We start from the raw sequence: 230,686 nt of genomic DNA on the forward strand, positions 1-230,686 counted from the left end.
CAGGGAGCTGGGCACCGCAATGAAGGTGGTCAGCGTGGCCACGCTGCAAGAGGCAAAGGAGCAAATTGAGGTTTTCATTCGAGACAATCGAGCGTGACCGGCTTATCCGTATAATCGCGGAACAGGCTCCCGGCAGCGGTTTTCGCCGGTACACCCAGCATATACACGCCGCTCGCCTTTACATCCAGCTCCAAATAACGGTACATGGCAGGAGGCCTGGCCGCGCTCAGCAGTACCGGCAGCTTTGCGCTGCGGCGCATCCGTCGCAGCAGCTCCTTGCCTTTCTCGCTAAACCCGAGCACCCGGATATATTCCGCTCCGGCAGACAGCTTGTCCGCGGTAAAATCCGCTTTGGCATGTCCGAGCAGAATCGCGAGCAAAGCTCTTTGCAGCTTCGTACGCGTATACCGCTTCGTTTTGAGTTCGGCCAGCAGCTCCTCAAACGATATGTCCGAAAGCTTTGGCAGCGACCGCAGGATTCTGTGCTCGAGCCCTTCGGAAATTTCGCGGAGCGCCGCGAGCTCGCCGGGCGTCCTCGTAATGACGGCATGCAGCAGCGAGCTCATGAACGGCTCCCAGCTGACAGGGCAATAGCCTGCCTGCCATTGTTCCTCCAGCACCTGATAGGTTGAAGCCGGCACGTAGGGGCGGGCGCCTTCGAGCGACCGCTGCTCAAGCAGCAGCTTCCGGATGGAGGTCGCACTGGCGATTTTGCTGTCCGTTGCCGTTTCTTGATTGTATTGGGCTTTCTCGCGGGCGATCGTAAAGGGCTGCATGGCGCCCCCGATTCTGCGCAGGGCCAAAAGGTAATGCAGGCCGAGCGTATGGTTCGGCATTGCAAACGGAAACTCGGCGGCCGTTCGATTCCCTTGAACGGCCAAATAGTCGGCTACGGCGCCGCTGTAGGCGCTCGGGTAGCTGATGCCGGTCTGAAGCCGCTGCATCAGCATCGTTTTGAAGGCAGGCGTTTCCCGGGCTACCGCTTCGGCGGCCGCAAGCAATGGCTCCAGCTCGCCGCTTTCCGTGCCGAAGCAGAAGCAGTCCACGACGCCGGTTGCCTCAAGAAGGGAAACGGCGCCGAAAGCAAACCATTCGGCGGCTTGGGTGGCGTATGCGACAGGTAGCTCGATGACGAGGTCGCAGCCGCCGGCAAGCGCCATCCGGGTTCTTGACCATTTGTCGAGCAGGGCGGGCTCGCCGCGCTGCAGGAAGTGGCCGCTCATGACGGCTACGACCGCATCCGACTCCGTTATTTTCAGCGATTGTTGCAAATGATATAAATGACCGTTGTGAAACGGGTTATATTCGACAATTAGCCCAACCGTGCGCATCCGCAGACGTCCTCTCTTTACTGGCTTTTTGGTTATTTTTACTATAGCACAGTGCGGCAGCGGAAACATCGTGCCAGGAAGCGGATTAGCAAAAGCCGTGTGAAAATGTTGACAAAACGGTAGGCTGATAGATATAATAATCTTTGTTTGTTTGGGGTGATCTGATGCTGATTCATATGCAGGAAACGATGTCCAAGGGTCTTAGAACGACCGTAAGCGAACAGCTTGACGTCAGCGGCCTTTTTAAAGGACGCCAGGACGTTTACCGTACGGGACCGCTTCACGTATCGATTCAGGTAACCGGACATGAAGGCTTCATAGAGGCCGATGGCGAGCTGGCTATCGATCTCGAGCAATCATGCTCGCGCTGCCTTGAGCCGGTGCGCAATCACGTTGTTATCCCGTTTTCCGAGGTGTTCAAGCCGGCCGGCTCCGATGTTGCCAGCGATGAATATACGGAAGATGAGATCAGTGACTTTGTCGAGGTCGAAGGGGAAAAGCTGGACCTTAAGCCTTTTGTGGAAGAAGCTCTTGAGCTGTCCATTCCTTATGCTCCGCTTTGCGACGATCAATGCAAGGGGCTCTGTCCGTCCTGCGGACAGAACTTAAATGAGCACAAATGCAGCTGCGATACGCGGAAGATCGACGTACGATTCGCAGCGCTGAAGGATCTATTTAAGGAATAGTGTTTTGCTTGATTGATTTTTTGAAGGAGGTGTTAAACATGGCAGTACCTCAACGTAGAACATCCAAGACTCGCCGCGACAAACGTCGTACGCATTTCAAGCTTGCGATTCCGGGCATGGTAAAATGCGAGCAGTGCGGAGAGCTGAAATTGGCTCACCACGTATGCAAAGTTTGCGGATATTACAAAACAAAAGAGATCATCTCCCAATAGTGGAATGGTTTCAATGATAGCACTTCATCATGCGATGAGGTGCTATTTTTATGCGGCGGGCGCAGAATCACATCCGATTGACGGATTGCGCTCGGGATCATTTTTTTATATACTTTGTTAGTACCAGGTGATAATATCAAGTGATATACATATACTAACCGCATAATTGGTTCAAGATAACGATGTAGGTGAATGGCTGTGAATAGCTACATTACTTATGGAAGGCGGTGCCGGTCATCGAACGAATGCCCAAACGGCAGCGGCATCAGCAGCTTGTCCGTTTAATCGAAGAAAATCCGTTTATAACGGACCGGGAGCTCACACGCTTGCTAAAGGTCAGCATCCAGACGATCCGTCTAGACCGTATGGAGCTTGGCATCCCGGAGCTTAGAGAGCGGCTGAAGCTGATGGCCGAGCGTTCCTACGATTCCGTAAGGTCGCTGCCCTTGCATGAGGTGATCGGCGATATCGTGGATTTGGAATTGGACAAAAGCGGGATCTCGGTTTTTGAAATACGTGAGGAGCATGTATTCTCAAGAACGGGCATTGCGCGGGGGCATCATGTATTCGCTCAAGCGAATTCGCTTGCGGTTGCGGTTATAAACGATGAAATCGCGCTTACGGTAACGGCGGACATCCGCTTCATCCGGCCGGTGAAGCTTGGGGAGAAGTGCATTGCCAAGGCGTATGTGCGCTCCATTTCCGGTGAACGGAACAAGGCGAAGGTCGAGCTGTTTACTTATGTAGGCGATGAAACGGTATTTCAGGGGAATTTTGTGATTTATAGGTCCGCGGGAGAACAAGGCAATGAAGGGGGAGACGAACGTGCGGATCGCTATTGATGCAATGGGAGGAGATCATGCCCCGGCATTGATCGTGCAGGGCGCTCTGGAAGCGGCGGTTGAGTGGCCGGATACGGAGCTGCTGCTGGTCGGAGACACGGCCGCAATTGAACCGCTAATGAAAGGGCAAAGGCCTTCAAATGTGAAGATTTGCCATGCAGACGAAGTCATCGGTCCCGAAGACGAGCCGGTGAAGGCGGTGCGCAGGAAGAAAGGGGCATCCATGGTCGTTGCCGGGCAGCTCGTCCGCGAGAAACAGGCGGATGCGATGCTGTCGGCGGGTAATACGGGGGCGCTGATGGCGACGGGATTGCTCGTTGTCGGTCGAATGGAAGGGATTGAAAGGCCGGCGCTGGCGCCGATGATGCCGACAGTGGACGATATCGGTGTGCTTGCTCTGGATTTGGGTGCGAATATGGACGCAAAGCCTGAGCATTTGTTGCAGTATGCTATTATGGGTAGCATTTACCGTTCGAAGGTGCATGGCATGGAGAAGCCTCGCGTTGGTCTGCTGAATGTCGGGACGGAGGCTAAAAAGGGCAATGAAATCACGAAGGAGGCCTTTGAGCTGCTGCAGCAGGCTCCCGTCCATTTCATAGGCAACGTCGAAGCGAGGGATGTGCTGACACGCAATTGCGACGTGCTGGTATGCGACGGTTTTGCGGGCAACATAATGCTGAAGGCGATGGAAGGGGCGGCCGGGTTAATTTTCACTTCGCTCAAGGATGCGTTCGGACAATCGCTCATGACGAAGCTGGCTGCTGCGATTATGCTTCCCAAGCTCCGGACATTGAAGAAAAAGATGGACTACAAGGAGCATGGCGGAGCGCCGCTGCTCGGCTTAAACGGGCTTGTGGTGAAATGCCACGGCTCATCCGACGTCGTTGCCGTGAAAAACGCGGTGAGGCAAGCCCGCATCGCCATTCAAGGCAAGCTGACCGAATCGATCGCTGCTGAAATCAACGGGAAGCGAGTGTGAATAATGAGTTTACATCCAGTAGGCATCATCGGAACGGGCAAATACGTTCCTGAACGAATATTAACCAATCAAGAGCTGGAGCAAATGGTCGAAACGAACAACGAATGGATCGTGACCCGGACGGGCATCAGGGAGCGGCGCATGGCGGCCGCAGAAGAGGCGACCTCGGATTTGGCGCTTCATGCTTCGCGCCAGGCGATTCAAGCGGCAGGCCTGACTGCGGAGGATATCGATCTGATCATTGTGGCGACAATAACGCCCGATATGTTCTTCCCTTCGACTGCCTGTCTGCTGCAGGATAAGCTTGGCGCCACAAAGGCTGCCGCATTCGACCTGTCGGCGGCCTGCTCGGGCTTCATATACGGGCTGGCGACGGCATCGAGCATGATTGCTTCCGGCTTGTACAAGCATATTCTCGTCGTCGGAGCCGAAACGCTGTCCCGCATCACCGACTACACGGACCGTAATACCTGCATCCTGTTCGGAGACGGAGCAGGTGCAGTTGTGCTCGGGCAGGTTGAGGAAGGACGCGGCTTCCGCTCCTTTGAGCTTGGTGCGGACGGAAGCGGCGGCGAGCTGCTCAAGGTTCACGGTGGCGGCTCCAGGGTTCCCGCTTCGGCGGAAAGCATTGAAGGCAAGCAGCACTACATTCATATGGCCGGCAACGACGTCTTCAAATTCGCCGTCCGCATTATGGGCAGCGCCGCCGAGGACGCCCTGCTGAAGGCCGGCTTGGCAAAGGGCGATGTCGACCTGCTTGTCCCGCACCAGGCGAATATCCGGATCATCCAATCCGCGCTTAACCGCCTGAATCTGTCGGAAGACAAAGCGATGATCAATCTTGATAAATACGGCAATATGTCGGCAGCCTCGATTCCGGTTGCGCTGGCGGAAGCGGCCGAAGAAGGGCGTCTGAAGGAAGGCGATTGCCTTGTGCTGGTAGGCTTCGGCGGCGGCCTGACTTGGGGCGCATCGGTACTCATTTGGTAATCTTATTACGAATGCTCTTATTTAGGGGGAAGCTCGCTTGAGTAAAACGGCTTTTGTATTTCCGGGGCAAGGCGCCCAGGTAGTTGGCATGGGCAAGGACGCATACGAGGCTTTCGACCGTTCCCGCTCGATTTTTGAGCAGGCGGATCAGGCACTTGGATTTTCGCTGAGCGGGATTATTTTTGAAGGGCCGGAGGAGTTGCTGAAGCAGACGGCGAACACGCAGCCGGCTTTGCTGACGGTAAGCGTGGCGCTGCTTGAAGCGCTGGAAGGCAAAGGGCTGAAGCCTGACTATGTCGCAGGCCACAGCCTCGGTGAGTACAGCGCGCTCGTCGCGGCGGGCGTGTTATCTTTCGAGGATGCCGTGCGAACCGTCCGCGCGCGGGGCGAGTTTATGGAGCAGGCGGTGCCGAGCGGCCAAGGCGCTATGGCGGCCGTACTCGGCGCGGAGCGAGAGGCGCTGGCGTCGCTATGCTCCGCGATTACGGCGGAAGGCTCGTCCGTTGAGCTCGCCAACGTAAACTGCCCGGGACAAATCGTCGTGTCCGGTACGGCGGCCGGGGTACAGGCGGTCGTCTTGCGCGGCAAGGAGGAGGCGGGCGCGAAGCGTGTCATTCCGCTGGAGGTCAGCGGACCGTTCCACTCCTCGCTGATGAAGCCGGCTGCGGAGAAGCTGGGCGGAGTCCTTTCGGAGCTGGCTTTGCGGGACGCTTCCGTTCCCGTTGTCGCGAACGTGACGGCGGCAGAGGTAACGGCAGCGGACGAGATCAGGGACCTGCTCGCCCGTCAGGTGTATTCGCCTGTCCTTTGGGAAGACAGCGTCCGTTATATGATCGGACAAGGCGTCGACACGTTCGTGGAAATCGGATCGGGCACGGTGCTGGCCGGCTTGATCAAGAAGATCGACAAAAACGTGCGAGTCGTTTCGGTCAACGATATCGCCTCGCTTGAAGCGATTTAACAGAACTGTAATTATCGAAACGGAGGGAATTGCATGTTTGCGAGCTTGGAGGGCAAGAAGGCGCTTGTGACCGGTGCGTCGAGGGGGATCGGCAGAGCGATCGCAATCGCGCTAGCGGAAGCCGGCGCTGACGTCGCCATTAATTATTCCGGCAGCGAAGCGGCGGCCGCTGAAACGGCTGCCGCCGTGGAAGCGTGCGGAAGGCGCGCCGTCGTCGTGAAAGCCAATGTCGGTAAGGCCGATGAGTTCGATGCAATGGTGAAGGAAGTGCTTGAGCAATTTGGGGCGCTTGACATTTTGGTGAATAACGCCGGCATTACAAGAGATAATTTAATTATGCGGATGAAAGAAGAAGAGTTCGACCAGGTTATCGAAACGAACCTTAAGGGCGTATTCAACGGCATCAAAGCGGTTACCCGCACGATGATGAAGCAGCGCTCCGGCCGGATTATCAATATTTCTTCTGTCGTCGGCGTGCTTGGAAATCCCGGTCAGGCGAACTACGTCGCGGCGAAGGCGGGCGTAATCGGCCTTACGAAAGCCAGCGCAAGGGAGCTTGCCTCCAGGGGCATTACAGTGAACTGCGTAGCTCCGGGCTTTATTCAGACGGAGATGACGGACAAGCTTCCGGAAGAGACGCGCCAGTCGCTGTCCGGACAAATTCCGCTTGCCCGTCTGGGTGATGCCGCCGATATCGCAAATGCGGTACGGTTTCTTGCTTCCGACGCCTCGTCTTATATGACCGGCCAGACCATTCATGTAGACGGCGGCATGTACATGTAACCGCAGACGGTTTCCGCGTTTCGGAATTAAAACGGTTGCGTATGGCATTTTGTCTTTAATTCTCGTATAATACCATGGAGGAGGTGAACCGGATGTCCGAAGTAGTAGAACGCGTAAAACGTATCGTCATCGACCGGCTGGGAGTTGACGAAGCGGAAGTTACTCTTGAAGCTTCCTTCAAAGATGACCTCGGCGCAGACTCTCTTGATGTCGTTGAATTGGTCATGGAGTTGGAAGACGAGTTCGATATGGAAATTTCTGATGAAGATGCAGAGACAATCACCACTGTGGGAGAAGTAGTTAAATACATACAATCTCATACGTAAGAAGGACAAGTCCCGTTATTCCAAACGGGACTTCTCTCCATCAAGGAACGTTTTCATTAATAACGATTATGGAAAGCGTACAAGCTTTTTTAAATATAAGCATTTACGGGTTTGAGCGTATGAGCGGTTTATGCTGCATCGCGAGACAGGCGTAACCGCCTGCAGACTGCGGCAACCGCTTACGCTTGTCATATAATGATCAGCATTAGTGCTTTTTATAGTTGCGATGATGCGAGCATGGTCATCAACAATGCTGTGTGCAGAGGTGAATGGAATGAAGCATAGAGTTGTAGTTACCGGCATGGGGGTTATGACGTCCCTCGGCTCGGATTTGGAGCAATTTTGGAGCAATCTGTTAGCAGGCAAGTCAGGCGTTTCCATTGTGGAAGCGTTCGATTTTTCCGAATATCCGACGCGAATTGCGGCGGAAATCAAAAATTTTAATCCCGAGGACTTCGGCCTGGACAAGAAGGAAGCGCGCAGAATGGACCGTTTCGTGCAATTCGCATCGGTCGCCAGCACGCTTGCCGTCAAGGACGCGGATTTGAGAATCGGAGAGAACGCGGACGCGGAGCGCGTCGGCGTTATGATCGGCTCCGGCATCGGCGGCCTCGGCACTTGGGAGGACCAGCACAATATATTGCTGGAGAAGGGACCGAAGCGCGTGAGCCCGTTCTTCATCCCGATGATGATCGCGAACATGGCTTCCGGCCAGGTATCGATGATTACGGGAGCGAAGGGACCGAACAGCACGGCGGTAACCGCTTGTGCAACGGGTACGCATTCCATCGGGGATTCCTTCAAAATGATTCAGCGAGGGGATGCCGACGTTATGCTCGCTGGCGGCGCGGAAGCGACGATCAGGCCTACCGGCATGGCCGGCTTCTGTTCGATGCGCGCGATGTCCGTGCGCAATGACGAGCCGGAGAAAGCGAGCCGTCCTTTCGATATCGACCGTGACGGATTCGTCATGGGCGAAGGCGCCGGCGTGCTGGTGCTGGAGTCGCTGGAGCATGCGCAAGCGCGGGGCGCCAAAATCTACGCTGAAGTGATCGGATACGGCATGAGCGGCGACGCTCACCACATGACGGAGCCGGATCCGGACGGGGCAGCCCGCTGCATGACGAAAGCGATCAAGGACGCAGGCATTGACCCGTCCGATATCGATTATATCAACGCGCACGGCACATCCACTCCGGTTGGCGACCGCTCGGAAACGAAAGCGATTAAGAAAGCGCTTGGCGATCATGCCTATAAGGTGGCGGTAAGCTCGACAAAGTCGATGACCGGCCATTTGCTCGGCGCCGCCGGCGGCGTGGAAGCCGTTATTTTGGGCCTTACGCTTAAGAACGGCATTATCGCCCCGACGATCAACTTGGATAACCAGGACCCGGAATGCGATTTGGACTATGTGCCTAACAAGCCTCGCGAAGCGGACGTGAGAACGGCGCTGTCGAATTCCTTTGGTTTTGGCGGCCATAACGCGACGATCGTGATGAAAGTATATGAAGCATGATACCTTTCAAGAGCTGCAGCAAAGGCTGCAGCTTTCGTTCAAGCGGACGAAGCTGCTGAAGCAGGCTTTTACCCATACTTCCTATGTGAACGAGCATAAGCGCGGCTCCGCGCAGGATAACGAACGCTTGGAATTTTTGGGAGATGCCGTGCTCCAGCTGCTAGTCTCCGAGTATTTGTTCGCCACCTATCCTCAAAGGCCTGAAGGCGAGCTGACCCGTATGCGCGCATCGATCGTCTGTGAGCCGTCCCTTGCCCAATTTGCCGAAAGGCTGGATTTGGGCTCGCATGTGCTGCTCGGACGCGGGGAGGAGCAATTGGGCGGAAGGCAAAGGCAGGCCTTGCTTGCCGATTTGTTCGAATCGTTTATAGGCGCGATTTTTCTGGATGCCGGCATCGACCGGACGCGCAGCTTCCTGAATGAGCATATGTTCCCGTTTGTGGATGCGAACGATTTCGGCCTGCTCATGAAAGATTCGAAGTCGAAGCTTCAGGAGCGCTCCCAGCATCACGGACTCGGACCGGTGGAATACCGGATCATCGAGGAGCGGGGTCCCGCGCATGACAGGGAGTTCGTCGTTGCCGTTTATTTGGGAGAAGAACGGTACGGCGACGGAAGCGGCAGAACGAAGAAGGAGGCGGAGCAGCGGGCGGCGGCGGAAGCCTGGCGCAAACTGTCGCAGGAGTAAACGCGTAAGCTGATGAGAGCATTCCTTAAGGTCTGTGCGGACCTGGGAACGCTCTTTTTTTAGTGGAATTTTAAAGACCGGACAAAGGTGCGAGATCAGCGAAGCCGGCATCTTTGAATATCGTCCGAAAGTCGGCGCCGGCGCTGGAAACGGGCTGGGGATATTGTTATCAGGACTTTCAAGATGTGGTACAATGAGGGGTGAGGTGAAAACCAGGACATGTTTCTGAAACGGATTGAATTATCAGGTTTTAAGTCGTTTGCCGATCGGACGGAAATGGAATTTGTAACCGGCATTACGGCGGTCGTCGGCCCGAACGGCAGCGGCAAAAGCAACATATCGGACGGCATCCGCTGGGTGCTTGGCGAGCAGAGCGCGAAAAGCCTTCGCGGCGGCAAGATGGAGGATATCATTTTTGCCGGAAGCGACGCCCGCAAAGCGGTTAATTACAGCGAGGTTTCGCTGACGCTGGACAACGGCGACGGGGCTTTGCCGCTGGAGTACAACGAGGTTACCGTAACACGCCGCGTTCACCGCAGCGGGGAAAGCGAATATTTGATCAACAAGCAGCCTTGCAGGCTGAAGGATATTACCGAGCTGTTCATGGATACGGGGATCGGAAAGGAAGCTTATTCGATTATCGGACAAGGACGGATCGAGGAAATATTGAGCACGCGTTCGGAGGATCGGCGCGGTATTTTCGAGGAAGCCTCCGGCATCGTCAAATATAAGGCCCGCAAACGGGAAGCTCAGAAGAAGCTCGACGAGACCGAGCAGAATTTGCTCAGGATTCACGATCTGGTAACCGAGCTGGAGGATCAGGTCGAGCCGCTGCGCAAGCAGTCGGAGAAAGCGATCCACTTCAAATCGCTCAAGGAGCAGCTGAAGACCAAAGAGATCTCGATGTATGTACATAACATTGAACAAATACACGCCTCTTGGACGGAAGCGAGCGCGAAGCTCGAGCGTTTGAAGCAGGAGCAGCTGCAGCTGTCGACCGTTGTGAGCAAGCATGATGCCCATCTGGAGAAGGATCGTCAGCAGCTCCGCGAGCTGGAAGCCGAGCTGGATCAACTGCATGAGCTCATGCTGCAAATTAGCGAGGATGCCGAGAAATGCGAGGGATACGGAGAGGTACTCAAGGAGCGAAAGCGCAACCTGGAGCAGAACAAACGCCAGCTGGAGGAATCGGTTACCGGTCTGGACGCTCGCATCGTAACTCTGACGCAGGAAGAGGCGGCGTTTCGCAGCAAAGCGGCTTCTTTGCAGTTGGAGCTGGCCGATCTGCGGGCGCGGATCGGCGAGGAGGAAGCAAGGCTGCTCGGCGTTGCGGGCGGCGCGGTCGCTGATGCGGAAGAGACGCTGAAGGGTGAGCTTCTGGAGGTGCTGAGCGCGATGGCGCAGCACCGGAACGAAATCCGTTACGCGTCGCAGCAGCAGGAAACGCTGCAGCGGCGCATGGAGCGGATCAGCGAGGACGAGTCGAAATGGCAGGAGCAGCAGGCACGTCTGGACGAAAGGCGTTCCGAGCTGTCGGCGGGGCTCGAGGCGACGCTTGCCCGCCTGGAACAGGCGAGAAACCGGATGTTATCGGAAGCGGAGCAGGTAAAGACGATCTCCCAAAACCTGGAGGATGTTACTCTGGCGCTTCGCAAGTGGGAGCAGAAGCTGGACAGCCATATTTCCCGCAGGGATACGATGAAGGAAATGCAGGACGCTCTTGACGGCTTCATGCAGGGCGTTAAAGAAGTGCTGAAGGCTTCGCGGCGAGGAAGCGGCGGAATTGCCGGCGTGCACGGCGCGGTTGCGGAGCTCATGCGCGTACCGGAACGAATCGAAACGGCGGTAGAAACGGCGCTGGGCGGCGCTTTGCAGCATATCGTCATGGAGGACGAGAAATCGGCGCGGGCCGCAATCGGCTTTCTAAAGCAGAGGCAGCTCGGGAGAGCGACCTTCCTGCCTCTCGATGTCATCCGGGGCAGACAGGTGCCGGAGCACGAGAAGCGCAATATTGAAGCGATCGACGGCTTCGTCGGAGTAGCGGCGGATTTAGTCAGCACGGATAGCAAGTATCAAGCGATCGTGAACAATCTTCTGGGGAACGTGCTGCTGGCCGAAACGCTCGAACAGGCGAACCGTATTGCGTCCAGATGCCAGTACCGCTACCGCGTTGTTACGCTTGACGGTGATATTGTCAACGCCGGCGGATCGATGACGGGAGGAAGCCTGCAGAAGAAAGGCGCCAGCCTGCTTGGACGGCAGCGGCAGATCGAAGCGCTGGACCGGGAGATTGAGGCTGCACGCAGCACGACCGAGGAGCTTCGCCATAAGCTGAGCGATTTGCGCAAAGAGCACTCCATACGCTCCCATAACATCGAAGAGCTCCGGACTGCGAGCGAGCAGAGCAGGATCGAGGAGCAGCAGATTAAGGCGGAGCTGCAGCAGCTGAACAACGAAGCCAAGCATTTGGACGAGCAGAAGCAGCTGTATTCAGCCGACCGCAGCACGCATGCGTCGGAACAGAAGGATGCGCAGGCTGCAGCTGCGGCCGCTGCTCGGAAGCTGGAGCAGCTGGAGAGGGATGAGGCACGGCTCCAGGAGGCGATCCGGCTGGCGGAGGAAAGGCGCAAAGCGAGCGAGTCCGCGAAGGAAGAGCTGCAGGGCCAGCTTACCGATATCAAAATCGCTGCGGCAAAGACCGATCAGGAAAAGCAATCGTTCGAGGATCGGGCGGCGAGGGTCCGCTCCGACATTCAGCGGGCCAAGGAGGAGCTGGGAAGTCTTCGTTCACTGGCGTCGCAGCAGGAGGAAGAGCTGGAAAGGCACTCGGAGGAGACGGTCAAGCAAATCGAGCAGCTTAACCATCTTCGTCTGAAGAAGCAGCAGTGCTCCGAGCAGACGGACTTGAAGCGTGCGGCGCGCGCCCGGCGGATCGCCGAGCTGGATCAGGGCGAGAACGAGACGAAGGAGCAGCGCGCCCAGCTTCGCCTGGTCGAGGAGCAAATGCGGCAAACCGAAATTGCCGCCAACCGGCTCGACGTTGAGCTGGACAATTTGCTGAGGAAGCTGAGCGAGGAGTACGAGCTGAGTTTCGAGCTGGCAAAGGAGCAGTATCCGGTGCCTGAAGACGTTGTCGGAGCGCAAAATGAAGTGCGCGATCTGAAACGTCAGATTTCCGCACTGGGTGAAGTGAATTTGGGAGCGATTGAGGAATATGAACGCGTGAAGGAACGGTTCGATTTTTTGTCCGCGCAAAAGGACGATCTGATCGAAGCGAAGACGACGCTGTATCAAGTCATCAAGGAAATGGACGATGAAATGTCGAAAAGGTTCAAAACGACGTTCGAAGCGATCAGAGGCCATTTCGTTGTCGTTTTCGGCAAGCTCTTCGGCGGCGGGCGCGCCGATCTTATTTTGGCGGAGCCGGATAGAGTGCTCGAGACGGGGATCGACATCGTCGCGCAACCGCCGGGCAAGAAGCTGCAAAACTTGCAGCTGCTGTCGGGCGGCGAGCGCGCTTTGACCGCGATCGCCCTGCTGTTCGCTATTTTGCAGGTTAAGCCAGTCCCGTTCTGCGTGCTCGATGAGGTCGAAGCTGCGCTTGACGAGGCTAACGTCTCGCGCTTTGCCCAATATTTGAGAGAGTTTTCGGGCCTTACGCAGTTTATCGTCGTGACGCACCGTAAAGGAACGATGGAGGAAGCGGACGTCCTCTACGGCGTTACGATGGAGGAAGGCGGCGTATCGAAGCTGGTATCGGTCCGCTTGGAGGAAGACGAGCCATTTTCCGCATAAAAAACAGGTACGGCAATGAGGATGGAGGAAAGGGAACGATGAGTTTTTTTAAGAAGCTGAAGGAAAGCATCGCAACGAAGACGGAAGCGGTCACGAGCATATTTAAGGAAGGTTTAACGAAAACACGCACGGCGTTCGTTGAGAAAGTGGAGGAGCTGATTACCCGCCGCAAAAAAATCGACGAAGAATTTTACGAGGAGCTTGAGGAAATTCTGATCGGCGCCGACGTCGGCGTTAATACGGTTATGCAGCTCATTGACGAACTGCGCGCCGAGGTTAAAAAACGGAAAATCGAGGATGCCGCCGAATTGCAGCCTGTTTTATCCGAGAAGCTGATCGAGCTGATGAAGGGCGACGAGGAGTCCGGACTGCGCATGGCGTCAAGCGGCATTACGGTTTTCCTGTTCGTCGGCGTTAATGGCGTCGGTAAAACGACCACGATCGGCAAGCTTGCCCATAAATTAAAAAGCGAAGGCAAAAGCGTGCTGCTCGCGGCGGGAGATACGTTCCGTGCCGGCGCAATCGAGCAGCTGGAGGTATGGGGCCAGCGCGTCGGCGTTGACGTCATCAAGCAGCAGGCGGGCTCCGATCCGGCAGCGGTCATGTTCGATGCCGTGAAGGCGGCGAAGCAGCGCGGCGTGGATGTGCTGTTGTGCGATACGGCAGGGAGGCTGCAGAACAAAACGAATCTGATGGAGGAGCTGAACAAAATTTTCCGCGTCATCAAGCGCGAGCTGCCGGATGCTCCCCATGAGGTTCTGCTTGTGCTGGATGCGACGACCGGACAAAACGCGCTCAGCCAAGCGAAACTGTTCGGCGAGAAAAGCGGTGTGACCGGGCTCGTGCTGACGAAGCTCGACGGCACGGCTAAGGGCGGCATCGTAATCGCGATTCGCAATGAGCTCAGCCTGCCGGTCAAGCTGGTCGGGCTCGGCGAGAAGACGGGCGACCTTCAGCAGTTCGATTCCGAGCAGTTTATCCATGCTTTGTTCGCGGGGCTCATTCAGCGCGAGACCGACGAGCCGGGAAAAGTAACTGAATAAGCGGGTTCCCTGCCTTTTGCGCGGCTGGAAACGGCAAATTACAGGTGACAAGGACAAAAGCTTGACAGCGGCTCTGCTGATCGGGTATGATAAGAGACGTTGTCAGCTGTAAAGGAATTTACCTTGACGGCTGCGTGAAGGCAATCCGGCAGGAGGGCTACGGGATGAAAGCAAACGAACCAGACGCCTTGTCCAAGACGACCCGAATCAATCTACTATTTGATTTTTACGAGCCGCTCCTGACAGAGAAGCAGCGGACCTTTCTCAAATATTATTTTCACGACGATTTTTCGCTTGGCGAAATATCCGGGGAATTCGGCATTAGCCGCCAGGCGGTATATGAACATATCAAGCGCGCCGAAGCAGTGCTCGAAGGCTACGAGAGCAAGCTTAATCTGCTGTCTAAGCACGAGGAGCTGCAGCGGTTGACGGCTCTGCTTACGGAAAGCGTGAACGGGCTATCGATCGGAGAGCGGGAGCGGCAAGCACTGTTCGATGTCATTGCGCAATTTAACATAACGGAATAGATAAGAGAATGGAGGTGACGGTACATGGCAGCATTCGAGAGCTTATCGAGCCGGCTTCAGAACGTATTCAGCAAGCTGCGCGGCAAAGGCAAGGTAACCGAGGACGATGTGAACGAGGCGATGCGCGAGGTTAGGCTGGCGCTGCTGGAGGCGGACGTTAACTTCAAGGTCGTGAAGGATTTTATCGCGAAGGTGAAGGAACAGGCAATCGGCTTGGACGTATCCAAAAGCTTTACGCCCGGCATGGTCGTCATCGATATCGTTAACAAAGAGCTGACGGAGCTTATGGGCGGCACGCAGAGCAAGCTGGCGAAGGCGAATAAGCCCCCTACCGTCATTATGATGGCGGGCCTGCAGGGCGCGGGCAAGACGACAACGACGGGCAAGCTGGCCAAGCTATTGCAGAAGGGCAATCATAAGCCGCTGCTGATCGCCTGCGATATTTACCGTCCCGCTGCCATCAAGCAGCTGCAGGTTCTCGGGGAACAAATTAAGGCGCCCGTATTCTCGCTTGGCGATAAGACCTCGCCGGTCGAAATTGCGCGCGCCGGCCTCCAGCATGCGAAGGAGAACGGCAACGATTACGTGATCATCGATACGGCCGGCCGGCTCCATATCGATGAGGAGCTGATGGAGGAGCTGAAGCAAATCCATCAAATTACGAAGCCGGACGAGGTGCTTCTCGTCGTCGATGCGATGACGGGGCAGGACGCCGTCAACGTCGCGAAGAGCTTCCACGAGCAGCTTGAGCTGACGGGCGTCGTGCTTACGAAGCTGGACGGCGATACGCGCGGCGGTGCGGCGTTGTCGGTTAAGGCAGTTACGGGCTGTCCGATCAAATTCGCCGCAATGGGCGAGAAGATCGATTCCCTGGAGCCGTTCCACCCGGAGCGGATGGCTTCCCGTATTCTAGGCATGGGCGACATGCTTTCTCTGATCGAGAAGGCGCAGTCCAACATTGACGCGGAAAAAGCGAAAGAAATGGAACGGAAGATGCGCACTGCGGAATTCACGTTCGACGATTTTCTGGAGCAGATGGAGCAGGTTAGAAATCTGGGTCCGCTCGACCAAATCATGGATATGCTGCCCGGCATGAACAAGATGAAGGGCATGAAAGACATGAAGGTTGACGAGAAGCAGATCGGACGCGTCGAAGCGATCGTCCGTTCGATGACCAAGGAAGAAAAGCAGAAGCCCGAGCTGCTGAATCACAGCCGCCGCAAGCGGATCGCGGCGGGAAGCGGCACGACGGTAGTCGAGGTTAACCGCCTGATTAAACAGTTTGACGATATGAAGAAGATGATGAAGCAGTTCTCGTCCATGATCGGACCGAAAGGACCGAAGGGCGGCAAGAAGGGCCTGAAAGGCCTGCTCGGCAAAAATATGAAGTTCCCGTTTTAAAGCCTATATTTATTAGTTGAAGGAGGTGAATCATCATGGCAGTACGTATTCGTTTGAAAAGAATCGGTGCTCACAAGGCTCCATTTTACCGCGTAGTCGTATCGGATTCCCGTTCGCCGCGTGACGGACGTTTTATCGAAGAGATCGGCACTTACAACCCGGTTGCACAACCGGCTCAAGTTAAGATCGACGAAGAGAAAGCGCTGAAATGGCTGCAAACAGGAGCGCAAGCTTCTGATACCGTTCGCGACCTGCTTTCCAAAGCTGGCGTTCTTAAAAAGTTCCATGAGCTTAAGCAACAGAAATAACTGTTGAACGGCGGAGGGCTTTGTCATGAAGGAATTGATTCTTGTCATAGCGAGGGCTTTGGTCGACCATCCCGATCAGGTGCAAGTGCAGGTGAAGGATGACGACCGAAGCACGATATACGAGCTTTCGGTTCACCCCGAGGATATCGGAAAAATCATCGGCAAGCAAGGACGCATAGCAAAGGCGATGCGGACGGTAGTGACTTCCGCTTCCGTCAAATCGTCAAAGCGCGTCATCGTTGACATAATGTCTTAATACGCGCGAAAGCAAGGAAGGCCGGGATAAAATCCTGGCCTTTTTCTATGATAGATTGTAAGGAAGACTTCTGCCGTTGGCGCATGATTGGACGGCTTCGTTCTGGGACGTGGAACGGAGCCGTTTTTGCATGTATAATACGCTTATACACAAATGAAGGGCTGGTTGTCATGAACGAGAAATGGTTTACGGTCGGTAAAGTAGTGAATACGCACGGCATTCGCGGCGAGCTGAAGGTGCTGTCGCAGACGGATTTTGCCGATGTCCGCTTTGCCCCCGGGAGCAGGCTTCTGATGCAAAACGAAGAGAACGGCTCTTCGCTCGAAGTGAGGGTCGCGAGCTCCCGTGCCCATAAGAACGTATACATAGTAAAGATGGACGGCTTCAACGATATTAACCTCGTGGAGAAATATAAGGGCTGGGTGCTGAAGGTGTCGGAAGCCGACCGCGAGGAGCTGGACGAAGGCGAATATTATTATCACGAAATTATCGGATGCCGAGTCGTGACGGTCGAAGGGGAAGAACTCGGTGTCATTTCGGAAATACTAAGCCCCGGAGCTAACGATGTATGGGTCGTAGACCGTCCGAAGGGAAAAGGCAAGCCGATCCTTCTCCCAGTCATCGACGAAGTACTGGTTGGTGTGAACAAGGCGGACAAGCTTGTAACGGTCCGGCTGCTGGAAGGATTGATTTAACAGATGAAAATCGATGTATTAACCCTGTTTCCGGAAATGTTCGAAGGCGTATTTGGCGCGAGCATTCTCGGAAAAGCAAGAGACAAAGGAATTGTAGCGCTTGAAGCGGTGAATTTCCGGGAATATGCCAATAATAAGCACAATACGGTAGACGATTATCCGTATGGCGGGGGAGGCGGCATGGTGCTGAAGCCGGACCCCGTATTTGCGGCGGTCGAGGCGCTCCAGGTCGATGAGGCTGTCAGGCCGCGCGTCATTCTCATGTGTCCGCAAGGCGCCAGCTTCACGCAGCGGAAGGCCGAGGAGCTCGCGAAGGAGCAGCATCTCGTGTTCATTTGCGGCCATTATGAAGGTTATGACGAACGGATCCGCGAGCATCTCGTCACCGACGAGCTGTCGATCGGCGATTACGTGCTGACGGGGGGAGAAATACCGGCGATGGCGGTCATAGACAGTATCGTGCGGCTGCTGCCGGGCGTGCTGGGCAATGAGACTTCTGCGGTGACGGATTCCTACAGCACCGGACTGCTGGAGCACCCTCATTATACTCGGCCGGCGGAATTCCGGGGCTGGACGGTGCCTGACGTGCTGATTTCCGGCCATCATGCCAATATAGAGGTTTGGAGACGCGAGCAGTCGCTGCTGCGGACGCTGAAGCGCCGTCCGGACCTGCTGGAGCAGGCGGAACTTTCCGGCAAGGAGCGCAAGTGGATTGCGGAGCAGGCCAAACGGTTTGAAGGGCCTGCCGAAGGCTGACAGGATTGAACGAGGAAAAAGCGGCAGCCCCGCGAATGATCGGACAGGGGCCGCCGCTTACGCAAAGATTAGCTTATAATGGCGAATAAAAGTTCTGGGTATAATAGACTTGATAGCTTCCGCCGAACGCGACGCCCGTTCCCAGACGTTTCAGTTTGGGGTCTAGCAGCGCTTCACGGTGGCCGGTCTTGGAATTCATCCAGCCGTAATGGGCAAAAATCGCATTAGCGTAACCCGCGGCGATATTCTCGGCAGCTCTTTGATAGTTGACGCCTTTGTCCTTCATCCGGTCAAAGGGACTCTGCCCGTCGGGATTGACATGGGCAAAGAAGTCATTCGTCTTCATATCCGTACTGTGGCCTCTAGCTGCGGATGCGGCAAGCTTATCCCACTGCAGCAGCGCGATGCCGCGTACCTTGCGTTCCGCATTGGCCAGATCGAACACCTGCTGCTCGAAGGCCGTTTGAAGCTTATTCGTATACGCAGGCTTAACGGATTTTCCGGACGTTTGCTCCTTCATCCGCAGGATGCCGATAATTTTGCTGCCGTCATGCTTGTCCAGAAATAGGGTCGTTCGCTCCTTGTTTGCCGAATAAGCGTAATAGTCGTCTTTACTTTCCGGACTGACGACGGAGCCGGCAAGCTTCTTCGCTTCCGTGAGCGCAACACCCGGCTTGATGCCCTTTGCGCTGCTCCAGCTGCCTGCGGCATTCGAGAACTGGGCAGTTATCCGGTTATCCGAAACGCCGAACATCATGAACGCTCCGTAATTGCCGTCGTATACATACCAGGAAAAGCCTTGCTCTCCGGCATCGATGCGGGCCGGTTTGCCAAGCAGCTTCAGTAATTTATCCGCCGTGTCGCCGATTGCGATGCCGCCGAGCGTCGTTCCTTTGACTTCAACCTTCGCGGGCGACAAAGCGGCGGCATGCTGCTTCAGATTGTAGAAGAACGCCAGCGCCTCCGCTCGGGTCAGTTTGCCGCCGGGCATGAAGCCGCTGACGGTGGCGGCCGTACGGCCGTTGGAGATCCGTTCGGCCAGCAGCCATTCGATAGCGCTTTGCTCTGTAAACGCTTTTCCGTTAACGGCAGCTGCCATAAGCATAGCGGCTTGTCCGCGCCTGAAGGAGCCGCTGTCTTCGCTGAAGGTAAGAGGCCAATTCAGACGTTCCGCATAACCGTAATAAGGCGTAGACCAATCGCCGCCGGCTTGCGCCGATCCGCCCGCCAAACCGTATGAGCGCAGAAGCATGGCGAGAAATTCGGCTTCGTTCACAAGCTTGTCAGGCTTGAAGGATCCGTCGCCGTAGCCTTGCGCCAGCTTATGATCGACCGCCCAGGCGATATAGGAAGCCGCCCAATGACCGGCGGTGTCGTTGAACGTAAGCGGCAGCGCGCCTGCCGGCTGGACGGCGGCGGAGGCGAACAATAGCGAAGCGGCTACGATGCCAAGTTTAAGCTTCGTGCCTGCTGATTTTAAAAGAGAAATCGGAATCACCTCTATATTTGTCATAGAATGCCAAAATAAGTATACATGAATTGCTAGTCTAAAAAACGTGTTGTATTGTATCAATCTTTATGATAAAATTGCTAATGTTGTTTGTTAAGTCGGACGGTCCGCTATCAGCAATGACCCGGTTCATAGGAATTCGGCGAGCTTATAAGAACGTCTATGGTGGAAGGAGTGAATCAAATGAACCTATTGCAAACTATTGCGCAAGAAAACCTGCGTCAAGACCTGCCGAGCTTTCGTCCTGGCGACACGCTGAAAGTTCACGTTAAGGTTATCGAGGGATCCCGCGAGCGTATCCAGCTGTTTGAAGGCGTTGTTATCAAACGCCGCGGCGGCGGAATCAGCGAAACCTTCACCGTTCGTAAAATTTCTTACGGTGTAGGCGTGGAGAGAACCTTCCCGCTTAACTCGCCAAAAATCGAAAAAATCGAAGTGGCACGTCGCGGTAAAGTGCGTCGCGCGAAGCTGTACTACCTGCGTAGTCTTCGCGGTAAAGCTGCTAGAATTAAAGAAATTCGTTAAGATCAAACGACAAGAGGGGCTTGCTCAAACAAGCTCCTTTTCGTTTTTCCAATTGAGCCTCCGGATTTACATATCCAGTACAGGGAAAGAAGGCGAGCACAATGGACTCACAGCAGCGGAATGACGGATTGGAAACCGATGGCGTTCGGGAACCGGCCGAAACTCATGCGGAAGCCGACCGGCAGCTGCAAAGCCGAACGGCAGCACACGCGGCCAGACCGGGCAAGCAGAGCGTCGCATACAAGGAACTCGTGGAATGGATAAAGGCGCTGGTTATTGCGGTTGTGCTGGTGTTTTTGATCCGCCAGTTTTTGTTCTCGCCGTTTATTGTCGACGGACCGTCGATGCAGCCGAACTTCGAGACCGGCGAACGATTAATCGTGAACAAAATCATCTACGCCATACGCGAGCCGGAATTCGGCGAGGTTGTCGTGTTCGACGTGCCGGAGCAGGGACGGAAGTTCATCAAGCGCGTAATAGGCGTTCCGGGCGATACGATCCGGCTTGAGGGAGACGACCTTTACATTAACGACAAAAAAGTTGATGAGCCGTATATTAAAGAGGCGGTAGAAGCGGCTCACGCTAAAGGCGAATTGTATAACAAAGTTGGACCGGATTCCAACTACCCGAACGATATGAATCCGGAAATGACAGTGCCGGACGGCATGATTTTCGCAATGGGCGATAACCGCAGCAACAGCTCAGACAGCAGGGTCATCGGTTTCGTGAAGGATGAAGAAATCGTAGGACGGGCCGATCTGATCTTCTGGCCGCTGAACAAAATCGAATTCATTAAGCATTGGACCAAATGAGGTGTGATTGAATGACCATTCAATGGTTTCCTGGCCATATGACCAGGGCAAAACGGCAAATACAGGACAAGCTGAAGCTGATCGATCTTGCCATCGAACTATTGGATGCCCGGGTACCGTTGTCCAGCCGTAATCCGATGATAGACGAAATATTAAACGGAAAACCCCGATTGATTGTGATGAACAAATCGGATCTGGCCGATCCGAAAACGACCGAGCAGTGGATCCATTATTTCCGCAGCGAAGGGCATGAAGCGATCGCCATCGATTCGTCCACGGGTACGAGAGTGAACGAGGTTCCGCTTAAGGCCAAACAGATTTTGCATGAGAAGATTACGCGCCAAATCGAGAAGGGCATCAATCCGCGCGCTATCCGCGGCTTGATCGTCGGGATCCCGAACGTAGGGAAATCGACGCTGATCAATAAGCTGGCCGGACGCGCGATCGCGTTGACGGGAGACCGTCCGGGCGTGACGAAGGGGCAGCAGTGGATCAAGGTCGGCACAGAGATGGAGCTGCTCGATACTCCCGGCATTTTATGGCCTAAGTTCGAGGACGAGCTGGTCGGCTACCGCTTGGCGATGACCGGTGCGATCCGCGAGCAGATTCTGAATGTGGACGATATCGCCTTCTTCGCGATGCGCGAGATCGCCGACCGGTATTGGGAAGCGATACGGTCGCGCTATGAGCTGGAGACGCCTCCAAAGGACGTAACCGATTCCGATGAAATCGTCCGGATTATGGAAGATATCGGCCGCCGCCGCGGCTGCTTGCTCTCGGGCGGACGGGTCGATCTGGAGAAAACATCAGGCATTATTTTGCGGGATTTGCGCTCAGGCAAGCTGGGCCGGATTACGCTGGAGGCACCGCCGTATTAGGCTGTTTAGGAAATGGGGAGAGCGGAATGCTGGGGCACGAGCAATTATTGTGGGATGAAGGCTACCGGGCTATTGCGGGGGTTGATGAGGTAGGCCGCGGCTGCTTGTTCGGCGATGTGGTGGCGGCCGCCGTCATTTTGCCTCCGGGTCTTGTCATCGAAGGTGTGAACGATTCCAAGAAGCTGTCGGAGAAAAAACGGGACCAGCTTTATGAGATCATTTTGCGGGAGTGCATCGCTTGGTCGGCGGCCTGCGTTGACTCCGCCACGATTGACCGGATCAATATCAAGCAGTCCGCCAGGCTTGCGATGAAGCTCGCGGTTGAATCGCTTCAGACTGCGCCCGATTATTTACTGGTCGACGCGGAGAAAGTGGACGTGCCGATCGGCCAGTGTTCGATTATAAAGGGAGATGCAACAAGCCAGTCGATTGCGGCTGCGTCCATTGTTGCGAAAGTGACGCGCGACCGCCTTTGTTCAAGCGTTTGGGAGCAAGAGTATCCGTCGTACGGTATTGCAATACATAAAGGCTACGCCACGAAGCTGCACAGGGAAAGACTGATGGAGCACGGGCCAAGCCCGCTGCACCGCAAGTCGTTTTTGGGCAAGCTGTTCCCGGAGGAGCAGTTGGTATTGTTTTGAATCAGCGTTCATTTCATAGGCATGGAGGGAGACTCTTTGCGTGTGGAATGGGCGCTATTTTTATGCACCGGTACACAGTGGCAGGGAGAAGGGTTAATGCGGGAGACGTTACGGCCGATAAAAGAGTTATAGGCCAATTATGACTCGGCATCGGAGGCGGTAATTTAGGATGAATATCAGTCAAATGATGAGGAGCTTCCTGGGGGAGGCTTCAGCCTCGGACACGCGGTCGGTTGAGCTGAAGGCAGGCCAGATCGTCAGGGGCGTTGTATTGCAAGTAATGGAAAATAACGAAGCGTTCGTGCAGATTAATGGAATCCAGGTGAGGGCCAAGCTGGAGTCCCGGATGCATACCGGACAGAGCGCGATGCTTCAGGTGCAGCCGAATAAGAACGGCGGCGCACTGGTTACGCTGCGTCTGATTGAGCCCGGTGACGTCGGGCTGCCAGAGGACACATTTAAAGAATGGGCCAGACAGCTCGCCCTCCCGGAGCAGAAATGGGCGGTGGATATCGTCAAAGACCTGAGAAAGGAAGGTGTTATCCTGAACAGGGAGGTGGCGAAGGCGTTCCAGCAGGCTGCGGCGTTAATGCCGTCCGGGCCGGTTGCCGAGCAATGGATGCGGGCTTCCGCTGCGGTCTTTAAACGCGGACTGCCGATGACGCCGGCGGCAATAGGCGCCTTGCACCAAGTCATGTTCGGACGCGGTACGCACGAGCTGCTGGATACGCTTCAGAAGCAGCTTGCTTCGATGACGGACAATATCGCGGGCGGAAAAGAAAAAGCCGTTACGCAAGCTGCTGAGCGCTTAAAAAGCTTATTGGACGAAGGGGCGGAGCTTCTTCGCACGGCGTTTAAGGCTGCCGAAGCTTCGAACGCAAACGGCGGAAGCGGGAAAATGCGCGGTGCTGCTGCCGGCGCTGGGGCGCAAGTCTTCATCCCGGCAGGTACGCCAAATGCGGCTGCGGATCGCGCTCCGGAACCGGGTGTGCTGCGGGCGTTCCCGGCGCAGGGCAAGGCGGAAAACGAAGGAACGCAGCAGTCGCCGTTAATCGGGGATTCAAAGTCATCCGAACCGGTTGAAGCCGAAGCAAATTGGATCGGAAAAATGATGAAATGGCTCGGCGTGGAGCATGAGCATCAGCTCCTGAAAATCCCGCAGTCAACCACGCCTTCACGGATTGAAGGCGGCCAGGAGTCCGGGCAGGTTGCAGGAGGCGAGTCAGCGACGGGCCGCAGTCCCGGCGGACCATCTTCTGCTGCAGCCGGAACGGGAGCCGGATCCCTTCCTGCGGATATAGGGAATGCCGCTTCTCCTGCAGGTGCCGCGGCACATGTCCCCGCATCGTCCGCTGAGACGGGGGAGCAGCCGCTTTCGAGGCCGGCAGAGCATCGGAACGAACGGCTGCAAGCGGATGCTGCGTTTCAGCCGCCGGCAGTCATCGATCATCTTCGCGAACCGGACCCGGCGGGATCTGCAAGACAGAAATCGCTCAAAAGCGCGCTGCTGTCACTGATTGCGGCAGAGGATACGCCGCCTGCGCTCAAGGATACGGCCCAGCAGCTCGTACAGCAAATTACGGGACAGCAGCTTCTGCTGACGCCCGAGCGGAACAACTCGATGCTTACCCACGTCACGTTGTTTATTCCGCTCCGGAGCCAAGACGGAGACCAGTCGGCGACGGTGCATATCCAAACCCGACGCGGCCGCAAGGGCGAATTGGATGCGGACAACTGCAGGCTGCTGTTTAACCTGTCCATGCGAACGCTTGGCGAAACGATGGTAGACGTGCATGTCACGGATAAGATCGTCAGCCTGAATTTGTGGAACGATCATCCGGCCATTGCCGCATTAGCCGAGTCTTCGCGTCATGAAATATCGGCAAGCTTGCAGCAGGCCGGCTACCAGCTGCTGTCGCTGAGAACAACGCCTCTGCAGAGGCCAGGGGAGCAGGCCGCGGAGCCTGCAGCCGGGTCGGCGGCTCAGCAGCCGCCTGAACTGTCCGATTTTGCATCAAGCCGCTACAAAGGAGTGGATTTCCGCATATGAACGAAGAACGGACGGGCCGGGAGGAGCCAAACAATTTGAAAAAAGCGGTTGCCCTGAAATATGAGCCGGGCGAGCGCAGCGCTCCCGTGCTGGTCGCCAAAGGGAAAGGCCGGCTTGCGGAGCAAATTCTCGATCGTGCGAAGGAAAACGGCATTCCGGTTCAGGAGGATTCCTCGCTCGTCGAGGTGCTTTCCAAGCTGGATATCGATCAGGAAATTCCGCCGGAGCTCTACACGCTGGTGGCGGAAATCCTGAGCTTCGTTTACCGGTCGGACCGGGAAGCAGGGGGATTATACGATGAGTGATGCTTCTGTCGGCAGGAACCCGTCCAGAAAACTTACGGGGAAGATTGGCGAGGATGCAGCCTGCCGGTATTTGGAACAAGCGGGATATACGGTTGAGGAACGAAATTGGCGGTGCCGTTCGGGTGAGATCGATCTGATCGCTTATCGCGATGACCGGCTTATATTCGTCGAGGTTAGAACGAGAAGAGCTGGGGGCAGATTCGGAACGGCCGCGGAATCCGTCAACCGCAGGAAGCAGCAGCAGGTCAGGGAGACGGCATTAGTCTATTTGCGCAGTACCGGAAAAGCCGGTGTGCCGGTCAGGTTCGACGTCGTCGCGGTTCAGCTAAGCGCCGCAGGGGATACGGTTCTGGAGTGCAGGCATTACGAACATGCTTTTTAACATGAAAGGGGCAGTCTTCGCGCAAGCCGCAGGAAGTCTGCCCCTTACTCGTTCCTACCAGGCTGTCTGCTTCTCGACGCGCCGGTATTGAATCGCCTCCGCTACATGCTCCGCCTCCACATACTCGCTGCATTCCAAATCCGCGATTGTGCGGGCAAGCTTCAGCATACGGTCGTACACGCGCAGGCTGATCCCGAGCGCTTCGAATGCGTTAGCGAGCAGCTCCGAAGCTTCCCGCCTTAGCATGACCGAAGTTTTGAATGTTTTGACGTTTAATTCGTCTTCCGGCGAGAAGCCGAGAGAGGTCAGCCTGTCCCTATGAAAAGCTCTGGCGGATAGCACCATCTGCCTCATTTGGAAGCTGGTCAGGTGGAGGCCGTTTGGCGGGCCTTCAAAAGAAAGCGGCCGCGGTACCTCTACATGAAGATCGATCCGGTCGAGCAGCGGTCCCGAAATTTTGGAGCGGTATCGTCCGATCGCAATGGCGCTGCAGGTGCACTGCTTGTCGCCGTACTCGTGTCCGTAATAGCCGCAAGGGCAAGGATTAAAGGAGGCGGCCAGCATGATTTTCGCAGGGAACTGGAAGACGGCCTTGGAGCGCGAGATCGTCACGATCCGGTCCTCCAGCGGCTGCCGCAGCACCTCAAGCACCTGTCTCGGAAATTCAGGCAGCTCATCCAAATATAAAACGCCGCGATGCGCCAGCGTCACCTCGCCGGGCTTTGGCACCGAGCCGCCGCCGACCAGACCGCCTGAGGAGATCGTATGGTGCGGAGCGCGAAAAGGAGGCGTCGTAATCAAACCGCTTCCGGCATCCGTCAACTTCCCGGCGACGCTGTAAATTTTCGTTACCTCCAGCGCCTCCCGTTCCGTCAGTGGCGGCAGGATGCCGGGAAGACGCCGGATCATCATCGTTTTACCGGTGCCTGGCGGCCCGCTCAGGAGCAAATTATGTTTTCCGGCTGCGGCGATCAGCATGGCGCGCTTGGCCTGGTGCTGTCCGATCACGTCGCCGTAGTCCCCGCATCCGTTCGCTTGCTCATTCATATTCTGAACACCGTTGAAAGCTTGGCGGTTCACATGTCTGTCAACCTGCAGATGCTCCCAATCCTTGCTCCCGTTTTTGTTCGGATCAAGCTGATTCAAATGCGTTATCCCGAATAGCTCCATGCCTGAGATCCAGAGCGCTTCCTCCACATTTTCCTTTGGCAGCAAAACTCGCGTCAAATCGCTTTGCTTCGCCTGCTCCAGCATCGCAAGCACGCCGGATACGGGCCGTATATGCCCGTCCAGCGACAGCTCGCCGATCAGCAGCGTGCGCTCGAACGGTGTTAAACCGAGCTGTCCGCTGGCGGTCAGAATGCCAGCCGCTATAGCCAAATCGAAGGAGGTTCCTTCCTTTCGCAGATCGGCGGGCGCAAGATTGACGGTAATCCGGTCGAGCGGGAAGGTGAAGCCGCTGTTTTTTAATGCCGCCCGGACGCGCTCGACGGATTCCCGTACGGCGGGATCCGGCAGCCCGACGATATTAACTTGGGGTAAACCGCTGGCGATGTCTACTTCTACGGAAATTTTTTTACCGTCTACGCCGTATACGCTTGCGCTTTGAATGAAACTGAACACGACAAAAAGCACCCCTGTCTCAGAATGAAGGTGCTTCCTCACAATTCTTATTGTTTTGATGGATTGAGCTAATCATAATTCAGAACTTTTAAAATTGTCAAACTGCGGTGATTCATAGCGTAAATAAACGTTATTTAGGTCATACTATTTGGCGTGGTTTGTCAAAACCTAGCGTTTAATCTCATTTTGAGATGAAATCCATATCAAAAAAGACGTATTAATTGTTCGTGAAACTAAGGTAACAAATGGGGAAAGGTGCTACAATGATAGAGGTTTGTGTACATATGACTGAATTCAGTCTGTGAAATGGAGGATTTCAACAATGAATATCCATGAGTATCAAGGGAAAGCGGTCCTGAAACAGTATGGAGTAGTCGTACCAGAAGGTAAAGTGGCTTTCTCCGTAGACGAAGCTGTTGAAGCGGCTAAAGAGCTCGGCTCGAAGGTTGTCGTCGTGAAAGCGCAAATTCACGCAGGCGGCCGCGGTAAAGCGGGCGGAGTTAAAGTGGCGAAAAATCTCGATGAAGTGCGCGCTTATGCTAGCGAAATTTTGGGTAAAGTGCTCGTCACTCATCAAACCGGTCCGGAAGGCAAGGAAGTAAAACGCCTCTTGATCGAGCAAGGCTGCGATATTAAGAAAGAATATTATATCGGCGTCGTTCTTGATCGAGGTACAGGTCGTGTCGTTATGATGGCTTCCGAAGAAGGCGGTACGGAAATCGAAGAGGTTGCCGAGCATTCTCCGGAGAAGATTTTCAAAGAAATCATTGACCCGGCTGTCGGCCTGCAGGCATTCCAGGCGCGCAAGCTGGCGTACTCGATTAACATTCCTGGCGAGCTTGTGAACAAAGCGGTTAAATTCATGATTTCCCTATACACGGCATTTGTCGAGAAGGATGCATCTATTGCTGAGATCAATCCGCTCGTCGTAACCGGAGACGGACAAGTTATCGCGCTTGACGCGAAGCTGAACTTCGACTCGAACGCGCTGTACCGCCACAAGGACATTGTGGAACTGCGCGACCTGGAAGAAGAAGACGCAAAGGAAATCGAAGCTTCGAAATTCGACCTTAGCTACATCGCGCTTGACGGCAACATCGGCTGCCTGGTTAACGGTGCAGGCCTTGCTATGGCGACGATGGACATTATCAAATACTACGGCGGCGACCCTGCCAACTTCCTCGACGTCGGGGGCGGCGCAACGGCTGAGAAAGTAACCGAAGCGTTCAAAATCATTTTGTCCGACGAAAAAGTAAAAGGCATCTTCGTTAACATCTTCGGCGGCATCATGCGTTGTGACGTTATTGCCAACGGCGTTATCGAAGCGGCGAAACAAGTCGGACTTGACCGTCCGCTTGTCGTTCGTCTCGAAGGCACGAACGTCGAACTCGGCAAAGCCATATTGAAAGATTCGGGACTCAACATCGTGGCTGCGGATTCCATGGCGGACGGCGCGCAGAAGATCGTTGCTCTCGTGAAATAAGAAGACTTGCTGTGCGGAACGTCCGCATACGAATTCATTCAGGGGATGTGAGTTAAGAGTGAGCATTTTGGTCAATAAAGATACAAAAGTCATCACGCAGGGCATTACCGGCGCAACTGGCTTGTTTCATACAAAAGGCGCATTGGAATACGGTACGCAAATGGTTGGCGGGGTAACACCGGGCAAGGGCGGAACAAACGTCGACATTACTCTTGATAACGGAACGCTTGTATCCCTTCCTGTATTTAATACGGTTGCCCAAGCGGTAGCGGCTACCGGCGCCAACGCATCGGTTATTTACGTTCCGCCGGCATTCGCGGCTGACGCGATCATGGAAGCGGTTGACGCTGAGCTTGACCTCGTTATCTGTATTACGGAAGGCATTCCGGTTCTGGACATGGTTAAAGTTAAACGTTACATGGACGGAAGCAAAACTACGCTGATCGGTCCTAACTGCCCTGGCGTTATTACACCGGGCGAATGTAAAATCGGCATCATGCCTGGTTACATTCATTCGGCGGGCCACGTAGGCGTTATCTCCCGTTCGGGAACGCTGACATATGAAGCGGTTCACCAGCTGACTACGCGCGGAATCGGTCAATCGTCCGCAGTAGGCATCGGCGGCGACCCGGTGAAAGGCTCGGAGTTCATCGACATCTTGAACAGATTCAATGAAGATCCGGACACGTATGCAGTTATCATGATCGGTGAGATCGGCGGTACGGCAGAGGAAGAAGCTGCCGAGTGGATAAAAGCGAACATGAAGAAGCCGGTTGTCGGCTTCATCGGCGGCGCAACGGCGCCTCCGGGCAAACGGATGGGACATGCCGGCGCTATCATTTCCGGCGGCAAAGGCACTGCAGCCGAGAAGATCGCAACGCTTGAAGCTTGCGGCATCAAAGTTGCGCCTACGCCTTCCGAAATGGGCTCTACGCTCGTTAGCGTACTGGAAGAGCAAGGCCTGCTTGAAAAATGCATCACCCGCAAATAATTGAATAATCGATTAAAGGTAAGCAACCTTTCAACGAACCGATAACGGTAGTTGAAGGGTTGCTTTTTTTATACCATTCATAAATTTAACGGTTGACTTGCATTCTTGTTCCGCGTAACGCACAATAGATAAGAATGCGGGTTGGCCCGATAACCGAAGGGGCTGGTCAATTTGACGGAGTTCGCTGACATCCGCAGACAAATGATTATCGCTTTTCATGAAATTCCAGGCATCGGCTGGCATGCGATCCAGAAGGCGGTAAACCATCAATTCTGGCATAAACGTTCCTGGAGCCTGGAGGATTTATTGGCAATCGGCATGCACAAAAGTCAAGCATTAGCGGCGGCCGAACGATACGAGCAAAAGCCGTGGATATTGACGGAGGATCCTCCTGAGGCGATAGCGAAGGCGGGTGCGGTAACGCTTACGCCGTTCGACCGCGAATATCCGCAGCTGCTAAGAGAGACGCCGCAGCCGCCTTGGGTGTTGTATGCCAAAGGGAATTTGGAATTGCTGAAGCGACCGGCCGTTGCCGTCGTCGGCACCCGAGTTCCGACCGCATACGGCAGGCATGCCGCGGCGGCGCTTGCGGAAGAGCTCGCAGCTGCAGGCATCACCGTCGTCAGCGGTTTGGCCAAAGGCATCGACAGCAGAGCGCATGAAGCGGCTCTGTACGGTGCGGGCGGTACGATTGCTGTGTTGCCGACGCCGATCGATTCGTGTTATCCTTCGGAGAATCTGCCCTTATTCCGAAAAATAGCCGAACGAGGGCTGCTCCTTTCCGAAACGCCGATCGGCACGAAGCTGCACCCCGGTCAGTTTCCCCAGCGGAACCGGATTATTGCGGGGCTTACAGTCGGAACGGTCGTCGTGGAGGGCGCGATGCGAAGCGGATCGCTTATCACGGCCCAGCACGCCTCGGACATGTCCAGGGAGATTTTTGCGATTCCCGGCCCGATTACATCGCCGAAGAGCGAAGGCCCGAACGGACTGATTAAACGGGGGGAAGCGAAGCTGGTCAGCTGTGCCAAGGATATTGTGGATGAGCTTCATTGGCTCCCCGCTGCGCTTCAAGCAATGGGTATGCCGGATAAAAGCAAGGAACCGGATCGTACCGCAAACGGCGCGGCACTAACGGATGAGGAGAGCAAATTGTTAGGTTATTTGCAGGAGCAGCCTCTTTCAATAAACGAATTACATGAGCTGACAGCGATTCCGTTTGGACATTTGAACGCACTTCTGCTAAATTTATGTATAAAACGGAAAGTCGAACTGCAGCCGGGTTCCATATATATGGCTTTATAGTACGCAGTGGAGAGAGGAGGCGCCTTCAATGGCAGATTCATTAGTTATCGTCGAATCCCCAGCAAAAGCAAAAACGATTGGCAAATATTTGGGAAGCAAATATATCGTCAAGGCATCGATGGGTCATATTCGCGATTTGCCAAAAAGCCAGATCGGCGTCGAGGTTGAAAATGATTTTAATCCCAAATACATAACGATACGCGGCAAAGGCAGCGTTCTTAAGGAATTGAAGGATGCCAGCAAAAAAGTTAAACATGTCTATCTGGCGGCGGATCCGGATCGCGAAGGAGAAGCGATAGCCTGGCATCTGGCACACTATTTGGACTTGAACGAAACGGATACCTGCCGCGTCGTATTTAATGAAATAACGAAACAAGCGGTGAAGGACGCCTTCAAGACACCGCGCAAGATCAACATGGATCTGGTGAACGCCCAGCAGGCAAGACGGATTCTGGACAGATTGGTCGGCTACAAAATCAGTCCGTTATTATGGAAGAAAGTCAAAAAGGGGCTGTCGGCCGGCAGGGTGCAGTCCGTTGCGGTCAAGCTCATTATCGATAGGGAAAATGAAATCGATGCATTCGTTCCCGAAGAGTACTGGTCGATTACCGCCAAGCTGAACCACGCCGGCATTCCGTTCGAAGCCAAGTATTATTCGATCAAGGGCGAGAAGAAAGAGCTCGGAAACGAAAGCGAGGTTCAAGAGGTGCTCGTCGCGATGAAGGGGAATCCGTTCACCGTGTCTGAGGTTCGCGAGAAGGAGCGTCAACGTCATCCGGCGCCTCCTTTCATCACCAGCTCCCTTCAGCAGGAGGCGGCCCGCAAGCTCGGGTTCCGCGCGTCTAAGACGATGTCGGTTGCTCAGCAGCTGTACGAAGGCGTCGAGCTGGGCAAAGAGGGAACTGTCGGTTTAATTACGTATATGAGAACGGACTCAACGCGTATTTCCCCTGTGGCTCAGGAAGAAGCAAAGGAGTACATTACGGATAAATACGGGGCGGAATACAATCCCGAGCAGCCGCGCATCTATACGAAGAAAAACTCCAATGCGCAGGATGCCCACGAAGCGATCCGGCCGACCTCGATTTTGCGCGATCCGGAATCTATGAAACCGTTTCTAAGCAGAGATCAGCTCCGGCTGTATAAGCTCATATGGGAACGTTTCGTATCCAGTCAAATGCAATCGGCGATTTTGGACACGATGACCGTTGACCTGCAAGCGGGAGATACCGTCTTCCGGGCTGCGGGCTCCAAGGTGAAGTTTGCCGGTTTTATGAAGGTTTACGTAGAAGGCAATGACGACGGCACCGTCGAAGAACATAAATTTTTGCCTCCGCTCGCAACCGGCGACGTCATTAAGGCCGAAACGATCAATCCGAAGCAGCATTTCACCCAGCCGCCGCCGCGGTATACGGAGGCCAGGCTGGTCAAAACGCTGGAGGAGCTCGGCATCGGCAGACCCAGCACTTATGCGCCGACGCTGGAAACGATCCAAAAGCGCGGCTATGTGGCCATCGAAGAAAAGAAATTTATGCCGACGGAGCTGGGGGAGCTTGTCATTCAGCTTATGGAGGAGTTTTTTCCCGAAATTCTCGACGCCGAATTTACGGCCAATATGGAAGGCAATCTCGACCATGTCGAGGAAGGTACGGAGGACTGGGTGAAGGTTCTAGCCAAATTCTACGAATCCTTCGAGAAAAGGCTGGAAGTAGCCGAGGACGAGATGAAGGAAATCGAAATCCAGGACGAGGTATCAGATGAAATTTGCGAGAAATGCGGCCGCCATATGGTATACAAAATGGGCCGTTTCGGCAAGTTTCTAGCCTGCTCCGGCTTTCCGGACTGCCGCAATACGAAGCCGATCATCAAGGATATCGGCGTGACGTGCCCGAAATGCGCGGAAGGCAAAATTATCGAACGGCGCAGCAAAAAAGGCAGAATCTTTTATGGCTGCGACCAATACCCCGGCTGCGATTACGTATCCTGGGACAAACCGACGGGCAAGCCTTGTCCGCAATGCGATTCCATGCTTGTAGAGAAACGGAACCGGAGCGGCGTCAAGCTGTTGTGCCCGAATTGCAGCTATTCCGAAGAAGTGCCTGAAGAAGAAGATCAGGAGCTCGAGCTCGATAACAGATAAGCGGACATCGGCTTAGAGCGATAGCCGCCTGCCGCGACAACTGAACGTTCCGGAACACACAAGCGCCGTCCTCCCTTCACAAAGGGAGGACACCGTCGTTCTATGAGGTTTCCGTATGTAAGCATAGACCTTATGAATTTTATTTTGAAAGGATTGACCATTTTGTCACAGCCACAAACAGTAACCGTCATCGGAGCAGGACTCGCGGGAAGCGAGGCTGCTTGGCAAATCGCCTCACAAGGAGTGCCCGTCGTACTGTACGAGATGCGTCCGGTTACGAAAACGCCTGCACATCATACGAATCAATTCGCCGAGCTGGTATGCAGCAACAGCTTGAGGGCGAACGGCCTGACCAATGCGGTCGGCGTATTGAAGGAGGAAATGCGCAAGCTCGATTCGCTAATTTTAAGCTGCGCCGACAAGCATGCCGTACCGGCGGGCGGCGCTCTAGCCGTTGACCGCGACGGGTTTTCCGGAGAGGTTACACAGCGGCTTCGCGAGCATCCGCTGATTGAAGTCCGCAACGAGGAAGTGACGGAAATACCGGAGAACGGAATCGTTGTAATCGCTACAGGTCCGCTTACGGCACCGGGACTTTCCGCACAGATCCGCGAACTGCTGGGCGAAGAATATTTTTATTTTTACGATGCAGCCGCTCCGATCGTGGAGAAGGACTCCATCGATATGAGTAAGGTTTATTTGGCTTCCAGGTACGACAAAGGCGAAGCGGCCTACTTGAACTGCCCGATGACGGAAGAGGAATTCGATCGATTCCACGAAGCACTTACAACGGCTGAAACGGCCGAAGTGAAGGAGTTCGAGAAGGAAATTTATTTCGAAGGCTGCATGCCGATCGAAGTGATGGCAACCAGAGGTAAGCAGACGGTGCTGTTCGGGCCGATGAAGCCTGTCGGCCTCGTTAATCCGCATACGGGCAAGCTGCCTCATGCGGTTATTCAGCTGCGCCAGGATAACGCCGCGGGCACGCTGTATAATCTGGTAGGGTTTCAAACCCATTTGAAATGGGGAGAGCAAAAACGTGTATTTTCGCTGATACCGGGACTTGAGAACGCGGAATTTGTCCGTTTCGGCGTCATGCACAGGAATACGTTTATCAATTCGCCGCGTCTTCTTGAGCCTACTTATCAACTGAAAAGTCGGAATACACTGTTTTTTGCGGGACAAATGACCGGGGTTGAAGGCTACGTGGAATCGGCCGCATCCGGGCTTATCGCCGGAATGAATTCAGCCCGTATGGCGCGCGGCCTCGAACCGCTCGTTCTGCCGGAGCAAACGACGCTTGGCAGCATGGCCAATTATATTACGACCGCGGATTTCAAGCATTTCCAGCCGATGAATGCCAATTTCGGGCTATTCCCGCCGCTGGAGAAGAAGATTCGCAATAAAAAAGAAAAAAACGAAATGATCGCAAACCGTGCCCTCGATCGTATCGAGCAATTTAAACGGGAACATTTGCAGTAATCGGGCGTAAAAGACGGAAAGCGATATTTCAAAATATAAGGATTTAGAAGTTTAAAGGAGGCAGAGCCATGGAGATGCAATTTCACGCGACTACGATTTGTGCAGTACGGCATGAAGGGAAGGGAGCGATCGCCGGGGACGGTCAAGTTACCTTCGGCAACAGCATGGTCATGAAGCATCAGGCCAAAAAAGTAAGAAGGCTCTATCGGGGGCAGGTCATTGCGGGCTTTGCGGGTTCGGTTGCCGACGCGATTACGTTATTCGAGAAGTTCGAAGCGAAGCTGGAGGAGCATCACGGCAATCTGCAGCGCGCGGCGGTCGAGATGGCGAAGGACTGGCGCTCGGACCGCGTGCTTCGCAGGCTTGAAGCGATGATGCTCGTCATGGACAAAACAGGACTGCTGCTCATTTCAGGCAACGGCGAAATTATCGAGCCGGATGACGGTATTTTGGCGATCGGCTCCGGCGGCAGCTTCGCATTGTCCGCGGCAAGAGCGTTAAAGCGCCACGCTTCCGGCATGGAAGCTAAGGATATAGCGAAATCTGCGCTCGATATTGCGGCGGAAATTTGCGTCTACACGAACCATAATATTATAGTGGAAGAGATCGTATAAATAGTTTTAGCGTCGGACTAATGGATCAGCAGCTATTAAAGTTCATATGAATATGAGGATAGCGGAGGGATTTTAGAATGGGAAATGATGCCTTGACGCCGCGCCAGATCGTAGCGGAGCTCGATAAATATATCGTCGGCCAGAAATCGGCGAAACGTTCGGTAGCGATTGCGCTCCGTAACCGTTACCGCAGAAGCTTATTGGATGAAACGCTGCGCGATGAGATCGTTCCGAAAAATATTTTGATGATCGGGCCGACAGGCGTCGGTAAAACGGAAATTGCCCGCCGCCTGGCGAAATTGGTGAAGGCTCCGTTCGTCAAGCTTGAGGCGACGAAGTTTACCGAGGTCGGCTATGTCGGCAGGGATGTAGAATCGATGGTCCGCGATCTTGTGGAAACCGCGATCCGGATGGTAAAAACGGAAAAAACGGAAAAGGTGAAAGACAGGGCGGAAAAGCTGGCAAACGAGCGGATCGTCACGCTGCTTGCCCCATCCGCCGCTAAAGCGAAGCAGCAAAAAAATCCGTTTGAAATGCTGTTCGGCAATCAGCAGCAAGCCCAGGATACGAAAGAGGACTCGGAAGCCGATCAAGGCTTGGCCCAAAAACGCTCGATGATTAGAGAGCAGCTTGCAAGCGGCCAGCTCGAGAACGAAATGATCGAGATTGAAGTAGAGGATCATGCGCCGAGCATGATGGATATCCTCTCCGGTCAAGGACCTGAAGGAATGGGCATGAATATGCAGGAGCTGTTCGGACAGCTGATGCCGAAGAAACCAAAGAAACGCAAGCTTCCGGTAAAGGAAGCGCGCAAAGCGCTTACGCAGGAGGAAGCGAACAAGCTGATCGATATGGACGATGTCATTTCCGAATCGATCACCCGCGCTGAGCAGTCGGGTATTATTTTCATCGATGAAATCGATAAAATCGCAAGCCCTTCCCGCGGTACGGGACCCGACGTGTCAAGAGAAGGCGTGCAGCGCGATATTTTGCCGATCGTCGAGGGCTCTACGGTCATGACGAAATACGGCCCGGTAAAAACCGACTACGTATTGTTTATCGCTGCGGGCGCCTTCCATGTTTCCAAGCCTTCGGATCTGATCCCCGAGCTTCAAGGCCGATTCCCGATCCGTGTGGAGCTGACCAGCCTAAGCCTTGAAGATTTTGTCAGCATTCTGAAAGAGCCTAAAAATGCGCTAACGAAGCAATATTCGGCGCTTCTGCAGACGGAAGGCATCGAGATCGAGTTTTCCGAGGAAGCGATTCGCGAGCTGGCTTCGATTGCCGCAGACGTTAACCGCAATACCGAAAACATTGGCGCACGCAGGCTGCATACGATTTTGGAGAAGCTGCTTGAGGATTTATCCTTCGAAGCGCCGGAATTGTCGCTTGACAAAATGACGATTACACCGGAATATGTGAGGGAAAAGCTTGTAACCATTGCGCAAAATCGAGATTTGAGTCAATATATATTGTAGTTGTGAAGAGTTTTGGGAGGCATTGGAATGACTTTACTTACGAAGACAAGGACGCTGAACCGGCTTCTGCAGCGTGCAGCCGGGAAAGCGCTCAGTTTCAGGGAAATGGCGGAAGTGCTGTGCACGACCATCCAAACGAATGTTTTCGTCGTCAGCCGGAAAGGGAAGGTGCTCGGAAGCGCCGCGGTAGATATATACGACCATGATTTCATTCGTTCGCTATCCGCAGAGGAGCTGCGGTTCCCTCATGAAAGCAACGCACGGTTTCTTGATATGCAGGAATCGGTTACGAACGTCGTTCCCGATCCCGGCGTCTATGAAACGTTTTCGAAGCTGGGAGACCAGGAAATTATGACAGTCGTACCTATTATCGGCGGAGGAGACCGTCTGGGGACATTGGTGCTGACACGTATTTCGGGCTCTTTTGACGATGACGATCTCGTATTGGCCGAGTATGGCTCCACAATCGTAGGCATGGAAATTTTGCGCGAACGCGCCGATGAGATTGAGCAGGAGGTTCGCAGCCGTGCCGTTGTTGCCGTGGCAATCGGTTCCCTTTCGTTCAGCGAACTGGAAGCGGTCGAGCATATTTTTGAAGAGCTTGACGGGAAGGAAGGTCTGTTGGTCGCTTCGAAAATTGCCGATCGCGTTGGCATCACTCGTTCCGTGATCGTAAACGCCCTCCGCAAGCTGGAAAGCGCGGGCGTTATCGAGACGAGATCGTTAGGGATGAAAGGCACGTATATTAAAATTTTAAATCATCAGCTGCTGCAAGAGCTGGACAAAATGAAAAATTGAGATTTTGTTAACAATGAGAAAAAAGCCCTATCTTTGTACAAAGATAGGGCTTTTTTCTCATTGTAATAAATTAGGGAATTGTTGAATATTATCATGTGGCAAAAATCGACACATCTATCTCATTTTTTTAATTTATGTGTCGAACGAAGAAGGAATAAGGAAAATTCTGTTGAATACGTAAAGTAGACTTACATACGAAAGTGGTGAAAAAAGACGTGAATTTGTTGAATGGCGCAGCTTTCGGAAGACTCGAAAGTGCTGTGTATGCTGCGGAAATGCGGCAGCGCGTCATATCGAACAACGTGGCCAATGCCGATACGCCGCATTTCAAGCGATCCGAGGTTTTATTTGAAGAACTGCTGGAGCAAGCGGCAGGGGGTCTGCAGCCTCAGCATTTGTCCGGCAAGCGGACGGATGAAAAACATAGGGCTATCGGGATCAGTTCCGCTAACCTTCCATTCCCCAAAGTGAAGACCGATAAAACAACCGCGATGAACAACAATGAGAATAATGTCGATATCGATCGCGAGATGTCTTTATTGGCCAAAAATCAATTAAGCTATAACCTCTATGTTCAGCAGATTAACCACGAAGTAAGAATGATGCGCACAGCTATAGAAGGGAGAGCATAATTTGTGAAGCTGTCAACAGGATTCGATATTAGTGCTTCCGCCTTAACAGCGCAGCGGTTTCGCATGGATGTCATTTCGTCGAATATCGCAAATGCAGAAACGACAAGGGGCAGCTTCGTTAACGGCCAGTTTCAGCCTTACAAGCGGAAAATGGTCGTGGTAGAGCCGATGCAGCCATCCTTTTCCAGCATTCTTGCCGGACAGATAAACGGAGGCTCGGCTGCGCAAGGCGTCAAAGTGACTGCCATCAAAGAGGATCAGTCTCCGAATAAGCTCGTTTATAACCCGACTCATCCCGATGCGGATGCGAACGGATATGTGAACATGCCGAACGTCGACGTTACGAAGGAAATGGTTGATATGATCGCGGCATCACGCTCATATGAGGCTAACGTCACGGCATTGAACGCCACGAAGGCGATGTTCGTAAAAGCGCTTGAGATCGGCAAATAAAGCGATCATTTTGTAATGAAATGGAGGGAGCTTGATGATTCAGTCGTTGTCGCTCGGTCAAGTCGGCCCGGCAAAATTATCGGAGGCTAAGCCGTTACAGCAAGCTACGGCAGCTGAGCTTACACAGTCGTTCGGGCAATACCTGCAAACCGCAATCGATAATGTGAGCGCTCAGGAACAAAACGTACATACCATGAACGATAAATATTTGCTTGGGCAAGCAGACGTGACGAAGGTATTAATTGCATCCGAGCAGGCTCAGCTCAGCTTGCAGCTTACGTCTCAGGTGCGAAATAAAGTGATAGAGGCCTATCAGGAAATCATGCGGACGCAAATCTGATCTTACATTTGACCTGGCATGGAATGGAATTGGGTGAGGTGACGACGTGAACGAAAGAATCGCCCAATATAGAGGAAGGCTCGCTCAGTTCTGGGGCCAAATGGGCAGAAAACAAAAAATATGGCTGGGGGCGTCGCTTGCGGGGTTATTGTTAACGGTCATACTGTTAACGATCGTGTTCACCAGAACGGAGTATGAAATCGCATTTCAAAATCTCGATACGACTGACGCCGCGGCCATCATGAATTATTTGGACGGCAGCGGAATACCTTACGAGCTCAGCAACAACGGAAAAAGCATCTCGGTGCCGAGCACAGTGGCTGCACGGATTAAAGTGGACGTAGGCTCGCAAGGCCTTGTACAGAACGGCTCCATCGGTTTTGAGGCATTCAATGCAAGCTCATCGCAATTCGGAGTGACGGAAAACGAATTTAATGTCAAATACTTGAACGCGTTGAACGGGGAAGTCCAACAGCTGTTGAATGCGATGCAGGGCGTAGAAAGCTCGAAGGTGCTTATCAATTTGCCCGAGGAAAGCGTGTTTCTGTCGCCTGAAGATGAAGAAACGGCGTCCGCTTCGATCATGATGCAATTCGCAGCCGGCTACCGGCCTAGTCAGAAGGAAATCGACGGTTATTATAATTTGGTCAAAACGGCAGTACCTAAGCTGGCGGTGCAGGACATCACCATTTCCAGCCCGCAGGGCGAACTTACATATTCCGAAGCGGGAGGGGTCGTCGCAGGCAATACGGATGCTGCGGAATCCCACTTCCAAATTCAGCGAAAGTACGAAGCGGAGCTGAAAAAAAATATTCAGCAGTTTCTCGGTCCGATCGTCGGTCCCGAAAATTTGGTCATCCAGGTTTCCAGCAGCATGAACTTCGATTCAAAGAAGACCGAGGAAAGCCTGGTACGCCCGCTCGAAAATAACAACAATAACGGAATCGTTATTAGTGAAGAAATTAATAACAGCTCCTCCACCGGCAGCAGCGGTCAAGCTGGCGGCGTGGCGGGAACCGGCGAAACCGACATTCCCGGCTATGAAGCTTCGAATGCGGGTGAGAGCACATCCGAGACGAGCTCGCAAATCCGGAATTATGAAGTCGACCGGATCAACAACAGTATCATATCCGGACCGTTCGTATTAAAAGACCTTAATATTAATATCGGCATCGAGCAATCGCAGCTGAATGCTGAAGGCAGCAGAGAAGCGATAATGACCTATTTGACCGCGCTGGTAAGAGCGCAATTGGCCGATTCCGGTCAGGATGTCAATGACGATGAGCTTATGGCCAAAAAAGTTGCGATCATCGCAAGAAGCTTTTCGGGCAGCGATTCCGAAAGCGATAATGCGGTTCTTACGATGCCTTGGATCGTCGGATTGGGCGTTGCGGCGCTCACGGTAATCGGCGGTCTCGTCTTCATGCTCGCACGCAGACGCAAGAAAGCCATGGAAGAAGAAGAGCTCGAAGCGGAAGAGGCACCTGCAAAAGTCGAATATCCGACGCTCGATCTGGACAGCGTGAGCAATGAAAGCCAGGCGCGCAAAAACCTGGAAATGCTCGCAAAACGCAAGCCGGATGAGTTTGTCAATCTGCTTCGCACATGGCTTGTTGACGAATAGGAGTGGTTCAAATGTCAAAAATGATGCAAGGTTTAACCGGACGACAAAAAGCTGCCATTTTGCTCATTACACTTGGACCGGACGTATCCTCGCAAATTTTCAGGCATTTGCGCGAAGAGGAAATCGAGCAGCTTACTTTGGAAATCGCCAATGTCCGTAAGGTGGACAGCCTGGACCGGGAAATGATCCTCAGCGAGTTTCATCAAATTTGCATGGCCCAGGAATATATTACGCAAGGCGGCATCACCTATGCCAAGGACATATTGGAGAAAGCGCTCGGTGAGCAAAAGGCGCTCGAGGTCATTAACCGGCTGACGGCAACGCTTCAGGTAAGGCCGTTCGATTTTGCAAGAAAAGCGGAACCGGCGCAAATTTTAAACTTTATCCAAAATGAAAATTCCCAAACGATCGCCCTTGTACTCTCGTATCTACAATCCGAGCAAGCTTCACACATTCTGTCCTCGCTTCCGCAAGAGAAGCAAGCGGACGTAGCCAGAAGAATTGCGCTGATGGACAGCACGTCTCCGGAAGTCATCTCGCAAGTGGAGCGGGTGCTGGAGCAGAAGCTGTCGGCAACGGTAACTCAGGATTATACGAACGCCGGAGGCATCGATTCGATCGTACAGATTTTGAACGGCGTCGACAGAGGGACGGAACGTACGATTTTGGACTCGCTCGAAATTCAAGACCCGGAGCTTGCGGAAGAGATCAAAAAACGGATGTTCGTCTTCGAGGATATCGTCAATATCGACAATCGTTCCATTCAACGAATTATCCGCGATATCGAGAATGCCGATCTTCAGCTTGCGCTCAAGGTCGCGAGCGAAGAGGTCAGGGAAGCGATCTTCCGCAATATGTCCAAGCGGATGGCGGAAACGTTCAAGGAAGAAATGGAATTTATGGGACCCGTTCGCCTTCGCGATGTAGAAGAAGCGCAAACCCGTATCGTGGCTACGATTCGAAGGCTGGAGGAAGCCGGCGAAATCATTATAGCCCGCGGCGGAGGAGACGATATCATTGTCTAATTTGATCAAATCCTCAAGCGTCGTGTCGCTTGAACAGCTGAAACAGCTTCATTGGCTGAACCACCGAGGCGTACAAACGCTGGACCATGCGGAAGAAACGGCCATCAAAGAGAGCGTTCCTGATGAAGAGACGATCTCCTTGCGGGAACAAATCATTAACGACGCCCAGTCGTTCGCGGAGGAGCGTCTGCGCGAAGCCGCCGAAGCCAGCGAGAAGCTGCTAAATGAAACGGAACAGCAAATGGAAGCGTGGTGGCTGCAGAGGCGTGCCGAAGACGAGGCCGCAGCACTAGCTTCGAAGCAAGCCGGCTATGAGCTCGGATATGCCGAAGGAGTCGCTAAAGCGGAACGAGATCTGCAAAGCAGCTGGGAACGGAAGCTTGCAGAGGCTTCCGCCGTCCTGAAGTCCGCTTACCAAATGAGAGAACAAATCATTCAGGAAGCCGAACCCTTCCTGGTCGAGCTAAGCTGCGCCATCGGCGAGAAAATAATAGGCCGTCAGCTGACGCTTGCACCTGAAATTGCGATTGAACTCATCCGTAAATCATTATCGAGACGAAGAGAGCAGGGTGTCATTACGCTGTGCGTCTCGCCGGGGCAGCTGGCCTTTGTGCAAGCGGCCAGGGAAGAGCTGCTGCTGACGATTGATTCGCAAGCCGAGCTGCAAATTTTACCGGATTCGACGGTGAAGGACAGCGGATGCGTCATCCGGTCCTCCTTCGGGAGCATCGATGCCCGCATTGATACGCAATTAGCGGAAATAAAACGCGAGCTGCTTCATCTTGCCCACCATACCGGCGATGAACGGAGTATTCACGATGAAGCTGAATAATCTGGACGTGTTGAAATATATCGAGCATTTGCAGCCGCTGGATCCCGTAAGAGTAAACGGGAAGGTAACGCAGGTAATCGGTCTTACCGTCGAATCGGAAGGTCCTGACTCCAGCATCGGAGACGTCTGTTTCATTTATCCTTCGAAGGGCGCGAAGCCGATTAAGGCGGAGGTTGTAGGCTTCCGCGATAACAAGGTTATTCTGATGCCGCTCGGCGATCTGCACGCGATAAGCCCCGGCTGTGATGTGGTAGGCACGGGCAAGCCGCTCTCGGTGCAGGTTGGCTCCGAGCTTCTCGGCAAAGTGCTGGACGGCCTCGGCAATCCGCTTGACGGCTCTTTTTTGCCGCGGAGAATGCCGCACTATTCGACCCACAACGAACCAAGCAATCCGCTGATGAGGCCGAGAGTCGTTGAGCCGCTCGGCATTGGCGTGCGTGCAATCGACGGCTTGCTCACGGTCGGACGCGGACAGCGCGTCGGCATCTTTGCAGGGTCGGGCGTAGGGAAGAGTACGCTGCTTGGCATGATTGCCCGAAATACGTCGGCCGACGTCAATGTCATTGCGCTGATCGGCGAGCGCGGCAGGGAAGTGCTCGAGTTTATGGAAAAGGATCTCGGTCCGGAAGGGCTGGCCCGTTCGGTCGTCATCGTAGCCACCTCCGACCAGCCTGCTCTGATCAGAATGAAAGGCGCATTGATCGCGACCTCCATCGCCGAATATTTCCGGGACCGCGGCCTGAACGTCATGCTGATGATGGATTCCGTCACCCGTTATGCGATGGCTTTGCGCGAGGTCGGACTTGCGATCGGCGAGCCGCCCGCTACGCGCGGCTATACGCCTTCGGTGTTCGCTGCGCTGCCGAAGCTGCTCGAGCGTGCGGGAACCGGTCCAAAGGGTTCAATTACCGCATTCTATACCGTTCTGGTCGACGGCGACGATATGAACGAACCGATCGCCGATGCCGTTCGCGGCATCCTGGACGGTCATATTGTATTAAGCAGACATCTTGCCCATAAGGGGCATTTTCCGGCTATCGACGTACTTTCCTCTGTCAGCCGCGTCATGAAAGAAATCGTGACGGAGCAGCAGCAGGATGCCGCCAATGAATTGAAAAAATTATTAGCTATCTATAAGGATTCGGAAGACCTGATCAATATTGGGGCGTACCAGCGGGGATCAAATAAAGAAATTGATGATGCGCTGGAATTCATCGATACGATTTATGCTTTCACACGGCAAAAAACGAATGAAAAAGTCAGTCTGGAAGAAGCGCAGCAGCATTTGATTACCCATTTCTACAGGAGTTGAAGCTTGGAATGGCATCGTTTCGGTATTCTTTTCAAAAGGTTGTTGATCTCAAGGCAAGCGAGAAAATGCAGGCGGAATGGATTCTGTCAACGGCGATCGGTGCTCTGGCCGCCGAGGAGCTGACGCTTGAACAGCTGAGCTCGGAGCGGGAGGACTGGGAAAAGAAGCTTCACGAGGCTTCCCGGTCATCGGTTTCCCTGTACGAGCTTCAGACGATTCAGCATTATTTGGACCATTTGCTTTCCTGCATCGCAAGCAAGACGACGGATGTTGTCCATGCCCGGAAAACGGTTGATCAAAGCCGGATGAAGCTGGCGGACAAAATGAAGGACGAGAAGGTATGGCTGAAAGCCAAAGAGCATGCCCGCGAAAAATTCGAATACGCCATGCAGTTGAAGGACCAAAACGAGCTGGATGAGCTGGCTGGCGTCCGGTTCACGTTATCGACTACATAATGAGTTGTGCAATGCCGGCAACGGGGAGTGAATTAAATTGGCTGGACCAGAAGCAGAGAAGCAAGGCTACAGTGCGTTGGAACGAATGATGTTCCTGATGACGCCGGTTTTATTTGCGGTTGTGCTGCTGGGTGTCCTATATACCCTATTTAACAATGATTTCCGCAATAAAATGCTGGAAGCGGGGCAATCGGTCCCTTTTTTGAAAGATGTGCTGCCGGAGCCCGATGCCGCAGGGGGCAATTTGGACGACGAAGCGCTTCGAAATGCCAACATGTCGGCCAAGCTTGCGGATTTGCAGGTACAGCTGTCCGCCATCGAAACGGAGCTGGCAGAGGCAAACCAAAAGAAGACCGAGCTTGAACAGCAGGTTGCAAATTTGAAACAGGATAATTCTTCATTAAAAACGCTAACCGAGGAGCAGCTGCTGGAGGATGAGCAGTATGAGGCGAAAATTCAAGAGCTCTCGTCCATGTTTTCCAAAATAACGCCTAGCAAAGCCGCACCTATTCTTCAGAGCATGACGATGGAGGAGATGGTACTTGTTTTTGCGAACATGCGGGCGGACGACCGCGTAAGGATTATGGAAAAGATGAATCCTCAGACCGCTGCCGATGCGGCGATGATGCTGAAGGACAACGTAACGGCCAAGGACATGCAAATTGCTGCGCTCCAATCGCGCCTGGAATCGCAAAAGTCGCCGGATACGAAGCAGGCTTCCTCCGTACTGGACCAGGAGCAGCTTGGTGCGACATTTGCGGCTATGGACGCACAAAGCGCCGCCGAGCTTTTGATCAAGATGGTGGACGTCAGTCCGAGCAAAGTGCTGCGCATTCTGAATGCGGTGGATGACACGGCCCGTTCTGCCATCCTCGCCGAAATGTCGGGCATTAACGAAACGACGACGGCCCAATTAATGGCCAAGCTGATGAGCGGAAGCTAGCATCTTCGCCATCCTTCTGAAAACAGCAATAGAAGGGAGGTGAACAAAATGGAAATGACGATACCACAAATGCAGGTAACGGCAACGCAAACCCAACCGCCAGGTTCGCTGCAAGGTACAAAGGGAGCCGGAAACGGCGCTTTTCAGCAAACCCTGGTACAGCAGATCAATCGGGGCTCGGCCGAGACGGCTGTAGATGCCCGGCCGGCGCCGTTGATGGCACTTACGTCTAACGGAACGGCCGCGGAAGGCACTTCGCCGGAGCGAACGCTTTCCGATCTGATTTCCATTATTGACGAGTTGATTGATCGGCTCGAAGCACCGGCTGCTGAGGGTGAACAAGCGGAAGAAGAATCGGGTCCGGATATCGAACGGCTTGAGGATGCATTGGCGCAATTGACCGCCTTGCTGGCTTTTCTTGGTGCGCCGCTGCAGCAGGCCAATCCTGCTGCCGGATCGGCATCTGGCGCCGAATCCGGCCCATCGGAGCTGCAAGCCGGTGGAGCGGCAGGAGTAAAAAGCGATCTGCAGCATTCGCTATTGCGGCTGCAGGCTCTCCTTCAACAAGGCGTCGTGAAGCTCGTGCAGTCGCAAGATCCGGTCGAACTTGCGGGACGGCAGCTTCAGGCTTTGACGGCGATTTTGGAAAGCGCGCCGGCCGATGCCGGATCGCTGATGCCGAAACCTGCAGCTTCCTCCCGGCAGTTGTTCGCTGCTCCTCATTCGCAAGCGGGGGCGGGGACGCTGCTTCAACGCCTGTCCCAGCAAGCGGTTCATCCGGCTTATATTACTGCAGCCGCTGAGCAACGAGTCGATATGACCGAAGTAACGGTGACCGTCCCGGCTGAACCTGCTGCAGCTCCATCGTCTCAGACTATGGGACAAAACGCGGAGATTTTCCGCTTGCTGCCGCAGCCACCGACGGTTGCCGCTCCGGTAACGACGTCATTTGTGGCGGCCGATCAGTTTGCCCAAACGATGTCCGGATTGATAATCCGGAAATTTGATATGACAACCGTAAACGGCGTATCTGAAGCGAAGCTGATGCTGTTCCCGGAGCATTTGGGGCAGGTTGACGTACGAATTACGATGCAGAACGGTGTTCTGACGGCCATTTTCCAAACCGATACGGCTTTGGCCAAAGACATGCTTGACAATCAAATGACGCATTTAAGAGCAGCGCTTCAAGCTCAAGGGTTGCATGTGGATAAGCTTGAGGTTTCCCAGGGGCAATCGGCCTCCTACTTGTTCGGGCAGCAGTCGGGACAGGGGAGCAAGCAGCAGCATTCGTCTCAGCGGCAATCGTTTCAAGGAGAGTCCGCAGCTGTCGACTCCCGGTTTGAAGCCGAAATGATCGAGCAGGCGGCGGAGCAGGGGCTCGGATACGGAAGGACGGTCAACATAAAAGCCTAGATTTACATAGCTGCGCTTTGCAGGATAGGAGGTGACCTTTAATGTCAGACAGCATTTCCACCCGCTCGGTATGGCCTAATTACAGCACGTCCAACGTGCAGGCTGCAGCAAAGAAGTCCGGCACGGATACGCTCGGAAAAGACCAGTTTCTCAGCATACTGGTTACCCAGCTGCGCAATCAGGATCCGATGCAGCCGCTACAGGACAAGGAGTTTATCGCTCAAATGGCCCAATTCACATCTGTGGAGCAGCTGATGAATATGTCATCGGAGCTATCCTTGCTGAGGCAGAATATCGGCTCCGCTTCCAGCTTAATCGGAAAAACGGTCGAATGGAACGAATATGACGATGCCGGCGAGGTTGTAACATTAAACGGGGTGGTCGATTCCATCCTGTCCAAGGACGGGGTTTTGTATGCTTCGGTTGACGGCAAGGAAGTCGCATTAGATTACATCCTATCGATTGCGGCTGCCGGCGATACGACTGACGAGCCGGAATAGTCGGCGAAGGTGTAATTATAAGGCTGTATTTGTCTAGGTGACCTTTAGCCGCGGATCGATTGAGGCGGTTTATCATTATTAAATCCAGCGGGAGGAATTACGAAAAATGCTTAGATCGATGTATTCAGGCGTTTCCGGTATGCGTGGTTTTCAAACAAAGCTTGACGTAATCGGCAACAATATTGCGAATGTCAATACGGTCGGCTTCAAAGCCGGGCGCGTCATGTTCAAAGATATTCTCAGTCAGACCGTTGCCGGCGTTACGGCGCCCGAGGACGGCGTTCGCGGAGGCATTAACGCCAAGCAAATCGGCCTTGGCGTTTCGATCGGTTCAATCGATACGGTACATACGGCGGGAAGCGCCATGACGACGAATCAAGCAACGGATCTGCGAATCGACGGTGACGGCTTCTTCGTCGTCAGGGCGAACGAAGACTCCGAGATGCTGCTGACGAGAGCCGGAAACTTTACGCTTGATGCGAACAGGCAGCTGGTGACGAGTGACGGTTATTTTGTACTGACCTCTGAGGGGGATACGATTACGCTTGACGAAGCGGTCACGGCGTTCTCCATCGGGCAGGACGGTACGATTATGGGCGTTACGCCCGACGGAACTGAAGAAATCGCCCAGCTCGGCGTTGCAAAAGTCGTAAATCCGAGCGGTCTTGAGAAGCTGGGCGGAAATTTGTACCGCGTAACGGCAAACGCCAATCCCGATGCTTCGATTGAGGATTTCCTTACCTTTGCAGGAGACCCCGAGTTTGGAACCGGAGCGATTATTTCCGGGCAGCTCGAAATGTCGAATGTCGATTTAACGGCAGAATTTACGGAAATGATCGTCGCTCAGCGCGGTTTCCAGGCCAACTCGCGTATTATAACGACTTCCGACGAAATTTTGCAGGAAGTAGTCAACTTAAAACGATAGGGTAGCGATAACCGCACGGGAAGCTTGAAGCTTTCTGCGGGTGCGAGGGGGTAGCCGATGATTACCGTAACGCGTTTAAACGGGACAAAAGTAACCATAAACGCTCTTTTAATAGAAGTGATTGAAGAATCTGCGGATACCGTTATCACGCTTACGACCGGCAAAAAGCTGGTTGTAAAGGAGAAAACCGCGGAGCTGCTGCAGTTGAACATGCAGTTTCTCCGCACGATCGGCCTCATAGCGGCAGCCCAAAAGAGTGAGCAAACGGAGGGGCCTTCGGTATGAAAAAGATGATTCCTTGGCTGATTACCATTTTGTTAGCCATAACCTTAATTGCAATCGTATCGATTATTTTGTTTAAATCGTTTTTTACAGATCCGAAGGAGCAGGCGACCGAGACGGAAACAATCGAGATTGAAGCCTTGTCAGCGGATGAACGCGTCGAAGTCACTTCGGAATTAAAGGACTTCCGCAGAAATCTTAAAGACCAGGATTATATCGTTATGCTCAGCTTCGCATTCCAGCTTGACAGCAAGAAAGCCAAGGAAGATTTTGATAAAATTTTGGAAATTGAAGTCAGGCCGATTATAAACCGGACATTAGCCGACATGACGGTCAGCGAGCTAAAAGGCTCCCAGGGCGAAGACGCTCTCGAATCGAAGCTGCTGAATCAACTGACACCGGTCATTTCGAAAGGAAAGCTGATTAAGGTGGAAATCACGAACTTTATCATTTCCGACATTTAACGGATGACGCCGACATTCCTCGAAGGAGGTGAGATATTTGGTTGATGTATTATCGCAAAATGAAATTGATGCGCTTCTTGCCGCTTTATCCTCCGGGGAAATGGATGCCGAGGAATTAAAGAAGGAAGAGACGACACGCAAAGTCAGCGTATATGATTTTAAGCGCGCCGTTCGTTTTTCGAAGGATCATATTAGAAGCTTGACCCGCATACACGAAAACTTCGCGCGATACTTAACAACCTATTTCTCAGCGCAGCTCCGCACATTTGTTCAGATTAATGTCGTGCAGGTCGAACAGCTGCCCTATGACGAGTTTATTCGATCGATTCCGAAGATGACGATTTTGAACATTTTTGAAGCGGAACCGCTGGAAGGCCGGATGGTCCTTGAGGTTCATCCGAACGTAGCCTATGCGATGCTTGACCGGATGCTTGGCGGACAGGGCACGGCTCCGTCCAAAATAAACAATTTAACCGAAATTGAAACGATCGTCATGGAACGGATATTCAGCCGGACATTCGAGAGCCTTCAGGAGGCGTGGAAAACCGTCATCGACATTTCTCCGAGGCTGGAGGCGCTCGAGACGAACCCGCAATTCATGCAGATCGTTTCCCCGAACGAAACGATCGCGCTCATCTCCTTCAGCACGAAGATCGGCGATACGACGGGGATGATCAATTTATGTATCCCGCACGTCGTCATTGAGCCGGTTATGTCCAGACTGTCCGTGCATCATTGGTTTGTTTCGCAGAAAAAAGCCCGGGCTCCCGAAGAAGTGGAAATATTGGAACAGCGAGTACATAAAGCGAAGCTGCCGATTGTAGCGGAGCTAGGGGAATCGACGATTACGATTCAAGAGTTTCTCGGACTGAATGCCGGAGACGTAATCTCCTTAAATAAAAAAGTAGACGAAGGCTTGAAGATTAAAGTAGGCGACAAGCTCAAATTTCTTGGCAGCCCCGGATCGGTGAAGGACCGGCTGGCTGTGCAGGTGGACGAGGTAATCAGCGAAGGAGTGGAAGAAGATCATGACGGGTAAGGACTATTTGTCACAAGAGGAAATCGATGCATTGCTTCGACAATCCGCCAATGAGCCCGAGCCTGCCCCATCGGCCCCAAACGAAGCGCGGCTTTCCGATTTCCTGTCTTCCTTGGAGCAGGATGCGCTCGGGGAAATCGGCAATATTACATTTGGCAGTGCCGCGACCGCCCTTTCCACCTTGCTTGGTAAGAAAGTGGATATTACGACGCCTCAAGTGACGCTGGTCAGAAAGGAAGAGCTGGCGGATATTTTCCCCAAGCCTCATGTAGCGGTCAGCGTTCAATACGTCGACGGGTTTCAAGGCATTAATTCCTTGGTCATCAAGACGAAGGATGCGCAAATCATTGCGGATCTTATGTTAGGCGGCGACGGCGAAATTACGCTGGAGGAGCTGAACGAAATCCATATCAGCGCGGTACAGGAAGCGATGAACCAGATGATGGGCTCGTCTGCGACTTCGATGTCGACGATATTCAACCGCTTCGTAAACATTTCTCCGCCTGGAATCGATATTTTGAACGTCAATAGCGGAGACGGCATGGATCATTTGCCTCCTGTCGATATGTTTATCAAAATTTCGTTCCGGTTAACGATAGGGGATTTAATCGATTCAACGATTATGCAGCTGCTGCCGATCTCGTTTGCGAAGCAAATGGTCGATATTTTGATGGGTACCGTCGAGGAAATACCCGAAACGCCAAGTATGCAGGCTTCGGCTCTTACACCGCCGCCTGTTCAAGCAGCTCCGCAGACGCCGATGCAGCAACCGCCGATACAGCAATCGGCTGCGGCGGCTCAAACGAACGTTGCGCCGCCTTTAATGGGTCTATATACCCAGACGATGCAGGACGCTCCTCCGATGGGCTACCAAATGCCGCAAATGGGCTATCAGCCGCCTCCGCCGGCAGGATACGACTATTCGATGCAGCCGCCGGGGCCGCATACGTACGGTCAAGCCGCCAATCGCAATGTGAACGTTCAGGCAGTCCAGTTTGCCAATTTCGGAAATGCTCCGTACATGCAGTCCGATGAGACAAACCTCAATTTACTTCTCGACATACCGCTTAAGGTCACGGTAGAATTAGGAAGGACCCAGAAGCAAATTAAGGATATTCTGGAGCTGTCGCAAGGCTCCATTATCGAGCTGGACAAGCTTGCCGGCGAGCCGGTGGACATCCTGGTCAACAACAAGCTGATCGCCAAAGGCGAGGTCGTTGTTATCGATGAAAACTTCGGCGTCCGGGTTACGGATATCGTGAGCCAATGGGACCGGATTCAAAAATTACAATAGTATTCTAGGAGGATAAAGAAGATGGCAAACCGCATTCTTATCGTAGACGACGCAGCTTTTATGCGAATGATGATTCGCGACATTTTAACGAAGAACGGCTACGAGGTCGTCGGTGAAGCCCAAGATGGCGCCCAGGCCGTTGAAAAGTACAAGGAATTGAAGCCGGATTTGACGACAATGGACATTACGATGCCCGAGATGGATGGGATTTCCGCGCTCAAAGAAATCAAGAAGCTCGACAGCAATGCGAAGGTCATCATGTGTTCGGCAATGGGCCAGCAGGCGATGGTCATCGATGCGATCCAAGCAGGCGCCAAAGATTTTATCGTGAAACCGTTCCAGGCCGATCGCGTTATCGAAGCGATAAAGAAAACGCTGGGATAAGGCATAACGTTATGTTTAATATATTTTCGCGCATTTCAACGGTGTCTGCTCTTGGAATGGCGATAGGGCCGGGCTTTGCTGCTGCCGCCCCTTCAGGCGGCAGCAGCGAGACGAATGACGGTCAAATGGTTTTTACCGGATCGCAAAATGCAGCAGGCAGTCTGGTGTGGGTCATTATCTCGCTTGCCATTGTTATCACATTAATTATTTGCGTCATTAAATGGTTATCGGCCCGCAACCGGACATGGGGAGCAAACCGGTCGCTGCGATCGCTCGGCGGTATTGCTCTGGGGCAAAACCAATCGCTGCAGGTGATCGAAATTGCGGGGAAAGTATACATAGTCGGGGTAGGCGACAGCATTACGCTAATCGACAAGCTGCCCGAAGGGGAAGAAGCGCTTGCCGTCATCGCCGCTCTGGAGAGGAAGGCCGAAGCCGCCGCGTGGCCGCAGCAATTTATAACAGAGCTGGCCGGCAGGCTGATGAAGCGGAAAGAAAACAATGAAGCTGAGCCTACGGGCGACGGATGGAATCAAAGCACAACCTTTCAGCACATGCTTCAGAGCAAGCTCAGCCGCCAGGCTGACCGCAAACAGCAATTGGAGTCTTTGCTGCAAGAATCAAAATCAGACGAACGGTTGATGGATGATGAAAAATAAGTGGTGGATATCCGTCATTGTTCTTCAGCTGCTTGCGATGTTTTTTCAAAATCAAGCATTTGCGGAGCCTTTGCCGGACGTATCCATAAACATTGGCGATGGCGACGGCGCAGCGTCCGGCACTAGCGCGCTTTCGATCCTGTTGCTAATTACCGTACTAAGTGTAGCACCGGCGATCCTCGTGTTAATGACCAGCTTTACGCGGATCGTCATTGTGCTGGGCTTCGTGAGGACGTCGCTGGGCACGCAGCAAATGCCGCCGAATCAGGTGCTTATCGGACTTGCAATGTTTCTGACTTTTTTTATTATGGCACCGACGTTCTCGCAGGTTAACGAAGTTGCCCTGCAGCCGTATTTAAAGGGCGAAATTTCGCAAACCGTGGCGTTCGAGCAGGCTGCCGTCCCGATGAAGAAATTTATGTTTTCCCAGACGAGGGAAAAAGATTTGCTGCTGTTTATGAACTATACGAAAACCGAGAAGCCTGAAAACTACGAGGATATTCCCTTGACGGTATTGATTCCCGCTTTTGCCATCAGCGAGCTGAAGACGGCATTCCAAATGGGATTCATGATCTTTATACCGTTTCTGGTCATCGATATGATCGTAGCCAGCACCTTAATGGCGATGGGGATGATGATGCTGCCCCCCGTCATGATATCGCTGCCGTTCAAGCTATTATTGTTTGTGCTAGTCGACGGCTGGTATTTGATCGTCAAATCATTACTGCTAAGCTTCAACACGTGAAGACTGCCGGGAGGAGAGGAACATGAGTACGGACTTCATCATCGGGCTTGCCGGGGAGGCCGTCTTCGTAGTTTTGAAAGCCAGCGCGCCGATGCTTGCTCTTGCGTTGATCGTCGGTTTGATCGTCAGTATCTTTCAAGCGACAACACAAATTCAAGAGCAGACCTTAGCCTTTGTTCCCAAAATCGTAGCGGTATTCGTCTCTATCATTATTTTTGGTCCGTGGATTCTAAATACGATTATCGATTTCACTTACAATCTGCTGAATAATCTTCATCAATACATCGGTTAGGTTGTGATGGAATGAATGCGATCGTACAGGGGTTTCCTATTTTTTTGCTGATTTTTTGTCGAATAACTGCATTTTTCGTCGTCGCTCCTGTCTTTTCTTCGCGAGGCGTGCCGAATACATTCAAAATCGGACTCGGATTTTTTATTTCATTAATTGTGTTTCTTACATACGGAATTAAGCAAACGATCGTGCCGGATGCCGGATATATACTCGTGCTGCTGCGTGAGCTGCTCGTCGGGGTGCTGATGGGTTATGCGGTCTACCTCTTTTTTACGGTCGTTCAAACCGCCGGAGCGTTCATGGATCTGCAGGTCGGCTTCGCGATGGCGAACATCGTCGATCCTCATACGGGAACCTCGGCGCCGCTGCTGGGAAATTTCAAGTACATGCTTCTGATCGTCGTTTTTCTGATGATGAACGGTCATCATTATATGCTGAAAGGCTTAATGGACAGCTATGAATGGATGCCATTGTCGAATGAATTGTTCAGCAGGCTTATGAGCGGTAGCGTAACCGATTATTTAACGAGACTTGTCGGGAATACCTTTCTCCTGTCCGTTCAGATTGCCGCACCGCTCGTCGTTGCGATGTTTCTTGCGGATGTGGGGCTAGGCTTTCTGACGAAAACGGCTCCGCAATTTAATGTATTCGTTATCGGCATACCGCTTAAACTGCTGATCGGCATTCTGCTGCTGATATTGCTAATGCCGGGTTTGGCGGGCATTTTCGACAAGCTGTTTGCCATCATGTTCGAATCGCTTGAGCAATTATTCGGAATCATTCAAGGGCCGCCTGAAGGATAATGGGAGGATACGATCGTGCGCAAGTACAGCCTGAAGCTGGATCTCCAATTATTCAGTCAGGAGAAGACGGAGCAAGCGACTCCGAAGAAAAAGGCAGAGGCCAGAAAAAAAGGGCAAGTTGCAAGGTCGGCGGACCTTCCCGGTTCTTTCATCATGCTGTTTACGTTTATGAGCTTCATGATGCTTGGCGGCTTTTATAAGCAGCATATTCTGATGCTATTCGGCAATCTGTTCGAGGACTGGCTTTTGATGGATTTGACGGCCGGAAATGTCATGACGCTTTTCAATGATGTGACGACCCAGCTTTTATTGATTTTGATGCCTATCTTTGCGATTGCGTTCGTTATCGGCATACTCGGGAATATCATTCAATTCGGTTTTCTGTTAACGGGCGAACCGCTCAAGATGCAGCTGAACAAGCTGAATCCGATCAATGGCTTCAAGCAGATTTTTTCTGCAAGAACACTCGTCGAATTTTTGAAAAGCGTTTTGAAGCTGCTCATCATCGGTATTTTGGTCTTTATGGCCGTATCCAGGGAATGGGAAACGATTCTCGTGCTTGCAAGCCTGCCCATTCAGGACATCTTCAGCTTCACGGCGGGGCTGACTTTAAAGCTGGGGATCGAGACGGGGGCGGTGCTGACCGTTCTGGCTCTAGCCGATTATTTCTATCAGAGATACGAGCACGGCAAGAGCCTCCGGATGTCCAAGCAGGACATAAAAGACGAATATAAGAAATCGGAAGGCGATCCGCTTATAAAAGGCAAAATCCGCGAACGGCAGCGGAGAATGGCGCTCGCCAGGATGATGCAGGAGGTTCCTAAAGCGGATGTGATCATTACGAACCCGACCCACTTTGCCGTCGCCCTTCAATACGACGCATCGAAAATGGAAGCTCCCAAAATCATCGCCAAAGGCATGGACCATATCGCGCTGAAAATCAGGGAGGTAGCCAAAGAAAGCGGCGTCGCGATGATGGAAAACAAGCCGCTGGCCAGAGCGCTGTACGAGAGAGCGGAAATCGGGGACGTCATTCCGCCGGACCTATTCCAGGCTGTAGCCGAGGTGCTCGCCTATGTCTATAAAATGAAAGACCGCGTAAAGTCTTAAATATGGAACGGGGGGAGGCAGCGCCATGAAGGCAAAAGATTTAATCATCCTGTTTGGCGTCATCGGCATCGTACTTATGATGATCATCCCGATCCCGGTATTATTGCTTGATGTGCTGATCATTCTTAATATTTCGGTTGCGTTAATGATCCTGCTCATTGCCATGAATACTCGGGAAGCGCTCGATTTCTCGATTTTTCCCGCCATTTTGCTGATTACAACTCTATTTCGGCTTGCGCTTAACATTTCAACAACAAGAAATATTTTATCGCATGCGGAAGCTGGAGAGGTTGTTGCCACCTTCGGAAGCTGGGTAGGCGGAGGACAGATCGCAATCGGCTTTATCGTTTTCCTGATACTCGTCGTCGTTCAGTTTATCGTCATCACAAAGGGCTCGGAGCGCGTGGCCGAGGTAGCGGCGAGATTTACGCTCGACGCGATGCCGGGCAAGCAAATGAGCATCGATGCCGATCTTAACGCGGGACTTATCAACGAACAGCAGGCAAAGGAACGCCGCTCCAAAATCGAGCGTGAGGCCGATTTTTACGGAGCGATGGACGGTGCCAGCAAATTTGTAAAAGGTGACGCAATCGCATCGATCATTATTTTGGTCATTAACCTGATCGGCGGATTTATTATCGGGATGACGGTTCACGAGCTTAGCTTTGCCGAATCGCTATCAACGTTCTCGATCCTTACGATCGGGGACGGCCTTGTCAGCCAAATTCCCGCCTTGCTTATTTCTACGGCAGCCGGCCTGATCGTGACGAGAGCGGCATCCGACGGCAATTTGGCCGAGGACGTGACGAATCAGCTGTTCAAATATCCGAAGCTGTTGTTTGTCGCAGCCGGAACAATCGGCTTGCTCGGATTAACGCCGATCGGCATTTTGAGAACCTGGCCTTTCGCCATTATGCTAGCCGCAGGCGGCTGGTTCATGCAGAAGGCGATCGCGAAGCGGCAGGAGCAGGAGGAGATGCTTGTCGAGGAGCAGCAAATCGAGGAGGTGCGCAGCCCCGAAAGCGTCATAAGCCTGCTGCAGGTGGATCCGATCGAATTCGAATTCGGATACGGCCTGATTCCGCTGGCGGATACTCAGCAGGGCGGCGATCTGCTGGACCGGATCATCATGATACGCAGACAATGCGCGCTTGAGCTTGGGCTCGTCGTACCGGTCATACGTATCCGGGATAACATTCAGCTGAAGCCCAATGAATATGTCATCAAAATTAAAGGCAATACGGTCGCCCGCGGCGATTTGCTGCTCAACCACTACCTTGCGATGAGTCCCGGTTTTGAGGACGATTCGGTCATCGGCATCGAAACGACCGAGCCGGCGTTTGGCCTGCCGGCCATTTGGATCGACGAGCAGATGAAGGAGCGTGCCGAGCTTTCGGGTTATACCGTTGTTGATCCGCCGTCCGTCGTAGCGACCCATTTGACCGAAATTATTAAACGTCACGCACATGAGCTGATCGGTCGCCAGGAAGCGAAAATGCTGGTTGAGAACGTCAAGGAATCTTATCCGGCGCTAATCGATGAGCTTATACCTTCCATTCTGACGGTCGGAGACGTTCAAAAGGTGCTGGCGAAGCTGCTAAAGGAAAAGGTGTCCATCAGGGATCTGGTGACGATTTTCGAAGCGCTTGCCGATCACGGCGGCTATACGAAGGATACCGATGTACTGACGGAATACGTGCGCCAATCATTGTCCAGACAAATTACACAAATGTTCTCGCCCGGCGGAGATACGCTTCGCGTCATTACCGTAGGTCCTCAGCTGGAGAAAAAAATTGCCGAATCCGTTCAGCAATCCGAGCAAGGCAGCTACATCGCTTTGGATCCCGTCTCAACTCAGCAAATCTATCAGAAGCTTAACGAGCAAGTGAGCCGGCAAATCCAATCCGGTCAGCAGCCTGTCGTCCTGGCTTCGCCAACGATCCGGATGTACCTGAGGCAAATAGTCGAACGGACGATGCAGGACATTCCCGTCCTTTCTTACAGTGAGCTCGAGCCTAACATTGAAGTTCAAAGCGTCGGGGTGGTGAACTTATGAGAGTCAAACGGTATGTTGTAAATGCTCTGCCGGAAGCCGTTTCCATGATCAAAAACGAGCTGGGCAAAGATGCGGTTATTTTAAATACGAAGGAAATAAAAGTCGGCGGCTTTATGGGGATGTTCCGGAAAAAAAAGATGGAGGTCATCGCCGCCATCGAATCGAACCCGTCTAAACCGGCGGCAAAGCAGCTTCCTCAGCAGCAGCCCCACGCGCCGCGCATGAATGCGGCTATCGAACAGCTTATCCAAGGTGCGCAAATGGCATCTACAGCCGTATTGGAGGCGCCGGAGACGGATAAACAGCCTCCGAAGAAAGAAGCGCTGGAGCGGGAGCAATATATTATTGATGAAATTCGCGACTTGAGGCAAATGATGGTCAGGATGGCGTCCGGCAGCAGCGCGGAAGCCGCAATGACGGAAGCTCTCGGCGACCTGAAACGTCGGCTTGAGGAGCAGGAAATGGATGTTCAGTGGCGGGAGCGTCTCATCCAAACGATTCTGGACAAGCAGATGGAGGGAAAAACCGAGTTTACGCGGGAGCAGGTTTGGGAGCTCGCATCCGAACAGATCGGAATCTGGCTGCAACCGTTCGCTGGCCATGGAATAAGCACTGAGGCCCGTGTCGTCCATTTTGTCGGACCGACAGGCGTCGGCAAAACGACGACGATCGCGAAACTGGCAGCGGAACAAACGATCAAGCAGGGACGCAAGGTCGGTTTTATAACATCGGATACGTACCGGATCGCGGCGGTCGATCAGCTTCGTACCTATGCAAACATTCTAAACGTGCCGCTGGAAGTCGTATTCTCGCCTATGGATTTGCCTAAAGCCTTCGGCCAGCTAACCGGATGCGAGCTGATTTATATGGACACGGCGGGCAGAAATTTCCGGAGCGAGCTTCATGTGTCTGAGGTTAACAGCCTGCTGCAGTCGAACGAGCCGAGCGAAACGGTGCTGGTGCTCAGCATGACGGGGAAGACAAAAGACATGGCGGACGTAGCTGAACATTTCCGCAAATATGGCGTAAGCAAGGTGTTGTTCACCAAGCTGGACGAAACGTCCGTTTACGGCGCAATTTTTAATCTGGTCATGTGTTATGAGCTCTATCCCACTTACTTGGCAAGCGGCCAAACTGTGCCGGACGATATCGATCTTTTCGATATCGATACCTATATCCAGCTTTTGTTAGGGAGTAAGAGCCGATGAACGATCAAGCGGAAGCATTACGCCACCTAATGAAACAAAAGGAGCTGCATGAAGAAGGCCGGACGACGAGGATCGTAACGGTAACGAGCGGCAAAGGCGGGGTCGGGAAATCGAATTTCAGCTTGAATTTTGCGCTGACGCTTCAGAGGATGGGCCAAAAGGTGCTCGTGTTCGATGCCGACATCGGCATGGCGAATATAGATGTGCTGATGGGGATTACGTCCCCCTATAATTTGTATCATTTGCTCAAACAGGAAAGGACGATCTGGGAAATCGTCCAGGAAGGACCGGAGGGGCTTCATTTTATCGCCGGCGGTTCGGGGTTTAAGGATCTGCTTGATCTCAGCTCTGAGCAATTGAACGGCTTCGAGAGGGAAATCGGCAAGCTCCACGGGGTGTACGACATTATCTTGTTTGACACGGGGGCCGGACTGTCTAAAGAAACGGTTAAATTTATAACGGCAGCGCAAGAGACGATCGTGGTCACGACGCCGGAGCCGACTTCGATTACGGACGCCTATGCGCTGATCAAAATGGTCAAAGGAATGAATCACGACGTTCGGTTCAAGCTCATCGTGAACCGGGCTGCCGACCCGCGCGAAGGAAAGCAGACCGCCGATAAGATCAGCCTGGTTGCGGAGAGGTTTTTGCAGTCTAAGCTGCCTTCCTTAGGCATTTTGCCGGATGATCCCTTCGTCTCCAAAGCGGTGAAGCGTCAAATTCCATTTTCGGTTGCTTATCCTGGAAGCGAAGCTTCGGTAGCTCTGGAGAGGATTGCCAAGCAGTTTCTCGATTTGCCGCAAACCCAGCCGCAGACACTCGGCGGCGTTAAAGGTTTTTTAAACAAAATGTTCAGGCTTTCGAGATAATCCTTGGATTTAAGAGGAGGGAGAACGATGGCTCCTTATCGGGTGCTCGTTGTCGATGATTCCCCGTTTATGAGGAAAATCATAAGTGATTTGATCGTGCGGGATCCGATTTTCACAATTGTTGCGACGGCATCTAACGGCCGGGAGGCTGTAGAGGCGGTCAGGGACTGCAAGCCCGATGCGGTTACGATGGACCTGGAAATGCCGCTGATGAACGGCATCGAGGCGCTTCAAATCATTATGAAGGAATGTCCGGCGCCCGTCATCATGCTTTCCGGCATAAGCGAAGACAACACCAGAGAGACGATTAAAGCTTTGCAGTTCGGCGCTTTCGATTTCATCCGTAAGCCGTCCAGCGCTTTATCGAACGATATTTATCAAGTAGGCGAGGTGCTGCTTGAGAAGCTTCGGATCGCCGTCATGACGAAACGATATCAGCCGGTTATCGAAATGAAGGAAACGCTGCCGTTCGAGCCTTCGGCTAGTAAGGCTGTCAGGGACAAACAGTTGATCCTGCCGCCTGCGCCGCCCATACATACGACTTATCACGAAAGAAAAGACGAGCCGATTCAGGAAGCGGACGCAAGAGCGGCAAAGAAGCCGTCGCCAAAGCCGGTAGAGAAGAAGTTCGTGCAAGCTGCCGTGCCTGAAAGACGGGATTTTTCTGTTGCAGGCAAGAAAGGCAGCCTACCCGATTCCTCTTCGTCCTATAAGCATATCGTTGCAATCGGGACCTCAACGGGAGGGCCGCGAGCGCTGCACGAGGTCATTACGTCACTGCCGGCAAATTTTCCTGCTCCCGTTCTGGTTGTCCAGCATATGCCTCCGAAATTTACGAAATCGCTGGCGCAGAGGCTGGATACGTTCAGCGGACTGAAGGTTGTAGAAGCAGAGCATGGCTGCAGGGTTTCCGCCGGCGTCGTATACGTTGCGCCAGGAGGCTATCATATGGAGCTGGCAAAGGATCACTCCGGCTATTCGATCGTGCTGACGGAGGCACCGCCGCGAAATGGCCATCGCCCTTCGGTTGACGTCATGTTTGAGTCGTTAGTCCCGTTTGGCGAATTGCAAAGACATGCGGTCATCATGACCGGAATGGGCAGCGACGGCGCCAAAGGAATGAAGAAGCTTGTGGAATGCGGGGTCGATTCAACGATTGCCGAAGCCGAAGAAACGTGCGTCGTCTACGGCATGCCCCGGTCAGCTGTCGAAGCGGGCTGCGCGCATCAAATCGTTCCTCTGCAGCGCATTGGAGAGCAGCTGATCAAAGCCGTATCGCAATAACAGCAGAGGCAAACGGGCCGTACAAGTTAACAATACTAACAGGAGGTGCTAGGAAATGGATATGAATGCCTATCTGTCGATGTTTATCGACGAATCGAACGATCACCTGCAATCCTTGAATGAAAATTTGCTTCAGCTCGAGAACGAGCCCGAAGATCTTAGTATTGTTCAGTCCATTTTTCGATCCGCCCATACGCTGAAAGGGATGTCTGCGACGATGGGCTTTGAGGATCTGGCGGCGCTCACGCATGAGATGGAAAATGTGCTGGATCTCGTGCGGAACGGCAAGCTCATCATGGACAGCTTTATATTCGATACTCTGTTCAAAGGCTTGGATGCCTTGGAAGCGATGGTTCAGGATATCGTAGGCGGAGGGACGGGGAAAGCCGATGTTACGGCGATCGTTGCTTCCTTGCAGCAAATTTTGAAAAGCGACTATAGCCCGGCGAAGGCCGGTCAAGCCGATACGGCTGAGCCGGCTTCGGCAACAGGAGCTGCAACAGATTCCGGCAGCGTACTGCTTGATGAATTTCAGGCTTCGATTTTGCTCCAATCGATTGAGGCCGGTGTTCAGGCTTACCATATAAAAGTAACCATTCGCGACAGCTGTCTTCTGAAAGCCGTACGCGCTTATATGGTATTTGAGGTGCTGGAGAAAAACGGCGAAGTTATTAAGTCCGATCCGTCCGTTCAGGATATCGAGCAGGACAAATTCGATTTTACGTTCTCCGTGTTCATCATTTCGGGCACCGCCCAAGAGGAGCTCCAAAATCAGATTTTAAACATTTCCGAAATCGAAGATGCCGCCGTAACCGCTTTGGATGAGGAATCGTTGTCCATGCTCAGCGCAGCGCCGGCCGCAGCGGCGGCCGAAGCCATCGAGGCGTCGGCTGCCGCAGTCGAACCGCCGGCCGATAAGCCGACTATTGTACCGGCGAAGGAAGCGGCACCTGCCAGAGCGCAAACGTCTCCGGCGCCGGCGGCGAACGTATCTCGAACAATCCGCGTCGATATCGACCGGCTGGATACGCTCATGAATCTGTTCAGTGAGCTGCTTATCGACCGCGTCAGGCTCGAGCAGCTTTCCAGCGAGATCAAGCGTACGGATTTAACCGAGACGGTAGAGCATATGGCCCGGGTCAGCTCGGACCTGCAAAGCATCGTTCTGAAGCTGAGGATGGTTCCCGTCGATTCGGTTTTCAACCGGTTTCCTCGGATGATTCGCGATCTGGCCAAATCCTTGGATAAGAAAATCGATCTGGTTATTACGGGTGCGGATACGGAGCTTGACCGGACAGTCATCGACGAGATCGGCGACCCGCTTGTGCATCTTCTCCGCAATTCCGTCGATCACGGTCTGGAAACGGTAGAGGAGAGAATCGCAGCCGGCAAGCCGGAGGTTGGAACAATTTATTTGAGAGCGTACCACAGCGGCAATCATGTCTTCATCGAGGTGGAGGAGGACGGACGCGGCATCAATCAGGAAAAGGTGCTGAAAACGGCTATCAAAAACGGCGTCGTTACGGAAGAGCAGGCAAAACAGCTCACCTCCGACGAAATCAATCATCTGATTTTTGCGCCGGGCTTCAGCACGGCGGACAAAATTTCCGATATATCCGGACGCGGTGTCGGGCTGGATGTTGTCAAATCGAAAATCACATCCTTGGGCGGAAACGTGACGCTGGAATCCGCATTCGGCAAAGGAAGCAAGTTTTCGGTCCAGCTGCCGCTCACCTTGTCCATTATTTCCGCCATGTTGATCAAGCTAGGTTCGGAAAAATATGCAATTCCGCTATCATCTATCGTCGAGACCGGCATTATCCGAAAGGAACAAATCAAAAACATACACGGCAACCGCATGATCGAATTCCGCAGCTCGATTATCCCGCTCGTCTCGTTAAGCAAGGTGCTGGAATCACCGGACTTTAATGATGAAGAGGAAGACGAAACGGAAATCGTCGTCGTGCGGAAGGGCGAGAAATGGGCTGCCGTCACGGTCGACGAGTTTATCGGCCAAAGCGAGATTGTCCTGAAATCACTCGGAAAGTATTTAACGAATATCGAAGCGATTTCCGGAGCCACCATTCTCGGCGACGGTTACGTGGCGCTTATTATTGATCCGAATGCTTTGATCAAATAGGGAGGTTTTCACGATGGGAGAAGAGTTAAAGGTTATCGTATTCGCGCTTGGCACTGAAGAGTATGGCATTGAAGTCGATAAAGTACGCACGATCGAAAGGATGTCCCCGATTACGCGGGTGCCGAAGACGGCCTCTTTTATCAAAGGCGTTATTAATTTGCGCGGAGTCGTCGTTCCGGTCATCGATCTTCGCGGCCGCTTTCAGCTGACGGAAACGACACCGACCGAAAACTCCAGAATCATCGTCGTTGCGGTCGCCGAAATGGAGGTTGGTTTTATCGTCGATTCGGCTAACGACGTCATCGATATCGATACCGATACGATCGACCTGCCGCCGGAAATCGTCGGGGGAATCAAAGCGAAATATTTAAGAGGGATCGCCAAGCTTGGTGAGGGCCGACTTCTCATCATGCTGAATTTGTCCGAGGTATTGAACAAAAACGAAATTATCCAGCTTGAACAGCTCGAGGTATAGATCGTGAGTTTATTTAACCGGTTTGAGGCTTTTGAGCTGGATGTGCTGAAAGAAGTCGGCAACATAGGCGCGGGCAATGCGGCAACGGCATTGTCCCGCCTGCTGGACAAGCCCGTCGATATGGCTGTTCCGAAGGTCAGCCTGCTGCCGTTTGAGGAAATAGCCGATCGCGTCGGCGGGTCGGAGCAGATTGTGCTTGCGGTTTTCCTTAGGGTAGAGGGCGAGGCGCCAGGCAACATGTTTTTCATCATCGAGGAAGCGGCGGCGAAACGGATATTGAGGCAGCTGCTGTCGATCAAAGAACAGGAGCAGGAAGGTTACTCGGAGATGGAGCTTTCCGCCCTGTGCGAAATCGGAAATATTTTAGCGGGCTCTTATTTATCGTCGTTGGCCGATTTTACGCAATTGCCCATGTCGCCGTCCGTGCCTGCAATCGCGGTAGATATGGCAGGAGCGATATTAAGCTACGGCCTCATGCAGTTTGGAGAGATGGGCGACTCCGCTTTATTAATCGAAACGACATTTCTTGAGGATCATCAGTCGCTTGAAGGGCATTTCTTCCTTATCCCCGACCCGGATTCGTTCGAGAAAATTTTCAGGGCGCTGGGAGTACTGGGCGAATGATACAACAAAACCTGGTCAAGGTCGGCATGGCGGATTTAAATATCGCAACCGACGGGGCGATTCTAAAAACGACAGGCTTAGGCTCATGTGTCGGGCTGACCTTGTATGATCCCGTGCGAAAAATCGCCGGCATGGCCCATGTGATGCTGCCGTCGTCGGAAATCGCGCGTGAAAGCAAAATAAATGCGGCCAAGTACGCGGATACCGCCATTCCCGAGCTGCTTGACCGGATGCTGTTTGCAGGTGCTCTGATCGAACGCATAAAAGCAAAAATGGCCGGCGGCGCACAAATGTTCGCCATGTCGGGCCATTCGGATTCCTTGCGGATCGGTCCGCGCAACGTGGAGTCCTGCAGCGAAATGCTCCACCGTTACAGAATACCGGTGCTGGCTCAAGATACGGGAGGAAGCTACGGTCGGACAATTGAGTTTGACAGCACGAACGGAATGTTATCGATCCGAAGCGTACAGTTTGGAACAAAGGAGATTTGAAATGCTGGGAACTTGGCGATGGAATGTCATTATGGGAATGACCGGCTCCGTTCTTACGATCGTTTTCTCAATCGGGAACAATCCGGTTAGCGTGATGCTGATTAGAAGCGTATATGCTTTCATCGCTTTTTTTGTACTGGCATATGTTTTGCGTATTGCGCTTGCCTTTATCCTGCAGCCGCCCGCGCTAGCCACAGAGCAGCCGGAGCCGGCTGAAGACAAGGGGACACAGCTTGACCTGCAGACGCCGGATGAAACGGACGATCTCAATCAATTGTTAAAATCCGCGATGCAGGACGGCGCTGCGGCGCCTTTCGCCGGAAAGTCCGCAAAAGAGGCGCCGCAATTCCGGCCGCTGGAACCTCCTCAATTGCTATCCGCCAAAAATACACAACCTGAGGAATTGGCCAAAGCCATTCGTCATCTGACAGGAGAGTGAGTCGATGATCGAACAGAAAACGCCTCATTTGACGAACTTCCGGAAATGGCAAGCCTGGAAGGAGCAAGGCGATCTGGATGCGAAAAAACAGCTGATTGAGCAGTATTTGCCGCTTGTCGAATACGTAACGAACCGGATGGCGATCGGGCTTCCCAAAAATGTAATGAAGGACGATCTCGCGAGCAACGGCGTGATGGGATTAATCGACGCGATCGAGAAGTTCGATTATTGCCGGGGGCTGCAATTCGAAACCTACGCTTCCTGGCGGATCCGGGGGGCCATTATCGACGGCCTGAGGCAGGGCGATTGGGTTCCGCGTTCCGTGCGCGAGAAAGCGAAAAAGGTGGAAGAGGCTTATCAGCATTTGGAGCAGCACTATTTGCGTTCCGTTACCGATGCCGAGATCGCCGAATATTTACAGGTTTCCGAGAAGGATTTTGTCGCTATGCTTCAGGATATTTCCGTCACGACGGTTTGCTCCCTGGAGGATCCGATCCGCGACGAGGAAGCCGAAACCCGAAAATCTCTGCTAGTCGACGAAAAAGCTAAAAACCCGGACTATAAGGTTCATGAATTTTATTTGAAGGAATCCTTGATCAAAGGCATAGAGCGACTGACGGAAAAAGAGCGGACGGTCGTATCCTTGTTTTATTACGAGGAGCTGTCGTTAAGCGAGATTGCCGAGGTCATGTCATTATCGCCTTCGAGAATTTCCCAGCTGCATTCGAAAGCCATTTTACGGCTGCGGGGAGCACTGGATAAACATAAAGATCAACTGCTTCAGCATTAGGAAGGAGGAAGTAAGGTGGACAATCAAACTTTGGAAACATACCTGCGGCTGCAAACTTCAGCGGATAAGCTGTCTGCCTTTCTAACATTTAACCGTCTGACGGATGACTTTTCATGTACGGCCGAAGAGCTTGAGTGTTTTGCGCGCAGCAAAGGGATTGTCTATGGACTCCGGACGGATGTGCTGAACCAAATTGCAGCCGTCCCTCTTGCATACTGCAAAGAGCAGACGTTAATCGCGCAAGGAACGGCCCCGGTGCCGGGCAAAGACGGCTATGTGAAGCTCATATACGATATGGACCAGAAAAATAGCCGTCCGCCCGAGACGGATGACGGGAAAATCGATTTTAAAGAAGTCGTCCAGCTTAAAAACGTTGTTCGCGGCCAGCTGATTGCCGAACGCTTCGAACCGGCGCCAGGACCGCAGGGGATGACGGTGACGGGTGATATGATTCCTCCGCGGCTTGGGAAGCAGGTCAGATTCAAGATTGGGAAAAACGTTGTCGTAAACGACGATCAAACGGCGATGTATTCCACGATCGACGGTATGATTACGATGACGGACAAGGATAAAATCAATGTGTTCCCGATTTACGAAGTGAACGGCGATGTGGATTACAGCATCGGCAATATCGATTTTGTCGGAACCGTCGTTATCCGCGGCAACGTGCTAAGCGGCTTCCGCATCCGCGCTTCAGGCGATATCCGGGTGATCGGAGGGGTAGAGGGAGCCGAAATCGAATCCGAAGGCTCGGTTGAAATTACGGGCGGCATTTTGGCCGGAAGCAAGGGGTTCGTCAAAGCGGGCCGCAACGTCCGGTGTTCATTCATTCAAGACGGCAATGTAATTGCCGGCGAGGACGTCCTTGTGACGCAGAGCATTATGCATTCACATGTGAAAGCGGGTAAAAGCGTTATTTGTGCGGGAACAAAAGGTTTAATCGTCGGGGGTGTCGTTCAAGCGGGCGACGCCGTATCGGCGCGCATAATCGGGAATTCGATGTCCACGGCCACCTCGGTCGAGGTTGGTGTGAAACCCGAAAGCAGAGCCGAACTGCTTGAGCTGCGGACGAAAATCAGGCAGAATGCGGACAGTCTCGATAAGACGGAAAAAGCACTTGTCATCTTGGATCAGCTGGCTGCAGCGGGACAGCTGACGCCGGACAGATTGGCTTTAAGAATCAAGCTTACCGCGACGAAGCGGCAGACGGTAGATGAGAATGAGCAGATGAAAATCCGCGTGCTGGAAATCGAGAAAACGCTGGAAGATTCAAGCGTCTCCAAGGTCGATGTCGCCAATACCGTATACGGCGGAACGAAGATCGTCATCGGCAGGTACACGAAATTTATCAAGGACACTGCGCTGCGAGTTTCCTTCCGCTATTCGGAGGGAGATATCGCCATGCTGCCTTACAATACTTAACCTGATTAAATTCGTTTCGATATCAATCTATCAGGAAGGCTTACCGGAAAGGCGGGTTTGACACGATGCAGCCATATTTACCTTATTTATTACTGCTAGGCGCGGTCGTGATCGTCGCCGCTCTGGCCACCCCCCGTAAGAAACAGCTTGCGGAGCAGCCGGAACAAACCGTTCAAAATATGGAGATCGCTCTTGAACAATTCATGGAAAATATGGAGAAGGAAAATCAGGAGCTGATGCAGTTGGTTGCGGAGGCTCAGCGGGCCGCAAAGGCGGAGTCCGAGCTAAAGGATAAACGGATTGACGCCCTTGAGCAAAAATGCGGCCGGCTGTCCGAGCAGCTTCAGCAGCTTCAGCACCGCGCGGCTGCGCAGGCGCAGTCCGCTTCTGTGCCTGCCGAAGCAATAGAAAAGCCGGCAGCTGCCGCTCACCGCAATACGATTCAAACCCGATATCCGGAATTATTTCAGCTTTACGATCAAGGAAAATCGATTGAAGCGATCTCGAAGAAGCTGGGTATGAACAAGGGCGAGGTCCAGCTGATTATTCAGCTGGCAAAGCAGGAGGTGGCCGCCTATGCTTAAGCACCGCGGTTTTTTGTTCGGGCTTGGCGTCGGCATCATAGCCGGAGCTTTGCTGTTTCAGCTTATGCTGCTCGGCGAGGAAAGCAAACGGAGCCTGCAGCAGCCCGGCAGCGGCGGCTTCGCGGCCAGGACGTACACTCAGGCGGAGGTCGACGCTTTATTGAAAGCGGAGCGGGTAACCGCGGAAATGGATAGCGTAACGGAGACGGCAGGGGCGGTTTCGCCGTCGGCGAAGCCGTCTGCTTCCGAACCGGAAGCGGAGGCTGTAAGGCAAGAGCAGAAGCAGAAACAGCACATCATCCGGATCGAAGCCGGCTACGATTTGACGAGAACGTCCGAGCTGCTGGCCGAGCATCGCGTCATCACAGACAAATCGGAATTTGTCGAACGGATGAACAAGTCCAAAAAGCTGGTTCGGGCAGGTTATTTTCGTTTTTACGAAGGGATGACCGCCGGAGAAGCGATAAAAATCGTGACAAGCCAGCCGCTTACGAAAGCCGAAGCGGAAGAGCTGGCTTACGGTGCCTCTGCGTTCAGTCAATAATCAGAAAGAGACGAGTAATATTTTGATAGCCTTTGTTGCACATGCATGCTATTTATGGTATATTAATTCACGGTGTTAAAAACGCACGCAGGTCAATTTTGTCAAATGGTGCTTTCGCCCGGCGAAAGTTTTGACAAAAGATGCGACTAGCGGAGGGCACTAAAAAACCATTACAGGAGGTGTTGAAGAAATGGCGGTTATTTCCATGAAACAGCTTCTCGAAGCTGGGGTACACTTCGGTCACCAGACTCGTCGCTGGAACCCTAAGATGGATCGTTATATCTTCACAGAAAGAAACGGAATTTACATTATCGATTTGCAAAAAACGGTTAAGAAAGTTGACGAAGCGTACAACTTTGTTAAATCGATCGCGGCTGACGGCGGCACTATGCTGTTCGTAGGCACGAAAAAACAAGCTCAAGACTCCGTGAAAGAAGAAGCGGAGCGTTGCGGCAACTTCTACATCAACCAACGCTGGCTCGGCGGCACGCTGACCAACTTCCAAACGATCCAAAAGCGTATCGATCGTCTGAAGCAGCTTGAGAAATGGGAAGAGGACGGCACTTTCGAAGTTCTTCCGAAGAAAGAAGTTATCATTCTTCGCAAAGAGAAAGACCGTTTGGAGAAATTCCTCGGCGGTATCAAAGGCATGAAATCCCTGCCAAGCGCGCTGTTCATTATCGACCCGCGCAAAGAGCGTATCGCAGTTGCGGAAGCTCGCAAGCTTGGTATTCCGATTGTTGGTATCGTTGATACGAACTGCGATCCGGACGAAATCGACTATGTCATTCCGGGTAACGACGACGCAATCCGCGCCGTGAAATTGTTGACGTCCAAAATGGCTGACGCTATCGTGGAAGCTAACCAAGGCGAACAAACAACGGCTTAATTCAGCAGTAAGCAACAAAGGGTGGTCAGATGGTGATAAACCTCTCACTGCCCTTTTTTTGAACGCAAATCAATCAAGGGATTTTATAGGAGGGCTTAATATGGCAGTTAGCGCTAGCGCGGTAAAAGAACTACGTGAAAGAACGGGAGCAGGAATGCTCGATTGTAAAAAAGCTTTGGATGAAACGAACAACGATATCGAAAAAGCAATCGCCTTGCTTCGCGAAAAAGGTTTGGCTGCTGCAGCTAACAAAGCCGGCCGTATCGCTACTGAAGGCGTTGTTGAATCGTACATCCACGCAGGCGGCCGTATCGGCGTAATCGTGGAAGTAAACTGCGAAACGGACTTCGTTGCAAAAACGGATCAATTCCGTGAATTTGCAAAAGACGTTGCCATGCAAATCGCAGCTGCAAATCCGAAATTCGTTCGCCGCGAAGAAGTGCCTGCAGACGAGCTGGAAAAAGAGCGCGAAATCTTGAAAGCACAAGCTTTGAACGAAGGCAAGCCTGAAAAAATCGTTGAAAAAATGGTTGAAGGCCGCATTTCGAAATACTATGAAGAGTATTGCTTGCTTGAGCAATCCTTCATTAAAGATCCGGACAAAACGATCTCGACGCTGCTGAACGAAAAAATCAGCGCGATCGGTGAGAACATCTCGATCCGCCGCTTCGTTCGTTACGAGCTTGGCGAAGGTCTTGAGAAAAAAGTAGACAATTTCGTTGAAGAGGTTATGGCTCAAGCGAAACTTTAATCCGAACTCACAGGCGGGGCGGGGCGTCCGCCCCGCCTGCTTTTATGAACACATAAGAATGGATAGGCCTGTCGATCTTCCGTGTCTAATTATTTCATAGCGGAAGAAAGACAGTTGAAACATATTTGAAGGACCTCGGCAGATGAGGTGCATGATGGGGGTAATGAAATTGGAACATCCTGTTTATAAACGTGTCGTCTTGAAAGTAAGCGGTGAAGCTTTGTCCGGGCAGGGAGGCTACGGCATTGAAGCGTCCGTCATTTCTTCGATCGCAGAGCAAGTAAAGGAAGTAGTTGCTCTAGGCGTTGAAGTCGCAATCGTCGTGGGCGGCGGCAACATTTGGCGCGGTATTGCCGGATCGGCAAAAGGAATCGACCGTGCCACAGCCGACTATATGGGCATGCTGGCAACGCTGATGAACTCGCTCGCACTTCAGGACGCTTTGGAACAAATCGATGTACCGACCCGCGTTCAAACTTCGATTGCCATGCATCAAATCGCTGAACCTTATATCCGCCGCCGCGCAATTCGCCACCTGGAGAAGGGACGCGTCGTTATTTTTGCAGCCGGAACGGGAAATCCGTTTTTCTCGACCGACACGACAGCGGCATTGCGTGCAGCTGAAATCGAAGCTGAAGTTATTTTGATGGCGAAAAACAAAGTAGACGGTGTTTATTCCGCGGATCCTTTCAAGGACAGCACCGCAGAGAAGTTCGAAGAGCTTACTTACTTGGATATGCTTAACCGTAACCTCGGAGTTATGGATTCTACCGCTTCCTCGTTGTGCATGGACAACAATATTCCACTGATCGTGTTCGCGATTACCGAGAAAGGGAATATTAAACGCGTCCTCCTTGGCGAGAAAATTGGTACGATTGTGAAAGGAAGTGCGAAATAATGCCGCAAGAGATTAAGAAAAATGCAGAAGACCGGATGGAAAAGGCCATTTCGGCGATGAAGCGCGATTTGTCCTCGCTGCGTGCCGGCAAAGCCAATCCTGCTCTGCTTGACCGGATTCAGGTTGAATATTACGGCGCAATGACGCCTCTGAATCAATTGGCGAACATCAATACGCCGGATTCACGCACGCTGTTCATTCAGCCTTGGGACAAATCGTCTCTAAGCGCGATCGAGAAAGCGATCATGAAATCCGATTTGGGTCTGAACCCGTCGAACGACGGCGCTACGATCCGGATTTCGATTCCGCCTCTTACGGAAGAAAGACGCGCCGAGCTCGTTAAAACGTCGAAGAAATTCGGCGAAGAAGCGAAGGTCGCGATCCGCAACATCCGCCGCGATGCGAATGACTCCATTAAAAAGCTGGAAAAAACGGCGATTTCGGAAGATGAATCCCGCGGGCATCAGGAAGATATCCAGAAAGCTACGGATAAGTTTATCGCTGAGGTGGATAAAGTGATTTCCGCCAAAGAAAAAGAGATTATGGAAGTATAAATAAACTTTGGGCCCCTCCGACAGGTGGGGTTTGGTTTTGATTTCGGTTGGGGGGAACTTAGATGATCGAGCGACTATGGGCCAAATTTGGCAAATCGTCCCTGCAGCCTGAAGGACCTGATGCCATTGAGAATGTGCCTGAGCATGTAGCCATCATAATGGACGGGAACGGCCGGTGGGCTAAAACTCGTGGATTGCCACGAATGGCAGGTCATCATTCCGGCATGAAAGCGGTCAAGCGTGTCACAATGGAAGCGGATCGGCTGGGTATCAAATATTTGACGCTGTATGCATTTTCAACTGAGAACTGGAAAAGACCAAAGGCTGAAGTGGATTTTCTAATGAAGCTGCCGCAGCAATTTCTGGAGATTGAATTGGAAGAGCTTATCGCAAACAATGTGCAGGTCCGGATGATGGGGCACAAAGAGGATTTGCCGTCGTATACGTTAAGCGCGGTGGAAGAGGCGATCGCCAAAACCTCCGATAATACGGGCCTTGTTCTTAATTTTGCTTTGAACTACGGCAGCCGAAAGGAAATGCTCGGTGCAGTAAAATCAATTGCCGCGGATGTGCGGGACGGACGTTTAGCATTGGAAGATATTGACGATACCATTATGGCGGACCGTTTGCTGACTAGCGGAATTCCGGACCCTGACTTGCTGATCCGAACGAGCGGCGAGCTGCGCCTAAGTAACTTTATGATGTGGCAGCTGGCATACAGCGAGCTGTGGTTCACCGATGTTTACTGGCCGGAGTTTACGGAAACGCATCTTCAGCAGGCGATTTTGGAATATCAGCGCCGCGCGCGTCGCTACGGCGGTTTGTAGCATATGTAACGGGATGTGACTTTTCATTGAGACAACGAATAATTACGGGGGTCATAGCAGGGGCTATATTTGTCGCCTTGACTGTTGCGGGCGGCTGGCTTTATACCGGATTAATGATTTTGCTGGCTATGATCGGTTTTACTGAATACGTCCGCATGAACGGCGTTGCATGGTCGCATTCGTCCTCTTTGCTTGGATATGCGGGCGTGCTGCTGTTTGTGCTTCCATGGTCTGAGTGGGGAATTACCGTGTCCGGATTGACGATTGTTTGGATGCTAGGTTTTTTGCTGCTGGCTATTACGGTTCTTACGAAAAATAAAACGACGATTGACGGCGCCGCGCTCATGTTGCTTGGCGCTTTATATGTAGGTTACGGCTTTGCGGCAATGATCGAGGTCCGGCAAATCGAAGGGCACGGTCTCTTTTGGACCTTTTTGACTTTTTTCTGCATCTGGTCCTCGGATATCGGTGCTTATTTCTTCGGCAAGGCTTTCGGGAAAACGAAGCTTTGGCCTTCGATCAGCCCGAACAAAACGATCGAAGGATCGCTTGGCGGAGTTGTACTGTCGCTTATCGTTTCTGCCATATTCGCACTCGCCGCACCTGAGCTGATTTCGTTGCCGCAAGCGCTGCTCGTTGGTCTTATTGCAGCCGTCGCAGGGCAATTCGGCGATTTGATTCAATCCGCCTACAAACGAGTCAGGGGCATTAAGGATACGGGGGCTTTGCTGCCGGGACATGGAGGCGTTCTGGACCGGTGCGACAGCTGGCTGATCGTCTTTCCGTTATTATGGCTGACGGAGCTTCTCCCCGTATAACTCAGGAGGTTTTTATGAAAAAAATAAGCATTTTGGGCTCGACCGGCTCCATCGGTACGCAAACGTTGGATATCGTGGCCCATAACCCTGAACGTTACAAAGTCGTCGGTCTGTCGGCCGGCTCCAACGTGGACTTGCTCCTCCGGCAAGCCAAACAATTCAAGCCCTCGATTGTAAGTTTGGCTACAAAACAGGATGCCGAAGCGGCGAAGCTGCATCTGCCTGCAGGAACCCGCGTCGTTTACGGTGAAGAGGGCCTGATCGAGGTTGCCGCTGAAACGGACGCCGATACGGTCGTTACGGCGATCGTCGGCAGCAGAGGGCTACCGGCAACGCTCGCGGCTATCGATGCCGGAAAGACAATCGGCCTTGCAAACAAAGAAACGCTGGTGACGGCGGGCCATATCGTAACGGAACGTGCTAAGCAGCGCAAGGTGTCGATTTTGCCGATCGACAGCGAGCATTCCGCCATCTTTCAGTGCTTGAACGGGGAAAGCCGTCAGGCGATCAAGCAAATTACGCTGACCGCATCCGGCGGCTCCTTCCGCGACCGTACGAGAGAAGAGCTGGAGGGAGTGACGGTGGCGGAGGCGCTGAACCATCCAAACTGGTCAATGGGCGCCAAAATTACGATAGATTCGGCGACTATGGTAAATAAGGGTTTGGAAGTCATTGAAGCAAAATGGCTGTTCGACGTTACATACGATCAAATCGAGGTTCTCATCCATCCGGAAAGCATCATTCACTCTTACGTTGAGTTTGCGGATCATAGTATAATCGCGCAGCTTGGCCTGCCCGATATGCGGGTCCCGATTCAATATGCACTTACCTATCCCGATCGTTACCCTACGCCGACTGGCCGGCTGCGTCTGGCCGACATCGGCAAGCTGCATTTCAGGGAAATGGATTTCGACAGGTATCCGTGCTTAAGGCTCGCATTTGAATGCGGGCGCGCGGGACAATCGGCGCCTGCCGTATTTAATGCGGCAAATGAGGTTGCCGTTGCCCGCTTTTTAAACGGCGAAATCACTTTTTTGGATATCGAGAGAGTATTGGAAACGGTCGTCAGCAGGCATGAAGCTGCCGATATGTTAGATTTGAATATGATTGAGGAAGTTGATTCTTGGGCGCGCAGACTGGCTCAAACGGTATGACCGGCATTAAAAAGCGGTTCTCTTGTATCGGACGGGAGAATAATGATAATCTATGTACAGGCCGTAACGAACAGGAGGCTTCAGCTTAATGCATATGATTCAGGTCGTATTTTTGACAGTGCTCGTATTTTTCGTGATCGTAACGATTCATGAATGGGGTCATTATTTTTTCGCGAAGAGGGCGGGCATTTTGGTCCGGGAGTTTGCAATCGGCTTCGGACCGAAGCTATTTAGCGTCAAACGCGGAGAAACAAGATATACGTTAAGGCTGATCCCGGCCGGCGGCTTCGTTCGGATGGCGGGAGAGGATCCCGAGATCGTCGATGTCCAGGAAGGGCAGACGATTGCGGTCCGAATCAAGGACGATAAGGTGACAAGGCTTTATCTCGACCGTCTGGATGAGAGAAGCGGCGTGATCCGCGGAGAAGTCGTCCGTATCGATTTGGAGAGCAAGCTTTCCGTTACATTAGATGTCGAAGGCGAAAATGAAAGCTATCAGGTTCATCCTACAGCCCTTTTGATCAGCAAAGGGAAGGAAACGCAAATCGCGCCTAAAGACAGGCAGTTCGGCAGCAAGACGGTCGGCCAGAGAGCGTTGGCTATTTTTGCCGGTCCGTTAATGAATTTTGTGCTTGCTTTCATTCTGTTTGCCGCTTATATTCAAATGGCCGGAATTCCGGTGGAAAATCCGGATAAGCTGTTCGTGAACGAGGTTACGGAAGGGATGCCGGCCGACAAAGCGAATTTGCAAAAAGGCGACGTCATCGATTCGGTTAACGGCGTCAAGATCGGGGCGGACTTCGATAAAATGATCGATCTGATCGGGAAGTCGCCGAATGTCCCCGTCAAAATGGACATTATTAGAGACGGCGTCACCCAGCAAGTGGAGCTTACTCCGGAGCCGAATGATGAAGGAGTAGGCAAGGTGGGAATCACCGCCGCTCTGCCGACGCGTGCCGCTACTTTTTCCGAAACGGTAACCGGCGCAGCCAAGCTGATGAAAAATATGACAAGAAGCATATTTGAAGGGTTCAAAAAGCTGCTTTTCGGGGAATTCAAGCTGGATGATTTGGGCGGACCGGTCCGGACTGCCGAGGTGACAAGCCAGATTGCCCAGCAGGGCATTGCGCAGCTAACTTCATGGACTGCACTTCTCAGCCTGTACCTGGGTATATTTAATTTGCTGCCGATACCGGCCCTGGACGGAAGCCGTCTTATTTTCCTCGGACTGGAAGCCGTAAGGCGCCGTCCTATAGATCCGAACCGCGAGAGCATGGTGCATTTTGTAGGCTTTGCGCTTATTATGCTGCTGATGCTTGTGGTTACTTATAATGATATTTTACGATTGGTAAGAGGGGAGTAGTCAGTCGCTCATGTCTAAAGACAAACAGTTCGTTACGGAAATTACGCCTCAATCCGAGGATTTTTCAAGATGGTATATCGATGTGATCAAAAAAGCGGAGCTCATGGATTATTCGCCGGTGCGCGGCTGTATCGTGTTCAGGCCCGAAGGCTATGAGCTGTGGGAAAACATCCAGCGCGATCTTGACCGCAGATTCAAAGAAACCGGACACCGCAATGCGTATTTCCCCCTCTTTATTCCCGAGAGCTTCTTTCAGAAGGAAAAGGAGCATGTTGAAGGCTTCAATCCGGAGCTGCCGTGGGTAACGGAAGCGGCGGGCGAGAAGCTGGAAGAGCGTCTGGCCATCCGGCCTACCTCGGAAACGATGTTCGGCCATATGTATTCGAAATGGATTCAGTCGTACCGGGATTTGCCCGTTCTGATCAATCAATGGGCGAATGTCGTGCGCTGGGAAAAACGAACGATGCCTTTCCTTCGCACAAGCGAGTTTTTGTGGCAGGAAGGCCATACCGCGCATGAGACGGAAGAGGATGCTCGCCGCGAAACGATGCAAATGCTCGATGTGTACACCCAATTCGTAGAGGAGTTCCTTGCGATCCCGGTTATTAGAGGCGAAAAAACGCCGTCCGAGCGCTTCGCCGGCGCCGTCGACACTTATTCGATTGAAGCGATGATGAAGGACGGCAAAGCGGTTCAGGCAGGCACTTCCCATTATTTGGGTACAAAATTTGCGGTCGCCTTCGACATCAAGTTTTTGGATCGCGAGAATACGCTGCAATATGCGCATACGACATCCTGGGGCGTGAGCACGAGGCTGATCGGCGCACTTATTATGGTTCACGGCGACGATCGAGGTCTTGCTCTGCCGCCTAAGGTAGCTCCGACGCAGGTCGTCATGATTCCGATCGGCCCTGCGAAGCTGCGCGATCAGGTGGTTGGCCGCGTGGACGAGCTGTACGCCGAGCTTAAGAAAGCCGGCATCCGCGTACGCGTAGACGACCGCGCCGACGTAAGCCCAGGCTGGAAGTTTAACGAATATGAAATGCGCGGCGTTCCGCTGCGTCTTGAACTTGGACCGCGCGACATGGAGAACGGACAGGCAGTACTCGTTTCCCGCATTACGGGCGAGAAGAGAATCGTGAAGCAAGACGCACTCGTTGCCGAGGCCCAAGCCTTCCTGACCGAAACGCATAACGAAATGTTTAATCGCGCCAAGCAGTTCCGCCAGGACAATTCCCGTTCGGTCGATACGCTGGATGAAATGAAAGCTTTTCTCGAGGAACAGCGCGGGTTCGTCGAAGCCGGCTGGTGCGGCTCCGCCGCGTGCGAGAAGCAGGTCAAGGAAGAAACGGGAGCGACAAGCCGCAATATTCCGTTTGAACCGGAAACCCGGAAGAGTACATGTCTGGTGTGCGGAGATTCCGCTCAGCATACGGTCGTATTTGCGCGTGCTTATTAAGAACTGAAGCTGGTTCGGTTCGGATCTTAAGGAGTGTAGTGTTACTATGAGCCAAATCGCTGACAAGCGGCAGCGCTTCGAGCTTCTGTTGAAGCAAGCCGAGCTGCCGCAAGAACTTATAAATAGCTACTTTCAGGACGGATACATCGATCAGGTCACGGTAAGCAGCAGCAATCAGGAATGGACGTTTTGCATCCGCAAAACGTCCATGGTTCCTTTACAGGCCTATCAGGCGCTTAACCAGTCCGTACGGATGAAGTTTGAGCATATAGCCAAAACGTCCTTTATTATGATTTATGACGATATCGTATTGACCGAATCGGTGCTCCTCCAATATTGGGGCCTGTTTCTGGAATGGGCCGGCCGCGAAATCGCTTCGGTAAACGGCTGGCTGCAAAAAGCGACCATTGATGCGGAAGGCGATGTGCTGACCCTGTCGCTGCTTGACAACACCGGGCTCGAGCTTGCCCGCAAGAAACGTGTGGACGAAGCCATTATCCGTTTTTATAATCAATATTTCAGCCGCTCCTGCAGGGTTAAGATGATCGTCAGTGAGGCAAGGCAAGAAATCATCGACGAATATTCGCTGAAGCGAGTCATGGAAGACCGCGAATTCGTGCAGCAGATGATGGAAAGCTCGCAATCGGAATCGGAGCCTATAGAAGAGGGCGAGGTTCGATTGGCGGTCGGCTACGACATCAAAGAAGAACCGGTGCCTCTCATGAATATCATAGAGGAAGAGAAGAAAATTACGGTTCAAGGCGCCGTGTTCGGTCTTGACGTGAAAGAGCTCCGTAACGGCAGCACGCTCTTTACCTTTAACGTGACTGATTTCACCGATTCCATCGCGATGAAGATGTTCGCCAAGACGAAGGAAGATGTAAAAATATTAAACCAGCTTTCAAACGGCAAATGGGTGAAGGCGCGCGGACGGATCGAATACGACCGCTTTATGCAGGAGCCGGAGCTTGTGATGATGCCTAACGATCTTCATGAGGTTAGGCCTCCTGCGGACCGGACGGACAAAGCCGAGGAGAAACGGGTCGAATTCCATCTTCATACGACGATGAGCGCCATGGACGCCGTCACTCCGGTGGATGTATACGTGAAAACGGCCGCCAAATGGGGGCATAAAGCGATTGCGGTCACTGATCACAGCAACGTGCAATGTTTTCCGGACGCAAACAAGGCGGCGAAGAAAAACGGAATCCAGGTGCTGTTTGGGGTGGAAGCGAACGTTGTGAACGATGCGATTCCGATGGTGCTTGAGTCCAGACCCGAGCCGCTGGCCACCGCCACCTATGTCGTGTTCGATATCGAGACGACGGGCTTATCCGTCATTAACAACAAAATTATCGAGCTCGCAGGCGTAAAAATGCGGGAGGGCAAAGAAATCGACCGATTCTCGACCCTGATCGACCCGCAGGAAAAAATACCATATCACATTACCCAGCTGACGAATATTACGGATGACATGGTCAAAGGGCAGCCGCTTCTTGAACCGAAGCTTCGTGAATTTTTGGAATTTATCGGCGATGACGTGCTGGTCGCTCACAATGCCCGCTTCGATATCGGCTTTATTCAGGCTAACTGCAAGTCGCTGGGCATGCCCGAGCTGAAAAATCCGGTATTGGACACGCTCGAGCTCGCCAGATTTTTGCATCCGTCCTTGAAAAACCACAGGCTCAATACGCTAGCCGACAAATATAAAATCAGCTTGGAAAATCACCACCGTGCGGTAGACGATTCCCTGGCGCTGGGCGGAGTGCTGTACGGCTTGATCGCGGACGCAGCCGAGCGGAACATTACGGACTTGAATCAGCTAAACGATTATGTCGGCTTGGATTTGTCCAATACAAGGCCTTTTCATTGCAACGTCTATGCGCTTAACGCAGTCGGCAAAAAAAATCTGTTCAAGCTTATTTCATTGTCTCATACGGAATATTTCAAGCGTGTAGCCATTATGCCAAAGAGCAAGCTCGTCGAGCTGCGTGAAGGACTGCTGATCATTTCCGGCTGCGAGAAGGGCGAGTTTTATGAAACCGTACTGAACAAATCGTACGAGGAGGCGCTTGAGGTAGCCCGCTTTTACGATGTGCTTGAAATTCAGCCGATCGATTTTTATATGCACCTGGTTGAGAAGGGTCTGGTGGGCAGCCGGGCGGAGATCGAGCAGGCGCACCGAAGGGTTTGCCAGATCGGAGACGAGCTGGGCAAGCCGGTCATTGCGACAGGCAATGTTCATTATTTGAACCCCCGGGATAAAATGTACAGGGATATTACGATTCAAGGCATTACCGGCTTCAGCCCGCTGAAAGGAATGAGAAAGCCCGACGCCCATTTCCGAACGACGGACGAGATGCTGGAGGAGTTCGCATTTCTTGGCGAAGCCAGAGCCTATGAGGTCGTTGTTAAAAATACGAATGAGCTGGCGGACCGCTTCGAACCGTACGATATGTTCCCGACCGGCTTGTTTGCTCCGAACATTGAAGGCGCGGATGAGGAAATCCGAACGACTTGCTACAACACTGCCAAGTCGGTATACGGAGAGGAGCTCCCGCAGGTCATTATAGACCGGCTGGAGAAGGAGCTCGTACCGATTATTAAATTTAAATTTTCGGCGAACTATCTGATTTCGGAAAAGCTGGTTAAGAAGTCAAACGCCGACGGCTATCTGGTCGGCTCGAGGGGCTCGGTAGGGTCCTCCGTTGTCGCGCTGTTCCTTGGCATATCGGAAGTAAACCCGCTGCCGGCCCACTATATTTGCAAAAATTCGGATTGCAAGCACAGTGAATGGTTTTTGGACGGCAGCGTCCCGAGCGGTTTTGACCTTCCCGATAAGGCGTGTCCGAAATGCGGCAAACCGATGAAGGGCGAGGGTCAAGATATTCCGTTCGAAACGTTTCTTGGCTTTAAAGGGGACAAGGTTCCCGATATCGATCTTAACTTCTCCGGCGATTATCAGCCGGTTGCGCATAACTATACCAAGGTGCTGTTTGGCGAGAAAAGCGTGTTCCGCGCGGGTACGATCGGTACCGTCGCCGAGAAGACGGCGTACGGCTTCGCCAAAAAGTACGAGGAAGAAACGAATAAAAAATGGCGCGGAGCCGAGCTTTCCAGGCTGGCAAGCGGTTGTACGGGCGTGAAGCGAAGCACCGGCCAGCATCCGGGCGGTATCGTAGTCGTGCCAGACTATATCGAGGTAGAGGATATCACTCCCGTACAATATCCTGCCGATGATGTCAACGCGGAGTGGAAAACGACGCATTTCGATTACCACGCCTTCGACGAAAATCTGCTCAAACTCGATATTCTGGGGCACGACGATCCGACAATGATGCGTATGCTGCAGGACTTGACGGGCGTGGATCCGACAACGATTCCGATGAACGATCCGAAGGTTATGAGCATGTTCAACTCCACGGCCGCACTCAATGTGCCGGGCGAGAAAATCCGCTCATCCGTCGCGACATACGGCGTACCCGAGATGGGAACTAAATTCGTTCGTCAGATGCTACAGGAAACGCAGCCTTCTACGTTTGCCGACTTGCTTCAAATTTCCGGCTTGTCGCACGGTACCGGCGTATGGCTGGGCAACGCCCAGGAGCTGATCAAGAATGGAACCTGCAATATCAAAACCGTAATCGGCTGCCGTGACGATATTATGCTTTATTTGATTTATAAAGCCGGCATGGATGCGGGATTAGCCTTCAAGATTACGGAAAGCGTACGTAAGGGCAAGGGCCTGACGCCCGAGTGGATCGAAGAGATGAAGCGCTGCAAGGTGCCGCAATGGTATATCGATTCCTGCCTGCGTATCGAGTACATGTTCCCGAAAGCGCACGCGGCAGCTTACGTCATTTCGGCCGTCCGCACCGCTTACTTCAAGCTGTATTACCCGATCGAATTTTATGCGACTTATTTCACGGTAAGGGCGGACGACTTCGATCTGGAGCTGCTGTGCCAAGGCTACGACGCCATACTCCGAAAGCTGATCGAAATAGAAGCCAAAGGCTTCAACGCCCTCCCGAAAGAGAAAAATATGATTTCGCAGCTGGAAATGTCGCTGGAGATGACGGCACGCGGCTTCACTTTCAAGCCGATCGATCTGTACCGGTCGGATGCGACGAAGTTTCTCGTGGACGGCGATTCTCTCATTCCGCCGTTTGCGGCCATTGCCGGCATCGGCGACAACGCGGCGCGCAATATCGCGGCGTCCAGAGAGGAAGGCGAGTACCTGTCGATTGAGGATTTTCAGATGAAATCGAAGGCGACGAAGACGATAATCGAAGTACTTGGCGGCATGGGCTGCTTCCGCGGATTACCGGAATCGAATCAGCTTTCTCTCTTTTAGAAAAGGCTTGAATAGAAAAGATTTCTTGTCACTAGTATACGGTTATGTTATAATTTTTCTGGCAATGATGATGATAAAGATCTTGATGCAGAAGAGTGGGGAAACCCACTCTTTACGTTTTGTATTCGGGAAAAAAGGCTTAGCGCTTATTAACGGGAGGTCAACGTAATTTGAGCACATCCAAAATCAAAACCGTCGTTGAGGAAATGGTTCAGCCCTTTCTCAACAGTCATGGATTTGAACTGGTTGATATTGAATATGTCAAGGAAGGAAGCAATTACTTCCTTCGCATATTCGTAGATAAAGAAGGCGGCATCGATATCGACGATTGCGGCCGTATTAGCGAATATTTAAGCGAACAGCTGGACAAAAACGACCCCATTTCGGACGCTTACTTTTTGGAGGTTTCATCGCCGGGCGCGGAGAGGCCGCTTAAGAAGCAGGAGGACGTTAGAAAGGCAATCGGCAAGAACGTCTACATAACGACATACGAACCGATTGGCGGCGCTAAGGAATTTGAAGGGCTGCTGCTTTCATTTGACGGGGAAACGGCCGTTGTGCGTGCCGGCAAGAAGGAGCAAGAGATTCCTTACTCGAAGGTTGCTAGCGCCAGATTGGCGATCGTTTTTTAAAAATATAAGAAAGTATAAATTTCACTTTATACTGGACTTATATTTCATCGCGAAACGTATGCTGTGCCTCCAAAGGACGGCGTCAGCCGTTTACGCTTGATTGTTTCATATTTTGAAAGGGGGAACTCTGTTCCGATGAGCATGGATTTTATTGAAGCGTTGCAGGAAATCGAAAGAGATAAAGGGATCAGCAAAGATGTGCTCTTGGAGGCAATCGAGGCGGCGCTTATTTCAAGCTACAAAAGAAATTTCAATACGGCGCAAAACGTCCGGGTAGATATTAACCGCCATTCCGGCGTCATTAAAGTCTATGCCCGCAAAACCGTTGTGGACGAGGTTCTCGATCCGCGCCTCGAAATTTCGGTCGAAGCGTCCCGCGAAATCAATCCGCATTACCAGCTGGACGATATTGCGGAAATCGAGGTTACGCCGCGTGATTTCGGGCGCATTGCCGCACAGACTGCGAAGCAGGTCGTTACGCAGCGTATCCGCGAAGCGGAACGCGGACTTATTTATAACGCATTTATCGACAAGGAAGAAGACATCGTAAACGGAATTGTTCAGCGTCAGGATGTGCGCAACCTGTTCGTCGACCTTGGCAAGGTGGAGGCGGTGCTGCCGCTGACCGAGCTGATGCCAACCGACAAGTTCAAGCACGGCGACCGCGTCAAATCGTATATTACGAAGGTCGAGAATACGACGAAGGGCCCTCAAATTATTTTGTCCCGTACGCATCCCGGCCTTTTGAAGCGCCTGTTCGAGCTAGAGGTTCCTGAAATTTACGACGGAGTCGTTGAAATACGTTCGGTTGCGCGTGAGGCTGGCTTCCGTTCCAAAATCGCCGTTCATTCCCGCAATTCCGAGGTTGACCCGGTCGGTTCATGCGTAGGGCAAAAGGGACTTCGCGTGCAGACGATCGTAGGCGAGCTGAAGGGCGAGAAAATCGATATCGTGCGCTGGTCCGAGAATGTTGACGAGTACGTGGCGAACGCTCTAAGCCCTTCCAAGGTGCTTGAGGTTATCGTATTCGAGCAGGAGAAGATGGCCAGAGTCATCGTTCCCGATTATCAGCTGTCGCTCGCAATCGGCATTAAAGGCCAGAACGCAAGGCTTGCAGCCAAGCTGACCGGCTGGAAAATCGATATTAAGAGCGAAACGCAGGCAGAGCAGGAATTCGGCCGTCCGAAATCGCTGACGACGGTAATGCACCAAGATTCGGTTTCGATCGACTAACGGATCGGAAAACGTCAATTAAGCAGCAGAGGAGGGGTGTACGGTGAGACCGAGAAAAGTACCGCTTCGCAAATGTGTCGCTTGCCAGGAGATGATGCCGAAGAAGGAACTCATCCGGATTGTTCGGACACCGGCCGAAGAGGTGCAAATTGACCTGACTGGCAAGAAAGCGGGACGCGGAGCTTATTTATGCGGCAAAGTCAGCTGCTTCAAGCTGGCCAAGAAGTCGAAGGCGCTGGACCGGGCATTGAAGCAGCCGGTCGGCGAGGACATTTATGACCAGCTCGAGCAGGATTTTGTTCGGGTAGAGGAGCAGTTTAACGCCAATAAGGAGCTGATAGGCGATGAATCAGAATAAATGCTTATCGGCTCTGGGAATGGCCATGAGGGCCGGGAAATTGATTACCGGCGACGAGATCGTGCTGAAGGCCGTTCGCGGCAAGCAGGCGCAGCTCGTGATTATCGCCGGGGACGCTTCACCTAACACCAAAAAAAAATTTCGCGATAAATGCAGCACCTACGGTATACAACTCGCCGAAGCATTCGACCGCGAGCAGCTAGGGAAGGCCATAGGAAAGCCGGAACGCGTTGTGCTTGCGGTAACGGACGCAAATTTCGGAAAAATGATTGCGAGTCATCTGAGCCATAATACGGAGGTGGATCATATTGGACAATAAACAAGACAGCAGAGATAATAAAGATAAGCTGCGCGTTTACGAATATGCGAAGTCACTTAATATGAGCAGCAAAGAAATTATTACAATTCTTAAACGGCTGGACTTGCCCGTTAATAACCATATGAGCGTTATGGAAAATGAAATGGTGAGCAAGGTCGAAGGCTTTTTCCGCAATATTAAAGCAAACGCGGCGGCAAAACGGGCGCAGGATTCGTCCGGCGCATCGGTTTCTTCCGCCCAGCAAGCAACCAGCAGGCCGCAATCGCAGCAGCCTCAGCAACGCGAACAGCTTCACAAAAATACAAATCAAGACAGACAGGGGCCTATGAATTCCATTAATACGAAAACACCAACCAACCAGTCGCAAAATGAGTCGAGAGCTGGCGGACAACAATCGAACCGCCCATCACAGCAAGGCAATCAAAACCGTTCCCCGCAAGGCCAAGGCCATTCCGGCGGCGGACGTCAGGGACAAGGCGGAGCAGGAAACCGCCAAGGACAAGGGGGCGGAGGCTCGAATCGCCCATCGCAAGGCGGAGGCTCGGGCCAGCGTCAAGGCCAATCCGGCCAAAATCGCAGTCCGCAAGGCGGACAAGGCGGTACCGGCAACCGTCCAAGCGGACCTCGCCAGGATGCGGGAAGCCGCCCGGCTGCGCCGCAAGGCCAAAGCCGTTCCTTCGATTCCAACAGACCGACGCAAGGCCAGTCACGCGGCGGCGACGACAAGAAATTTTCCAAATCCGGACAAAAACGCTTCGAAGACGGCAAGCCGGGCGGATTTAGAGGCAATAACAACAACCGCGGTCCGAGAGGGCGCGGGGGCAGATCCCAGCAGCACCAGCCGCCACGGGAGAAAATCGACAACACGCCTAAGAAAATTATCGTCCGCGGCACGATGACCGTAGGCGATTTAGCCAAGCTGCTGCACAAGGACGCTTCCGAAGTGATCAAGAAGCTTATTTTCCTTGGCGTTATGGCAACGATTAACCAGGAAATCGATATGGACGCCATCCACTTGATCGCATCCGATTACGGCGTTGAAGTCGAAGTGAAAATTCCGGTTGAGGAAGATTCTTTCGAAACAGTCGAAGAGGTTGACGAAGAGAGCGAATTGACGACACGTCCTCCAGTCGTAACGATCATGGGTCACGTTGACCATGGTAAAACGACCCTGCTCGATGCGATCCGCAAGACAAACGTCACCGGCGGCGAGGCAGGCGGCATTACTCAGCACATCGGCGCTTACCAGGTTGAAATCAATAACAAAAAAATTACATTCCTAGATACGCCGGGCCACGAAGCGTTTACGCTCATGCGCGCACGCGGCGCTCAGGTAACCGATATTACGATTATCGTAGTAGCTGCGGATGACGGCATCATGCCGCAAACGGTTGAAGCGATCAATCACGCTAAAGCCGCCGGCGTGCCGATAATTGTCGCGGTCAACAAAATCGATAAGCCTGAAGCCAATGTCGACAAAATCAAGCAGGAAATGACCGAGTACGAGCTCGTTCCCGAGGAGTGGGGCGGCGATACGATTTTCGTCGAGGTTTCGGCCAAGCAGCGCATCGGTCTTGAAGGTTTGCTCGAGATGATTTTGCTTGTAGCGGAGGTCAACGATTACAAAGCAAATCCGGACAAACGCGCCCGCGCAACGGTCATCGAAGCGGAGCTCGACAAAGGCAAAGGCCCTGTGGCGAGAATTCTCGTGCAGCACGGTACGCTTAAGATCGGCGACGCGTTCGTAGCCGGCAACTGCTTCGGCCGTGTCCGGGCGATGGTGAACGATAAAGGCCGCCGACTCAAGGAAGCGGGTCCTTCGACTCCGGTCGAAATTACAGGTTTAACGGAGGTTCCGCTAGCCGGCGATCCGTTCATGGTGTTTGAAGACGAGCGCAAGGCACGCGCAATTGCGGACCGCCGCTCCATCAAGCAGCGCCAGTCCGAGATGGGCGCCAATACGCGCGTTACGCTTGACGACCTGTATAGCCATATCAAAGATGGTGAAATTAAAGATCTGAACGTTATTATCAAAGCGGACGTTCAAGGCTCTTCCGAAGCGCTTAAAGGCTCTCTTGCCAAAATCGATATCGAAGGCGTCCGCGTCAAAATTATTCACAGCGGCGTCGGTGCGATTACGGAGTCGGATGTCATTCTCGCCTCCGCGTCCAACGCTATCGTTATCGGCTTCAACGTCCGTCCGGATCCGCAGGCCGAAGCGACGATCGCACAGGAAAAGGTAGATGTTCGCATGCACCGCGTTATCTACAATGTCATCGATGAGATTGAACAGGCGATGAAAGGCATGCTTGATCCGATTTACAAAGAGGTTGTCATCGGCCATGCAGAGATTCGTAACGTATTTAAAGTGACGAAGGTTGGAGCTATCGCCGGCTGCATGGTGACCTCGGGCAAAATCACACGCAATGCCGAAGCTCGCCTGATCCGCGGCGGCATCGTCGTTTACACAGGCAAGATCGATTCCCTTAAGCGTTTCAAGGACGACGCCAAGGAAGTGGCGCAAGGCTACGAGTGCGGTATTACCCTTGACCGTTTCAACGATGTCAAAGAAGGGGATACGATCGAAGCATTTGTCATGGAAACCGTAGAGAGGTGATTGCAGCATGGCGAAAATTCGAGTAGGCCGGGTAGGCGAACAAATTAAAAAAGAGCTTAGCCAAATTATTCAAACTGAACTAAAAGACCCAAGAATCGGCTTTATTACCGTCACCGGGGTTGAAACGACGAGCGATCTGTCTCAGGCTAAGATTTATCTAAGCGTGCTTGGCAGCGACGAGCAAAAGGAAGCGACGCTGAAGGCATTGGCCAGCGGCACGGGCTTCATTCGCACGGAGCTTGGCAAGCGGATGAGGCTTCGCCATACTCCCGAACTGTTGTTCAAGTTTGACAGCAGCATCGAGTACGGCAGCCGCATTGAGGCGCTGCTCGAATCGATCAATAACGGAAACCAAGCAAGATGATGGAACAAAACAGCTATTTGAAGCAGCTGGACGAAGCGTTGGCATTCATAGGAAAGGCGGACAACTTTCTCGTTGTGTCACATGTCCAGCCGGACGGAGACGCGATCAGCTCAACATTGGCCGTGGGCTGGCTGCTTCGGAAGCTCGGCAAGACGGCGGTTCTCATCAACGAAGGTGAGCTGCCGTCAAGGCTGGGCTATCTGGAAGGCTTCGAATCTATCTTAAACTACAAGCTGAATCCGCCCGAACGCAAGTTTGATGCCGTTATTACGGTCGATTGCGCCGATTATAAACGAATCGGCGAGGTAACCGGCAGCTTTGCTCCCAATGCGAGCCTGCTGAATATCGACCATCATCCGACGAACAATGCCTTCGGCGAGGTGAATGTCATTCGGCCGGATGCTGCGGCGACGGTTGAAATTTTATTTGACCTGATCGAGAGAGCAGCCTTGCCGCTTGATCTTACCTGCGCGACCGCTATTTATACCGGACTGCTGACCGATACCGGCGGCTTCCGCTATTCCAATACGAGTCCGCGGGTCATGGAAATCGCATCGCGGCTGCTCGCGGCAGGCGTATCCGGCAACGAGCTGGCCGATCATTTGCTTGAGAAAATGACGATGGCCAAGCTGAAGCTGCTGAAAGTCGCCTTGAACCGCCTTTCCTTCACGGATAATCTGGAAGTAGGCTGGGTCTATATCGGCAAGGATGATTTGCGGGAGACGCAGGCCGTGCCGGAGGACTTGGAAGGTATTGTCAATTACGCCTTAAACGTTGACGGCGTCGAAGTCGGCATTCTGTTCAAGGAAGCTGACGATGGTACGGTAAAGGCGAGTCTCCGGTCAGCAGGCAAGGCAAACGTCGCCGAAATCGCCCAGGCTTTTGGCGGAGGCGGGCATGTCAGGGCTGCAGGCTGCAGGCTTGAGGCACCGCTTCAGAATGCGATCGGGCAGCTTGTCGAAGCTGTCAGAAAGGCGTTGAACTAAAGATGGACGGAATTTTAGCCGTATGGAAGCCTGAAGGCTGGACGTCCCATGACGTCGTTGCAAAGGTGCGCCGCATTCTCGGAATGAAGAGAATCGGTCATGCAGGTACGCTCGACCCGATGGTAACGGGAGTGCTGCCGCTTTGCCTGGGCCGCGCGACCAGAGTGGTTGAATATATACAAGAAAGACCTAAAGCTTACGAAGCCGTATTGCGGCTTGGTATCGCTACGGATACCGAAGATATTTCGGGTACTGTCCTTGAGAGCCAATCCGTCGTGAACGTCACGGCAGCGGAAGTACGCGCAGCGCTTGAACGGTTTACGGGGCGGATTGACCAAGTCCCGCCTATGTATTCTGCCGTGAAAATCGACGGAAAGCGGCTTTACGAGCTTGCTAGAGAAGGGCAGACAGTAGAGCGGAAGGCGAGACAGGTGACGATCCATGAGATCGCTCTGATTGACGCTCAGCTCGATTTGGATCAGCCGCAAATCAAGTTTTCCGTCCTTTGCTCAAAAGGAACCTACATTCGAACGCTATGCGTCGATATCGGAAAGGCGCTTGGAGTGCCGGCAACGATGGCCAGTCTGACCAGGACGATGTCAGGAGGCATTACGCAGGAAAGCTGCTTAACCTTGGAGCAAATCGAACGGTTGAAGCAGGCAGGCGAGTTGGAGCGGCATTTAATCGCACCGGATGCAGCGATTTCACATTTGGAGCGTGCCGAAGTGCCGGCGGCGTCCGGAAAGCAGGCGCTGCTCGGACAAAAAATTGCCATCCGACATGCGGCATTGGACAATCCCGAGGACGGCCGGTTAGTCCGTTTATATAATGAAGGACAAACCTTTCTCGGCATTTTTCAAATCGACTCCCAAGCTGCCGTGCTGAAGCCGGTTAAAGTGTTTTCTTGAGTTTGATGTATGATTAAAGTCTACCTTTAAGTTAACAGGAAATGCAGGTGTATCAGCGTTGGAAATTATACCTTTAAGTTTTCCTTTAAACGGTTTGTCCACGCTATCGCTGGACAGGCCGCTTTCCATAGCCATCGGTCATTTCGACGGCGTGCACCGGGGCCATCAGAACGTCATCCAACAGGCGGTCAAAGCGGCTAAGGATACGGAAATGCTGTCTGCGGTTCTAACCTTTGACCCTCATCCGAAGGAAGTGCTCGGGCAAGGCGATCAGTATTACCGCTGTTTGACGCCTCTTGATGACAAAACCGAGTTATTCGCCGAGTTAGGCGTTGACCTCGTATTTATTATGAGATTCAATCTCGAGTTCGCGGCCGTTTCCCCGGAACGGTTTGTCGACGAGGTACTACGGACACTAAAGGCCAAGCAAGTCGTCGTTGGTTTCGATTTCAATTTCGGACATCGTGGCGCGGGAGATACGGAAGCTTTAAAACGTCTCGGGGCGCCTGACATAGCCGTGCATGTCGTTGAGCCGCTGTTCGAAAACGGCAGAAAGGTCAGCAGCACTTACGTGCGGGAGTCCTTGGAGAAAGGCGATTTGGAAACGGCGGAGAAGCTGCTCGGAAGACCTTACGAAATTTCCGGTCTGGTCGTTCACGGAGACGGAAGAGGCCGGACGATCGGATTTCCGACGGCTAACCTGCAGTTCCAGCACCCCTATATCGCTCCAAGGCTTGGCGTCTATGCCATTACAGCATGGATCGGCGATAAATCATATCCTGGCGTGATGAACCATGGGATGAAGCCGACGTTTAACAAGCAGAATGTGCAGCCCGTCATGGAGGCGCATTTGTTCGATTTCGAAGGCGATATTTACGGTAAACCGATCCGGATCCAATTCCGCTCTTTTATCCGCGAGGAACGAAAGTTCAGTTCCGTTGACGAGCTGATCAAGCAGATTGAAGCGGATTCCAACGAAGCGAGAAATTTTGCCGGTCTTCGTTAACGAATCATCTTCAAGCTACTCGACAAGCGATATCTAATATGTTATACTTTACAACGTTGTGGGCAGACATACCTGTGCGCGCAACTTAACCTTAGCTTGGGTGGCCGATCTCACCGACGGCATCGAGGCTAACGGCGATTACTATGAAGGAGGTGAATTAGGATGGCAATCACGCAAGAACGCAAACACGAACTGATTGAGACGCATAAAACTCATGCAACGGACACGGGTTCTCCTGAAGTTCAAATCGCTATCCTGACTGAAAACATCGTTAACTTGACGCAGCACTTGCGGGAGCACAAGAAAGATCACCACTCCCGTCGCGGCTTGCTCAAGATGGTAGGTCAGCGCCGTAAGCTGCTAGCTTACCTGAAGAACAACGATGTTAGACGTTACAGCGCATTGATCGAAAAACTCGGCCTTCGCCGTTAAAACATGCGTAATGAAAAGCAACCTGGTTGTCCTGCCGTCCGGGAATATCGGATACGCGGAATCGGGTTGCTTTTTGTAATAGGCAAAGTCTCAGAAAATACTGCCAATCAAGCAGCAGCATATAAGGAATCTTACTTAACAGGAGGGATAAAATGGTACAGCGTATCGAAATGACATTAGGCGGCAGACCGCTATCGATCGAGACCGGCCGTCTGGCCAAGCAAGCGAATGCAGCCGTTACCGTGCAATACGGCGACACGGTCGTTTTATGTACAGTGACAGCATCCCCAGGTCCAAAGGATTTGGATTTTTTCCCGCTTACCGTCAACTATGAAGAACGTTTGTATGCGGTAGGCAAAATTCCGGGAGGCTTCATTAAACGCGAAGGCCGCCCGAGCGAGAAGGCAATTTTGTCCAGCCGTCTGACGGACAGGCCAATCCGTCCCCTGTTCCCGGAAGGCTTCCGGAACGATGTGCAAGTCATGAATATGGTCATGAGTGTTGATCAAGATTGCTCGCCGGAAATTGCGGCTATGATCGGAACCTCTGCTGCATTGTCTATTTCTGACGTTCCGTTTGACGGTCCGATCGGCGGAGTTGTCGTAGCCAGAGTCGACGGTCAGTTTCTAATCAACCCAACTGTTGAGCAAGAGCAGAAAACAGATTTGTACGTCGTAGTTGCGGGTACAAGTAACGCAATTATGATGGTGGAAGCGGAAGCAAACGAAGTTTCTGAAGACGTGATGCTTGAAGCGATCATGTTCGGCCATGACGAAATCAAGAACATTGTAGCTAAAATCGAAGAGCTCCAGGCTGTTGCCGGCAAGCCTAAGATGGAAGTTAAGTTACATAGTGTAAATGAGCAAGTCAACGCCGATGTGCGCGCATTTGCGACAGCACAGCTGGTAGAAGCCATCAAGGTTGAAGAGAAGCATGCTCGCCAGGATGCGATCGATGCGGTGAACAGCGCTGCTGTCGCGCATTTCGAGGAATTGTATGCGGAAACGCCAGAGCTGGTTGCAGACGTAAAGGAAGTGCTGTACGACATTGTGAAGGAAGAGGTTCGCCGTCTCATCTCGCATGACAAAGTGCGTCCTGACGGCCGCGCGCTCGATGAAATCCGTCCGATCGATTGCGATGTATCGCTGCTGCCGCGTACGCACGGCTCCGGGCTTTTCACGCGCGGTCAAACGCAAGCGCTCAGCGTTTGTACGCTCGGCGCAATGGGTGACGTTCAGATTTTGGATGGCATTTCGCCTGAAGAAACGAAGCGCTTCATGCATCATTACAATTTCCCGCCGTTCAGCGTCGGCGAGGCTCGTCCTCTTCGTCCGCCGGGACGTCGTGAAATCGGTCACGGCGCTCTGGGTGAGCGCGCTCTTTCCAAAGTCATACCTTCAGAGGCTGATTTCCCTTATACCATTCGTCTCGTTTCCGAAGTGCTGGAATCGAACGGTTCTTCATCCCAGGCGAGCATTTGCGCGAGCACACTTGCTATGATGGATGCGGGCGTTCCGATCAAAGCGCCGGTAGCGGGCATTGCAATGGGCTTGATCAAAGACGGCGAGCATTTCGCCATTCTGTCCGACATTCAAGGTATGGAAGATCACCTTGGAGATATGGACTTTAAAGTTGCCGGCACGGCAGAAGGCGTAACGGCTATCCAAATGGATATCAAGATTGCCGGCATTAATCGTGAAATTTTGCAGCAATCGCTTGAGCAAGCACGTCAAGGCCGTATGTTCATTTTGGGTAAAATGCTGGAAAGCTTGCCTGCTTCCCGTACAAGCCTTTCGAAATACGCGCCGAAAATTTTGACGCTGCGCATCAACCCGGACAAGATCCGTGACGTTATTGGCGCCGGCGGCAAAATCATCAATAAAATTATTGAAGAGACCGGCGTGAAGATCGATATCGAGCAAGATGGCATGGTGTTCATCGCTTCTTCTAATGAAGAAATGAACCAGAAAGCGAAGTCGATTATCGAAGGAATCGTGAAGGAAGTCGTGATCGGAGAAATTTACGTGGGAACCGTTAAACGGGTTGAGAAATTCGGTGCCTTCGTCGAAATTTTGCCGAACAAGGACGGATTAGTCCATATCTCGCAGCTGTCGACGGAGCGTGTGGCCAAAACCGAGGATGCGGTTAAGGTTGGCGATCAAATCCGGGTGAAGGTTACGGAAATCGATCAGCAAGGACGGATTAACCTGTCTGCGAAAGTGCTCCTGACCGAAGAAGCGGCGAAGCAGCAGTAGCATTCAAGCAGCATAGACAGCTAAACATGAGGAGAAAAAGAGCCAGATTCGATCTGTCTCTTTTTATTTTGCATAAACTAGTCCCAATGTTCATAAGAATGTTAGCACGTGCGATTCGGACGGCGCTGCCGCCGCGCATATGAGGCCGCTTATGGAAGTGGGGATGAGGATGATCAGAAAGGCTGCTCTTGTTGCTGCGAGCATGCTGATCGTAGTCGTATTCGTCAGTATGAATAACGAAGTTTCCGAGTTTCTGGCTTCGGTGAAATACGGGGGGACGGATCGTGAAGCCGTGACGGCGCTGGTATCCGATACGGTTAAACAGGACCTGCTTCAAACGATCAAGGCGGAAGCGGAAAAACGGAGAGTTGCTCCTATCGATGCGAAAATCGATCGGGTATGGAAAGCTATTCCCGGCTATAACGGGATCGAAGTCGACATCGAGAGGACGCTCGAGGCGACGCTGCAGGCTCCGGCCGATGGAGCGATCCATTATGTGTATAAGGAGATCGAGCCGAATATCACGTTGGATGAACTGGGCGCCTATCCGATTTACCGGGGCAACCCGAGTAAAAAAATGATCTCGCTGATGATAAACGTCGCATGGGGAAACGAATACATAGAACCGATCTTAAAGACGCTCAAACAGGAGCAGGTGAAGGCGACCTTTTTTCTGGACGGCAGCTGGCTCAAAAAATATCCGGAAGTCGCGAAGCAAATACAGCAAGACGGCCACGAGATGTCCAACCACGCGTATACGCATCCCGATATGAGAATGCTAAGCAGACAGGATGCCCGCCTGCAAATATCGAAAACCGAGGAGCTTTTGAGATCGACGTTAAACGTGAATAATAAATGGTTTGCGCCTCCGTCGGGGTCATTTAATCAGGCGACGGTGCAAATCGCAGCGGAGCAGGGCTTGAAGACCGTATTGTGGACGATCGATACGATCGATTGGCAGAAGCCGACGCCGGACACCGTGCTGCGAAGAGTTACGCCGAAGCTGTCGCCGGGAGCTCTTATCCTTATGCATCCAACGGCTTCGACGAGAGACGCGATCGGCGGCATTATTGCAGCTGCCAAGTCGAAGGGCTATGCGCTCGGTACCGTAAGCGAAACGCTCTCCTCCGCACGGGTCCCCGCATCTGTTGAGGGGGAAAGCGGATTCTGATATAGTAAAAATATTCTTGTTTAAGGAGCAGGCTAAACGCATACGTCGGTTCACAAAAACATTAGGAGGACTCTGGGTGAACAAATACAACCTAAGTAACGGACTGCGCGTCGTCGTAGAATATATTCCATCCGTACGTTCGGTATCGTTCGGCGTCTGGGTAAAAACCGGATCGAGAAACGAGACCGTCGACAATAATGGAATTTCGCATTTTATCGAACATATGTTGTTCAAAGGCACGAAAACCCGCACGTCAAAGGATATTGCCGATTTATTTGACGGGATTGGCGGCAACGTCAATGCTTTTACCTCGAAGGAATATACCTGTTACTTCGCCAAAGTGCTTGACGAGCATCTGCCGCTGGCGGTAGACGCTCTTTCGGATATGTTTTTTCATTCCCAGCTGGATCCCGAGGAGCTCGCGAAGGAAAAAAACGTCATTTTGGAAGAAATATCGATGTATGAGGATACGCCGGACGATAAAGTGCACGACGAAGCTTCGCGCGCCGCTTTTGGCGGCCATCCTCTTGCGTACTCGATCTTAGGGCTTGAAGAACGATTGACGGCCATGGATTCGAACACGCTCCGCGGCTACATGGATGCTGCCTATACGCTCGAAAATACGGTCATCAGCGTAGCGGGCAATGTGGAGGAAGGCGCACTGCTTGCCCTGCTGGAGAAGCATTTCGGGGGCTTCGCCAACAGCAAGCCTGCCGATACGGCGGTCGCTGCTCCGGCATTTATAGGAGATCATTTGTTTTTCAAAAAGAAAACGGAGCAAAATCATCTCTGCCTTTCGTTTCCGGGCTGCTCCATCACCGATTCGAAGCTGTATGCGATGATCTTGCTGAATAATGCTCTTGGCGGCGGTATGAGCTCGCGCCTGTTCCAGGAAATCAGGGAGAAGCGCGGACTTGCTTATTCCGTTTATTCCTACCATACGTCTTATGCGGATACGGGATTGTTCACGATTTATGCAGGTACGGCTCCGAAGCAAACGAAGGATGTGCTTGATTTGACGATGGAGCAGCTCGGCGAGCTTTCGGTTAAGGGCTTATCCGACGAAGAGCTGCACCGCGGAAAAGAGCAGCTGAAGGGCAGCCTGATCTTAAGCCTGGAAAGCACAAGCAGCAGAATGAACCGGCTCGGCAAAAACGAGCTTATGCTCGGGCATCATTATACGCTCGATCAGCTGCTGCAGCGGATCGATGCGGTTCAAATGGCAGACGTGCAGGAAGTAACGAAACGTTTATTGTCCGTTCCTTTTGCGGTTGCTATGGTTGGATCGAATGATAAAGCAACGGCGCAAATCAGGAGGGATCAATTTGTTTCAGGTATTGTTTAAGAGACTGAAAGGCAATGAAGATATCGCGATACCCCGCAAAATGTCCGAATGGGCGGCCGGCTTTGACCTTCAGGCGGCCGTGAGCGAACCGGTTGTGCTTCAGCCCGGCGAGAGAAAGCTGATTCCGACCGGCTTTGCCATGGCAATGCCCGGGGAGCTGGAAGCACAGATCAGGCCGCGCAGCGGCCTGGCCTACAAGCATGGCATAACTTGCCTGAATTCGCCGGGAACGATCGACGCTGACTACCGCGGGGAAGTAAAGGTGCTGCTAATTAATCTAGGGCAGGAGCCGTTTACGATTATCCGCGGCGAGCGCATTGCCCAAATGCTGTTCCAGATCGTCCCGGCCGTATCGATCATCGAATCGGAGGACCTTCCGGAAACGGTGCGCGGAGCAGGCGGCTTCGGCCATACCGGCGTCTAGCCATAAAGCCAATAACTAATAACTTATCATAGGATTACAAACGAAGATCGGGCCATTTGCCCGATCTTTTTTTTCTTTTTCACCCCGCTCTGGGCGAACGCATAAGATGATCTAGAGCTAGAAGGGAGAAAGGAGTGAAGCTTAATGCTAACAGGCGTTCAAGTGCTGCTGCTGGGCGGTGACGCAAGACAGCTGGAGGTCATCCGCAAGCTGACTGAACTGGATGCTTTGGTGACGATATCCGGCTTTGACGGTTTGCATTCCTCGCTCGACGGCGCCGTACAGGCAGAATTCGAAGAGCAGCTGTTCGAGGATGTTGATGCCCTGCTGCTGCCTGCCGTCGGCACCGATGATCAGGGGTACATCCATGCCGTCTTCAGCGACCGGCAGATGCAGCTGACGGAAAGTCATATTGCAAAGCTTCCAAAACACTGCATCGTATATACCGGCATGGCGAAGCCGTATTTGAAGGAGCTGTGCAAGCAGCATCAAATCGGGCTGGTCGAGCTGTTCGACCGGGATGATGTTGCGATCTACAATTCCATCCCGACGGCCGAAGGCGCACTAATGATGGCTATCCAAAATACGGATATCACCATCCATGGATCGTCCTCGATGGTACTCGGGCTCGGGCGTACGGGATTTACGATGGCGCGCACGCTTCAAGGCCTCGGCTCGAAGGTGAAGGTGGGCGTACGCCGTTCGGAGCATTTTGCAAGAGCGGCTGAAATGGGCTTCGAGCCTTTCTACATCAGCGGTTTGCTGCAACATGTGGGCAACATTGACTTGCTTTTTAATACAATTCCGACTATGATAATCACAGCACAAATTATCGCTAATTTACCATCGCGAGCCGTTATTATCGACCTTGCGTCAAAGCCCGGCGGAACGGATTTCCGTTTTGCGGAGAAGAGAGGCATAAAGGCGATGCTCGCACCCGGACTACCCGGAATCGTCGCACCGAAAACAGCTGGACGGATCATGGCGGATTGCTTATCTCAGTTGATTTTGGAAGAAACGATTAAGCGGGGGAATGGGCTATGAATTGGAACGGAATTACGGTAGGTTACGCATTGTCCGGCTCGCATTGTACGTTTGCGGAGGTTATGCCGGAAATTAAGCGGTTTGTCGATGCGGGCGCGAATGTCGTGCCGATCGTTTCGAATACGCTGATGACGACGGACACAAGGTTCGGAAAGTCGGAGGATTGGCAGAAGCAGCTCAAGGATATTACGGGGAACGAACTTATTTCTACTATCGTACAGGCGGAACCGCTAGGACCGTCTAAGCTTCTTGACGTGCTTGTCATCGCGCCGTGTACAGGCAACACGACCAGCCGCCTTGCCAACGCTATTACCGACAGTGCAGTACTAATGGCAGCCAAAGCCCAAATGCGGAACGGCCGTCCGATCGTATTGGCGATTTCGACGAATGACGGACTAGGGTTGAATGCTGCGAACATAGCGAAGCTGCTGGTGGCTAAACATATTTATTTTGTGCCGTTTGGTCAAGACAATCCGGTACAGAAGCCTAATTCGCTCGTTGCCAGAATGGATTTGGTTTTGGAAACTTGCGAGGCAGCCTTGCAGGGCCAACAGCTTCAGCCGCTCCTTGTCGAGCGCTATCAATGAAGACGCCATTTGGCGTTTATTTGAGGTGACGACGACGCGCGTGCAGATTTTGTCGTCTGCGGTCAATCGGAGTCTTTATATGTCGATTTCTTAATACAACTACGATTTGGAAGAGGTTAAGCGGCTGCAGGCGGAAAGTCCGGGCGATTCGCTCTGGATGCTCCGGCCGCGCAGCGGTACCTGCTGGCGACCGACGCTTGCCGGGAAGCCGGACGAATTCGTCGGGCGCATAAGCCGCGATCCGGGCATGGAACGCGGACTTAATATGTGGATCATTTCCGATAACCTGCTCAAAGGGGCAGCAAGACACGCCGTACAAATCGAAGAAACGTATCAAAGGGTTAAATTATTAAGTTGTGGAACCTGCTTCTTCTTCCTGGGATCGATTACGGAGGAGAATGTTATGCGCATCCTGATCCAAAAATTCGGGGGCACATCTCTATCAAGCGATCATGCCAGAGAACGAGTTATCCGGCACATTAGCAGGGAACGGAGCGAAGGCTATTCATTAGTGGTCGTCGTGTCCGCTATGGGACGCAAGGGCGATCCTTATGCAACGGATACGCTGCTTCAGCTTATCCGCGATAACGGCGATAAGCTGCCTGCCCGCGAGCGGGATATGCTGTTAGGCTGCGGAGAAGTCATTTCCGCAGCCGCTTTATGCAGCATGCTCATCGATCGAGGCATTCCTGCGGTCGTCCTGACCGGCGGACAGGCGGGCATTTTAACCGACGAGCAATACGGTCACGCCCGGATTAAGGAAGTAAATCCTGAAAAGGTGCTGCGGCAGCTCCGGTCGGGTAATGTTGTGATTGTTACAGGCTTTCAGGGGAGCTCCTCCGGCGGCGATACGACAACGCTCGGCAGAGGCGGCAGCGATACGTCGGCGACGGCGCTCGGGGCTGCGCTGCGGGCTGAAATGGTCGATATTTATACGGACGTTAACGGGATATTGACTGCCGATCCCCGCATCGTCGAAGCCGCCAAGCCGTTACCGGTCGTCAGCTATGCCGAAATCTGCAACATGGCTAGACAAGGAGCTAAGGTTATTCATCCACGTGCGGTGGAAATTGCACAGCAAGCAAGAGTGCCTTTGCGAGTGCGGTCTACGTTCTCTGAGGAGACCGGTACGCTTGTAACGGATTTATCGACGCTGAAGCAACAATCGGCTTTGAGAGACAGACATGTGACGGGTATAGCCCACGTTAGCGGGATTACCCAAATATCGGTTAAAGCTATAAAAGGCAGAAGCGATGTGCAGCTGCAGGTTTTTCAAACGATGGCTAAACACCGCATCAGCGTTGACTTTATAAACGTAACTCCAAGCGGAGCCGTATATACCGTGTTCGACAAGGATGCCGAGCGTGCGGTGCACGTGTTGACGGAAGGCGGTTATTCGCCGACCGCCGTCAGCGGCTGCGCCAAGGTATCCGTCATCGGCGGCGGCATGAACGGGGAGCCGGGAGTCATGGCGCGGATCGTGGAAGCGCTGACCGAGCAAGGCATCTCCATTTTGCAGTCGGCCGATTCCAATACAACGATTTGGGTGCTCGTACGGGAAACAGATATGGCAAAGGCCTTGCGCGCTTTGCATGCGAAGTTCGAGCTTCATCGATAGAAAGCATCAGTTTTGGGAGGAATTCAGATGGAATTTGGAAGATTGATTACCGCAATGGTGACACCATTCGATGAGAAAGGTCAAATTGACTGGCCGACGACAGGCCGGTTAATTGATTATCTAATTGACGTGCAGCAGAGCGACAGCCTTGTCGTTTCCGGAACTACCGGCGAATCGCCGACGCTGTCGGACGAGGAGAAGCTGGAGCTGTTCCGTTTTGCAGTCAAGCACGCGAATGGGCGTTGCAAGATTATTGCAGGTACGGGCAGCAATAGCACAGCCCATTCCATCCATTTGACGAAGGACGCGGAAGCGGCCGGCGTAGACGGCATTTTGCTGGTTGCGCCATATTACAACAAACCAAACCAGGAAGGGCTTTTCCAGCACTTTAAAGCGGTGGCGGATTCGACTTCGCTCCCGGTTATGCTGTATAACGTCGAAGGGCGTACGGGCATCAATCTGTCCGTGGATACGACGCTTCGGCTAGCGGCGGAAATCGGCAATATTGTTGCGACGAAGGATTGCGCCAACTTGGATCAGCTTACTCAAATCGTGAAAGGAGCCCCGGAGGGCTTCAAAGTATACAGCGGTGAAGACAGCCATACGCTGCCTGCCTTATCCGTAGGAGCACACGGTATCGTCAGCGTTGCAAGCCATATTGTCGGCAAAGAAATGAAGCGGCTGATTGATGCTTACATCAACGGCAACGTACAAGAAGCCGCAAAGCTGAACGGCACTCTTCATCCTGTGTTCAAAGGGTTGTTTGCATGCCCTCATCCTGTACCAAATCCTGTAGCAGTGAAATATGCGTTAGGCTTAAAAGGTTTCCCGGTTGGAGGAGTAAGGCTCCCTCTGGTAACCGTTAATGAGGCGGAAGCCGCATTCTTACGCAACTTGATCGTTTAATTTACGTCAATCGTTGACTGCAGCCGGTGCGTCCAGCATCGGTTTTATTTTTTTGGATAACCTAAGGATTAACAGCTTTAACGGGTTTCACTTGTATTCCATCTTTTTCATCATGTATAATGAGTTCAAGTGACTGGGTGCGGCAAATTTTAGAAATGAACAATGTCAGAGCGGCAACTGACGATAACTGCACGTAAGTGAGCGATAGTACGGTTCAAACCAATTATCAGGATATGACGGAGCAATAATGCTTCGCACTAATATGAAGACGCTACCGGAGCATTTTCGCTTCATTGTTGAAGGCTGGGCACGGAAAGAGATTTTCTTTGCTATATGTTTTAGCTGACGCTACCGAAGAGGACCTGCTTCGCAAATTTTAAGGAGGTATAGATACACTTGTCTAAGAAGAACACCCAAGATAAGCTGCTCGTTTTTGCATTAGGCGGAGTAGGCGAGATCGGAAAAAATATGTACGTAATTCAATACAACAACGACATCGTTGTTGTGGACTCAGGCTTGAAATTCCCGGAAGAGGACATGCTCGGCATCGATATTGTAATTCCGGATATTTCTTATTTGACGGAGAACCGTGACAAAGTACGCGGAATCATCATCACTCACGGGCATGAGGACCACATTGGCGGATTGCCTTACGTCTTGAAGAGCCTGAACGTACCCATTTACGCTACGAAGCTGACGCTCGGCTTGATTGAAGGAAAACTGAAGGAAGCAGGCTTGCTCGGCGAAACGAAGAGAATTCTTATTAATGCCGATACTGAGATTCAGCTTGGAACGATTCGCGCTTCCTTCTTCAAGACGAATCACAGCATCCCGGATTCCGTCGGAGTATGCCTGGATACGCCGGAAGGCATCGTCGTTCATACGGGGGACTTTAAATTCGATCATACGCCGGTCAACGAGCAATTTGCCGACTTGCAGCGTATCGCCGAAATCGGCAAACGAGGCGTACTGGCGCTGCTATCTGACAGCACGAATGCCGAACGTCCGGGCTACACGCCTTCCGAGGCTCAAGTCGGAGACAACCTTGAGGATATTTTCCGCAAATCCTCGCAGCGCGTTGTCGTTGCAACCTTTGCATCGAACGTGCACCGGATTCAACAAATCATTAATGCCGCAATTGCGACCCGCCGCAAAATCGCTGTCGTCGGCCGCAGTATGGTTAACGTCGTCAGCATCGCTTCCGATCTTGGTTACTTGAATATTCCTGAAGGAATGATCATCGAGCCGGAGGAAGTTAACAAGTTGGCTGCGGACCGTGTCGTCATTTTGTGTACAGGAAGCCAAGGCGAGCCGATGTCTGCACTTACCCGTATGGCGCGCTCGACCCACCGCAAGGTCGATATTTTACCGGGCGACACCGTCATTATTGCTGCAACACCGATTCCTGGTAACGAACGTTACGTAGGACGCACGGTGGACGAGCTGTTCCGCCTGGGCGCCAACGTCATTTACGGCAACGGCTCGGTATCGGGCGTTCACGTCTCCGGTCACGGCAGCCAGGAAGAATTGAAGCTGATGCTTAATCTAATTAAGCCTAAATACTTCATTCCGATCCACGGCGAATACCGCATGCTTCGTCAGCACGGTAGGCTGGGCGAAGCGATCGGCATCGACCGCGAGAATGTGTTTATCATCGATAACGGCGATACGGTCGAGTTCCAAAACGGTAACGCCCGCAAAGGCTCGAAGGTACAAGCCGGAAATGTTCTGATTGACGGACTTGGCGTCGGAGATGTTGGCAATATCGTACTTCGTGACCGTAAGCTGCTGTCGCAGGACGGGATTCTCGTAGTCGTCGTAACGTTAAGCAAACAAGACGGCGCCATTTTGTCGGGTCCCGACATTATCTCGAGAGGCTTCGTCTATGTCCGCGAATCGGAAGGACTGCTGGATGAAGCTAACCGGATCGTTACGTCGACGCTTACCCGACTGATGAACGATAAAGTGAATGAATGGGCATCTTTGAAAACGAATGTCAAGGATGCGCTTGGCCGCTTTTTGTACGAGCAAACCCGTCGCCGTCCAATGATTCTGCCGATCATTATGGAAGTTTAATCCATATTTATCGATAGTAACCCTCTTGTATTCCGCATATGCCGCTGCGGATGCAAGAGGGTTTTTCATTTGCTGCCGACACAAATCTTTTGTATAAATTCGGCGTGAGACCTCATACTATGACGAGCACTACGATCATTGAGGGGGATATTCGCATATGTGGCAAACGCAAAACGGCTTTACTTCCGAGCAGCCCGAACCTACTCCGGATGATAAAAAAAAGATGCAGGGCGTTGTGGATACGATTCAGCAGCTCGGTCAAACCTCTGTACCCGCTCAGGCGGAATCGAATATTTTTTGCATGACGATTATCGGTCAGGTCGAGGGACATCTGGTGCTTCCCCCGCAAAATAAAACGACCAAATACGAGCATTTGATTCCCCAGCTTGTCGCGGCTGAGCAAAACCAAAAAATTGAAGGCGTCCTCATCGTTCTGAATACAGTGGGCGGCGATGTGGAGGCGGGCTTGGCCATTGCCGAAATGATTTCATCGTTATCCAAGCCAACCGTCACGCTTGTGCTTGGCGGTGGCCACTCGATCGGCGTTCCGATCGCGGTCGCCGGCAATCTATCGTTGATTGCCGAAACCGCTACAATGACGATTCATCCGATCCGTCTGAACGGCCTTGTTATCGGAGTGCCGCAAACGTTCGAATATTTGGACAAAATGCAGGAAAGAGTTGTTCGTTTCGTCACTTCCCATTCCAATGTTACGGAGCAGATTTTCAAGGAGCTAATGTTTAAAACCGGGGAGCTGACCCGCGACATCGGAACGACCGTGATCGGCTCCGACGCCGTCAAACATGGATTGATCGACAGGGTAGGCGGACTGGGGGATGCGATTAAAGAGTTAAACCGGCTAATTGAGGAGAATAAGCTCAGGAAACAAGAGGTGAGCTATGTATGACGATCTACACGAATATGCCGTTAGAGGTCGTTTTAGAGGGCTTTAACGATAAAATGGAGCCGCATCAGGAAGTTTGGGTGAACGGTATCCGCATGCAGGTTGCGCCGGTCGCGCCCGGCATCGGCAAAATCGTCCGGCTGCTCGACTGCAGCCTGCACGATTACTTGAATCCCAGCCTGTCTCCAGGCAATCTCGTTCATTACCAATAAGCCAAACTGATGTTCGTACGATCGTCTCATAGGAACATTTCTCCACCTATGGTATAATGTTTTACCAGAGGTGACTGATTTGGCAAAGAAAAGAAAAAGACGAAGGAAATCAATCGGGACGAGCTTAAAATTCGAAGTTTACGGTATTTTGCTTATTACGATTTCAATAATAGCCTTGTCGGGAGAAGCGGCTGTCGGACGTTCGTTGTCCAAGCTGTTTGGCCTAGCGCTGGGCAAGTTTTATTTTGTGCTGGCCTTGGTCGGCATTTTTATCGGGTTGACAGTGATGGTAAAGCGAGCTTGGCCGCGGGGTTGGACGAATAAGCGGACAGGCTTGCTTGTTTTGGTGCTTGCATTTACGCTTATGAGCTCGATTTCCGAAATTGACCAGAAGCTTCGTCCGACGACCGAGCTGACGGGCGGCTTAATATGGGACCAGCTCAGCTCGGATTTGCAGGAATCTCTGATTCAGGTCACCCCCGAGAATGATGTGCCTATTCGGGACAAACAAATCAGCGGCGGTTTTGTCGGAGCGCTGCAATATACCCTGTTATTTTCTTTATTCGGCTATTATGGGGCAAAGCTCATCATGTTCGTTATGTTCGCGATTTCGATCATGCTGCTGACCGGGAAATCGTACGTGGAGCTGGGGCGGCTTGCAGCTGCCAAAGTTGCCCGGATGTATCGGCTGCTGGAGGCCAAATGGTCGCAGCAACGGACGGCACGCCGTGCGGCGGTTGCCGGCAGCGCCGGACAGCTCATCGATAACGACGATGACGATGATGAGGACCTGATGGACGATGATCACGAAGGAGATACCGTATCGAGACCAAGAAGGCGGTTTTCGCTGTTTTCCTGGTGGAAGAATAAGGAGAACGAGGCTGCGGACGAACTCGATCCGGATGAGGACGAATGGGTATTCGAGCCTCAGCCTTCCGAGATCAGGCCGAATTCATCCAATGCTCTGCCGCATAATCATCTTGATGATTGGGAGCAGTCAGGAAGGGAGCCCTCTCCGTCCGGGAATAACGAATCGCCGATTCATGATGGAGGTGCTCCATGGGAGGAGTCCGGCACCAATCTGGTCAGAAGGGCGTCTGCTCAAGGTCAGGGAGACGAATGGAAGGAACAGGCACAGATTGACGGACACGATGACGAAGACGATGTAGATGACGATTTCGAGCAAGGTGATATTGCGGAGCAAACGATTGACACGGTAAGCGAAGCGTCTGAGGCGTTGATCGGGGATAACGACGGATCCGCACAGACCCCGGTCAGGCAGCCTGCGGCCGGTACGAACGAGGCGAAGCCATATTTACTGCCGCCGTTCTCATTGCTGAATAAGCCGAATTTAATGGGCAAAAACGCGGATGTATCCGACATGTACGATTCACGCAGAAAGCTGGAAGCGACGCTGGAGAGCTTCGGGGTTCGGGCGAAGGTGCTTGATGTGGTTAGAGGTCCTGCCGTTACCCGATACGAGGTTCAGCCTGCGACAGGAGTGAAGGTAAGCCGTATCGTCGGTTTGACGGACGATATCGCGCTTGCTCTCGCAGCGAAGGATATTCGGATGGAAGCTCCGATCCCGGGCAAATCAGCAATCGGCATTGAGGTGCCGAACATGGAGGTATCGGTCGTCACGATGCGGGAGGTTATGGAAACGGCTACGTTCCAGAACGCAGCCTCCAAGCTGTCCATCGCGTTCGGCCGTGATATTTCGGGTCAGACGATCGTCGGAAATTTGGCCAAGATGCCGCATCTTCTTGTAGCTGGAGCTACGGGCTCGGGAAAATCGGTTTGCATCAACGGGATCATTACGAGTATTTTGTACAAAGCGGCACCTGATGAAGTGAAATTTTTGATGATCGACCCCAAGATGGTTGAGCTTAATGTTTATAACGGCATTCCGCATTTGCTGGCACCGGTCGTCACGAATCCGAAGCGGGCATCTCTCGCGCTGAAGAAGATCGTTGTCGAGATGGAAAGCCGTTATGAGCTCTTCTCAAAGTCAGGTACCCGCAACATTGAGGGATATAATACGCTTATGGCGGACAATCCGGCTGCCGTGCTCCCGTATATCGTCGTCATCGTCGATGAGCTTGCGGATTTGATGATGGTTGCGGCAAACGACGTCGAGGATTCGATTGCCAGGCTTGCCCAAATGGCCCGTGCCGCGGGCATCCATCTTATCATTGCAACCCAAAGGCCTTCCGTCGACGTTATTACGGGTGTCATTAAAGCCAATATCCCTTCGCGAATTGCTTTCGGCGTTTCTTCCCAGGTCGATTCCCGGACGATTCTCGATATGGTTGGTGCCGAGAAGCTGCTGGGTCGGGGGGATATGCTTTTCCTGCCTGTCGGCATGTCTAAGCCGATACGTGTGCAAGGAGCTTTCCTTTCGGATCAGGAAGTGGAGACGCTCGTGAATTACGCCCGGGATCAAGCGGAAGCGGAGTATAAGGAGGATCTTGTTCCCGAAGTAGAGGAAGAAACCGTTGAAGACAATGAAACGCTCGACGAGCTTTATGACCAGGCGGTTCAAATCATCGTGGAGGCCAAGCAGGCATCCGTTTCGCTGCTGCAGCGCAGAATGAGGATCGGCTATACGCGGGCGGCGAGGCTAATCGATCAGATGGAAGCAAGATCGGTTGTCGGTCCGTACGAAGGAAGCAAGCCACGCGAGGTGCTCATCACAATGGAGCAGTTTCAATCGGGTCAATCGGGACGAATCAGCTCCTGATTTCCACTGCTGGCATTAGGCAGGGAATATGGTGCATAGAAGGGAACCGACTTTCTCATACTAGAGTTAGGTAACGCTACCTTAAGCGAACTAACTTGCAAGAGAAAGGCAGATCCGTTCATGAAAAAACGTTTAATTGTGGTGACCACAGTCATAGTGCTTCTGCTGTTCGGGTCCTTCACGCTCATGCGGGGCGGGCAAAACGAAGCTGCCGAAACGTTTAGCAACGCCATCCTTAAGGTTGGTTCTTCAGGTCAGGACGTGTACGAGCTTCAAGGCCGTCTGACGCATCTCGGTTTTTTCAACGGAAAAATCGACGGACAGTTCGGCTCGGAAACGAAAGACGCGGTAACTTGGTTCCAATGGAAATTCGGATTGAAATCGGACGGAATCGTGGGCGCCAAAACCAAGCTCAAGCTTTGGGAGGCGACGAAATCCTGGAGGCCGACCGGCAGCACGAAAGCGCCTGCTTCAAATGCCGGCACAGGGGGCGGCGGAGGCGGAGCAAGCAAGGGAGGCAGCAATGCTTCGATTTCCAAATCGAACAGGCTGGGACTTACTGACAATGATCTCAAGATTATGGCCAATGCCGTTTACGGTGAAGCGCGCGGCGAGCCGTACGAAGGCCAGGTTGCCGTTGCCGCCGTTATTCTGAACCGTCTCAAATCGCAAAGCTTTCCCAATACGATTTACGGCGTCATTTTTCAGCCGCGTGCATTCACGGCGGTAGCAGACGGACAAATTTGGCTGACGCCGAACGAGAAAGCAGAGGAAGCCGTAATGGATGCCATTAACGGCTGGGACCCTTCCGGCGGCTGTCTTTACTATTTCAATCCGGACACCGCAACCTCGGCATGGATTTGGACGAGAACCCAGATCAAGACAATCGGCAAACACATTTTCTGTATGTAACAATAAGTATCATTTTAAGGGGAAGCAGCCGTTACTGCCCAGCGCAGCAGTGGTTGCTTCTTCCATTTCGTATAGGTTAGAATGGGAATGGTATAGGGATTTGTCAAATGGAATAGATTTACTCTATAATGCGCCGTCAGAAGGGAGCAAACCTGAGTGACCCAATTCGAAAGAGGCCAGCTGCAGCGGTTACGACTTCACGTACTGCCTACCAAGCGCTTCAAAACGTACGCAATTTCCTTGTTTGCCGGCTTGACACTAGATGAAGCAACGGTAACACCTGTTGCGTTAATTCCTTTTGTGCTGAGAAGAGGTACGGCCAGCACGCCCGAAACGATTGCATTCCGCGAGAAGCTTGACGATTTATACGGTGCCGGCTTTGGATTTGATGTATATAAAAGAGGAGATTCTCAAATTGTCCAATTCCGCATGGACGTTATCAACGAGAGCTTTGTATCCTCCGATCAATCCATGCTTGCGGCTTCCCTGCAATTTCTAGGAGATGTGCTTACCGATCCGCTTATCGATAATAACGGCTTCCATGCTAAATATGTAGATGCAGAGAAGACGACTCTTAGAAAAAGACTGGAAGCCATCGTTAACGATAAAATCCGGTATGCAGCGGAGCGCTGTCTTGAGGAAATGTGCGCAAACGAGCCTTACCGTCTTCATCCGCTCGGAAAGCTGGATGAAATCGAATCGATAACTCCGAGTTCATTATATAAGCACTATGAGGAATGGCTTAGCAACGCAGCCCTTGATTTGTATGTTGTAGGAGATACCACGCTTGAAGAGGTAACGGGACTCGTTCAGCAAGCCTTCCATTTAAAGACCGGAACGCCATCCGCTTACAGCTTGCCGGTGGTTAAGCATGATGTGAAAGAAGTAAAAAAGGTGACGGACCGGATGGAGGTCAGCCAAGGCAAGCTGAATTTGGGTCTGCGGATGGGGATCGGATACGATGACGACGAATATCCGGCTGCTTTAATGTATAACGGCATATTGGGAGGATATCCGCATTCCAAGCTGTTCCTGAATGTCCGCGAGAAGGCAAGCCTTGCCTATTACGCCGCATCCCGCTTGGACGGCCATAAGGGCATTTGCACGATTCAATCCGGCATTGAATTCGCCAATTACGAGCGTGCCGTGGCCATCATTTTAGAGCAGCTCGAAAGCATGAAGCAGGGCAAGCTGTCGGAGCTCGAGCTCGATCAGACGAAGGCGATGATATCCAACCATCTCCGCGAGCTGCAGGATTCTGCGTACGAGATGATTGCTTACGATTTCAACAGCGTGCTGACCGGCAAGCAAAGAAGTGCTGAGCAGCTGCTGGAGCAGGTTCAGGCAGTAACGCCTGCGGACATCGTGAAGGTGGCTCAGCGCGTGCAGCTGGATACGATCTACTTTTTGCGCGACCGGAAGGAGGCATAAGCGGATGCAAACCTTAAACTATCCAAACGTGCAGGAAACGCTGTACAGAGAAATTTTAGAAAACGGGCTTGAGGTGATCGTTCTTCCAAAGGAAGGCTTCAATAAAACGTATGCGACGTTCTCGACCAAGTACGGCTCCGTAGACAACAAGTTTTCGGTCGGAGACGGAGCGCCGGTACAGGTGCCGGACGGGATTGCCCATTTCCTGGAGCACAAAATGTTCGAGGAGCCTACGGGTGACATTTTCGCCGTGTTCGCATCCCAAGGTGCGTCGGCTAACGCATTCACGAGCTTCGATCGGACGGTTTATCTGTTCTCGGCAACGGAGAAAATTAACGAAAATTTGGAAACGCTCATTAACTTCGTTCAAAATCCATATTTTACCGACGCGAACGTGGAAAAAGAAAAAGGCATCATCGAACAGGAGATTAATATGTACCGCGACAATGCGGATTGGAGAGTGTATTTCGGGCTCATCGACGCTCTCTATCACGAACATCCGGTTCATATTGACATTGCGGGTACGGCCGAATCCATCGGAAAAATTACGAAGGAGACGCTTTACCAGTGCTACGAAACGTTTTATCACCCTTCGAACATGCTTCTGTTTGTCGTTGGGGGCGTAAAAGCCGAAGAGGTTTTCGAGCTGGTCAGAGCTAATCAAGCTGCAAAAAAGTTCAAACCGCAAGGCGAAATTAACCGGTTTTTCGAAAAGGAGCCCGAGTCCGTCAAAATCGCGCGCAAGGTATCCGAGCTTCCCGTCTCGCTGCCGAAATGCATGCTGGGCTTCAAGGAAAAGCGCGCCGGTCTGACGGGAGAAGCTTTGCTTCGCCATGAGGTGACGACTAAGCTGATGCTCGAAGCTTTGATCGGTCCGAGCTCCAAGCTCTATCAGCAGCTGTATGAACAGAACCTGATTTCCGATTCGTTCGGGCATGAGTTCAATTCCAGCCCTGGTTATGCCTTTTCCGTTATCGGCGGCGATACTCCGGATCCCGACGAACTGATCGGACAAATCCGGACAGCGGTCGAACAATTATTGAAAACGGGTATCGAGTCAGCGGCATTCGAAAGGGCAAAACGGAAAAAAATCGGCGGCTATTTGAGAATGCTAAACTCCCCAGAAGCGATTGCCGGCGAATTCACCAAATACCGGTTCCGCGACAACGATATGTTCGATGTGCTTGAATATTATGAACGCTGTACGCTTGAGGATGTCAACCAAAGGCTTCGCGAGCATTTCGATTTTGAGCAGCTGGCCGTTTCGATCGTGAAGCAGCCGGGCGCATGAAAACCCTGCAGCAAATGACGGTATTGATAACCGGGGGGAGCCGCGGCATCGGCGCTGCTATCGCCAGACGTTTTGCCGCGGAGGGAGTCAATATTGTTATCCATTATTTGCAATCTCATGAGATTGCAAACGAGACCGCACGCACCTGCATGGCGCTCGGCTCGAATGTCATGACCATCTCGGCCGATCTGAGATCCAAGGAACAGCTGGAGCGGATGCGGGATAAGCTTGCAAGCCATAATATGCTTCCCGATATCCTCGTTAACAATGGTGGGATTTCTCATTACGGCATGCTGATGGATGTAACGGAGGCGGAGTGGGACGATGTGATGGCCGTAAATCTAAAGGGGATGTTTTTGTGCTCTCAGCTGTTTATGCCCTACATGATCTCACAACGGTACGGCCGGATCATCAACGTTTCGTCGATATGGGGGATGTCTGGCGCTTCCTGCGAAGTGCTGTATTCCACAACCAAAGGCGGTATGAACGCGTTCACGAAGGCGCTGGCCAAGGAGCTGGCGCCGACAGGCGTTACGGTTAATGCCGTGGCACCCGGTGCCGTCGATACCGAAATGATGGGCGGCTTCGATGAAGCGGAAAAAGCGGCCATCGAGCAGGAAATACCGATCGGACGCTTCGGCTCGACTGACGAGATCGCTTCTTTGGTTTATTTCCTTTCGCTGCCGGAGTCTTCTTATATTACAGGTCAAGTGATCAGTCCGAACGGCGGTTGGCATACCTAATTGGTCCCTGCCGCATAATTAATTCGGTTTTGTCGCAAAATAATTGATGTTGATGATTCTTTCCATACCTTTAGGAGGCGAAGAAACATGTCAACTGTCCTTTCTAATTTTGCGACTTGGAAGCATTTTTTGGCCGACCGCGTTTCGCAAGCCAAGAAGATGGGAATGAACGAAGAAACGATTTCCAGTCTGGCTTATGAAATCGGAGCTTTTCTCGACGAGAAAGTTGATCCGAAAAATGAGGAAGAACGGGTACTGAAAGAGCTTTGGGATGTGGGCGACGAGTCGGAGCGCAAAACAATTGCCGCTTTGATGGTGAAGCTCGTTCTAAGAACCTAAGCTTAAGTTCAGCTCGATCGGTAACGGCATTTCGTCAACAGAAGCAGAAGCAGGAAAGCCTCCCACTAGGAGGCTTTTCTGCAATGTTTCTTTTTGGGTTGCAGGATTGTGACGAAAATTGTAGAATTATGTTTTATGACGGGCGTAACGATCATATCGTATTTGCTTACGCCGAGATGAACAGGCTTAGGACGGTGACAGTTTTGGAGTCGAAACAATGGTATATGGAATACAAAATACATAAGAACCGCCCCGGATTGCTTGGGGATATCGCATCGCTGCTCGGTATGCTAGAGGTTAACATCATGACGATTAACGGGGTCGAGGACCGTACGCGCGGCATGCTTTTGCAAACGGACGACGACGAGAAGATCGAGCTGCTTGGCAAAATGCTCCAAAAAGTCGATAATATTACCGTAAACAAACTGAGAACGCCTACAATCGTCGATATATTGGCGGTTCGCCACGGACGATACATCGAGCGAGATTCCGACGACCGGAAGACTTTCCGGTTTACGAGGGACGAGCTCGGCATTCTGGTTGATTTTTTGGGAGAAGTGTTTAAGCGCGACGGCAATCAGGTTATAGGTTTGAGAGGAATGCCCCGCGTAGGAAAGACGGAATCGATTATCGCCGGCAGCGTATGCTCGAATAAGCGCTGGACCTTCGTTTCCTCGACGCTGCTAAGGCAAACGGTGAGAAGCCAGCTTTCCGAGGATGAAATGCAGCCTAATAATATTTTTATTATCGACGGAATCGTGAGCACGATCCGTTCCAATGAGAAACATTACGGATTGCTTCAGGAAATTATGGCGATGCCTTCGACCAAGGTCATCGAGCATCCCGATATTTTCGTCAAGGAGTCCAATTTCGATTACAGCCATTTCGATATCATTATAGAACTGCGCAATACGCCGGATGAAGAGATAACCTATGAATCATTCACTGCTAACTATACAGACGATTTCTAATCGGAAGGAGGCCGTCTTATGTCTGAATTAGGCGAACTGCTAAAACAAGCAAGACAAGAGCGAGGATTATCGCTGGACGATATTCAAGAAACGACGAAAATTAGGAAAAGGTATCTTGAAGCCCTAGAAAGCGGGGATCATACTGTACTGCCCGGAGCTTTCTATGTCCGTGCTTTCGTGAAAAACTACTCCGAAGCGGTCGGACTCGACTATGAAGAGGTGCTTCGGCTCTATCAGCATGAGGTGCCCGCCGCCCCGGTGGAGCAAACGGCCGACCCGATTCCGGCCAGAACGCCCCGGCGCGTCAAGTCCCAGTCTTCCGAGCATTTAGGGAAGATCGGATTTAATGTGATGATGTGGTCCTTCCTCATTCTGATCGTTGTGGTCGTATGGGTGTTTTTCATCAATAACAAGACGGAGGAGCCGAAAGCCGTTGACCAAAGCACTCCGATTACGGAGGCGTCGGAGCCGCCGGCCGTGGGTCCGACCGACCAGACTGCCGAGAACGGCGCGACGACGACACCGGATGCGGAGACGGCCCCGCCGTCGCCGACACCTCCTCCTACGACGGTCACCTTCGGAAGCAAGGTCGGCAAAGCGGACCAATATAATATTGGGCCAGCCGGCAGCCACAAGGTAGAGATCAAGGTATCCGGAGGAAGAAACTGGGTCGAGGTGCGATCGGGCAGCAATACCGGCGAGAAGCTGTATTATCAAAACGCCGAAGACGGCGATGTGCAAACCTATGACTTGACAGGACCGATCTATATTAATGTCGGCCGGTCGGATTTCAGCGAAATTACGGTTGACGGGGTATTAGTGCCGGACGGGGACCGCGCAGGCTCGAAGAAGCTGCTTCTTACACCTGTGGAAGCGGCAGAAGGCCCGACGGGTGAAGCCGGCGCCGCACAGACTAGTGAGACTGGCTCCGCCCAGGCAGGAGCCGGACAGACCGGAGGGGAACAAGGCGGAGCGGCAGCCGAGTAGCATAATGGATTAAAGGAGAGGTAATTATGGCATCGGAAAACGCATTTGACATTGTATCCAAGGTTGACATGCAGGAGCTCGCGAATGCGGTCAAGCAGGCCGAGCGAGAGATCGAAACACGTTTTGACTTCAAAGGAAGCAAAAGCAGCATCGAGCTTGAGAAGGAAGCGCTGATCGTGGCATCGGATGATGAGTACAAGCTCAAGAGCGTCATCGACATTTTGCTCTCCAAGATGGTAAAGCGAGGCGTTCCAATCAAAAATTTGGACTACGGCAAAGTCGAAGGAGCCTCGGGAGGTACGGTTCGTCAGCGCATCAAGCTTAGACAGGGAATTGAACAGGACGTTGCGAAAAAAATCAATATTCTTATCCGTGATTCGAAAATTAAAGTGAAAAGCCAGATTCAAGGCGATCAGGTGAGAGTGTCGGGCAAGAGCCTCGACGATTTGCAGGCGGTCATCAAGATGCTAAGGGAAGCGGATCTTCCTGTAGAGCTCCAGTTCACGAACTACCGCTCCTAACGACTGAAGCTGCGTTTCCGGGAATAGATGAAACGAGGCTTTTCCTTATGCCGCTTACCGCTCAAAGCATGGCAGGTGCCTGTTTTGACACGTGTAGGGGCTTGTATTATACTTGGTGAGATAAGGAAACGGAAGGATCTGGGTGATATATGAAATCGGGGTTGAAACACGACCGCGCAGCCGGCGCGGGCCGGGGCATTGCGTTTGATCGATTTAAGGAGGGAATTGTGTGAATCTGGCGAACCGAATTACTTTAGCCAGAATATTTTTGGTGCCGGTTATTATGTTTTTTCTGCTTATTAAAGTAGATTTGGGGTCGGTCAGCTTTTCGGACTTCTCCATTACATACAATCAGATTGCAGCGGCACTCATTTTTATTGTGGCAGCAAGCACAGACGGACTTGACGGGTATATCGCCCGCAAGAATAAGATCGTGACGAATTTGGGCAAGCTCCTGGATCCGCTCGCGGACAAGCTTCTTGTGGCTGCCGTACTGATTTCGCTGGTCGAGATGGATAAGCTGAACGCTTTGATCGCTATCGTGATCATCAGCCGCGAGTTCGCGGTCACCGGGCTGCGCCAGGTAGCGCTTCTTGAAGGCTCCGTCATGGCTGCGAGCAAATGGGGCAAATGGAAGACTGCCATCCAAATTACGATGATCATCGCTCTGCTCATCAACAATTTCCCTTTTGCTTTTATCGATTTCCCGTTCGATGCCATTTCCAGCTGGGCGGCAGCGATTATTACCGTTTACTCTGGCATCGATTATTTCGTGAAGAACAAGCATCTAATTCCGGTAGAATAAGGTTGTTCGAGAGCATCTTTCCGTACCCGCGGAAGGATGCTTTTGCATATAAATTGTTGAAATAAAGAGTTTGTAGCCAGAATCCATTTGACTTAGGAGCTGAACGAAAAAGATGAAAGCTGAAATAATCGCTGTCGGAACAGAGCTGCTATTGGGCCAAATCGTGAATACGAACGCACAGTATTTGTCGCAAAGTCTTGCCGGACTCGGCATCGACGTCTATTTCCAGACGGTTGTCGGGGACAATCCCCAGCGGCTGCGTCAAGCGATCGAAATCGGCAGAAGCCGGGCGGAGCTGCTTGTTTTTACGGGAGGGCTGGGCCCTACACAGGATGACTTGACCAAGGACGTGCTTGCTGATTATTTGCAGCGCGGCCTCGTGCTGCATCAGCCTTCGATGGACAAAATCGAGCATTTATTCAGCTCCCGGGGCGTTCATATGGTCGAAAGCAACCGGCGCCAGGCGCTTATTCTTGAAGGAAGCGTCCCCCTTGAGAACACGGCTGGTCTCGCTGTCGGCAACGGCATTTCCGAAGGAGGCACCCATTATTTGCTGCTTCCGGGACCGCCTAAGGAAATGAAGCCGATGATGGAAGAGGCGGGACTTGCATTTCTGCAAAGCATTCTTACGGATCAAAAACCGCTGTATTCCCGGCTGCTAAAATTTGCCGGCGTAGGCGAATCGAGTCTCGAAGCCAAGCTGCTCGACCTGATCGAGAGTCAGATCGATCCGACGATTGCTCCGTACGCCAAAGAGGGCGAGGTGGCGATCCGGGTGTCGACGAAAGCCGGCGCGCAGCTTGAAGCCGACCGGAAAATCGATCAGACCGTCGAGAAAATCAAGGAACGAGCCGGGGAGTATTTGTACGCTCAGACGGATATTCCGATCGAAGAGGAAATTGTGCGTCTTCTCAGAGCGACCAAACGCAAGCTCGCGAGCGCCGAAAGCTGCAGCGGGGGACTGCTGGCCGAGCTGATTACGAACATACCCGGGAGCAGCGGTGAGTATACAGGCGGCGTTGTCACCTATACCAACATGATGAAGCACAAGCTGCTGGGCATTCCCCTTTCCCAGCTCGAAGGCGAGGGTGCGCCGGGAGCGATCAGCGAATCGACGGCGGCATTAATGGCTGAAAGGGTACGGGAACTGTCTAACGCGGATTTCGGCATCTCGCTGACGGGTGTGGCCGGACCCGCGGAGTCGGAAGGAAAGCCGGTGGGGCTTGTTTATTTCGGAGTGTCGGAGCGCGGAAAGGCGACTGTCGTACATACGATGCATTTGAGCGGAGACCGTTCCATGATCCGCATCAGAGCCGTGAAGGCCGCTTTTTACCGCTTATGGCTCAGCTTGCGTGACTAGCCGGTTAACTCGAGCCGCGCTATCCAACTCCAAAAAAATGTTGAAAAATGTCGTACAAGCGTCTATAATAAGAATCAGTTATCGGAAGAACCGTGGCGAAGATTACTTTGCTGCGGTTTTTTTATGTCCATTTGACGGGCTGAAGCAAAAGGCGAATGTATGTTCGAAAAAAATGCTTGGCAACTCGTCCGAAACAAGGTATCATAACATTATAAATGATGAAGGATGTGAGTTTCTTGTCGGATCGTCGCGCTGCGTTAGAAATGGCTTTACGTCAAATTGAGAAGCAATTTGGTAAAGGCTCCATCATGAAACTGGGTGAATCAACACACATGCAGGTAGAAACCGTGCCTAGCGGTTCGCTTGCTCTAGATATTGCATTGGGTATCGGCGGCCTGCCGCGCGGACGCGTTATTGAGGTGTACGGACCGGAATCGTCCGGTAAGACGACGGTCGCACTTCACGCTATTGCCGAGGTGCAGCGCATTGGCGGACAGGCCGCTTTCATCGATGCGGAGCATGCGCTTGATCCGCTTTACGCCAGCAAGCTTGGCGTCAACATCGACGAATTGCTGCTTTCCCAGCCTGATACAGGCGAGCAGGCATTGGAAATTGCCGAGGCGCTCGTACGAAGCGGCGCGGTTGATATTATCGTCATCGACTCCGTTGCGGCGCTTGTACCGAAAGCTGAAATCGAAGGCGATATGGGCGATTCCCATGTCGGTCTTCAGGCTCGTCTAATGTCGCAAGCGCTGCGTAAGCTTTCCGGCGCAATTGCGAAGTCCAAAACTATCGCGATTTTCATTAACCAATTGCGTGAGAAGGTCGGCGTCATGTTCGGCAACCCTGAGACAACGCCGGGCGGCCGTGCGCTCAAGTTCTATTCCAGCGTGCGTCTGGACGTGCGCCGTATCGAGACTTTGAAGCAGGGCAATGACATGGTCGGCAACCGCACGCGAATTAAAGTGGTGAAGAACAAAGTAGCTCCGCCATTTAAGCAAGCGGAAATCGACATTATGTATGGTGAAGGGATCTCCAAAGAAGGCACGCTGATCGATATGGGCGTTGAAATGGATATCGTGCAGAAGAGCGGTGCCTGGTTCTCTTATAACGGCGAGCGCTTGGGTCAAGGCCGAGAGAATGCGAAGCAGTTTTTGAAGGACCATACGGAAATTGCGGCCGTTATCGAGAAGCAAATCCGTGAAGCAAGCAATTTGTCCGCGGCTGCTGCGCAGGCGAATTTCAAGCCGGATGAGGACGAGGACGAAGAGTTCGAAGATTTGGAATAATCGCAAGAATCAACATCTATTACAGCTTCGCCGTTCCTGCAGGAACGGCGAAGTTGTGTTTAGGGAGCAAAACGCGGGGTGGACAGCATCGAATGGGTTGGAGAAGAGGAACGGATGATCTTATCCGTCCGGACGGACAAGAAGGACCGGAAGCTTTATCATCTGTTTGCAGAGTCGGAAGTGCCGCTGATTTCCGTTCACGAAGACATTTTGATACGCTACCGTCTCATGAAGGGACAGCTGCTCACGGCCGGGCAGGCGGCTGAAATCCGGAGGGAAGACGAGCGTTACCGCGCTTATATACTGGCAATCGGCTATCTGGGCTTCAAGCCAAGGACGAGAAAGCAAATCCAGCAGTACTTAAGCCGCAAGGAATTTGAAGAATCCAATATTCAATACGCGCTCGAGCGTTTAGAATCCGAGCATATTGTTGATGATGAACAATATGCTCGCCAATTCGCGGCAGGCCGATTGAGAAACAGCTCAAAGGGACGTCTATGGATTAAGCAGGAGCTAAGGCAAAGAGGCGTTTCCAAACAGGCTGCCGCAGAAGCGGTCGATGCGCTTGACCGCGATGCGGAATTGGCATCGGCCAAAGCGGCTGCGGACAAGAAATGGCGGTCCGTGAAAGGCGACCAAAAGGAAAAAAAACGCAAGCTTATCGGTTTTTTAATGCGAAGAGGGTTTCCCGGCGATATCGTAAGAGAAGCGGCAAGGTCTGTCGAGACGGACGAGGAAGAAGAGCTATACGACGACGATGACGGGCTAATGCTTGACAATTGAATTTATGAAAAGATAAAATGAGGATGTATTCCTTCAATTTGAATCAATTTTCCTTCCAAAAGTTGATTCAAAACGATTATTTTCGTCAAATTAGTAATTGTTGAAACGGTATTGAAGCCGGTTGAAAACCTAATAACATCCCAAGCAGGGGCCTTGGTATGCAGCAAGGAGGTGAACAAGATGCAAGAGTGGATTTGGATCTTGATCTGTCTCTTTGTTGGCGCAATATTCTTTGGGATTGGTTATTTTATTCGAAAGTCGATTGCCGAGGCTAAAATTTCGAGTGCTGAGCAAGCTGCAGTCCAAATTGTGGAAAATGCGAAAAAGGAAGCAGAGGCTCAGAAGAAAGAAACGGTGCTGGAGGCAAAAGATGAAGTCCACAAACTTCGTTCCGAAGCCGAGAGAGACATTCGTGAGCGACGTAATGAAGCTCAGCGTCAGGAAAGACGTTTGCTCCAAAAAGAGGAGTCGTTGGATAAAAAGTTAGAAGCACTAGAACGCAAAGAAGAGTCTGTAGCCAACAAAGAAAAACGGATCGATGAAACGCAAGAGCAGATTGATTCCATTTATAAGCAGCAGCTTAGCGAATTGGAGCGTATATCGGGCTTAACGACGGAAGATGCGAAATCGATTATTTTATCTAATGTTGAGCAAGAAGTGCGGCATGAAACAGCCCAAATGATTAAAGAGATCGAGCAGCAAGCGAAAGAAGAGGCCGATAAGAAAGCGCGCGATATTATTTCGTTAGCTATACAGCGCTGTGCGGCTGATCATGTGGCGGAAACGACGGTATCCGTTGTCACCTTGCCTAATGAAGAAATGAAAGGCCGTATTATTGGGCGCGAAGGCCGAAATATCCGTGCTTTGGAAACATTGACTGGTATCGATCTAATCATCGACGATACACCGGAAGCGGTCATTTTGTCCGGGTTCGACCCCATTAGACGCGAAATTGCCCGTACTTCTCTTGAGAAGCTGGTGGCTGACGGCCGTATCCATCCTGCACGCATTGAAGAAATGGTTGAGAAGTCCCGTAAAGAAGTGGACGAGCGCATTCGTGAATACGGAGAACAAGCTACGTTTGAGGTTGGGGTTCATGGCTTGCATCCGGATTTAATCAAGATTTTGGGACGATTGAAGTATCGGACAAGCTATGGTCAGAACGTACTGAAGCATTCCATGGAGGTTGCTTACCTGACCGGCTTGATGGCAGCCGAGCTTGGCGAAGACGTAACTCTGGCCAAACGTGCCGGATTGCTGCATGATATCGGCAAGGCGCTTGACCACGAGGTGGAAGGGTCGCACGTCGAGATCGGTGTTGAGCTGGCGAAGAAGTACAAGGAGCATCCTGTCGTGATTAACAGTATCGCTTCGCATCACGGCGATACGGAGGCAACTTCGGTTATCGCGATGCTTGTAGGGGCTGCAGACGCCTTGTCGGCAGCGCGTCCGGGAGCGCGTCGCGAAACACTCGAAACGTACATCAAACGTCTGGAGAAGCTTGAAGATATTTCAGAATCGTTTGATGGCGTCGAGAAATCGTATGCGATCCAGGCAGGCCGCGAAGTGCGCGTCATGGTACAGCCTGACAAAATCGACGATACGGAAGCTTTCCGCTTGGCACGCGATATTACGAAGAAGATCGAAAACGAGCTCGATTATCCGGGACATATCAAAGTAACGGTAATCCGGGAAACGCGAGCCGTCGAATATGCGAAATAGGCTCATCAATCAAATAGGCTTACCGGAAAAGTGGCTGCTTGTCAGCCACTTTTCTGCTTGATTAGATCAAAGAGGACGTGTGTGGCATGAACGTGTTATTTATTGGGGATATCGTTGGCAATGTCGGCCGGAGTGCGTTAAAGCGCGTACTTCCGGCGCTCAAGAGCAAATACAATCCGCATATTATTATTGCCAACGGAGAGAATGCGGCCGCGGGAAGAGGCATTACAGCTTCCATCGCAAAGGAATTTTTTGAATGGGGCGTCCATGGCATTACGATGGGCAACCATACGTGGGACAACAAAGATATTTTCGAATGGATCGACGAGGAGCCGCGTATCGTGCGACCGGCAAACTATTCACCAGGCGCGCCGGGCCAGGGGATGGCTTTTATTAAAGCGAACGGGAAACAGCTCGCGATTATCAATCTGCAGGGAAGAACCTTTCTGCCGCCGATCGATTGCCCGTTCCGGAAGGCCGACGACTTAATTGACGAGGCGTCGGAACGGACAAAAAATATTTTGGTGGACTTCCATGCGGAAGCAACCTCGGAGAAAATCGCGATGGGCTGGCATCTGGATGGCCGGGCATCGATCGTGCTGGGAACGCATACCCATGTACAGACGAACGACGATACGATTTTACCCGGCGGCACCGCTTATATTACCGATGTCGGCATGGTCGGTCCGAAGGAAGGTGTCCTCGGAATGGAACGAAATGCTGTTTTACATAAATTTATCACTCAGCTGCCTGTGAGATTTGTAGTGGCCGAAGGGCAATGGCATCTGCACGCAATATCCGTCCAATTGGATGAAACGACCGGCCGTGCGCGTAAAATCGAAAAAATTCGCCTCACAGAAGACGAATGGCTGCTGATGTAACGCATTGAATCTTTGAAAAGTTCCGACAATTCAGAATAGTTTGTCCGATCGGTCCCGTAAAAGCAGGAATTTTTTAACCTCTCTCGAATACTATTTAAAAGTGGAATCCATCCAACAGTCCAAGGGGAGGTTCTTTTCATGGATGTATTAAAAGTTTCAGCAAAGTCCAATCCAAATTCCGTAGCAGGTGCACTGGCAGGAGTTCTTCGTGAGCGCGGCGGCGCCGAGCTGCAAGCCATTGGAGCTGGTGCCTTGAACCAAGCAATCAAAGCCGTAGCGATCGCCCGCGGATTCGTCGCTCCCAGCGGGGTGGATTTAATTTGTATTCCTGCTTTTACGGACATTGTTATTGACGGCGAGGATCGAACGGCGATCAAACTGATTGTTGAGCCCAGGTAGCCGCGAGCGATATGTTGGTCATAAAAAACGACAAATAATTTGAAGGATCGCCTGTTTACGATGTAGACAGGTTTTTTGCTGCGAAAAAATGAACTGGGGTGACCGTATGAAAATAGCTGATTTCCATTGCGATGCATTATGCAAGCTTTTGCTGGACAATAAACTGACGTTCCGGAACAGCAAGCCCGGATCGCTAGATGTGACATACGAAAGACTGAAAGCCAGCAACGCGGTACTGCAAACCTTTGCGATCTATATTCCCGAGTCGATGAACGGGCGGCTGGAACCGATATTGGAAAGCATCGACCGTTTTCAGCAGCATGTATTGATTTGCGAGGATATGGTCTGGGTAAAATCGGCCAAGGATTTGGACGTATGCCTCAAGCAGGGTAAAACAGGGGCTTTGCTGTCCTTGGAGGGGGTTGACGGAATCCAAGGGCAAATGTCCCTGCTGCGCATACTATATCAAATAGGAGTGCGGGCGGCGGGGCTTACCTGGAACCACGCCAATTGGGCGGCGGACGGAACGATGGAGCCAAGAGGCGGGGGATTGACCGGAAAGGGACGGCAATTCGTTGAAGAGAGCAACCGACTCGGCATTTTGCTGGACGTGTCCCATTTGTCTGATCAGGCATTCTGGGACGTGGCCGAGCATTCCGATAAGCCCATCATCGCTTCCCATTCCAACGCCAGAACGATATGCGACCATCCGCGAAATTTAACGGACGAGCAGATTAAGCGGATCATTGCAATGGACGGTAGGATTGGAATCACTTATGTGCCTTGGTTCGTATCCAAGGAAGACACAGTTACGGTGGATGATCTAATCCGGCATGTCGAGTATATTTGCGAGCTGGGAGGAGAGGATTGTATTATGCTGGGTTCCGATTTTGACGGAATCGACCGTTACATCAGCAAGCTGACCAATCCGGAGGAAGTCGTGAACTTGCAAGAGGGGCTGCTAAAAAGGTATTCGGTACGGCAAACGGAAAAGTTTTTATCCGCTAATGCCTTAACATTTCTCGCCCGCAATTTGCCTGACGAATGACGGCCCGTCCGATCTGATTGCGATATGGGATCAATCGAAACAAACTATACGTAAATTAAGCGTTTACATCTTGCTTTTTATGAAAATGCATTTTAAACTTGTTGTGACTATTATTACTTCTATTATATAATTATTTGATGTCGTCGAATAATCGTACGTTCTAGAAAAAGAGGAGATGGGCATTTTGATCAGTCAATTGTCTTGGAAGATCGGGGGACAACAAGGGGAAGGCGTCGAAAGTACGGACCGGATCTTTTCTACAGCGCTTAACCGTTTGGGTTACTATTTATATGGGTACCGGCACTTTTCTTCGAGGATCAAGGGCGGACATACAAACAACAAAATCCGGATCAGCACGCATCCGATTCGCGCAATTTCGGATGATTTGGATATTTTGGTCGCGTTTGACCAGGAAAGCATCGATCTGAATGCGAAGGAGCTGCGTTCCGGCGGCGTAATCGTTGCCGACGCCAAATTTAATCCGACAATTCCTGACGGAATTGATGCAAGACTGTTCGCTGTGCCGATTACGGCGATGGCGGAGGAGCTTGGAACCTCGTTAATGAAAAACATGGTTGCTTCCGGGGCTTCGTGGGCTCTTCTCGGCTTGCCGCTTGAAGTATTCAATAAAGCGGTAGAGGAAGAGTTCGGACGCAAAGGCGCAGCAATCGTTGAAAAAAATATTGAAGCCGTAAAACGCGGCGCTGAATTCGTTTTGGAACAGGCAGGCGGACCACTGGATGAGTTCAAGCTGGAGCCTGCCGACGGCAAGCAAAAGCTGTTCATGATCGGCAACGAGGCAATCGGCCTCGGATCCATCGCGGCAGGCTGCCGCTTGATGTCGGCCTATCCGATTACGCCTGCTTCCGAGATTATGGAGTATTTGATCAAAAAGCTGCCGAAATTCGGAGGCACTGTCGTGCAAACCGAAGACGAGATCGCAGCCGTTACGATGGCGATCGGCGCCAACTATGCGGGCGTACGTACGATGACCGCTTCGGCTGGTCCAGGCCTTGCCCTTATGATGGAGGCAATCGGTCTCGCGGGTATGACGGAAACTCCTCTTGTCATTGTGAATACGCAGCGCGGCGGTCCGTCGACCGGCCTGCCGACCAAGCAGGAGCAGTCCGATCTAAACGCTATGGTGTACGGAACACACGGCGAAATTCCGAAAATCGTAATTGCGCCTGCTACGATCGAAGACTGCTTCTACGATACGCTCGAATCCTTCAACCTCGCCGAGCAATACCAGGTGCCGGTCATTCTGATGACGGATCTGCAGCTATCCCTCGGCAAGCAATCCTGCGAGCCGCTTGATTACAGCAAAATCGATATTAAACGCGGCAAGCTGGTGACGGATGTGCCAGCACTGGAAGGGCAAAGCCTGTTCAAACGGTATGAGTTTACGGAAGACGGTGTTTCACCTCGCGTACTGCCGGGAGAGAAAGGCGGTCTTCACCATGTGACAGGCGTAGAGCACGACGAGGTTGGGCGTCCTTCCGAGAACTCGGTGAATCGCCGTCAAATGATGGATAAACGCTTGAATAAGCTGAACGATATGTATATTCGGGACGCGGTCCGTGCAGATGCGCCTCATGAGAATCCGGACCTGCTGATCATCGGAATGGGCTCGACGGGCGGAACGATCGACCAAGCCAGACAAACTCTTGCCGGCGAAGGTGTCGCAACGAACCATGTAACCATCCGTCAAATTCATCCATTCCCGACGAAGCTGCTGAAGCCTTACTTGCAAAATGCAAAAAAAGTGATCGTCATTGAAAATAATGCAACCGCTCAGCTTGCATCTCAAATCAAGATGAATGCAGGCTTCGCAGAAAAAATCGAAAGCTTGCTCAAATACGACGGCAATCCGTTTCTGCCTTCGGACGTTCACAAAGCATGTAAGGAGTTGATTAAAGATGGCCACGTTCAAAGAGTTTAGAAACAATGTAAAGCCTAACTGGTGCCCGGGCTGCGGCGACTTCTCCATTCAAGCTGCCATCCAGCGCGCAGCAGCGAACGTAGGACTTGAGCCCGAGCAGCTGGCTGTCGTGTCCGGTATCGGCTGCTCCGGCCGCATTTCCGGTTACATTAACGCATACGGCTTCCACGGCATTCATGGACGCGCGCTGCCTATCGCGCAGGGCGTTAAGCTCGCCAACCGCGAGCTGACCGTAATCGCTTCAGGCGGCGACGGCGACGGATTTGCGATCGGGATGGGTCATACCGTTCACGCCATCCGCCGTAATCTTAATCTTACCTATATCGTCATGGATAACCAGATTTACGGCCTGACGAAAGGTCAGACTTCACCGCGCTCCGCCGAAGGCTTCAAAACTAAATCGACGCCGGAGGGCTCGATCGAGTCAACGCTGTCACCGCTTGAAATCGCGATGTCGGCCGGTGCGACCTTCGTCGCCCAGTCGTTCTCCAGCGATTTGAAGCAGCTGACCAGCCTGATCGAGCAGGGTATCAAGCATGAAGGCTTCTCTCTGATCAACGTGTTCAGCCCATGCGTTACCTTTAACAAAATCAACACGTACGACTGGTTTAAGGAAAATATCGTGAATCTGGAGCAATTCCCGGATTACGATCCGACGAACCGCGTAGCGGCTATGAACAAAATCATGGAGACAAACGGCATGCTGACCGGTCTTATTTATCAGAACACGGCACGCAAATCGTATGAGGATCTCGTTGCCGGGTTTAAGCAAGAGGGATTGGCGAAGCAGAACGTCAAGATTACGCAAGATGAATTCGACAAGCTTGTTGCCGAATTTAAATAAATGATATAGTAAGAGCATATGGCCGGCCGGCCGTATGCTTTTTCATTAATTAGGATCCAGAACGGGCAGGAGTAGGAGTGAACAGAATGATACATAAAGAAGTGCCGATCGGCGTATCGGCCAGACATATTCATTTGTCAGAGGAGCATGTTGAGGCTCTATTCGGAGAAGGGTATTCCTTGACGGAAATGAAGCCTCTGTCACAGCCGGGCCAGTACGCAGCGAATGAAACGGTAGCCGTTATCGGACCGAAGGGGACGTTCGCGAAGGTCAGAATTCTCGGTCCGGCCAGGAAACGCACACAGCTCGAGGTGTCGCGGACGGATGCTTTTGCACTCGGCGTAAATCCTCCGGTACGCGAATCGGGCGATATTGCCGGATCGGCCGGCATAAAGCTGCAAGGGCCTGCAGGCGAGATTGTAATTGAGGAAGGGGTTATCGTCGCCGCTCGCCACATCCATTTTCACACAACCGATGCAGAGCGTTACGGCGTAACGGACAAACAAAAGCTGCGAGTGCGAGTCGGGGGAGAACGCGGAGTCGTGTTTGAGAACGTAGTAGCGAGAGTCCACGGGCAGTATGCGCTGGACATGCATATCGACACCGATGAGGCGAACGCGGCCGGCATTAAAAACGGGGATAAAGCGGAGATCATCGACTAAGTGGTTCTCAAACAAACAAAGCTGCAAGACGGCCGGATAACCGGACGTTTTGCAGCTTTTGTTTAATTTTAAGAAAGACAGCCGATAAGGCTTGATTAATGACCCATCATCATGGACATTTCCGGCTTCTCGGCATGACTCGCATCCTTCTCCTGTCTCGGCCTACGAAGCAGCAGGGCGACGACGGCGCCGGCGATCGAGATGGATGCAAGGATGAAAAACGTGTCCCCGTAGGCGGAGTAGACAACGTTCGGACCCGGAGCAACCGCCCCGTAGTGCTTCATCCGGTCGGCCAGCAAGGTAGACAAGCCGGCAATCGCGAAGGAAGTCATCACCTGCTGAGCCGCGGCAGTGAGGGAAGTCACCCGGCCGACAAGCTCTCTAGGAGCCGACTGCATAATATGGGTATTGATCGGCATCATCGACAAGCCCATACCCGCACCAAGCATAGCCAGAGGGAGCATGATCGTCAGCAGCGGGGTATCCGCCGTCAACTGGCTGAGCAAAAAGCCTGCAATCGTAACGATCGTAAGTCCTGCGATGACGACCGGCCGGGCGCCGAAGCGGTCGAACAGCTTGCCGCCGATCGGCATGAATACCCCTGCGGCAAGCGCCTGCGGGAGAAGAATCAAGCCCGTATTAAAAGCGGTATACCCTTTAGCGATTTGCAGAAAAATCGGGATCAGGAATAACGTGCCGAACAAGGCGATTTGAACGATCCACTGCAGTACGATACCGCGCGTGAAGTCGCTCGATTTGAAGACGCGAAGCTCAAGCAGAGGCTCTTTGCGTCTTAGCTCGACGAAGATAAAAACGATCAGAGCGGCTCCGCCGACGATCATTCCCGTTAACGCCTCTGCGGAAGTCCATCCGCTGCCCCCGCCGCCTTCTCCGCCTCCGGCAGAGCTGACGCCGTAAGCTAGCATCGCAAAGGCAAGCGGAGCGAACAGCATGCCCAGGAAGTCCAGAGCCGGCACGCGCTTTCGTTCGATGCTCGGCAGCGTACGGATGCCGACAATGACGGCGATAACACCGATCGGCAGGTTAATAATGAAAATCCAGTGCCAGGACACATAATCGACGAGCCAGCCCGCAACGACGGGACCAAGCGCAGGCGCGAGCAGCATCGGAATGCCGATCATGCCCATGACAGCCCCTTGCTTGCCGGGAGGGCTCAGTCTGAAGGTAAAGGCCATTGCGATCGGGGCAACCATGCCGCCGCCGAGACCTTGAATGACACGGAAAACGATCAATTGCTCGGCCGTTGTGGCGATAGCGCACAGAGCCGAACCGATCGTAAACATCACGATCGAGAATAAGAAGATTTGTTTCGCGCCGAACCGGTCGGACATCCAGCCCGCAAGCGGGATAACGGCCGCCTGCGCAAGCGCATATCCGGTAATCGTCCACTGTACGACCGACATCGAGCTTTGAAAATCAGCCATTAGGCCGGGCATGGCAACGTTCATCGCGGTTCCGTCCAGGATAACCATGAACATGCCGACGATGATTGAGACGAGCGGGGCAAGGATGCTTCGTATGGACGTTTGAGTGCCGGGGGCTTGCTTTGCATCAACTGCCAATTGTCATTCCTCCTATCCGATATATCGGTCTTTGCATTAAGATTGTTGACCTGCTTAACGCTGACAGGCTACAATGAAAAGATGACCGCTTCTAGTTGCGGACAATTGTCCGCATTATTGAATCATAAAGAGGTACGGCTTAATTGTCAATTGTTTATTTTGTATGGGCGACAGAAGGAGAGAACGGCGATGACTACACCAGAAGGCAGCAGAACGAAACAAGAACTTAGCAAAGAAATTTTGCGGACAGCAAATGACTTGTTTACGGAGCACGGGGTAGAATCGGTCAGCATGCACCAAATCGCCAAATCGCTCGGCATCGGACAAGGAACCTTATATCGGCGCTATGCGAACAAAGGCGATTTGTGCATGGACGTGATGAGGGAAAACTTCGACCGTTTCTTGAGCGGGATCGGACTTTTTTTGGAGCAGCATGCGGAGTTGCCCGTTCAGGAGCGATTATGCGGCGTCATGCGCCGAATCATTGATTTTATCGATCAGAAATCGAAATGGCTTGGCGTCGTGCATGCCCATACGAAGCTGGAGGACGATAAAAACGATTTTTTCCAGTCGCCTCCTTATTTGTATCTGCATAGCGCGCTGAGCGGTTTAATCCGGGAAGGCACGGAGCAAGGCGTAATGCTTCCGGTCGATCCCGTTTATACGGCACATGCTTTTATTTCGGCTCATTCTCCGCATGCATACCTGCATCTGCGCTTCGGGTTAGGGTATTCATGCGAGGAGATCCAGGACCGTTTTTGCGCTGCTTTTATTGACCCTCTGTTTCGTTAACTGCTATAATATTGAATTGGGCTGTAACAACTATTTGTACCTATAAGGAAGTGAATAGGCATTGACGAATGACAGGGACCGTACAGCGACGGACAAAAAGCCCGAACAAAATAAGGATTACTCAAAATATTTTGATTTTAGCGACGCGAAGGTGCTGGATCAAGATGAGCATTCCACGACCTACCGCATAAAGGGAAGGGTCGTCCAAATAAATTCCGCTCCCAGCCATAAAGAGGAGAAGAAACGCGGCAAAGAGGATATCGAGGTGCATTACGATTTCTCGATTCCTTACGAGCTGCGCACGATGGGGGCGGGCAAGCATTACCTTATCCAAACCTACGGCTGCCAGATGAACGAGCACGATACCGAAGTGATGAGAGGCATGTTCGAGCAAATGGGATATACGTCCACCGAGGACCGCAATCTCGCGGACGTCATTTTGCTTAATACATGCGCCATCCGGGAAAATGCCGAGGATAAAGTGTTCGGCGAGCTTGGACATCTGAAGACGCTGAAGACCGAGAAGCCGGATTTGCTGCTCGGCGTCTGCGGCTGCATGTCGCAGGAGGAATCGGTTGTCGGCCGGATTTTGCAGAAGCATTCGTTTGTCGACATGATCTTTGGGACGCATAACATTCACAGGCTGCCGTATTTGCTGCAAAACGCTTACTTCAGCAAAGAACTGGTAGTCGAGGTATGGTCCAAGGAAGGCGACATTATCGAGAACCTGCCGAAGAAGCGCGAAGGCATGCGTGCCTGGGTTAACATCATGTACGGCTGCGATAAATTTTGCACGTACTGCATCGTTCCTTACACAAGAGGCAAGGAGCGCAGCCGCCGTCCGGAGGACGTCATCGCCGAGGTGAGGGAGCTTGCCCGCCAAGGCTTTAAAGAGATTACGCTGCTGGGCCAGAACGTAAACGCATATGGCAAGGATTTCGATGATATCGAATACCGGTTCGGCGATCTGATGAAGGATATGTCCAAAATCGATATTCCCCGCATCCGGTTCATGACGAGCCATCCGCGCGATTTCGACGATCATCTGATCGAAGTGCTGGCGACGCGCGGCAATCTGGTCGAGCATATCCACTTGCCGGTTCAGTCGGGCAGCACGGAAATATTAAAGCGGATGAGCCGCAAATATACGCGTGAAGCTTTCCTGGAGCTCGTTGCCAAAATTAAAAAAGCGATTCCGGGTGCCATGCTGACGACCGATATCATTGTCGGCTTTCCGGGCGAAACCGACGAGCAATTCGAGGAGACGATGTCGCTCGTAGAGGAAGTAGGCTTCGATTCGGCATACACATTCCTGTATTCGCCGCGCGAGGGAACGCCTGCCGCAGGGATGGAAGACAACGTGCCGCTGGAAGTGAAGAAAGCACGTCTTCAAAGGCTGAATGCCCTTCTGGCTGCGATCGCCAGAGAAAAGAACGAACAGCTGCGCGGCCAGATCGTAGAAGTTTTGGTCGAGGGCGAAAGTAAAAATAACGCTAGCATCCTTTCCGGCCGCACCCGCACGAATAAACTGGTGCATCTGGAAGGACCAAGCGATTGGATCGGCCAATTTATTCAAGCCAAGGTTACGGATGCGCAAACCTGGTACATTAAGGCCGAAGCGATCGAGCAAAGCGCACAAGAAGCCGTTAGCTAACGGTATAACAGGAGAGATGACGAATGGCGGAGCAACAAGCGACAGCAAAACAATCGGAGCAGCAGGAACACAGCTGCGGACATGATCACGAGCACGGAGGCGGCTGCTCGATTCCGAGCTTTAATACGCGCGATCTGATTGTGAAGGAAGACGTTCAGAAAAAAGCAAAAGAGCTGGCGGACCTGATCTATTCGTCGGAGGAGGTTCAGCATTACCGCCGCGCCGAGAAGCAAATTAACACCAATGAGCGGGTGCAGCAGCTGATCGCCCAAATCAAGAAAAAGCAGAAGGAAGTTGTCGCTTTCGAGACGACGTTCAAAAATCCGGATATGGTTAAGAAGATTGAAGGCGAAATGGAGGCTCTGCAGGATGAGCTCGACGGCATCCCGATCGTGTCGGAATTCCAGCAAAGCCAGTCCGACATTAACTATTTGCTACAGCTGGTCATCTCGATCGTTCGGGAAACCGTTGCGGATAAGATAAATGTAGAGAACGCATCCTCTCCTGACTCCGAGGATTGCATGGAGTAGAGATATGAATAAAGCCATGTTCGGGATTGACTTACCGCAATCCGCCGAACATGGCTTTCTTTATCGCGTTCGCTTCTTATATCGGGACAAGAAGAAAGCTTCCGCCGAAGCAGCTCTCGCTTAATCGTTAAAGGAGTAATTTCCGGTTTTTGACTTCGCCGTTGACGAACGAATGTAGGCGATGTAGGGGGTTAAGGATACGGCTAAGATGGCGCCTGCAAGCGATTTGAGGGCATCGCCGGGGAGGAAAGGAAAGAACCCGACGCCCAGAGCCTTGCCAAGCGGCAGCCCCGTAATATGCATCAGCCACGGAATGCCGGGCACATATGCGAACAACGAGCTGAAGAGCTCGAAAATGACAAAAAAGACAATCAGTGAGACGGCTTTGTTTTTGCTGCTGTTCGTGCGCAGGTAAGCGCCGGCCGCCATGCTGACGAGTAAAGCGCAGAACGGAAAAGCAAAAATGAAGCCGCCGGTTGCTCCGGTCAAATGGGCGATGCCGCCTTGTCCGCTGAATAACGGAAGGCCGAAGGCGGCGAGCACAATGACTGCGGCAATGCTGAGAAAGGCGTTGCGCGGCGTAAGAAACAATCCGGCAAGGATGACTCCAAGCGTCTGCAGCGTAATCGGGACCATGGAGCCACCGAGCTTAAGCGTCAGCGAGCTCATCACGATGAACAGGGCCGCGAACAGCGCGATAAAAACAAGGGATCTGATATTGTTGGTTGGCATGATGACAAACGACTCCTTTTATTCAGTTGCGAAAATTATGTTAACCTATTATATTGTTTAGAAGTTAACAAATCGAATTGTAGCATAGCCGCCGGCTTTGGGGAAGAGGCAGGGTGAACATTTATTGGAACAGATCTATCAGGTTGAGCTGAAAAAGGTGTCGGTAACGCCGCCGGCGCTGCATCATGACGGAGAAACGGTTACGATCTTAAAGGATGTAAGCTTCTCTATATATGAAGGAGAATGGGTGACGCTGCTCGGGCGTAACGGCAGCGGCAAAAGCACGCTTGCGAAAGCGGTGGCAGGCTGCCGCATCCCGGGGGCGACAGGCAGCAGGAGCAGCCGTCTGCAGGAGGCAGCGGAAGGCAAGCCGCTTCCGATCGTGCTGCAGCATCCGGAGGCTTCATTGCTCGGCGCGACTCCGTGGGAGGATGTCGTGCTGCTGCTGGAGCAAAACGGGCTGCAGGCAGAAACGATTGCGGAGGAAGCCGAACGCGCGCTGAGCAGAGCCGGTCTGGGAGAGCGGCTTTGGCAGCCGATTGAAACGTTATCCGGCGGGCAGAAGCAGCTCGTCGCGATTGCGGGCTGCCTGGCGATGCGCTCGCCGCTGCTCGTCCTCGACGAGGTGACGGCGATGCTTGAGACTGAGGCGGCAGCCGGTGTCCTGGAGCAGGTCAGGCAGCTCCATCGGACCGGGGTGACGGTGCTGTGGATTACGCAGAAGCTGGACGAGATTGAGCAGGGAGACCGTGTTGCAGCGATGAGCGGCGGCCGGCTTGTGTTCGACGGGACGGCTGAGCAGTGGTTCGATAGAGCCGGCGCGGCTGAGAATATGAGGAAGAACTGGATAGGGGAGCGGGAAGCAGCAGGCTGCGGCGGAGCCGAGAAGGCCGATGTCGGCTCAAGAGCCGGGCTGCGATTCGAACCAGGTAAACAAGGAATAAGCTGCAGCGGCAGCGAAGACGGCAAACTCAGCATGTGCGAGCGGCTAGGGTTTGCTGCGCCTTACGCGGTTCAAGTTGCCTGGGAGCTGGAACGGCTTGGCGTAAAGCTGAGGCCGCTGCCGTTCACCGCTGAAATGCTGGCTGAGGCGGTGAAGCGTTATGGCGGGTAATTGGGAGCTCAGCGGCGTTTCGGTCTGCGCCGAAGGGCACGAGAAGAGGCTTCTATTGCAGGATGTGAGCTGCAGCTTTAAAGCCGGTGAAATTACGCTGCTTATCGGACGGAATGGAGCCGGCAAGTCGACCTTGCTTGAGACGATGGCAGGACTCCGACCGCTTCAGGCGGGAGCCGTCGAGCTGGGCGGCGTCTCCTTGTGGAAGCGAGATGGCCGCAGAGCCAGATTGAATGCCGTCGCTGTCTTATCGCTGGGCATTTCCCTGCAAAGCTCGGAATCGCAATGGTTTGCCCAAACGGTGCGGGAGGAGCTCCTTTATTCGATTAAGCCTTACGGGCTTCAGCCCGCCGAGGCGAAGCGGCGAATGGAGGCGGCCCTGACCGGGGCAGGGCTGGCGGAGGAGCTGCTGGAGCGTGACCCGTGGACGCTCAGCGGAGGGCAGCAGCGAAGGCTGTCGCTTGCCTGCCTGCTGGCATGCGATCCGGATTGGCTGCTGCTGGACGAGCCGACGGCGGGGCTTGACGCCGACGGCATCAGCCGCCTGTGCGCGGTGTTAGCCGCGCACAGGGCGGCCGGGCGCGGAGCGGTCGTTGCCACGCACGACCTCGACGCGCTGCTGCCGCTCGCGGACGCGGTCGCCGTGGTCGACGGCGGCACGGTCCGCGCAGCGGCAGCGCCGGCGGCCGCGGCCGGGCACGGCGCCGCTGCGCCGCAGGCGCTCCGCGCGCTGGCTCTGCTGCGCGCGAAGGCGGCTTTGCCGCCGGAGGCCCCGGCGCAGGGCGGCGGGGCCCTGTGGCCAGAGCCGCGCGAGCTCGCGGCGGCGCTGGCCGAACGCTTGACCCGCGGGCGCGCCGCCGCTCCCGCGGGAACCCCTGCCGCCGCAGCGGATGCAGCAGCGTCGGCAAAGGCCCCTCCGTCCCGGCAGGCACAGCCTCCGGACGGCAAAGCGCACTCACCCGCCGATGCGGGCCTCGTGCGGCCGGACCGTTTCGATCCGCGGATGCTTGTGATCGCTTATTTCATGCTGGCAGCAGGAATTCTGCTGCAGCAAAGTCTGGCCGGGCTGGCTGCGGCGGCATGCCTCACGTTACTGCTGCTCGTTCCGTTCAGGACGCTCATTCGGCCGTGGCTCGGATTGATTCGCGGTTATGTGCTCATGATTGCCGTTTTATGCGCGGTAGGGGGCATTTCGTTCTCTCCGCTGATTTTTGAATGGGACAAAGCCTATCCGATTTTTATGAGGTTCGGAAGGCTGCTGCTGATTATGCTGCTCGGAATGCCGATGCTGAAATTAATGACACCGATGAGATTGCAGCGGGCGATTGAGCAGACGTTCGGCTGGCTCAGCCGAATGAAAGTGCCCATACATTCGTTCGCGCTGCTAGTGACGCTGATTTTCCGGTTTATCCCGCTGTTGGCGGGGGAGTGGGGGAGGTTTGCGAAGCTTGCTCATGCGAGGGGGAAGGCGGTGACGACGCCGGGGAAGGTACCCGTGGCGATGATCCGTACCATTCTTATTCCCTATGTCCGGTCCATGCTGCGATTGGCTGAGCAAATGGCTGACGCGCTCGAGGCGCGCGGCTTCGGCTATGCGCCCCGCAGGCGGACATACGCGTTCCGCCTCCGCTTCGGCCGCTCCGACGGCGCGCTGCTGCTTACCGCAGGCAGCGGCAGCCTATTGCTCGTCTTGATCGCGAATTATTTGCAATAAGGGAAGAACCTCCCGTATCCAATTTCCCTCTTCATCGGCAAGCAGCGTTCGCCAGCCAAGCGATGCGGCTTGCCGAATATTTTTTTCCTGATCGTCAACGAACAGCGGCTTGCTGCCGCGCGGAAGCAGTGCCGATACGCGCTGAAAAATTGCCGGATGCGGCTTGCGGAAGCCGGTCTCGCTTGAGATCGTAACGCTGCTCCAAAAGCGGGAGTTCGGCTCTACGACGGTTTCCACCCAAGCCGGCAGATGATTGCTCAGAATATGGATATCGGCGGCCTCATGCCACTGCTGCAGCATGTCCAGTGCAGGCAGAGGCCTTAAGCTTTGAACGATATAAGAGCGGCCCGTCGCTATCGTCATACCGGGCAAGTATCCGCTCATCCAGCTCCAAAATTGCTCCTCGGACAGCTCCCCGGTCCACAGCCGCTCACTCAGCTCCCTCTTGTAAGCCGCGTAAAGCTCCTGTTCGGTAACGGCGCTTTCCAAGGCGAGCAGCCGCCATAGCCCGGGAGTCAGATTCGAGGCCAGTACACCGCCGATATCCAGGACAAGTTGAGGTTTTCCCATCGTTACGCCTCCCTCGGGGTTTTTGTTTCTTCCGTCATTGACGCTTTGCTTTCTTGCCTTGCCCACTTCCACACCAGAATGGCCGCAGCCGCGCCAAGCAGCGCTCCGAACAGGAAGCCGCCGCCGAGTCCCCAATTATCGTTCAGCCAGCCCGCCAGAAACGGACCCGAGAACATGCCGATCGCATAAAGCGCCTGGTACAGTCCCATAGCGGTCGCGCGGCCGGCCGGCTCGACGTCGCGGATGGCAAGCCCCAGCAATAGCGGCAGATGGAGGCCTTGGGCGAAGCCGTTCAGCGCCTGAGTCGCAACGAGCATACCGAACGAATCGGCATACGCCATTGCTCCCGTACAAATCGCACTAACGATAAAGCCGGTCCCGATCGTCCCCCAGCTGCCAAAGCGCGGAGTGAACCACCTTGCCGTTACGAGCGAAGCGAAAGCATGCGGCAGCATAAACGCGAACACGACGACAGTTAAGCCTAAGCCGTCCGCTCCGATTTCTTCAGCCTTGAGCGGCGTAAAGCCGAACATCGTAATGAAGAGAACTCCGTGCGCGAGAATGGACAGCAGGGACACCTGAATCAGCGTTTTTGTGCGGACGACGTTTTTGATCATCGCAAAAGACATGCCGGGCTGCTCGCGACGACGCTCGCGAGGCTCCTTCAGCGCCAGCGCCAGCAGAAGGCCGATGCCGGCAATGACGGCTCCCAGTACAAACGGCGCCGTATCGCTGAAGCCTTCCGTCAGCCAGCCGCTGAACAGCATGCCGATCATTTGACCGGAAACGGTCATTACACTAATGTTCCCCATCGCGCGTCCGGTTTGGCCCGCGCCGAAATATCCGGCGTACAGGACGGTGAATGCGACCCAGGTCGACGCGCAGACGCCGGCCATCAGCCTGCCCGCCAGCGGCCAGATCCATAAGTGCGGGAGCAAAAACAGCAGGCAGCTGAGTCCCGCAGTCACCATGCCGAGCACGATAAACGGTTTGCGGGCGCCGAGCCTATCCGACAGGATGCCGAGCGGAAAACGCACGAACATCTGCACGAAGCCGTAGCTGCCAAGCACGATGCCGATAAACGGTAGCGAGAAACCGCGGCCGCTCAAGTACGGCGATAAGGTGGGGACATATACGTACATCGAGGTCCAGTACATAACCGTAATGACGGTAAAAAGCAGCCGTTGTGCAAATGTCGATCGATCCATTATCGTTCAAATCCCCTTTCGCCTTTACTCTATCGCAAACAATCGATTGTTGTCACGGCTTAATTTGCCTGTCCAAACGCTAAATCGCCGCCTGTCAGGCTTCGAAATTCCATAAACGTAATAATTTTGTAAGAAATGATTACAAATTCGTTTAGAAATACCTATTATGATAAACGATAGATTCAACATCAAAGCATCGGCGGGGCGTGAAGGCAAGTGTCTATAAGAGTCAAGCTGTATATGTCTTATTTGGCAATGGTATTCGTGCCGGTCATATTGATGAGCGTGTTCATGCTGTCGATCCTGTATGCGGGCGGCGTCGAGGATGTCCGCCAATATTTCGACAAGGAGAACAAAGAGCCCTTTAACCAGGCGCTCGTATACGGCGAGCTGTCCTACGTATTCCGTAACGATGCCGGCCAGCTGGAAGACAGCGAGTATGTGGCGGAAATCCAGACAAGACTCGGTGAGCTGTGGGCCGGCCTGATTATTTCGCGGGACGGCACGATCTCGTCCGTTGCTCCTTTTTTGCGGCAGGCCTCGCCCCGACAGGATTGGCAGCTGCTGCTGAAGGATCCTCCCGAGACGGTGACGATTAACCGTTTCCGTTTTGAAACCAGCCTTGTCGACTTTCGTTATCCGGACGGAGGCTCAGGCAAAGCCGTTCTGCTGAGGAGGGAGGATACGGTCCCGATCTACTGGCGGCCGATAAGCTCGTCGATAACGCTGGCCTTCATTTGCTTGACCAGCCTGCTGCTCACTTATTTCGTCTCACGAAGCATCATCCGGCCTCTCAAAAAGCTGGAGGCGGCCGCGCTGCAAATGAAGGAAGGCGATTTGTCCCGCGAAATCGTGACGACTGCAAAAGGAGAAATCGGTCAGCTCAGCCATGCGTTCGAGGAAATGAGAATACGGCTGAAAGGCTCGATCGACCAAAGCCTGCAGTACGAGGAAAACCGGAAAATGCTGCTCTCGCATATTTCACACGATCTGAAAACGCCGATTTCCGCCATTAAAGGTTACGTGGAGGGAATTATGGACGGCATTGCCAACACCGATGAGAAACGGAAGCGGTATATGGAGACGATTTACCGCAAAGCAAGCGATATGGACCAGCTGATCGACGAGCTGTTCCTGTTCTCCAAGCTGGACTTGCACACGGTAGCGTTTGATTTTAAAAATATCGACATCGGCCGTTACCTGGAGCATTTTCTGGAGGAGCAGCGCTTCGATCTTGAAAAATCGGGGGTCTTGCTCAGGTATGCGCAGGAGGGGCAGCACCCCATAACTGTTGCGGCCGACCCGGACAAGCTGAGCCGCGCTTTTTCGAATATGTTGAACAATTCCGTGAAGTACATGGGTCAGCATCCAGATTTGACCCGGAAGGAAATAACGGTCCGGATCGCGGAGCAGGAGCAGGATGCCTATATCGAAATCGAGGATACGGGGCCGGGCATCGAGGCGGAAGCGCTGCCTCAAATTTTCGAACGTTTCTACCGCGCGGAACAGTCCCGCAATTCGGAAACCGGAGGTAGCGGACTCGGACTTGCGATTGTCAAACAAATCATTGAAGGGCACGGCGGACGGGTGTGGGCGGAAAATGCGGAGACGGGAGGAGCCCGTTTCTGCCTGACGCTGCCCAAATCCGGGCCGGCCGTAGGCGGTGAACGAGCATGAAATCCATCCTAATCATAGAAGACGAGAAAGCGATAGCCGAGCTGGAACGCGATTATTTGGAAAGCCACGGCTATACGGTCCACATTGAAGGGAGGGGGGATACCGGCCTGCAGAAGGCGCTGGGCGGCGGGTACGATCTGATTATTTTGGACTTGATGCTTCCGAAGGTGGACGGCTTCGAGATTTGCCGGCAAATCAGGCAGTCGATCAACATTCCGGTGCTGATGGTCACCGCCAAAAAAGAAGACATCGATAAAATCCGCGGATTGGGACTCGGAGCGGACGACTATATGACAAAGCCCTTCAGTCCAAGCGAGCTGGTGGCCAGAGTGAAAGCCCATTTGGCCCGTTACGAGCGGCTTACTTCGGAGAGAATCGAGCGCGGCGATCAAATCCGCATCCGGGGCCTTTGTATAGACAAGCCGTCGCGCAGGGTTCAAATTCACGAGCGTGAGGCGGCGCTGACCTCGAAGGAGTATGAGCTTCTGCTTCTGCTGGCCTCGCACCCGAACCGGGTATTCGAGAAGGAAGAGCTGTTTGAGCGAATATGGGGACTGGATTCGAACGGCGACGCGGCTACGGTAACGGTGCATATCCGGAGGCTGCGCGAGAAAATCGAGCATGACCCTTCCAAGCCGCAATATATCGAAACGGTTTGGGGCGTCGGCTATCGTTTTAAAGTTTAGACAGAACTAAAGGGAGTGGGATGGATTGAGCAGCATGATCAAGTTTTCGTTGAATAACAAATTTGCCTTATGGATTATTACGCTGCTGGTTTTGTTTGCCGGCCTGTACTCCGGCGTAAACATGAAAATGGAGACGCTGCCCGACATTACCGTACCGATCGTCAGCGTAACGACCGTATATCCCGGCGCTGCGCCGGAAGAAATTATGGACAAAATTACGAAGCCGATCGAGCAGCGGACGCGCAATTTGAAAGGCGTCAATATCGTCAGCTCGACCTCTTACGAGAACGCATCGTCGGTTGTTATCGAATATACGTACGAGACCGATATGGATAAAGCGGAAACGGAGGTGAAAAACCTCCTCTCCGAGCTGTCCCTTCCGGAAGGCGCTCAGGAGCCGTCCGTCTCCAGAATCAGCTTGAACGCCTTTCCGGTGCTTTCGCTCAGCTTATCGAACGACAGCCTGAATCTGGAGCAGCTGACGAAGGAGGTGCAGGACGGCATTCTGCCTCGCCTGCAGGGCATTGACGGCGTTGCAAGCGTGCAAATGTCCGGCCAAAACGTGATGGAAGGCGAGTTAGCCTTCGACAAGCAAAAGCTCGCCCAGCTTCAGCTGACGGAAGAGATGGTCAAGGGCATCATTCAAGCTTCGGCGTTATCCGTTCCGCTCGGCATCTATGCATTTGGGGATACGGAAAAAGCGATCGTCGTTGACGGGAACATCGCATCGGAGGAGGACTTGAACAACCTGATCCTCGTACCGGGCGTCAAGCTGAGCGATATTGCCGAGCTGAGCATCACCGGCAAAGCCGAATCGGTGTCGCGTACGAACGGCAAGGATGCTATCGGCCTTAACGTCGTTAAAGCCGCCGATTCCAATACCGTTGACGTCGTGAACAAAGTAAAAGCGGAAATCGATGAGCTGGAAGCCAGCCATGAAGGGCTTACCGTCACGACGACGCTCGACCAGGGCAAGCCGATTGAGGAATCCGTCCATACGATGCTGAGCAAAGCGGTGATCGGGGCGCTGTTCGCCGTCGTTATCATTTTGATTTTCCTGCGGGACATTCGTTCCACGATTATTGCGGTCGTATCCATACCGCTGTCCATCCTGATCGCGATGCTCATCTTGAGCCGAATGGATATTACGCTGAATATTATGACGCTCGGCGCGATGACCGTTGCGATCGGCCGGGTCATCGACGACTCCATCGTCGTCATCGAGAACGTGTACCGCCGGATGTCCCTCTCCTCCGAGAGGCTGAAGGGCAAGGACCTCATTTTGGATGCTACGAAGGAAATGTTTGTGCCGATTTTGGCGTCGACGATCGTCACCATTGCCGTATTCCTGCCGCTTGGGCTCGTATCGGGCATGATCGGCGAAATTTTCCTGCCGTTTGCTTTAACGATCGTATTTGCTCTGCTGGCTTCGCTTCTGGTCGCGATTACGGTCGTCCCGATGCTGGGGCATATGATGTTCCGTAAAGGGCTGAAGCCCGGCAAGGCCCATCACGACAAACCGGGCCGCCTGGCTGAATGGTATAAAGGCGTACTGCGCTGGTCGCTGAACCATAAGCTTGTATCGTTCGGCCTGGCGGTTGTGCTGCTCGTCGGCAGCTTGTTCATCGTACCGGTCATCGGTGTAAGCTTCCTTGCCGGAGACGAGGAAAAAATGATGGTCGTTTCCTATAATCCGGCTCCGGGCGAGACGCGCGAGCAGGTAGAGGCAATCGCGCTTAAAGCTGAAAAGCTGCTGATGGAGCGCGAAGGGCTGACTGTCGTGCAGTATGCTGTAGGCGGGCAAAATCCGTTCAGCCCAGGCGCTTCCAAACAGGCCTTATTCAATCTTAGCTATGAAGACGACTTCCCCGAATTCACAGACGAGAAGGAGAAAATCGTACCGATCCTGCAGGAGCTTGACGGCAAGGGCGAGTGGAAGCAGCAGGACTTTACGGGCGGCGGTCTTGGCGGCTCCGGTATCTCCATGCTCGTATTCGGGCCGGACATGGCGTCGCTGCAGCCGGTTGTCGAAGATTTGACGGCCAAGCTGGCGGACAACGGCAATTTGAAAAATATCGGCTCAAGCTTGTCGGAAACGTATGAACAATACCGCCTGGTAGCCGACCAGGAGAAAATGAGCGCAAACGGCCTGACCGCAGGACAAATTGCGATGGCGCTCAGCCCCGTACGCGAGCGTCCCGTGCTGACGACGATCGAGAAGGACGGGGAGCAGTTTAACGTATATGTGAAGGTAGAAGAACGAACGTACGATGAAAAAGCGGACCTGGAAAATGTGACGGTTACGTCGCAGCTCGGAACGCCGGTGAGGCTGGGAGATGTCGTCACGATCGAGGAAGGCGAATCTCCAAATACGATTACGCGGCGCGATGACCGCATTTATGCGGAGGTGACCGCTGACGTAGCTTCTTCGGATGTCGGCAAAGTGTCGGCGGAGCTGCAGCAATTGATCGACGAACAGGATTTGCCTGCCGGCATCGATATCGAAATGGGCGGCGTAACCGAGCAAATCAACGAGTCCTTTACGCAGCTCGGTCTTGCCATTCTGGCAGCCGTTGCGGTCGTGTATCTGGTGCTCGTCATTACGTTCGGCGGCGCGGTTACGCCATTCGCGATCTTGTTCTCGCTTCCGTTCACCGTGATCGGCGGGCTGCTCGGCTTGCTTATCGCCGGCGAAACGTTAAGCGTAACCGCCTTGATCGGAGCGCTGATGCTGATCGGTATCGTCGTTACGAACGCGATCGTGCTTGTCGACCGCGTCATTCAGAAGGAAAAGGACGGCTTGAACGTCCGCGAAGCATTGCTTGAAGCGGCGGGCACGCGCTTGCGCCCGATTTTGATGACCGCGATCGCAACAGTCGGCGCTTTGCTGCCGCTCGCCTTCGGCTTCGAATCCGGCGGCCTCATCTCCAAAGGAATGGCGGTTACGGTCATCGGCGGATTGACGAGCTCGACGCTGCTGACGCTGATCATCGTTCCGGTTGTTTACGAATTTTTGAACCGCAAGAAAAAAATGCGGCCGGCCGAATAAGCCGGTAAAGGATTTTCTGACACTAAGGAAGGGACCGCCTGTCCGTCACTCTTGTTGACGGACGGAGCGGTCCCTTCCGCTGTGTGGCCTATCAAGGAATAGTTCCGTACCGAATAGGTGAACCTACCCCTGACAGCTAGGAGAGAGGCGATATTAAAATGCTGAGACATATTGTGATGAAGGCTGTATTCGTTTTGCTCAGCCTGACGGGCCAGGACACCGTACCGGCGGAGGATACGTTTCTGCATGCACAGCCGTCCTACGCGAAATGGGGGAGGCTGGCGATGGAGGAGACTTCGAAGGCATATCCGAATGCGTCCATCGTGGACTACAAATATGAAGGCAGAAAGCTGATGCCGAACGGGTTGGCGGAGGAATCCTTCCTGCTTTGGCTGAGACAGGATGGAAGGGAATTCGGAGTTCGCGTGCGAATTAAAGTAGAAGCGGAAACCGACAGGCTCGTGCGTATTTCGTTAAACGAAATGAATGCAAGCTAGCCGAAACCTTGCCCGGCCTGCCGCGTATGATGAATGCAACCGAAACAAGTGGCTTCGTTAGGAAGCGGAAGGGGATGTAATATGCTGATTACAACAACGCCTACGGTAGAAGGAAATACAATCAAGGAGTATGTGGGAGTCGTGACAGGCGAAGCGATTATGGGAGCTAACGTGGTGCGCGACTTTTTTGCATCGATTACCGACATCGTCGGCGGACGTTCGGGTGCGTACGAGAGCAAGCTCAAAGAGGCTAGGGACGTGGCCTTCGACGAGATGAAAAACCAGGCTGCAAGGCTTGGCGCGAACGCCATTGTCGGCATCGATATCGACTACGAAGTCGTGCGTGAAGGCATGCTGATGGTAGCGGTCAGCGGCACGGCCGTCAAAATTTAAAGAATCGCCTCCCGCTATACGAATAGGCGATACAGGCGCCGCGGGCATGAACGATCGTTCATGCCCGCGGCGCCTGTGCTTTTTCGTGATAACGGCTGATGTATCCGGATGGACAAAGGCATCGCCTTCGCGATACAATGCTTTCAAACCTAATTATTCATTAGCAGTATGAAAGGAAGATGGATATGTATCCGGAAATAACCGCAGCTGAGCTGGAGAGCCGGCTTAAGGCAGGCACAACTGTCAATCTCGTCGATGTCCGTGAACCGGACGAATGGCAGGCAGGCCATATTAAGGAGGCCCGCAGCATTCCTTTATCCGAGCTTCAGCAAAGAATGGGAGAGCTTGAGGAAGGCGGAGAGGAAATTGTGATCATCTGCAGAAGCGGCGGCCGGAGCGGAAAAGCTTGCGATTTTCTGCAGGCTCAAGGCTATAAGGTCGTCAATGTTGCCGGCGGTATGCTTGCATGGCCGGGACAGGTGGAAGCGGGAGTTTAGAAAACGAGTACATATACGAAATGCAGAAAGTCCCGCATGGGACTTTTTTCAATTGAAAGGGGAGCAGTTATTATCATGATCAAAATAGAAGCGATCCACCATGTCAGCTTAATCGTAACGGATTTGGAGAGAGCAAAGCAGTTTTATGAAACGGTTGTCGGTTTGAAGCCGATTGCGCGGCCCGCATTCGATTTTCCCGGCGCCTGGTACGCAGTCGGTAAGACGGGACAACAGCTGCATCTGATCGTACATAACGGTGAAACGAAACGGACGAAGGGGATCGATACGAGGGACGGCCATTTTGCCATACGGGTGGAAAGCTTTGAGGAAACGATCTCCTGGCTGGAAAAGCATCAAATCGAATATAAAGCGAAACCGGACAGCATTACCGGGTTTGCGCAAATTTTTATAACGGATTCCGACCGCAACATCATCGAGTTTAACGCGGATCGCAGTTCGGTCCGATAAAACGAGGCCTGCAAGGTTCCATTCATGCAACCCGCCTGCCGGTCATATAGTTTAACGCAGAGGTACAGGCAGGCTGCGGCTATGAATGGAAGGCGGTGCTGATAGATGGAGCAGGAAAATAGAGAAGAACGGAGCGATGACAGCGTTACGATAGATTTTGCGGTGCACGGCATGAGCTGCTCCGCCTGCGCGGCGAGAATTGAACGCACAATTGGCAAAATGGACGGTGTAGAGCATGCGGCGGTCAGCTTTCCGCTTCGAACGGCATGGGTCCAGTACGCACAGGGCAAGCTCGAGCCCGGTCACATTGCGGAACGGGTGAAGCAGCTCGGGTTTGAAGCTCATCTGCACCGGTCCGCTCAGGACGGGCTGGCGAAGGAGCACCGGTCGCTGAAGCTGCGATTGGCGGCGGCGGCGCTGATGACCCTTCCGCTTCTGACGGGAATGCTCCAGCATATCCCGGTGCTTGAGCCGCTGACGGCGCTTCTGCCGGCATGGGTCATGCAGCCCTGGCTGCAGCTGGCTCTTGCCACGTTCATCCAGTTCGTGATCGGAATGCCGTTTTATTTCGGGGCGTACCACGCGATCCGGCAGCGCAGCGCCAATATGGACGTGCTTGTCGCGATCGGGACGACGGCCGCTTACTTGTACAGCCATTATACGGTATTCAAGGAAGGGCTTTTCCGTCCGCTCACGGAAGGGGGAACACATGGGCTTCCACTGTATTTCGAGACCTCGGCCGTCGTCATTACGGCGGTGCTGCTGGGCAAATACCTGGAAACCGCCGCTTCGCTGCGGGCTCAGAAGGGCTCGGCCGGCTACAGCCAGTTGAAGGTACAGGTAGCCGCCGTCGAGCGGGCGGGCGAAATCGTACATATTCAGACCGAGTTCGTGCGGGCGGGAGATATTGTTCTCGCGGGAGCGGGGGAGATTATTCCGGTGGACGGCATCATTGTGAGCGGGCAATCGTCCGCCGACGAGTCGCTGCTGACCGGGGAAAGCTTGCCCGTCGCCAAGCGCGAGGGCGATCCGGTCTGGTCAGGCACACAAAACGTCAGCGGCCCTTTGCGAATCCGGACGGAGGCGGCCGGCCATGAAACGATGCTGAACCGCATCGAGGAGCTCGTCAGGCAGGCGCAGCGCTCGAAATCCGTCATTCAGCGTAATGTCGACGCCGCCGCAAGCTGGTTTGTGCCGGTTATGCTCGTCATTTCGCTGCTGACGGCGGTTATGTGGGGAGCCGTGCTTGAGCCCGGTAATTGGGGAAAAGCGTTCATGTGCTCCATCGCCGTATTGCTGGCGGCGTGTCCGTGCGCGCTCGGCTTGGCGGCGCCGATCTCGCTTGTCATCGCGTCCGGCCGGCTGGCCAAGCAGGGCATCGTGTCGAAGGAAGCGGGAGCGCTGGAGAGGCTGGCCCGTATTCATACCGTCATATTGGACAAAACGGGCACGCTGACGGAAGGCAAGCCGAAGGTCAGCGCCGTGCATGCGGCTCGTATGAGCAGCTCCGCCATGATAAAGCTCGCCGCGGCTGCCGAGTCGGGCTCTTCGCATCCGCTCGCGGAGGCGATCAGGCGTGAAGCGCGGAGGCTCGGGCTTGTCGTGCCGCCTCCGGAGCGGCAGAAGCATGTGCCGGGAGGCGGGGTGGAAGCCGTTGTCGGCGGTCAAAGGTTCGAGCTTGGCAATGCGCGCTTCACGGCCGAACGCGGCATTGCCATCGGCGGCAAGGAGCAGGCGTTCGCACAAAACCGTGAAAAATCCGGCGAAACCGTGCTGTATGCGTCGCTGGGCGGCGTCTGCATCGGGGCCGTTGCCTTTAGCGACAGCATAAAGCCAAACGCGAAGGAAACGATTCGTGAGCTTACCGGGATGGGCCTGTCCGTACTGCTTGCAACGGGCGATCACGAGGCGCCCGCCCGCGCAGCGGCTATGGAGGCCGGCATCCCGGACGTGCACGCCGCGATGCTGCCCGAGCATAAGGCAAGTCTCATCGAAGCCTTGAAGAAGCAAGGCAAGCGGGTAGCGATGGCGGGCGACGGCTGGAACGACGCGCCGGCCCTGGCGACCGCCGACGTCGGCATCGCGATGGGCGACGGCACGGCTGCAGCGCTCGGGGCCGGTCATATGACGCTCATATTTTCCCGACTGCAGGCCATACCCGAGGCAATTGCGATCAGCCGACTGACGATCCGGAACATCCGCCAAAATTTAACGTTTGCCTTTTTGTACAACGCCGTGATTATCCCTTTTGCCGCGCTGGGCATGCTGGAGCCCTGGATGGCGGGCACCGCGATGGCGATGAGCTCCGTTTCGGTCGTAGGCAATTCGCTGCGCTTGTCCGGCCGGCTTCGGAAGAGGGCGGGGGCTGAAGCATGAGCGTCACATGGCAGCAAGTCGGACTAATCGTGCTGACGGGTTTGTTCAGCGCGCCGCACTGCATCGGGATGTGCGGAGGAATCGTCTCGGCCGTTTCTTTGCAGTCCTCGGCGCCGATAAGGCATTCCGTGCTTCTCTATAATGCGGGCCGGATATTTTCCTATACGGCATTCGGAGCCGTGATGGGGGCGGTCGGCTCGTTCGTCGATGTGGCGGGCAGGCTTGCAGGCATTCAAGGACTAGCGTCGATCGTCGGCGGATGCTTCCTGCTGCTTTGGCTGTGGCGAAGGTTTCAGCTGCCGCTCATGAATCTGTTGTCGGCCGCTCTGCACAAAAGGCTCGCGGACGGAAGCGGGCCGACAAGCCGGCAGGAGTCGCTCCAAGCACTCGCGACGGGCGTTGCCTTCGGTTTTTTGCCCTGCGGCCTTACCTATGCGATGCAAATGACGGCAGCGGGAACCGGCTCTCCCGCAGAGGGGGCTGCGGTGATGGCCGTTTTCGGTTTGGCTACGTTTCCGGCTTTAGCCGCGGCCGCCTCGGTTGCCGCCTTCGCGGGTAAAAGGTGGCGCCGTTTGATGAGGAAGGCCGGCGCCGTTACGGCGGTTGCCGTCGGGGTGTTGTCGATTATGCGTGGCCTTGCGGCGAACGGCATCATCCCTTCCATTAATCCTTGGTTGTGGTAGCGAGTCTGTTAGTAGACGGCTTGCAGCAGCCGTTCGATCTTGTAGATTTGGCCGTTCGTTTCGAGTGTAAGGGTCGCCTTCCAGGTCCCCGGCATTAGCGGGATTCCGACGCCTGTATAATTGCCCGGCGAAATCTCGGCCAGCCGGAAATCGACGTCGCCGCAGAGCATCGCCAGCATATCGAGCTTGACGTCTAAGCCGGCTCCCGTTAACGGCTTGCCGTCAGCGCCGGTAATGTCCAGCGTAAACGTATTTTCTTTAAGGACCTTCGCGGGATATCCGTCTATGGACCATTCGATATGGCCGATTTCAAAGTCATGCTCGGTTACCGGAGGCGCCGCTTCGCGTCCGGCGAATATCCAGATCAGCACCGCAGCGATGATTAGCGCCGCTAGGACGAAAACGAGCATCCGTTTAGATGCCGGCTGCAACTTTTTGCGGGGCTCAGGCATGACCGGGTCCCTCCTTTACGTTTCGGGTTTCCTTAGTTACTATGCAGGGCCCGCATCATGCAGAACGGGTTTGCCGGAGGGAGCGGATGGACAAAAGCCGAGATACGTTGTATAGTAACTACTGATAATTTCATAGTGTTCGAACAGGTGCCGATAGGAGCAGGGAAGATCATTTACGATTACATCCGCTCGTTGAAGCTTAATAGGGAAGTCCGGTGTGATGCCGGCACGGACCCGCCACTGTATGGACCGCAGCGCAGGCCTTGTCCTCGCGTCTGCAGCGCGCCGACCAACCGCGTCACTGAGGTTACGAGCCTTGGGAAGACGTCGCCCGCGAAATCCGAGTCAGGAAACCTGCCTGTTTGAGATAACGCTTGAACCTACGTGGACTTAGGGAGGTGTTGGAGAGCTTTTTCGCTTTGTTTTTGAACAATAAGGCGTATACTCAGGCATTTCCGGCACATTGGCCGGAGATGCCTTTTTTACGCAATTTTACGGATGAGGTGCAGAACGACATGAAAAAGATGAACGGTAAAATGATGAAAACGATGCTCGGCATGATGCTGGCGCTTATGCTCGTGTTGATGTCGGCATGCGGCGGCAATGCCGGAACGGGCAATGAGCCGGGCAATACGGCGGAGGCGACAAATGCGGGTCAAGTAAGCCAAACGGACGAACCGGCGGAAACGGCTGAGGCAACGGTATATCCGTTAACCGTGAAGGACGATTCCGGAACCGAGCTGACGTTCGAGCAGGCGCCGTCGAAGGTCGTTACGCTTGTGCCGAGCGAGACGGAAGCGATTTTCGCGATCGGTTCGGGCGAGCAAGTGGTCGGCGTGGACGAGAACAGCAATTACCCGGAGGAAGCGGCGTCGAAAGCGAAGGTCGGCGATATGACGACGAACATCGAAGCGGTTGCGGCTCTGAATCCGGATCTTGTGCTTGCTTCGGTTACGATGAATACGGACGCCATTGCCAAGCTTCGCGAATTGAACATTCCGGTGTATGCGTCGGAGCCGAAGACATATGATGCGGTTATTGCCAAAATCGAGGTTTTGGGCGATATTATGAATAAGAATGCCGAAGCTGCCGAGGTTGCGGAGCATATGCGCGCCGTGAGGCAGCAGGTGACGGATGCCGTTAAGGATGCGGAGAAGAAAAAGGTTTATCTCGAATTTTCGCCGGGCTGGACGGTTGGCTCTGGCACTTTCCTTGACGAGTTGATTTCGATGGCGGGAGGAACGAATATTTCGGCGTCGAAGCCGGACTGGTACGAGGTAAGTGCGGAAGAGGTCGTAGCCCAAAATCCGCAAATCATCATTTATCCTGATTTCGGGGAGGAGCCGAGTCCGATTGTCACCGGCATTGAAAGCCGCCCGGGCTGGGACGTGATCGACGCGGTGAAGAACAAGCAAATGTTCGCCGTGACGAACGATCCGCTCGTCCGCGTCGGACCTCGACTCGCAGACGGTCTGCTGGAGCTGGCCAAGGTGATCCATCCGGATCTCGTGAAATAGGCGAAATGAACTGTAAATTGTTTGGGTATGGAGGAGCAGCTATGCTCCTTCTTGCTGTTTCTATCGTCGTAAGCTTGTCGATCGGCTCGGCTGGAATATCGGTAGCAGACGTGTGGGACATCTTGCTGCGGCAGCTGCCGTGGCTGGCGGATGAGCAATCGGCTCATACGCCCGGGGAGATCGCGATCATTACGCAGGTCAGACTGTCGCGCGTCTTATTGGCCGTCCTGGTCGGGGCTTGCCTTGCGCTTGCAGGAGCAGGCTTTCAGGGCGTTCTGCGCAATCCGCTTGCCGATCCTTATACGCTCGGCGTTGCCTCCGGCTCCTCGGTCGGCGCCGCTTTTATTATTTTGTTCGGCCTGCAGGCAGCGCTCGGCATCTGGACAATTCCGCTCGTCGCCTTTACGACCGGCACCGTTACGCTGTTTGGCGTTTTCTGGCTTTCCCGCAGCAAAGGGGCCATGCAAATCGAAACCTTAATTTTATCAGGCGTTATTCTTCAATCCTTTCTGGGCGCATTTGTTTCGTTTATGGTTTCCTTGTCGCAAGGAGTCGTCAATCAGATTATGTTTTGGCTGATGGGTTCGCTTGCAATGCGCAGCTGGGATAACCTTTATATGCTGCTGCCGTTTCTTGCACTCGGGCTTCCGCTCCTGCTGTTCTATGCGCAGGCGCTTAATTTGTTTGTCCTCGGGGAGCGCCAGGCGGCGCATTTGGGGGTGCATGTCGAGCGGACGAAGCTCGTCGTGCTGATCGCCTCGACGCTGCTGACGGCGGCGGCCGTCTCCGTATCCGGCGTCATCGGGTTCGTCGGCCTTGTAGTCCCGCATTTGATCCGGCTGCTCGCCGGGCCGGATTACCGGCTTATTATTCCGCTATCTGCGATAGGGGGCGGGACGTTCGTGCTGTGGGCGGATACGCTGGCCAGAACGGCGCTATCGCCGAAGGAAATTCCGCTCGGCGTCGTCACCGCCTTGATCGGTGCGCCGTTCTTCGCGTATTTGCTGCATCGGCGCAAGCTTAAGGAGGGCAGCCCGTCATGATTGAAGCCAAAGAGGTGTTTCAAGAGATACAGGGCCGTACGGTACTGGAGGGCCTTTCCTGCTCGTTCCGGAAGGGCAGGCTCTACGGAATTATCGGACCGAACGGCGTCGGCAAGTCGACGCTGCTTCATCTGCTGTCGGGGGTAACGCGGCCGAAACGGGGTGAGGTTTTTTTTGACGGACAGAGTATCGCCTCTTATCCGCGAAAGCGGCTCGCCCGAATGATGGCCGTCCTGCAGCAGGGAGGCTTGCCGCCAGTCGGTTTTACGGTCCGGGAGGTCGTCGGCATGGGGAGATTCCCGTACCAGAACTGGCTGGGAAGCGAGGAACGCGATTCCGAAGAAACGATTGAGACGGCTTTGAAAGCAATGGGGCTAAGCGGGCTTGCCGGCCGCAGAATGGATCAGCTGAGCGGCGGGGAACGGCAGCGGGTGGCGCTGGCGAAGCTGATGGCGCAGGAGCCTTCGGTTATTTTGCTGGATGAGCCAACCACTTATTTGGATATCGGCTATCAGGTACAGCTGCTCGATACGGTACGCTCCTGGCAGAGGGAGCGGGAATTGACCGTAATCGCCGTGCTGCACGATTTGAATTTGGCGTCGCTTTATTGCGACGAGCTGGTCGTTCTCCACCGGGGCAAGGCTGCCGCGGCCGGAACGCCAAGCGAGGTGCTCAGTCCGGCTCTGATCGGAGAGGTGTATGAAACCTCCGCATCCGTCGTCGCGCATCCGATGACCGGCGATCCGCAAATTATGCTGCAGCCGCAGCTGATGAAAAAATTAGACTAGTTATGAAGAAGGAGCCTATATATGCTGCAAAAGTTAAATGACAAGCTCGAGGAGTCGATCGGGCGAATTAAGCCCTTTGACGAAGCGGCGGCCGAGCTCGCCGACCGTCATTCCGATACGCTGACGAAGCCGCCAGGGAGCTTAGGAAAGCTGGAGAAGCTGGCGCATCAGCTTGCCGGGGTGTCAGGCCGCCTGTGGCCGGATTTGTCGCGTAAGGCCGTTATCGTGATGGCGGGGGATCACGGGGTTTGCGAGGAAGGGGTAAGCGCGTTTCCGCAGGAGGTTACTCCGCAGATGGTGATGAACTTCCTGAACGGAGGCGCGGCGGTAAACGTGCTGTCCCGTCAGGCGGGGGCCGAGGTCGTATGTGTCGATATCGGCGTCAATGCCGAGCTCAGCCACGAGCGTCTGGTCAGCCGGAAGGTCGTGAGCGGAACGGCCAATATGGCCAAAGGGCCTGCGATGACACGTGAAGACGCGCTGCGCGCCCTTCTCGTCGGGATCGAGGTTGCTGATGAGAAGGCGAAAGAAGGTATCCGGCTGTTCGGAACCGGAGAAATGGGCATCGGAAATACGACGGCAAGCGCCGCGATTACGTCCGTTTTGACCGGCCTGCCTCCGGAGGAATCCGTCGGCCGCGGCACGGGCATTAACGATTCGGGCTGGAGGAACAAAGTGGACGTCGTGAATCGGGCCATTGCAGTGAACCGTCCCGATGAGGCCGATCCGCTGGATGTACTGGCCAAGGTGGGCGGGGCGGAAATCGCCGGCTTGGCAGGCGTTATCATCGGGGCGGCCGCTGCTGGCTGCCCGATCGTCATCGACGGCTATATTTCTTCGGCTTCGGCCTTGGTCGCTTCGCGGCTTGCGCCGCAGGTAAAGCCTTACTTGATCGCGTCCCATTTGTCCCAGGAGCAAGGGCATGCGAAGCTGCTGGCTTCCATCGGCCTGTCGCCGATGGTCCAGCTCGACATGCGGCTTGGCGAAGGGACGGGAGCCGTTTTATGCTTTCATTTTATCGACGCCGCGCTTTCGCTCATGCAGGAGATGGCTACGTTCGAGAGCGCGGGCGTGTCAAAGGAATAGGTGATTGAGCTTGGCCATACTCGTAACCGGCGGAGCGCGCAGCGGCAAAAGCGCCTTCGCCGAGCAATATGCTTACAGAACCGGGGAATCCGGCATTTATATCGCAACCTGCCAGGCCTACGACGAGGAAATGCGCGACAGAATCGGCAGGCACCGCCGTGACCGCGACGAATCGGGCTTTTTATGGAGGACGGTAGAGGAGCCTTTCGAGGTTGACCGTTTGCTGATTAAATTGGAACTGGAAATAAAGGAAGATACAAGCAGGGGGAACCAGCCGCCGATCGTACTGCTTGATTGCCTGACGCTTTGGCTGACGAATTGGATGCTGAGAGTCGAAGCGGACGGACTGAACGTAAGCCGGTTGGAAGAGGAATCCGAAAGACTGCTGCAGGCTGTCCGGGAATATTCCTATCCTTTGATTCTCGTTACGAATGAAGTAGGTTCGGGCATTGTGCCGTCTTACCCGCTCGGAAGACAGTTCCGGGACGCGGCCGGGCGTTTGAATCAGCAGGCCGCCGCCGTGTGCGATCGCGTATTTCTCGTCACGGCCGGCATTCCGGTCGAGCTGAAGTCGCAAGCTTTCAGGTGGGAGCAGCTATGATGCTTTATTCCTTTAAAGAGCTGCTGCTGATCGCCGCTGCCGCGCTTGTGATCGATTGGGCCGTTGGCGATCCGAAGTGGCCGACGCATCCCGTCATTTGGATCGGCCGGCTTATACGGCTGTTAGAGAAGAGGCTTGCGCCCGAGCGCTTTGCCGGCAGCCCGCATGTCGTCAGGCTGCTTGGAGCGGCGCTGACATTTGTAACGCTGCTTGTCAGCGGCGGGCTGATGTGGCTGATCGTGTGGGCGACGGATGCCATTCATGCATGGCTTGGCTATGCGGTTAGCGCCTGGTTCGTCTCGACGACGATTGCGGTGAAGGGCCTTCGGGAGGCGGCGATGCTCGTGTATAAGCCGCTAGTCGAAGGAAACCTGGAGGACGCGCGAAAATACGCCGGTTATATTGTCGGGCGCGATACGTCGGGGCTGGACGAGCGGGAGGCATCGCGGGCAGCGGTAGAGACCGTGGCGGAGAACACGGTTGACGCTCTTGTGTCGCCGCTGCTCTTCGCGCTTGCCGGGGGTGCGCCGTTCGCCATGCTTTACCGCGCGGCCAATACACTCGATTCGATGGTCGGCTACCGTAACGACAAGTACAAGTATTTCGGCTGGTGCTCGGCACGGATGGACGATGTGCTCAATTATTTGCCGGCTCGACTGACGGGCGTAATGCTTACGATTATGGCGGCAATCACGCCCGGCTTAAACGGCAGGCGGGCAGCCAAAGCGGTGATGGCATTCGCGGGACGGCATCCGAGCCCGAACAGCGGCATTCCGGAGTCGGCGGTCGCAGGCGCGCTTGGCATCGAGCTAGGCGGTACGAACGTTTATTTCGGGGTCCGAAGCGAGCGGGCGCGAATGGGCTGGCCGCTGAGGCCGCTCGTTCCGATTGATATTGTCAGGACGGTTAGGCTGCTCTATGGAGTCAGCATTATTTTATTTGCGGCGGTGATTTCAATATGGCTCGTCATTCGTTAAAGCTGCATGCCCAGGCGTTGATTGCGGCCTTTCAGTTTTTGACAAGGCTGCCGGTTCCTATCCAGGTGCCGTTTGAAGGAGCGGTGCTTTCCCGCAGTGTCATCTATTTTCCGCTGGCGGGAGCGGCGATCGGTATGGTGACTTGCGCAGCAGCCTGGCTGACCGGCCTCGTTCTGCCGCCTCTGCCCGGCGCGGTAATCGTGCTCGCCATATGGACGGCGCTCAGCGGCGGTCTGCATATGGACGGCTGGATGGACACGGCGGATGGTGTGCTCAGCCACCGCTCCCGCGAGCGGATGCTGGAAATTATGAAGGACAGCCGAGTAGGAGCGATGGGCGTAATCGCGGCGGTCCTGCTGCTGCTGCTGAAGGCATCGCTGCTGGCGGAGCTTCTGCAGGAAGAACGGCAAGCAACGGCGCTGTTCATGCTCGCGGCGACGCCCGGCTGGGGCCGGGCATGGATGGCGGCGGCGATCGCGATCTGGCCGAACGCCCGCCAAGGGGAAGGCCTTGGCGCGATGTTCGGCGGCGTTAGGATCGAACAGGCAGGCTGCGCCTTTCTTTTGGCTGCGGCCGCGACGTTTGGATTGCTCACGGCTGCCGGCTTAGCGTTCCTTTTTAATGCCGCAGCCGTGGCTGCCGCCGTAAGCGTCACCGTTCTGTGCGGGGCTTTCTCCGCCGCGTGGCTGAACCGGAAGCTTGGCGGCCTGACAGGCGATACATACGGGGCGATGAATGAAGCCGTGGAAGCCGCGCTGCTTCTGGTTGCGGTCATTTGGCTGCACGCAGCGTAAAAGAAGAAGGAGGAACAATCATGCTGGAAAGATACGGACATGGCGGAGATTTAAAAACGGCCGAGGAAGCTTTTGGGCTGGCTGCGGAGCGGTTTGTCGATTTCAGCTCGAACATGAACCCGCTGGGTCCGCCGCCAAGCGTAAGCAAAACGCTGCAAGCTTATGCAGACGTGATCGGGCAATACCCGGATCCGGCCGTCAGAGGGCTTCGGCGGAATCTGGCAGAGAAGCACCGGATCGACGAACAATCCATCGTGATCGGTAACGGCGCGGCGGAGCTGATCGATTTAACGGTAAGGGCGCTGCAGCCCAAGCTGACGGTGCTAGCCGTTCCATGCTTTGACGAATATGGAGATGCCGTCCGCAAAATCGGCGGAGCGGTGCATGAAATAAGGCTGAATGCCGAGAATGGCTTTTTGCTTGATCCGGGCGGTGAGCAGCTTGAGGAATTGGCGCAGTCGGGCGCCTTGTTCATGCTTGGCTCCCCCAACAATCCGACCGGCCGACTCGTTGATCCCGGCTTGGTGAGATTTCTGCTGGATAATGGCGCATCGGTCGTCGTAGATGAGGCGTTTATGGATTTTGTGCCGGAGGAGCCGGAATTCAGTCTGATTCAGGAAGCAGCGCAGCATGAGCGTTTATTTGTCATCCGTTCGATGACGAAATTTTATTCCATTCCGGGCATCAGACTCGGTTATATCGTCGGCATGCCTAGATCGCTCAGCGGGCTGCGCAGGCTTCAGGTGCCTTGGAGCGTCAACTCCTTGGCGCAGCTGATCGGTGAAGCGGTGCTGGAGGAGTCCGATTTCGCACGGCTCACGCTGGAGTGGCTTGAGCGTGAGCGGCCATGGCTGGCCGGCCGGCTGGAGTCGCTGGGCTTTGAAGCAGTTCCAAGCTCGGCCAACTATTTGCTTGCGCGCATTCCGCGCGAGGCAGGAATAAGCGCAAGCATGCTGCAGCTGGAAATGGGCAAGCGGGGCGTATTGATCCGGGACGCTTCCCGGTTTCCGGGGCTGGATCATACGTACATACGCGTTGCAGTTAAGCTGAGAATGCAGAACGAGCGGCTGGTGCAGACCCTTGCAGACGTTTTGGCGTCATGGCGCAAAAGAGAGAGGTGAGGGGGATGGAAGCTTTGAACATGCAATCGGGCCCTGAGCAGCAGGGACGGACGATCATGCTGCAGGGAACGGCCTCCGACGTCGGCAAAAGCCTGATGACCGCGGCATTATGCCGGATTTTCACGCAGGACGGTTATTCCGTCGCGCCGTTCAAATCGCAAAATATGTCGCTCAATTCCTACGTGACGTGGGACGGCAAGGAAATCGGGCGCGCACAGGGAATGCAGGCAGATGCGTGCGGCATTCTCGCCACAACGGACATGAATCCGATTCTGCTTAAGCCGTCCGGAGAGATGCGGTCCCAGGTCGTCGTTCACGGAAAGCCGCTCCGCGATTTGAACGCGCGAGAGTACAGGGAGAGCTACCTGCCTCTTGCCGAAGGCATCGTGAGGGAGGCGCTCGGCAGACTGCGGGGGAGCTGCGAGATCGTCGTGCTGGAAGGGGCCGGCAGCCCGGCCGAAATTAATTTGAAGGACCGGGATATCGTCAATATGCGGATGGCGGCTTGGGCGGAAGCGCCGGTTATTTTGGTAGCCGATATTGACCGCGGAGGCGTATTCGCATCGATCGTCGGGACGCTGGAGCTGCTCGAGCAGGAGGAAAGGGACCGCGTATGCGGCTTTGTCATCAACAAGTTCCGCGGCGACGTCTCATTGCTTCAGCCGGGCCTGGATTGGCTCGAGCGGAAAACCGGCAAGCCGGTTCTCGGCGTTATCCCTTATTTGCCGGATTTGGGGCTGGAGGACGAGGATTCTTTATCCCTCGGCAAGCAGCTGGAGTCCGCGCCGGCAAAGCCGGATTCGGCAAGCGGCGATGTGCTAGATATTGCGGTCGTCCGGCTTCCGCGAATATCGAACTTTACCGATCTCGATCCGCTTCGCTTCGAGCAGGACGTCAGACTGCGCTTCGTCGAGGGTCCCGGACAGTGGGGCAGCCCGGACGCCGTTATTTTGCCGGGCAGCAAAAACACGGCGGAGGATCTCATCTGGATGAAGGACAACGGACTGGCGGACCGGATGCAGGCTCATCTCGGCGCGAGAGGCTGGACGGCGGGCATTTGCGGCGGCTACGAAATGCTGGGCGCCCGGCTGCTCGATCCGCTCCATGTGGAGTCCGAGTCGGAGGTAATCGAAGGTTTCGGTGTATTTCCGTTCGAGGTTACCTTCGCGGAGGAAAAAAGGACCGAGCGTATCGAAGGCTTCGCTCAGCTGACCGGGGATAAAGCAAGCCTGCCAATTACCGGCTACGAGATCCATATGGGCGTCGTACATGACACGGACGGCGACGTTTCCGTCCACCGTCCGTTCCGGATCCGGAACGAGCGTGAGGGCGATGCCGCAGATGCCGTACGCGAATATATCCCGGAGGGCGCGGCTGCGCCAGACGGGCGAATATGGGGGACGTTCGTGCACGGCATCCTGCATAACGACGATTTTCGGCGGGACTGGCTGAATGACATCCGCGAATCCAAAGGACTTCGCCGCCTGCCGGCAGCGCTCAGGTTCCAGGAGCGGCGGGAGCAGGCGTTCGACCGGCTGGCCGGGCATGTAAGAGCCCATTTGAATTTGTCCCGGATTTATGAGCTGCTCGGGCTACGGGAGGAGGGCACCTGATGAGCCAGCCTTTTCGGAACGGCGAGAGTTATGACTCTCCGCTATGGCCGGGGCTGAAGCTCCGGCTGCTTGAGGACCGCATTGAAACAAGCCTGCCCGGGCCGGTCCAAATGCTGAGCAGCGCCGTCCACCCGGGCGGCTTCTCGCAAGCGGACCGGATCGTCAACTGGAAAGTGCCGCTAACGTACCGGTGCGGCGATCCGGTGAGCGATATCGTCCGAATGTGCGGGACGTGGCGCTGCGATCCGGCGCAAACGGTAGGCCTGATTACGGCAGCCAAGCTTACCCACGCCTCGGTTGTCGAAGCCGAGGGCGATCAGTTCAAGCTGCTATGCTGCGTGACGGTCGGAACCCGAAACGCGGCCAGGGCCGGACTGCCGAGACCGACGTTTCCGGCTTATGCGCCGGGCACGATCAATACGATCGTGCTCCTGGACGCCCGGATGACCGAGTCCGCGATGGTAGGTGCGGTCATAACGGCGACGGAGGCCAAAACGGCTGCTTTGCAGCAGCTGGGCATCGCCGAGCAGGCGAACGGCCAACCGGCGACGGGTACGACGACGGACGCCGTCGTGATCGGAGCGAACGGGTACGCTTCATGGAACGCGGTCCATGCTTATTCGGGAGTCGCAACCTCGATCGGCTGCGCGATCGGAGAAGCGGTTTATGCGGCTGTGCTGGAAGCGGCGCGCACGCAGCATGAGGACTAGCCGATCGGAATGACGGATAGGAATACTTATAGCAAAATGACGAAATCCGCCCGCAATGGGCGTTTTTCTTCAAATGATAAGAATTTATAAGTTTCATAGCCTTTCATTGACTTATCATTTATCACGAAACGAGCTGCCCCTCCCAAAGTACGGCGCCAGCCGTTTACGCTTGAAATACACGAAAGGCAAGTTTGAGCTTATAATGGACTTATATGTTTACGGCAAATGAGCGTGCGCAGCGACAGCCGATTGAGAATTGTGTAAAATGAATGAGTCGCATGAACGGGGAGGGACCGCTTTGATTACGATAACCGGCTGCACGAAGGATGGGCGGTGGTTAACGAATTTGGAACTCGGACAGGTCGATTCGGATGACCTTGCGTGGTATTGGGCCGATTTCCATAATCCGAAGGAAGACGAATGCAGGCTGCTGGACTCTTTTTTTCGCTTTCATCCGCTGGCCATCGAGGATTGCTACCATCTGCTTCAGCGCCCGAAGCTGGACCATTATGACGATGTCCATTTTCTGGTGCTGCATGAAATCGAACAAAAGACGCTCAGCGTAAACGAAGTGAATATGTTTATCGGCCCCCGTTTTCTCGTCACGTTCCATTACGAGCCGTCGAAGGAAATCGAGCAGGCGCGGGCCAAGCTGCTGGCCGGGGGCGAATTCGGGGAGCACGGCCACTTGTATGCGGCTTATCTGGTGATAGACAAGCTGGTCGACCAGTATTTTCCGGCGATGCATGCGCTGGAGGATCAGCTGCTGGACATGGAGGTCGGCAACGGCGAAGGATCGAGCCAGACGGTCATGAGCGACATTTTTAATGTCCGGGCGAGACTGCTGCGACTGCGTAAAACGATCGTGCCGATGCGCGATCTGCTCTACCGGCTGACCAACTCCGACCGGATCACCGGCCTTAAGCCTTATCTTGCTTTTTATCACGATATTTACGATCATCTGCTGAAGCTCTCCGAAATGATTGAAGCGGGGAGGGAGCTGACGGCCGATTTGCGTGACAGTTACATATCCTTTAATTCGAACCGGATGAATGCGATTATGAAGACGCTGACGGTCATTACGACGATCTTCATGCCGCTGACCTTTCTGGCCGGCATCTACGGGATGAATTTTACGAATATGCCGGAGCTGGAGTGGGAATGGGGATATTTTGCCGTCATATTGGTCATGCTCGTTGTCGGGATCAGCATGTATGCGTGGTTCCGCACCAAAGGCTGGTTCAAATGATCGGGAACAAGGAGAAAGAAATGGTAACTAGTAAAACAGATTCCGCCAAGGCGGGGAAAAAGCGGGCACTGCTCGCAGGGGGCATTTTTTTGGGCATTTTGCTTGTATTAGGGGTGTTGTTTTATTTGATGGTGCTTGCGCTGGCCAACCGGACGCCGGACGACCGCGGGCTTCTGGAGCAAACGCTGAATTATAAGTATTCGTCGGAGACGGCCTCTAACGGGATGAAGCTGCATGCGCTTCTGACAAAGCCATCTCATGTGACGCTTGAGACGATTAACGATAACGTAACTTTGACGGGGAAAACGGGCGTTAACGGAGGATTTTTTTACGGCAGTCAGCTGCTGAGCATCGGCGTTGTGAACGGAATGCCCATTAACCGGGAAGCGGGTGAATACGGCTCGGGCGGCGAAAACGTCAAATATGCCCGGGGTACGCTCGTTTGGGACGGGGCATCGGATTCGCTTAGCGTTCAGGTTGTAAGACATGCTGCCGAGCTGAAGGTAAAGGATCATACGCGTTTTTGGGCGCAGGGCGGAATCAGCATGAGTCTAAAGGATGACCGGGAGTGGGAGCGGAAGGCGGCGGAGGAAATGGCGCCGTTTCCCGATGACAAACGCCTCCGTTCGGCAGCCGTCTATGACGACATGGGAGGTTTATACCTGGTGGTCAGTGAAACGAAGGGCACGCTTGCGGAGTTTCGGGAAGCGCTCATCGAGAAGATCGGTGCGGGCACGCTAGTGGACGGCATCTTTCTCGACGGCGACGGCTCCTCCCAGCTGCTTAGCAAGGAAGCCGCATTGCCAGGCGACAGCCGGCCGGTCGTCCAAATGCTGCGTATCGTCAAATAAGCTTCAAAAACAGATAGAGGAGTCATATGCATGAATCAAGTAAATTTGCCGGTTGACGCCGTGCTGCCGCAGCTGCTGGATGCTTTGCGCAGCGGAACTAACGCCGTGCTTGTGGCCGAGCCTGGCGCCGGGAAGACGACGCGGGTACCGCTTGCGCTGCTTGAGGAGCCGTGGCTGTCCGGCAAGAAGATCGTCATGCTGGAGCCTCGCAGGCTTGCGGCCCGTTCCGCGGCGCAATATATGGCGAAGATGCTGAACGAGCAAGCCGGCGAAACCGTCGGCTACCGGGTGAGGCTCGATACGAAGGTAAGCCGCCGTACGCGCATCGAAGTGGTGACCGAAGGCGTGCTTACCCGTATGCTCCAAAAGGATCAGGCGCTGGAGGACGTAGGAATCGTCGTGTTCGATGAATTTCACGAGCGCCATTTGCACGGCGATCTTGGTCTTGCCTTATGCCTGCAGTCGCAAGCTCTGCTAAGGGAGGATTTGCGGCTCGTGGTCATGTCCGCAACGTTGGATTCGGAACCGCTGTCTATGCTGCTCGGAAATGCGCCGGTTATCAGGAGCGAGGGGCGGGTATTTCCCGTCGCCACGCATTACGCGCCTGCCCGGCTCAGCGGGCCGATCGAGCAGCAAATGGGGCGATCGATTATGGAAGCGCTGCGCAGGCATGAGGGCGACATCCTCGCTTTCTTGCCCGGTCTGCCGGAAATACGCCGTACGGCGAGATGGCTTGCCGAAGCGGGACTCTCATCGGCGGTGCGGGTGGAGGAGCTGCACGGCAGCCTGCCGCTGGAAAAGCAGGCCTCGGCCGTTGCGCGCCCGCCTCAAGGAGTGAGGAAGGTCGTGCTGGCGACCTCAATCGCCGAATCCAGCTTGACCGTCGAAGGAGTGACTGTCGTCATCGACAGCGGATTAATGCGCGTACCCCGCTTTTCGCCCCGCACGGGAATGTCGCGCCTCGATACCGTTCCCGTCTCCAAAGCCGGCGCGGATCAGAGAAGAGGCAGGGCCGGCCGGCTATCGCCGGGCGACTGCTATAGGCTGTGGCCTGAGCAAGATCAGCCTTATTTGCCAGACCAGAGCGTGCCCGAAATCGCGGAGGCGGATCTGGCTTCGCTGGCGCTCGAGCTTGCGGTATGGGGCATCCGCGATCCGCTTGAGCTCGATTGGCTTACTCCGCCGCCTGCGGCAGCATATGAGCAGGCACTGTCAGTCCTGCAGCAGCTGAGGCTTATTGCCGGAGACGGCAAGCCATCGGCCGATGGTCTGCGCGTCTCGCAATTCGGGCTGCATCCCCGCTTGGGGGCGATGATTTTGAAGGGAACGGAGCTCGGCATGGCGCGTACGGCTTGCGAGCTGGCCACCCTCTTAAGCGAGCGGGAGCTGATGCCGCAGGAGCGGAATGCCGATGTCCAGCTTAGGCTTGATTTTCTCAAAACCGTTGCCGGATCCGCAGAAAGCGATGACGAAGCCGTCCGAGGCGGCGGAGTACACCCTGCTGCGGGGGCCGCATACCGCATGAAGGCCCAAGCCAGACAGTGGGAGCGGCTAGCGCTGGATCAGCAGAAGGCCGGCGGCAGGGGAAGCGCCGCTTCGGTATCTCCCGGCGTACTGCTCGCTTTCGCTTACCCCGACCGGATTGCACAGCGCAGGGGAGACGGGCGCTATTTGCTGTCAAACGGCAGAGGTGCGATACTGCCCGAACTTCAGCCGATCTCGAAGGCTCCCTATTTGGTCGTCGGCGAAATTGACGACGCGGACACGGAAAGCCGCATCCGGCTGGCGGCCGAATTGACTTTGGATGACATCGAGCGCCATTTGGCGGAGTTTATTTCTTATGAAGACGCTTTGGAATGGGATGAAGGGGCGTCGGCCCTTCGGGCGAGAGCCCGCATCAGGCTTGGCGCATTGATCCTTAAGGAAAAACCGCTGCAGCGGGTGGACGAGGAGCAGGCGGCGGAGCTGCTGCTGGCCGTGATCCGCAAAGCCGGCATCGGGATGCTGCCGATGAACAAGCAGGCGTCCCAGCTGAAAGCCCGTATGTATCTGATGTCCCAAAGCGGGGGAGATTGGCCGGATGCATCGGATGAAGGGCTTCTGGAAGCGATAGACAGCTGGCTGAAGCCCCATATTTACGGAATTCGCAGCAAATCCGAGCTGCAGAAGCTGCCGATGCAGAAGCTGCTGGAAGACATGCTGACCTGGAAGCAAAGGCAAGAGCTTGACGAGCAGGTGCCTACCCATATCAAAGTACCGAGCGGATCCCGGATTCCGGTCGATTACAGCGACCCGGAATCTCCCGTGCTGGCGGTCAGGCTCCAGGAGCTGTTCGGCATGAAGGATACACCGCGGCTGGCGGGAGGAAGGCTGCCGGTTACGCTGCATCTGCTTTCCCCTTCACAGCGCCCCGTACAGGTAACGAGAGATTTAAAGAGCTTTTGGGAGCAGGCCTATTTCGAGGTGAAAAAGGATCTGAAAGGACGATATCCGAAGCATTACTGGCCGGACGATCCTTACACGGCAGCCGCGACGAACAGGGCGAAACCGAGGGGGACATAAAAGCTTTTATCGCTTCAGGCAAGCCAGCTTCATATTCATGGAATAGAGAGGACGGACATCCGCATGGCTTACTCCATTTTGCTTATCTATTTAATCGTGCTGAACGTCATCTCCTTCTCGCTAATGGGAGCGGACAAACGGAGGGCGGTGCAAAAGCGGCGCCGCGTTCCCGAGCAGCGGCTTTTTTTGCTTAGCGCGATCGGAGGGGCGGCCGGAACGATGCTCGGCATGAAGACATGGCGACATAAGACGAAGCACCGGACGTTTACGGTCGGCATTCCCTTTCTGCTTAGCTTTAATTTGATTTTGATATTACTCGCATTATGGTTTATTGGCATCAGTGCCAATTATTGATTGCTAGCCGGCCTTGTCTTATGGTATAGTGGTGTTTCGCTTTTTTTTCTACCATTCACCACTTAGGAGGTAACTGACTTGACCGTTCAAAGTGCCTATCAAGAGGAGCAGCAAAGGCTTGAAGAAGCGCTGCGCGACATTCACGCTCAGCTGCAGGCGATCGGCCCGCGCTACAAGGGTGACGATTTCACGGAACAAATGCTCGATCTGCAGCAAGAGGAACGCAGATTGAGGCTCGAAATTTCGAAGAAGGAGCCCTACTTCGGCCGGATCGACTTCCAGGAGCTTCCTGCCGGCGACCAGAAGCCGATGTATATCGGGAAAGCCGGCGTCGCCAAGCAAGGCAGCAACGAGCTGCTGGTTATCGATTGGCGGGCTCCGGTCGCCAGCCTGTTCTATTCCTTCACCGGCGGCGATGCGCCCGCGGCGTACGAATCGCCCGATGGCGAAGTTACCGGACATGTTCATCTAAAAAGAAACTTCATGATTCGTCAGGGAGAGATCGTCCGTCTGGTCGACAGTTACATAAGGGGCCAGGAGGAAGGCTCGGTCACTGACGAATTTCTATTATACCGACTGGGAGAAAACAAGGATAACAAGCTGCGGGATATCGTTTCGACGATTCAGGGGGAGCAGGACCGCATCATCCGGGCGGAACGCAATCGCGCACTATTTATTCAGGGGGTAGCCGGATCGGGAAAAACGACCGTCGCCCTGCACCGTCTGGCCTATCTTCTCTACCAATACGCCGACCGGATGCGCGCGGAACGGATGATTATTTTTGCGCCGAGCCGCATGTTCCTCGATTATATTTCCGGTGTGCTTCCCGAGCTTGGCGTCGGCGACATTCAGCAGACGACGTTCAGCGATTGGACGCTCGAGCTGCTGGAAAACGCCGTCCGGCTCGATGATCCGTCTCGGACGATGACATACTGGTTCGAGGAGCGCCGGACAGCCGAAGAAATCGGACACTCGTCTGGAAGATTTAAAGGGAGCTTAGCCTTTAAGGCGATTGTCGATGAGCGGATAGCCGAATTCAAGAAGCGGATCGTGCCTGCCGTCTCTTTTGTCCCGATCGACGGGCTGGAGCTTAACCCGGAGCAAATGCAGGAATGGTACGATACGGATTACGGGGAAGAGCCGTTGATGAAGAAGCGCGACCGGCTGGTCAGCCGGATCCGCCGCTGGTTCGAATCCGAGCTGAAACTCAGGCGCGTGACGGACAAGAAGGTGCGGGCCAAGGCGCTTGCCAAGCTCGCCAGCTTTACGAAGAAGATTCCGGCATACGGCAGTCCGGAACTTTATGCCTCTCTGTTTCAAGGAAAACAGGCGGCGAAGGGCGTGCCGAAGCCCGTTGCGGCCACCACGGCCGAACGGCTGGGCAGCGGCATCGCCGCCGTCGAGGATTTAGCTCCTCTTGCTTACATTCATCTCGAGCTGTTCGGTCTTCCGGCTCAGGCCTTCGACCATATCGTCATCGACGAGGCGCAGGATTATTCGCCGTTTCAGCTGGAGGTGCTGCGCCGCTGCCAGCGGACGGTGTCGATGACCGTGCTTGGCGATTTGCAGCAAGGCATTCACGCCTATGCAGGCATACAGAGCTGGGAGGAGCTTATGGGGCTGTTCGATGAAAAGCAAACCGGTTTTTACGAGCTGAACCGCAGCTACCGTTCCACCATGGAGATTATCGAGTTCGCGAACAAAATATTAGGCGGCATGACCGGCGGCGTTAAGCCTGCCGTCCCCGTCTTCCGGAGCGGGGATCCCGTCGCACTGGTGCAGACAGAGGATGAAGCCTGGCTGGAAGCGATCGAAGCTTCCGTTGCCGAATGGCAGTCGACGGGGCAATACGAGACGATTTCGGTTATCGGCCGCACCGCGCTTGAATGCGAACGGATTTTTCAACATTTAACCGGGAAGGGCTTTTCAGCTTCTCTCGTGCAGAGCAAGCAGCCCGCATACGGCGGCGGCTTGTCGGTCGTACCTGTATACTTGTCCAAGGGGCTGGAGTTCGACGCGGTGCTCATTGCGGATGCAGGCGGGGAAGCCTACGGGGAGCTGGACTCAAAACTGCTATATGTAGGCTGCACGCGCGCGCTGCATAAGCTGAAGCTTCTTTATAAAGGCAGGCTGACTTCGTTGTTGAACGATTGAACGATAAAAAATTGATGATCGCCGAATCCGATTTACGGGTTCGGCGTATTACTTTTTCATAAAAAGGAGTGTGAAGCCATTGAGACAACCTGCGGAAACGAAAGAGCAGCTGCAAACGGCCATGCTGGAAATCGAAGCTTGGGAACGAGAGCAGAAGGATTTGTGGTTTTGGGAAAAGCTGGGGAGACTCCCGTTTATGCTGCTTGATAAGCTGACGCCCAAATTTATTCAGGAAAAGCTCGGACAGGCTGTCGATGAAATCGGCGGCTATATCCAAACCGGCGGAAAATACTTGATTTCGGAAAAGTCGGTTATCGCTCTCATGCAGCGGAACGCGGAAGCGGCCGGCGCAGCCGTCCCGCAGGAAGACGAAGAGCTGACGATCGGGGAAGCGGCTGCGCTGCCGCTTTCGGTCATGAATGCATCGGCTGCGCAGCTTTCATCAAGCCGGTCCGCCATGGCGACGCTGCAGGGAGCGACGACCGGCATCGGCGGTTTTTTCACGCTTGCGGTCGATATCCCGGCCGTGCTCGGATTGTCTCTCAAAATCATTCAGGAAATCGCGATTTGTTACGGCTTTGATCCGAAGCTTAAGGAAGAGAGGATTTTTGCCGTAAAAGTCATGCAGTTCGCTTCCTCCGATATCGTCGGCAAAAAAGCGATTTTGGAGGAGCTGAGCGCATACGGCAGCGGCGCCAAAAGCAGCCAGATGCTGTCGCAGCTTCAGGGCTGGCGCGAGGTCGTCATGATCTACCGGGATAACTTCGGATGGAAAAAGCTGTTCCAGATGATTCCCGTAGCCGGCATGCTTTTCGGAGCCTTTATTAACAGAGGAATGCTGAATGACGTAGCGGAAGCGGCAACGATGCTTTACCGGAAAAGAAGAGTGCTGATCAGGCTTGCGGAGGGCGAAATGGCGACATGAAATATGCTATGCTAGGAGAGGACAATCGTTAGCTTGGAGGAATCATACCCGTGGACTTTCATATGCAGTATTTGTCATTTTTCGTTATTCAAACCGATGGAGAGGAGAGCGCCGCTTCGAGCGGCAAAAGGTTCAAGCATTACCAGACTCTTGATTCGGATACATACGAGGACAGCGAGATTCAGCGCTTTCTGGACGACGAGTTTAAGCGGATTGTAAAACGGAAGGTTGAGCGCAATCCGAATACGGCCGGAGCGCCGACGAAAATCGGACGTTTCATGGTCGAACCGGGCTATGAGCTTGGGAGCAACCAAAACTATAATCTGTTTCAGCGGCTGCGCGAGGCGGATTCGAAGGAACGGTTCATCGGCATCGCCGATGAGCTCGTCCGGATTTACATGGACACAAGCTCGGTCAGGGGAGGGGCATTCATTATTGCGTTATCGAAGCTGAATACCTATTTCGACGAGCCGTTTCTCTTTTTGCTGAAATGCGACTTCGAGCCGAAAATCGCCCGCATTTCCGATGAGCGAAATTTGATCTCACAGGTAGAGATGGCCATCAGCGCCCGCAGCATCAAATCGATTCAATATCCGCATATGCCGGAGGAGGGCATGCTGGAGCATTGGGAGCTGAAAATCCACCAAGCGTCGCACGCGAGATACTTCGAGGATTTTCTGAAATATGTTTCCTATGAAAAGCCGCTGCCTGAGGTGATGGGGGAGCAGGTCGTGGAAATGGTACAGCAGTACATCGCCGACAAGTGGCAGGAGGACGAAAGCTCGGAACGGCGCGAGGAAGAGAATGCGCTGGAGGTTTGGGCGGCCAGCGACAAACGGGATTTGCAGGAATGGTGGCCGCAGGAGCAGGTCGAGGTCGCCGCTGCCGCGCTTGTGGAGCAAAAGCCGGACCTGCCGTTTACGTTCAAGCTGGACGGCGTGACGATCAAAGCGCTGCTGGCCGACTTCGGTCCGTCCATTCACATTGCCAGGCATAACGGGCGTTACGTCGTTGTGATCGAAGGAGACGCCTTCCAGTTCGAGAAGGGAATGTCACCGGTCGAGCTGCTGCAGCCGCAGGAGCTGAGCGATATTTTGCCGATCATCGGCAGCAGGAAGCCGTTAGAGACGGAATACGGACATACGGAACAGTCCTTTGATAATCCGGTGGAGCCGACTGGCGGAGACGATGAGGTGCCATGGTAACCGATCAGAGGACTCCGCGTATGAACATCCCAAAATAAGGAGAGACTGCTTAAGTGGAAAACTTATTTTTTATCGAAATTGGCATGGGGTGCGATCTGCACGGCCAAAACATTACGAAAGCCTCCGTACGCGCGGTCCAAAACGCGATTCATCATAATTCCATGCCGGGCCTGCGCTCCGTACTGCCGGGAGGCAGCCTTGACCGGATGAAGGTCCGCGTCAAGCTGGCCTTGCCTTGCGACAAGGAGCTGCTGGACATCGAGCAGGTGAAAGCGGTGCTGCCATACGGACAAGTGACGGTAGAGCTCACTGACGGCGGCATGCTGACGACGAGCGGCGTTGTCCTGCCGGACAAGGATGATAAAAACGATTTGATTTATGTCGTTATCGCTTCCGTTGAGGTTGGTTATTGATCGAGCCCCATAGCAAGAGGAGACAAGCATGGTTTTAAAGCTTTTTTTATTTGCCGCTTTGCTCGTTTTTACGGCGTTTTTTGTGGCGACGGAATTTGCGATTATCCGGATGCGCGCTAGCAGGGTCAATCAGATGGTGGCGGAAGGCTACAAAAACGCCAAAGCGGTCGAACGCGTCACCACCAATCTGGACGGTTATTTATCCGCCTGCCAGCTAGGCATTACGATTACGGCGCTTGGATTAGGCTGGCTAGGAGAACCGACGATCGAGCAAATTTTGCATCCGCTGTTTGAACGTTTGCATATCGAAGGCGAGCTGAGCTCGCTCCTGTCGTTCGTCATCTCCTTTGTGCTCGTGACTTATTTGCACGTTGTGCTTGGCGAGCTGTTCCCGAAATCGCTTGCGATCATTATGTCGGAGCGGATCAGCCAGCTGACTGCGCCGCTTATCATCGGCTTCTACAAAGTGATGTATCCGTTTATCTGGCTGCTGAACGGTTCGGCCAACAGCCTGATCCGGCTCTTCGGTTTCAAGCCGGCGAGCGAGCACGAGGCGCATTCGGAAGAAGAGATCCGCATCATTTTGTCCGAAAGCTATGAGAGCGGAAAAATCAACATGAGCGAGTACGGCTATGTCAGCCGTATATTCGAATTCGACGAACGGCTGGCCCGCGAAATTATGGTGCCCCGTACGGATATGATTTGCTTGTTTACGGACTACTCGCTTGACAAGAACATCGAGATTATCAAGAAAGAGCAATATACGCGCTTCCCGGTTGCGAACGGCTCCAAAGACAACATAGCCGGCATCCTGAACACGAAGCAGTTTTTCCTTCGTTACGACAGCGACCGCGAGCTTGATTTGCAGACACTGCTGCAGCCGGCTATGAGCGTTCCCGAGGTGACGCCGATCAAAAAGCTGCTTAAAAAGATGCAGCAGGAAAGTGTCCACATCGCCATTTTGCTGGACGAATACGGCGGAACCGCGGGACTCATCACGATTGAGGACATTATCGAGGAAATTGTGGGCGAAATCCGCGATGAGTTCGATTTGGACGAGGCTAAGGAAATCGAGATGCTGGAGCGGCAGCGTTATTTGGTGGACGGCAAGGCGCTGATCAGCGAGGTAAACGATGCAGTCGGCACGGATTTGGAAAGCGAAGAGGTGGATTCGATCGGCGGCTGGCTGTTCAACGCAAATCCGGAACTGCCGGAAAACGAGCCTTGGAGCTATGAGAATACGACGTTCATTATCCGCGAGCGCGACGATAACCGGATCCGGAAAATCGAAATTTTGACGGATTTGGCCGAAAGTGAAATGAGCGAATACGGACATGCATAAGCTTGTATAGTGCAGCTACTCGCATTGACAATTTAATAGGCGAAGGGGGAGCAGCGATGGGCGATCTGATAAATGCGATTATTATGGGCATTGTGGAAGGGTTGACCGAGTTTTTGCCCGTATCGTCGACAGGACATTTGATCTTGACGGGCGAGCTGCTCAGCTTTACCGGCGACCGGGCCAAAACGTTCGAAGTCGTCATTCAGTTCGGCGCCGTGCTTGCGGTCCTCGTTCTGTACAGAAAGCGGTTTGCCAGCCTGCTCAACTTCAAGCTCGGCAAAGACTCCGGACTGAACGTTCTGCATATCTTCCTTGCGATGCTGCCGGCGGGAGTGGTCGCCGTTCTGCTGCACGGGGTGATCAAGCATTATTTGTTCGGTCCTCAGACGGTGCTTATCGGGCTGGTGGCGGGAGGCGTGCTCATGATTATCGCCGACCGGGTAAAGAGAAGGATCGTTTCAGAGGAGCTGGACGACATCACCTACAAGCAGGCTTTCGCGGTCGGCTGCTTTCAGATGCTCGCTCTATGGCCCGGCTTTTCCCGATCGGGTTCCACCATTTCGGGAGGCATGCTGTTCGGGACGAGCCAAAAAGCGGCTGCGGAATTTACGTTTATCGTGTCGGTGCCGATCATGGCCGGGGCAAGCGGAGTGGATTTGCTGAAAAGCCGGGAGTTTTTGACGGTTGCCGATTTGCCTCTGTTTTTGATCGGCTTATGCGCCGCTTTCATCGTGGCGATGATTGCGGTAGTGACGTTTATTAACTTGATGAAAAAGATTAAGCTTTCCTGGTTCGCGTATTACCGGTTTGCGCTTGCAGCACTTTTTTACTTTATCATTTTTTAAGCGAAAGAGGGGGGAGTCCCCTCTTTTTTGTTACTCAGAAATGCTTATCCCTGGTCGCGAAGCAGCTTCTTGTCCAGTACGAACGGGCCAAATGGCAGAAACGCCGCGAGAGCCGCCAAGGCAACCTTCACGATCGACCAGCGGTTCGATATCCATACATTGAGCAAAGCAAGCATATAGAGGACGAACAGCAGGCCGTGAAGGCTCCCTGCCACCATGACGGCTTGAGGAAGATCTGCCCAATACTTGAGCGGCATCGCGATCAACAGCAGTACGAGAAACGACAGCCCTTCATAAAAGCCGATGAAGCGCAGCCGTCCGATTGCGGTTTTAAACATCCGTTTTACCTCCAATGATAAATAGGATTAATGCTGTCGGGGCTGTAAGCCCGTCCATAATAATTTTACGATTTCTTCGGCTGCTTGTTCCACCGATTTGTGAACATTTATAATCTCTTTCCGGTTTTTGACGGCCAGCACTGCCGTAAAGGCATGAGCCAGAAGCAAGGAGTCGCAGCGGACGATTTCGCCCTCGTCCATCGCCTTCGAAAAAGCCTCGGCCAGAAGCTGATGGATCGCTTGCTCGCTTAAACGGATTTTGGTGATTTGCTCCTCGCTTAAGCCGCTGGACGCTTCTCTCATCATCGTTTCAAATTCCAAGTGCGCATTTTTCATATGACGGACAGCTACCTGCAACAATCGTTCACGCAGTCCGCCCTCGCCGTTCATGATTTCAGCGGTTTGGTCGCAGGCGATTTTCAGCACGAAGAGCAGGCATTCCGTGAACAGAACCCCTTTGTTGTTAAAATAATAATAAACGCTCGCTTTCGTGACGCCGCATGCTTGCGCAACACCCTCCAAGCTAACCTTTTCAAAGCCTTGCTCCATAAAGAGATAAGCGGCTGTTCGCAAAATCTGCTGCATCGTTTGTATCGATCCCGTACCTTTTGGACGGCCCGGTTTGCGTTTCATCGGTTCTTCGGTCAAAGACTTGCCCTCCCATTCAAAAAGTTGTAACGATATAGGTTGAATAATTAACCTTCGGGTATATATAATTAAATCGTTGCACCAATATATTTTAAACGATAACGGAATGGAAGTGAAATGGAGGCCATGAGCATGCTTGAAAAATGTGCCGCAATCGTTGCGGGAAAGCGTTCTCGGTGGGTGACGCTGATCGTGTGGATCGTACTTGCCGGTATACTTAGCGTCATTTTGCCCGCAGTCGGAGATAAGGAAAACAATAATGCGCCTAATCTCGAACCGGACAGCCCGTCCGTGCTTGCCGGGCAAATGTTGAAAGAGAAATTTCCGGAATCTTCGGGAATTCCGGCCCTTATTGTTTGGCACAGGGAAAGCGGATTAACCGAGGAGGATGTCAGCCGGATTCAAAGCCTTGCCAGGCAGCTTGCCGAGGAGCCGTTAGCAGGTCAGCTCGAAAGCGTACCGCTTCACGAAATGCCGGCTCCAGCCGTCATGCAGCTTGCATCGGAAGATAAAACGACTCTCGTTCAACCGGTTTCTTTTGAGGAGAAGGTCGAAACGGAGCAGCTGAAGGAGAACCTGGAGCTTGTCCAAGGGGAGATAAAGAATAACGCCGAGGCCGATCCCTTCGAAACGCCGGTGGATGACAGTAGCGAGCTTAGCGTACGGATAAGCGGGCCAGCCGGCATTTCCGTCGATGCGACGGCCTTGTTCAAGGGAGCGGACGTTACGTTATTGATCGCGACGGTTCTGCTCGTGCTGATTCTGCTGCTTCTCATCTACCGCTCACCGGTCTTAGCGGTTATTCCGCTCATTGGAGTAGGCTTCGCCTACGCGGTAACCAGCCCGCTGCTCGGCTGGATGGCAGAGACGGGCTGGATCACCGTCGATTCGCAGGCAATCGCGATCATGACGGTGCTTCTGTTCGGCGCCGGAACGGATTACTGCTTATTTTTCATCTCTCATTTCCGACAGGAGCTGCTTCGCGAAGAGAATAAAATGCTGGCGTTAAAGCGATCCTTCAAGGATGCGTCAGGCGCCATAGCGATGAGCGGCTTTACCGTCGTGCTTTCATTGTTTGCCTTGCTGGCTGCAAAATACGGCGCCTATGACCGGTTTGCCGTGCCGTTCAGCTTGTCGATTTTGATCATGGGTTTTGCGAGTCTGACACTGGTTCCGGCTTTGCTCGCCATCTTCGGCCGCGCGGCGTTTTTCCCGTTTGTTCCAAGGACTGATGCAATGGAGCAGGCGCGCGCGACGAATCGTGGAAGGACGTTCCGCAAAGCCGACCCGGACAAAAAGCTAGGAGCGAAGGTTGGACGGCTCGTAATTGCGAAGCCCTGGACAATCGTTTTGTCATGCGTATTGGTGCTTGGCGTTCTAGCAGCCTTTTCGACGCAGATCAAGTATACGTATGACTTGTTGTCATCCTTTCCGGAGGATATGCCTTCGCGCGAAGGGTTCGACATAATCGCGGAAGCCTTCACACCCGGCGAGCTGGCGCCTGTCACCGTCATCGTTCAGACGGAAGGCGAAGAGACCTCTATGACTGATCAGCTAGCAGCCGTTCCGCTTGTCGATTATGTGCTTGAGCCGCAGCCGGGGACTGACGATCCGGATTTGCTGGCTTATAAAGTCATTTTAAATACAAATCCATACTCTCAGGAAGCGATGGACAGCATTCCTGCCCTCTACGAGGCTGCCAATGCGGGCTTAGCCGAAGCAGGTGTTGCCGGAGATGCGCAAAAGGTGTGGATCGGCGGCCAAACCGCTTCCCAGTACGATGCCAAAGAGCTGACAGACCGCGACAACTTGGTCATTATTCCGGTCGTGATCGCACTGATCTTGCTCCTGCTGCTCACTTATTTGCGGTCTGTTACGGCCGCGCTGTATCTGGTCGGTACGGTGCTGCTTTCCTATGCGGCGGCACTCGGGCTCGGCTGGATTATCCTCCATTATTTCATGGGAGCGGATGCGATTCAGGGAGCGATCCCTTTGTACGCATTCGTCTTTCTTATCGCACTCGGCGAAGATTATAACATCTTTATGGTCTCAAGCATTTGGCAAAAAAGAAAAACGATGCCGTTAAGTCAAGCGATCAGAGAGGGCGTCAGCGAAACAGGCGGTGTCATTACGTCCGCAGGACTCATTTTGGCGGCAACATTTGCCGTATTGGCAACGCTCCCCATTCAGGTGCTTGTCCAATTTGGCTTGATTACGGCGATCGGAGTGCTGATGGATACGTTTATCGTGCGTCCGTTCCTCGTTCCGGCAATTACATCCCTTCTTGGCCCAAGAGCCTTTTCGCCGGATAAAGCCGGCAGCATCCAGGAGCAGAGGAATCGGCAGCTCGCGGATTAAAAAGAAACGGCCCGTTTGGCGGCAATAAGCCGCTGATCGGACCGTTTACTTATTTATGGATTGTTTGAAACTATTTCCCACCCTTATTCGTCATATACTAAAGGTCTTTAGACTATAGAGAATGATAGGGGGAGTTTGCGTGATGATGAAGGTTATGCGTTGGAAATTGTTTATATTAGCCATAACAATGTTAGCGGCAAACGTATGGCCGGGGAAAGCGGCTGCGTGCACCTGTGCCGAGCCCGTATCCGTGCAGGAAATAAAGCAGAGAAGCCATGCGGTGTTTGAAGGAAAAGCCGTTTCGGTCAAAGAAAGCTCGCTGGCCTTGTTCGGTTCATCGTCGAAAGCGGTAAGCTTCCAAGTTAACGAGGTATGGAAGGGCCAGGTTGCGCCGACAATTACGGTTATTACAGCAGGGGCGAGCGACAGCTGCGGCTTCGCGTTCGAGGAAGGTGAACGCTACTTGGTGTATGCTTCGGAACGGGACGGCAACCTGGAAGCGGGTCTATGCGGCGGGACGATGCACCAAAGCGCTGCCGGCGAGCAGTTGGCCGTTCTTGGCAACGGCTCGGTGCCTCCACAGGCGGCTGCGCAAGCGCCCGGCGCGGATAAAGGCGTTCCTTGGCCGGGCATGCTTGCGGTGTTCGCAGCGGCAGCCGCTGCTTCGGGGTATTTGGTTTACCGGTCGCGTTTAAAGGTTAAATCAAAAACATAGCCACAATCGTGGTGACGACGAGGCCAATAAGGACCGGTTTCAAATTGCGCCGCGCGAGCTCGAAAGGATCGACGCCGCAAATCGCCGCGGCCGGGATGAGCGCCCATGGAATGATCGTTCCGCCGCCGACCCAGATTGCGGATACCTGGCCGAGAGCCGTCAGAGTGGCGAGACCCGAACCGATGGCGTGGCCGAACAGCTGGGCGATGGAGCCGGCAAGCGAAATGCCCGAGAAGCCGGAGCCGTCTAGGCCGGTAACGGCGCCGACCACGGTTAGCGTTATCGAACCGACAACCCCGTTCACCGGAACGGCGTTCGCAAGCGCAACGCCCAGGTCATTGACAATGCCGTGAGAGCCGGCAGGCAGCGTATCCCCGAACATGGCGAGGAAGCCGGAGTCGCCCAGATAGAAAAAGGCGGCAATTGGGATGACGGGGCCGAACACTTTAAAACCGAATAAAAAACCTTCGATTAAATAGCTTGTCGTTTTCTCAAAGCCTTTTCCTTTATGAGTGAGCATGGTGATGACCAGCATAATGAGAATCGCCGTTCCGCCGATTAGTGCGGTAGCTTCAGAGCCTTGAAGATTCAAGACGAACATGGCGATGACGTCAAGGGCGAACAAAACGGGAATAAGGATGGCAAACAACCGCTTTGCACCGAGCGACAGACTGGCTCGATCCGCTTCGTAGAACGGTCCGGGCGATTGCAGCGGATCCTGCGGCGCAGCGATGAGTCCGCTTCTCCATTTGCCGAGCCTTTGATCCCGGCGCATCATCCAATAGGCCGAAACGGTCGTAACCGCGCCCATGACGATAACGAGCGGGATGCTCGCCTGCATGACCTCGTTCACCGGCAGGCCGGCCGCGCTTGACGTCAGCCCCGGCGCTCCTTGAATGATATAGTCGCCGGAAAGCGCGATTCCATGTCCGAACAAGTTCATCGCAACGGCCGCTCCGAGCGCAGGGAGTCCTACCCGGATCGCTACCGGCAGCAGAACGGCTCCTATTAACGCAACGGCCGGCGAGGGCCAGAAAAACCAGGAGGTTACCATCATAATCAGGCCGATCCCCCAGAATGCCAGCGCCGGAGTTCTCAGGAAACGCGTCAACGGCGAGATCATGATCTCGTTTATTCCGGTTCTGATTAAAATTCTGCTCATAGAGACGATAATGGATATGATTAATATGGTGCCGATTAGTTCTTTGATCGCATAAATAAAGCTATTGAAAATGCCGCTTACGGAACCGCTTGCAGAGGTCGTAGCAAGCAGGCCGATTCCAAATATCCCCGCGATACAGATGAGCGTCGTATCGCGCCGCATCAGCATAAATCCGATAATGGCGATAACAAAGCCCAAGTAAACCCAATGAAGCGCCGATAATTGAACTTCCATCCCGATCATCTCCTTGTGGCATCGGCGAAACCGTGTAATGCCGGCTTCGTATTGTAATGTATGCGCAAGCTTGAATAGGCGTTCGTCACCGGATAGCGGCCCATGCCCGTATGAAATTTCAAAAGGAGTGATGAGTTCATGAAGAAGGGCTTGACGTTGATATTACTATCCATCATGCTAATGACTTCCGGCTGTGGTATTATGAATGAGGTAGGTCAAACGGTAAATTTTGCTGCTGAGACGACAGGATACTTGCAAACGTTAACCGATTTCGGCCAGGATATGAATGCGCTCGCCGAACAGGCTGTAAACGATCTGGATGCAAGGACGGACTTGAAAGAGCGATTATTGGCGCTCAAGGAAGAAGTCGCGAATTACGGGGAGCTTCAGGTTCCCGATTATGCCAAGGAATTGCACCAGTCGATCGCAGCCTACAACGAGACGCTTCAGAACGGGCTGGACCAGGCGTTAACGAATATCGAGCAGGGCAGAAACGCATTTGAGTCGACGGGTATCCCGGATACGATCAACAAAATTAACGAGCTGTTGAACGAAATCAATCAGCTGGCGCCGTAACTAGGGAATAGGAAGGAAGAGAAACGTTGATTAACATCCGTGTAATTGATGCAGCAATGACATATTCGAAGGAAGACGGATATGTCGGCAAAGTGCAGTTCGGCGTTGAAGGCCATAAGAACGAATATGAAATTGCCCTGCACAGCAAAAAAGGAAACGAATGGGGCTACGGCCTGTTTTTCCTTCATGAATCAGGGAAAGAGGAAGAGCTTTTGGCGCTTGAGGATGTACTGGAGGAAGATGACGATCTTTTCGATTTTTTGGTGGAAACCGCACAAGAGAAGCTTGAGCGGACAGCTGAATAATAAGCGAAAGCAGCTGACGGTATTCCCTTTCGCCGCACAATAAAGATCCCGAAGCCGGTCAAAGTGAACCGGATTCGGGATCTTTTTAAATAAGGTTTAGCTTAATGACCGCTTGCAGAGGTAACGCCGATCTTGCGAATGACCGACCTGCTCTCCTCGTTCAAACCGCTTAGCGTAACCGTCTTGTTAAGCTGTTCGTATTTGCTTTTGACTTTTGCGATGGCCGTCACGGCAGATTGATCCCAAACATGGGAGCCGCTGAAATCCAGTATAATCTGGCCGGGATCGTTCTGGTAATCGAATAAAGAGATAAAGCGGGAGGTCGTACCGAAAAACAACTGCCCCGTTACATGGTACGTTTTTGTCCCTGCCGCATCCACGGTTGCCCGAGTTTGAATCTTTGCCATTTTCCAGGAGAAAATAAGTGCGCTTAAGGCAACCCCCGCCAACACGCCTTTCGACAAATCATGCGTAAACAGGACGATGACAACCGTTACGATCATAACCACTGCATCTGCTACAGGAACCTTATGAATTTGAAGAACGGATTTCCAATTAAAGGTGCTGAAGGCGACCATGATCATGACGCCTACTAATGCCGCCATAGGCACTTTATTTACGACATCGCTTAACACCATAATTAAAAATAACAGAAACGCGCCTGCCACAAACGTAGAAAGTCTGGTCCGGCCGCCCGATTTCATGTTGATAACCGATTGTCCGATCAAAGCGCAGCCGGCCATGCCGCCGAAGAAACCGTTCACGATGTTTGCAATTCCTTGTCCCCGTACTTCTTTGTTCTTGTTGCTGGAAGTGTCGGTTATCTCGTCCAGTACCGACGCGGTCAGCAGCGACTCTAAAATGCCGACGATCGCCAGCGAGAACGAATAAGGAAGAATAATGAGCAGAGCGTCAACCGAGAACAGAACCTCAGGAATATGGAAAAATGGCAGCGTACTCTCAATTATGCCTCTGTCGCCGATCGTTTTCAGGTCGGCCCCCGTCGCTACCGCAATCAATGATACGATAATAATAGCCGCCAGCGGAGACGGGATGACCGTTGTGAATTTAGGGAAAATATAAATAATGACGAGCGTTAACGCGACCAATGCATACATAATCCACCCGGCTCCGACGAAATGGACAAGCTGTGTCGTGAAAATAAGGATTCCAAGTGCATTGACGAACCCGTGCATGACGGATTGGGGAATGAACTGGACAAGCTGCCCCAGCTTCAGGACGCCCATCACATATTGCAGGATGCCGGCAACAATCGTGGCGGCAAACAAATATTCGATACCGTGCTTTTCCACGAGCGAAACGAGGATGAGCGCCATTGCCCCGGTAGCCGCAGAGATCATGCCCGGTCTCCCGCCGACGAAGGCGATGATCACGGCAATGCAAAATGATGCGTACAGGCCGACCATAGGGCCGACGCCGACCATTAGCGAAAAGGAAATGGATTCCGGAATGAGCGCGAGCGCAACCGTAATGCCCGACAAAATGTCGGCGCGTACGTTGGAAAACCAGGCTGTTTTTAGTTTTTGAAGCAAAGCAAATAAACCTCCCGTATTTGATAGTTTTGACTTTCCACTCTCAGAAAAGTCGGGGCCGATGTTCACTGAGCGTTATTATACCTCAACTTGGGAAAGCTGTTTGCAGACGATTCGTCCGATAAAACGCTTACATATTAAAATTTTGTTATAATCCTCACAAATTCGTAAGTTTAAACACTAAATTAATTTTTAAGCACCTAACGTGATAAAATTTTATTTACCTTTAAGAATTCAAAAAAACACCGCCGGCGCGGTGTTTTCGTTTGGGCTACTACATCGGTCTTTCCACTTCGTTTTTGCGGGCTCTGCTTTTTGCGAGCCGGACCGCAGCATAGGCGATAGCCGCGGCGGCAAGCCCGAACACGATCCATAATCCGTATTTGTAGATTTGTCCGGCCAATGCCTGTACCTGGTCGCCGACGAGCCTGCCGATGATGAAATAGATGAGTGTCCAGACGAAGGCGGCAGGATAGGCGAATAGGATGAAACGTTTGAACGGCATCCGGTTTAGTCCCATCACATAAGGGGTGACATGCCTTAGGAATGGGAGGCAGAGGCTGATGCCGATCGCATATCCTCCGTACCGTTCGCTTAATTGCTCGGATTTTTCGACGAATTTTCCGATGTTTTTCTTGCTCCTGAACCAATCGGACAACTTGCTGCCGGCGAATCGGCCGATGCTGTAGCCAAAGGTCATGGCGGAGCAGATGCCGAGACAGGTCATAATAAATGCGGGAACCGGTAGCAGAACGCCGGCTTGTGACAAAGCCCCGCCTGTCATAACGACCGCTTCGTTCGGTATGGGCAGTCCGATTAATCCGAGACATAAAACGAGAAATAAGGCGAAATAACCGATTTCTTCGATTATATTTAACAATAAGTCATACATGCTTCAACATCCTTGCTTCCAAAATATTGAATCGTTCAGTATTCGCTTCAAATAGGTTAACATAAATGAGTGCCGAAGGATACCTATCATACGGTTTACTGAGGCTGAGGATGCAAAATTTCATTTTTTATTTGGAAAGGCAGATCGTCTTATGGGGCTAAAAAGCTTGGAGCCGTTCCGGTCAACGCTGACGGAATGGAAAATTAAATCGGTTATCGTCCGGCAGGGGAGCACGGATGAGCTCGAATGGCACGAACGAGGCGGCGATACGATAGGTCCCCTGTATTCATGCACGAAAAGTGTCTTATCCGCTTTAATCGGCATTGCGCTAGATAAAGGTTATTTAGAAAACGTAGAACAGCCGGTAACGGATTTTTTGAAGCCCCCAGCGGAAGCGGAGGAGGCCGTCAGCCGGATTCAAATCCGCCATCTGCTGACGATGACTCCTGGCTTCGACTGGCCCGACTTCGACAAGCCCTACAAAGCTTTTCGGTCATCCGCGGATCCGATTCGTTTCGTCTTCGACCGCCCGGTCATCTCGGAGCCCGGGGCCGCTTTTTCCTACAATTCGGGAGGCTCGCATTTGCTTTCCGCCATTCTGACAGCCGCGACAGGCATGCCGGGTCTGCAATTCGCGAAGGAGCAGCTGTTCGGGCCAATGGAATTCCGAAGCGCGCGATGGATGGCACGGTGCGGCGTGAATGAGGGAGGCACCGGCATGTATTTGTACGGGCGAGATCTGGTGAAAATAGGACAGTTATTTGCGCAAAATGGCCGTTATGGCAGCGAGCAGCTCATTTCCCCCACGTGGATCGCAAAGTCGACCAAGCTGCACCACCGCGGCTTGCTGCATTATGAGCCGCCGATATACGGCGGGTACGGGTATCACTGGTGGATTACGCCGGAGTCCCATAACGGCTTTGCGGATTGTTACTTTGCTTTCGGGCATGGCGGCCAATATTTGCTCGTGGCCCCCGATCGTGAGCTGGTCGTTGTCGTTCGGAAGCAGGTGACAAAACGGAATGATGCGATCTATTCCAGAAGGTTTATTTTTGAGCATTTAATCCCCGCTTTATATGGATAGAACGAAGGACATGGATGATTCCATGTCTTTTTCATAAATCGCGTAAATTTTGTATTAGATATGAGACGAAATGGAGGCGGTTTCCTTGCCCTTATTAGAAAAATATGTTGCCTAACTTCCGGCACTGCTTTATCATGTTAGATAAACTTACATAAAAGATGCGACATCCATTTTATTTCCGATGAGCCAACTTTGCTTTACTAGTCTGAAAATTCAATCATTTTAAAATTCATTTTATTAACGGCTTGCCAGAACGAATGGCGGGCGGAAGCAGCCGCATACAATATTGAACCATTGCAAAGGAGGCGGCACTAATGTCCACACTACTGATCCGAAACGCCGTTGTAATGACGATGAACGCCGAGGACGAGATTTTCACCGGCGATGTATTCATAGAAGGAAACCGAATTTCGCAAATGGGAGATAAGCTTGAAGGGCTGCAAGCGGACCGGATCATAGATGCCGGAGGAAAGGTGCTGCTGCCAGGCTTCGTCCAAACCCACATTCATCTATGCCAGACGTTGTTTCGCGGAAGAGCGGACGACCTATCGTTAATCGATTGGCTGAAAGAGCGCATTTGGCCGTTTGAAGCGGCGCACAGCGAGGATTCGGTCTATTATTCGGCTCTGCTCGGCATTGGCGAGTTAATTCGCAGCGGGACGACCGCTATTTTGGATATGGAGACGGTCCATTACACGGAGTCGGCTTTTCAAGCGATCAAGGAAAGCGGCATCCGGGCATTGTCCGGGAAGGTAATGATGGACCATGGCACCGAAGTACCGCCTGCCCTGCAGGAGAAGACGGACCGGTCGCTGCAGGAGAGCGTCGATTTGCTGGAGAAATGGCATGGTGCAGAAGGCGGCAGAATCCAATACGCTTTTTGCCCGCGTTTTGTCGTCTCCTGTACCGAGGAGCTGTTAACCGGAGTACGCGATTTGTCGGCTAAGTACGGGGTCATGGTGCATACTCACGCGTCGGAAAATCTGAGCGAAATTGAGATGGTCGAAGCGGAACGTGGCATGCGAAATGTCGTTTATCTCGATCATATCGGACTTGCGAAGCCTAACCTGATTCTTGCCCACAGCATTTGGCTTGATGATGAGGAGAAGCGGATTATCCGCGAGCGCGGGGTAAAAGTCACGCATTGTCCGGGCTCCAATCTGAAGCTGGCGTCGGGGATCGCCGAGGTTCCGCTGTTGCTCGAACAAGGTGTTGCGGTCGGACTCGGAGCGGATGGGGCCCCTTGCAATAACAATCTCGATATGTTCCAAGAGATGCGTTTAACCGCGTATATCCAGAAGGTAAAGCACGGTCCGACGGTGATGAACGCCAGAACGGTGCTGCGGCTGGCTACGATCGGAGGAGCTAAGGTGCTTGGGCTTGAGGATCGGATCGGAAGCATAGAAATCGGCAAGCTGGCGGATTTGCAGCTGCTGGATCTCGAGGACTTTCACGTCTATCCGTCCTTCGACGCGGATTGGTATTCCAGGGTCGTCTACGCCGCAACGAGGGGCGATGTGGATACGGTAATGATCGATGGGCAAATCGTCATGGAAGGGAAAATCGTCAAAACGGTGAATAAAACGGTCGTGTTAAAAGAGGCCGACCGTTCCTTGCGCAAATTAATCGCGCGACTCTAAGGCGAGAGCGTACAAACTAAGCCGTTAGGCGGGTCATGCTAGCATTCGCAAAGGGGGACGAGATATGGAGCTGGATACGATTTTGTCCGCGATAAACGAAGATGACGGGCCGGGCGTGCTTGCGACGATTGTAAAAGTAGAAGGACACGCTTACCGGAAAGCGGGAGCGTCCATGCTGTTTAAGCTGAGCGGGGAGCAGGTGGGCACGATCAGCCCGGGCTGCCTGGAGCAGGACTTGGCGGAGCGGGCGCCAGCCGTTTGGGAGTCCGGACGGCATGCGTGGGCCGAATACGATATGGATCCCGACGAGGACGTCATTTGGGGCGATGCGATCGGATGCGGCGGCAAAATAAAGCTGCTGCTCGAGCCGGTTGCAGGCACACTCCGTTCCATCCTTCTCGACGTGCATCGTCATCATGCGCAGCGCCGGACGGTTATGCTGGTTCGCCGCTGGCATGGCGATTTAATTGAATATGACTTGTCCTCGGATCCTTCTGACGCGCTGCCATTTTGCTTCGAGGCGGGCGTCGGCTCCTTGGCTGTGCGTCTAACGCAGCAGATCAGCCCGCGGCCCCGACTCGTTCTGTTCGGCGCAGGAAGGGATGCCGATGCGATATACGGGATTTTAAAGCAAATCGGCTTTCAGCTGGTCATAGCGGATTGGCGCTCCGGCTTGTGCACACGCGAGCGTTTTCCGGAGGCGGAATGCATCGTCGGCACGCCGGAGGAGCTGGCTGGCAGGCTGAAGCTCCAGCCGGACGACTATTTGATCATCAACAGCCACCATTTGCAGCAGGACCGGGAAATGCTCAGACTGACGCTTCCGCTGCAGCTGGTCTATATCGGCGTCATGGGCTCGAAAAAAAGAATCAAGCTGCTGTTTGAAACCTTTCTGATTCCGTCCAATGTGAGAGCTCCGATCGGGTTGTCGATCGGGGCCGACGGACCCTATGAAATTGCCGCCAGCATTGCAGCCGAGCTGATCGCCATACGGGCGGGACGCAAGGCCAGATCGGGAAAGGAGGCGGCAAGAGATGCCTATTTCAGCCCTTTATTTGGCGGCGGGGGAAGGCAGGCGCATGGGATTCCGGAAGCAGCTGCTCGAGCTGGAGAAAGGGCAGCCGCTCGCAGGAATGGCGCTGCATGCTCTATTAACAAGCCGTCTTAAGGAAATTGTGGTCGTCGTCCGCCCGGAGGACGATCTGCAATGGCTGCAGCACTCGCTGGGCCAATACAAGTCTACCGCGGGCTCCGGCGAATGGCCTGACGTACATGTTGCGGTTTGCAGCCGTTCGCCGGAAGGAATGTCCCATTCGATTCGCAGCGGATTGCTGCATCTGTTAAGCTTCCGGCCTCAATTGGAGGAGGTCATGGTAACGCTCGCGGATCAGCCATTTCTGTCCGCCGCGCTGATTAACCGGCTGACCGATTATTGGGCTTCGCAGCCCGGTATCGATTATGCAGCCGCTGCGTTGAAGGTGGACGGGAGCAGCGAGCCTTTGCTGATGCCGCCTGCCATATTGGGGAGTACGATGTTTGTGGAGCTTCTGAGGCTGGAAGGGGATGAAGGCGCGAGAAAGCTGTTTAAAATGTCACGCTTTAAAGGCGGAGCCGTCGAACCGTTCAGCCGGATGTGCCTGTTTGATGTCGACACTCCGGAGGATGCGGATCTCGCTAAAATTCATTACCGGTTGATGGGGAGGGGAGTGCGATGACAGGAAGCATACACGAGACGCCCGCATCTCCTCATGTCTGGCAGCCGAAGACGGCAGAGGAAGCATGGCAATGCAAGCAAGCTTGCGGCTCGGAAGGCATCTATATTGCAGGAGGGACGTTGCTGCATACGCGGTGGGAAGCAGGCATCGCGGCGATGCCACCGCATTTGATCGATATTAGCGGCATTGATGGGCTTAACGGCATCAAAATCGGAGAGGCCGGCCTGGAGCTAGGAAGCGCGGTATCGCTGCAGGCATGTAGAAACCATCCGATGCTGCTGCGGCGTTTTCCATTGCTGACTGAAGCGATGAGGGCGATTGCCGCCCCGTCGGTCAGGCATTTGGGCACCATCGGCGGCAACGTGCTGTCAATTGTAGGAGATTCCATTACGGCTTTACTGGCTTACGATGCTGCGCTCGTCTGGTTCAACGGACAATCCGAGCAAACGGAAAAGCTGACCGATTGGCTGCCTAATGCCGCCGTTCCCGGCTATACAGATGACAGGCTGCTTTTGCGGATCGTGCTTCCGTTGGAGGGGGCGGACGATAAGCAGAACCGGTGTACTGACCTGGGAGCTGCAGGGAATAAGAGGCATTACGGCGCTTTTCATAAAATAGGCAGGCGTGAAGCGTTTACGCCATCGGTCGTAACGGCGGCCGTCCTCGTTACGCTGTCGGAAGCGGGTGAAATTGAGACGCTCCGCATCGCGGCTGGCGGCGGACAGACGGTGCCGGCAAGGCTGGAGGAAGCCGAACAGGACGGCATTGGCAAGCAAATCGACACCGATTTGCTCAGGCGCATTTATGAACGGGTGGGGCAAATTTACAAGCCGCAAGAGGATGCGTTCGCAACGTCGGCTTACCGTAAGCAAACGGCGGCCAATTTGATCGTTACCGAGCTTTGGAAAGCAGGCGGAGGCATAGACGGACAAGGGGGATGAGGCGATGCTGTTAAATCGCGCGAACAGCGGCGGACGATGGCGGATTCGTCCCGACGGGCCGGGGAAGGTTACGGGCAGTCTGACGTACTTGACCGACTTGACCCGGGAAAACATGCTCTACGGGCTTGTGCTGAGAAGTGAGCATCCCCATGCGCGGCTCGCACGCATTCATACCGGGAAAGCCAAGCAGCTGCACGGCGTCCGGGCGGTGCTTACGCATGAGGATGTGCCGGGGCTGAACGCATTTGGCATTGCCAACCCGGATCAGCCGGTATTTTGCAAGGACGTTGTCAGATATGTAGGAGATGCGATAGCAGCGGTTGCGGCCGATTCTCCCGCCATCGCCAAGCAGGCGCTCAGCCTGATCGAGGTCGAATACGATCTGCTGGAGACGGTCGACGATCCGGAGATGGCGCTGCTGCCGGATGCCCCTCAGCTTCACCCCGGAGGCAACGCTCTGCACCGGACCTCCTTTTGCAAAGGCGATACGGCGGCCGGATTCGGGCAATGCGTTCATATCGTGGAGGAAACGTATTATACCCCCCGGCAGATGCATACGTATATGGAAACGGAAGGCGGGTTATTCGTACCCGAAGCAAACGGCCGGCTGACGGTCTATTCCCCGACGCAGCACGGTTTTATGGACCGTATGCAGCTGGCGCGCATTTTGGATATGCCGCAGACGGACATACGGGTCGTCTCGAGTCCAATCGGCGGTTCCTTCGGCGGCAAGGACGAGCTAAACGTACAGCCGTACGGAGCGCTGCTGGCCCTTCGAACGGGCCTGCCGGTGAAAATACACAATTCCCGCTGGGAATCCGTCCGGGCCGGCTTAAAACGACATCCGATGAAAATCCGTATGAAGACGGGCACCGATGCATCCGGCAAGCTGATCGCCCATGCAGTGGACATTTTAGCGGATACCGGCCCGTATTCCACGCTGGGTGCCGAGGTGCTTAATTTTGCGACAGAGCATGTGATCGGGCCATACCGGTATTCGAATCTATCGGTGATGGGCGCGTCCGCGTTTACGAATAACGGCATGTCGGGCGAATTCCGCGGCTTCGGCGGAAATCAGGCGATTTTCGCGCTGGAAGGCCAAATGGACCGGCTGGCCGAGCGTCTCGGAATGGAGCCTTGGGCGTTTCGCAAGCTGAATATGCGGGAGCCGGGCGACCCCGGACCGTTCGATCAGCCGATCGCGGCGACTGAGGGCGCCGGGCAGGTATGGGAGGCTGTTGCGAAAAGCCCCTTGTGGCTCGAGAAGCTGAACCGCTCGCAGACCGTGACCTGCGAGCCATGGATAAAAACAGGCATCGGCGCGGCCTTTACAATGCATGGTGCGGGACTTGGCTTCGGCATTCCCGATCCGGCCGGCGGCCGTCTTCAGCTTGCGCCGGACGGCAAAATCGAAGCGGTGTTCAGTTACGAGGAATTCGGCCAAGGCTTGCTTGCCTCGCTTGAGCTGATGCTGATCGAGCAGTTCGGCTTTGCGGCTGAAGACATTCGGATCATTATCGGAGATACCGACGTCGTGCCGGACAGCGGCTCCACTACCGCATCGCGGGCAACGGCGATGATGTGGAAATCGCTGCAGCGGCTGAAGGAGCCTTTTCTTGAGCAAATGCTTGGGCGAGCCTCGTCGGTGCTGGGCATTCCTGCGGACTTGCTTCGGTTAAGCGAAGGCGGGATCCGGTTGAAGGAGAACGGCGAAGCCGCGCTGCAGCTAACCTATAAGGAGCTGGCGCAAGCGGATGGAGCGGAAATCCGCTGCGATACATCGTTTCATTTTCCGGTGTCGTCGACCGACCGGGTGGGCGCCCATTTTATGTATACTTATTCGGCAGTTGCCGTTAAGGCTGAAGTGAATACGTTAACGGGACGAGTCAAGGTGCTGGAGCAGTTTCATGCCGTAGCCGCAGGACCTGTTATTAATCCCCAAGGCTTTCTCGGACAAATCGAGGGCGGAAGCAGCATGGCGCTCGGCTTTGCTCTTACGGAGGAAGCCCTGATGGAGAAAGGGTTTTATGTGACCCGCAATATGGACACTTATCTTGTACCAACAATTGCGGAGCATAGGGGAAAAGTGACGGTTTTGCCAATTGAGGAGCTCCCCGCCGGCGACGAATACGGACCGCGGGGCATCGGTGAGGTCGGTTCGGTAACCGTCGCGCCTGCGATCGCAGCGGCAATCCGGGACGCTGCCGGCGTTTGGGTGAGCCGGCTGCCGGTCAACCCGCTCGAGCTGCAGGACGTCCCATTTTTCCTAAAAGAAGGCGGTGACCGGGGATGAATGAACATGCCGTACGGCTCGGGACTCCATATAAGCTGTCGTGCTCCGTGAACGGGAGCCGCCATGAAATCGAAACGGCGCCTTCTGCTAGACTTCTGTCGATTTTGCGGGACGACCTTGCCCTGACGGGCGCTAAGCGCTCCTGCGAAATCGGACGCTGCGGCGCATGCATGGTGTTAGTGGACGGCAAACCCGTGAACGCCTGCTTGACGATGGCTTATCAATGCAGCGGGAAAAGCATTACGACGATTGAAGGCTTATCGACGATAAACGGGAACGATCCGGTTCAGCTAGCTTTTATGGAGGAAGGCGGTTTTCAGTGCGGGTATTGCACGCCGGGCATGGTTATTTCCGTTAAGGCGCTGCTGGAGAGCAGTCCGGATCCGTCCGACGACGAAATTGCGGAGGCGCTGTCCGGCAATATATGCCGCTGCACAGGGTACGGAGGCATTTGGCGGGCCGTAAAACGGGCCGTCGAAGGACGGAGGTCGTCCGGTTGAAGCGGGGATGGCATGAGCGGCCGGATCATCTCCGGGGGAGGGTGCATATGCGATTTCGGAGCAGGGGAGGAACATGAGATGAAGCTGACGATTGAGCAAATAAACGAGTTAAGCAGAGAGCAATTCATAGAGGCGCTTGGAGCGGTTTTCGAGCATTCGCCATGGGTGGCTGGCACGGCATGGGCATGCAGGCCTTTCGGCTCGTCAGACGAGCTTCATGAGGCGATGATGAACGTTGTGCGGGAATCCCGGACGGAAACGATCGTTGACCTGTTTCGCGCGCATCCCGATCTGGGAACGCGGCTTGCCGTTGCGGACTATTCGGCGCGGGAGCAGGAGGGCGCGGGGCTCGACCGGCTGTCTGCCGAGGAATATGAGCAATTTCGCAGCTTAAACGAAGCCTATGTCGCCAAATTCGGTTTTCCTTTTATATTGGCGGTGCGCGGCAAAACGAAGGAGCAAATTCTCGAAGCGATGACATCAAGAATTGAACATCCGGCTAGCCTCGAAGCGGAGCAGGCGATGCTGGAAATCGGAAAAATTACGGGTTTTCGCTTAAAGGACCTCATCAACGGATAAAAGAAAGGATTGATCGACATGTTGAACTTGCGAAGCGGGCGAACGCTTTATTACGGAAAAGGCGACGTGCTCAGCTACCGGACCTTTGCGGCACCGCTGTCGGTCAAGCCGATCAAGGAGTCCCCTTATACAGGCGACAAAAATGTTATTTTTGCTCATAATATCAAATTTTCCGTCAGCAGCGAGGAGCTGTTGACTTCCTTTACCGAAGGCGACAATACCAAGGTTGTGGCAACGGATTCGATGAAAAATTTTATTTTGCGGCAAACCGCGCAGTATGACGGAAGCACGACGGAAGGTTTGCTGGCGTTTCTCGGACTCCGGTTTATGGAAACTTATCCGCATATCGATGCGGTCGAAATGAGCGCGGACCGTATGCCGTTCAGCTCCGTCACCGTAGCCGGCGACAGCGGCTGGACACCAAGCCAGCTCGTCTTCCGGCGTTCCCGCAACGAGCATGCTAGCGTGTATTCGAAATGGATCAGGAGCGCAGACGGGATTACGGCTTCCGAGCAGGAAAGCGCTTTGTCGCAAATCCAGCTGATTAAAGTGAGCGGGAGCTCCTTCTACGGCTTCGTGCGAGATGAATATACGACTTTGCCGGATAGCTACGACCGGCCGCTATATATTTTTTTGGATATTTGCTGGACCTACGAGGATGCCGAAGACGGCATGGACGGCAGTCGCGGCCGTTATGTCCCGTCCGAGCAAATCCACGATATCGCCCATACCGTGTTTCATTCGCACAACACGCCGTCGATCCAATATCTGATTTACTTAATCGGGCAACGGATTTTAACCGTTTTCCCTCAGCTGTCCGGGGTTCGCTTCGAATCGAATAACCGTACGTGGGAAACGGTTGTGGAACCGGCGGATCCCTCCTCGGCAGGCGTTTATACGGAGCCCCGCCCTCCCTATGGCTTTCAGGGCTTTACGATGACCCGCGACGATTTGGAGGAAGAGGAGGGAGACGAATGAGCGGCCGGATTACGACGCATGTGCTGGACCTGGCCGGCGGCAAACCCGTGGCCGGCATGAGGGTCGAGCTATGGTATTTGGGGGACGGAGAAAGCGCGGAGACCCGCGGCGAGATGACGTTCATCGGCTTCTGTGAAACAAATGTGGACGGGCGGGCAGACCGCCCGTTGCTCGAAGGAGAACCGATGAAAACCGGGATCTATGAGCTGGTATTTGCAGCCGGCGACCATTTCCGCAGGAGTCCGCAGCTGTCTTCACTGACGGATAGCATGTTCGACCGGATTCCGATCCGTCTGCGCATTAAGGACGGAGGCTCCCATTACCACGTCCCGCTTCTCGTTGCTCCAGGCGGCTACAGCACATACCGGGGAAGCTAGCGCTGCAAGTATAGAAGCGGCGGCAGAAGTATAAGATGATAGGAACGGTTACCGGGCGAAGTACCACAAGGAAAGGGGATGGAGCGATGACATTTTCATTAGATGCTGCTGAACGGTCGCTTCTGGAGCGGCTTCCGAAAATCGAATTGCATGTTCATCTGGACGGCAGCGTCAGACCGCAAACGTTAAAGGAGCTGGCGCTTGAGGCCGGCCGGCCGCTGACGGCATATTCGGATGCAGAGCTGGAGTCCCGCATGAAGGTGAACGACAGCTGCGGAAGTCTTACTGAATATTTGGAGAAGTTCAGCTTTGTGCTGCCTTACTTGCAAACGGGCGAAGCGCTGGAGCGAACCGCTTACGAGCTTGTCGAGCAGGCGGCAGCCGGAAGGGTCCGATATATCGAGGTACGGTTCGCGCCACAGCTGCATCGGGTAACGGGGCTGACGCTGGAAGCGGTGATCCGCCATGTAACGGAAGGCCTGAAGCGCGGCGAGCAGCACTTTGGTACGGTTGCCAGAGCGATTGTCATCTGTTTGCGAAGCCATCCTCTTGAGCAAAATATGGCAGTCATTGAAGAAGCGGCACGCTTTCACGGCAAAGGAGTCGTGGCTGCCGATCTGGCCGGCGATGAGGCGTCCTACCCTCCCGGGCTGTTTCGCGGCTTGTTCGGGGAAGCCCGCCGTCTTGGACTGCCGGTTACGATCCATGCCGGCGAGGCGGGAGGGGCGGATCATGTCCGCGTCGCTGTCATGGAGCTTGGCGCCTCGCGAATCGGGCACGGCGTAAGAATTATGGAGGACGCTTCCGTCATGGAGCTGGTGAAGGAGAAGCAAATTCCGCTCGAAATGTGCCCGGTCAGCAACCTTCAGACGAAGGCTGTCTCCGCTGTTGCGGATTATCCGCTGCGCCGTTATTTGGAAAACGGCATTTTGGTAACGGTGAACACGGACAATATGACCGTATCCGATACGACGCTTCAAAAGGAGTATGAACTGCTGCTGGAGCATTGCGGACTTTCGATCGGCCAGCTTGTACAAGTGATCATGAACGGCGCCCGCGCTTCGTTTTTGGAGCCGGACGAAAAAGCGCGTCTGATCGAGAAGGTAACGCTCGAGCTGGCGGTGCTCGGTCTTACGGCGAACGCCGGCGGCTGAATAAGCGGCGGTTAAACAATCGCATTGTTCAATAGGTGCGACAGGAAGAGAGAAACGTGCCGGAAATCCGGTTGCGATTCTCTTTTTTTCGTGGGGATAAAGATAGTTTCCAACCGTCAGGTTGATTGGTATAATTTAGTGAAGTCTATACGAGCGCTGCGGGATAAAAAAAAGACAAGCACTTTTTTATTAATCACATTAAACATTAATGGGGTGTAGTAGTTAGTGCCGAAAATGGAACGATGATTGCAAAACTTTTAGTAATTAATCGCATAAAAGATTAACTGAATTAAATAAAAATCGCCTCTGTCACAGCGTTTAGTTGGAACCGGCAGCCTAGAAGAAAAGAGGATGTTTAACTTGGAAGCTTTGGAATTAGTCTTAATAGGATTTATCGTCATTTTAGCCGCAGGGTTTATCCAAGGCTTAACGAGCTTTGGATTTGCATTAATCTCTATGCCGTTATTGACCAAGCTCATTCCGATCACCGAAGCCGTTCCGGTCATTGTGGCGTTAAGTCTGATTACGAATCTGATCGTGCTCAAAACAACATGGCGCCATATTCAGCTGAAAAAAATATCGCTGATGATCGTCTCCAGCTTAATCGCCGTTCCCGCAGGAGTATGGCTGCTGGAAACGGTACAGCCGGATAAGCTGAAGCTATTTGCCGGGCTGCTTGTCGTTATTTTCGGCATCTTGCTGCTGCTAGGGAAGGCGTTTCCGGTCCAAAACGAAAAAATCGCTTTTATACCGGTTGGCCTCACAAGCGGCTTGTTAAACGGCAGCATTTCCATGAGCGGACCGCCAGTTGCCTTGTTCCTGTCCAATCAAGGTGCGGACAAGCAGACATTCAGAGCGAATATTACCGTGTATGGTGTCGTCTTGAACATCATTACGATGACGACGTATTCGTTCAGCGGATTGCTCACAGCCGAGGTTATCCGTTATACCGTCTGGTTCGTTCCAGGCATGCTGATTGGCGTGATCGTCGGCGTTGCCGCCATCAAAAGGCTTAATGATCAAACGTTCAGGAAGCTGGCCCTTTATTTAATTGTATTATCCGGTATGTGGACGGTAATCAGCGCGCTTAATCTTGTTTAATTTGACTTGTATAACTTTTTTCAGGGAGGAATACGAATTGACAACCGATTTATCGCCAGCAGCCTTGTTTAGAAGAAATTTCGAGCATGCCTATTGGGCCAATTTGCAAGCAATCAAATCTTTGCGGCAACCTCAGGGCAGCCTCGAGAAGCCGCTTAAGCTGCTGTCGCATCTTGTTGCCGCCGAAGCGATTTGGCTGTCGAGACTGAACGGGGACGACGAAGCTCCGATCACCGTCTGGCCGGAGCTTACACTCGATCAATGCGCCGAGCTTGCGGATCAAAACAAACGGGGCTATGAGAAATGGTTCGATGAAGCAGGAGACGGGGATTTTTCCAAAATGTTGACCTACCGCACCAGCACGGGGATAGAGTTCCATACCGCCGTTAGCGATATCTTAATGCATGCCGTGCTGCATGGCAGCTATCACCGGGGACAGATCGCTTCCCTCGTGAAAAGTGGGGGCGGCCAGCCGGAAATAACGGATTTTATTCAATTTGTCAGGCATTTGGGGTGAGCTGAATGATCGTTTGGATCAACGGGGCGTTCGGCGCGGGAAAATCGCAGACGGCCTATGAACTGCAAAGGCGTGTGCCCGGTTCCTTCGTCTATGATCCGGAAAACGCCGGTTATTTTATCCAGAAAAACTTACCCAAGTCCGTCCGGAAGGACGATTTTCAGCATTACCCGATGTGGCGGGAAATGAATTATTCGATGCTGAACCATTTGAACGGGAGCTTTGACGGCCTGATCATTGCGCCGATGACGATTGCGGATAAGCATTATTTTCAAGAAATTGTCGGCAGGCTCCGGGAGGATGGAGTTACGGTCCACCATTTTGCCTTGTGCGCTTCGCCGGACACGATTAGAAAAAGACTGAGAAAACGCGGCGAACGAAGCGGTTGCTGGGCGGAGCGGCAAATCGAGAGATGTTTGGAGGGTCTGGCGGATCCGGTGTTCCGGGAGCATGTGGATACGGACGACATGACCGTTTCCGGCCAGGTTGAATACATCGCGTCGCGCATGAATGTCGACTTAATGCCGGATCGGCGGGGAGCCGTCAAAAAAACGGTAGACCGCGTCATCACTCAAGTAAAGCAGATCCGGTTTTGACGGAACAACCTGCCGGCAAAAACAAAGAGCTGTCCTTTCGGGATCAGCTCTTTGTTTTCGTTTGCAGGGCCTCTTCGATTATTCGGTTGATCGCTGCCGGATCCGTTTGCTCCGCTGGAGAATCCTTCAAGCCGTATTTTGCTTTCAGCCGCAAAATACGCAGCACGCTTTGATCCAGCCGCTCCTCCGTGATCGTTTGGTCCTCGACCGCCTTTCGCAAGGCGTTCAGGACGGCGATTTGCAGTTTCGGATCGTGGCCGATCAGCAGAATGTCGCTGCCTGCCTGCACGGAACGGACGGCGGCGTTTCCGATGCTGAAGTTTTTGACGATTCCGCCCATCGTCATATCGTCGGTCATGACGACTCCGTCATAGCCAAGCGAGTCCCTTAGCAAGCCGGTAATCAGCTCCTTCGAGAGCGAGGCGGGATACGTTTTATCGATATGGGGCAGCAGAAGATGGGCGATCATAATCGCATCCGCCTCTTGCCCCACGGCTTCCTTAAATGGCTGCAGCTCAAAGCTTTGCAGCTCGCTGAGGCTCTTATGGACGACAGGAAGCTCCAGATGCGAATCGACGGAGGTGTCCCCGTGGCCGGGAAAATGCTTGACGACCGCCGCCACCTGCTTCGAGCGGATTCCTTCCATCATTTCCAGCCCGTGAACGGTTACCTTCTGCGCATCCGAGCCGAAGGAACGGCTGCCGATGACCGGGTTATCCGGATTGCTGTTAATGTCGAGCACCGGCGCGAAATCCATATTAAAGCCCAAGGCGAGCAGCTCTTCTCCGATCGCTTCCCCGATCTGTTGCGTATAGCTTCTGTCGTTTGCTTTCCCGATCTGCTGCGCTTCCGGAGTATTCATAATCGGATCCGGCATCCGGTTAACCTTGCCGCCTTCCTGATCGACGCTGAGCCACAGCGGAGCCCGGCTGGCGGAATTGGCTTTCTTAAGCGCATTGAGCAGCGAAATCGTCTGCGGGACGTCAGCAATATTATCTTTGTATAAAATAAATCCCCCGACATGATACTTCTCGATCATCGTCTTCGTTTGTGCCGTCATCGCGGTTCCTTCGAGGCCGACGATAACGAGCTGACCGATTTTCTCGTTCACGGTAAGACTTGCCAACTGATCGATAACCGGATCGGATGGGCTTGGCGAAGGACTTGGCGACTTCCCCGGGGTTTCAACCGGCTCTGTGGTCGGAGGAACCGCCGCTGAAGCGCTGGGCGATGGCGATGGGGACGGATTGCCCGTTTGCGGGGGATGGCCGCAGCCGGCCAGCAGTGTCGTCATCACCAGCATGGATATTGAAAATAAGGATATGTTTTTCACATGGTTCGCCTCCAATTCAAGGATCAAGACCTATGCTCCATGCCAACATATCACGAACGCGTATGCGGGCGATAGAGCAAATGATCATAATTGACAATCTGCAGTCATAATATACTTCGGAAACCGAGTTATTTTTCATCCCACTATGTCAACCGGGAGGCAACAGCATGGAAAAACCGCCTCGTCATCCATCAGTAAACGGTAACATCCCCCAGCCGATCCGGCCGGATGGCGCGGGAGCGACGGACCTGGGCCCCCGGGACATTATGCGCGACCGGGAAAATCCGGATATGCTCGTGCCGCCGTTGACGGATGCCGGAATCGTGCCTAACCTGAAGTTTTCTTTCTCCGACACCAACATGCAGCTGAATCACGGCGGCTGGTCGCGGGAAATTACCGTTCGAGAGCTGCCGATCGCAACTACGCTTGCGGGTGTTAATATGAGGCTAACCGCCGGAGGCGTGCGGGAGCTGCACTGGCATCAGCAGGCGGAATGGGCCTATATGCTGCTGGGCAGGGCGCGCATTACCTCGGTAGACCAGGCGGGGCGCAATTTTATCGCGGATATCGGCGAAGGCGAGTTATGGTATTTTCCTCCCGGCATCCCGCACTCGATACAAGGACTAGAGAACGGCTGCGAGTTTTTGCTCGTCTTCGACGACGGCAATTTTTCCGATCTGAACACGCTTTCGATATCGGACTGGTTTGCCCACACGCCCAAAGAGGTGTTATCCGCCAATTTTGGCGTACCCGAGGAAGCTTTCGCCGATATTCCGACTAAGCAGGTATACATTTTTCAATCCGAGGTGCCCGGACCGATCGGGGAAGCGAAGGTTCAATCCCCTTACGGCACCGTCCCGCTCAGCTTTACCCATAATTTGCTGGCGCAGCAGCCGATCCGGACTCCTGGCGGAAATGTGCGAATCGTCGATTCCGCCAATTTTCCCATTTCCAAAACGATCGCAGCCGCACTGGTCGAGGTGGAGCCCGGGGGGATGAGGGAGCTGCACTGGCATCCGAATAACGACGAATGGCAGTATTACCTTGCCGGTCAAGGGCGCATGACCGTATTTATCGGCAACGGCACGGCGCGGACGTTCGATTACCGGGCAGGCGATGTCGGCTACGTGCCGTTTGCGACCGGTCATTATATTCAAAATACCGGAGATGATTCGCTCTGGTTTTTGGAAATGTTCAAAAGCGACAGGTTCGTGGACGTTTCGCTCAATCAATGGATGGCATTGACGCCGCGCGGAATCGTAAGCAGCAATTTGAATGTCGGGCCGGAGCTGCTGGATGCGCTGCGCAAGCAAAAATGGCCGGTCGTCAAATACCCCGGTTATTCTTATTACCCGAAGTAAAGCTTATAAAGCGGCAGCAGCCTTTCTTATTCTATAAAGGAAGGGCTGCTTTTTTGCGTGATGTTCTTTTCATTCCTCCTGTTCAGGTATATGATAGTGCAGACGGTTCATATCACTCGGGGGAGCTTGCAAATGCTTAAATACAATATTTGTTTTGTAAGACGAGGCAGTGAAATTTTGTTGTTAAACCGGGAACGGTCAAGCTGGATGGGACGCTGGAACGGCGTTGGAGGAAAGCTGGAACAAGATGAGGAGCCGCGTGCGTCGATGATCAGGGAGCTGGAAGAAGAAACGGGCATCCTGGACTACGAGCTTCGGTTCAAAGGTGCGGTAACTTGGTCAAGCGGCGGGTCCCAGTTTGGCGGAATGTACGTATATTTGGCGGACGTTTCGGAAAGCCTTGTCTATCCGACTCCGGTCAAAACCGATGAAGGCATTTTGGACTGGAAAACAATCGAATGGATTATGCACGAGCAAAACGAAGGAATAGCGTCTAACGTGCCACGGGCGCTTTCCTATATGCTGCATGACGATCGCTGTTATGACCACCACTGTCTGTTCAGCGGTCATTCAATAGTAGACCAGACCGCAACGGCAATGATGCCGGAATTCGAAACCGACCCTGCTTACAGGGAACGGTATTTGCTGCGCTACAGTGCGGCGATCGGTCAAACTTCCCGATAAATGTATCCAGCTGTTGCTTTCGCACCGGAGGATCGGTTATTTTTCTAATAGGTACATAGATTAATAAAGAATAGAGGAATCCCTTTGAAGTTTAGACCCTGCATCGATTTACATGACGGAAAAGTAAAACAAATCGTCGGAGAAACGCTGAATACGGAAATAATCGAAAATTTCGTTTCCCAATATGACTCCGTCTATTATGCCGAGCTGTTCAAGAAGGACGCATTGACAGGCGGGCATGTGATTATGCTCGGCGGCGGAAACGAAGAGGCGGCGCTGCAGGCGCTAAAGCATTATCCGGACGGGCTGCAAATCGGCGGCGGTATTAATGACGGCAATGCGGCGCGGTACCTGGAGCAAGGGGCGTCGCATGTGATCGTGACCTCGTATATTTTCAAGGACGGCCAGCTGAACGAACGGCATTTGTCGAATATCGTAGCCGAGGTCGGCAAGGAACGGCTCGTCATCGATCTAAGCTGCAAAGAGAAGGACGGCAAATGGTTTGTCGTCACGAATCAATGGAAGCAGTTCAGCGATTTTGAAGTGAATCCCGCCAATATCCGCTATCTCGAGCAGTACTGCGATGAGTTCCTTGTCCATGCCGTCGACGTGGAAGGCAAGCAAAGAGGAATCCAGCAAAGCCTTGTCAGCGCATTGGCCGAATGGGTGACCATTCCGACGACGTATGCGGGCGGAGCCCGGTCGCTGGAAGACATGGATCTGTTCCATGAGCTCTCAGGCGGCAAGCTGGACATTACGATCGGAAGCGCTCTGGACATTTTCGGCGGACATTTATCTTACGAGCAGGTTGTCGCTTACAGCAGACAGAAACAATAAACTGAACTTTTATGAAAAAAACCGCTGCTGCAGCGGTTTTTTTCGTTATGTGGATTGAACCGGGTGAGAAGGATCTATTCGTGACTTCCAATAACAGGTATAATCATGGAAAATGCGAGGGGGGATCTGAGTGGAAGGAATTAAGGCGGTCATCTTTGACCTGGACAACACGATTTTGGATCGTACGGGCACGTTTCAAGCATTCACAGAGTCATTTGTGGGCCGATTTTTGGGGCATTTGGATGCTCCCGGGGAAATTTTTGCGCGTATCGTAGAGCTCGATGAGGATGGATATAAGGATAAGCGTACGCTGTTTCAGCAATTGCTGGAGGAAATGCCTTGGGAAGTCAAACCGTCGCATGAAGAGCTGATGCTGTATTACAAAACGGAATACGTCAAGCAGGCGAAGCTGATGGACCAAGCGGCGGAGGTGCTGCAGTACATACGCTCCAAATATAAAACCGCGCTCATCACCAACGGCCGAAACGACATTCAATACGGGAAAATAGACCGCTTAGGCATAAGAGAGCTATTTGATTTTATTATCGTGTCGGAGGAAGCGGGCTGCAAAAAGCCGGATCCGCGCATCTTTGAAGCGGCTCTAGCGGGACTGGGGCTGATGCCGTCTGAATGCATTTACGTCGGCGACCATCCGGTGAATGACATGGAGGGCGCGGCGAACGCAGGTCTGGGTACGATCTGGTACAAGGTGAATCAGCCGTGGCGCGGGGTACTGAACGCAGCTCCGCTGTACACAATCGACAGCTTCACGCAGCTGGTTCATTTGGTATAAACCGCATATGTCAGATGAGGCTGAGTATGAAATAAAGGAGGACGAGAAAGCGATGATCCAGTACAGAAGCGACCGTGCGATAACAGCAGAAGACTTGTCGAGAGTGTTCGAGCAATCCGGAATCAAACGCCCGTATCAGGATTTGGAGCGGCTGCAGAAGATGATCGATCACGCCGACATCATGATAACGGCTTGGGACGGGGACCGGATGATCGGCGCAGCCCGCGCGCTGACCGATTATTCGTATTGCTGCTATTTGTCCGACCTGGCCGTCAGCCGCGATTACCAAAAGCAGGGCATCGGCAAAAGGTTGACCGAGCTTGTAAAAGAAACGATCGGCGCCGAAGCCTCCCTGATATTGCTGTCCGCCCCGTCGGCGGTGGACTATTATCCGCAAATCGGCTTTACCCGCACCGATAAATGCTTTGTGATACCGAGGGAGCGCTAAGCGCCTCCCAAACCCCAGTTGACAATGATAATGAGAATTGTTATCATGAGTTGTCTTTGAAAACAGTGAGCTTTGTTTTCATAACCACTTCATCGACAAACTAGGGGGAACTGACCGTGTTCACACGCTGCAAAAAATTTGTAATCATTTTATTAAGCTTAATGGTCATGTCGCTGTGGTTAGCGGCATGCGGCGCCGGCAAAACAAACGAAGGCGCAGGTAACAGCACAGGAAGCAGTACGGCAACGGAAGCACCTGCCGCCGGGAATGAGACTTCGGAGCGGAAGCTTACCGACGCGATCGGCAACGAAGTTACGATACCGGCCAACCCTCAGCGCATTATCGCCACGTATTTGGAGGATTATCTGGTAGCGCTTGGTGTGAAGCCGGTCGCTCAATGGTCCGTTGCGAACGGGAAACAGGAATATTTGCAGGAGCAGCTGGGGGACATCCCGACGATTGCTTACGATCTTCCGTTCGAAGCGGTAACCAGCTTTAATCCTGACCTGCTCATCATCGGCTCAAACAGCATGGTGGAAGGAGACAAGTATTCGCAGTATTCGAAAATCGCCGCAACCTACACGCTCGGTGATGAAATATCCGGGGATTGGCGCAAAGCCTTGCTGAAAATCGGCGAAGTGCTCGGCAAGAGCGACGAAGCCCAGAAGGTGCTGGACGCTTACGAGGCGAAGGCAAAGGAAGCCAAAGCGAAGCTTCAAGCGACGGCTGCCGGCGAATCGGTAGCGGCGATCTGGCTTGTGAAGAAAAATTTCTATGTCGTCAGCGATAAATTGTCAAGCGGAGCGGTGCTGTACCAGGACCTCGGTCTTGAGGCGCCTGCCGTAGTCAAGGAAATCGCGGCTTCCGGAACGGGCAACTGGAACGCGATCTCGCTCGAGAAGCTGGCAGAACTGGATGCGGATCACCTGATTCTCGTGAACAGCGACACGGACACCGGCTCGGAGGCGCTGAAGGATCCGCTCTGGCAGTCGATTCCGGCCGTCAAGAACGGGAACGTATACGAATTCCCGAGAACATCGAGCTGGCTGTATTACGGACCGATCGCAAGCGCGCGAATGATTGACGATGTATTGGAGACCATTGCAAAATAAACAACGATCAAGGACCGTGTCATCCGGCGTTCTACGCCGGGGCATGGTCCTAATTTTTTTATATTCGAGCTTTAGGCCTGCTGTACGTGACTGCACTCATACTCTTTCGTACGTCCGGAAATAGATGTATAATCATGGAAGCGATAATCGAACAAGGAAGGGATGCTGAAATGGCGGTTAGCATGAAACGAACGGTTCCGATCATCCGGATGTTCGACGAGCGCAAGGCAAAGGAATTTTATTTGGATTTTCTAGGATTTTCCTGCGATTGGGAGCATCGCTTCGAGGCCGGTTTGCCCCTTTATATGCAAATTTCAAACGGCGGCTGCGTCCTTCATTTATCCGAGCATTACGGCGACTGCAGCCCGGGATCGGCGGTTCGGATCGAGGTTGACGATGCCAAGCGGCTGCAGGAGGAGCTGCTCGCCAAGCGTTATAAATTCGCCCGTCCGGGATATGATGAGGAATGGGACCAAGTCAGCTTAACCGACCCGTTCGGCAACCGGCTTCATTTCTATACAGCTAAGAAATAAATGACATAAGGAGATCATCATGACGGAAGCCCTGATTGGAAGCTTTATTTCGGCTATGGCTACCGTATTGGGAGCTTTGCCTTTGTTATTTGTCAAAAGCCTTTCGGAGAAGTGGAAGGACGTGCTTATTGCGTTTACCGCGGGTATCATGGTATCGGCCTCCACCTTCGGCCTGCTGCCGCAAGCTTTGAATGAATCGGGGCTCGTAACGCTGACGCTCGGGCTGCTGGTCGGCGTAGTCGCGCTGGACCTGCTGGAGAAAAACATACCGCACATCGATATCGAGCAAAAAAGAAGAGTCAGCTCGTTCGACGCCAAATCGCTGCTCGTAATGTTTGCCTTATTCATCCATAACATTCCCGAAGGGCTCAGCACCGGCTTCAGCTATGCAAGCGCCAGCAGCGGTCTCGGTCCTATGGTCGCGATCGCGATCGGCGCGCAAAATATGCCCGAGGGACTGGTGTTGGCGGTGTTTCTGATCCAATCCAAAGTCGGCAAACTCAAGTTGATGTCGATTGTTACCTTCACGGGTCTGATGGAGGTCGTCTCGGCGATGATCGGTTATGCTGCCGCCAGCTATGTGGAGGCTTTAATCGGCTACGGGCTCGCATTCGCGTCCGGCGCCATGCTCTTTATCGTCTACAAGGAGCTTATTCCCGAGACGCACGGCCACGGCTTCGAGCGGTCGGCGACGTATTCGTTTATCGTCGGGCTGCTCATTATGATTTACATCAGTCATTTTTTTGGATAGGAGAGACAACAAAGAATGGAAAAACGATTTTCACGCGAATCCAAATGTATCAAAACGGCCAGGGTATTTCCTCCGGACGTCAACAATCACAATACGCTGTTCGGCGGAAAACTTATGGCATACATAGACGATATCGCTTCAATTGCCGCAACAAAGCATTGCAGACGTTCGGTTGTAACGGCTTCTACCGACTCCGTCGACTTCCTTCATCCGATCCGCCCGACCGATTCCGTCAGTCTCGAAGCGTTTGTCACCTGGACGGGACGCACATCGGTCGAGGTGTTCGTCAAGGTCATCAAGGAAGATCTGCTGAGCGGCGACAGGACGATTGCCGCTACTTCGTTTCTCACCTTCGTCGCGCTTGACGAGAACCGGAAGCCCGTGCCCGTACCGCAGGTCGTGGCGGAAACGGAGGAAGAGCTTAAGCTGTTCGAAACGGCGCCTTACCGCGCCGAAATGCGGAAGCACCGCAGGGACGAAAGCAAAAAATTCGCCGATTTCCTTACCGTAAAGCATCCTTGGGATTGAACCGCAATGAAGCATGCCATTCGCGCGAAGCTGCGCTCAGGCATGCTTTTTGCTTGTCTTCATCTGAATGCTGCACTATAATGTGTAGTGTGGGAGGGCGTTATGGAAATCAAAACATTTAAATACGGCGAAGCCGGCCTGAACCGGTTTTTCGGTTCGCTTGAAGCCAGGATTATGGAGCTGATGTGGGAAGCTGAAGAGCTTAGCATTAAAGAGGTCCGGCAGCTGCTGGAGAAGGACAAGCCGATCAACTTCAATACGGTTATGACCGTGATGAACCGGCTGGCGGACAAAGGGATGCTTTCCAAGCGAATGCAGGGGAGACTGTCTCTTTATCATCCCGTTCTGACGAAGCAAGCTTTCATCGATCGCCAGTCGAAGCAATTGACCGAGAATTTGATCGATGAGTTTGGCGGGGTAGTAATCACGCATATGCTTGATGCGATTAAGGAAGTTGACCAGTCGCTGCTGGACAAGCTGGAGTCCAAGCTTAAGCAGCTGAAGAAGGACATCCCATGAGACGCTGGGAGAGAAAGTCCGCGCTAGTATTGCTGCTGAGCTTCGGCATCGCGATTCTCGTCTGGAGCCAAATGGGCATGTATATGGCGCATCTCTTATTCGGCGTAGACGTGAAAGTCAATGTATTCAAATTTTGCATCAGTCTTTTTCACGAGCATACGACGTATTATTTTCTGATGATTACCTTACTGAACGCTCTGATTGCCTATTCGTTTCTGGTTACGCTGATCAAGCTTGCCCAGCAATTTATTTCTTCACGGAGGCTAAAGGTGAGGCTGTTAGCCATTCGGGATATTAAGCTGACCGCCGCGATTATCGAGTCGTTTGAGCCCGTCAACCAAAATTTAATCGTCATTAGTCACCCTCAGGCGGTCGCCTTTACCGTAGGGCTTCGCAATCCGCTTATCGTGCTCTCAAGCGCTTTGATCGAGACGCTGAGCCGCGACGAACTGGATGCGGTCATCCAGCACGAGACGTTCCACCAAAGCCATTATGACACCGCGAAAATTTTTATGCTCCAGCTGGCCGCCCAGTCGCTCTGGTTCGTGCCGCTGTCCAGGTGGTCCTTGAAAAACTATAAAATTATGAGTGAGCTGATGGCCGACGAATACGCGATTACAAAAACAGGCTCGGAGCTCGGTCTCGGCAGTGCCTTAGTCAAGCTGATCAAAAACGCGTTCAGCGACAATCCGACGCCCGTGCTTGCGCATTTTAACGATGGCGTCGTCAATTACCGGCTTCAGCAGCTGGTGGAGCCTCAGGACGGAATCCCCGTCAAGCTTAACATCGTTTCTATCGTGATTTCGGTGCAGGTTTTGCTTCTATTCATGGGCATGATCGTGCTCGCCGTCACTTAATTTTTTTTATTCTTATACACTACATTTCGTAGTGCGAAAGGGAGCCGGTTATTTCGTCATGGAATCACATGTACTTATTCATCAGAACACAAGCTCTTCGTTATTTTTGCTGTATACGGCCGGTATCATCTTTCTAATGGCGCTCATTAGCTACTGGTTCGCCTCTAAATGGAACAAGGAAAATACGAGCAAGCTTAAAAAGGAGCAAAAAGCGGCATTAAAGGAAAAAACGAAAAAAACGAAGCTGGCCGGACATCTTTTGTTAACCGTTTCGATCCTGGTCGCAATCATTCATTTCGGCAAAGATCTCACCAAAACCTACAACGTCGATAAGCTGAATTTTGATGTTGAAATCGAAGTGACGGAAGATCCGGATTACGGTTCGGAGCATTCGGACGATCCGGTCCAGTACGAAATGAAAATTCCGACCTCGGGGACGCACAGCCCGCATGATTTGAAATTCGGTTTTTATGAAGAAAAACCGGCGACCGAGATGCTGGTCCACAATCTGGAACATGGCGACATCATCATCTATTACCGGAAAGATGCCGACAGCGTCGTCACCTCGGAGCTGGAATATTTGGCGAAATTCAGAGAAGCGGGAGCGGGCGTGCTGGCCGTTCCAAGCGAGGATATTCCGGAGGGCCAAGCCTTTGTCGTAAACGCTTGGAGGAAAACAATGGAATTGCCTTCGTACGACGGCGAGAAAATCGGGCAATTCATTTATGAGAATATCAACAAAGGTCCGGAGCAGATTCCGGCCAGCATCCGCCGGGGCGGGGGCACGATGTAATACCAAAAACAAGGCAGTCCGCAATATGCGGACTGCCTTGTTTTGAAATATAAGAAGTTATAGGTTGTATTTATAACTGACTTATATTTCGACGCGAAACGAGCTTTTGCCTCCTGAGGAAGGCACAGAACCGAGCTGCGCAAGTATGCAGCTAACGGTTCGTGCGTAGCACCACCCGTTTACGCTTGTTAACACTTGTTCGAATTCTTTTTCGGGGGAGTGTTGCTCTTGTCTGCCGCAAGTTTCTCGCCGAACTGCTCAAGGCGCGATGGGCTCGATGCCGGCCCGTCGTTGTCGGGCTTATTGTTTCTGCCTGTCATGATCCTCACCTCCAACGAACATAGGTTGGGCATTGGATCCGCTTTTCATTCAGCATATTGCCTCCTGTATTTCAGCGGCGTGGATTGAGTCAACAGCTTAAATTTTCGGATAAAATTGTTTACGTTTTGAAATCCGATCCGCTCCGATATTTCATGAACGGGGAGATCCGTCTGCTCCAGCAGCAATCTGGCTTTCGTAATCCGCAATTTCATCAAATAATCGTAAGGAGTAAGTCCCGTACGGCGTTTGAAGGCGCGTATGAAAGCATAGGTGGTTAAGTGATGCTGTTTGGCGATTTCATTGACGGTTAACGGTTCGCGGTAATGCGATTCCATGAACAAAATCGAGTCCGCAATCGCCGACGAGGCGGCGCCGGACAGCTTGACCGTGTCGCGGGCATGTTTATCCTCGCACAGCGTAGTGAGGATGCCGCATAACGCCTCGGCCAATTTCGCATCGGACGCCTGCGTGCCGCTTAGCTTGACCAGCTCCAGCACCAGGTCGATTCGTTCTTCGACATAACCGGGATTTCGCAAGGCAACCGGATGAAATTTGCCTTCATTAATCAAGCCTTCGTAATCGACGCCGGCCGACTCCTCGAAACGTATCCATTTCAGCTCCCACGTCCCGCCTATGCATTCATAGACATGCCTCTCTCTGCAATCAAGCAAAAAGACCTGCCCTTCATTCAAAATAAACGTTTGGCCGCGGAACGTGATTTGCCCTTTCCCGGCAACGGACATGACGAGCAGACGATACGGAAGTCCCTGCCGCTGCACGCGGTAGCCGTTCAGGCAGTAATAGTGGCCGCATGCGGCTACCCGGAATGGAAGCTTCCCGCTTTGCGGGTGATGCTGGTGAAGCAGATGGACGGATTGGGGACTGATGATGTCATGGATCACATTCGTGGTCATGGTCATTTGATTTCCTCAATTTTTATAGATTTTTGGTTGATTATTCGCGATGTATTCCTATGTTATCATCCCTATAATGGAATTGAAACCGCCGAAATATTATATATTCATGAGCTGGGAAGCGAGGGATGAAGGCATGAACGACAAGTTTCACCAGGCAAGCTTTCAAATTCATCCGGACGATAACGTTTGCGTATCGCTTTCCGATCTGGAGCCTGGCAGCGTATCGGTTCACGGTTCGCCGCAGAACGCCCGCATCGAGCTTTTGCAGCAGGTGAAGCAGGGGCATAAAATGGCAAACCGCCGCATTACGGAAGGCGAACCGGTCATCAAATACGGGGTTGCGATCGGGATTGCCACAAGGGATATCGCAGCAGGCGAATGGGTGCATTTGCATAATTGCAAAAGTGCCTATGACATGCGGTCGTCGACGCTGGACGTGGATTCGGGCGCGCCGACGGACGTGGAATACCGTTAACGGCGGCAATAGGGGAGGGAAAACGAATGTCCGGTAATCCGATTTCAGCCTGGAGGGGTTATCTACGTCAAAACGGCTCCAAAGGGATTCGAAATAAAATACTCGTCATGTATACGGTCGAATGCGCTTCCTTTGTGGCCAAAGAAATCGGCAGCTCGTTCAGAAATTCCGAAATTGATGTCGATGTCGTCGGCTTTGCGGGATGTACGGATAACGAGTATGCGCTCAGAATGATGATTGCGCTGCTTCGGCATCCGAATGTCGGCGCTGTGCTTACGGTCGGACTTGGCTGCGAATATTTACAGGGCCGCAAATTGGCGGAGATCGCGAGGCAAGAAGGCAAGCCTGCCGACTGGATGCTCATTCAAGACCGGGGCGGCACCTTGAATACGATAGAAGCCGGGAAGGACGCGGTCAGGAAGCTGCACGATCAGCTGCAACGCGAGACAGTAATGACCGAAATGAACATTCATGAGCTCATCGTCGGGGCGGAATGCGGCGGCTCCGATTATACGTCGGGCTTATCCGGTAACGTCGTCGTCGGCCGGCTGTTCGACAAGCTCGTCGAGGCAGGCGGAACGGCTATATTCGAAGAAATTGTTGAAGCGATCGGACTAAAGGAGATTATGCTCGGACGTGCGGCCAACGAATCGGCGAGAGCGGATCTCGGTGCCGCTTACGACAAAATGCTCGATTATTGCAAAAGCGTACGCCAGTACTCGGTTTCTCCGGGTAATTTTGCGGGCGGACTTACGACGATCGAGGAAAAAAGCATGGGAGCCTTCGCCAAAAGCGGCACGAAGCCGATCGAGGGCGTGCTGCGCGTGTCGCAAACTCCGCCCAATCCCGGTTTGTGGCTGCTGGACAGTACGCCGGATCCTTATTTCATGGGCTTCGGCTACACGAATCCGAACGACAGCGAAGGGCTGATGGATCTCGTTTGCAGCGGCTGCCATCTGCTGTTTCTCGTGACGGGAAGAGGCACTGTCGTCGGCAGTGCGGTATCTCCTGTCATTAAAGTGACCGGCAACGAGAACACGTTCCGCCGGATGTCCGGCGATCTCGATTTTTGCTCCGGAGCGGCTCTGACCGGCGAGAAAACGATGGATGAGCTGGCCGCCGAGCTGCTCGGGCTTGTCGTGCAAGCCTGCCAAGGTCAGCTGACGAAAGCGGAACTGCTTAACCATAAGGAATATTTTATCCCCTATAAATATCAAAGCACGGGAAAAAATTGCGAGGTGTAACGGAATGGAAACGATGCAGAGGATGTTCGGACTGGAAGGCGAGCGGGTTCTGATTACCGGAGGAGCGACAGGGCTTGGGCTTGCGATGAGCGAGTGCTTTCTTGCGGCCGGAGCGGAAGTGATTATGGTCGGTTCCGACACCGGTGCCGAACGAACGAAGCTTGCGGAACAAATGGGCAAAGGCGTTTATTACCGGTCCTTCAATGTGGCCGATACGAAGCAGACCGGCCGGTTCATCGAGGAGCTGGAGGAGACGGTCGGTCCGATCTCCATTCTCGTGAACAATGCCGGCAATCATTGCAAAAAACCGGTAGAAGAAATGTCGGATGAAGATTTCAGGTCCGTCATGGACGTGCATGTCATGGGAGCTTTCTCGTTATGCCGCGCCTTAATCCCGCGCATGAAGGAGCGCGGGAGGGGCAGCATCATTTTTCAAGCTTCAATGACTTCTTTTATCGGCCAGCCTTATGTCGTCGCCTATTCAAGCGCGAAATCCGCTTATCTCGGCATGGTGAGAACGCTCGCTTCCGAAACGTCGGAATACGGCATTCGCGTCAACGGGATTGCTCCAGGCTGGATCGAAACCCCGATGCTTCATAAAGCTTTGCACGGCGACGAGCAGAGAAAGCAGAAGATACTCGGGCGAACGCCGATGAAAACCTTCGGAAAGCCGCAGGATATTGGCTGGGCAGCTGTGTACCTCGCATCACCGGCCGCCGCATTTGTGAATGGTACGGTACTGCCGGTGGACGGAGGAGCTTTAATCGGCTTTTAACGGACCGATAACCATCACTAAAAAAGGACCCTTGCCGCACAGAAGGGTCCTAAGCTGTTTACGATTGGATATTACCGGATTGCTTCAGGCGGTTTGCGATTGCTTTAAAATCCTCGGCCGAAATGCCGGGCGCAAACTCTTCTTCGGCAGCGGGGGCTTCGGGAATCGGAAAGCCTTCAGGCGCTCCCTGGATCACTTCGAGCGGGAGGCCGTCCTCCGGATGCGTCCCTTTCCAAATCTGGTCAATCGCGGTAAAGTCTTTTTCGCTCCAGGTGTAAAGCTTGGTATGCTCGGCTTTTTCCTCGTATTTCCGCGCCTCATTAAACAGCTTGTTACTCAAAGACGGAATCGGAACCAGCTTCGTTACGTTGACGCCAGTCGCTATTTCCAGCGCCTTCGCGTATGCGACGACATGAACGCCGCCCCGGACGAGCAGGAAGCCGACCACCGCCCTCGCCGCAGGATGATCGGTCATTTCATAAACCTTCATTTTATGGGTTCTCGCTCCGCATTCGAGGAAAAAGTTATGGAGCAAATCCTCCACCAGGTTGCCGCTGTTGAACACATGGCTGCCCGTCCACGGATTGCCCATCGAGTCGAACGGCATGGCGCCCTGCGCCCCGGCTAAAAAATGGTAGGATAAACGGTCGTCACGTGCATCAGCCAGCGGTGTCTTATCGGGCTCTTTATAGTCCGTCGAGCCTCTCAGACATTTATTAATCGCATGGGAAACGAGCTCGACATGGCCAAGCTCCTCCGCCGTAATGCTCATGACCAAATCGTAAAACGGTTTCAGCTTTTCTTTTTGACGGAAGTTAAACGATTGGTAAAGATAGTTGTTTAACGTCGACATCTCTCCGAATTTTCCGCCAAGCAGCTCCTGGACGGCGGCAGCGGCATTGGAATCGGGTTTTTCTACGTCGGGAATCTCGATCATAATTTCATCCATTCGTTTAAACATGTTTTAGCCTCCTATCGTAAACTCGCTTTTCCCCCTTTAGTTAAACCTTCCCGATTAAATCAAAACAATCGATCATTACAAAGGAAATTTTAAATTTAGCTAGAATATTAAAGGGTATGTATGGCGGCAGTCTTAGTTCATAGAAAAGCTTATGATTTCCGTTAACAACCGAAGATGAATGGGGGAAGGATATGGAATCTATTAATTCTTTATCGGATTTATTGACATCAGGACCTGCCAGCTCTTTTATTGAAGTACCCGGACAGGCGGCAAGAACCTTCGGCCAGTCCACCTTGTCTGCAACCGTGCAGATGAGCAAACTGTTCTCTATTTACGAAATCGACCTCGAGGTACAGCGTCAGCTTATTCCCAAAAACGTATCCGGATTGATCGACTACATTCTCTTGTATTTGGACCACGGTCAAAATATATATTTTCCCGGCATCATTTTGTCGGCCCGCGGAGCCGGCCATTATTCCGCTGAGACCGGCACGTACAGCCTGCAGCCGATGGAGAAATGTTACGTCGTGGACGGGCAGCACCGTCTCGCCGCCTTCCGCCGGGTTATGGAGACGCTGCAAAGCAATCTGGCCAGAGCCAAGGACCGGAGGGAGTACGAGCGCGTAGATGAAATTACGGCCAAGCTCCGCAAGCTGTACGAGTTCCCGGTATCCGTCATGATCTATTTGGACATTAACGCCAAGCAGGAAAGGCAGCTCTTCTCAGACATTAACAAGCTTCCGCGCAAAATTGCGGGCAACCTTGCCGTCCTGCGCGACCAACGGCGGTTTTATCATATTATGGCTTCGAGGCTTGTGCTGGAGAGCGACGTCATGAAACGGCTTCCGACCGACATTTATTCCGAGCGCGGCAAGGATGACGAATATTTGTTCTCGTACTCGCTGCTGATCGAATTGCTGATGGCGTTGTTCGAAGGCCGCTTGAAAGCGAACATCAAGAGCAACGGCTATCATTATACGGAGGAAGCGCTGGAGACGCATCTGGAGCAGGCGGAAAAATATTTCAACATCCTGCTGGACGTCTTGCCGGAGCCGAATCGCCGCGAATTGTGCTGGTCCGAGAATATTCAGATCGCCCTGGCTCTCTTCCTTCACGAGGAGGCGTTCAAGACGCTGCAGTTCAACGTCTACACGCTCACCTACGCCTCGAAAATTTTGAATCATATCGACTGGAATGCGATCTACAAGGACGACGAGAAGGACCGCCTGCCGCGCAGAAGCCGGATTATGAAAGCCTTCCAATATATCAAGGATTTCTATAACGAACAGCATGTATTGCTTCTGGTAGAGAAGGAGGATGCAGTCTAATGGACGGATTACGGTTAAAGATGACCATTCATCCGTATTGCGACAGATTCGGTATGGCGACAGTGTCGCTGAAGGTTCACGATCTGCTCAACTATACGACGATCGATCCGATGGTGCAGCGTAAACTAAGCGGAGGCCAGCGCAAGAAAATTGCGCATTACCTGCAGGAGCGCGAGCTGGACCATGTGTTTTTCGGCCCTGTCACCCTTTCGCTTCGAAATGTCAGTGCCCTTGCCAAAGAGGAGGATCATCTGGTCCTGCTTCACGGGGAGAAGCTCAGCATTTTGGACGGGCAGCACCGGATTATGGCACTTGGGTATTGTAACGAGAAAATGCAGAAGGAAAGCCGGAAATACGAGCGCGATGTGATGAAGCTCAAGGTCAAATGCCGGAAATTCCCGGATGACCAGGGGCTGCAGGAGGAACTGGAGCAAACGGAGGGGCTGCTTGCCCAGCTGGAATCGAGAAGGTTGGATTTGCTGGAGAGCGAGCTGTCCGTTCAGCTCTATATCGGGCTTGGCGAAGAGGAAGAGAAGCAGCTGTTCGGCGATATCAACTCCAAGGTGCAGCTGGTCAGCAAGGAGCTTGGACATGCCTTCGACGGGAGCGATCCGCTCAATACGATCATCCAGCAGGTTGCGGATTACAATGAGCTGCTCAAGACGGCCGGCATCGAGAGCCGCAACAACTTGACCGCCTTCAACAAAAACTATACGTGCTACAGCTGGCTGTACGCGACGGCGTCGATTTTGTTTACGGGCAAAATGCAGCCTTCCTATGAGCTGGCCCGGCGTATCCGCAAGGAGCCGGCGGTTCACGTCGAGCTGCTGCATCAGTTCATGAACGCCATTCTTCCCCATATGCCGGAGCAGCCGGGGCTTTCCAGCTTCATCTCGTCCAGCAGGGTCATTCAGGAATCGATTGCCCTGTATGCTCACGGCTATCTCGTGAAGGGTGACGGTACGTACAACCGGGATTGGGTGTCCTGCTTAAGCATTCTGAAGGATGTGGATTGGACGCATGAAAACGAAGAGTTAGCCGAGAGAATGGGCAGGCTGGACAACGGCAAGCTCAATCTCATTCATGAGAAATCGCTCAGGAAGCATTTGCTCGTCATCGATTATTTGAAGGAAGACGGTCTTGCCGTCTAATCGAGTAGATAGGGGCGGCTAGCACCTGACCTCTCACACCACCGTACATGCGGGTCCTCATACGGCGGTTCCAAAAAGTTAACAAAACTCCAAGTTACGAAGCAAACTTTTCAGCCCTTTCGCTTCCCAGTAGGAAGTCGGAAGGGCGTTGTTCATGTTTCGAGACATTTCCCACGCCCCTCGCCTGGAATAAATGTAGATTTTGCATGTGGTTCTGTACGATAACAAATGAACAAGATATAAACAATATTGAGACAATACCAGCAGAGAATAATAAAGAATCGAATATGTATTAAGACTACAAGAGGATAAGTTGAATAAGGACTACCCAGTATTCACTAGGTCGCTATCCAATCATACCTCTCAGAGTACACCCTAAATATGGAAAGGTATTTAATATATCGATTATGGACTTGATTAGCTATAATAGCAAAAGGATGACGAAGGGTCATCAAATTCAAAAGTTTAAAGAAAAAGAATGAGGAGTATGTATGGTTGACGTTTTATGGACGATTTATTTAGGGTTGCTCGCAACGGCTTCACTCACTTTTTTAATAAAAGGAAAATATAAGTCGAAACTTAGCAAAATAGATTTCGTTGTATCCATCATTACATGGATTGGATTGTTCGGGTACGTTACGGAAACGGAGGTTCTAAATCCTACTGTCTGGAAATTTGTCTCCGTGGCAGCTTTTCTGTGGGATCTATCATTTACGCTGCTTCTAAAAGGTTATGAAGGGGAAGAAATCCTGGAGGAACTATCGATGGTAGCAAGGAGAGTCTGGATGTTGATAACATTTGTTGTCATGGTCGGACCTTTGTATTACGGGTTGTTCAAATATGCCTTTGCATGATGCCGAGTAATGCAAGAAAAAAGAAACCGAGCATATAAAGACCGCTTTGGTATTAGGTGGAGGTCTGGTTCGATGATGACTGACTGATCGTGCCGAATATCGGGATGAAGGAACAAAATAAAACTGGCTATGGCATCCTCATTACGATTGGAAACAGTGTCTCAAACTACCATGGCCTTACGGCCACCACCATGAATGAAAATGAACTTGGCCTGCGACACTGTTTGTTCCATAATGGAACTGCAGGTCACAGGCCGTTACTTTTTTGGTAGGACATACTCTGGGTCTCAAACCGGCCGACTGTATCCCACGAGCACCGCCGATTGTGCCAAGAGCACGTGTATAAAAATTCTCTTCTTCTGAGGATACATGGCCTGCACAAATTCTACGGATGAGGTGATGGGAATGGAGGCGATTTTGGAACGCTGTGCAGGACTGGATATTCATCAGGAGACTGTTGTAGCTTGTGTTCTTTACGGTGAATTAGAGCGAAAGCCAAAGCAAGAAATCCGTACCTTCTCTACAACTACAAAGGGGTTACTGGCCCTTAACGACTGGCTGAATGAATGGGAATGTACGCACATCGCCATGGAAAGCACAGGAGTGTACTGGAAACCTGTCTGGAACATTTTGGAGGGGGCGTTTACGCTCATACTTGCAAATGCCAGAAGAATTAAGAATGTGCCTGGGCGTAAGACAGACGTTGCCGACGCTTTCTGGATTGCTCAACTCCTTCGCTCGGGACTCATTTCCCCCAGCTTTGTACCTCCCGTGGATATACGGAATCTGCGGGACCTGACACGCTATCGACGAAAACTGCTTGGCCATGCGACAGCTGAGAAAAATCGAGTGCATAAGATACTACAAGATGCAAATGTGAAACTCACTACGTACATTAGCGAAATTTTTGGTGCATCCGGCCGTGCGTTATTAGAGTCCATTATTAACGGAGAGGTTTTGGATGCCGATAAGGTCCGAGAAAAGGTAAAAACTTCCCTCAAGCGCAAAGTCCATGAGCTTCTTGAAGCTTTAGATGGACGAATGAACAAACATCATCGTATGATGCTGGGGCTGCACTTTGACCACTTGTCCTACATTGAGAAGCAATTGGAGATGGTCGAGTCGGAAATCGATCGGTTACTGGTGCCCCACTTGCCATCAATGGAGCTGTTGATTACGATTCCTGGTATTCAGAAGGATGCGGCGGCGGTCATCTTAGCTGAGATCGGGAACGATATGTCTTGTTTTGGAGGCGATCCACAACTAGCGGCTTGGGCCGGGTTAAGTCCAGGTAATAACGAAAGTGCTGGAAAAAAGAAAAGCTCGCGAATTGCTAAGGGAAATAAAAACTTGAAAGCTGTTCTTTGCCAAGCAGCCTGGGCAGCGAGTAAATCCAAGGGCACGCGACTGGCATCTTTCTTTTACCGAATACAGAAACGACGAGGGCAGAGGAAGGCAACCATAGCGACAGCACATCTGATACTTAGAATAATCTATCGTATGTTAAAAGACAGTACCCCATATCGAGAAGTCGGCTGGGACTACCTACCTTCTGCAACATCGTCTGTTGATTTCTGGATTAAGAAAATTGAGGCCCAGGGATTTAAAGTTCAGTTAGAATCCGCAGAAGCCTCTTAAAAAAAAGTGATTTTACACTCTTAGTGGGGAGTGTCTTTTTGCGCTTTTTAGGGACTTACATTTTCGTATAAAAAGCGAGCATTCGTGAGAAAACTGAATCGTACTGAAGGGAGTTCAAGGAAGGACTCTATACAAACGAAAAAGGAGGTGCGGCGGCAGCTCCTTTTCGTTTTCACAAAATAAGCGATTTTGTACATATGTAGCTGATAAGCATTAACTGGCAGTATAATTTAGATATAAACGTACTCTCAAAAAAGTGTGTGGTAAACTATTCGAAGCACGACACTTGAGGGGATTAAAGAAACTATGGAAGACTCTGTAGTCATACAAGCAGAACGAATTGCAGTCGATTTTCTTCTGGAACAAGTAAAAACTTCATATCAGATCATAGGTAAAGGCATCACAAATCAGGTTTGCGTAGTTGAGACGGAGAGTCGCAAAGTTGTTGTCCGCATGAACGATAAAGATATATTTCCAAGCTTTATCAAAGAAAAATGGTGCATCGAGCAAGCAGCCGCAGTAGGCATTCCTGGGCCTGAAGTTTTGTCCATTGGTATTGTTGATGAAACAGCCTATATGATTCAAACTTTTATAGATGGCAACAACGGGTTAGACAGTACGGTTCCTAAATCCAATATTTGGAGGCAGCTTGGCGAATATGCCAGTCTTATTCATTCGATTCCAGTGAAAGGATACGGGGATATTCTGATTGATCCAGTCCATGGTGAGTTTCAGTCACCTTCTCATGCCGGATCGGACGGCAGTTGGCAAGGGTATGTGCAGTATAATATCAATAGTTTGACTGAGCATGATCGCTTGATTGAGCTTGGAGTAATCACTCAGATGGAATCGCAGAGAGTAAGAAAACTGTTTGAAAATTTGAAGAGTGAACCGTTTCGCTTCGGTTTAAACCATGGAGATATCTCTTTAAAGAATACGATTGTCAATCAGGCAAACCAAGTTATATTGCTGGATTGGAATGCAGAAGAAAGCGTGGTACCGCATGCAACTGTTGCTCAATTGATGCATTACCAAATTCTAGGACTAGAAGAAAGCGCAAGTGTTGAGGAATTCAAAGCGTTTATGGACGGATACAAAATAAGTGAAAAAGAGCTTTCTGAAACGAGGCATTTACTGTTATTAAGGGCTTTCGATAACCTCAGGTGGGCTATTGATCGGAGCCCTGATCTGATCGAACCCTATGCTGCGTTTGCGAAACAAGTCATTGACATGATTAGGAATTAGTTAGCAGAAATGAGAGATGTTTTTAACCAAGGGTGAAGAAAATGATTAAGCTCCTTAACGGAGCCGAGATAGTTTAACAATCACCAGGACGAAGCTACCGGTATGTAACGGCAGCCTAGTTGAGCTAACGGGCAGCATTCAAGGCTTATATTGGAGACACTGATATAAGAGCGAGACAGACATGTCCCAAATAAGGAGGAGAGCATGGACGAGTTTGAAAAAATGATGGCGGAATTCGATGAATGGGCTGAGGATGTAAAAGAGCAGCTAAAGGCATCGGGTCGAATTGAACCATCAAAACTCAATGCTTTTGTAAGCATTATTGAGGAGTTAGTCCAAATCAAACACGAATACGCCGACAAACTAACGCAAGTGCGCACGGCTGCGGATGAGGAAATAGTAAGACACGAGTATTCTAAAGGCGGAATCGTGATCCACCGCGGGTTTTACTGTCCCAGTCCCGTTTTGGATTTAGTCGTTGGCGGTATGAAACGAGGCAGGCTGTTCAAAAAGAAGATTCCCAAATTGGGCGAATACTCATACGAATATGGGTTTGATCAGGACGAGAAGCTACTCCGAGTGAAGCGCGCTAACGAATTTGAGCGTGAAATACCAGAAAATATTTTTGATGAAGAATATTTGATTTATGTCGGAAATGTAGAGTACGGTCTGCAATTTAATTATTCAGGCGGGCTGGATGCGGTGTCTAGATGTACGTATGAAAACGGGAAATTGATGAAGTATGAACAATGTTACTGCGGGATGGAGGAGTTTGCGGATCTTCATTACGAGGAGTACAGGTACGAGGACGATCTGCTTTCAAAAGTGGATTTCTTCAGTAACATTACACCGAGATTAGGGTCCTACGAAGAGAACAGGTTGCATGTAGAATATGATGAGAACAGCAATATCATTCGGATCATCAGCGAAGAGATGGTTGATGGCGAATTCAAACCAACGTTTGTTACCCATGTAAAACCGTCTAAAAAAAGCGATTGAATTAAAACGAGTACGAGTTGAAACGATCCAGGGAGCAGATTGCAGTAGCAGTTGCTCCCTGTTTTGTCGAAGTGACGGGAGGAGAGTTATATAAAGGAACCGATTACCAATAGCTATTTATTTATTTATTTATTGAGATAATCAACAAAGGGGTTTCTGAATTAACGAAAAGACGGTTGGTGAAAAATGAAGAAGTACACTTTGTTAAACATAATTCTTTTTACTGTATTTATTGTGTGGACGACAATTACGCTATTTATTGCATATAAGGACATTGATTTTCCGCATGCAACGAAATTTGTTATTGGATATATCATTTATCTTCTTTTATATGCTTTATGTTCTACTGCTTTAATTCTGATAAATCTAAGGAAGTTACATTGGATTGAAATAAGAAGAAGGATGTTTACGTTTATTACCTGGTTTATTCTCCTTAGTGGTTCATTGTTTCTTTTCAAATATCTTTTTACACCAACGGGAATTAATGTTTGGGATTTTGGTACTCCCTTGGGTTTATCACTAGCAATAGCTTTTTCCGACATAATGTTCTTTGGAAAGAAGAAGTTGTGAAGTTGTAATATAGTGGTGGTTTGTCAATAGAAGTGATTTAACTATAAACTCCCTAGCAGTTATCGCTAATGAATTGTCTTCCATTACCTGGCAAATTACATTTAAAATTTGTATAAAAGGTGGGTATCTTGGAGACATTGTGCTTTGTTGCAGGAATTATTTGTATGGTTGTTTCATTGTTAATTAAGGTACCAAGTATAAAGAAAGCTAGTTCTGTTAAAGTAATATGGATGGCAGTTTTAGATTTTGTTTTAGACCCTTTCACAGGTTTAACTGCTTTATTTTACTTTGGAGCTTTATTAATGTTGTACGGTTTGTGTGTGTTAACTTGTGTGTTATAGGAGCTTTTAGATTGACGGATACGATAGTGCAATGGATTTACGGGAAAGTTCGCTTGCACGATATGAGGATCAGAACATTGCTGGGGCTGTCTCCTAAGTAGGTCTGCTCACTTGACGTGACAGCTCGTTTGATGAAAAAAACGGCGGAAATAAAGCAATGGCGGTGCTAGGAGGTTATCCCTGCACCGTCATTGCTGGCTTTTGATCGATTGCCGCCTTCTTGTGCAAATTGTGGGCGAGCGTAAGCCACCCGATCTCTAGGTTTACCTTCGGCAGGCCTCAAAGTAGAAAACGCCAGAATCCCCGGTTATTCTTTATTTGTCCAAATACACTCTCCGGTTCCCTTGTGCTTTAGTATAAGCTTATTTGAGCGGACAACCTTCGCAGCTTTCGCTTCGGTAGTGTTGCTTTTTTACTTCATATCCGTCATATCCGCTTTCAGTCTTTCCCTTATTTTTCATAACTAAACAGCAGTTTGCGTCCAGCCGCACATGTCATTGTGTCTTTGGTCTCATCGTAATGCCAGTTGTTCGATGTTTCCCTTGAGGTACGTGCTGTACTTCACCAATAGCCATACTTGTCACCCCTCGTTATGAAGATTGTCTACCCACAGCATATGCATGTGTACAGATTGTGGGGAAGAGGCCGAAATCTGCAAGCATTGAAGCTCCTTTATTTTATGTTTTTGCAAGAAGGAGATAGTAAAAATTCGTCGTTTGAATTCCTTTCGAGCCGCGATACTGTTCGAATCGACTTCGAATACCATCAAAACACATTTCCTTGATCCATTCGTAAACCTGCTTGTTTTGGCCGAAGCCGGCCATTGCGAAGATATCTACCGGTGTATGAAGGTACACTGTCTCCCGTACAACCCGGATATCTGTCACCTTTAATCCGCTGCCGGAAAGCCTTTCCTGGATTTTATCCAAGATAGGCGTTCCTTTCTTCGGCGGGGGAAACAGACCCGGGAAGTACTCGCCCAGCTCATTGCCTTCGCCGTCGCCGTCTCCGGGATGCAGAGCTGCCACATTGCCACCGGGCTTTAAAATCCGGGTTGCTTCGGGGTACCAGCTGGTCGGCCCCTTTTTCGTAAAAGCGACATCGAAGTATCCGTCTTCAAAGGGAAGGCCGTCATGTGTGCGTCCCAGCACAAATCGGGTATTCGGTCTGCGGATTAAATTCGCTGTTCTCAAAAAGCCGGCGGTCATGTCATAACCAACTATTTCTTGGGCGCGTTCAGCCCAGCGATTCGTAAATTCGCCATGGCCGCAGCCAACATCGAGCACGTTTCCGCGAATTATATTGGACAGTTCTTCTACAAATCGTTCTTCTGCCGAAACGCCTTCAACCGTGTAATTCCATGTAAAAGCATATTGTCCCGTCTGATCCGCAAGCTGTTCGCACCATTCCAACGACTGAGGACGAAGCCACTTTGGATGCTGGGATATGTCAGGAAAAATAAGATCCACCTCCGAATTTGTTTTGCCGATCGGCAATCTTAAAGGTATACAAAATTTTCCTAAAAGTATAGTCTTTCATAGACAAACGATAACCTACTAGTCGCATCGGAAAACGAAAAATCTCGACCGAGGGTAGGGGGCGGTCTCCAGTTTCACAATTTACATAATATTCCAAACAAACGACAGCAAATACGCTTCAGAACAATATACTTGTTTCCAAGTCTTTTCACCCGCTCCTCCAGCCACTGCGCTGCTTTGCGGCGAATCCTTCCACACTTCCTTTTCCGAGTTTCTTCTTTTCGGTCGTCTGCCGATCCCTAGAATACAAATTTTATCCCTTCATTTATCCTGATTTCATTCATTTTTTTTAAACACGTTACTTAGTATCTTTCAAATTCTCTGCTACTGATCAGAACCAAGAATCCCTTCCGTTTCGACCTGGTTTTGATTTTGCGCAGCGCGCGGCGCCCGCCCCGGCGATCGAATATCAGAACTAAGTACATATGAAGTCGAAAAGTTAAACTCTGCCACTAAAAAAGATAAAAACCAAAAATAAACACGGAATATAGTAGAAGATTATAACTCTGCAACTATATCCGAGTCTAGATAAAGAGATGTAGAAAATCCGGTAGAAACGGACTAGATAACAAATCCGAAAGGACCGACGGATAGGCAGGATAAACGTGGAAACAAGTATATTGTTTAAAATATTCTTGTGATATAATGGTATTACAGGTAAAAATACAAGGTTTCGGCAGGCGGAATCTGGAAATGCCCCTCCCCTGCCGGTGGGTTATGCCTGACGATGAGATGTCTTACTGCAGCACATGCTTAATCCGACTTGAGAAATTCGAATAATCTGAGAATTTTAAAAAGGGAAGGGAAAGGGTGGAGGCTAGTATGGCACGGAATGAAAATCCGATTGAGAAGCAGGAGTCGCTTGGCTATGTCGTTAAAGTGCAGCTTGTGATCGATTTTATCGTCTTATCGGAGCTGCAGGATGGAGAGCTTTATGCGAAGGAAATCGAGCAGCGAATTATTATGGCACTCGGCGGGACTGTCGGGGTGAATGACGGTTATCTCAGCCAGAGGCTCAAGACGCTGACCGATCAGGGGCATGTAACCCGGAGATGGGAAGGGGACAACCGGTACAACCGGTTTTACCGGATTACCGATTCGGGAAGAGAATATTTTAAAGGGCTGATGCGTGAGCTTCCTGAGCGTGTCAAACGGGCGCAGCAGGTATACAGCCGGTTCAATCACTATATCGACAAATATGGCAAGCTGAATTTAAGCTAAGAGAGGAGCCGGCAAATGGAAACTTTCGATTACACCAAAGCAATAGAGCGAATTAAAGCCCCATTTCCGTCCGGCACCGTTCAAAAGCGGGGGGATAACGGAAGAGCCTATATTCCGAATCAGGTGTATACCGACCGCGTCGAAGCAGCCACGGGAAGCAGATGGAGCCGCGAAATCAGGGACGTCGACATCAATATCCCGCACGGGTATGTAAAAGTAGTTGTCCGGATTACGATCGGCGAGCATTTCCGGGACGGCATCGGCTTCGCGGAAATCGATACAGACGGCAGCGGAAGAGGGAAGACTGTCTCCAATAAAATAGATCAGGCTGTTGCGGAAGCGGTACGCGAGGCACTCGATACGTGGCAGATCGGCTGGAAGGATCTTGCGCCGTATTATCAGGACCAGAAGGATTGGGGAAAAAACCCGGCGCTTCGCCATTTGCTGCTCTCCGGAGCGCCGGAGGAACAGCATGCCGTTCAGTCGCGGGCTACAGTAGAACACAGATGCATTTTTCTGAATTGCGGGAAGCAGCTGACTGCGGATGAATGGGCTTTTTTAGGCGAAATCCCCTCCTTAAATAAAAACAAAATGAAATATTGCTTTGAGCATGTTCCGCAGCATTTGAAGAAAAGAGCGTCAAATGAAGTACTGCAGCGCTACGAGCAAATCTTTCAATCCAAATGATTTAAACCAATACGAAGCATCGATAAGAAATGCTGGAAGGGAGCTCATTGTTGACTCTCCAACAATTAAAATATGTCATTGAAGTAGCAACCAGGGGCTCCATTAACGAAGCCGCCAAACGTCTGTTTATTTCGCAGCCCAGCCTTTCGAACGCGATTAAGGATTTGGAGGAGGAGCTGCAGCTAGAAATTTTCGAACGCTCCAACAAAGGGATATCGCTTTCTAAGGAAGGCGTAGAATTTTTGAGCTATGCCAGACAGGTCGTCGAGCAGGCGGAGCTGCTGGAGAGCCGTTACTTGAACGCCAAGCCGTCGCCGCAGCATTTCTCGGTTTCGACTCAGCATTATGCGTTTGCGGTGAATGCTTTCGTTAACATGGTGAGGGAGTATGCGCAGGAAGAGTACGAGTTTACGCTTCGCGAGACGAAAACTTATGAAATTATAGAAGATGTAAAAGGGCTGCGCAGCGAAATCGGCATTTTGTATCTCAACGACTTTAACGGAAAAGTTATCAATAAGCTGCTCAAATCCGCTAATTTGCAGTTCAACAGCCTGTTTACGGCAAAGCCGCATATTTTTATCAGCATTAAAAACCCGCTCGCAAAGCAATCGATCGTAACGATAGAACAGCTGCAAAATTATCCGTATTTGTCCTTCGACCAGGGAGAATACAATTCTTTTCATTTTTCGGAGGAAATTCTCAGTACTTTATCGCATAAGAAGAGCATCCGTGTTAACGACAGGGCAACGCTCTTTAATTTACTGATCGGGCTCAACGGATATACCATTTCAACAGGGGTTTTGAGCGCCGATTTGAACGGCAATGAAATTATTCCCGTCCCGCTGGATTGCGAGGAGACGATAAATGTCGGCTGGATATCCCATAAAAATACAGCTTTATCCAAGCTCGGTGCCGCCTATATCGAGGCGCTCAAGCAGGCAACAGCCAAATAAACGCGCAGCTATAGCTATTGGCTATAGCTGGATATAGTTTAATACAGTTACACTATATCCTTTTAGGCATGTTATCTTTCTTGTAACAATTCGTATAGGAGTGTTGCAAGATGGTAAAGAGCAGTGTTTTGGGGTATCCGCGCATCGGTGCGGATCGCGAATGGAAGAAAGCGCTCGAAGCGTTCTGGTCAGGCAAGCTGAAGGAAGAAGAGTTCCATGCCAGGCTGCAGGATATCCGGCTGGGGCATTTGCGCAAGCAGCAGGCGCAGGGAATCGATCTGATTCCCGTTAACGATTTTAGCTATTACGATCAAGTTTTGGATACGGCCGCGATGTTCGGAATTATTCCGAAACGCTTTGCTTACGAAGGCGGAGCTGTGCCTCTGTCCGTGTATTACGGCATTGCCCGGGGGACGAAAGAGGCGACAGCAAGCGAGATGACCAAATGGTTCAATACCAATTATCACTATATTGTGCCTGAGCTGGATGGAGCGGAGCCTGCACTAACCGAGAATAAACCGCTGACGGCTTACCGCGAAGCGAAGGAAAAGCTCGGGATCGAAGGGAAGCCGGTCATTATCGGTCCGTTGACCTTCCTGAAATTGTCGAAAGGTTATAAGGCTTCGGAGACCGATGCCTGGCTGGAGCGCCTGCTGCCTCTATATACTCGGATTCTGAAGGAGCTGGAGCAAGAAGGGGTACAGTGGGTGCAAATCGACGAGCCGGTTCTTGTTACGAAAGTGAGTGCGGCGGATGTTCAGCGTTTGACGACCGTTTATGAAACGTTTGCCGCAGAAGCGCCTAACCTCAACATTATGCTGCAAACTTACTTTGAATCGGCTGAGTATTACAGTGAAATGACGAGACTGCCGGTCAAAGGAATCGGGCTGGATTTCGTACATGGCTGCTCCGGCAACATCAAGTCAATAAGAGAGATCGGTTTTCCTGCGGACAAGGTGCTTGGCGCCGGCGTCATCGATGGCCGCGGCATCTGGAAGGCGCCGCTTCGCGAGAAGCTGGAGCTGCTGGAGGAGCTGGCCGGGCTGGTAACGGCTGACCGCTTAATCATTCAGAGCTCGTGCAGCCTGCTGCATGTTCCAGTCACGGCGAAAAACGAACGAAAGCTGCTGCCGGAGCTCAAAAATGCTCTTTCGTTTGCAGACGAGAAGCTGAATGAGCTGGTTGTTCTTACAAAAGCCGTTTCATTAGGCCAAAATGCCATTGCTGATGAGCTGGAAACATGCGAATGCGCTCTTTTGGCACTGAGTCAATCGGGCGAGCGCAACCGTGGCGGCATCCAGCAAGCCGTTGCTAATATAAGCGCTCAACAGCCGGTACGCCATCTTCCTTTTGCGGAGCGTCATCCGCTGCAGCAGAATAAATGGCAGCTGCCGCTATTCCCGACAACGACGATCGGCAGCTTTCCGCAATCGGCTGAAGTACGTAAAGCCCGTCAGCAATGGCGCAAGGGCGAATGGAGCGGAGAAACGTATGCGCAATTTATCCGGGAGCAGATCGACGTATGGGTGAAGCTGCAGGAAGAGATCGGACTGGATGTGCTCGTGCATGGGGAATTCGAACGGACGGACATGGTTGAGTTTTTTGGCGAGAAGCTTGCGGGCTTTGCCTTCACGCAATTCGGATGGGTGCAGTCTTACGGCTCCCGCTGCGTGAAACCGCCGGTTATTTTCGGGGATGTGGCGTTTGAGGAAGCGATGACGGTCGAGGAAACGAAATATGCCCAGTCGAAAACCTCACGACCGGTTAAAGGGATGCTGACCGGCCCGATTACGATTATGAACTGGTCGTTCGTGCGCGAGGACATTTCCCGCGAGCAAATCGCCTATCAGCTTGCTTATGCGCTTAGACAAGAAGTGGAGGCGCTGGAGCAAGCAGGTATCGGGATGATCCAGGTCGATGAGCCTGCGGTGCGGGAAGGGCTGCCGCTGAAAGAAAAGGATCAGGCGGAGTACCTGGCATGGGCGGTAAAAGCGTTCCGCATGACGACCTGTACGGTTCAGGACACCACGCAGATTCACACGCATATGTGCTATTGCGAGTTCCATGATATGATCGATTCAATCGAAGCGATGGATGCCGATGTGATCTCGATCGAGACGTCCCGCAGCCACGGCGAGCTGATCCACAGCTTTGAGCTGAACACCTATAAGCTAGGCATCGGTCTTGGCGTATATGATATCCATAGTCCGCGCGTTCCGCGCGTCGAAGAAATGACCGCTATGATCGATCGAGCTCTTCGGGTACTTGATCCGAAGCTGTTCTGGATTAATCCGGACTGCGGCCTGAAAACCCGCGGCTATGAAGAAACCATTGACTCCTTGCGCAATATGGTCGAAGCGACACAAGCCGCCCGTGCAAAACATTACGCTGAAGCGCATTAATTCAATAGATAAGCCGCCTCTTCACAAGGGCGGCTTTGCTGCGTGTGGAAGATTAATTCGCCGTTAAATCGATACCGTAATCTTTTGCAAACACCAAATGGGTGTCGACCTTGACGTCGTTACCGGAGGCTTGCAAATTGTATACTCTGGCGCCGCGCAGCCTGTTGCGTTCGGCACCCGGAAGCCCGTACGCTCCAAACCCGGTGCTTCCGCAGTATCCGAGCATCACTCCATAATAATTGCCGGAATAGGTGTTCACATGATCATGCCCGCAAAATACGCCTTTGACATCGCCACGCTCAAGTATGGCTGAGAACATGCCGCTGTTAAACGGACCAGGGCATTCTTCTTCATTCCGTTCGCCCGTTATGCCGTGCTTCTCAATTGCTCTGGCATGATCGGCCTCCGTTCGGCCGTCTACGCTGGCGAACCACATAAACCGGTACTCCCACAAAGGGATATGGATAAACATGAGGGACGGAATTTTTCGGCCGAAACGCTTCTCGAGTGCAGCGGACGTTTCGTAATACCAGCTGACCTGGTTCGTTTTCAACCAGTCCCAAGTCGGATAACCTTCGAAATTTTGACCGGCAATTTCCTTCGGCGCGTACCGTCCGCTGTCCAGCAGCCACATATTAAATACCGGATCTTTGCTGCCATGCCCGCCGATGAGCAGATGCATATTTCCCGAACCGGTAATCCCTTTCTCGCCGGCTTCATTCCGGTTGTACTTATAGGAACGGTAAATTTGAAGCATAGCTTCCTCATCCATGCCGCTGTTCGGCAAAGAATCTTCATCATGGTTGCCGAAGGTAATCGCCCAAGGAATCCCGCGGTCTTCCATCGGCATCGCTATATTATTGATAGCTTTGCGAACTTCGGCCGGAGAATCGGTTCCGCCGGTTATGTTATCCCCGTTTAACACGACGAACCCCGGTTTCTCTTCATCCAGCACCCGTTCCATAAGCTGCACCGTTCGCGGATCGATATCCTCGTCGTCCTGCGTATCGTTGAACTGGACGATTTTAAACGTGCCGTCTTCCTTGAAATGAAGCTTGGCTTCGCCATTCGGTATGTTTTTCGGAGTCTCCTTCTCATTTGCGAATGCCGTTTCCGAAAACAGATTCGAAGATAAACCGGCCGCTCCCGCCGTCAAAGCAAGTGCGCTTAAGCCGCCGATTTTCAAAAATTCCTTCCTGTCCATCCCTTTTTGTTCCTTCCCGCTGTTCAATGGAATACCTCCCGGAAATAGTTAATCACCGCATTACCATAGTAATAGCCGAAATCTATGAAAATGTTTTCTGTGTGATAAGTTCGTGTAAATTGCCAAAAATGAGCATAAAGCCGCAGGGCTCGGGACTCAAAAAAGGAGCATTGCCGCTTATCCTGTTAGCTATAATCATCACATTCATTGCGACTTGGGGGACGGGCGTAAAAGAAGAGCAAGCCGCTCCTATAGAAGTGTTAAATATTGAACGGATCGTCCTTACGGATGACGGATTTGAAGTTCGCATTCTCAATTCAGGTCCTGAAGCGCTGACGGTCTCCCAAGTCGTCGTAGACGATGCTTTCTGGAATGCAACCTATTCGCCCGGCCCGACCTTGGAGCGCTTTGGTAAAGCAACGGTTTATATTCCCTATCCCTGGGTGGAAGGGGATCCGCATGAGATCAAGTTCATTACGGAAAATGGCTTAATATTTGCCGGGGAGGTCGCGGCCGCTATAAAAACTCCGGCTGCCGACGACAATCGTTTTTTACAATATTCCTTGATCGGTTTTTATGTCGGCGTTGTGCCGGTCGGCTTGGGATTGCTCTGGTATCCGTTTATGCGCCGGTTTTCATCCAAAGGCGTTCAAGCCATTATGGCCTTCACGGTAGGTCTGCTATTTTTCCTTACAGTTGATACGATACAGGAGGGACTCGAGCTGGGTACCGAGGCGCCTGGCGTATTTCAGGGAACCGGCCTCGTCTGGCTCGGAGCTTTGCTCAGCTTTTTGTTTCTGCTTGCTATCGATCAGACAAACTCCAAGAAATCGGTAGACGTTTCGGAAAACGGAAAACGTGTCGCATATAAAATAGCAGGCGGAATCGGTCTCCACAACCTAGGCGAAGGGCTGGCAATAGGCGCGGCTTTTGCTGCGGGGGAAGCGGCGCTTGGTACGTTTCTAATCATTGGCTTTACGCTTCATAATATTACGGAAGGTATCGGCATTGCGGCGCCGTTGTTAAAAGCCCGGCCTGCTTTCAAAACCTTTTTGGCATTGGCCGTACTTGGCGGTGCGCCGGCCATCATTGGGACATGGATTGGCGGCTTTGTCTTTAATCAGACATTAGCAGCGCTTTTCTTCGGAGTCGGAGCCGGAGCGATCGTTCAGGTCATTTATGTCATTAGCAAAATGATTTTCAGGGAATCGAAGCTGCTTGGTACGGCGGCTGTGTCCTGGTTGAATTTTGCAAGCGTTGCGCTTGGCATTATTGTGATGTATGCAACGGCCCTTTTAGTTAATTTTTAAGCGAAATGATTATTGAAAGGGGGAAGCGATATGCCAAACATAGGTGTTGCCGGCATCGTTCTGCTCGTTATCTTAGGACTGCTGCTCTTTGGACCGTCCAAACTGCCGCAATTGGGGAGGGCGATCGGCACAACATTGTCGGAGTTCAAAAGAGGGGCAAAAGGAATGATCGATGCGGATGAAAAATCCGAACAGAATGAGAACGCAAAAGAATAAGGATGATGAAACAGCCGGTAGGAGGACTACCGGCTGTTTTGATTTTACCAGCACTAATTTGAAGATATCCCATCGAATACATATTTCCTTAAATCTTGTTCTTTCTGAACATGGATTGCAGCCGCACCAGCGCGGTTTGCTTCCGAACGTTTACGCCACCTAGCAGATACCTTCCGTCCGGCTGCTTGCCGTCCATCGCCAACTTGATGGCCGGGGTCATACGATCCGGATCCAGGACGGCGGCCAGCAGGCGGTATTCTCCTTCGGCCGTATCCGCGGGTATTGGAAGCGTTAATGAAGCTTTTGATTGGCCCGGCAGCCAGTTCGTAAGAAGTCCGTTTGCTATACGGCTTGCAACGACACGGCCGTCTTCGTCCATAAGAGAGAGCTCAACCGGCCAATCATAGTAGAAGGGCGCAACGCCGTCATTCGCGATCGTTACATCAACCTGCAGGGGGCTGCCTTGTATGACCGATTGCGGATATGCCGCCGTTTCTACGCGCAGCCGATAACCCATGATCTTAAGCAGCTTCTCCATGTTAGCTTTGGCTGCAGGTGTGAGCTCTTCCTCCGAAAGAGGGGGAGGACCGAGCCAGCTGACATGGCTGCGCTTTGCCATCTCGATAATCTGACCGATCTGGTCGTCCCGCAAAAAACTCAACACCTCGCTTCCGCTTGAGAATTCACCTCCGCTGGGCGCGCTTTTCCAAAAGTTCGGCATCGCCGGCAATTTCACATCACCCGCAAGCACGGATAAGTAGCCGTTTTCAAACCAATCGATGAAATCGTTTGTGCTGCTTCTGCTGCCAAACCCATCGTTGTAGAGGCCGATATGGTTGTTTTTAGCGATCGGATAAGGTCTTCGAAGCAGCAGCTTTTTGTTCGGGAACGCCTCAAGGTAATGCTGCACGTATTGGTCCGACACAGCTAACGCCGGAAAGGGAATCGCGATATGGCTGGAGCTGTAGGTATGCCATTCTCCCCAGTGGCCAAGGCTTCCAAGAGCGAAAAATGCAATGCGCGGGTCGTTGTCGTACCGTTCTCCTAACGCCCGGATCAATCTCTTATGTAATTGAATAAGAACGGGATTGCTGTAATTCGGGCTAAAGCCTTTGCCGACTTCCTCATCGTAACGGATGCCGTCGCCTTTTATTTCTTCATACGCCCAGTCCGGGATATCCAGGTGCGGAGTATCGGTGGAGTAATCCAGCACGACTCTAATAATTAGTTTAACGTTTTTGCCGCTCCATTCCTCCAATTTGTATTTTGCTTCGATCTCCTCGAAGGCGAATTTCCCTTTTTCAGGCTCCAGCTCCCTCCAGGTCAGCACTTTGTAAACCAAACTATGTTCATAGGGATAAGGACCGTTAACGGCTGAAGGTGCAAAGCCCATATAAGGATTGTTCAGGACATCTGAAATGGGCGAAGGCTTGTGAATGACGGTCTTTATTTTTTGCGTTTCGTTGAACATTTTCCATAGCAGCACCGACATGACGGACATGCAGATGGCAAGAACAAATTTGAAAGCGATTTTTCGCACAGCGGTTTCCCCCGATAACTTTGATCTCGTATCTATACAGAATAAAGAAAATTTCAACATTTTTCTATAAAATAAATCAATGGCGATTCGGGCAAACTTCACTTGTGACTTGGGGAAATTTAGGAAAGAAGTGAGGGATAAGCGATGGAGCAAAGCTTGGTGCTGCAGACGATCGGCATGCTGGCTAAACCATACAACGGACCGGAGGACGCAAACGAATTACTCGAAAGGGCCGGCCGAGCCAAATATGTTTTGCTGGGCGAAGCCTCGCATGGCACTTCGGAGTATTATAAGGATCGGGCGGCTTTGTCCAAACGTCTCATTGCTGATTTCGGTTTTCGGTTCATTGCGGTTGAAGGGGATTGGCCGTCCTGTTATACGCTGAACCGGTATGTCAAAGGCTGCGGGGATACCGGAAACGACGTCCGCGAAGCGCTTCGGGATTTTGCAAGATGGCCGGAATGGATGTGGGCCAACCGCGAAATCGTGGAATTGGCGGAATGGCTGCGAAAGTATAATGCCGATAAGCCCGATTCCGAAAAAGCGGGCTTTTACGGGATTGATGTGTACAGCTTATGGGAATCCATGAGCGAAATTTTGAGCTATCTCGAAGCGATGCCGGGATCGGATCTGGAGGCGGCCAGGCGTGCTTTTGAATGCTTCGAGCCTCACGGACGCGACGAGCAGCAATACGGCATTTCGGCTTCTTTTTACGGGGAAGGCTGTGAGGGGGAGGTCGTGGATTTGCTTCGCAGGCTTCAGGACAGGTGGAGGCAGGCGGGATCGGACGACCGGGAGGATGCGCTCAGTGCGGAAATGAATGCGCTGGCCGTGAGAGGAGCGGAAGCTTATTACCGCACGATGATCCGTCATGATGCCGAGTCTTGGAACATCAGGGACCGTCATATGGTGGAAGCTTTGGAGAAGCTGATGCAGTATCACGGAGAAACGGCCCGTGCAATTGTATGGGAGCATAATACTCATATTGGAGATGCACGATGGACGGATATGGCTGAGGAAGGAATGGTAAACGTCGGTCAACTGCTGCGCGAGAAGCATGGCAGCGACGTGTTTGCGGTCGGTTACGGCACTTACCGGGGAACCGTCATAGCCGGGAGATCGTGGGGAGCGCCGGCGCAGGAAATGAAGGTTCCGGAGGCAATCACGAACAGTTGGGAGGAGCTGCTTCACCGCAGCGGCGCGGACAACAAGCTGCTCTTGTTCGATGAAGAAACGCCGGTGCTGGATGAGGTCACGCTAGGCCACCGGGCGATCGGCGTCGTCTATCATCCGGAGCGCGAGCGCGGCAATTATGTCCCGACCGTCATCTCGAAGCGATACGACGCCTTTCTTTTTTTCGATCAGACGCATGCGCTTTCTCCTTTGTCTATAGAGGTCGTTCACAGTTAAGCTCTGCCGCGGGATACAGGTAACATTTGGGTACCCGGGCTTTCGAATGAAGCTTGCCGATGCAACGAATAACTAAGAAAGAAGCAGCGGAAAGGAGGACTCAATATGGGAAGTGGAAATAAAGAAATCAGGCCGAATGGTTCCCAGCATGCGGCTCCCCCATCTGATGACCCGAAGAAGCAGGGACGGTCGGCAGCCAAAAAAAAATCGAAATAACGACTCTATAGCAGTAGAGCCCTGGTTTTATCAGTTAGGGCTCTTCCTTTTGGCAGTCCGGAATGCGCAGGTTACCGAAAAGATACCTGGTTTCTCAAAAGTGCCTTCTTCACGTTCTTTTTATTAATTACTATACTTAATAAAGGAACACCAAAAAATTTACATATAAATCGGGAGGTAATAGAAATGGCTGGCGAAAATCTCAAGATCGGCATTATTTTAGGCAGTACGCGTGAAGGGCGTGTAAGTCCTCAGGTTGGGGAATGGGTCAAAAATATTGCGGACGGCCGCGGTGACGCGGACTACGAAATCGTGGATATTGCGGAATTCAAGCTGCCGTTCCTCGGAGAAGGGATTGGTCAAGAGCCGGGCTTGGCGGCTTGGAACGCTAAGCTTGACAGCCTGGACGGCTTTGTGTTTATTGTTTCAGAGTATAACCACAGCATCTCAGGCGCGCTCAAAAATGCACTGGACTCCGCGCGTGAGGCATGGAACAACAAATCTGCCGGTATCGTGAGTTATGGATCAACAGGCGGAGCACGCGCAGCCGAGCATCTGCGGGGCATTCTGGGTGAGCTCTTGGTGGCAGACGTTCGCGTTCATCCGACTTTATCGTTATTTACCGATTTCGAGAACTTCTCTACGTTCAAGCCGGCAGAGCTTCACCTGCCCAACGTCAATGCTATGCTTGATCAGGTTCTTGCATGGGGCGGAGCGCTTCGAACATTAAGAAAATAAGCATCCATATAGAAAAATCTAGAGAAAAATCCCCACACGGTGGGGATTTTTATTTACGATGGCATCATGCTCCGGAAATCTCTTCTTTACCTTCGAAAGCGTCCACGGAACGCTCTTCACCATACAGCTCCTTTAAATGCTGGACATGAGCCATCCCCCATTCTCCCAGCGCTTTTATAAGAGGCGTAAGCTTCTTGCCGTACTCCGTTATTGAATATTCGACTTTCGGGGGGATTTGCCGGTAGATTTCTCTATGTACGATATTATGGTATTCCAGTTCTCTTAGCTGGGAGGTTAGCATTTTTTTGGTAATATCGGGCATTGCCTTCTGAAGCTCGCTGAATCGCATTGTTCCGTTTGTAAAAAGATGAAATAAGATGACAGGCTTCCATTTCCCGACGAAGATCTCAAGTGCAGACTCTACTTTGCAGCTTTCCGGCATTCAAATTCCTCCCACACTGGTTAAATCTGAGGTTTCGGTTTATTATAACGCGAGTGACAAGACGCACTCAAGGCGGGAAGCGATTCTCGTCCATTTGGTTGTGAATCGCTTTTTCTTTTAGAGCTTTTTTCGCACCCAATGCTAATATGCTTTGCCCCGCCATATCATGAAAATAGCGAAACGGAAGCCGTGACTTTATTTTCATGATGGAAGGGTGAACATATGGATTACCGTGATTTCATGATTAACGGCAGGCGAGCGGTGAGCAGCACACTATTGATTAATTCCGACAAAACAGCCGGGATCATTGATAAAAATATTTACGGGCATTTTGCGGAACACCTTGGCAGATGCATCTACGATGGCATTTGGGTTGGCGAGCATTCGCCGATTCCCAATACGTACGGCATACGAAACGATGTGCTGCACGCGCTAAGAAGAATACAGGTTCCCGTGCTGCGGTGGCCGGGCGGGTGCTTCGCGGAGTACTACCACTGGAAGGATGGCGTAGGTCCGCGTCAATATCGCAAACGGACCGTAAATTCGTTCTGGGGTCAGGTGGTTGAGACCAATCAATTCGGGACCCATGAATTTATGCTCTTATGCGACTTGCTGCAGTGCGAGCCTTATGTTGCCGGCAATGTGGGGAGCGGTACGGAACAGGAAATGTCGGAATGGATCGAGTATATGACGTATCCGGGAGAATCTTCGCTAGCGCTGTGGCGGCAGGCGAACGGCAGGAAGCTGCCGTGGAGGTTAAAATATTTTGGTATCGGCAATGAGAACTGGGGCTGCGGCGGCAATATGCGGCCGGAATATTATGCGGATTTGTACCGGAGATATCAGACCTTCATCTACAATTATGGAGATAATAAAATCTTCAAAATCGCGAGCGGCGCAGGAGAAACGAATTACGAATGGACCGAGGTCATGATGCGCGAAGCAGCCAACAGGTTAGACGGCTTGAGCCTGCATTATTATACGGTGCTGTCATGGGAGAACAAAGGTTCGGCAACGGTGTTCACGGAGAAAGAATGGTTTCTTATTATGAAAAAAGCTTTGTTCATCGATGAAGTGATTACGGGACATTCGGAGATTATGGATAAATACGATCCGGACAAAAGGGTAGCGCTCGTCGTCGACGAGTGGGGAACCTGGTACGATGTCGAGCCCGGTACGAACCCTGATTTTCTTTATCAACAAAATACGCTCCGCGATGCATTGGTGGCCGGCATTACTCTAAATATTTTTAACAGCCATAACGACCGGGTGCGGATGGCGAACATTGCGCAGATGGTTAATGTACTGCAGGCGATGATTTTAACCCAAGGGGCAATGATGATCGTTACCCCGAGTTATTATGTGTTTGAAATGTATAAGGTCCATCAGAATGCGGAACGGCTGGACATCGGGCTTGATACCGGCATGTACGAATATAACGGCGAGCAGCTGCCGCAGGTTAGCGCTTCGGCGTCAAAGGATGCAGCAGGGGCCATTCATATCAGCCTTTGCAATCTCAATCCTGCGGACGGTGCCAACGTAGACGTGCAATTGCGGGGAAACGAAAATAAGCGGGGGACCGTTTACGGGACGGTGTTAACCAGCCATGATATGCATGCGCATAATACATTTCAACAGCCGGATGCCATAAAACCGGCTCCGTTCTACGGAGTAACGGTGACTGCTGAAGGCTTTACGGCGGAGCTTCCTCCAATGTCCGTCGTCGTGCTTACGATTAAATACTGAAATTAAAAGAACCAGGCAGGATCTCTAGGGATCCTGCTTTATCTTTTTTCTGAACAATGATACAACCGTCAGGAGCGAAAGCGGCATAACAAATGCGAGGCCCGCCCAAACCGGATGAATGACGGTAACCATGTTGATCCACTGCGTAGCCCCGTCATAGTTAACGAGTCCCATTAGAGAACCAAACAGAGCTAACGGCAGTATGATAGCCTTATTGGATTTCAGCTTGAAAACCTGACTGATAAACAAGCTTAACACATAGAGGGTAATTGTCGCTTTCATATAAGATCCCAGAATGAGCGACATCCCGATAACCGACTCAATCCTTTCAATAATTTCCAGGAATTCGACAATTCGCGCCATTGCAAACAGCGCATAAGGTCGATCAGCGGCATGGGCCCCAAAGACCATGATTACGCATACGGTTGTAATACACAAAACGACGACATTCATGACGAAGGAAAGCATCATCGTTTTAGATAATTTCTTCACCGGGCCCTTAATGACAAACGGAAGCAGCATGCCGAACAAAAACACCTCGCTATAAGGGAAGCCAAATGTAAAATAGGCCCCGGATAGGACGGGCTTGATACCTTTCGGAAGCACAGGAAGCAAAAAAGACACATGATAATCAGGAATTGCAAGGACATAAATGGCTGCTAATAAGAAAGCAGTACTGAACACAATGATTGTAAACATTCTGATCATGATCTCAATTCCCGCTCTTGCCGTCAAAGCCGCAATGAGAAAAATAGATAAGGTAAATGCATACATCGGAGTTTCCCTCATCATCGAACTGATCATAAATATGCCGACATCTAATACGATGGCCGCTTGCATTTGAAAAAGAAAGGATAACGTTATGATCGATAAAAGTACGGTAAGAGTGTTTCCGATTAATTTTCGGCTGTATTCGACATAACTTAAACCGGGAAAGCGGCGGTGCAGATGCAGCAGCATAGATAGAATACAAAATCCGGCCGTTCCCGACACGAGAAGGGAAATCCATGCACCATTCCCCGCTTTTCCAATCAACGCGCCAGGCACGTTAATGATGGAGGAACCCGTCATAAATACGTAAAAAAGCAGCCCGATTTGAAAGTGAGAAATGGTTTGTTTTTCGATGCTGAGCAGCTCCTTTCTCATAGTAGTTCATGGGTGCTGCAAAACGCTTTACCACGTATTACTATGTTTTCCATCCTTAATGAATCTAATCATCATCGAAATATGCTGTAGAATGAAAGCATGAAAATACATAATTTGTCTGCACAATCTAGCAGATTCAGGTATAATAGTAGACCTACATATCCTAAAAATGCTAAAGGAGACTGATATGAAAAAAATTGTATGGTTGACAATTTTGATCTGTGGCTTGATTAGTATGTCCGGTTATATCCCAAACCGGGCGGAAGCACGCGGCACTTACACGGCTAAGGTGAATACCGACTCCTTGAACGTCCGCAGCGAGCCTTCACTTGAAGCGACGATTGTAGGCGGTGTGAAGAAAGGTGAGCTGGTCACCGTTTCGGATGAAAAGTACGGCTGGCTGCGCATCAAATCGGGCCGGATTTCCGGCTGGGCGGCAGGCTATTATTTGAAAAAGACCGATGGACATGTCGTTACGGCATCGGCGACAGAACAAGACAGTCCTGTGAAAGAGAGTTCTGCCGCCGCCAGGGCGACTGCGCTGGTGGATATGCTGCGGATCAGAGCCGGCGCTGGATTGAACTATGACATTTTGGGACACTTAGCCAAGGATCAGACGGTTTCGATCTTAGACAACCGGAAAGGCTGGGCTCGGATCCAGACCGCGGACGGGTTAACCGGTTGGGTATCCGATCAATACATTGCAAAGGGTGCCAAACCATCGACAGCGGTTTCTTCGGGGAAATCGAATGGACTGAAAGGGAAAGTCATCGTCGTTGATGCCGGCCACGGCGGAAACGATCCCGGAATGATCGGAACGAACTATGAAACGATTGAGCAAAAACTTACGTTGAGCACCTCCTTTTACCTTGAGAATGAACTTCGAAGCCGTGGAGCACGCGTCCTCATGACAAGAACGAAGGAAGAGGAGAGGCCCCAGCTTGCCGACAGGGTGAATGTAAGCGAATCCGCCGGTGCGGATGCTTTTGTCAGTATCCATTATAATTCTTCGGAAACGAACGCGTCCGGCATTCTTACTTTCTATTATTCCGAAACGAAAGACCGGCCATTGGCCCGTGCGATTGAGAACAGACTTGGGGAAGGCATCGGCCTCAAAAGCAACGGAATTTCATTTGGCAACCTGCACGTTTTGCGGGAAAATGATACGGTATCTACACTCGTAGAGCTCGGTTTCTTGTCGAACGAAAAGGATGAATCCATCGTGCGCGGCTCCGCCTACCAGAAGAAAGCAGCCGAAGCCATTGCGAAGGGGTTGGCGGATTACTTCGGCAGCTAACTTCATCCCGATCGGACTATCGATTACAGATATAGTGTGCCGCATGCTGCGGCACGCTTTTTTTTGTTTCGAGGCAGAACCTGGTTTTCCACCCAGCATTACCCCCTGAAATTGACATAATTCGACGAATCTTTATAAAAGTTATACAGAAGGAGTGAATTTCGATGGTGAACAGTTACAAACGCTTCATACAAAATCAATTCGGAAAAGTGAAGAATGTCACTTCCAATTTCATGTCTTCAAGAGATGAAGAAGATGACGATACCGCGATAGAACTCAATCCGCAGCATTATGACGAGCTGAAAGCAATCGCCGATAAGCAGCAAACGACTATGCAAGCGATCCTGGACGGACTCGTTGCCCAATACCTGGCAAGTGTCCCAAGCGAAGCGCCGCCAATCTCCGTGGAACAAAAGGAAATTAATCCGCTCCTGTATTTGGATGGACTTTGCAAACTATAGAATGAAGGAGTA

The 230,686-nt window shown here is 52.7% G+C and carries 225 protein-coding genes, 2 pseudogenes and 1 riboswitch (1 of these 228 running past the window's edge); of the genes and pseudogenes, 204 read left to right on the forward strand and 23 right to left on the reverse strand.

Going from position 1 to position 230,686, the window contains the following annotated elements; translation table 11 throughout:
- A protein-coding gene (locus KP806_RS02995) for a S16 family serine protease (protein WP_224722053.1) crosses the window boundary here: on the forward strand, positions 1 to 97 show its final stretch. It extends 959 nt beyond the left edge of the window; only the last 97 of its 1,056 coding nucleotides appear in the window; its start codon lies off the left edge, out of view; it ends in the stop codon at positions 95 to 97.
- On the opposite strand, the gene KP806_RS03000 is transcribed toward KP806_RS02995, so the two are convergent.
- Complete coding sequence (locus tag KP806_RS03000) at positions 75 to 1,331, reverse strand: nucleotidyltransferase (RefSeq protein WP_224722054.1); 1,257 nt, start codon at positions 1,329 to 1,331, stop codon at positions 75 to 77. The genes KP806_RS02995 and KP806_RS03000 overlap by 23 nt on opposite strands.
- Positions 1,332 to 1,495: 164 nt before the next feature.
- Here KP806_RS03000 and KP806_RS03005 point away from each other — a divergent pair, with 164 nt between their 5' ends.
- The 18 genes from KP806_RS03005 (at position 1,496) to trmD (ending at position 18,095) form a co-directional block, all read left to right on the forward strand.
- The gene (locus KP806_RS03005) at positions 1,496 to 2,017 is read left to right on the forward strand and encodes a YceD family protein (RefSeq protein WP_224722055.1); all 522 of its coding nucleotides are present in this window, start codon (positions 1,496 to 1,498) and stop codon (positions 2,015 to 2,017) included.
- Positions 2,018 to 2,055: 38 nt separating this feature from the next.
- On the forward strand, positions 2,056 to 2,229 hold the full coding sequence (gene rpmF, locus KP806_RS03010) for a 50S ribosomal protein L32 (RefSeq protein ID WP_116043433.1): 174 nt from the start codon (positions 2,056 to 2,058) through the stop codon (positions 2,227 to 2,229).
- A gap of 245 nt (positions 2,230 to 2,474) precedes the next feature.
- Entirely contained in the window at positions 2,475 to 3,071 is a 597-nt protein-coding gene (gene fapR / locus KP806_RS03015) for a transcription factor FapR (protein ID WP_224722421.1), read from the forward strand.
- Positions 3,055 to 4,050 (forward strand): phosphate acyltransferase PlsX, encoded by a 996-nt coding sequence (gene plsX / locus KP806_RS03020; protein ID WP_224722422.1) that lies wholly within the window; start codon positions 3,055 to 3,057, stop codon positions 4,048 to 4,050. Before fapR ends, plsX begins: the two co-directional genes overlap by 17 nt.
- 3 nt (positions 4,051 to 4,053) lie before the next feature.
- The gene (locus KP806_RS03025) at positions 4,054 to 5,040 is read left to right on the forward strand and encodes a beta-ketoacyl-ACP synthase III (RefSeq protein ID WP_224722056.1); all 987 of its coding nucleotides are present in this window, start codon (positions 4,054 to 4,056) and stop codon (positions 5,038 to 5,040) included.
- A 37-nt stretch (positions 5,041 to 5,077) separates the two neighbouring features.
- Complete coding sequence (gene fabD / locus KP806_RS03030) at positions 5,078 to 6,001, forward strand: ACP S-malonyltransferase (protein ID WP_224722057.1); 924 nt, start codon at positions 5,078 to 5,080, stop codon at positions 5,999 to 6,001.
- Positions 6,002 to 6,034: 33 nt separating this feature from the next.
- Positions 6,035 to 6,784, forward strand: a complete 750-nt coding sequence (fabG, locus tag KP806_RS03035) for a 3-oxoacyl-[acyl-carrier-protein] reductase (RefSeq protein ID WP_224722058.1) — start codon at positions 6,035 to 6,037, stop codon at positions 6,782 to 6,784.
- 92 nt (positions 6,785 to 6,876) lie between these two features.
- Complete coding sequence (locus tag KP806_RS03040; protein ID WP_224722059.1) at positions 6,877 to 7,110, forward strand: acyl carrier protein; 234 nt, start codon at positions 6,877 to 6,879, stop codon at positions 7,108 to 7,110.
- A gap of 274 nt (positions 7,111 to 7,384) precedes the next feature.
- Entirely contained in the window at positions 7,385 to 8,626 is a 1,242-nt protein-coding gene (gene fabF, locus KP806_RS03045; RefSeq protein WP_224722060.1) for a beta-ketoacyl-ACP synthase II, read from the forward strand.
- The gene (gene rnc, locus KP806_RS03050; RefSeq protein WP_224722061.1) at positions 8,616 to 9,314 is read left to right on the forward strand and encodes a ribonuclease III; all 699 of its coding nucleotides are present in this window, start codon (positions 8,616 to 8,618) and stop codon (positions 9,312 to 9,314) included. The genes fabF and rnc overlap by 11 nt, the downstream gene beginning before the upstream one ends.
- Positions 9,315 to 9,533: 219 nt before the next feature.
- Entirely contained in the window at positions 9,534 to 13,109 is a 3,576-nt protein-coding gene (smc, locus tag KP806_RS03055) for a chromosome segregation protein SMC (RefSeq protein ID WP_224722062.1), read from the forward strand.
- A 38-nt stretch (positions 13,110 to 13,147) separates the two neighbouring features.
- A complete protein-coding gene (gene ftsY, locus KP806_RS03060; protein ID WP_224722063.1) occupies positions 13,148 to 14,152 on the forward strand; it encodes a signal recognition particle-docking protein FtsY in 1,005 nt (334 codons plus the stop codon).
- A gap of 164 nt (positions 14,153 to 14,316) precedes the next feature.
- Entirely contained in the window at positions 14,317 to 14,679 is a 363-nt protein-coding gene (locus KP806_RS03065; RefSeq protein ID WP_224722064.1) for a putative DNA-binding protein, read from the forward strand.
- 24 nt (positions 14,680 to 14,703) lie between these two features.
- Positions 14,704 to 16,080, forward strand: a complete 1,377-nt coding sequence (ffh, locus tag KP806_RS03070) for a signal recognition particle protein (RefSeq protein ID WP_224722065.1) — start codon at positions 14,704 to 14,706, stop codon at positions 16,078 to 16,080.
- Between the two features lie 35 nt (positions 16,081 to 16,115).
- Positions 16,116 to 16,388 (forward strand): 30S ribosomal protein S16, encoded by a 273-nt coding sequence (rpsP, locus tag KP806_RS03075; protein ID WP_053375694.1) that lies wholly within the window; start codon positions 16,116 to 16,118, stop codon positions 16,386 to 16,388.
- Between the two features lie 25 nt (positions 16,389 to 16,413).
- Complete coding sequence (locus KP806_RS03080; RefSeq protein ID WP_224722066.1) at positions 16,414 to 16,644, forward strand: KH domain-containing protein; 231 nt, start codon at positions 16,414 to 16,416, stop codon at positions 16,642 to 16,644.
- A 170-nt stretch (positions 16,645 to 16,814) separates the two neighbouring features.
- Positions 16,815 to 17,339 carry a ribosome maturation factor RimM gene (rimM, locus tag KP806_RS03085; RefSeq protein WP_224722067.1) on the forward strand — a complete coding sequence of 175 codons (525 nt, stop codon included), beginning with the start codon at positions 16,815 to 16,817 and terminating at the stop codon, positions 17,337 to 17,339.
- A 3-nt stretch (positions 17,340 to 17,342) separates the two neighbouring features.
- Positions 17,343 to 18,095 (forward strand): tRNA (guanosine(37)-N1)-methyltransferase TrmD, encoded by a 753-nt coding sequence (trmD, locus tag KP806_RS03090; RefSeq protein WP_224722068.1) that lies wholly within the window; start codon positions 17,343 to 17,345, stop codon positions 18,093 to 18,095.
- Between the two features lie 73 nt (positions 18,096 to 18,168).
- Here trmD and KP806_RS03095 read toward each other — a convergent pair whose 3' ends face one another.
- Positions 18,169 to 19,593, reverse strand: coding sequence for a CAP domain-containing protein (locus KP806_RS03095; RefSeq protein ID WP_224722069.1), 1,425 nt, complete (start codon positions 19,591 to 19,593; stop codon positions 18,169 to 18,171).
- 195 nt (positions 19,594 to 19,788) lie between these two features.
- Between KP806_RS03095 and rplS the strand changes: the two genes are divergently transcribed.
- From rplS to KP806_RS03130, 7 genes are all read left to right on the forward strand, one after another.
- Positions 19,789 to 20,130 (forward strand): 50S ribosomal protein L19, encoded by a 342-nt coding sequence (rplS, locus tag KP806_RS03100; RefSeq protein WP_190864013.1) that lies wholly within the window; start codon positions 19,789 to 19,791, stop codon positions 20,128 to 20,130.
- Between the two features lie 101 nt (positions 20,131 to 20,231).
- Positions 20,232 to 20,942, forward strand: coding sequence for a signal peptidase I (lepB, locus tag KP806_RS03105; RefSeq protein WP_224722070.1), 711 nt, complete (start codon positions 20,232 to 20,234; stop codon positions 20,940 to 20,942).
- An 11-nt stretch (positions 20,943 to 20,953) separates the two neighbouring features.
- Positions 20,954 to 21,820, forward strand: coding sequence for a ribosome biogenesis GTPase YlqF (gene ylqF, locus KP806_RS03110; protein WP_224722071.1), 867 nt, complete (start codon positions 20,954 to 20,956; stop codon positions 21,818 to 21,820).
- 26 nt (positions 21,821 to 21,846) lie between these two features.
- The gene (locus tag KP806_RS03115) at positions 21,847 to 22,461 is read left to right on the forward strand and encodes a ribonuclease HII (protein WP_224722072.1); all 615 of its coding nucleotides are present in this window, start codon (positions 21,847 to 21,849) and stop codon (positions 22,459 to 22,461) included.
- 169 nt (positions 22,462 to 22,630) lie between these two features.
- Positions 22,631 to 24,511 (forward strand): flagellar hook-length control protein FliK, encoded by a 1,881-nt coding sequence (gene fliK / locus KP806_RS03120; protein ID WP_224722073.1) that lies wholly within the window; start codon positions 22,631 to 22,633, stop codon positions 24,509 to 24,511.
- Positions 24,508 to 24,816 carry an EscU/YscU/HrcU family type III secretion system export apparatus switch protein gene (locus KP806_RS03125; RefSeq protein WP_224722074.1) on the forward strand — a complete coding sequence of 103 codons (309 nt, stop codon included), beginning with the start codon at positions 24,508 to 24,510 and terminating at the stop codon, positions 24,814 to 24,816. Before fliK ends, KP806_RS03125 begins: the two co-directional genes overlap by 4 nt.
- Entirely contained in the window at positions 24,809 to 25,198 is a 390-nt protein-coding gene (locus KP806_RS03130) for a YraN family protein (RefSeq protein WP_224722075.1), read from the forward strand. The genes KP806_RS03125 and KP806_RS03130 overlap by 8 nt, the downstream gene beginning before the upstream one ends.
- Before the next feature lie 54 nt (positions 25,199 to 25,252).
- Here the strand turns inward: KP806_RS03130 and KP806_RS03135 are convergent, their stop codons facing one another.
- A complete protein-coding gene (locus tag KP806_RS03135; protein WP_224722076.1) occupies positions 25,253 to 26,821 on the reverse strand; it encodes a YifB family Mg chelatase-like AAA ATPase in 1,569 nt (522 codons plus the stop codon).
- A 322-nt stretch (positions 26,822 to 27,143) separates the two neighbouring features.
- Between KP806_RS03135 and sucC the strand changes: the two genes are divergently transcribed.
- The 94 genes from sucC (at position 27,144) to pduL (ending at position 123,698) form a co-directional block, all read left to right on the forward strand.
- Positions 27,144 to 28,304: an ADP-forming succinate--CoA ligase subunit beta gene (gene sucC / locus KP806_RS03140; protein ID WP_224722077.1), complete on the forward strand. Its 1,161-nt coding sequence runs from the start codon at positions 27,144 to 27,146 to the stop codon at positions 28,302 to 28,304.
- Positions 28,305 to 28,362: 58 nt separating this feature from the next.
- Positions 28,363 to 29,295, forward strand: a complete 933-nt coding sequence (sucD, locus tag KP806_RS03145; RefSeq protein WP_224722078.1) for a succinate--CoA ligase subunit alpha — start codon at positions 28,363 to 28,365, stop codon at positions 29,293 to 29,295.
- 171 nt (positions 29,296 to 29,466) lie between these two features.
- Entirely contained in the window at positions 29,467 to 30,600 is a 1,134-nt protein-coding gene (gene dprA, locus KP806_RS03150) for a DNA-processing protein DprA (protein ID WP_224722079.1), read from the forward strand.
- Positions 30,601 to 30,628: 28 nt separating this feature from the next.
- Positions 30,629 to 32,740, forward strand: coding sequence for a type I DNA topoisomerase (gene topA, locus KP806_RS03155; RefSeq protein ID WP_224722080.1), 2,112 nt, complete (start codon positions 30,629 to 30,631; stop codon positions 32,738 to 32,740).
- 162 nt (positions 32,741 to 32,902) lie between these two features.
- Positions 32,903 to 34,222: an FADH(2)-oxidizing methylenetetrahydrofolate--tRNA-(uracil(54)-C(5))-methyltransferase TrmFO gene (gene trmFO, locus KP806_RS03160; protein WP_224722081.1), complete on the forward strand. Its 1,320-nt coding sequence runs from the start codon at positions 32,903 to 32,905 to the stop codon at positions 34,220 to 34,222.
- Between the two features lie 68 nt (positions 34,223 to 34,290).
- Positions 34,291 to 34,836 (forward strand): ATP-dependent protease subunit HslV, encoded by a 546-nt coding sequence (gene hslV / locus KP806_RS03165; protein ID WP_224722082.1) that lies wholly within the window; start codon positions 34,291 to 34,293, stop codon positions 34,834 to 34,836.
- Between the two features lie 77 nt (positions 34,837 to 34,913).
- Positions 34,914 to 36,314 carry an ATP-dependent protease ATPase subunit HslU gene (gene hslU, locus KP806_RS03170; RefSeq protein ID WP_224722083.1) on the forward strand — a complete coding sequence of 467 codons (1,401 nt, stop codon included), beginning with the start codon at positions 34,914 to 34,916 and terminating at the stop codon, positions 36,312 to 36,314.
- A 27-nt stretch (positions 36,315 to 36,341) separates the two neighbouring features.
- The gene (codY, locus tag KP806_RS03175; protein ID WP_224722084.1) at positions 36,342 to 37,112 is read left to right on the forward strand and encodes a GTP-sensing pleiotropic transcriptional regulator CodY; all 771 of its coding nucleotides are present in this window, start codon (positions 36,342 to 36,344) and stop codon (positions 37,110 to 37,112) included.
- A 215-nt stretch (positions 37,113 to 37,327) separates the two neighbouring features.
- Positions 37,328 to 37,744 carry a flagellar basal body rod protein FlgB gene (gene flgB, locus KP806_RS03180; protein ID WP_224722085.1) on the forward strand — a complete coding sequence of 139 codons (417 nt, stop codon included), beginning with the start codon at positions 37,328 to 37,330 and terminating at the stop codon, positions 37,742 to 37,744.
- Between the two features lie 3 nt (positions 37,745 to 37,747).
- On the forward strand, positions 37,748 to 38,197 hold the full coding sequence (gene flgC / locus KP806_RS03185; RefSeq protein WP_224722086.1) for a flagellar basal body rod protein FlgC: 450 nt from the start codon (positions 37,748 to 37,750) through the stop codon (positions 38,195 to 38,197).
- Between the two features lie 34 nt (positions 38,198 to 38,231).
- Positions 38,232 to 38,537: a flagellar hook-basal body complex protein FliE gene (gene fliE / locus KP806_RS03190; RefSeq protein ID WP_224722087.1), complete on the forward strand. Its 306-nt coding sequence runs from the start codon at positions 38,232 to 38,234 to the stop codon at positions 38,535 to 38,537.
- Between the two features lie 46 nt (positions 38,538 to 38,583).
- Positions 38,584 to 40,161, forward strand: coding sequence for a flagellar basal-body MS-ring/collar protein FliF (fliF, locus tag KP806_RS03195; RefSeq protein ID WP_224722088.1), 1,578 nt, complete (start codon positions 38,584 to 38,586; stop codon positions 40,159 to 40,161).
- An 11-nt stretch (positions 40,162 to 40,172) separates the two neighbouring features.
- Positions 40,173 to 41,186, forward strand: a complete 1,014-nt coding sequence (gene fliG, locus KP806_RS03200) for a flagellar motor switch protein FliG (protein WP_224722089.1) — start codon at positions 40,173 to 40,175, stop codon at positions 41,184 to 41,186.
- Positions 41,179 to 42,018, forward strand: a complete 840-nt coding sequence (locus KP806_RS03205; protein ID WP_224722090.1) for a FliH/SctL family protein — start codon at positions 41,179 to 41,181, stop codon at positions 42,016 to 42,018. Before fliG ends, KP806_RS03205 begins: the two co-directional genes overlap by 8 nt.
- Positions 42,005 to 43,330, forward strand: coding sequence for a flagellar protein export ATPase FliI (fliI, locus tag KP806_RS03210; protein ID WP_224722091.1), 1,326 nt, complete (start codon positions 42,005 to 42,007; stop codon positions 43,328 to 43,330). Before KP806_RS03205 ends, fliI begins: the two co-directional genes overlap by 14 nt.
- 8 nt (positions 43,331 to 43,338) lie before the next feature.
- Complete coding sequence (gene fliJ / locus KP806_RS03215) at positions 43,339 to 43,785, forward strand: flagellar export protein FliJ (RefSeq protein ID WP_224722092.1); 447 nt, start codon at positions 43,339 to 43,341, stop codon at positions 43,783 to 43,785.
- 37 nt (positions 43,786 to 43,822) lie between these two features.
- Positions 43,823 to 44,728: a MotE family protein gene (locus KP806_RS03220; RefSeq protein WP_224722093.1), complete on the forward strand. Its 906-nt coding sequence runs from the start codon at positions 43,823 to 43,825 to the stop codon at positions 44,726 to 44,728.
- A 48-nt stretch (positions 44,729 to 44,776) separates the two neighbouring features.
- A complete protein-coding gene (locus tag KP806_RS03225; RefSeq protein WP_224722094.1) occupies positions 44,777 to 46,141 on the forward strand; it encodes a flagellar hook-length control protein FliK in 1,365 nt (454 codons plus the stop codon).
- Positions 46,142 to 46,182: 41 nt separating this feature from the next.
- Complete coding sequence (locus KP806_RS03230) at positions 46,183 to 46,641, forward strand: flagellar hook capping FlgD N-terminal domain-containing protein (RefSeq protein WP_224722095.1); 459 nt, start codon at positions 46,183 to 46,185, stop codon at positions 46,639 to 46,641.
- Between the two features lie 106 nt (positions 46,642 to 46,747).
- Positions 46,748 to 47,566 carry a flagellar basal body rod protein FlgG gene (gene flgG / locus KP806_RS03235; RefSeq protein WP_224722096.1) on the forward strand — a complete coding sequence of 273 codons (819 nt, stop codon included), beginning with the start codon at positions 46,748 to 46,750 and terminating at the stop codon, positions 47,564 to 47,566.
- Positions 47,567 to 47,623: 57 nt separating this feature from the next.
- Positions 47,624 to 47,851, forward strand: a complete 228-nt coding sequence (locus KP806_RS03240) for a flagellar FlbD family protein (RefSeq protein WP_224722097.1) — start codon at positions 47,624 to 47,626, stop codon at positions 47,849 to 47,851.
- Positions 47,848 to 48,312 (forward strand): flagellar basal body-associated FliL family protein, encoded by a 465-nt coding sequence (locus KP806_RS03245; RefSeq protein WP_224722098.1) that lies wholly within the window; start codon positions 47,848 to 47,850, stop codon positions 48,310 to 48,312. The genes KP806_RS03240 and KP806_RS03245 overlap by 4 nt, the downstream gene beginning before the upstream one ends.
- Positions 48,313 to 48,349: 37 nt before the next feature.
- Positions 48,350 to 49,351, forward strand: a complete 1,002-nt coding sequence (fliM, locus tag KP806_RS03250; protein WP_224722099.1) for a flagellar motor switch protein FliM — start codon at positions 48,350 to 48,352, stop codon at positions 49,349 to 49,351.
- Positions 49,341 to 50,645 carry a flagellar motor switch phosphatase FliY gene (gene fliY, locus KP806_RS03255; protein WP_224722100.1) on the forward strand — a complete coding sequence of 435 codons (1,305 nt, stop codon included), beginning with the start codon at positions 49,341 to 49,343 and terminating at the stop codon, positions 50,643 to 50,645. The genes fliM and fliY overlap by 11 nt, the downstream gene beginning before the upstream one ends.
- A gap of 21 nt (positions 50,646 to 50,666) precedes the next feature.
- Positions 50,667 to 51,029, forward strand: a complete 363-nt coding sequence (locus KP806_RS03260; RefSeq protein ID WP_224722101.1) for a response regulator — start codon at positions 50,667 to 50,669, stop codon at positions 51,027 to 51,029.
- A gap of 11 nt (positions 51,030 to 51,040) precedes the next feature.
- Positions 51,041 to 51,688, forward strand: coding sequence for a flagellar biosynthetic protein FliO (locus tag KP806_RS03265; RefSeq protein WP_224722102.1), 648 nt, complete (start codon positions 51,041 to 51,043; stop codon positions 51,686 to 51,688).
- 37 nt (positions 51,689 to 51,725) lie between these two features.
- Positions 51,726 to 52,433 carry a flagellar type III secretion system pore protein FliP gene (gene fliP / locus KP806_RS03270; RefSeq protein ID WP_397376357.1) on the forward strand — a complete coding sequence of 236 codons (708 nt, stop codon included), beginning with the start codon at positions 51,726 to 51,728 and terminating at the stop codon, positions 52,431 to 52,433.
- A gap of 22 nt (positions 52,434 to 52,455) precedes the next feature.
- Positions 52,456 to 52,725 carry a flagellar biosynthesis protein FliQ gene (fliQ, locus tag KP806_RS03275; RefSeq protein WP_224722104.1) on the forward strand — a complete coding sequence of 90 codons (270 nt, stop codon included), beginning with the start codon at positions 52,456 to 52,458 and terminating at the stop codon, positions 52,723 to 52,725.
- 11 nt (positions 52,726 to 52,736) lie between these two features.
- Positions 52,737 to 53,528 carry a flagellar biosynthetic protein FliR gene (gene fliR / locus KP806_RS03280; RefSeq protein ID WP_224722105.1) on the forward strand — a complete coding sequence of 264 codons (792 nt, stop codon included), beginning with the start codon at positions 52,737 to 52,739 and terminating at the stop codon, positions 53,526 to 53,528.
- A 15-nt stretch (positions 53,529 to 53,543) separates the two neighbouring features.
- Positions 53,544 to 54,638, forward strand: a complete 1,095-nt coding sequence (gene flhB / locus KP806_RS03285; protein ID WP_224722106.1) for a flagellar biosynthesis protein FlhB — start codon at positions 53,544 to 53,546, stop codon at positions 54,636 to 54,638.
- Positions 54,639 to 54,663: 25 nt separating this feature from the next.
- Positions 54,664 to 56,694: a flagellar biosynthesis protein FlhA gene (gene flhA / locus KP806_RS03290; protein WP_224722107.1), complete on the forward strand. Its 2,031-nt coding sequence runs from the start codon at positions 54,664 to 54,666 to the stop codon at positions 56,692 to 56,694.
- Positions 56,691 to 57,902, forward strand: a complete 1,212-nt coding sequence (gene flhF, locus KP806_RS03295) for a flagellar biosynthesis protein FlhF (RefSeq protein ID WP_224722108.1) — start codon at positions 56,691 to 56,693, stop codon at positions 57,900 to 57,902. Before flhA ends, flhF begins: the two co-directional genes overlap by 4 nt.
- Entirely contained in the window at positions 57,899 to 58,771 is an 873-nt protein-coding gene (locus KP806_RS03300; RefSeq protein ID WP_224722109.1) for a MinD/ParA family protein, read from the forward strand. The genes flhF and KP806_RS03300 overlap by 4 nt, the downstream gene beginning before the upstream one ends.
- A 27-nt stretch (positions 58,772 to 58,798) precedes the next feature.
- Positions 58,799 to 60,055, forward strand: a complete 1,257-nt coding sequence (locus KP806_RS03305; RefSeq protein WP_224722110.1) for a protein-glutamate methylesterase/protein-glutamine glutaminase — start codon at positions 58,799 to 58,801, stop codon at positions 60,053 to 60,055.
- Positions 60,056 to 60,110: 55 nt separating this feature from the next.
- A complete protein-coding gene (locus KP806_RS03310) occupies positions 60,111 to 62,195 on the forward strand; it encodes a chemotaxis protein CheA (protein WP_224722111.1) in 2,085 nt (694 codons plus the stop codon).
- Between the two features lie 13 nt (positions 62,196 to 62,208).
- On the forward strand, positions 62,209 to 62,670 hold the full coding sequence (locus KP806_RS03315) for a chemotaxis protein CheW (protein ID WP_224722112.1): 462 nt from the start codon (positions 62,209 to 62,211) through the stop codon (positions 62,668 to 62,670).
- Between the two features lie 3 nt (positions 62,671 to 62,673).
- Positions 62,674 to 63,294, forward strand: coding sequence for a chemotaxis protein CheC (locus tag KP806_RS03320; RefSeq protein ID WP_224722113.1), 621 nt, complete (start codon positions 62,674 to 62,676; stop codon positions 63,292 to 63,294).
- On the forward strand, positions 63,291 to 63,785 hold the full coding sequence (locus KP806_RS03325; RefSeq protein WP_224722114.1) for a chemotaxis protein CheD: 495 nt from the start codon (positions 63,291 to 63,293) through the stop codon (positions 63,783 to 63,785). The genes KP806_RS03320 and KP806_RS03325 overlap by 4 nt, the downstream gene beginning before the upstream one ends.
- Before the next feature lies 1 nt (position 63,786).
- On the forward strand, positions 63,787 to 64,224 hold the full coding sequence (locus KP806_RS03330) for a hypothetical protein (protein ID WP_224722115.1): 438 nt from the start codon (positions 63,787 to 63,789) through the stop codon (positions 64,222 to 64,224).
- Positions 64,225 to 64,228: 4 nt separating this feature from the next.
- Positions 64,229 to 65,014, forward strand: coding sequence for a FliA/WhiG family RNA polymerase sigma factor (locus tag KP806_RS03335; RefSeq protein WP_224722116.1), 786 nt, complete (start codon positions 64,229 to 64,231; stop codon positions 65,012 to 65,014).
- Positions 65,015 to 65,029: 15 nt separating this feature from the next.
- Positions 65,030 to 66,436 carry a DUF342 domain-containing protein gene (locus tag KP806_RS03340; protein WP_224722117.1) on the forward strand — a complete coding sequence of 469 codons (1,407 nt, stop codon included), beginning with the start codon at positions 65,030 to 65,032 and terminating at the stop codon, positions 66,434 to 66,436.
- A 65-nt stretch (positions 66,437 to 66,501) separates the two neighbouring features.
- Complete coding sequence (locus KP806_RS03345; protein ID WP_224722118.1) at positions 66,502 to 67,020, forward strand: DUF6115 domain-containing protein; 519 nt, start codon at positions 66,502 to 66,504, stop codon at positions 67,018 to 67,020.
- Positions 67,013 to 67,564, forward strand: coding sequence for an endolytic transglycosylase MltG (locus KP806_RS03350; protein ID WP_224722119.1), 552 nt, complete (start codon positions 67,013 to 67,015; stop codon positions 67,562 to 67,564). Before KP806_RS03345 ends, KP806_RS03350 begins: the two co-directional genes overlap by 8 nt.
- A 190-nt stretch (positions 67,565 to 67,754) precedes the next feature.
- The gene (rpsB, locus tag KP806_RS03355) at positions 67,755 to 68,453 is read left to right on the forward strand and encodes a 30S ribosomal protein S2 (RefSeq protein ID WP_224722120.1); all 699 of its coding nucleotides are present in this window, start codon (positions 67,755 to 67,757) and stop codon (positions 68,451 to 68,453) included.
- Between the two features lie 100 nt (positions 68,454 to 68,553).
- Positions 68,554 to 69,204 carry a translation elongation factor Ts gene (gene tsf, locus KP806_RS03360; RefSeq protein WP_224722121.1) on the forward strand — a complete coding sequence of 217 codons (651 nt, stop codon included), beginning with the start codon at positions 68,554 to 68,556 and terminating at the stop codon, positions 69,202 to 69,204.
- 169 nt (positions 69,205 to 69,373) lie between these two features.
- Positions 69,374 to 70,102 (forward strand): UMP kinase, encoded by a 729-nt coding sequence (gene pyrH / locus KP806_RS03365; protein ID WP_224722122.1) that lies wholly within the window; start codon positions 69,374 to 69,376, stop codon positions 70,100 to 70,102.
- Positions 70,102 to 70,656, forward strand: coding sequence for a ribosome recycling factor (gene frr / locus KP806_RS03370; RefSeq protein WP_224722123.1), 555 nt, complete (start codon positions 70,102 to 70,104; stop codon positions 70,654 to 70,656). The genes pyrH and frr overlap by 1 nt, the downstream gene beginning before the upstream one ends.
- Positions 70,657 to 70,718: 62 nt before the next feature.
- Entirely contained in the window at positions 70,719 to 71,483 is a 765-nt protein-coding gene (locus KP806_RS03375) for an isoprenyl transferase (RefSeq protein WP_224722124.1), read from the forward strand.
- 26 nt (positions 71,484 to 71,509) lie between these two features.
- A complete protein-coding gene (locus KP806_RS03380; RefSeq protein WP_224722125.1) occupies positions 71,510 to 72,301 on the forward strand; it encodes a phosphatidate cytidylyltransferase in 792 nt (263 codons plus the stop codon).
- A 14-nt stretch (positions 72,302 to 72,315) separates the two neighbouring features.
- Positions 72,316 to 73,455, forward strand: coding sequence for a 1-deoxy-D-xylulose-5-phosphate reductoisomerase (locus tag KP806_RS03385; protein WP_224722126.1), 1,140 nt, complete (start codon positions 72,316 to 72,318; stop codon positions 73,453 to 73,455).
- 88 nt (positions 73,456 to 73,543) lie between these two features.
- A complete protein-coding gene (gene rseP / locus KP806_RS03390) occupies positions 73,544 to 74,818 on the forward strand; it encodes an RIP metalloprotease RseP (RefSeq protein WP_224722127.1) in 1,275 nt (424 codons plus the stop codon).
- A 10-nt stretch (positions 74,819 to 74,828) separates the two neighbouring features.
- Positions 74,829 to 76,277 (forward strand): proline--tRNA ligase, encoded by a 1,449-nt coding sequence (proS, locus tag KP806_RS03395; RefSeq protein ID WP_224722128.1) that lies wholly within the window; start codon positions 74,829 to 74,831, stop codon positions 76,275 to 76,277.
- Positions 76,278 to 76,323: 46 nt separating this feature from the next.
- Positions 76,324 to 80,631 (forward strand): PolC-type DNA polymerase III, encoded by a 4,308-nt coding sequence (locus tag KP806_RS03400; RefSeq protein ID WP_224722129.1) that lies wholly within the window; start codon positions 76,324 to 76,326, stop codon positions 80,629 to 80,631.
- Between the two features lie 170 nt (positions 80,632 to 80,801).
- The gene (gene rimP, locus KP806_RS03405; RefSeq protein ID WP_224722130.1) at positions 80,802 to 81,263 is read left to right on the forward strand and encodes a ribosome maturation factor RimP; all 462 of its coding nucleotides are present in this window, start codon (positions 80,802 to 80,804) and stop codon (positions 81,261 to 81,263) included.
- A gap of 135 nt (positions 81,264 to 81,398) precedes the next feature.
- Complete coding sequence (gene nusA, locus KP806_RS03410; RefSeq protein WP_224722131.1) at positions 81,399 to 82,496, forward strand: transcription termination factor NusA; 1,098 nt, start codon at positions 81,399 to 81,401, stop codon at positions 82,494 to 82,496.
- A 43-nt stretch (positions 82,497 to 82,539) separates the two neighbouring features.
- The gene (rnpM, locus tag KP806_RS03415) at positions 82,540 to 82,854 is read left to right on the forward strand and encodes an RNase P modulator RnpM (protein WP_224722132.1); all 315 of its coding nucleotides are present in this window, start codon (positions 82,540 to 82,542) and stop codon (positions 82,852 to 82,854) included.
- A complete protein-coding gene (locus KP806_RS03420; protein ID WP_224722133.1) occupies positions 82,841 to 83,173 on the forward strand; it encodes a L7Ae/L30e/S12e/Gadd45 family ribosomal protein in 333 nt (110 codons plus the stop codon). The genes rnpM and KP806_RS03420 overlap by 14 nt, the downstream gene beginning before the upstream one ends.
- A gap of 61 nt (positions 83,174 to 83,234) precedes the next feature.
- Positions 83,235 to 85,790: a translation initiation factor IF-2 gene (gene infB, locus KP806_RS03425; protein WP_397376358.1), complete on the forward strand. Its 2,556-nt coding sequence runs from the start codon at positions 83,235 to 83,237 to the stop codon at positions 85,788 to 85,790.
- A gap of 7 nt (positions 85,791 to 85,797) precedes the next feature.
- Positions 85,798 to 86,154: a 30S ribosome-binding factor RbfA gene (gene rbfA / locus KP806_RS03430; protein ID WP_224722135.1), complete on the forward strand. Its 357-nt coding sequence runs from the start codon at positions 85,798 to 85,800 to the stop codon at positions 86,152 to 86,154.
- Positions 86,151 to 87,140 carry a bifunctional oligoribonuclease/PAP phosphatase NrnA gene (locus KP806_RS03435; RefSeq protein ID WP_397376345.1) on the forward strand — a complete coding sequence of 330 codons (990 nt, stop codon included), beginning with the start codon at positions 86,151 to 86,153 and terminating at the stop codon, positions 87,138 to 87,140. The genes rbfA and KP806_RS03435 overlap by 4 nt, the downstream gene beginning before the upstream one ends.
- A 2-nt stretch (positions 87,141 to 87,142) precedes the next feature.
- Entirely contained in the window at positions 87,143 to 88,048 is a 906-nt protein-coding gene (gene truB / locus KP806_RS03440; protein WP_224722136.1) for a tRNA pseudouridine(55) synthase TruB, read from the forward strand.
- Positions 88,049 to 88,106: 58 nt separating this feature from the next.
- Positions 88,107 to 89,054 carry a bifunctional riboflavin kinase/FAD synthetase gene (locus KP806_RS03445; RefSeq protein ID WP_224722137.1) on the forward strand — a complete coding sequence of 316 codons (948 nt, stop codon included), beginning with the start codon at positions 88,107 to 88,109 and terminating at the stop codon, positions 89,052 to 89,054.
- Positions 89,055 to 89,216: 162 nt separating this feature from the next.
- Positions 89,217 to 89,486 (forward strand): 30S ribosomal protein S15, encoded by a 270-nt coding sequence (gene rpsO / locus KP806_RS03450; RefSeq protein WP_224722138.1) that lies wholly within the window; start codon positions 89,217 to 89,219, stop codon positions 89,484 to 89,486.
- Positions 89,487 to 89,638: 152 nt separating this feature from the next.
- Positions 89,639 to 91,741, forward strand: coding sequence for a polyribonucleotide nucleotidyltransferase (gene pnp, locus KP806_RS03455; protein WP_224722139.1), 2,103 nt, complete (start codon positions 89,639 to 89,641; stop codon positions 91,739 to 91,741).
- Between the two features lie 163 nt (positions 91,742 to 91,904).
- Positions 91,905 to 92,912 carry a polysaccharide deacetylase family protein gene (locus tag KP806_RS03460; protein WP_224722424.1) on the forward strand — a complete coding sequence of 336 codons (1,008 nt, stop codon included), beginning with the start codon at positions 91,905 to 91,907 and terminating at the stop codon, positions 92,910 to 92,912.
- A gap of 76 nt (positions 92,913 to 92,988) precedes the next feature.
- Positions 92,989 to 94,257 (forward strand): M16 family metallopeptidase, encoded by a 1,269-nt coding sequence (locus tag KP806_RS03465; RefSeq protein WP_224722140.1) that lies wholly within the window; start codon positions 92,989 to 92,991, stop codon positions 94,255 to 94,257.
- On the forward strand, positions 94,202 to 94,681 hold the full coding sequence (gene dut, locus KP806_RS03470) for a dUTP diphosphatase (RefSeq protein WP_224722141.1): 480 nt from the start codon (positions 94,202 to 94,204) through the stop codon (positions 94,679 to 94,681). Before KP806_RS03465 ends, dut begins: the two co-directional genes overlap by 56 nt.
- A gap of 144 nt (positions 94,682 to 94,825) precedes the next feature.
- Positions 94,826 to 95,725, forward strand: a complete 900-nt coding sequence (gene dpsA / locus KP806_RS03475; protein WP_224722142.1) for a dipicolinate synthase subunit DpsA — start codon at positions 94,826 to 94,828, stop codon at positions 95,723 to 95,725.
- Positions 95,722 to 96,312 (forward strand): dipicolinate synthase subunit B, encoded by a 591-nt coding sequence (locus KP806_RS03480; protein ID WP_224722143.1) that lies wholly within the window; start codon positions 95,722 to 95,724, stop codon positions 96,310 to 96,312. The genes dpsA and KP806_RS03480 overlap by 4 nt, the downstream gene beginning before the upstream one ends.
- 403 nt (positions 96,313 to 96,715) lie before the next feature.
- Positions 96,716 to 97,930 carry an aspartate kinase gene (dapG, locus tag KP806_RS03485; protein WP_224722425.1) on the forward strand — a complete coding sequence of 405 codons (1,215 nt, stop codon included), beginning with the start codon at positions 96,716 to 96,718 and terminating at the stop codon, positions 97,928 to 97,930.
- Positions 97,931 to 97,957: 27 nt separating this feature from the next.
- A complete protein-coding gene (gene dapA / locus KP806_RS03490) occupies positions 97,958 to 98,836 on the forward strand; it encodes a 4-hydroxy-tetrahydrodipicolinate synthase (protein WP_224722144.1) in 879 nt (292 codons plus the stop codon).
- Positions 98,837 to 99,232: 396 nt separating this feature from the next.
- A complete protein-coding gene (locus KP806_RS03495) occupies positions 99,233 to 100,912 on the forward strand; it encodes a ribonuclease J (protein WP_224722145.1) in 1,680 nt (559 codons plus the stop codon).
- Between the two features lie 223 nt (positions 100,913 to 101,135).
- Positions 101,136 to 101,819 carry a ClpP family protease gene (locus KP806_RS03500; protein ID WP_224722426.1) on the forward strand — a complete coding sequence of 228 codons (684 nt, stop codon included), beginning with the start codon at positions 101,136 to 101,138 and terminating at the stop codon, positions 101,817 to 101,819.
- Positions 101,816 to 102,028 carry a YlzJ-like family protein gene (locus KP806_RS03505; protein ID WP_224722146.1) on the forward strand — a complete coding sequence of 71 codons (213 nt, stop codon included), beginning with the start codon at positions 101,816 to 101,818 and terminating at the stop codon, positions 102,026 to 102,028. Before KP806_RS03500 ends, KP806_RS03505 begins: the two co-directional genes overlap by 4 nt.
- Before the next feature lie 79 nt (positions 102,029 to 102,107).
- The gene (locus KP806_RS03510) at positions 102,108 to 104,768 is read left to right on the forward strand and encodes an FtsK/SpoIIIE family DNA translocase (protein WP_224722147.1); all 2,661 of its coding nucleotides are present in this window, start codon (positions 102,108 to 102,110) and stop codon (positions 104,766 to 104,768) included.
- Between the two features lie 120 nt (positions 104,769 to 104,888).
- Entirely contained in the window at positions 104,889 to 105,680 is a 792-nt protein-coding gene (gene sleB / locus KP806_RS03515) for a spore cortex-lytic enzyme (RefSeq protein ID WP_224722148.1), read from the forward strand.
- Positions 105,681 to 105,836: 156 nt separating this feature from the next.
- Positions 105,837 to 107,111, forward strand: coding sequence for an EF-P 5-aminopentanol modification-associated protein YfmF (gene yfmF, locus KP806_RS03520; protein WP_224722149.1), 1,275 nt, complete (start codon positions 105,837 to 105,839; stop codon positions 107,109 to 107,111).
- A gap of 4 nt (positions 107,112 to 107,115) precedes the next feature.
- Complete coding sequence (gene yfmH, locus KP806_RS03525) at positions 107,116 to 108,402, forward strand: EF-P 5-aminopentanol modification-associated protein YfmH (protein WP_224722150.1); 1,287 nt, start codon at positions 107,116 to 107,118, stop codon at positions 108,400 to 108,402.
- A complete protein-coding gene (gene ymfI, locus KP806_RS03530) occupies positions 108,399 to 109,145 on the forward strand; it encodes an elongation factor P 5-aminopentanone reductase (protein WP_224722151.1) in 747 nt (248 codons plus the stop codon). Before yfmH ends, ymfI begins: the two co-directional genes overlap by 4 nt.
- An 87-nt stretch (positions 109,146 to 109,232) precedes the next feature.
- Positions 109,233 to 109,484 carry a DUF3243 domain-containing protein gene (locus tag KP806_RS03535; RefSeq protein WP_224722152.1) on the forward strand — a complete coding sequence of 84 codons (252 nt, stop codon included), beginning with the start codon at positions 109,233 to 109,235 and terminating at the stop codon, positions 109,482 to 109,484.
- Between the two features lie 203 nt (positions 109,485 to 109,687).
- Positions 109,688 to 110,455: a DUF3388 domain-containing protein gene (locus KP806_RS03540; RefSeq protein WP_224722153.1), complete on the forward strand. Its 768-nt coding sequence runs from the start codon at positions 109,688 to 109,690 to the stop codon at positions 110,453 to 110,455.
- An 18-nt stretch (positions 110,456 to 110,473) separates the two neighbouring features.
- On the forward strand, positions 110,474 to 111,442 hold the full coding sequence (locus KP806_RS03545) for a helix-turn-helix domain-containing protein (RefSeq protein WP_224722154.1): 969 nt from the start codon (positions 110,474 to 110,476) through the stop codon (positions 111,440 to 111,442).
- A gap of 26 nt (positions 111,443 to 111,468) precedes the next feature.
- On the forward strand, positions 111,469 to 111,963 hold the full coding sequence (locus KP806_RS03550; RefSeq protein WP_224722155.1) for a YajQ family cyclic di-GMP-binding protein: 495 nt from the start codon (positions 111,469 to 111,471) through the stop codon (positions 111,961 to 111,963).
- 229 nt (positions 111,964 to 112,192) lie between these two features.
- Positions 112,193 to 112,768 carry a CDP-diacylglycerol--glycerol-3-phosphate 3-phosphatidyltransferase gene (pgsA, locus tag KP806_RS03555; RefSeq protein WP_224722156.1) on the forward strand — a complete coding sequence of 192 codons (576 nt, stop codon included), beginning with the start codon at positions 112,193 to 112,195 and terminating at the stop codon, positions 112,766 to 112,768.
- Between the two features lie 112 nt (positions 112,769 to 112,880).
- Positions 112,881 to 114,128, forward strand: coding sequence for a competence/damage-inducible protein A (locus tag KP806_RS03560; protein ID WP_224722157.1), 1,248 nt, complete (start codon positions 112,881 to 112,883; stop codon positions 114,126 to 114,128).
- A gap of 236 nt (positions 114,129 to 114,364) precedes the next feature.
- Complete coding sequence (gene recA, locus KP806_RS03565) at positions 114,365 to 115,417, forward strand: recombinase RecA (protein WP_224722158.1); 1,053 nt, start codon at positions 114,365 to 114,367, stop codon at positions 115,415 to 115,417.
- Between the two features lie 78 nt (positions 115,418 to 115,495).
- A complete protein-coding gene (locus KP806_RS03570; protein ID WP_224722159.1) occupies positions 115,496 to 116,200 on the forward strand; it encodes a regulatory protein RecX in 705 nt (234 codons plus the stop codon).
- 180 nt (positions 116,201 to 116,380) lie between these two features.
- A complete protein-coding gene (rny, locus tag KP806_RS03575; protein ID WP_224722160.1) occupies positions 116,381 to 117,922 on the forward strand; it encodes a ribonuclease Y in 1,542 nt (513 codons plus the stop codon).
- A gap of 86 nt (positions 117,923 to 118,008) precedes the next feature.
- On the forward strand, positions 118,009 to 118,803 hold the full coding sequence (locus KP806_RS03580; RefSeq protein WP_224722161.1) for a TIGR00282 family metallophosphoesterase: 795 nt from the start codon (positions 118,009 to 118,011) through the stop codon (positions 118,801 to 118,803).
- 138 nt (positions 118,804 to 118,941) lie between these two features.
- Positions 118,942 to 119,202 carry a stage V sporulation protein S gene (locus tag KP806_RS03585; protein WP_006036664.1) on the forward strand — a complete coding sequence of 87 codons (261 nt, stop codon included), beginning with the start codon at positions 118,942 to 118,944 and terminating at the stop codon, positions 119,200 to 119,202.
- Between the two features lie 106 nt (positions 119,203 to 119,308).
- Positions 119,309 to 120,250 (forward strand): dipeptidase, encoded by a 942-nt coding sequence (locus KP806_RS03590; protein WP_224722162.1) that lies wholly within the window; start codon positions 119,309 to 119,311, stop codon positions 120,248 to 120,250.
- A gap of 184 nt (positions 120,251 to 120,434) precedes the next feature.
- Positions 120,435 to 122,192 carry a 2-oxoacid:acceptor oxidoreductase subunit alpha gene (locus tag KP806_RS03595; protein ID WP_224722163.1) on the forward strand — a complete coding sequence of 586 codons (1,758 nt, stop codon included), beginning with the start codon at positions 120,435 to 120,437 and terminating at the stop codon, positions 122,190 to 122,192.
- Complete coding sequence (locus KP806_RS03600; protein ID WP_224722164.1) at positions 122,170 to 123,036, forward strand: 2-oxoacid:ferredoxin oxidoreductase subunit beta; 867 nt, start codon at positions 122,170 to 122,172, stop codon at positions 123,034 to 123,036. The genes KP806_RS03595 and KP806_RS03600 overlap by 23 nt, the downstream gene beginning before the upstream one ends.
- Positions 123,037 to 123,122: 86 nt before the next feature.
- Complete coding sequence (gene pduL / locus KP806_RS03605; protein WP_224722165.1) at positions 123,123 to 123,698, forward strand: phosphate propanoyltransferase; 576 nt, start codon at positions 123,123 to 123,125, stop codon at positions 123,696 to 123,698.
- Between the two features lie 95 nt (positions 123,699 to 123,793).
- Here the strand turns inward: pduL and KP806_RS03610 are convergent, their stop codons facing one another.
- Positions 123,794 to 125,281 (reverse strand): MDR family MFS transporter, encoded by a 1,488-nt coding sequence (locus KP806_RS03610; RefSeq protein ID WP_224722166.1) that lies wholly within the window; start codon positions 125,279 to 125,281, stop codon positions 123,794 to 123,796.
- A 189-nt stretch (positions 125,282 to 125,470) separates the two neighbouring features.
- On the opposite strand from KP806_RS03610, the gene KP806_RS03615 reads away from it, so the two are divergent.
- The 3 genes from KP806_RS03615 (at position 125,471) to KP806_RS03625 (ending at position 128,257) form a co-directional block, all read left to right on the forward strand.
- Complete coding sequence (locus KP806_RS03615; protein ID WP_224722167.1) at positions 125,471 to 126,073, forward strand: TetR/AcrR family transcriptional regulator; 603 nt, start codon at positions 125,471 to 125,473, stop codon at positions 126,071 to 126,073.
- Between the two features lie 61 nt (positions 126,074 to 126,134).
- Complete coding sequence (miaB, locus tag KP806_RS03620) at positions 126,135 to 127,727, forward strand: tRNA (N6-isopentenyl adenosine(37)-C2)-methylthiotransferase MiaB (RefSeq protein ID WP_224722168.1); 1,593 nt, start codon at positions 126,135 to 126,137, stop codon at positions 127,725 to 127,727.
- A gap of 23 nt (positions 127,728 to 127,750) precedes the next feature.
- On the forward strand, positions 127,751 to 128,257 hold the full coding sequence (locus KP806_RS03625; RefSeq protein WP_224722169.1) for a RicAFT regulatory complex protein RicA family protein: 507 nt from the start codon (positions 127,751 to 127,753) through the stop codon (positions 128,255 to 128,257).
- Between the two features lie 120 nt (positions 128,258 to 128,377).
- Here KP806_RS03625 and KP806_RS03630 read toward each other — a convergent pair whose 3' ends face one another.
- Complete coding sequence (locus KP806_RS03630) at positions 128,378 to 128,989, reverse strand: biotin transporter BioY (protein WP_224722170.1); 612 nt, start codon at positions 128,987 to 128,989, stop codon at positions 128,378 to 128,380.
- 124 nt (positions 128,990 to 129,113) lie between these two features.
- On the opposite strand from KP806_RS03630, the gene KP806_RS03635 reads away from it, so the two are divergent.
- Both KP806_RS03635 and KP806_RS03640 read left to right on the forward strand, forming a co-directional pair.
- Positions 129,114 to 130,103, forward strand: a complete 990-nt coding sequence (locus tag KP806_RS03635; RefSeq protein WP_224722171.1) for an energy-coupling factor ABC transporter ATP-binding protein — start codon at positions 129,114 to 129,116, stop codon at positions 130,101 to 130,103.
- A complete protein-coding gene (locus KP806_RS03640; RefSeq protein WP_224722172.1) occupies positions 130,093 to 131,817 on the forward strand; it encodes an ATP-binding cassette domain-containing protein in 1,725 nt (574 codons plus the stop codon). Before KP806_RS03635 ends, KP806_RS03640 begins: the two co-directional genes overlap by 11 nt.
- Here the strand turns inward: KP806_RS03640 and KP806_RS03645 are convergent.
- Both KP806_RS03645 and KP806_RS03650 read right to left on the reverse strand, forming a co-directional pair.
- Complete coding sequence (locus tag KP806_RS03645) at positions 131,782 to 132,387, reverse strand: HAD family hydrolase (protein WP_224722173.1); 606 nt, start codon at positions 132,385 to 132,387, stop codon at positions 131,782 to 131,784. The two genes, KP806_RS03640 and KP806_RS03645, sit on opposite strands and share 36 nt — an antisense overlap.
- A 2-nt stretch (positions 132,388 to 132,389) precedes the next feature.
- Positions 132,390 to 133,595, reverse strand: a complete 1,206-nt coding sequence (locus KP806_RS03650) for an MFS transporter (RefSeq protein WP_224722174.1) — start codon at positions 133,593 to 133,595, stop codon at positions 132,390 to 132,392.
- Between the two features lie 216 nt (positions 133,596 to 133,811).
- On the opposite strand from KP806_RS03650, the gene KP806_RS03655 reads away from it, so the two are divergent.
- The 9 genes from KP806_RS03655 (at position 133,812) to KP806_RS03695 (ending at position 143,921) form a co-directional block, all read left to right on the forward strand.
- Positions 133,812 to 135,272 carry a sensor histidine kinase gene (locus KP806_RS03655; RefSeq protein WP_224722175.1) on the forward strand — a complete coding sequence of 487 codons (1,461 nt, stop codon included), beginning with the start codon at positions 133,812 to 133,814 and terminating at the stop codon, positions 135,270 to 135,272.
- Positions 135,269 to 135,958, forward strand: a complete 690-nt coding sequence (locus KP806_RS03660; RefSeq protein ID WP_224722176.1) for a response regulator transcription factor — start codon at positions 135,269 to 135,271, stop codon at positions 135,956 to 135,958. The genes KP806_RS03655 and KP806_RS03660 overlap by 4 nt, the downstream gene beginning before the upstream one ends.
- A 25-nt stretch (positions 135,959 to 135,983) precedes the next feature.
- Complete coding sequence (locus tag KP806_RS03665; protein ID WP_224722177.1) at positions 135,984 to 139,007, forward strand: efflux RND transporter permease subunit; 3,024 nt, start codon at positions 135,984 to 135,986, stop codon at positions 139,005 to 139,007.
- A gap of 158 nt (positions 139,008 to 139,165) precedes the next feature.
- A complete protein-coding gene (locus KP806_RS03670) occupies positions 139,166 to 139,504 on the forward strand; it encodes a DUF3889 domain-containing protein (protein ID WP_224722178.1) in 339 nt (112 codons plus the stop codon).
- Between the two features lie 81 nt (positions 139,505 to 139,585).
- The gene (locus KP806_RS03675; RefSeq protein WP_224722179.1) at positions 139,586 to 139,897 is read left to right on the forward strand and encodes a heavy metal-binding domain-containing protein; all 312 of its coding nucleotides are present in this window, start codon (positions 139,586 to 139,588) and stop codon (positions 139,895 to 139,897) included.
- A gap of 185 nt (positions 139,898 to 140,082) precedes the next feature.
- A complete protein-coding gene (locus KP806_RS03680) occupies positions 140,083 to 140,394 on the forward strand; it encodes a rhodanese-like domain-containing protein (protein ID WP_224722180.1) in 312 nt (103 codons plus the stop codon).
- Positions 140,395 to 140,469: 75 nt separating this feature from the next.
- The gene (locus tag KP806_RS03685) at positions 140,470 to 140,862 is read left to right on the forward strand and encodes a VOC family protein (RefSeq protein ID WP_224722181.1); all 393 of its coding nucleotides are present in this window, start codon (positions 140,470 to 140,472) and stop codon (positions 140,860 to 140,862) included.
- A 105-nt stretch (positions 140,863 to 140,967) separates the two neighbouring features.
- Positions 140,968 to 143,238, forward strand: a complete 2,271-nt coding sequence (locus KP806_RS03690) for a heavy metal translocating P-type ATPase (RefSeq protein ID WP_224722182.1) — start codon at positions 140,968 to 140,970, stop codon at positions 143,236 to 143,238.
- Entirely contained in the window at positions 143,235 to 143,921 is a 687-nt protein-coding gene (locus tag KP806_RS03695; protein ID WP_224722183.1) for a sulfite exporter TauE/SafE family protein, read from the forward strand. The genes KP806_RS03690 and KP806_RS03695 overlap by 4 nt, the downstream gene beginning before the upstream one ends.
- 8 nt (positions 143,922 to 143,929) lie before the next feature.
- On the opposite strand, the gene KP806_RS03700 is transcribed toward KP806_RS03695, so the two are convergent.
- Positions 143,930 to 144,373, reverse strand: a complete 444-nt coding sequence (locus tag KP806_RS03700) for a FixH family protein (protein WP_224722184.1) — start codon at positions 144,371 to 144,373, stop codon at positions 143,930 to 143,932.
- 128 nt (positions 144,374 to 144,501) lie between these two features.
- Positions 144,502 to 144,749, forward strand: a riboswitch (cobalamin riboswitch).
- Positions 144,750 to 144,888: 139 nt separating this feature from the next.
- On the opposite strand from KP806_RS03700, the gene KP806_RS03705 reads away from it, so the two are divergent.
- From KP806_RS03705 to KP806_RS03800, 20 genes are all read left to right on the forward strand, one after another.
- Complete coding sequence (locus KP806_RS03705; RefSeq protein WP_224722185.1) at positions 144,889 to 145,890, forward strand: ABC transporter substrate-binding protein; 1,002 nt, start codon at positions 144,889 to 144,891, stop codon at positions 145,888 to 145,890.
- 5 nt (positions 145,891 to 145,895) lie between these two features.
- Entirely contained in the window at positions 145,896 to 146,933 is a 1,038-nt protein-coding gene (locus KP806_RS03710; RefSeq protein ID WP_397376346.1) for a FecCD family ABC transporter permease, read from the forward strand.
- Complete coding sequence (locus KP806_RS03715) at positions 146,930 to 147,721, forward strand: ABC transporter ATP-binding protein (protein WP_224722187.1); 792 nt, start codon at positions 146,930 to 146,932, stop codon at positions 147,719 to 147,721. Before KP806_RS03710 ends, KP806_RS03715 begins: the two co-directional genes overlap by 4 nt.
- A 21-nt stretch (positions 147,722 to 147,742) precedes the next feature.
- Positions 147,743 to 148,807 (forward strand): nicotinate-nucleotide--dimethylbenzimidazole phosphoribosyltransferase, encoded by a 1,065-nt coding sequence (gene cobT, locus KP806_RS03720; RefSeq protein WP_224722188.1) that lies wholly within the window; start codon positions 147,743 to 147,745, stop codon positions 148,805 to 148,807.
- A gap of 10 nt (positions 148,808 to 148,817) precedes the next feature.
- Positions 148,818 to 149,408, forward strand: a complete 591-nt coding sequence (gene cobU, locus KP806_RS03725; RefSeq protein ID WP_224722189.1) for a bifunctional adenosylcobinamide kinase/adenosylcobinamide-phosphate guanylyltransferase — start codon at positions 148,818 to 148,820, stop codon at positions 149,406 to 149,408.
- Positions 149,405 to 150,385, forward strand: a complete 981-nt coding sequence (gene cbiB, locus KP806_RS03730; protein WP_224722190.1) for an adenosylcobinamide-phosphate synthase CbiB — start codon at positions 149,405 to 149,407, stop codon at positions 150,383 to 150,385. The genes cobU and cbiB overlap by 4 nt, the downstream gene beginning before the upstream one ends.
- Positions 150,367 to 151,179, forward strand: coding sequence for an adenosylcobinamide-GDP ribazoletransferase (cobS, locus tag KP806_RS03735; RefSeq protein ID WP_224722191.1), 813 nt, complete (start codon positions 150,367 to 150,369; stop codon positions 151,177 to 151,179). Before cbiB ends, cobS begins: the two co-directional genes overlap by 19 nt.
- A gap of 20 nt (positions 151,180 to 151,199) precedes the next feature.
- Positions 151,200 to 152,300, forward strand: a complete 1,101-nt coding sequence (gene cobD / locus KP806_RS03740) for a threonine-phosphate decarboxylase CobD (protein WP_224722192.1) — start codon at positions 151,200 to 151,202, stop codon at positions 152,298 to 152,300.
- A gap of 20 nt (positions 152,301 to 152,320) precedes the next feature.
- The gene (locus KP806_RS03745; protein ID WP_224722427.1) at positions 152,321 to 153,913 is read left to right on the forward strand and encodes a cobyric acid synthase; all 1,593 of its coding nucleotides are present in this window, start codon (positions 152,321 to 152,323) and stop codon (positions 153,911 to 153,913) included.
- Positions 153,913 to 154,623: an adenosylcobinamide amidohydrolase gene (locus KP806_RS03750; RefSeq protein ID WP_224722193.1), complete on the forward strand. Its 711-nt coding sequence runs from the start codon at positions 153,913 to 153,915 to the stop codon at positions 154,621 to 154,623. The genes KP806_RS03745 and KP806_RS03750 overlap by 1 nt, the downstream gene beginning before the upstream one ends.
- 298 nt (positions 154,624 to 154,921) lie before the next feature.
- Positions 154,922 to 155,872 (forward strand): magnesium/cobalt transporter CorA, encoded by a 951-nt coding sequence (gene corA, locus KP806_RS03755; RefSeq protein WP_224722194.1) that lies wholly within the window; start codon positions 154,922 to 154,924, stop codon positions 155,870 to 155,872.
- Positions 155,873 to 155,892: 20 nt separating this feature from the next.
- The gene (locus KP806_RS03760; protein WP_224722195.1) at positions 155,893 to 156,723 is read left to right on the forward strand and encodes a phosphodiester glycosidase family protein; all 831 of its coding nucleotides are present in this window, start codon (positions 155,893 to 155,895) and stop codon (positions 156,721 to 156,723) included.
- 30 nt (positions 156,724 to 156,753) lie between these two features.
- Entirely contained in the window at positions 156,754 to 159,285 is a 2,532-nt protein-coding gene (gene hrpB, locus KP806_RS03765; RefSeq protein ID WP_224722196.1) for an ATP-dependent helicase HrpB, read from the forward strand.
- A 63-nt stretch (positions 159,286 to 159,348) separates the two neighbouring features.
- Entirely contained in the window at positions 159,349 to 159,639 is a 291-nt protein-coding gene (locus KP806_RS03770; RefSeq protein ID WP_224722197.1) for a DUF1294 domain-containing protein, read from the forward strand.
- Positions 159,640 to 159,717: 78 nt separating this feature from the next.
- On the forward strand, positions 159,718 to 161,793 hold the full coding sequence (locus KP806_RS03775) for a HelD family protein (protein WP_224722198.1): 2,076 nt from the start codon (positions 159,718 to 159,720) through the stop codon (positions 161,791 to 161,793).
- Positions 161,794 to 161,914: 121 nt separating this feature from the next.
- A complete protein-coding gene (locus KP806_RS03780) occupies positions 161,915 to 162,718 on the forward strand; it encodes an EcsC family protein (protein ID WP_224722428.1) in 804 nt (267 codons plus the stop codon).
- Between the two features lie 50 nt (positions 162,719 to 162,768).
- Positions 162,769 to 163,923 carry a DUF3900 domain-containing protein gene (locus KP806_RS03785; protein ID WP_224722199.1) on the forward strand — a complete coding sequence of 385 codons (1,155 nt, stop codon included), beginning with the start codon at positions 162,769 to 162,771 and terminating at the stop codon, positions 163,921 to 163,923.
- A 53-nt stretch (positions 163,924 to 163,976) separates the two neighbouring features.
- Positions 163,977 to 164,336: a Lin0512 family protein gene (locus tag KP806_RS03790; protein ID WP_224722200.1), complete on the forward strand. Its 360-nt coding sequence runs from the start codon at positions 163,977 to 163,979 to the stop codon at positions 164,334 to 164,336.
- 28 nt (positions 164,337 to 164,364) lie between these two features.
- Positions 164,365 to 165,678: a hemolysin family protein gene (locus KP806_RS03795; RefSeq protein ID WP_224722201.1), complete on the forward strand. Its 1,314-nt coding sequence runs from the start codon at positions 164,365 to 164,367 to the stop codon at positions 165,676 to 165,678.
- Between the two features lie 56 nt (positions 165,679 to 165,734).
- Positions 165,735 to 166,523 carry an undecaprenyl-diphosphate phosphatase gene (locus KP806_RS03800; protein WP_224722202.1) on the forward strand — a complete coding sequence of 263 codons (789 nt, stop codon included), beginning with the start codon at positions 165,735 to 165,737 and terminating at the stop codon, positions 166,521 to 166,523.
- A 44-nt stretch (positions 166,524 to 166,567) separates the two neighbouring features.
- On the opposite strand, the gene KP806_RS03805 is transcribed toward KP806_RS03800, so the two are convergent.
- Positions 166,568 to 166,861, reverse strand: coding sequence for a DUF3817 domain-containing protein (locus tag KP806_RS03805; protein ID WP_224722203.1), 294 nt, complete (start codon positions 166,859 to 166,861; stop codon positions 166,568 to 166,570).
- A gap of 27 nt (positions 166,862 to 166,888) precedes the next feature.
- Positions 166,889 to 167,509, reverse strand: coding sequence for a TetR/AcrR family transcriptional regulator (locus KP806_RS03810; protein ID WP_224722204.1), 621 nt, complete (start codon positions 167,507 to 167,509; stop codon positions 166,889 to 166,891).
- A 126-nt stretch (positions 167,510 to 167,635) separates the two neighbouring features.
- Here KP806_RS03810 and KP806_RS03815 point away from each other — a divergent pair, with 126 nt between their 5' ends.
- Positions 167,636 to 169,867, forward strand: coding sequence for an MMPL family transporter (locus KP806_RS03815; RefSeq protein ID WP_224722205.1), 2,232 nt, complete (start codon positions 167,636 to 167,638; stop codon positions 169,865 to 169,867).
- Between the two features lie 142 nt (positions 169,868 to 170,009).
- The gene (locus KP806_RS03820; RefSeq protein ID WP_224722206.1) at positions 170,010 to 170,582 is read left to right on the forward strand and encodes a hypothetical protein; all 573 of its coding nucleotides are present in this window, start codon (positions 170,010 to 170,012) and stop codon (positions 170,580 to 170,582) included.
- On the opposite strand, the gene KP806_RS03825 is transcribed toward KP806_RS03820, so the two are convergent.
- Positions 170,566 to 171,978 (reverse strand): hypothetical protein, encoded by a 1,413-nt coding sequence (locus KP806_RS03825; protein ID WP_224722207.1) that lies wholly within the window; start codon positions 171,976 to 171,978, stop codon positions 170,566 to 170,568. The two genes, KP806_RS03820 and KP806_RS03825, sit on opposite strands and share 17 nt — an antisense overlap.
- Before the next feature lie 138 nt (positions 171,979 to 172,116).
- Here KP806_RS03825 and KP806_RS03830 point away from each other — a divergent pair, with 138 nt between their 5' ends.
- Together KP806_RS03830 and KP806_RS03835 are read left to right on the forward strand one after the other, a co-directional pair.
- Complete coding sequence (locus KP806_RS03830; RefSeq protein ID WP_224722208.1) at positions 172,117 to 172,554, forward strand: DUF6376 family protein; 438 nt, start codon at positions 172,117 to 172,119, stop codon at positions 172,552 to 172,554.
- 26 nt (positions 172,555 to 172,580) lie between these two features.
- Complete coding sequence (locus tag KP806_RS03835) at positions 172,581 to 172,859, forward strand: hypothetical protein (protein ID WP_263575534.1); 279 nt, start codon at positions 172,581 to 172,583, stop codon at positions 172,857 to 172,859.
- Between the two features lie 101 nt (positions 172,860 to 172,960).
- On the opposite strand, the gene KP806_RS03840 is transcribed toward KP806_RS03835, so the two are convergent.
- Entirely contained in the window at positions 172,961 to 174,412 is a 1,452-nt protein-coding gene (locus KP806_RS03840; RefSeq protein WP_224722209.1) for a SulP family inorganic anion transporter, read from the reverse strand.
- A 274-nt stretch (positions 174,413 to 174,686) separates the two neighbouring features.
- Positions 174,687 to 175,304, reverse strand: a complete 618-nt coding sequence (locus KP806_RS03845; protein WP_224722210.1) for a DedA family protein — start codon at positions 175,302 to 175,304, stop codon at positions 174,687 to 174,689.
- A 151-nt stretch (positions 175,305 to 175,455) separates the two neighbouring features.
- On the opposite strand from KP806_RS03845, the gene KP806_RS03850 reads away from it, so the two are divergent.
- The 14 genes from KP806_RS03850 to KP806_RS03915 all read left to right on the forward strand — a co-directional run bounded on the left by KP806_RS03850 (position 175,456) and on the right by KP806_RS03915 (position 188,779).
- Complete coding sequence (locus KP806_RS03850) at positions 175,456 to 176,388, forward strand: serine hydrolase domain-containing protein (protein WP_224722211.1); 933 nt, start codon at positions 175,456 to 175,458, stop codon at positions 176,386 to 176,388.
- Between the two features lie 314 nt (positions 176,389 to 176,702).
- Positions 176,703 to 178,028 (forward strand): 5'-deoxyadenosine deaminase, encoded by a 1,326-nt coding sequence (locus KP806_RS03855; RefSeq protein ID WP_224722212.1) that lies wholly within the window; start codon positions 176,703 to 176,705, stop codon positions 178,026 to 178,028.
- A gap of 64 nt (positions 178,029 to 178,092) precedes the next feature.
- A complete protein-coding gene (locus KP806_RS03860) occupies positions 178,093 to 179,196 on the forward strand; it encodes an XdhC family protein (RefSeq protein WP_224722213.1) in 1,104 nt (367 codons plus the stop codon).
- Positions 179,108 to 179,743, forward strand: coding sequence for a nucleotidyltransferase family protein (locus tag KP806_RS03865; RefSeq protein WP_263575535.1), 636 nt, complete (start codon positions 179,108 to 179,110; stop codon positions 179,741 to 179,743). The genes KP806_RS03860 and KP806_RS03865 overlap by 89 nt, the downstream gene beginning before the upstream one ends.
- Complete coding sequence (locus tag KP806_RS03870; protein ID WP_224722214.1) at positions 179,740 to 180,684, forward strand: FAD binding domain-containing protein; 945 nt, start codon at positions 179,740 to 179,742, stop codon at positions 180,682 to 180,684. The genes KP806_RS03865 and KP806_RS03870 overlap by 4 nt, the downstream gene beginning before the upstream one ends.
- Positions 180,685 to 180,688: 4 nt before the next feature.
- Positions 180,689 to 182,977, forward strand: coding sequence for a xanthine dehydrogenase subunit D (gene pucD / locus KP806_RS03875; protein ID WP_224722215.1), 2,289 nt, complete (start codon positions 180,689 to 180,691; stop codon positions 182,975 to 182,977).
- The gene (locus tag KP806_RS03880) at positions 182,974 to 183,477 is read left to right on the forward strand and encodes a (2Fe-2S)-binding protein (protein ID WP_224722216.1); all 504 of its coding nucleotides are present in this window, start codon (positions 182,974 to 182,976) and stop codon (positions 183,475 to 183,477) included. The genes pucD and KP806_RS03880 overlap by 4 nt, the downstream gene beginning before the upstream one ends.
- Before the next feature lie 78 nt (positions 183,478 to 183,555).
- Positions 183,556 to 184,056, forward strand: coding sequence for a 2-oxo-4-hydroxy-4-carboxy-5-ureidoimidazoline decarboxylase (gene uraD, locus KP806_RS03885; RefSeq protein ID WP_224722217.1), 501 nt, complete (start codon positions 183,556 to 183,558; stop codon positions 184,054 to 184,056).
- 18 nt (positions 184,057 to 184,074) lie between these two features.
- On the forward strand, positions 184,075 to 185,034 hold the full coding sequence (gene pucL / locus KP806_RS03890) for a factor-independent urate hydroxylase (protein WP_224722218.1): 960 nt from the start codon (positions 184,075 to 184,077) through the stop codon (positions 185,032 to 185,034).
- The gene (gene uraH / locus KP806_RS03895) at positions 185,031 to 185,411 is read left to right on the forward strand and encodes a hydroxyisourate hydrolase (RefSeq protein WP_224722219.1); all 381 of its coding nucleotides are present in this window, start codon (positions 185,031 to 185,033) and stop codon (positions 185,409 to 185,411) included. The genes pucL and uraH overlap by 4 nt, the downstream gene beginning before the upstream one ends.
- 86 nt (positions 185,412 to 185,497) lie before the next feature.
- Positions 185,498 to 186,565, forward strand: coding sequence for an adenosine deaminase (gene add / locus KP806_RS03900; protein ID WP_224722220.1), 1,068 nt, complete (start codon positions 185,498 to 185,500; stop codon positions 186,563 to 186,565).
- Between the two features lie 360 nt (positions 186,566 to 186,925).
- Positions 186,926 to 187,666 carry a sulfite exporter TauE/SafE family protein gene (locus KP806_RS03905; RefSeq protein ID WP_224722221.1) on the forward strand — a complete coding sequence of 247 codons (741 nt, stop codon included), beginning with the start codon at positions 186,926 to 186,928 and terminating at the stop codon, positions 187,664 to 187,666.
- A 37-nt stretch (positions 187,667 to 187,703) separates the two neighbouring features.
- A complete protein-coding gene (locus KP806_RS03910) occupies positions 187,704 to 188,183 on the forward strand; it encodes a DinB family protein (protein ID WP_224722222.1) in 480 nt (159 codons plus the stop codon).
- A gap of 5 nt (positions 188,184 to 188,188) precedes the next feature.
- Complete coding sequence (locus KP806_RS03915; protein WP_224722223.1) at positions 188,189 to 188,779, forward strand: AAA family ATPase; 591 nt, start codon at positions 188,189 to 188,191, stop codon at positions 188,777 to 188,779.
- Positions 188,780 to 188,822: 43 nt separating this feature from the next.
- On the opposite strand, the gene nagZ is transcribed toward KP806_RS03915, so the two are convergent.
- Complete coding sequence (gene nagZ, locus KP806_RS03920) at positions 188,823 to 190,112, reverse strand: beta-N-acetylhexosaminidase (RefSeq protein ID WP_224722224.1); 1,290 nt, start codon at positions 190,110 to 190,112, stop codon at positions 188,823 to 188,825.
- Positions 190,113 to 190,279: 167 nt separating this feature from the next.
- On the opposite strand from nagZ, the gene KP806_RS03925 reads away from it, so the two are divergent.
- The 12 genes from KP806_RS03925 (at position 190,280) to KP806_RS03980 (ending at position 199,328) form a co-directional block, all read left to right on the forward strand.
- Positions 190,280 to 191,473, forward strand: coding sequence for an oxalate decarboxylase family bicupin (locus KP806_RS03925; RefSeq protein ID WP_224722225.1), 1,194 nt, complete (start codon positions 190,280 to 190,282; stop codon positions 191,471 to 191,473).
- Between the two features lie 132 nt (positions 191,474 to 191,605).
- Positions 191,606 to 192,157 carry an NUDIX hydrolase gene (locus KP806_RS03930; protein WP_224722226.1) on the forward strand — a complete coding sequence of 184 codons (552 nt, stop codon included), beginning with the start codon at positions 191,606 to 191,608 and terminating at the stop codon, positions 192,155 to 192,157.
- Between the two features lie 84 nt (positions 192,158 to 192,241).
- On the forward strand, positions 192,242 to 192,994 hold the full coding sequence (gene hisA / locus KP806_RS03935; RefSeq protein ID WP_224722227.1) for a phosphoribosylformimino-5-aminoimidazole carboxamide ribotide isomerase: 753 nt from the start codon (positions 192,242 to 192,244) through the stop codon (positions 192,992 to 192,994).
- A gap of 130 nt (positions 192,995 to 193,124) precedes the next feature.
- Positions 193,125 to 193,787: an HAD family hydrolase gene (locus tag KP806_RS03940; RefSeq protein ID WP_224722228.1), complete on the forward strand. Its 663-nt coding sequence runs from the start codon at positions 193,125 to 193,127 to the stop codon at positions 193,785 to 193,787.
- A 52-nt stretch (positions 193,788 to 193,839) separates the two neighbouring features.
- A complete protein-coding gene (locus tag KP806_RS03945) occupies positions 193,840 to 194,235 on the forward strand; it encodes a GNAT family N-acetyltransferase (protein ID WP_224722229.1) in 396 nt (131 codons plus the stop codon).
- Positions 194,236 to 194,351: 116 nt separating this feature from the next.
- Positions 194,352 to 195,347, forward strand: a complete 996-nt coding sequence (locus KP806_RS03950) for an ABC transporter substrate-binding protein (protein ID WP_224722230.1) — start codon at positions 194,352 to 194,354, stop codon at positions 195,345 to 195,347.
- A 170-nt stretch (positions 195,348 to 195,517) separates the two neighbouring features.
- Complete coding sequence (locus KP806_RS03955) at positions 195,518 to 195,880, forward strand: glyoxalase superfamily protein (protein WP_224722231.1); 363 nt, start codon at positions 195,518 to 195,520, stop codon at positions 195,878 to 195,880.
- A gap of 19 nt (positions 195,881 to 195,899) precedes the next feature.
- Positions 195,900 to 196,631: a ZIP family metal transporter gene (locus KP806_RS03960; RefSeq protein WP_224722232.1), complete on the forward strand. Its 732-nt coding sequence runs from the start codon at positions 195,900 to 195,902 to the stop codon at positions 196,629 to 196,631.
- Positions 196,632 to 196,646: 15 nt separating this feature from the next.
- The gene (locus KP806_RS03965) at positions 196,647 to 197,159 is read left to right on the forward strand and encodes an acyl-CoA thioesterase (RefSeq protein ID WP_224722233.1); all 513 of its coding nucleotides are present in this window, start codon (positions 196,647 to 196,649) and stop codon (positions 197,157 to 197,159) included.
- A 102-nt stretch (positions 197,160 to 197,261) separates the two neighbouring features.
- Positions 197,262 to 197,678 carry a BlaI/MecI/CopY family transcriptional regulator gene (locus KP806_RS03970; protein ID WP_224722234.1) on the forward strand — a complete coding sequence of 139 codons (417 nt, stop codon included), beginning with the start codon at positions 197,262 to 197,264 and terminating at the stop codon, positions 197,676 to 197,678.
- A complete protein-coding gene (locus KP806_RS03975) occupies positions 197,675 to 198,535 on the forward strand; it encodes a M56 family metallopeptidase (protein ID WP_224722235.1) in 861 nt (286 codons plus the stop codon). Before KP806_RS03970 ends, KP806_RS03975 begins: the two co-directional genes overlap by 4 nt.
- A gap of 58 nt (positions 198,536 to 198,593) precedes the next feature.
- On the forward strand, positions 198,594 to 199,328 hold the full coding sequence (locus KP806_RS03980; protein ID WP_224722236.1) for a DUF3105 domain-containing protein: 735 nt from the start codon (positions 198,594 to 198,596) through the stop codon (positions 199,326 to 199,328).
- Positions 199,329 to 199,693: 365 nt separating this feature from the next.
- Here the strand turns inward: KP806_RS03980 and KP806_RS03985 are convergent, their stop codons facing one another.
- Positions 199,694 to 200,563: an AraC family transcriptional regulator gene (locus KP806_RS03985; protein WP_224722237.1), complete on the reverse strand. Its 870-nt coding sequence runs from the start codon at positions 200,561 to 200,563 to the stop codon at positions 199,694 to 199,696.
- Between the two features lie 136 nt (positions 200,564 to 200,699).
- Here KP806_RS03985 and KP806_RS03990 point away from each other — a divergent pair, with 136 nt between their 5' ends.
- From KP806_RS03990 to KP806_RS04000, 3 genes are read left to right on the forward strand one after another with little or no spacing between them, the layout of a single operon-like run.
- The gene (locus KP806_RS03990) at positions 200,700 to 201,041 is read left to right on the forward strand and encodes a UxaA family hydrolase (RefSeq protein WP_224722238.1); all 342 of its coding nucleotides are present in this window, start codon (positions 200,700 to 200,702) and stop codon (positions 201,039 to 201,041) included.
- A 26-nt stretch (positions 201,042 to 201,067) separates the two neighbouring features.
- Positions 201,068 to 202,285 (forward strand): UxaA family hydrolase, encoded by a 1,218-nt coding sequence (locus KP806_RS03995; RefSeq protein WP_224722239.1) that lies wholly within the window; start codon positions 201,068 to 201,070, stop codon positions 202,283 to 202,285.
- A gap of 4 nt (positions 202,286 to 202,289) precedes the next feature.
- Complete coding sequence (locus tag KP806_RS04000) at positions 202,290 to 203,060, forward strand: SDR family NAD(P)-dependent oxidoreductase (protein ID WP_224722240.1); 771 nt, start codon at positions 202,290 to 202,292, stop codon at positions 203,058 to 203,060.
- Positions 203,061 to 203,118: 58 nt separating this feature from the next.
- Here the strand turns inward: KP806_RS04000 and KP806_RS04005 are convergent, their stop codons facing one another.
- On the reverse strand, positions 203,119 to 204,021 hold the full coding sequence (locus tag KP806_RS04005) for a manganese catalase family protein (RefSeq protein WP_224722241.1): 903 nt from the start codon (positions 204,019 to 204,021) through the stop codon (positions 203,119 to 203,121).
- A gap of 191 nt (positions 204,022 to 204,212) precedes the next feature.
- Between KP806_RS04005 and KP806_RS04010 the strand changes: the two genes are divergently transcribed.
- On the forward strand, positions 204,213 to 205,349 hold the full coding sequence (locus KP806_RS04010; RefSeq protein ID WP_224722242.1) for a DNA sulfur modification protein DndB: 1,137 nt from the start codon (positions 204,213 to 204,215) through the stop codon (positions 205,347 to 205,349).
- Positions 205,349 to 206,500 carry a DNA sulfur modification protein DndB gene (locus tag KP806_RS04015; RefSeq protein ID WP_224722243.1) on the forward strand — a complete coding sequence of 384 codons (1,152 nt, stop codon included), beginning with the start codon at positions 205,349 to 205,351 and terminating at the stop codon, positions 206,498 to 206,500. Before KP806_RS04010 ends, KP806_RS04015 begins: the two co-directional genes overlap by 1 nt.
- A 78-nt stretch (positions 206,501 to 206,578) precedes the next feature.
- Here KP806_RS04015 and KP806_RS27745 read toward each other — a convergent pair.
- A pseudogene (locus KP806_RS27745) lies at positions 206,579 to 206,689 on the reverse strand (group II intron maturase-specific domain-containing protein); the annotation flags it as partial.
- Positions 206,690 to 206,991: 302 nt separating this feature from the next.
- Between KP806_RS27745 and KP806_RS04020 the strand changes: the two are divergent.
- From KP806_RS04020 to KP806_RS04035, 4 genes are all read left to right on the forward strand, one after another.
- The gene (locus tag KP806_RS04020; RefSeq protein ID WP_224722244.1) at positions 206,992 to 207,354 is read left to right on the forward strand and encodes a hypothetical protein; all 363 of its coding nucleotides are present in this window, start codon (positions 206,992 to 206,994) and stop codon (positions 207,352 to 207,354) included.
- Between the two features lie 405 nt (positions 207,355 to 207,759).
- Positions 207,760 to 208,992 (forward strand): IS110 family RNA-guided transposase, encoded by a 1,233-nt coding sequence (locus KP806_RS04025; protein ID WP_224722245.1) that lies wholly within the window; start codon positions 207,760 to 207,762, stop codon positions 208,990 to 208,992.
- 306 nt (positions 208,993 to 209,298) lie between these two features.
- Positions 209,299 to 210,237 (forward strand): aminoglycoside phosphotransferase family protein, encoded by a 939-nt coding sequence (locus KP806_RS04030; RefSeq protein WP_224722246.1) that lies wholly within the window; start codon positions 209,299 to 209,301, stop codon positions 210,235 to 210,237.
- A 204-nt stretch (positions 210,238 to 210,441) separates the two neighbouring features.
- On the forward strand, positions 210,442 to 211,236 hold the full coding sequence (locus KP806_RS04035) for a hypothetical protein (RefSeq protein ID WP_224722247.1): 795 nt from the start codon (positions 210,442 to 210,444) through the stop codon (positions 211,234 to 211,236).
- A 1,085-nt stretch (positions 211,237 to 212,321) separates the two neighbouring features.
- On the opposite strand, the pseudogene KP806_RS28050 reads toward KP806_RS04035, so the two are convergent.
- Both KP806_RS28050 and KP806_RS04040 read right to left on the reverse strand, forming a co-directional pair.
- A pseudogene (locus KP806_RS28050) lies at positions 212,322 to 212,675 on the reverse strand (transposase); the annotation flags it as partial.
- 149 nt (positions 212,676 to 212,824) lie between these two features.
- The gene (locus tag KP806_RS04040) at positions 212,825 to 213,559 is read right to left on the reverse strand and encodes a class I SAM-dependent methyltransferase (protein ID WP_224722248.1); all 735 of its coding nucleotides are present in this window, start codon (positions 213,557 to 213,559) and stop codon (positions 212,825 to 212,827) included.
- 948 nt (positions 213,560 to 214,507) lie between these two features.
- Between KP806_RS04040 and KP806_RS04045 the strand changes: the two genes are divergently transcribed.
- The 4 genes from KP806_RS04045 to metE all read left to right on the forward strand — a co-directional run bounded on the left by KP806_RS04045 (position 214,508) and on the right by metE (position 218,948).
- Positions 214,508 to 214,906: a PadR family transcriptional regulator gene (locus KP806_RS04045; protein WP_224722249.1), complete on the forward strand. Its 399-nt coding sequence runs from the start codon at positions 214,508 to 214,510 to the stop codon at positions 214,904 to 214,906.
- 15 nt (positions 214,907 to 214,921) lie between these two features.
- Positions 214,922 to 215,593, forward strand: coding sequence for a hypothetical protein (locus KP806_RS04050; protein ID WP_224722250.1), 672 nt, complete (start codon positions 214,922 to 214,924; stop codon positions 215,591 to 215,593).
- Positions 215,594 to 215,643: 50 nt separating this feature from the next.
- Entirely contained in the window at positions 215,644 to 216,546 is a 903-nt protein-coding gene (locus KP806_RS04055; RefSeq protein WP_224722251.1) for a LysR family transcriptional regulator, read from the forward strand.
- 110 nt (positions 216,547 to 216,656) lie between these two features.
- A complete protein-coding gene (gene metE / locus KP806_RS04060; protein ID WP_224722252.1) occupies positions 216,657 to 218,948 on the forward strand; it encodes a 5-methyltetrahydropteroyltriglutamate--homocysteine S-methyltransferase in 2,292 nt (763 codons plus the stop codon).
- 52 nt (positions 218,949 to 219,000) lie between these two features.
- On the opposite strand, the gene KP806_RS04065 is transcribed toward metE, so the two are convergent.
- Positions 219,001 to 220,179 carry a metallophosphoesterase family protein gene (locus KP806_RS04065; RefSeq protein ID WP_224722253.1) on the reverse strand — a complete coding sequence of 393 codons (1,179 nt, stop codon included), beginning with the start codon at positions 220,177 to 220,179 and terminating at the stop codon, positions 219,001 to 219,003.
- Between the two features lie 101 nt (positions 220,180 to 220,280).
- Here KP806_RS04065 and KP806_RS04070 point away from each other — a divergent pair, with 101 nt between their 5' ends.
- The gene (locus KP806_RS04070) at positions 220,281 to 221,462 is read left to right on the forward strand and encodes a ZIP family metal transporter (protein ID WP_224722254.1); all 1,182 of its coding nucleotides are present in this window, start codon (positions 220,281 to 220,283) and stop codon (positions 221,460 to 221,462) included.
- A 30-nt stretch (positions 221,463 to 221,492) separates the two neighbouring features.
- On the forward strand, positions 221,493 to 221,678 hold the full coding sequence (locus KP806_RS04075; RefSeq protein ID WP_224722255.1) for a twin-arginine translocase TatA/TatE family subunit: 186 nt from the start codon (positions 221,493 to 221,495) through the stop codon (positions 221,676 to 221,678).
- A gap of 88 nt (positions 221,679 to 221,766) precedes the next feature.
- Here KP806_RS04075 and KP806_RS04080 read toward each other — a convergent pair whose 3' ends face one another.
- On the reverse strand, positions 221,767 to 223,218 hold the full coding sequence (locus KP806_RS04080; protein WP_224722256.1) for a DUF4832 domain-containing protein: 1,452 nt from the start codon (positions 223,216 to 223,218) through the stop codon (positions 221,767 to 221,769).
- Positions 223,219 to 223,362: 144 nt separating this feature from the next.
- Here KP806_RS04080 and KP806_RS04085 point away from each other — a divergent pair, with 144 nt between their 5' ends.
- Both KP806_RS04085 and KP806_RS04090 read left to right on the forward strand, forming a co-directional pair.
- Positions 223,363 to 224,628 (forward strand): erythromycin esterase family protein, encoded by a 1,266-nt coding sequence (locus tag KP806_RS04085; RefSeq protein ID WP_224722257.1) that lies wholly within the window; start codon positions 223,363 to 223,365, stop codon positions 224,626 to 224,628.
- A gap of 402 nt (positions 224,629 to 225,030) precedes the next feature.
- On the forward strand, positions 225,031 to 225,582 hold the full coding sequence (locus tag KP806_RS04090; RefSeq protein WP_224722258.1) for an NADPH-dependent FMN reductase: 552 nt from the start codon (positions 225,031 to 225,033) through the stop codon (positions 225,580 to 225,582).
- Positions 225,583 to 225,646: 64 nt separating this feature from the next.
- Here KP806_RS04090 and KP806_RS04095 read toward each other — a convergent pair whose 3' ends face one another.
- Complete coding sequence (locus KP806_RS04095) at positions 225,647 to 226,024, reverse strand: winged helix-turn-helix transcriptional regulator (protein WP_224722259.1); 378 nt, start codon at positions 226,022 to 226,024, stop codon at positions 225,647 to 225,649.
- A 261-nt stretch (positions 226,025 to 226,285) separates the two neighbouring features.
- Between KP806_RS04095 and KP806_RS04100 the strand changes: the two genes are divergently transcribed.
- Positions 226,286 to 227,770 carry an alpha-N-arabinofuranosidase gene (locus KP806_RS04100; RefSeq protein ID WP_318153462.1) on the forward strand — a complete coding sequence of 495 codons (1,485 nt, stop codon included), beginning with the start codon at positions 226,286 to 226,288 and terminating at the stop codon, positions 227,768 to 227,770.
- A 24-nt stretch (positions 227,771 to 227,794) separates the two neighbouring features.
- On the opposite strand, the gene KP806_RS04105 is transcribed toward KP806_RS04100, so the two are convergent.
- Positions 227,795 to 228,916 (reverse strand): GerAB/ArcD/ProY family transporter, encoded by a 1,122-nt coding sequence (locus tag KP806_RS04105; RefSeq protein ID WP_224722261.1) that lies wholly within the window; start codon positions 228,914 to 228,916, stop codon positions 227,795 to 227,797.
- Between the two features lie 187 nt (positions 228,917 to 229,103).
- Here KP806_RS04105 and KP806_RS04110 point away from each other — a divergent pair, with 187 nt between their 5' ends.
- On the forward strand, positions 229,104 to 230,213 hold the full coding sequence (locus KP806_RS04110) for an N-acetylmuramoyl-L-alanine amidase (RefSeq protein ID WP_224722262.1): 1,110 nt from the start codon (positions 229,104 to 229,106) through the stop codon (positions 230,211 to 230,213).
- Between the two features lie 164 nt (positions 230,214 to 230,377).
- Positions 230,378 to 230,674 carry a hypothetical protein gene (locus tag KP806_RS04115; protein WP_224722263.1) on the forward strand — a complete coding sequence of 99 codons (297 nt, stop codon included), beginning with the start codon at positions 230,378 to 230,380 and terminating at the stop codon, positions 230,672 to 230,674.
- Positions 230,675 to 230,686: the final 12 nt, after the last annotated feature.

Source organism: Paenibacillus vietnamensis (genome assembly GCF_020169515.1).
Classification (GTDB): domain Bacteria; phylum Bacillota; class Bacilli; order Paenibacillales; family Paenibacillaceae; genus Pristimantibacillus; species Pristimantibacillus vietnamensis.

What these genes read in the sequence shown, in the direction of transcription:
- dapG (WP_224722425.1), top strand. Translation starts at nt 96,716, where the DNA reads ATGCGCATCCTGATCCAAAAATTCGGGGGCACATCTCTATCAAGCGAT.
- KP806_RS03860 (WP_224722213.1), top strand. Translation starts at nt 178,093, where the DNA reads ATGGAGCTGGATACGATTTTGTCCGCGATAAACGAAGATGACGGGCCG.
- KP806_RS03780 (WP_224722428.1), top strand. Translation starts at nt 161,915, where the DNA reads ATGCTGGAAATCGAAGCTTGGGAACGAGAGCAGAAGGATTTGTGGTTT.
- KP806_RS04035 (WP_224722247.1), top strand. Translation starts at nt 210,442, where the DNA reads ATGGACGAGTTTGAAAAAATGATGGCGGAATTCGATGAATGGGCTGAG.
- KP806_RS03350 (WP_224722119.1), top strand. Translation starts at nt 67,013, where the DNA reads ATGCTTAAGCACCGCGGTTTTTTGTTCGGGCTTGGCGTCGGCATCATA.
- KP806_RS04075 (WP_224722255.1), top strand. Translation starts at nt 221,493, where the DNA reads ATGCCAAACATAGGTGTTGCCGGCATCGTTCTGCTCGTTATCTTAGGA.
- KP806_RS03845 (WP_224722210.1), bottom strand. Translation starts at nt 175,304, where the DNA reads ATGTATGACTTATTGTTAAATATAATCGAAGAAATCGGTTATTTCGCC.
- dut (WP_224722141.1), top strand. Translation starts at nt 94,202, where the DNA reads ATGATAAAGCAACGGCGCAAATCAGGAGGGATCAATTTGTTTCAGGTA.
- rseP (WP_224722127.1), top strand. Translation starts at nt 73,544, where the DNA reads ATGCATATGATTCAGGTCGTATTTTTGACAGTGCTCGTATTTTTCGTG.
- KP806_RS03630 (WP_224722170.1), bottom strand. Translation starts at nt 128,989, where the DNA reads ATGCCAACCAACAATATCAGATCCCTTGTTTTTATCGCGCTGTTCGCG.
- dpsA (WP_224722142.1), top strand. Translation starts at nt 94,826, where the DNA reads ATGCTAACAGGCGTTCAAGTGCTGCTGCTGGGCGGTGACGCAAGACAG.
- KP806_RS03850 (WP_224722211.1), top strand. Translation starts at nt 175,456, where the DNA reads ATGGGGCTAAAAAGCTTGGAGCCGTTCCGGTCAACGCTGACGGAATGG.
- lepB (WP_224722070.1), top strand. Translation starts at nt 20,232, where the DNA reads ATGGACTCACAGCAGCGGAATGACGGATTGGAAACCGATGGCGTTCGG.
- cobT (WP_224722188.1), top strand. Translation starts at nt 147,743, where the DNA reads ATGCTGCAAAAGTTAAATGACAAGCTCGAGGAGTCGATCGGGCGAATT.
- KP806_RS03025 (WP_224722056.1), top strand. Translation starts at nt 4,054, where the DNA reads ATGAGTTTACATCCAGTAGGCATCATCGGAACGGGCAAATACGTTCCT.
- KP806_RS03670 (WP_224722178.1), top strand. Translation starts at nt 139,166, where the DNA reads ATGCTGAGACATATTGTGATGAAGGCTGTATTCGTTTTGCTCAGCCTG.
- KP806_RS03115 (WP_224722072.1), top strand. Translation starts at nt 21,847, where the DNA reads ATGCTGGGGCACGAGCAATTATTGTGGGATGAAGGCTACCGGGCTATT.
- trmD (WP_224722068.1), top strand. Translation starts at nt 17,343, where the DNA reads ATGAAAATCGATGTATTAACCCTGTTTCCGGAAATGTTCGAAGGCGTA.
- KP806_RS04085 (WP_224722257.1), top strand. Translation starts at nt 223,363, where the DNA reads ATGGAGCAAAGCTTGGTGCTGCAGACGATCGGCATGCTGGCTAAACCA.
- KP806_RS03560 (WP_224722157.1), top strand. Translation starts at nt 112,881, where the DNA reads ATGAAAGCTGAAATAATCGCTGTCGGAACAGAGCTGCTATTGGGCCAA.
- dapA (WP_224722144.1), top strand. Translation starts at nt 97,958, where the DNA reads ATGGAATTTGGAAGATTGATTACCGCAATGGTGACACCATTCGATGAG.
- cobD (WP_224722192.1), top strand. Translation starts at nt 151,200, where the DNA reads ATGCTGGAAAGATACGGACATGGCGGAGATTTAAAAACGGCCGAGGAA.
- KP806_RS03545 (WP_224722154.1), top strand. Translation starts at nt 110,474, where the DNA reads ATGTCTGAATTAGGCGAACTGCTAAAACAAGCAAGACAAGAGCGAGGA.
- KP806_RS04010 (WP_224722242.1), top strand. Translation starts at nt 204,213, where the DNA reads ATGGAATCTATTAATTCTTTATCGGATTTATTGACATCAGGACCTGCC.
- fliI (WP_224722091.1), top strand. Translation starts at nt 42,005, where the DNA reads ATGAAGCTGAATAATCTGGACGTGTTGAAATATATCGAGCATTTGCAG.
- KP806_RS03970 (WP_224722234.1), top strand. Translation starts at nt 197,262, where the DNA reads ATGGAAATCAAAACATTTAAATACGGCGAAGCCGGCCTGAACCGGTTT.
- KP806_RS03065 (WP_224722064.1), top strand. Translation starts at nt 14,317, where the DNA reads ATGAAAGCAAACGAACCAGACGCCTTGTCCAAGACGACCCGAATCAAT.
- pucD (WP_224722215.1), top strand. Translation starts at nt 180,689, where the DNA reads ATGCTGTTAAATCGCGCGAACAGCGGCGGACGATGGCGGATTCGTCCC.
- KP806_RS03830 (WP_224722208.1), top strand. Translation starts at nt 172,117, where the DNA reads ATGAAGAAGGGCTTGACGTTGATATTACTATCCATCATGCTAATGACT.
- rpmF (WP_116043433.1), top strand. Translation starts at nt 2,056, where the DNA reads ATGGCAGTACCTCAACGTAGAACATCCAAGACTCGCCGCGACAAACGT.
- KP806_RS03400 (WP_224722129.1), top strand. Translation starts at nt 76,324, where the DNA reads ATGAGCCAAATCGCTGACAAGCGGCAGCGCTTCGAGCTTCTGTTGAAG.
- KP806_RS03965 (WP_224722233.1), top strand. Translation starts at nt 196,647, where the DNA reads ATGGAAAAACGATTTTCACGCGAATCCAAATGTATCAAAACGGCCAGG.
- KP806_RS03800 (WP_224722202.1), top strand. Translation starts at nt 165,735, where the DNA reads ATGGGCGATCTGATAAATGCGATTATTATGGGCATTGTGGAAGGGTTG.
- rplS (WP_190864013.1), top strand. Translation starts at nt 19,789, where the DNA reads ATGAACCTATTGCAAACTATTGCGCAAGAAAACCTGCGTCAAGACCTG.
- KP806_RS03710 (WP_397376346.1), top strand. Translation starts at nt 145,896, where the DNA reads ATGAACTGTAAATTGTTTGGGTATGGAGGAGCAGCTATGCTCCTTCTT.
- ymfI (WP_224722151.1), top strand. Translation starts at nt 108,399, where the DNA reads ATGAAAACCCTGCAGCAAATGACGGTATTGATAACCGGGGGGAGCCGC.
- KP806_RS03080 (WP_224722066.1), top strand. Translation starts at nt 16,414, where the DNA reads ATGAAGGAATTGATTCTTGTCATAGCGAGGGCTTTGGTCGACCATCCC.
- flgG (WP_224722096.1), top strand. Translation starts at nt 46,748, where the DNA reads ATGCTTAGATCGATGTATTCAGGCGTTTCCGGTATGCGTGGTTTTCAA.
- flhA (WP_224722107.1), top strand. Translation starts at nt 54,664, where the DNA reads ATGAAGGCAAAAGATTTAATCATCCTGTTTGGCGTCATCGGCATCGTA.
- KP806_RS03960 (WP_224722232.1), top strand. Translation starts at nt 195,900, where the DNA reads ATGACGGAAGCCCTGATTGGAAGCTTTATTTCGGCTATGGCTACCGTA.
- hslU (WP_224722083.1), top strand. Translation starts at nt 34,914, where the DNA reads ATGGGAAATGATGCCTTGACGCCGCGCCAGATCGTAGCGGAGCTCGAT.
- fliK (WP_224722073.1), top strand. Translation starts at nt 22,631, where the DNA reads ATGAATATCAGTCAAATGATGAGGAGCTTCCTGGGGGAGGCTTCAGCC.
- KP806_RS03345 (WP_224722118.1), top strand. Translation starts at nt 66,502, where the DNA reads ATGCAGCCATATTTACCTTATTTATTACTGCTAGGCGCGGTCGTGATC.
- KP806_RS03690 (WP_224722182.1), top strand. Translation starts at nt 140,968, where the DNA reads ATGGAGCAGGAAAATAGAGAAGAACGGAGCGATGACAGCGTTACGATA.
- metE (WP_224722252.1), top strand. Translation starts at nt 216,657, where the DNA reads ATGGTAAAGAGCAGTGTTTTGGGGTATCCGCGCATCGGTGCGGATCGC.
- rimM (WP_224722067.1), top strand. Translation starts at nt 16,815, where the DNA reads ATGAACGAGAAATGGTTTACGGTCGGTAAAGTAGTGAATACGCACGGC.
- fliQ (WP_224722104.1), top strand. Translation starts at nt 52,456, where the DNA reads ATGAGTACGGACTTCATCATCGGGCTTGCCGGGGAGGCCGTCTTCGTA.
- KP806_RS03645 (WP_224722173.1), bottom strand. Translation starts at nt 132,387, where the DNA reads ATGGGAAAACCTCAACTTGTCCTGGATATCGGCGGTGTACTGGCCTCG.
- KP806_RS03000 (WP_224722054.1), bottom strand. Translation starts at nt 1,331, where the DNA reads ATGCGCACGGTTGGGCTAATTGTCGAATATAACCCGTTTCACAACGGT.
- tsf (WP_224722121.1), top strand. Translation starts at nt 68,554, where the DNA reads ATGGCAGTTAGCGCTAGCGCGGTAAAAGAACTACGTGAAAGAACGGGA.
- KP806_RS04105 (WP_224722261.1), bottom strand. Translation starts at nt 228,916, where the DNA reads ATGAGAAAGGAGCTGCTCAGCATCGAAAAACAAACCATTTCTCACTTT.
- KP806_RS04090 (WP_224722258.1), top strand. Translation starts at nt 225,031, where the DNA reads ATGGCTGGCGAAAATCTCAAGATCGGCATTATTTTAGGCAGTACGCGT.
- pnp (WP_224722139.1), top strand. Translation starts at nt 89,639, where the DNA reads ATGGTACAGCGTATCGAAATGACATTAGGCGGCAGACCGCTATCGATC.
- rpsP (WP_053375694.1), top strand. Translation starts at nt 16,116, where the DNA reads ATGGCAGTACGTATTCGTTTGAAAAGAATCGGTGCTCACAAGGCTCCA.
- rpsO (WP_224722138.1), top strand. Translation starts at nt 89,217, where the DNA reads ATGGCAATCACGCAAGAACGCAAACACGAACTGATTGAGACGCATAAA.
- KP806_RS03125 (WP_224722074.1), top strand. Translation starts at nt 24,508, where the DNA reads ATGAACGAAGAACGGACGGGCCGGGAGGAGCCAAACAATTTGAAAAAA.
- cobS (WP_224722191.1), top strand. Translation starts at nt 150,367, where the DNA reads ATGGCTCGTCATTCGTTAAAGCTGCATGCCCAGGCGTTGATTGCGGCC.
- KP806_RS03815 (WP_224722205.1), top strand. Translation starts at nt 167,636, where the DNA reads ATGAGCATGCTTGAAAAATGTGCCGCAATCGTTGCGGGAAAGCGTTCT.
- sleB (WP_224722148.1), top strand. Translation starts at nt 104,889, where the DNA reads ATGAAAAAACGTTTAATTGTGGTGACCACAGTCATAGTGCTTCTGCTG.
- KP806_RS04070 (WP_224722254.1), top strand. Translation starts at nt 220,281, where the DNA reads ATGAGCATAAAGCCGCAGGGCTCGGGACTCAAAAAAGGAGCATTGCCG.
- smc (WP_224722062.1), top strand. Translation starts at nt 9,534, where the DNA reads ATGTTTCTGAAACGGATTGAATTATCAGGTTTTAAGTCGTTTGCCGAT.
- KP806_RS03820 (WP_224722206.1), top strand. Translation starts at nt 170,010, where the DNA reads ATGATGAAGGTTATGCGTTGGAAATTGTTTATATTAGCCATAACAATG.
- KP806_RS04050 (WP_224722250.1), top strand. Translation starts at nt 214,922, where the DNA reads ATGGAAACTTTCGATTACACCAAAGCAATAGAGCGAATTAAAGCCCCA.
- KP806_RS04030 (WP_224722246.1), top strand. Translation starts at nt 209,299, where the DNA reads ATGGAAGACTCTGTAGTCATACAAGCAGAACGAATTGCAGTCGATTTT.
- KP806_RS03675 (WP_224722179.1), top strand. Translation starts at nt 139,586, where the DNA reads ATGCTGATTACAACAACGCCTACGGTAGAAGGAAATACAATCAAGGAG.
- fapR (WP_224722421.1), top strand. Translation starts at nt 2,475, where the DNA reads ATGCCCAAACGGCAGCGGCATCAGCAGCTTGTCCGTTTAATCGAAGAA.
- yfmH (WP_224722150.1), top strand. Translation starts at nt 107,116, where the DNA reads ATGCAAACCTTAAACTATCCAAACGTGCAGGAAACGCTGTACAGAGAA.
- ylqF (WP_224722071.1), top strand. Translation starts at nt 20,954, where the DNA reads ATGACCATTCAATGGTTTCCTGGCCATATGACCAGGGCAAAACGGCAA.
- KP806_RS03700 (WP_224722184.1), bottom strand. Translation starts at nt 144,373, where the DNA reads ATGCCTGAGCCCCGCAAAAAGTTGCAGCCGGCATCTAAACGGATGCTC.
- fliY (WP_224722100.1), top strand. Translation starts at nt 49,341, where the DNA reads ATGACGGGTAAGGACTATTTGTCACAAGAGGAAATCGATGCATTGCTT.
- KP806_RS03245 (WP_224722098.1), top strand. Translation starts at nt 47,848, where the DNA reads ATGAAAAAGATGATTCCTTGGCTGATTACCATTTTGTTAGCCATAACC.
- KP806_RS03695 (WP_224722183.1), top strand. Translation starts at nt 143,235, where the DNA reads ATGAGCGTCACATGGCAGCAAGTCGGACTAATCGTGCTGACGGGTTTG.
- topA (WP_224722080.1), top strand. Translation starts at nt 30,629, where the DNA reads ATGGCAGATTCATTAGTTATCGTCGAATCCCCAGCAAAAGCAAAAACG.
- nusA (WP_224722131.1), top strand. Translation starts at nt 81,399, where the DNA reads ATGAGCATGGATTTTATTGAAGCGTTGCAGGAAATCGAAAGAGATAAA.
- KP806_RS03685 (WP_224722181.1), top strand. Translation starts at nt 140,470, where the DNA reads ATGATCAAAATAGAAGCGATCCACCATGTCAGCTTAATCGTAACGGAT.
- KP806_RS03225 (WP_224722094.1), top strand. Translation starts at nt 44,777, where the DNA reads ATGGAAATGACGATACCACAAATGCAGGTAACGGCAACGCAAACCCAA.
- pucL (WP_224722218.1), top strand. Translation starts at nt 184,075, where the DNA reads ATGTTGAACTTGCGAAGCGGGCGAACGCTTTATTACGGAAAAGGCGAC.
- KP806_RS03265 (WP_224722102.1), top strand. Translation starts at nt 51,041, where the DNA reads ATGTTTAATATATTTTCGCGCATTTCAACGGTGTCTGCTCTTGGAATG.
- pduL (WP_224722165.1), top strand. Translation starts at nt 123,123, where the DNA reads ATGATACATAAAGAAGTGCCGATCGGCGTATCGGCCAGACATATTCAT.
- KP806_RS04025 (WP_224722245.1), top strand. Translation starts at nt 207,760, where the DNA reads ATGGAGGCGATTTTGGAACGCTGTGCAGGACTGGATATTCATCAGGAG.
- truB (WP_224722136.1), top strand. Translation starts at nt 87,143, where the DNA reads ATGGACGGAATTTTAGCCGTATGGAAGCCTGAAGGCTGGACGTCCCAT.
- KP806_RS03435 (WP_397376345.1), top strand. Translation starts at nt 86,151, where the DNA reads ATGATGGAACAAAACAGCTATTTGAAGCAGCTGGACGAAGCGTTGGCA.
- fliG (WP_224722089.1), top strand. Translation starts at nt 40,173, where the DNA reads ATGTCAAAAATGATGCAAGGTTTAACCGGACGACAAAAAGCTGCCATT.
- KP806_RS03990 (WP_224722238.1), top strand. Translation starts at nt 200,700, where the DNA reads ATGAACGACAAGTTTCACCAGGCAAGCTTTCAAATTCATCCGGACGAT.
- hslV (WP_224722082.1), top strand. Translation starts at nt 34,291, where the DNA reads ATGGAGATGCAATTTCACGCGACTACGATTTGTGCAGTACGGCATGAA.
- KP806_RS03335 (WP_224722116.1), top strand. Translation starts at nt 64,229, where the DNA reads ATGATCGAACAGAAAACGCCTCATTTGACGAACTTCCGGAAATGGCAA.
- KP806_RS03865 (WP_263575535.1), top strand. Translation starts at nt 179,108, where the DNA reads ATGGGATTCCGGAAGCAGCTGCTCGAGCTGGAGAAAGGGCAGCCGCTC.
- KP806_RS03385 (WP_224722126.1), top strand. Translation starts at nt 72,316, where the DNA reads ATGAAAAAAATAAGCATTTTGGGCTCGACCGGCTCCATCGGTACGCAA.
- KP806_RS03625 (WP_224722169.1), top strand. Translation starts at nt 127,751, where the DNA reads ATGGCGGAGCAACAAGCGACAGCAAAACAATCGGAGCAGCAGGAACAC.
- KP806_RS04045 (WP_224722249.1), top strand. Translation starts at nt 214,508, where the DNA reads ATGGCACGGAATGAAAATCCGATTGAGAAGCAGGAGTCGCTTGGCTAT.
- KP806_RS03985 (WP_224722237.1), bottom strand. Translation starts at nt 200,563, where the DNA reads ATGACCACGAATGTGATCCATGACATCATCAGTCCCCAATCCGTCCAT.
- KP806_RS03260 (WP_224722101.1), top strand. Translation starts at nt 50,667, where the DNA reads ATGGCAAACCGCATTCTTATCGTAGACGACGCAGCTTTTATGCGAATG.
- KP806_RS03240 (WP_224722097.1), top strand. Translation starts at nt 47,624, where the DNA reads ATGATTACCGTAACGCGTTTAAACGGGACAAAAGTAACCATAAACGCT.
- KP806_RS03310 (WP_224722111.1), top strand. Translation starts at nt 60,111, where the DNA reads ATGGATATGAATGCCTATCTGTCGATGTTTATCGACGAATCGAACGAT.
- KP806_RS03805 (WP_224722203.1), bottom strand. Translation starts at nt 166,861, where the DNA reads ATGTTTAAAACCGCAATCGGACGGCTGCGCTTCATCGGCTTTTATGAA.
- KP806_RS04005 (WP_224722241.1), bottom strand. Translation starts at nt 204,021, where the DNA reads ATGTTTAAACGAATGGATGAAATTATGATCGAGATTCCCGACGTAGAA.
- KP806_RS03615 (WP_224722167.1), top strand. Translation starts at nt 125,471, where the DNA reads ATGACTACACCAGAAGGCAGCAGAACGAAACAAGAACTTAGCAAAGAA.
- cbiB (WP_224722190.1), top strand. Translation starts at nt 149,405, where the DNA reads ATGATGCTTTATTCCTTTAAAGAGCTGCTGCTGATCGCCGCTGCCGCG.
- KP806_RS04115 (WP_224722263.1), top strand. Translation starts at nt 230,378, where the DNA reads ATGGTGAACAGTTACAAACGCTTCATACAAAATCAATTCGGAAAAGTG.
- KP806_RS03745 (WP_224722427.1), top strand. Translation starts at nt 152,321, where the DNA reads ATGCAATCGGGCCCTGAGCAGCAGGGACGGACGATCATGCTGCAGGGA.
- KP806_RS03680 (WP_224722180.1), top strand. Translation starts at nt 140,083, where the DNA reads ATGTATCCGGAAATAACCGCAGCTGAGCTGGAGAGCCGGCTTAAGGCA.
- KP806_RS03130 (WP_224722075.1), top strand. Translation starts at nt 24,809, where the DNA reads ATGAGTGATGCTTCTGTCGGCAGGAACCCGTCCAGAAAACTTACGGGG.
- KP806_RS03855 (WP_224722212.1), top strand. Translation starts at nt 176,703, where the DNA reads ATGTCCACACTACTGATCCGAAACGCCGTTGTAATGACGATGAACGCC.
- KP806_RS03325 (WP_224722114.1), top strand. Translation starts at nt 63,291, where the DNA reads ATGATACAACAAAACCTGGTCAAGGTCGGCATGGCGGATTTAAATATC.
- ftsY (WP_224722063.1), top strand. Translation starts at nt 13,148, where the DNA reads ATGAGTTTTTTTAAGAAGCTGAAGGAAAGCATCGCAACGAAGACGGAA.
- KP806_RS03315 (WP_224722112.1), top strand. Translation starts at nt 62,209, where the DNA reads ATGGGAGAAGAGTTAAAGGTTATCGTATTCGCGCTTGGCACTGAAGAG.
- rny (WP_224722160.1), top strand. Translation starts at nt 116,381, where the DNA reads ATGCAAGAGTGGATTTGGATCTTGATCTGTCTCTTTGTTGGCGCAATA.
- KP806_RS03750 (WP_224722193.1), top strand. Translation starts at nt 153,913, where the DNA reads ATGAGCCAGCCTTTTCGGAACGGCGAGAGTTATGACTCTCCGCTATGG.
- KP806_RS03715 (WP_224722187.1), top strand. Translation starts at nt 146,930, where the DNA reads ATGATTGAAGCCAAAGAGGTGTTTCAAGAGATACAGGGCCGTACGGTA.
- rbfA (WP_224722135.1), top strand. Translation starts at nt 85,798, where the DNA reads ATGGCGAAAATTCGAGTAGGCCGGGTAGGCGAACAAATTAAAAAAGAG.
- KP806_RS03535 (WP_224722152.1), top strand. Translation starts at nt 109,233, where the DNA reads ATGTCAACTGTCCTTTCTAATTTTGCGACTTGGAAGCATTTTTTGGCC.
- KP806_RS03660 (WP_224722176.1), top strand. Translation starts at nt 135,269, where the DNA reads ATGAAATCCATCCTAATCATAGAAGACGAGAAAGCGATAGCCGAGCTG.
- KP806_RS04020 (WP_224722244.1), top strand. Translation starts at nt 206,992, where the DNA reads ATGGTTGACGTTTTATGGACGATTTATTTAGGGTTGCTCGCAACGGCT.
- KP806_RS04015 (WP_224722243.1), top strand. Translation starts at nt 205,349, where the DNA reads ATGGACGGATTACGGTTAAAGATGACCATTCATCCGTATTGCGACAGA.
- fabG (WP_224722058.1), top strand. Translation starts at nt 6,035, where the DNA reads ATGTTTGCGAGCTTGGAGGGCAAGAAGGCGCTTGTGACCGGTGCGTCG.
- flhF (WP_224722108.1), top strand. Translation starts at nt 56,691, where the DNA reads ATGAGAGTCAAACGGTATGTTGTAAATGCTCTGCCGGAAGCCGTTTCC.
- KP806_RS03870 (WP_224722214.1), top strand. Translation starts at nt 179,740, where the DNA reads ATGACAGGAAGCATACACGAGACGCCCGCATCTCCTCATGTCTGGCAG.
- KP806_RS03770 (WP_224722197.1), top strand. Translation starts at nt 159,349, where the DNA reads ATGGCTTACTCCATTTTGCTTATCTATTTAATCGTGCTGAACGTCATC.
- fliE (WP_224722087.1), top strand. Translation starts at nt 38,232, where the DNA reads ATGATTCAGTCGTTGTCGCTCGGTCAAGTCGGCCCGGCAAAATTATCG.
- KP806_RS03915 (WP_224722223.1), top strand. Translation starts at nt 188,189, where the DNA reads ATGATCGTTTGGATCAACGGGGCGTTCGGCGCGGGAAAATCGCAGACG.
- KP806_RS03040 (WP_224722059.1), top strand. Translation starts at nt 6,877, where the DNA reads ATGTCCGAAGTAGTAGAACGCGTAAAACGTATCGTCATCGACCGGCTG.
- KP806_RS03500 (WP_224722426.1), top strand. Translation starts at nt 101,136, where the DNA reads ATGCAGGGCGTTGTGGATACGATTCAGCAGCTCGGTCAAACCTCTGTA.
- codY (WP_224722084.1), top strand. Translation starts at nt 36,342, where the DNA reads ATGACTTTACTTACGAAGACAAGGACGCTGAACCGGCTTCTGCAGCGT.
- KP806_RS03825 (WP_224722207.1), bottom strand. Translation starts at nt 171,978, where the DNA reads ATGGAAGTTCAATTATCGGCGCTTCATTGGGTTTACTTGGGCTTTGTT.
- uraH (WP_224722219.1), top strand. Translation starts at nt 185,031, where the DNA reads ATGAGCGGCCGGATTACGACGCATGTGCTGGACCTGGCCGGCGGCAAA.
- KP806_RS03580 (WP_224722161.1), top strand. Translation starts at nt 118,009, where the DNA reads ATGAACGTGTTATTTATTGGGGATATCGTTGGCAATGTCGGCCGGAGT.
- ffh (WP_224722065.1), top strand. Translation starts at nt 14,704, where the DNA reads ATGGCAGCATTCGAGAGCTTATCGAGCCGGCTTCAGAACGTATTCAGC.
- KP806_RS03955 (WP_224722231.1), top strand. Translation starts at nt 195,518, where the DNA reads ATGGCGGTTAGCATGAAACGAACGGTTCCGATCATCCGGATGTTCGAC.
- hrpB (WP_224722196.1), top strand. Translation starts at nt 156,754, where the DNA reads ATGAATCAAGTAAATTTGCCGGTTGACGCCGTGCTGCCGCAGCTGCTG.
- KP806_RS03550 (WP_224722155.1), top strand. Translation starts at nt 111,469, where the DNA reads ATGGCATCGGAAAACGCATTTGACATTGTATCCAAGGTTGACATGCAG.
- KP806_RS03705 (WP_224722185.1), top strand. Translation starts at nt 144,889, where the DNA reads ATGAAAAAGATGAACGGTAAAATGATGAAAACGATGCTCGGCATGATG.
- KP806_RS03930 (WP_224722226.1), top strand. Translation starts at nt 191,606, where the DNA reads ATGCTTAAATACAATATTTGTTTTGTAAGACGAGGCAGTGAAATTTTG.
- KP806_RS03480 (WP_224722143.1), top strand. Translation starts at nt 95,722, where the DNA reads ATGAATTGGAACGGAATTACGGTAGGTTACGCATTGTCCGGCTCGCAT.
- rpsB (WP_224722120.1), top strand. Translation starts at nt 67,755, where the DNA reads ATGGCGGTTATTTCCATGAAACAGCTTCTCGAAGCTGGGGTACACTTC.
- KP806_RS03005 (WP_224722055.1), top strand. Translation starts at nt 1,496, where the DNA reads ATGCTGATTCATATGCAGGAAACGATGTCCAAGGGTCTTAGAACGACC.
- KP806_RS04110 (WP_224722262.1), top strand. Translation starts at nt 229,104, where the DNA reads ATGAAAAAAATTGTATGGTTGACAATTTTGATCTGTGGCTTGATTAGT.
- KP806_RS03585 (WP_006036664.1), top strand. Translation starts at nt 118,942, where the DNA reads ATGGATGTATTAAAAGTTTCAGCAAAGTCCAATCCAAATTCCGTAGCA.
- KP806_RS03375 (WP_224722124.1), top strand. Translation starts at nt 70,719, where the DNA reads ATGATCGAGCGACTATGGGCCAAATTTGGCAAATCGTCCCTGCAGCCT.
- add (WP_224722220.1), top strand. Translation starts at nt 185,498, where the DNA reads ATGACATTTTCATTAGATGCTGCTGAACGGTCGCTTCTGGAGCGGCTT.
- KP806_RS04000 (WP_224722240.1), top strand. Translation starts at nt 202,290, where the DNA reads ATGGAAACGATGCAGAGGATGTTCGGACTGGAAGGCGAGCGGGTTCTG.
- KP806_RS03330 (WP_224722115.1), top strand. Translation starts at nt 63,787, where the DNA reads ATGCTGGGAACTTGGCGATGGAATGTCATTATGGGAATGACCGGCTCC.
- infB (WP_397376358.1), top strand. Translation starts at nt 83,235, where the DNA reads ATGAGCAGCAAAGAAATTATTACAATTCTTAAACGGCTGGACTTGCCC.
- frr (WP_224722123.1), top strand. Translation starts at nt 70,102, where the DNA reads ATGCCGCAAGAGATTAAGAAAAATGCAGAAGACCGGATGGAAAAGGCC.
- KP806_RS03505 (WP_224722146.1), top strand. Translation starts at nt 101,816, where the DNA reads ATGACGATCTACACGAATATGCCGTTAGAGGTCGTTTTAGAGGGCTTT.
- uraD (WP_224722217.1), top strand. Translation starts at nt 183,556, where the DNA reads ATGAAGCTGACGATTGAGCAAATAAACGAGTTAAGCAGAGAGCAATTC.
- KP806_RS03880 (WP_224722216.1), top strand. Translation starts at nt 182,974, where the DNA reads ATGAATGAACATGCCGTACGGCTCGGGACTCCATATAAGCTGTCGTGC.
- KP806_RS03590 (WP_224722162.1), top strand. Translation starts at nt 119,309, where the DNA reads ATGAAAATAGCTGATTTCCATTGCGATGCATTATGCAAGCTTTTGCTG.
- fliJ (WP_224722092.1), top strand. Translation starts at nt 43,339, where the DNA reads ATGGCATCGTTTCGGTATTCTTTTCAAAAGGTTGTTGATCTCAAGGCA.
- KP806_RS03300 (WP_224722109.1), top strand. Translation starts at nt 57,899, where the DNA reads ATGAACGATCAAGCGGAAGCATTACGCCACCTAATGAAACAAAAGGAG.
- fliR (WP_224722105.1), top strand. Translation starts at nt 52,737, where the DNA reads ATGAATGCGATCGTACAGGGGTTTCCTATTTTTTTGCTGATTTTTTGT.
- KP806_RS03600 (WP_224722164.1), top strand. Translation starts at nt 122,170, where the DNA reads ATGGCCACGTTCAAAGAGTTTAGAAACAATGTAAAGCCTAACTGGTGC.
- KP806_RS03925 (WP_224722225.1), top strand. Translation starts at nt 190,280, where the DNA reads ATGGAAAAACCGCCTCGTCATCCATCAGTAAACGGTAACATCCCCCAG.
- fliP (WP_397376357.1), top strand. Translation starts at nt 51,726, where the DNA reads ATGTTTTTTCAAAATCAAGCATTTGCGGAGCCTTTGCCGGACGTATCC.
- KP806_RS04095 (WP_224722259.1), bottom strand. Translation starts at nt 226,024, where the DNA reads ATGCCGGAAAGCTGCAAAGTAGAGTCTGCACTTGAGATCTTCGTCGGG.
- sucC (WP_224722077.1), top strand. Translation starts at nt 27,144, where the DNA reads ATGAATATCCATGAGTATCAAGGGAAAGCGGTCCTGAAACAGTATGGA.
- KP806_RS03650 (WP_224722174.1), bottom strand. Translation starts at nt 133,595, where the DNA reads ATGGATCGATCGACATTTGCACAACGGCTGCTTTTTACCGTCATTACG.
- KP806_RS03640 (WP_224722172.1), top strand. Translation starts at nt 130,093, where the DNA reads ATGGCGGGTAATTGGGAGCTCAGCGGCGTTTCGGTCTGCGCCGAAGGG.
- KP806_RS03760 (WP_224722195.1), top strand. Translation starts at nt 155,893, where the DNA reads ATGGTAACTAGTAAAACAGATTCCGCCAAGGCGGGGAAAAAGCGGGCA.
- KP806_RS03945 (WP_224722229.1), top strand. Translation starts at nt 193,840, where the DNA reads ATGATCCAGTACAGAAGCGACCGTGCGATAACAGCAGAAGACTTGTCG.
- KP806_RS03305 (WP_224722110.1), top strand. Translation starts at nt 58,799, where the DNA reads ATGGCTCCTTATCGGGTGCTCGTTGTCGATGATTCCCCGTTTATGAGG.
- KP806_RS03230 (WP_224722095.1), top strand. Translation starts at nt 46,183, where the DNA reads ATGTCAGACAGCATTTCCACCCGCTCGGTATGGCCTAATTACAGCACG.
- KP806_RS03795 (WP_224722201.1), top strand. Translation starts at nt 164,365, where the DNA reads ATGGTTTTAAAGCTTTTTTTATTTGCCGCTTTGCTCGTTTTTACGGCG.
- KP806_RS03975 (WP_224722235.1), top strand. Translation starts at nt 197,675, where the DNA reads ATGAGACGCTGGGAGAGAAAGTCCGCGCTAGTATTGCTGCTGAGCTTC.
- KP806_RS03980 (WP_224722236.1), top strand. Translation starts at nt 198,594, where the DNA reads ATGGAATCACATGTACTTATTCATCAGAACACAAGCTCTTCGTTATTT.
- KP806_RS03460 (WP_224722424.1), top strand. Translation starts at nt 91,905, where the DNA reads ATGAGGATGATCAGAAAGGCTGCTCTTGTTGCTGCGAGCATGCTGATC.
- KP806_RS03420 (WP_224722133.1), top strand. Translation starts at nt 82,841, where the DNA reads ATGAATCAGAATAAATGCTTATCGGCTCTGGGAATGGCCATGAGGGCC.
- proS (WP_224722128.1), top strand. Translation starts at nt 74,829, where the DNA reads ATGTCTAAAGACAAACAGTTCGTTACGGAAATTACGCCTCAATCCGAG.
- fabF (WP_224722060.1), top strand. Translation starts at nt 7,385, where the DNA reads ATGAAGCATAGAGTTGTAGTTACCGGCATGGGGGTTATGACGTCCCTC.
- rnc (WP_224722061.1), top strand. Translation starts at nt 8,616, where the DNA reads ATGAAGCATGATACCTTTCAAGAGCTGCAGCAAAGGCTGCAGCTTTCG.
- KP806_RS03995 (WP_224722239.1), top strand. Translation starts at nt 201,068, where the DNA reads ATGTCCGGTAATCCGATTTCAGCCTGGAGGGGTTATCTACGTCAAAAC.